Origin of the sequence: Streptomyces sp. TSRI0281 (assembly GCF_001905125.1) — a bacterium.
Lineage (GTDB): Bacteria > Actinomycetota > Actinomycetes > Streptomycetales > Streptomycetaceae > Streptomyces.
This window is the reverse complement of sequence record NZ_LWLE01000035.1, coordinates 122091-314093: the sequence shown is the minus strand read 5'-3', so window position 1 is coordinate 314093 and position 192003 is coordinate 122091. Positions and strand designations below refer to the sequence as shown.

Sequence of the window (192003 nt, the reverse complement as noted above, 5' to 3'; positions counted from 1 at the left end):
TCCATCTCCGCCTCCCTCCAGGGCAGCGCGTTCGGCCTGGAGGGTCTCACGCTGCGGATCGCCGTACTGATCTTCGTGATCGGCTTCTTCAGCTGGCCCTACATCGGCCGCATCGTCCGCGCGCAGACCCTGTCGCTGCGCGAGCGGGAGTTCGTGGAGGCCGCCAGGTCGCTGGGCGCACGCGGCCCCTTCATCCTGTTCCGGGAGCTGCTGCCCAACCTGATCGCGCCGATCCTCGTGTACGCGACGCTGCTGATCCCCACCAACATCCTCTTCGAGGCGGCGCTGAGCTTCCTCGGCGTCGGCATCTCGCCGCCGCAGGCGTCCTGGGGCGGGATGCTCACCCAGGCGGTCGATCTCTACGAGGTCGACCCGATGTTCATGGTCATTCCCGGTATGGCGATCTTCATCACCGTGCTGGCCTTCAATCTGCTGGGGGACGGGCTGCGCGACGCACTCGACCCTCGTGGCAAGTAATCGCGGCCTTGCCGCACCCGACTAACGAGGGGGCTTTCCTCAGCATGCAGAACAGAAAGACAGCGACGGCGATAGCCGTTGCCGTAGCGGTCGCACTCGGCGCTTCGGCCTGTAGCAGCAGTGACTCCGATGGCGGCGGCAGCGGCGGCGGTGGCAACGCCAAGGCGGACGCCGGTCTGACCAGCATCGTCAACAAGAGCGACAAGAAGGGGGGGACGGTCACCTACGAGCACTCCAGCGGTCCCGACTCCCTCGACCCCGGCAACACGTACTACGGCTGGGTGCAGAACTTCGCCCGCCTGTACGGCCGTTCGCTGGTGACCTTCAAGCCGGCCGCCGGCAAGGAGAGCCTGGAGGTCGTTCCCGACCTCGCGACGGGCCTCGGCAAGGCGAGCGCGGACGCCAAGACCTGGACGTACACGCTCCGCAAGGGCGTGAAGTTCGAGGACGGCACCGAGGTCACCGCCAAGGACGTCAAGTACGCCATCGAGCGCTCCAACTTCGCGCCGGAGGCCCTGTCCAACGGCCCGACGTACTTCAAGGCCTACCTCGACGGCGGCGACAAGTACAAGGGCCCGTACAAGGACAAGTCGGCCGAGGGCCTCAAGTCCATCGAGACGCCGGACGACTACACGATCGTCTTCCACCTGAACAAGCCGTTCGCGGACATGGACTACCTCGCCGCCTTCTCGCAGACCGCTCCGGTCCCGCAGAAGGCCGACAAGGGCGCCACCTACGTCCAGAAGATCGTCTCGTCGGGCCCGTACAAGTTCTCCTCGTACAGCGAGAGCCGCGGCGCGACGCTGGTCCGCAACCCCGAGTGGGACCAGAAGAACGACCCGATCCGCAAGGCTCTGCCGGACAAGATCGAGCTCAAGTTCAACGTCAACGCGACCACGGTCGACGAGCACCTGCTGAGCGACACGATCACCGCGGACATCGCGGGCACGGGTCTGCAGTCCAAGACCCAGCCCAAGGTCCTGGTGAAGGCCGACGAGAAGGCCAAGACGGACAACCCGTACGCGGGCGCGCTCCAGTACCTGGCGCTGAACGTCAACGTGGAGCCGTTCAACAACATCGAGTGCCGCAAGGCCGTTCAGTACATCGCCGACAAGCGCAGCATGGTCGACGCGATCGGCGGTGCGGTCAAGGGCGACCCGGCGACCACGGTGATCCCGCCGACCGTCGCCGGTTACAAGAAGTTCGACCTGTACCCGTCCGCGGAGAGCAAGGGCGACGTCAAGAAGGCCAAGGAGCACCTGGCCAATTGCGGTAAGCCGGGCGGCTTCAAGACCACGCTGACGGCGCGGTCCGACCGCCCCGACGAGGTCACCGCGGCCACGCAGCTCCAGAACAGCCTGAAGCAGATCGGCATCGTCGCCGAGATCAAGCAGTTCCCGGCGGACAAGTACTTCACCGACTTCGCCGGTGTCCCGGCCTGGGTCCACAAGAACAACGCGGGCATGATGATGATGGCCTGGGGTGCCGACTGGCCGACCGGCTTCGGCTTCCTCGACCAGATCGTCAACGGCTCGGCCATCAAGCCCTCCGGTGGCACCAACCTGATGGAGCTCGACGACAAGGGCGTCAACGAGGCCCTGGTCAAGGGCATCGGCACGGTGGACACCACGGAGCGCAACGCCGCCTGGGGCGAGGTCGACCAGAAGGTCATGGAGAACGCCTCGGTCGTGCCGCTCTTCTACCGCAAGAACCTGCTCTACCGCCCGGACTCCGCGGCGAACGTCACGGTCACCGACGCGTACCTCGGCATGTACGACTACGTGCTGATGACCTCGACCAAGTAGCACCTGTTCCTCAACAGCATCCCTCGAAAGGCAGGTGAAGGCGCCGGGACGTCGGGCGTTACCCCGCCCGCTCGACCCGGCGCCGCACGGCTGTGGCTGCGTACATCATCCGACGCGTATTCGCCGCGGTGTTGCTGCTGCTGGTGGTCAGCGCAGTCACGTTCGCGATCTTCTTCCTGGTGCCCCGCCTCGGCGGGCAAACGATCGACTCGATGGCCGCCCAGTACGTCGGGAAGAGTCCCGACCCGGACGTCATCGCCGCGGTCAAGAAGAACCTGGGGCTGGACCAGCCCCTGTACCTCCAGTACTGGCACTTCATCAAGGGCATCGTTGTCGGCGCCGAGTACCAGTTCGGTCCGGACCCGGTCGTCTGCAACGCGCCCTGCTTCGGCTACTCCTTCAAGACGCACTCCGAGATCTGGCCGGAGATAGTCCAGCGGATACCCGTGACGCTGTCGCTGGCGGTCGGCGCGGCCGTCCTCTGGGTCATCTCGGGTGTCGCGACCGGCGTGCTCTCGGCGCTCAAGCGGGGATCGATCTTCGACCGCCTCGCGATGGGCATCGCGCTGGCCGGTGTCTCCCTGCCGATGTTCTTCACCGGCATGGTCTCGCTCGCCCTCTTCGCCTTCAACTGGAAGATCTGGGACGACGTCCACTTCGTGCCGTTCTCCGAGAATCCCGGGGAATGGGCCTGGAACCTGATCCTCCCCTGGTGCACGCTCGCCTTCCTGTACTCCGCGCTCTACGCCCGGCTCACCCGGGCCGGAATGCTGGAGACGATGGGCGAGGACTACATCAGAACCGCCCGCGCCAAGGGCCTGCGAGAACGCCAGGTGGTCGTCAAGCACGGCCTGCGCGCGGCCCTGACCCCCCTCGTCACCATCTTCGGCATGGACTTCGCGCTGCTCCTGGGCGGCGCGGTCATCACCGAGAGCGTCTTCTCGTTCCAGGGGATGGGCGAGTACGCCATTCAGGGTGTGACCCGCAGCGACCTGCCCATCGTGATGGGCGTGACGCTGGTCGCCGCCTCCTTCATCGTTGTCTGCAATCTGCTGGTGGACCTCGTGTACGCCGCGATCGACCCCCGGGTGAGGCTCTCATGAGCGACGTACGCACGACGGACTCATCGGTCTCCGGGGCCGTTTCCGACGCCGGATCCGCAGCCGACGAACAGCAGTTCCTCTCGGTACGGGACCTCACCATCCACTTCGACACCGACGACGGTCTGGTCAAGTCCGTCGACGGCGTCAGCTTCGACCTGAAGGCCGGGGAGACCCTCGGTATCGTCGGCGAGTCCGGCTCCGGCAAGTCCGTGACCTCACTGGGGATCATGGGACTGCACACCTCGGAGCGGGCGCGGATCTCCGGTGAGATCTGGCTGGAGGGCGAGGAGCTGATCGGCGCCGGGCCCGAGCGCGTACGTGAGCTGCGTGGCCAGAAGATGGCGATGATCTTCCAGGATCCGCTGTCGGCCCTGCACCCGTACTACAGCATCGGCTCGCAGATCGTGGAGGCGTTCCGCGTCCACAACCGTGTCGACAGGAAGACCGCGAAGAAGCGCGCGATCGAGATGCTCGACCGGGTCGGCATCCCGGAGCCGCAGCGCCGCTACGACGACTACCCGCACCAGTTCTCCGGCGGTATGCGCCAGCGCGCGATGATCGCGATGGCGCTGGTCAACAATCCGCAGCTGCTGATCGCCGACGAGCCGACGACCGCCCTGGACGTGACCGTCCAGGCGCAGATCCTCGACCTGATCCGTGATCTCCAGAAGGAGTTCGGCTCGGCGGTCGTCATGATCACCCACGACCTCGGGGTCGTCGCGGAGATCGCCGACAAGCTGCTGGTGATGTACGCGGGCCGCTGCATCGAGCGCGGCAGCTCGGAGAAGGTCTTCTACCAGCCGCAGCACCCCTACACCTGGGGTCTGCTCGGCTCGATGCCGCGCATCGACCGGGAGCAGACCGAGCGCCTGGTGCCCGTCAAGGGCACGCCGCCCAGCCTGATCAACGTCCCGTCGGGCTGTGCCTTCCACCCGCGCTGCCCGTACGCCGACGTGCCGGCCGACAACGTCACCCGCACCGAGCGTCCGGAGCTGCAGCTCGTCAGCGACGGGCACTACTCCGCGTGCCACATGTCGCCGGAGCAGCGCGAACAGATCTGGACCGAAGAGATTGCGCCGAAGCTGTGACTGATATGGACAAGAAGACTCCCCGGCCGGGGTCGGACGGGTCCGGGTCCGAGCCGCTCCTCAAGGTCACCGGCCTGGTCAAGCACTTCCCGATCACCAAGGGCGTGCTCAAGCGCAAGGTGGGCGCCGTCCAGGCGGTCGACGGGCTCACCTTCGACGTGCGCCCCGGCGAGACCCTCGGCGTCGTCGGCGAGTCCGGTTGCGGCAAGTCGACGATGGGCCGGCTGGTCACGCGCCTGCTGGAACCCACCGGCGGCAAGGTCGAGTTCGAGGGCCGCGACATCACGCATCTGTCCGCCGGGAAGCTGCGGCCGATGCGCCGCGACGTGCAGATGATCTTCCAGGACCCGTACGGTTCGCTGAACCCGCGCCACACCGTCGGCGGGATCGTGGGCACCCCCTTCCGGCTCCAGGGCGTCACGCCCGAGGGCGGTCTGAAGCGGGAGGTCCAGCGGCTGCTGGAGATGGTCGGCCTCAACCCCGAGCACTACAACCGCTATCCGCACGAGTTCTCCGGCGGCCAGCGCCAGCGCATCGGCATCGCCCGCGCGCTCGCGCTCAAGCCGAAGCTCGTGGTGGCCGACGAGCCGGTCTCCGCGCTGGACGTGTCGATCCAGGCGCAGGTGGTGAACCTGCTGGACGACCTCCAGGACGAGCTCGGGCTCACGTACATGATCATCGCGCACGACCTCTCGGTCATCCGCCATGTCTCGGACCGGATCGCGGTCATGTACCTCGGCAAGATCGTGGAGCTGTCGGACCGCAAGTCGCTGTACGAGGCGCCGATGCACCCGTACACCAAGGCGCTGATGTCCGCGGTGCCGGTGCCCGACCCGCGTCGGCGCGGCGCCAAGAGCGACCGCATCCTGCTCAAGGGCGATGTGCCCTCGCCGATATCGCCGCCCAGCGGCTGCCGGTTCCACACCCGGTGCTGGAAGGCGACGCAGATCTGCAAGACGCAGGAACCGCCGCTGATCGCGCTCAAGACCGGCCACCAGGTGGCCTGCCACCACCCGGAGAACGCACCGGACCAGGCGCCCGGCGACGCGCCGCTGCCCGGCGCGGGGGACGCGGTGGAGGTCATCACGGTGAAGGCGGCGAGCGTCGCGAAGGGCGACGCGGCCGAGGGCGGGAAGGCGGAGCCTGCCGCCTCCGCGAAGTCTGCCGAGAAGCCCGCCGCGAAGTCTGCTGAGAAGCCCTCCGGCGTCGACCCGGCCCCTTCCACGACCTCGGAGGACAGCCCGAAGGAGTAATACCGGCACAATTGCCCGGTGCTCAACGAACTGTTCACGCCCTCCGTCCAGCATGCGCTCGACATCGTCGGAATCTTCGTCTTCGCGATCTCGGGCGCACTGCTCGCCGTACGCAAGAACTTCGATGTCTTCGGCATCGCGGTGCTCGCCGAGGTGACAGCGCTGGGCGGGGGGCTGTTCCGTGACGTGATGATCGGCGCGATCCCGCCGGCCGCGTTCACGGATCTCGGCTACTTCACGACGCCGCTGCTCGCCGCCGTCCTGGTGTTCTTCCTGCACCCCCACGTCGAGCGCATCCAGGTCGGGGTCAACGTCTTCGACGCGGCGGGGCTCGGCCTGTTCTGCGTCACCGGGACGGTCAAGGCGTACGACTACGGCCTCGGCCTCACCGCGTCGGCGGCCCTGGGCCTGGCGACCGCGGTCGGCGGCGGTGTGCTGCGGGACGTGCTGGCCAACGAGGTGCCGTCCCTGCTGCGCTGGGACCGCGATCTGTACGCGGTGCCCGCGATCGTCGGCGCGGTCATGGCTGTGCTGTGCATCCGTTTCGACGCCCTCAACGCGTTCACCAGCGGTACGGCCGTGCTCACCGCGTTCGTCCTGCGGCTGCTGGCGCTGCGCTTCCACTGGCGGGCCCCGCGCGCCTACAACAGGCGCTCCGCCACGGCGGAGGAGGACTCGGCGGCGACCTGAGAGCGGGGCCGGGAAGCCACCGCCCGGCAGAAGTGACGCCAGGAGAAGCTACCGCTTAGTAATACGATCGGTGTACGGTGCATGGCATGGCACAGGCAGCAGCGCAGACGGCGCACGGCACGCGGACCACGCAGGTGACGCGGGCGACCATCGGGGACAGCGAGTTCGACCGCGACACCGCTGTCACGCTCCGCGAGGAGGGTGTCTACGACGCGGAACTCTCCGCGGGCTGGACCATCATCCGTGCCGTCAACGGCGGCTACCTGCTGGCCCTGATCGGCCGGGCCCTCGGCGAGGCGCTCCCGCACCCCGACCCCTTCTCGGTCTCCGCGCACTACCTCACCGCGTCCGTCCCCGGCCCCGCGGTGGTCCGGACCCAGGTCGTGCGCACCGGCCGCACGCTCTCCACCGGCCAGGCGTCCCTCTTCCAGTTCGCCGAGGACGGCGCCGAGGTCGAGCGCATCCGGGTCGTCGCCACCTATGGCGACCTGGACGAACTCACCGACGAGATCCGTACGTCGGCCACGCCGCCCGCCATGCCGGCCAGGGAGCACTGCCTCGGTCCGGGCGACGGCCCGGCCCCGATCCCCGGCAGCTCCGCCATCACCGAGCGCATCGACATCGCGCTCGACCCGGCGACGGTCGGCTGGGCCGTCGGCGCACCGTCCGGCAAGGGCGAGATGCGCGGCTGGTTCGGGCTGGCGGACGGCCGCGACGCGGACCCGCTGTCCCTGCTGCTCACCGTCGACGCGCTGCCGCCGACCGCGTTCGAGCTGGGCCTCAAGGGCTGGACCCCGACCGTCGAACTCACCACCCACATCCGCTGCCGCCCGGCACCGGGTCCGCTGCGGGTCTCGATCACCACCCGTAACCTCGCGGGCGGCTTCCTGGAGGAGGACGCGGAGGTCTGGGACAGTGCGGACCGCCTGGTGGCCCAGTCCCGCCAACTGGCCAAGGCCCCGCGCGGCTAGGTTCGCCGGAGCCCGGAGCCCGGAGCCCGGAGCCCGGAGCCCGGAGCCCGGAGCCCGGAGCCCGGAGCTGAGGGCTAGAGGGCTGAGGGCCTCGGGGCGTTGGGCGGCGGGGCGTTGGGTGGCGGGGCGGCCGTCGTGCGGCCCCCGGCCATCATGGTGACGTGAAATCCGACCGGCTGCTCTCCATCCTGCTGCTGCTCCAGACCCGCTCGCTGGTCCCCGCCACCGAGCTCGCCGACCGTCTCGAAGTCTCCGTACGGACCATCTACCGCGACGTCGAGGCGCTCTCCGCCTCCGGTGTCCCCGTCTACGCCGAGCGCGGCCGCCACGGCGGCATCGCCCTGCTCCCCGGCTTCCGTACCGATGTCACCGGCCTCACCGCCGACGAGGCGCGCGCCCTCTTCGTCCTGGCCGCCGACGGCGCGCACGCCGCGCTCGGCCTCGACGCGGCGCTCGGCTCGGCCCTGCGCAAGGTGATGGCGGCACTCCCGGCGCCGCACCGCCCCGCCGCCGAGCAGACCAGCCGGCGGTTCCTCGTCGACCCGGTCCGCTGGATGAGCGGCCCGCGGGCCGCCGTGGACATCGCCGAGCTCCACGACGCCGTCCTCGCCGACCGGCGGCTGCGGATCGGCTACCGGCACAGCGGCACCGACACCCCGCGCACCTACACCGTCGACCCGTACGGCCTCGTCGTGAAGGCGGGCGTCTGGTACCTCGTCGCGGACCTCGACGGCGCGCCCCGGCTCTTCCGCGCGGACCGGGTGCGGGAGGCGGCCCTCGGCGAGGAGGGTGTGGTGCGCCGGACAGGAGTGGAACTGGCCGAGGTGTGGGCGGTGTTGCGCCGGCAGGTCGAGGAACGCCCGGCGGACGTACGGCTCCGGGTCCGGGTGCACCGCTCCCGCCTCGACCTCTTCGTACGCCTCCACGCGGGCGTGCTCACCGGTGCACCCCGGCCCGGCGAACCCCGGCCGGGGGAAGAGCGCGGGGAGTGGCTGCTGGCCGAACTCGCGGTACCCGAAGTGGCCTGGGCCCGCTCCCTGCTCTCCTTCGGGCCGAACCTGGAAGTGCTGGAGCCGCCCGGGGCGCGGAGCCTGCTCGCCCGTGCCGCCGCGCAGGTCGTGGAGCTGTACGCGACGGACGGCTGAGCGCGCGGCGGTGGCCGCGGCGGACGGCTGAGCGCGGCGGGGCCGCTACGGCCGGTGGTGCGGCGGCCGGTGGTACGGCGGGCCCGGTCATGCGGGGCCCGCGCCCATGTCCTCCCCGTCGTCCAGCCAGTGCGCGCGGCCGAGGGAGACCAGGCGCAGTCGGCGCCGGGCCACCCGGACGACCTCGCGCTCACCGCCGGGGCCCGCGTCCAGCAGCGCCGACGCGGTGATCACCATGTGGTCGACGTAGAGGCCGCCGAGCATCAGCAGGTCCTCCCGGCTCCATCCCGCCGACTCCGGCTCCCCGCCGAGCGCGGTGGCCACCTCGTCCGCGAACCGGCGGAGCTGGGCGGCGATGGCCTCGCGGACCGGGCCCACGCCGCCGTGCTGCTCGCGGGCGATGAAGCGGAAGTGGGCGGGCTGCGCGGCGACATGGCGCGCTATCAACTCCACGCTGCGGTCCAGGCGTTCGTCGCTGTCACCGGTCTCCGCGAGGACCGCGCCGATCATGCCGTGCAGGCTGCCCAGCGTCTCCTCCACGAGGGCCACACCGAGCGCCGCGGTGCCCTCGAAGTGCCGGTAGAAGGCGGTGGGGGCGACCCCCACGGCCCGGGTGACCTCGCGCAGGCCCAGGCTGCTCAGGCTCTGGTGCTCCAGCAGCCGGAGCGCGGCGTCCAGGAGCGCCTGACGTGTCTTCAGCTTCTGGGTCTGGCGGATGCCGGCGGTGTGACTCATGCCATTCAGTAAACAACCGTTCTCCGGGTCGAGGAAGGGAGGTGAGGTTAGACTCAAGAGTCAGTGAACAGTCGTACTCTCAATCGTTCCGGCCCACACGTGGAAAGGCCGCACATGCTCGTCCTCGTCGCCGCCCTGCTCCTGCTGGGGATCGCCCTCGGGGCGGTCGCCCAGATCCCGCTGTCCTCGACCCTGGCCGTCGCCGCCGTCATCGGTGGCTGGCTGCTCCTCTTCGCCGTCCGCGAGCGCCTCGCGCGCCGCTCCCGATAAAGACCGTCCGGCACGAGCCTGCCGACTCCGGCGATCCGAAGGAGCCCGCACCATGAAACTCACCGAGACCGTCCGCCACGCAGAGCGCGCCGTCGGCTTCGCGGGCCTCACGGGCCGCACCGCGCGTACCGAAGGCACCGCGCGTACCGAAGGCACCGCCCGTACCGAAAGCGCCGCCCGCACCGCAAGCGCCGCCGACACCTCCGCACCGGAGAAGGCGCCCCGGAGTCCCGCCGGCCGGGAGGCCGACGGGCTGGCCGTCGCCTCGTTCGTCCTGGGGCTCGTCGGACTCCTCGTGATGAACATCCTGCTCGGGCCCGCCGCCATCGTCATGGCGCTGCTGGCACTCGCCCGCTCCACCGACCGCCGGGGCCGCGCCCTGCTCGGCCTCGCACTCGGCGTCGCCGACCTCGTCGTCCTGGCCGTCCTGGTCACCGCGAACGGCGCCGTCATCTGGAACGTCGGCGGCTGAGCGAGCCACCGGCACGGGCGGGCGCCACGCTCTCCCGGTCCCGGACCGGGCTCCAAACCCGGGCCGCCGCGCACCGCCCATGAACCGCCCGTGAAGCGCCTGCGGGGGCCGGGCCGTGACGCACCGGCGTACGTCCCGACGGGGGCTCGTAGAATCGAGCGCACCATGGCATACCTCGACCACGCCGCGACCACGCCGATGCTTCCGGAGGCGATCGGGGCGATGACCGCCCAGCTCGCCGTCACCGGCAACGCGTCCTCCCTGCACGCCGCCGGGCGCCGGGCCCGCCGTACCGTCGAGGAGTCCAGAGAGACCCTCGCCGACGCCCTCGGCGCACGCCCCAGTGAGGTGGTCCTCACCTCCGGCGGTACCGAGGCCGACAACCTCGCGGTCAAGGGCCTGTACTGGGCCCGCCGCGACGCCGACCCCCGGCGCACCAGGGTCCTCGCGGGCCCCGTCGAACACCACGCCGTCCTGGACGCCGTCGACTGGCTGGCCGAACACGAGGGCGCGACCGTCGAGTACCTCCCCGTCGACCACTACGGACGGGTGCACCCCGAGGACCTGCGCGAAGCCGTCCTCCGTAACCCCGACGACATCGCGATGATCACCGTGATGTGGGCCAACAACGAGATCGGCACCATCATGCCGGTACGTGAACTGGCAGACATCGCCCGCGAGTTCGGCATCCCCATGCACGCCGACGCGGTACAGGCCGTCGGTCAGCTGGAGGTCGACTTCGCACGGTCGGGGCTGGCCGCCATGACCGTCAGCGGACACAAGATCGGCGGTCCGTTCGGTATCGGCGCGCTGCTCCTGGGCCGCGAATACACCCCCGTACCCGTGCTGCACGGCGGCGGGCAGGAGCGCCATGTGCGCTCCGGCACCCTGGATGTGCCCGCCGTCGCCGCCTTCGCGGTCGCCGCCCGGCTCGCCGCCGAGGGACGCGAGAACTTCGCCCGCCGGATCGGGGCGCTCCGGGACGACCTGATCACCGCCGTGCGGCGGGCCGTGCCGGACGCCCGGCTCGGGGGCGACCCGGACCCGGCGGGGCGGCTCCCGGCCAACGCCCACTTCAGCTTCCCCGGCTGCGAGGGCGACTCGCTCCTGCTGCTGCTGGACGCCCAGGGCATCGAGTGCTCCACCGGCTCCGCCTGCACCGCCGGGATCGCCCAGCCCAGCCACGTCCTGCTGGCCACCGGAACCGACCCGGACCTGGCCCGCGGCACACTGCGCTTCTCGCTCGGCCACACCTCCACCAGGCAGGACGTCGAGGAACTCGCGGGCGCCATCGGTCCGGCGGTGGAACGCGCGAGGACGGCCGGACTCAGCTGAGGGCGGATCGTCCCGCGGAGGCCGTCGCGCCCGGGATCACGCGGGTTGTGCCGAGTCCGAGGGCTTCGCCGACCCGGTGGGCCTCGCCGTCGCGGCCCGCCGCACCAGCTTCAGATACCGGTCCCAGTCCCAGTGCGGCCCGGGGTCGGTGTGGTCCGTGCCCGGCACCTCGACGTGCCCGATGATGTGCTCGCGGTCCATCGGTATGCCGTAGCGCCCGCATATCGCGGCCGTCAGCCGGGCCGAGGACTCGTACATCGCCGTCGTGAGGTCCTTGGGGCGGTCCACGAAGCCCTCGTGCTCGATGCCGACGCTGCGTTCGTTGTACGACCGGTTCCCCGCGTGGTACGCCACATCCAGCTCCCGGATCATCTGCGCCACATGGCCGTCCCTGCGCACCACGTAGTGCGCGGCGGCGCCGTGGCCGGGGTCCTGGAAGACCCTCACCGCACTGGCGAAGCTGCCCTGCGTGACATGGATGACCACGCGGTCGATCCGGTAGTCGTCGGGGCGGTCCGCGCGCCGCCAGTTCGCCTCCGAGGCGGCGACCCAACGGGCGCCAGCGTAGTCCAGCTCGCCCGGCCTGCGGGGCTTCTCGACGCCCGGAACCCGCCACCAGGCGTGCCTGAGCTCGTCGCGGGCGAGCGCGGCGGCACCCGCCGCCGTCACACCGCCGCCGATCAGCAGCGCGCGCCGGCTGATACCGCGCGCGGGCCCCTTCTTCGAAGCCCGGCCGCTTCCTTTGGTCCCCATGTGATCGTCAACGCATATCCGCGAGCGTTCGGTTCCCGGCGCCCCGTACCCTGGAGGGGCTATGACTCAGACTTCCCCGCGCCCCCTCCGTGTCCTCGCCGCGATGTCGGGCGGTGTGGACTCCGCCGTCGCCGCCGCGCGCGCCGCCGAGGCAGGCCACGACGTGACCGGTGTGCACCTCGCCCTGTCCGCGAACCCGCAGTCCTTCCGTACCGGCGCACGCGGCTGCTGCACCATCGAGGACTCCCGCGACGCCCGCCGCGCGGCGGACGTCATCGGCATCCCCTTCTACGTCTGGGACCTGGCGGAACGCTTCCGCGAGGACGTCGTGGAGGACTTCGTCGCGGAGTACGAGGCGGGCCGCACCCCCAACCCGTGCCTGCGCTGCAACGAGAAGATCAAGTTCGCCGCGCTGCTGGACAAGGCACTCGCGCTCGGCTTCGACGCCGTGTGCACCGGGCACTACGCCACGGTCGTGCTCGCCGAGGACGGCAGCCGTGAGCTGCACCGCGCCTCCGACATGGCCAAGGACCAGAGCTACGTCCTCGGTGTCCTGGACGAGAAGCAGCTCGCCCACGCGATGTTCCCGCTCGGCGACACCCTCACCACCAAGGACGAGATCCGCGCCGAGGCGGAGGCCCGGGGACTCGCCGTGGCCAAGAAGCCCGACAGCCACGACATCTGCTTCATCGCCGACGGCGACACCCAGGGCTTCCTGGCCGACCGTCTCGGCGGCCGGGCCGAGGGCGACATCCTCGACGAGTCCGGCACGAAGCTCGGCACCCACGACGGTGCCTTCGGCTTCACCATCGGCCAGCGCAAGGGCCTGCGGATCGGCCACCCCGCCGCCGACGGCAAGCCGCGCTACGTCCTGGACATCTCCCCGGTGAACAACACCGTCACCGTGGGCCCCGTCGAGGCCCTCGATGTCACGGCGCTCACCGCGATCAAGCCCCGCTGGTGCGGAACGCCTCCGTCCGGCCCGGGCACGTACACCGCCCAGCTCCGTGCCCACGGCGGTGAGACGGAGGTCGCCGCCGAACTCGTCGACGGCACGCTGCACGTCACCTTCACCGAGCCGGTACGCGGCGTGGCCCCCGGCCAGGCCGTCGTGCTGTACGACGGGACCCGGGTGGTCGGCTCCGCGACGATCGCGACGACGGTGCGCCGCGAGAGGGTGTCCTCGCCCTCCTGAGGCCCCTGGGCCCGGCTCGGGTCACCGCGCCGGGCCCACGCGGGCCCGGGTCACGACGCGGCCCGGCCGACGTACACGTCCCTGGCGAAGAACTCCGCCAGCACCGGGGCGATCACCTGCGGTGCCACCTCGCGCATCTGGCCCGTCAGGGTGCGGTGGCGGGCGCGCGGCACCGCGTCCGCGAGGGTGCGGGCCGCGTTACGGGCCTGGAGGGGGCTGAAGCCGCCGCAGACCACCATCGTGCGCGCGGTGACGGCCGCGAACCGCTCGGCCGGGACCGTCCCGTCGCCCAGGAGCGCGTCGTCGTACGCGAGGGTGTGCGCCACCGACTCCAGGCCCTGCCACAGCGGTGCGCGCCGCATCCGGGCGATCGTCCCGGCCTCGACGCCGGTCGCCGAGAGGAACAGCTCCACGGCCCCGCCGAGATCCCCGGTGGACAGCAGCCGGTGCAGCCGGGCCGTGCGACGGGCCTTGTGCAGCAGGCCGGACGGACCGGGGGTGTACGGGGGTTCGTAGACCGCGAGCAGATCCACCGGCAGCCCGGCCGCCTGCGCCTCCAGGGCCAGCGCCCCGCCGGACGACATGCCGAACACCGAGACCCGCCCGCCCACCGCGTCCGCAACGGCGGTCAGGTCCTCGATCTCCCGCCGTACCGCGTAACCGCCGCCGTCACCGCTGGCGCCCCGCCCCCGGCGGTCGTACGTGACGACCGTGAAGCGCGGCGCCAGCAGGGCGGCCAGGGCTGCCTCGGTCGCGGCGGTGCTGAGCGCCCCGCCGACCAGCACCACGGGCGGCCCGTCGCCCTGGCGGCGGTACGCGATCGGGGTGCCGTCGGCGGAGAGAGTCGTGTCCATGTGACGGCTGACCGGACCGGCCGCGAAAACTCATCGCTGCCGCGGAACAATTCTTGGAAATCTCTCAGGAGCCTTCCGGCGAAGGACTTCTGACGCCCGGCCAACCACGGTCACGGGGGTGCCTCAGGCCGCGTCCCCGGCTACGGTCTCGGTCTCGTAGAAGCAGAAGTGGTCCTTGATCGCGGCGACTTCGGGCTTCGGGTCCGGGTAGGCCCAGACGAGATCGGCCGCACCCGGCACCGACCAGTAGGAGGCGTCGCCCTTGTACGGGCAGTGGGTGCTGGTGTCCGAAGCCGCGAGCAGTTCGGTACGGACGTCCTCGGGCGGCAGGTAGTAGCGGACCGGACAGCCGGTCTCGCGCAGCACGAGCGGGCGGCGGCTCTCGGCCAGCACCTGCCCGTCGCGCACCGCCCGGACATGCTCGGAGCCGGGCTCGACGGTGATGCGGTGTCCTGTAAGGGAAGTCATGTCAGGTGCAGCGGTACGGCGGCCCGGATTCTTCCCCGTGTCCGGAACGGATCGGCCGCGGACCGCGCTGTCCGGGGCGGGTCGTACGGTGGTCCCATGAACATCTGCGTCTTTCTCTCCGCCGCCGACCTCGACGACCGCTACACCGTGCCCGCCCGGGAGTTCGCCGAACTGCTGGGCCGGGGCGGCCACACCCTGGTCTGGGGCGGTTCGGAGAGCGGCCTGATGAAGGTGGTCGCCGACGGTGTCCAGGAGGCGGGCGGGCGGCTCGTCGGGGTGTCGGTGGACTTCCTGGCCGAGAAGGCCCGGACGAACGCCGACGAGATGGTGATCGCGCGCGATCTGGCCGAGCGCAAGGCGCTGCTCCTGGCGAAGGCCGACGCGGTCGTGATCATGGTCGGGGGAACCGGGACGCTCGACGAGGCCACGGAGATCCTGGAGCTCAAGAAGCACGGCAAGCACGCCAAGCCGGTCGTCCTGCTGAACACGGCGGGCTTCTACGACGGGCTGCGCCAGCAGTTCCAGCGCATGGAGGACGAGGGCTTCCTGCCGCTGCCCCTCACCGACCTGGTCTTCTTCGCCAAGGACGCCGTCGGCGCGCTCGCCCACCTGGAGGAGTCCGCCGGACACCAGTGACCGGGCCGCTCCAGTGCGCCCGGCCCGGTGATGGGATCATCGGTACATGTCTACCCACCTCATCACCGGTGCCGGTTCCGGCATCGGGGCAGCCGTCGCCCGCCGTCTTCTGGAGCGCGGTGACGAGATCGTGCTGCTGGCCCGGGACGCGGGCCGCGCCAAGGAGCTCGCGGACCTGTACCCCGGTGCCCGTACGCTCGTCGGTGACCTCGGCAACCCCGACCGGCTCTCCTGGGCGTTCGGGCAGCAGGCGATGCCCGAACGGCTCGACTCGCTGCTGCACATCGCGGGGGTCGTCGAGCTCGGCCCCGTCGGCGAGCTGACCCCCAAGGCGTGGCACTTCCAGCTCAACGCCAACCTCGTCGCCCCCGCCGAGATCACCCGCCTCCTGCTGCCGCAGCTGCGCGTCGCCCACGGCCACGTGATCTTCGTGAACTCGGGCGCCGGGCTCCAGGCGCACGCCGAGTGGGGCGCGTACGCCGCGAGCAAGCACGGCCTCAAGGCCCTCGCCGACTCGCTGCGCCACGAGGAGCACGGCAACGGGGTCCGGGTCACCTCCGTCTACCCCGGACGCACCGCCAGCCCCATGCAGGCCAAGGTCCACCAGCAGGAGGGCAAGGAGTACGACCCCGCCAAGTGGATCGACCCCGAGTCGATGGCCACCACGATCCTGATGGCCCTCGACCTCCCGCGCGACGCCGAGGTCAACGACCTCACCGTCCGCCCCGGCCGCTGACCTCGCCGGTCCGCTCCCACCCGTAGGCTGCCCGGGTGAGCGAGAAGAGCAAGTTCAGCGGGTGCCCGGCGACCGGGATCGGCTCGATGCCCGGGGGAGACGCACGGGAGGCGGCCAGGACCGTCACCGGTTCCTTCGCCGACGGTCAGGGCATGCCGTATCTGGCGGAACTGCCCGCCCGCGGTCCGGGCGCGGACATGATCGGGCGGACCATCGGGATGCTCGTCGAGATGTACGGCCACGTCGAACCGAGCGGCTGGCGGATCAGCGACCGGCCGGGCCGTGACACCAGGAGGGCCCGGTCCTGGCTCGGCGAGGACCTCGACGCCCTGGAGGAGTTCACCCAGGGGTACGAGGGGCTGCTCAAGGTCCAGGCCGTGGGCCCGTGGACCCTGGCCGCCGCCCTGGAGCTGCGGGGCGGCGAGGCCATGCTCGGCGACCCCGGCGCCTGCCGCGACCTGGCCGGTTCGCTGGCCGAGGGGCTGCGCGCGCATCTCGCCGACGTACGCCGCAGGATGCCGGGCGCACAGATCGTGCTCCAGCTCGACGAGCCGTCCCTGACCGCCGTACTCCTGGGGCGGGTCAGATCGGCGAGCGGATACCGCACCTACCGGGCCGTGGACCGCCAGGTCGTCGAGGCGACCCTGCGCGAGGTGCTCGCCGTGAACGGGGACGGGACCACGGTCGTCCACTCCTGCGCACCCGAGGTGCCGTTCGCGCTGCTGCGCAGGGCCGGTGCCGACGGGATCTCGTTCGACTTCTCCCTGCTCACCGAGCGTGAGGAAGAGACGATCGGGGAAGCGGTCGAAGGCGGCACCCAACTGTTCCTCGGTGTGCTGCCCGGCACCGATGCGGCCTCGGCCGGATTGTCGGACCCGGGCGGTAGCGTCATGGGTGTCAGGACGCTGTGGAGCAGGTTGGGGCTGAATCCGGGGACTCTCACCGAGTCCGTCGTGATCACTCCGTCGTGCGGGCTCGCGGGGGCATCGCCCACGTACGCGCGTGCCGCGCTCGCCCACTGCGCCAAGGCGGCGAGATCGCTCGCGGACAACCCTGAGTGATGGGGACGGCGGGCCAACGGGAGGACGGGATGATGGCCGGCGAACACCGGGCAGAGCAGTCGGGCACAGTTCCGGCGCAGGCGCAGGAGGAGCACGCGCGGCTCTCCGAGCAGGTCGAGGAGCACCGCTTCCGGTATTACGTGAACGACCAGCCGGTCGTCAGCGACGCCGAGTTCGACCGGCTGCTGCGCGCGCTGGAGGCCCTGGAGGACCAGCACCCCTCGTTGCGCACGCCGGACTCCCCGACCCAGAAGGTCGCCGGCCCGTACCGCACCGAGTTCACGTCCGTCGAGCACCGCGAGCGCATGCTCTCCCTGGACAACGCGTTCGACGACGCGGAGCTGGCGACCTGGGCCGAGCGCGTCGCCAAGGACGTCGGCACCACGGACTACCACCTCCTGTGCGAGCTCAAGGTCGACGGACTCGCCGTCAACCTCACCTACGAGCACGGCCTGCTCACCCGCGCGGCGACCCGCGGCGACGGCCGTACCGGCGAGGACATCACCCCCAACGTCCGGACCATCGCCGAGATCCCGCACCGGCTGAAGGGGGAGCGGATTCCGCCCCTCGTCGAGATCCGGGGCGAGGTCTTCTTCCCGATGGACGCCTTCGAGGAGCTGAACGCCCGGCTGGTCGCGGCCGAGGACAAGCCCTTCGCCAACCCGCGCAACGCGGCGGCGGGGTCGCTGCGGCAGAAGGACCCCAGAGTCACCGCGACCCGCCCGCTGCACATGGTGGTGCACGGCATCGGCGCCCGCGAGGGCTTCGACATCGACCGCCTGTCGCACGCCTACGAGCTGCTGCGCGAATGGGGACTGCCCACGGCCGGGCACAACAAGGTCGTGGACTCCCTCGACGGCGTACGGGAGTTCATCGCGTACTTCGGCGAGAACCGGCACTCCGTGGAGCACGAGATCGACGGTGTCGTCGTCAAGCTCGACGAGATCCCGCTCCAGGGCCGGCTGGGCTCCACCTCGCGCGCCCCGCGCTGGGCGATCGCCTGGAAGTACGCGCCGGAGGAGGTCAACACCAAGCTGGTCAACATCCGCGTCGGCGTCGGACGCACCGGCAGAGTCACCCCGTACGCCCAGGTCGAACCGGTCGAAGTGGCGGGCTCGGAGGTCGAGTTCGCCACCCTGCACAATCAGAACGTGGTCCGGGCGAAGGGTGTCCTGATCGGCGACACGGTGGTGATCCGCAAGGCGGGCGAGGTCATCCCGGAGATCCTCGGCCCGGTCGTCGATCTCCGCGACGGCACGGAGAAGGCGTTCGTGATGCCCGACGTCTGCCCCGAGTGCGGCACGGAGCTGCGCGCCATGAAGGAGGCCGACATCGACCTCCGCTGCCCCAACGCGCGCTCCTGCCCGGCCCAGTTGCGGGAACGGATCTTCTACCTCGCCGGCCGCAAGAGCCTGGACATCGATCACTTCGGATACGTCGCCGCCGCCGCCCTGACCAAGCCGCTGGAGCCCGCCGAGCCGCCGCTGCTGGACGAGGGCGACCTCTTCGGGCTGACCGTCGATCAGCTGCTGCCGATCCGGGCCTATGTCCTCGACCAGGACAGCGGACTGCCCAAGCGCGACCCGAAGACCGGCGAGGAGAAGATCGCGACGGTCTTCGCCAACCAGCAGGGCGAGCCCAAGAAGAACGCCCTCGCGATGCTGGAGGGCATCGCCGCGGCGAAGGAGGCCCCGCTGGCCAGGATCCTGACGGGGCTCTCGATCCGTCATGTGGGCCCGGTGGCCGCCGCCGAGCTGGCCCGTCAGTTCCGTTCCATCGACCGGATCGACGAGGCGACCGAGGAGGAACTGGCCGCCGCCGACGGGGTCGGCCAGATCATCGCCGAGTCGGTCAAGCGCTGGTTCGCGGAGGACTGGCACCGCGAGATCCTGCGCAAATGGCGGGAGGCCGGGGTCCGCATGGAGGACGAGGGGGCGGGTCAGGACGAAGGGCCGCGCCCGCTCGAAGGGCTCACCGTCGTCGTCACCGGCACGCTGACCACGTACACCAGGGACGGCGCGAAAGAGGCATTGCAGAGCCAGGGCGCGAAGGTCGCCGGATCGGTGTCGAAGAAGACCGCCTTCGTGGTGGTGGGCGACAACCCCGGTTCGAAGTACGACAAGGCGATGCAGCTGAAGGTGCCCGTGCTGGACGAGGACGGCTTCGCCGTGCTGCTCGAACGGGGACCGGACGCGGCGGCGGAGGCGGCCCTGCCCGCCGCGGAGTAGCGGTACGGGCGGGGGATGCCGCCCCCGCCCGTCGAGGAACGATGGTGCTCCCCGGCCGGGGACATCTCGATTCCGGCCACGATCGAGACGTCTTCGAGATGTCTTCGAGACAACGCCCAGGCGTGGCGGCGGATCAGGGGGGAAGAAACGGGCCAGAGGGGGCGAGAGGGGCCCGCGAGGCCCGAATGGCCGACCACGGCCACCCGTTCGGCGCATAGCAGAAGGTGACGGGTGGTCGGTTCGCATTCGGGCAAGAGCTGTAGAGCGCTGCCCGTGGAAGCCTTTCGCGGCCTACTGTTGAGACGTGCGCCTGCCGTGCGCGGTCTTCCGGTAGGAGGCCGTGGTGGCATGAGAGCGGGGGCCATCGGCCCCGCCGGCTGTGAGAGGGACGGAATGAAACCGACCGAGAGCGCCGCACCGGTGGCACGGCTGCAAGGTTTCGTCGGCCTCACGCCCAAAGTGGGTGCCGTCGTCGTGATGATCGCCACGCTCCAGCTGGCGACCGGTTTCTATCTGACGGTGCGCGAGCGCGACGCGCTCTTCCCGGACGGCTCCGTGGGCTGGTCGCTCGCCCTGCTCACCGGAATCATCGTCGGCCACCTGGTCGCGCTGGGGCGCGACCGGTGGTGGGGCGGCACCGGCTCCGGGGCCGCCCTCACCCTCGCCGTACTGCTGCTCTACGGGTGGGTGCCCGCGGGCCTGGTCAGCACGGTCGTCGTGGTCCTCGTCGGGTCGGCCAGACGCCATCGCTGGTGGCAGGGGCTGCTGCACGGCGCGGTCGACATCCTGGGCATCGGGGCCGCCGCCCTCGTCCTGGCCGCCTTCGGCGAGGTCCCGACCGTCGCGGCCCCCTGGCAGCCACTCGACTGGGGCATCGAAGCCGTTCCGGAAGTGCTCCTGGCGGCCTCCACGTATCTTCTCGTCACCCGGGTTCTGCTCTGGTACGCCCGGGCACCCCAGGGCGGCGGGCTGCCGACCATCGCCCGCACGGCGCTGCTGCGCCAGGGGCTCGTCGCCGTCGCCCTGCTCGGGATCGCCCCGCTGATCTGCGTCGTCGCGACGGTCATGCCCGTACTGCTGCCGCTCTTCGCGGTTCCGCTGATCGCCCTGGACTCCACGCTCTGGATCGCCCGCGCGCGGGCGGAGGAGCAGTTGCGGGACCCGCTGACCGGGCTGCCCAACCGGCAGTGGCTGCTGGAGCGGACCTGGTCGGCGCTGGCGGACGCCGAGAGCGTGGGCACCAGGTCCGCGCTGGTCCTGATAGACCTCGACCGCTTCCGCGCCGTCAACGACACCCTCGGTCACCTGGCGGGGGACCGGCTGCTGCTGCAGATAGCGGAGCGGCTGCGGCTCGCCCTGCCGCGCGGCGCCGAGGCGGCCCGCCTCGGCGGGGACGAGTTCGCCGTACTGCTGCCCCAGGCCGACTCCACCACCAGCGCCCAGCGGGTCGCCCGCCACCTGGTCGCGGAACTCTCCTCGCCGCTCGACCTCGACGGCCTCACCCTGGTGCTGGAGGCGAGTGCCGGGGTCGCCGTCTACCCCGACCACGCGCTGGACGCCGAAGGGCTGCTCAGGCGCGCGGACGTGGCCATGTACCAGGCCAAGCGGGACCGTACGGGCGTCGAGGTGTACGAGTCGAAGCGGGACAGCAACACCCCGGACCGGCTCGGTCTGCTCGGCGATCTGCGGCGCGCGCTGGACGCGGGCGAGGTGGAGCTCCACTACCAGCCCAAGGTCCGCTTCGACGGCCAGGTCGCCGGTCTCGAAGCCCTGGTGCGCTGGGTGCACCCGGAGCGCGGGCGGGTCCCCCCGGACGAGTTCATCGCGATCGCGGAGTCGTCCGGCCTGATGCCGCACCTCACGGAGTACGTCCTGGAGACGGCGCTGGCCCAGGTCGCCAGGTGGCGGGCGCAGGGGCTGTTCGTCCCCGTCGCGGTCAATGTCTCCCCGCGCGACGTCCACACTCCGGGCTTCGCGGGCAGCGTCGCCGCCCGGCTGGCCCGGCACGGGGTGCCGGCCGGTGCCCTTCAGCTGGAGATAACGGAGCACGTGCTGCTGGAGGACCCGCAGCGCGCCGCCGACACGCTCGCCGGGCTGACCGGGCACGGCGTGAAGATGTCCCTCGACGACTTCGGCACCGGCTATTCCTCCCTGGTCCATCTGCGCAAGCTGCCGGTCAGCGAGCTCAAGATCGACCGGTCGTTCGTCGCCCGGCTGGCCATCGATCACGAGGACGCGGAGATCGTCCGCTGCACGATCGACCTGGCCCACTCGCTCGGCCTGCTCGTCGTCGCCGAGGGCGTCGAGGACGACGAGACCTGGGAACGTCTGCGGGATCTGCGGTGCGATGCGGTGCAGGGCTGGCTGGTCGCCGCCGCGATGCCGCCGCAGGAGGCGACGGCCTGGCTGCGGGCGCGCGGCGAGCACGGCTGGCGACGGCCTGCCGAGCTCGCGGCGCTGGCAGCGGCGGCGGCTGCCGCCGCGGCCAGCGCGGCAGTGAACAGTGCGGTGGCGAACGGCGTGGTGAACGGCGTGGTGAACGGAGCCGCGGTGAACGGAACCGCCGTGAACGGGGCGGCGGACGTGGAGCAGCGGCCCTCCGGCCGCGCCGTGAAGTCGGGCCCCGCCACAGCCTGAGGGGGCGGGGCGAGGCGGGCGGTCCGTCCGCGGTCTCCGCGGGCCCGGCCCGCGTACGTGGTCCGGGCCGCCGGCGTGGTCCGGCGTGATCGGGCCGGGTGAAGGGGCCGGTGGGGAACCGGGCTGCGGGCGACCCCATAGGATTGGGCCAAAACCACACACCAACCCCTGAGGATCGCTGCATGCCTGGCATCACGCGCGAGGAGGTCGCCCACCTCGCCCGGCTGGCGCGTCTGGAGCTGAAGGGCGAAGAGCTCGATCACTTCGCCGGTCAGCTCGACGACATCATCGGCGCGGTCGCCCGCGTCTCCGAGGTCGCCGACCAAGACGTACCGCCGACCTCCCACCCGCTGCCGCTGACCAACGTCATGCGGGCGGACGAGGTCCGTCCGTCGCTCACCCCCGCGCAGGCGCTCTCCGGCGCCCCTGCCCAGGAGCAGCAGCGTTTCAAGGTGCCGCAGATCCTGGGGGAGGACTAACAGCCATGACGGACATCAGCATCATCATCAAGCTCACCGCCGCCGAGACCGCCGCGAAGATCGCTTCCGGCGAGCTCACGGCCGTCGAGGTCACCGAGGCCCACCTGGCCCGGATCGACGCGATCGACGAGAAGGTCCACGCCTTCCTGCACGTCGACCGGGACGGCGCGCTCGCGCAGGCCCGTGCCGTCGACGCGAAGAGGGCCGCGGGCGAGAAGCTCGGCCCGCTGGCCGGCGTACCGCTCGCGCTGAAGGACATCTTCACGACCAAGGACATGCCGACCACCGTCGGCTCCAAGATCCTTGAGGGCTGGGTCCCGCCGTACGACGCGACCCTGACGCAGCGGCTCCGGGCCGCCGATGTCGTCATCCTCGGCAAGACCAACATGGACGAGTTCGCCATGGGGTCCTCCACCGAGAACAGCGCCTACGGCCCGACCGGCAACCCCTGGGACCTCACCCGCATCCCGGGCGGCTCGGGCGGCGGCTCCGCGGCGGCGCTCGCCTCGTTCGAGGCCCCGCTCGCCATCGGCACGGACACCGGCGGCTCCATCCGCCAGCCCGCCGCCGTCACCGGCACCGTCGGCGTCAAGCCCACCTACGGCGGCGTCTCGCGCTACGGCATGGTCGCCTTCTCGTCCTCCCTCGACCAGGGCGGGCCCTGCGCCCGTACGGTCCTGGACGCGGCCCTGCTGCACGAGGCGATCGCCGGGCACGACCCGCTCGACTCGACGTCCATCGACGCCCCGGTCCCGCCGGTCGTCGAGGCCGCCCGCAACGGCTCCGTACAGGGCATGCGGGTCGGCGTCGTCAAGCAGTTCTCGGGCGAGGGCTACCAGGCCGGTGTCGTCCAGCGCTTCGACGAGTCGGTCGAGCTGCTGAAGTCGCTCGGCGCCACGATCGTCGAGCTGGACTGCCCGTCCTTCGACCTGGCCCTGTCGGCGTACTACCTGATCGCGCCGTCCGAGTGCTCCTCGAACCTGGCCCGCTTCGACGCCATGCGCTACGGCCTGCGGGTCGGCGACGACGGCACGAAGTCCGCCGAGGAGGTCACCGCGCTCACCCGTGAGGCCGGCTTCGGCGACGAGGTCAAGCGCCGCGTCATCCTCGGTACGTACGCGCTCAGCTCCGGCTACTACGACGCGTACTACGGCTCGGCCCAGAAGGTCCGTACCCTCATCACCCGGGACTTCGAGAAGGCGTTCGAGCAGGTGGACGTCATCGTCTCCCCGACGACGCCCACCACCGCCTTCCCGATCGGCGAGCGCGCCGACGACCCGATGGCGATGTACCTCGCGGACCTGTGCACCATCCCGACCAACCTCGCGGGCAACTCCGCCATGTCGCTGCCCTGCGGCCTGGCCCCCGAGGACGGTCTGCCGGTCGGGCTGCAGATCATCGCCCCCGCCATGAAGGACGACCGTCTGTACAAGGTCGGAGCCGCCGTCGAGGCCGCCTTCGTGGAAAAGTGGGGGCACCCGCTGCTTGAGGAGGCTCCGTCGCTGTGAGTGCCATGGCAAAGAAGGCCAAGAACTTCAAGAAGTCGAAGACCGGGCTGTACGTTTCGCTCGGCAGCACCGCGTTCGGCGCGATCAGCGTCGCCAAGCAGGCGAAGCTCGCGCGCAACGACAACGACGTGCTGCGGCTGATCGACGCCGCGGTGTCCGCCGCCGCCATCGTCACCGGCCTCGCGATCCTGTATCGCGAACTGAAGCGTCTCGGCGACGACGACGTCCTGCTGGGCTGAGAGGGAAAGTTTCACCGTGACTGTCACTGACCTGGTGTCGTACGAGGACGCGCTCGCGTCCTACGACCCCGTCATGGGCCTCGAAGTCCATGTCGAGCTCGGCACCAAGACCAAGATGTTCTGCGGCTGCTCCACGGAGCTGAAGCAGGACGCCAACTCGCAGACCTGCCCGGTCTGCCTCGGGCTGCCCGGCGCGCTGCCGGTCGTCAACGAGATCGGCGTCGAGTCCGCCATCAAGATCGGTCTCGCGCTGAACTGCGAGATCGCCGAGTGGTGCCGCTTCGCCCGGAAGAACTACTTCTATCCGGACATGCCGAAGAACTTCCAGACCTCCCAGTACGACGAGCCGATCGCCTTCAACGGCTATCTGGACGTCCAGCTGGAGGACGGCGAGATCTTCCGCGTGCAGATCGAGCGCGCCCACATGGAGGAGGACACCGGCAAGTCGACGCACGTCGGCGGCGCCACCGGCCGTATCCACGGCGCGTCCCACTCCCTGCTGGACTACAACCGCGCGGGCATCCCGCTCATCGAGATCGTCACCAGGCCGATCGAGGGCGCGGGCGCGCGGGCACCCGAGGTCGCCAAGGCGTACGTCGCCGAGCTGCGCGAGCTCATCAAGGCGCTCGGCGTGTCGGAAGCCCGGATGGAAATGGGCCAGATGCGCTGCGACGTGAACCTGTCGCTGCGCCCGCACGGCATCGAGAAGTTCGGTACGCGCTCCGAGACGAAGAACGTGAACTCGCTGCGTTCCGTCGAGCGTGCCGCCCGCTTCGAGATCCAGCGGCACGCCGCCGTACTGAACTCCGGCGGCACGATCGTGCAGGAGACCCGGCACTTCCACGAGGAGGACGGCTCCACCACGGCCGGCCGCATCAAGGACAACGCCGAGGACTACCGCTACTTCCCGGAGCCCGACCTGGTTCCGGTCGCCCCGGCCCGCGAGTGGGTCGAGGAGCTCGGCAGGAGTCTGCCCGAGCTGCCGCGGCTGCGCCGCGCACGGCTGAAGGAGCAGTGGGGCGTCTCCGAGCACGACATGCAGTCCATCCTCAACGCGGGCGCGGTCGACCTGATCGTGGCCACGACGGACGCGGGCGCCCCCTCGGACCAGGCCCGCAAGTGGTGGATGGGCGAGCTGGCCCGTAACGCCAACGAGACCGCCCGCGGCCTCGACGAGCTCCCCATCACCCCGGTGCAGGTAGCCAGGGTGGCCGAGCTCGTCACCTCGGGCGACCTCAACGACAAGCTGGCCCGCCAGGTCATCGAGGGCGTCCTCGCGGGCGAGGGCGACCCGGACACCGTCGTCGAGAAGCGCGGCCTCAAGGTCGTCTCCGACGAGGGCGCCCTGGGCACGGCCGTGGACGAGGCCATCGCCTCCAACGCGGCCATCGCGGACAAGATCCGCGGCGGCAAGGTCGCGGCGGCGGGCGCGCTCGTCGGCGCGGTCATGAAGGCCACCCGCGGCCAGGCGGACGCGGCCCGCGTGCGCGAGCTGATCCTGGAGAAGCTCGGCGTCGAGGGCTGAGCCCGTCTCGTACGTCCTCGTAGGGGCGGTGCACCCGTGATGCGGGTGCACCGCCCCTTTTCCCCGCTCGGAGACTCCGCTGAACACGGTCACCGCCGGAATCCTCTCCGTCGCGCTGCTCCTCGCGGTGCTGGCGTTCGCCGTCCTGCGCCCCAGAGGGCTGCCGGAGGCGACCGTGGCCGTGCCCGCCGCGGTGCTGGTGGTCGTGGCCGGCGTGGTGCCGTTCGACGGTGCCCTGGACCGGATCGACAGCATGCTGCCGGTCGTCGGATTCCTCGCCGCCATCCTGGTCCTGGCCCACCTCTGCGCCGACGAGGGGCTGTTCACCGCGGCCGGGGACCTGGTGGCCCGCGCCTGCCGGGGCCGGACCGGACCGCTCCTGGGCGGGGTCTTCGTCATCGCCGCGCTGATCACCGCCGTCCTCAGCCTGGACGCGACGGTGGTCCTGCTCACCCCGGTCGTCCTCGCGACGGCCGGCCGCGTCGGTGCCCGCCCCCGCCCGTACGTCTACGCCTGCGCGCACCTCGCCAACTCGGCGTCCCTGCTGCTCCCGGTCTCCAACCTGACCAATCTGCTGGCGTTCACCGCCAGTGGGCTCTCCTTCACCCGGTTCGCGGCGCTGATGACCCTGCCGTGGCTGGCCGCCATCGCCGTCGAGTACGTGATCTTCCGCCGCGCCTTCGCCGCGGACCTGGCGGCCGGGGCGCACCCGCCGAAGCCGCTGCCGGAGCGCGACCGGACCCGCGCGCCCGTGTTCACCCTGGTCGTGCTCGCGCTCACCCTGGCCGGTTTCGTCGTCACCTCGTTCGCGGGCGCGGAACCGCTGTGGGCGGCGCTGGCCGGTGCGGCGGTGCTCGCGGTACGGGCGCTGGGGCGGCGCAGGACGACGGTCAAGGGCCTCGTACGGGCCGCCAACCCGCTGTTCTGCCTGTTCGTCCTGGCGCTGGGCGTCGTGGTCGAGGCCGTCGTCGACCACGGGCTCGGCACCGGTATCGGCACGCTGCTGCCGGACGGCTCCTCGCTGCCCGATCTGCTGGTGGTCGCCGCGGTGGCCGCCGTGCTGGCCAACCTGATCAACAACCTGCCCGCGATCCTGGCGCTGCTCCCGGTCGTCGCGGCGGCCGGTCCCGGACCGTTGCTGGCCGCGCTGATCGGGGTGAACCTCGGCCCGAACCTCACGTACGTCGGCTCGCTCGCGACCCTGCTGTGGCGCCGCATCCTGCACGCGCACGGCGCGGAGCCGGAGCTCGGCCACTTCACCCGGCTCGGGCTGGTGACCGTACCGGCGACGCTGGTGGCGTCGACGGTCGCGCTGTGGGGAGCGCTGCGGCTCATCGGGGTGTGAGGGCGGCGCCGGGGCCCGTTCGCGGGCGGGTGCCGCTTGGACTTTCGGTGACGACCTGTTGGACGTTCACCGCCATGCCGTGCAACGGCCTTCCCGCAGCCACTTGGCTTGACTAACTTCCCCGCCGTACCACCGGAATCGGGAGGCTCACTTGACCACGGACATTTCACGACGGCGGCTCTTCGCGCTCGGCGGCGGCGCGCTCGGCGCCGCGGCGGCGGGATCGTTCCTGCCACCGTCGCTCCAGGCCGCGATCGCCGCACAGCCGGCCGCCGCGGGGGCCGGTCGTGACGGGCTGGGCGCCATCAAGCACGTGGTGATCCTGATGCAGGAGAATCGTTCCTTCGATCACTACTTCGGGACGCTGCGCGGAGTGCGGGGCTTCGGCGACCGCAACGCGATCGAACTCCCCTCGGGCAAGCCCGTCTTCGAGCAGCCGGGCCCGCTGGGCACCACCGTGCTGCCGTTCCCGGTGCGCGGGGCCGCCGAGACCCAGAAGAAGGACCTCCAGTACATCGGGGCCCTCGACCACTCCTGGAGCGGTGGCTCCAAGGCATGGGCCGGGGGCTGGATGAACGGCTGGATCACCGCGAAGACGGCCGCCACGATGGCGTACTACGACCGCCGCGACATCCCGCTGCACTACGAACTCGCCGACACCTTCACGATCTGCGACGCCTACCACTCCTCGATCCACACCTCGACCAGCCCCAACCGCAACCACCTGTGGAGCGGGAAGACGGGCAACGAGCCGAACGGTAAGCGGGCCGTCGGCAACGACGCGTACAACGAGGGCACCCACCCCGGCTACGACTGGAGCACCTACGCGGAGCGGCTGGAAAAGGCCGGGCGCAGCTGGAAGACGTACACGGAGTGGGAGAACTTCACCGACAACCAGATCGAGTTCTTCGCCACCTTCAAGGCCGTCGCCCGCAAGGCGCTGGCGAAGACCGGCGGACACACGTACATGGAGTCCTTCTACGCCGCCGTCCGCGACACGGACGACGCGGGCGAGCGGGAGCGGCTGCTGGGGCTCCTGGAGGAGGGCGTCGCCACGCTGACGAAGTCCGAGCGCAGCCTCTTCGAGCGGGCGCTGCGCCGGGTCGAGACCGGCACCCTGGCCGACGAGTTCGCCAAGGACGTGGCGGCCGGGACGCTGCCCGAGGTCTCCTACCTGGTGCCCTCGGCCCTCGACTCCGAGCACCCGAGCGTCTCCTCGCCGGTGCACAGCGCCACGATCGTCTACAAGGTCCTCGACGCGCTCGGCAAGCACCCCGATGTGTGGCGGCACACCGCCGTACTCATCAACTACGACGAGAACGACGGCTTCTTCGACCACGTACCGCCGCCGGTCGCCCCTCCCGAGGTGGCCGAGGAGCAGTGGGAGGGCAAGCCCACCGGCCTCGGAGTACGGGTGCCGCTGCTGGTCGTCTCACCGTGGACGGTGGGCGGATACGTCTGCTCCGAGGTCTTCGACCACACCTCCGTGATCCGCTTCCTGGAGCGCTGGACGGGAGTACGGGAGCCGAACATCAGCGACTGGCGGCGCCAGGTCACCGGCGATCTCACCTCGGCCTTCGACTTCAAGCGGGCCCGACGGCAGCCGAAGGTGGCGCACCCCGCCGTCATTCCGCCGTTGAGCGGCCGCTGGCAGCCGAAGCCGCCGGCTGTCCAGCACCTGCCCGTGCAGGAGCGGGGCGCACGCCCGGCCAGGCCCCTGCCGTACCAGCCCGACGCCCAGGCGCGGCGGGTGGACGGGCAGTTGCGGGTGGCCCTCAGCAACAGCGGCCGGTCCTCCGCGCACTTCGCGCTGTACCCGTACGCGGGGGAGTTCACCGCGCCGCAGCACCGTGATGTAAGGAGCACCGCGCAATGGACGGTGCCCCTTACCGGTAAGGGCTACCGGTTCACGGTCACCGGGCCGAACGGCTTCCGGCGGGAGTTCGAGGGAGCGGCCGACGGCGCCGCCGAGGTCGCGTCCCGGATCGACACGCACGAACGCGACCTGCACCTCACCCTGCGCAACACCGGCAGGCGCACCCTGACGTTCACCGTCCGGCCGCTGGCGTACGTCGAGGAGGACGATCTGCGGGACTGGACCCGCACGGTCAAGGTCAAGCCGGGACGCAGCCGTACGGTCGTGCACTCGGCGTCCGACGCCCGCGGCTGGTACGACCTCGCCGTGACCGCCGAGGGGGAGGCTACCTTCCGGCGCCGTCTGATGGGGCACATCGAGAACGGCAGGGCGAGCGTCTCCGGCTGACCGGGGGAGGGGACGCGGGCCGGGGGCCTCGGGGGGTGGCCACCGGCCCGGTGCGTCCCGGAGCGCACCGAGGGCCCTGTTGAGCGTCCTGGAGCGTCCGGGGCGCTCCAGGGCCCCCGGTGGTCCCGGGGGCGGGTGACGGTGGCGTGTAGGGGTGAGATCAAGCCATGTGACCATGGCCACGAAAGGGGCAAAGGATCACAGTTGACTGTCAGAGTGACGGTTCTCAGGTCCTGTGACGTTTACCGGAAGTTCCCACTATCTCCGGATAAGGGTCCACGAGCCCGCAGGGAGCCCGTCCGTTGGCCGCCATCGCCCGCTGGTGCATCAGGCACCGCCTCGTCGCCGTCCTCATCTGGCTGTTCGCCCTCGGCGGCGCGGCGACCGCGGCGGGCTTCGCGGGTTCCGCGTACGCGAACGACTACGAGGTGCCCGGCACCGAATCCGGCCGGGCCACCGAACTCCTGCGCAACGGCTTCACGGACCTCGGCGGGGACACCGACACCGTCGTCTGGCACACCACCGGCTCCACGGTCCTCGCCGCCGACGTCGAACAGACGATGACCCGGACCCTGCACGCGATCGAGGAGCTGCCCGGCATCGGCGACGTCACCGGCCCGTACGGTGCCGCCGGGACCGGGCAGATCAGCGAGGACGGCCGCACCGCGTACGCCACGGTCACCTTCGACCACCAGGCCGACGACATCCCCGAGGAACAGGCGCAGGCGCTCGTCGACACCGCGAAGGCGGCCGGGAGCGACGGGCTGCGGGTCGAGCTGGGCGGCACCGCCGTCGCCCTCACCGAAGCCCCCGCCCTCCACCTCAGCGAGGCCATCGGGGTGGTCGTCGCCGCGGTCGTCCTCTTCCTCGCCTTCGGCTCGCTCGCGGCCGGCCTGCTGCCCATCGCCACCGCGCTCGTCTCCGTCGGCACCGCCTACGCGGGCATCGTGCTGCTCGGCCATGTGATGACCGTCGCCGACTTCGCACCGACGCTGGGCATGCTGATCGGGCTCGGCGTCGGCATCGACTACGCGCTGTTCATCGTCACCCGGCACCGCAGAGGGCTGCGACAGGGGATGACGGTCGCCGACGCGGCGCGCAACGCCGTCACCACGACCGGGCGCGCGGTCGTGTTCGCCGGGGCGACGGTCTGTATCGCCCTGCTCGGCATGCTCGTCCTGCGGCTCGGCTTCCTCAACGGCGTCGCCATCGCCGCCTCGCTCACCGTCGTGCTGACCGTGGCCGCCTCGGTGACGCTGCTGCCCGCGCTGCTCTCCCTCATCGGGATGCGGGCACTGAGCCGGCGCGAACGCGCGGAGCTCGCCGAGCACGGCCCGCGGCCCGAACCGCCCACCGGCTTCGCCGCACGCTGGTCCGCGTTCGTCGAACGGCACCCCAAGCTGCTGGGGGCGATCGCCGCCGCCGTGATGCTGGTCCTCGCCCTGCCCACCTTCGGACTCCACCTGGGCACCTCCGACCAGGGCAACAACCCCACCAGCTCCACCACCCGGCAGGCGTACGACCTGCTGGCCGACGGCTTCGGGCCCGGCGTCAACGGGCCCTTGACGATCGCCGCACAGCTCGACGGCGCCGACGACCGGCTCGCCCTCGACAGCCTGCCCGCCACGCTGCGGGACACCGAGGGCGTCGCGGCGGTCGGACCCCTCACGTACAACAGCGCCGGCGACACGGCCTTCCTCACCGTCGTCCCCACGTCGGCACCGCAGTCGAAGCAGACCAGCGAGCTGGTCGACCGGCTCCGCACCGACGTCCTGCCGCCGGTGCGGGACGACACCTCGCTGCGGGCCCATGTGGGCGGGGTGACGGCGAGCTACGACGACTTCGCCGAGATCATCATCGGCAAGCTGCCGCTCTTCGTCGGTGTGGTCATCGCGCTCGGCTGTCTGCTGCTGCTTCTCGCCTTCCGCTCCGTCGGCATCCCACTGAAGGCCGCCGTGATGAACGTGGCGGCCGTGGCCGCCTCGTTCGGGGTCGTCGTCGCGATCTTCCAATGGGGATGGGGGAGCGAACTGCTGGGACTCGGCAGCGCCGGCCCCATCGAACCCTTCCTTCCGGTGATCATGGTCTCGGTGCTCTTCGGCCTCTCGATGGACTACCAGGTCTTCCTGGTGGGGCGGATGTACGAGGAGTGGCTGGAGACCGGGGACAACCGGCGGGCGGTCCGGGTCGGCCTCGCCGAGACCGGCCGGGTGATCAACTCCGCCGCGGTGATCATGATCTCGGTCTTCCTCGCCTTCGTGCTCAGCGGCGACCGGGTCATCGCGATGTTCGGCATCGCCCTGGCCGCCGCCGTCGCCCTGGACGCCTTCGTCCTGCGCACCCTGCTGGTGCCCGCCCTGATGTACCTGCTGGGCGGGGCGAACTGGTGGCTGCCCGCCCGGCTGGAGCGGTGGCTGCCGAGGATCAGCATCGAGCCGCCGGACAGCCGTGTACCGCATGCGAAAATCCCGGGGACGCGCGTGAACGAGGAGACGGGACCGCTCGAACAGCGCGTTCGCTGAGACTCCGGCGGTGACAGCGCGGGCCACGGCCCGCCACGGCCCGAGCCACAGCGCGGGAAGCAGCGTGGAGAGCAGCGCCGGCCACCGCACGGACACCGTGCGGGAAGCACCGCCGCCCACGCACGGATACCGCACGAGAAGCCGCACGAGAAGCCGCACGAGAAGCCGCACGAGAAGCCGCACGAGAAGCCGTACGAGAAGGAGCACGATGTTCGCCATAGCCCTGGATGACGACGGAGCCGAACTGCGCCCGCTGGAGGTCTGGCGGGCACCGGAGTTCCTGGCCCACATGGACCGGGCGCGGGACCTGGTCGACCCCTGGATCCCGTTCGCCTCGGCTGCCACCGACCTCACCTCGGCACGGGCCCTGCTCCAGCGGTACGCGGACAAGCAGGCGGCGGACACGGGGCGGCTGTACGGCATCTGGCTGGACGGCACGCTCGTCGGCGGCGTCCTGTTCCGGATCTTCGACGCGGAGGCCGGGAACTGCGAGGTGGGCTGCTGGCTGGAGCCCGCCGCGCAGGGGCGTGGCCTGATCACCCGCGCGATGCGGCACCTGATCGACTGGGCGGTCGACGAGCGCGGGATGCACCGTGTGGAGTGGGACGCGTCCGCCGCCAACACCCGCAGCATCGCCGTGGCGAAGCGGCTCGGCATGACGCGTGAGGCCGTGCTGCGCGAGAACTACCTGTACCGGGGGACGCGCCACGACTCGGAGATCTGGGCCGTCCTGGCACCGGAATGGCGGGAACAGCGGGGCTGACGGACGGGCCGGCGCCGCAACGTTAAGAAGGTTCTCATCCGGGCCCCCTAGCGTGCGGCGCATGAACCCCACCCCCTCCAAGACCTCCACCGCTCCCGCCGTCGACGACGACCGCGAGGAGAAGACGGCCGCCGCGGACGCGGGCGCCGAGCAGGACGCCCCGGTCACGGCCGATGACCGGGACGAAGCGGCGGACGACGGCACGGCCGAGGCCGTGGACCCGGCGGCGGACGACGAGTCGGCCCTGGACGACGAGGACCTGGAGCCCGACGCGTTCGCCGAGGCGTCCCGCGGCGTCGGAGCGGGCGCCGCGGCCGTCGTCGCCGCCGGACTCGGCATCGTCTCCCTGACCGGCGCCTGGACCGGCCGCGTCGCCGCCGAGCGCGAGACCCTGATCGGCCAGATCAGCACGTCCGGCGGCGGCAGCGCGGCCCAGCAGATCTCCGAGATCTACGGGGACGCCTGGCACACCACCGCCCTCGTCAACGGCCTGTTCGCGCTGCTCGCCCTGCTCGTCGGTCTCTTCGTCCTCGTACGCCCCGCCTTCGGCGCCCCCTCCGACCGCCCGCAGCCCGGCTGGATCCGTGCCGTGGCGCTCGCCGGTGTCGCCCTCGGCGTACTCGGCGTGCTGATCTCGGCGGGCATGTACTTCGACCTGTTCGTCTCCCTGCCCAGCGCGGGTGCCCCGACCAGCGGCGGCTGAGCCACCGAGCCCCTGCGGGTGCGGGGCGGTCCGGGCGCGTACGGCGTCCGGCCCGCCCCGTACGCGTATCCCTAAGGCATCCTTCCCCGCGTCTAAGGCGTCCCGGCCTGCGGAGATGCGGCACTCGCCCGATGCGGCGGCACCCGCTGGCGGACGACAGTGGAGGCACGGCGCGAACGGAGCACCGGCCGGCCGGCCGGTCCCCGCCCGCCACTTGTCGTCACCGGGGAGAAGCACATGTACGACTACGAGCTGCACCAGGTCAACGCCGCCGAACTGATCCGCCGGGCCGACGCCCAGCGCACCGTCCGTCAGGCCCTGCTCGCCCGCCGGGCCGCCCGTCGTTCCGGACGCGAGGATCCCGAGGGGCGGGTGAGCACGGACCAGGACCGCTTCGCGCACGCCGCCTAGGCAGGGAGGCGGCGATGGACGCTCCGGGCGCGGTCGGGCGGAAGGTGGCCGTACAGCAGCCCTTCGCACGGCAGCCGGTCGTACCGCAGCCCGTCCAGCCGAAGCCCGTCCTACCGCGGCCGGTCGCGTCGGACGCGTGTGCGATGCTCGGCGACGTGGAGAACAGGTCCGTCAGCCCCGAGTTCGTCGGCCGAGCCGAGGAGCTCGCCTCGCTCGTCGACGCGCTCGCCCGCGCCACCGCGGGCGAGCCGCAGGCGTTGCTGATCGGCGGTGAGGCGGGCGTCGGGAAGACCCGCCTGGTCGAGGAGTTCCTTGCCGCTGCCGGACGCCGCGAAGCCGTCGTCGCCGTGGGCGGCTGCGTGGAGATCGGCGCGGACGGGCTCCCGTTCGCCCCCTTCTCCACGGCCCTGCGCGCACTGCGCCGCACCCTGCCCGGGGAAATGGCCTCGGCCTGCGCCGGACAGGAGGGCGAACTGGCGCGGCTCCTGCCCGAGCTCGGCGAGGCCGACCGGGACGCGACCGACGAGCACAGCACCGCCCGCCTCTTCGAACTCACCGCACGACTCCTGGAGCGCATCTCCACGGACCGTACGGTCGTCCTCGTCCTGGAGGACCTGCACTGGGCCGACGCCTCCACCCGGCATCTGCTCGCCTATCTCTTCCGCACCCTGCGCAACGGCCGCCTCGTCGTGATCGGGACCTACCGCGCCGACGACATCCACCGCCGCCACCCCTTGCGCCCGCTCCTGGCGGAACTGGACCGGCTCCGCACCGTCCGCCGTATCGAACTGGCCCGGTTCAGCCACGCCGAGGTGCGCCGCCAGCTCACCGGCATCCTCGCCGTGACACCCGAGGCCGTCCTGGTCGACGACATCTTCGAGCGCTCCGACGGCAACGCCTTCTTCGTCGAGGAACTGGCCCGAAGCCTGGAGTGCTGCGGCGACAGCTCCGGCCTCTCAGACTCCCTGCGCGACCTCCTCCTGGTCCGCGTCGAAGCCCTCTCCGACGATGCCCAGAAGGTCGCCAGGATCGTCGCCGAGGGCGGATCCACCGTCGAGCACGAACTGCTGGCCGCCGTCGCCGGGCTCGCCGAGGACGAGCTCAACGAGGCCCTGCGGGCAGCCGTCGGCGCCAACCTGCTGCGCCCCGCACCGGACTTCGACGGCTACCGCTTCCGGCACTCCCTGGTCCGCGAGGCCGTCAGCGACGACCTGCTGCCCGGCGAGCGCTCCCGCCTCAACCGCCGTTACGCCGAGGCCCTGGAGGCCGACCCCGCCCTCGTCCGGGCCGACGAACGGGCCACCCGGCTCGCCAGCTACTGGTACGCCGCACACGATGCGGCCAAGGCCCTGCCCGCCGTACTCAAAGCAGCCGTCGAGGCCCGTCGCCGCTTCGCCCACTCCGAGCAACTGCGCCTGCTGGAACGGGCCATGGAGCTGTGGGACGACGTACCCGACGACGTACGCCGCACCCTGCGCCCCCTCGACTACGCCGAGGTCTACCCGGCCTGCGGCTGTGACCCCGAGACCACCCCGCTGCGCTATCTCGACCTGATGGCCGAGGCCACCGTCGCCGCCCGTTTCGGCGGCGACCGCGAACGGGCCCTGGCCATCTCGAAGAAGGCCATGCGGGTCCTGGACGCCGAGGGCGACCCCCTGCGCGCCGCCTGGTTCTGGGTGCAGCGCTCCCGGCTGATGCAGGACCTCACCCGGGGCGACGGATGGCAGGAACTCGCCATCGCCCAGGACCTGGTCCGCGGACTGCCCCCGTCCGCCGTGCACGCCGACGTCCTCACCAACGTGGCGAGCTGGGGAGCCCTGCACCGCCCGGGGCCGGAGACGCTCTCCGACGCCGACCGGGCGGTGGAGTACGCCCGGCTCGTCGGGGACGAGTACATCGAACTGCACGCACGTCTCACCCGGGGGTGGCTCACCGCCGACGCGGGCGCGGTCGACGAGGGCCTGGCCGAGATGTACGCCGTCCGGGACCGCGCCGACGAACTGCACCTGGTCCACCTGGTGGGCCGTGCCAGCATCAACCTCCCCTCCTCGCTGGAGTCCATGGGCCGCTCCCTGGAAGCCGTGGCCGCCGCCGACCACGGCATCGAGGTCTGCCACAGCCACGGCATCGCCGACACGGAGGCCTGGGTCCTCTCCAACCAGTCCCAGTCCTACTTCTCGCTCGGCTACTGGGACGAGAGCCTGGCGGCCGCCGACGCGGCGGCCCTGCTCGCCCAGTCCCGCAAGTCCCGCGGCCTCGTCGCGACCCGCCGCACCGAACTGGCCATCGCCCGCGGCGACCTCGTCGAGGCCGAGCAGCAGCTCGCGCTGTCCCGGCGCCTGTTCGGGCCGCACGACCCGCAGCCCCAGCATCTGATCACCCCGGTCCGCCACGCCATGTACATCGCCGCCCGGCAGGGGCGCCTCCCCGAGGCACGGGCCGCGTTCGAGGCGCTGGCCGAGCGGGGCTTCCCGCCCGGCACGCAGCGGTACGCCCTGCCGCTGCTCCATGTCGCCGCGACCGTCGAGGCGGACGCCCGGGGGCTGCCCGCCACCGACCCGGGCCGCCCCGCCGCCCTGGAGCGCATCCGCGGCCACCTCAAGCGGCTGCCGATGCTGATCCCCGTCTGGGCCGCCCATGGGGTGCTCATCGAAGCCGAACTGGCCCGCGCGGAGGGTGGCGACACCCCCGGCCACTGGTCCCGGGCCGCCGAGGCGTTCGCCCCGCTGCACCGCCCCTACGAACTGGCCCAGATCCGGCATCGCTGGGCCGAGGCGCTCCTCATCGCCCCCGGCGACCGGACCGCCGCGACGGCCCTGCTGCGCGAGGCCCACGCCGTCGCGCACCGGCTGGGCGCCGAGCCGCTGGCCGAGACCGTGGAACAGCTCGCCGGCCGTGCCCGGATCACGCTGGACGCCCCCGACCGGGCTCCGGTCGGGGGCGGTGAGTCCGAGATCCACGCCGCGGTCCTGGTCCCGTCCGCCGAGGGCCGTACCGGGCGGGACGGCGTCGTCGGCACCGTCGGCGCCGAGCGGGCGGGCGCCGCGGAACAGGACCCGGCGGTGGCCGCCGTCGAGTCGTTCGGGCTGACCCCGCGCGAACAGGATGTGCACCAGTTGGTCGCGGCCGGTCACACCAACCGCAGGATCGCCGAGGAGCTGTACATCTCACCGAAGACGGCGAGCGTGCACGTCTCCAACATCCTGGCCAAGCTCGGCGTCTCCAGCCGTGGCGAGGCGGCCGCACTCGCGCACCGGCTGCGGCTCTACCCGGTGCGGCAGGGCTAAGGTCTCCCGCCCGGAGCGGCCGGGTCCGGAGCGGCCGGGTCCGGAGGGGCAGCGTCCGTAACGCCGTCGTCCTGTACGCCGTCGTCCGCGACCGCGCTGCCCGTTGCGTTGTCGCCCGGAACCTCTCCGCCCGGAACCTCTCCGCCCGGAACCTTGCGGTCCGGAACCTTGCGGTCCGGAACCTTGCGGTCCGGAACCTTGCGGTCCGGGGCGGCCGACTCCGGCGCGCGGACCGTCACCTTGCCCGAGGACAGGTCTATCGGCCCCCGGCCCGGATCACCGACGCCGAGATCCACCCGGCTCAGCTCCAGCCGCTTCTGCTCCTCGGACGTGTGCTTACGGCCCGGGGCGAACAGCTCCTCGAAGAAATTGAACACCGGCCGTGCTCCCTCCGACACACTGCGGCATGGCGCCTCCGGCCGTGGCCGGGCCGTGCGGACACGGTCTAGCGCACCTCCAGCAGCATGATCCGGTCGTCCCCCGGCTTCGGGCTCCCGCGCCCGTCCGTATTGCTGGTGACCAGCCACACCTTGTCGCCCCCCGCGCTCATCACGGTGCGCAGGCGGCCGTACTTCTTGTCCAGGAACGACTGGGGGGCCGCCAATGGTTCCTTGCCCGTCGTCCCGGACAGCGGGATCCGCCAGAGCCGCTGGCCCCGCAGGCCCGCCATCCAGATCGAGCCCTCGGCGTACGCGATTCCGCTCGGGGACGCCTGGGACGTCTTCCACTGGGCCACCGGGTCGACGAACCCCTTCTCGCCCTTCTTGCCCTCGGCGTCGGGCCAGCCGTAGTTCCGGCCCGGCTCGATCAGGTTCAGCTCGTCCCAGGTGTCCTGGCCGAACTCGGAGGCCCACAGCCGCTTCTCCCCGTCCCAGGCCAGCCCCTGCACATTGCGGTGCCCGTACGAATACACCACCGAGTCCGCCGCCGGATTGCCGTGCACCGGCTCGCCGTCCGGGGTCATCCGCAGGATCTTGCCCGCCAGTGACTCCTTGTCCTGGGCCAGCCCGGTGTCCCCGGTCTCGCCCGTGCCCGCGTACAGCATCCGGTCCGGGCCGAACGCGATCCGGCCGCCGTTGTGGATGGCGCCCTTGGGGATGCCCCGCAGGATCGTGTCCGGTGCGCCCAGCCGCTGACCGGCAGGGCGCCCCTCGTCGTACTGCATCCGCGCGATGCGGTTGTCGGACTCGGTGGTGAAGTACGCGTACACCTGATGGTCCGCGCCGTACGTGGCGGAGACCGCGAGGCCCAGCAGCCCGCCCTCACCGGCCGGTGACACCCCGGGGACGGAGCCCAGAAGGGTCTGCTTGCCGCTCGTGCCGTCGATCCGGTGGATCGTGGCATCGTCGCGCGAGGCGACCAGCAGATCGCCGCCCGGCAGGACCGCCAGTCCCCAGGGGGAGGCGAGACCCTTCGTGAGCGTCGACAGCACCTTCACGGAGCCCTTGGCCGGGGGCGGCTCGGGCGACGGGGCGGCCGGGGGAGCGGACGAGGTGTTCGCCGGTGGGGACGCGTCGCCGTCCCGTCCCTTCGTGCCCGCCGGACCGTCCCCGGACGAGCACGCGGCGGACAGCAGCAGCGACGCCGTGGCCAGGGCGGCCATCGCCCCCCTGCGCACCGCGGGGACATGGACAGATCCGAACACAGCACCGCGCACAGTACTGATCCTTTCCGACGGCGGCATGACTACTGTTTCTTACACCGCGGGCCCCGCCCGGGGCTCCCGGTGCCGTCAATTCTCCGGCCGTTTCCCCGGCCGTCCGCTCAGTCCCACGACCCGCGCGCCCGCGGCAGGGCGGCGATCTCCGCCAGATCCCGGTCCTGGAGCCGCAGCCGGGCCGCCGCCGCGTTCTCCACGGCCCACCGCTCCCGCTTCGCACCGGGCACCGGCACCACATGCGGCCCCTGCCGCAGCACCCAGGCCAGTGCCACCTGCGCCACCGTCGCCCCGTGCCTTTCCGCGATCCGCCGCAGCCCGGCCACCACCGGCTGGTTCGCGGCCATCATCTCCGCCGTGAACCGGGGATGCCTGGCCCGCAGATCGTCCGGCTCGAAACCCTGCCCCGGCTTCAGCGTTCCCGTGAGGTAGCCGTTGCCCAGCGGCATCGCGGCCAGCAGCCCCACACCCCGCGCCGCACACCAGGGCAGCAGTCTCTCCAGGGCCTCGGGGGACCACACGGACAGCTCCGCCTCGACCGCGCTGACCGGGAAGACCTGCTGCACCCGCTCCAGCTGCCGGATCGTTCCGTCATGCACGCCCGCACCGGACCGGCGCGGAGCGCGCGCCCCCACGGCGCACAGCCCGAGCGCGCGCACCTTGCCCGCGGTCACCAGATCGGCCATCGCGCCCCAGGTCTCCTCCACCGGGACCTCCGGGTCGGCGCGGTGCAGCTGATAGAGGTCGATCACATCGGTCTGGAGCCGCCGCAACGAGGCGTCGCAGGCCCGTCGTACGTAGCCGGGCCGGCCGTTGGCCACGATGTGCTGATCACCCACCAGCAGCCCGCACTTGGTCGAGACGAACGCCTCCGAGCGGCGCCCCTTGAGCGCTCGCCCGACCAGCAGCTCATTGGTGAACGGGCCGTACATGTCCGCGGTGTCGAGCAGCCGGACACCCGCGTCGAGCGCTGCGTGCACGGTCCGCAACGAGCGGTCACCGAGCCGCTGCGACGCGCTGTACCCCCAGTTCATCGGCATACAGCCCAGCCCGACCGCCCCCACGGCGAGCCCCGCCGCACCGATAGTCCTGCGCTCCAACTCCCCGAACCCTCCCTCGGACCCGCCGATGCGGGACCACACCGGACCCCAAAGTAACCTCTGGCGCCGCGCCGCCTCCGGGCAGCCGTCGCAGAGCCGTCGGCAACCCCTCGCGGAACCGCCCCCGCGCCCCCGCGCCGCCGTCGCATAGCCTCCTGACCATGACTTCCGCGACGCATACCGACGTATGGCTGCCTTTTCCCGCCGAGGAGATCGACGGGCTCCCCGAGGGTCTCAACTACCGCTTGTGGGACGGCGGCCGGGACTACCCCGCCGATCCCGCGGACTGCGCCTTCTACGTCGTCCCGTACATGAAGGGCCCCGAGGTCGCGGTCCGCCCGCTCGCGTCCATGGGCGCGGTCCGGGTCGTGCAGACCCTCTCCGCCGGGATCGACCATGTGGAGCCGGGCCTCGGCCTGCTGCCCTCCGGGGTACGGCTGTGCAACGCGAAGGGGGTGCACGAGGCGTCCACCGCGGAACTCGCCCTGGCGCTGGTCCTGGCCTCCCTGCGCGGCTTCCCCGGGTTCGTCCACGGGCAGGCCGACGAGAAGTGGCTCTCCGGCTTCTACCCCGCGCTCGCCGACAAGTCCGTCCTGATCGTGGGATATGGATCCATCGGATCGGCCATCGAGGACCGGCTCGAACCCTTCGAGTGCGCGCGGGTGGCACGTGTGGCGCGCTCCGCCCGGACAACGGCGCGCGGCCCCGTACACGCACTGGACGACCTGCCCGCGCTGCTGCCCGAGGCCGATGTCGTCATACTCTCCACCCCGCTGAACCCTTCCTCGCAAGGGCTGGTGGGAGCCGAGTTCCTCGCCGCGATGCCGGACGGCGCCCTGCTGGTGAATGTCGCACGCGGCGGCGTGGTCGACACCGAGGCGCTGCTGTCCGAGCTCGCGTCCGGCCGGCTGCGGGCGGCGCTCGACGTCACCGACCCGGAACCGCTGCCGGCCGGCCATCCTCTCTGGCATGCTCCGAATGTGCTGATCACCCCTCATGTGGGCGGCAGCACCTCGGCGTTCGAGCCCCGGGCGAAGCGTCTGCTGGCCGCTCAGCTCACCCGGTTCGCCGCCGGAGAGCCGGTGCGCAACGTCGTGCGCACCATCGGCTGACGCAGGCGTCCGACGGCGTCCGGCGGAGCCCCGTCGCAGTTGTCGGCTCGGCGCTCGACAGGCGTCCGGCGGGGCGCTCCGCCACGCTGTGAAGCGCTACGGACGCGTCGTGTGGCGACGAAACCGCAGGTCGTCACGGAGCGTAGAGGAACTATGGCCCTGAGTGACGAGTCTGGTGTATCGTCCAGACCGGGGGGCTGCGCCGTGGAAGGGACGGCGCGGGGGGAGCACCGGAACGCGAGGGGGCGACGGGCGATGTGCTGGCCATGGAGAGACGATCCGACGCGGGGCGGGCGACGGCGGTCATCGGTACCACCGGAGCGGGGACGCCATACCCGCCGGAGGGTGGAATCGCGGTGCCGGACAGGTCCGGCGGAGAGGTTGATGCCGGGGGTGCCGGGCCCGATCCCCGGAGCCTTCCGGTGAGCGCCTTCGGGGCACTGCTCGCCCGTCCGCCGCTCACCGGCAGCCGGACGGGGCTGCTGCCCCAGATCGTGCTCGTCTTCGTCTGCGGGGGCTACGCCGTGGGCGCGGCCACCGGCTGGGGGTCGCCGGAACTGGCCCTCGTCATGGGGGACTTCGGCCTCAGCGTCGCCGCGACGATCGCCGCGGTCTCCTGTTTCCTCTACGCGCGCGCCAGCGGCCGACGGCTGCGGCCCGCCTGGCTGCTGTTCTCGTTCTCCTCCCTGATGGCCGCCGGGGGGAACGCGGTCTGGGGCTGGTACGAGGTGGTGCTGGGGCTCCCGGTGCCCACGCCTTCGCTGGCCGATCTCTTCTACCTCTGCTTCGCGCCGCCCGCGATCGTCGGGCTGCTCGTCCTCGCCAAGCGTCCCGTCACCCGGGCCGGGTGGGTGTGCCTGGTCCTGGACTCCTGGCTGATCGGCGGCTCGCTGCTCACGCTCTCCTGGAGCCTCGCCCTGGCCCACACCGCGCAGGTGGCCAACGTCGAGGACGCCAGCGTGGCCCGTGCGGCGCTCTCGCTGGCCTACCCGTTGCTCGACATCGTGCTCGTCTCCATGGTGCTCGCGCTCCACTTCCGCCGGGTCAACGCCAACCGCTCCGCGGTCAACCTGGCCATCGCCGCGCTCGCCCTGACCGTCCTGAGCGACGCGGTGTTCACCTCACCGCTGCTGCGCTCCACCTACCGGTCGGGCGAACTGCTCGACGCGGGCTGGTTCGCCGGCTCGCTGCTCCTCGCGTACGCCCCCTGGGGTGCCCGGCGCGTCGCGAGCCGCTCCGACCGGCCCTTCGGTCCGCCGCGGGCCACCACCAGCCGGCCGATCGCCGGGTCCCTGGCCGCCCTGACCCCGTATCTGGCCGCCGCCGTCTGCACCCTCGGCATCCTGTACAACGTGGTCGAGGGCCGCCGGGTGGACCAGGTCGTGGTGCTCACCGGCTGCGCCGTCGTCCTGGCCCTGGTCGTCCGGCAGGGCATCATGCTCCTCGACAACATCACCCTCACCCAGGAGCTGGCCCAGAAGGAGAACCACTTCCGCTCCCTGGTGCAGGGGTCCAGCGACGTCATCATGATCGCCGCACCCTCCGGCATACTCCGCTACGTCAGCCCCGCCGCGGCCGGTGTGTACGGGCGTGAAGCGGACGATCTCGTCGGCTCCGAGCTGTCCTCGGTCATCCACCCCGAGGACCTCGGCGGGGTGGTCCACGAGCTGCGGCGGTTTCTCGCCACCCCGCCCCACGAGGAGCCCACCACCCGGATCGAGTGCCGCTTCAGATCCGGCACCGGTGACTGGCTCAATGTCGAGTCCACCGTCAACCGGCACCACGGCGGCCTTCTGCTCAACAGCCGGGACGTGACCGAACGGGTCCGCCTCCAGGCGCAGTTGCAGCACAACGCCGAGCACGACCCGCTCACCGACCTGCCCAATCGCGCCCTCTTCACCAAACGCGTCCGCCAGGCGCTCGGCGGGCGCCGCTCCGGCGACCCGGGCACCGCCGTGCTCTTCATCGACCTCGACGGCTTCAAGGCGGTCAACGACACCATCGGCCACCAGGCGGGCGACGAACTCCTCATCCAGGCCGCCCGCCGCCTGGCCGAATCCGTACGGGCCGGGGACACCGCGGCCAGGCTCGGCGGCGACGAGTTCGCCGCGCTCATCATCGGCGACGGCACACACGACCAGGCCGCGCGGGAGTATCAGGTCCACGACATCGCCGACCGGCTGCGCCTCACGCTCTCCCAGCCGTACCGGATCGGCGCCAGCGAGGTCCGGGTGGCGGCCTCCATCGGCGTCGCCTTCGCCGAGCCCGCCATCACCCCCACCGACCTCATGCGCAACGCGGACCTCGCGATGTACCGGGCCAAGGCGGGCGGCAAGGACCGGGTCGAGCTGTACGCCCCGCAGATGCAGGCCGACGTCGTCCGCCGCTCCGAGCTGGCCGCCCGGCTGCGCACCGCCCTGCGCGACGGGGAGTTCGCCCTGCTGCACCAGCCGGTCGTCCATCTGGCCAGCGGGTCCGTCGCCGCCGTCGCCGCCCAGGCCCGCTGGCGCTCCGCGCAGGGCATCCTGTTCACCCCCGCCGAGTTCCTGCGGGTCCCCGACGACAGCGACCGCACCGCCGAACTCGGCCGCTGGCTGCTCGAAGAGGCCGTCGCACAGGCCGCCGAACGGGCCAGGGCCGGACACCCCGTCTCCGTCTCCGTACGGCTGTCCGCCGGCCGGCTCCTGGACAAGACCCTGCCCTTCGGCTCCATCGAAGCGCTCCTGACCCGCTACGGGCTGCCCTCCGGGGCGCTGATGATCGAGGTGGCCGACAGCGACCCACGGGTCTCCTTCGACGATCTGGAGCAGCGGCTCGTCGCGCTGCGCCGGCTCGGCGTACGTATCGCGCTGGACGGCTTCGGCAGCGGTTACGCGGCGATCAACGCGCTGCGCCGGCTCCCCATCGACGTACTGAAACTGGACCGCGGGCTGGTCGAGGGAGTGGTGGAGTCCGCCCGGCTCCACAAGATCACGAGCGGGTTGCTGCGGATCGCCTGCGATCTCGGCATGCAGTCCGTGGCCGACGGTGTCGACGTACCGGAGCAGGTCCTCGCGCTGCGCGCCATGGGGTGTACGCACGGCCAGGGGATGGCCTTCTCCGGGCCGCTGGACGAGTACCGGCTGCGCCGCGCGCTGGTCCGCGGAGAGTTCCCGGTGCCCGGCGTTCCCGCCGCCCGGCCGGTCCTCGCGGGCGGCTCGATTCCGCTCCTCGCCGGATCACATGCTGAGACGCCCATCCCACCCACTTGACACCTCATGCGTGCCGGAGAGAGGGTCAATGCCATGCGCACCCGAATTCTCGTACTTGGAAAGCGCGTCGGCTGAAGCAGAGTCACTCCACGACACTCTGCAGACCGCACCGGCGCGCTCCCCTCGCTTGCCTCACGGCACGAGGGGTTTTTTGTTGCACCGGCACCCCGCAAAACGCTGCAAAACACCCGCGAAAACCCTCAGCTTCGAGAAGAGAATGTCGATGACCGAGCAGGCCACCGGGGCCCACCACCCGCAGCCGCGCGCCCGTAACGGCGGACCGTCGTCCGTCACCGTTGAGCACCTCACGGGCGCGCAGTCCCTCATCCGTTCTCTTGAGGAAGTCGGCGCCGACACGGTATTCGGCCTCCCCGGCGGTTGCATCCTTCCGGCGTACGACCCGCTGATGGACTCCACCCGGGTCCGCCACATCCTGGTCCGCCACGAGCAGGGTGCCGGTCACGCGGCCACCGGGTACGCGCAGGCCACCGGCAAGGTCGGTGTCTGCATGGTCACCTCGGGCCCCGGCGCCACCAACCTGGTCACCCCGATCGCCGACGCGCACATGGACTCCGTGCCGCTCGTCGCGATCACCGGCCAGGTCGCCTCCAAGTCGATCGGCACGGACGCCTTCCAGGAAGCCGACATCTGCGGCATCACGATGCCGATCACGAAGCACAACTTCCTGGTCACCCGCGCCGAGGACATCGCGCACACCATCTCCGAGGCCTTCCACATCGCCTCCACCGGCCGCCCCGGACCGGTCCTCGTCGACATCGCCAAGGACGCCCTCCAGTCGCAGACCACCTTCAGCTGGCCGCCCATCCAGGACCTGCCGGGCTACCGCCCGGTCACCAAGCCGCATGCCAAGCAGATCCGCGAGGCCGCCAGGCTCATCACCCAGGCCAAGCGCCCCGTGCTGTACGTCGGCGGCGGCGTCCTCAAGGCGGGGGCCACCGCCGAGCTGAAGGTCCTCGCGGAGCTCACCGGAGCGCCCGTCACCACCACACTGATGGCGCTCGGCGCATTCCCCGACAGCCACCCGCTGCACGTCGGAATGCCGGGCATGCACGGTGCGGTCACCGCCGTCACCGCGCTGCAGAAGGCCGACCTGATCGTCGCCCTCGGAGCCCGTTTCGACGACCGCGTCACCGGCAAGCTGGACAGCTTCGCCCCGTACGCCAAGATCGTCCACGCCGACATCGACCCGGCCGAGATCGGCAAGAACCGCGCCGCCGACGTGCCGATCGTGGGGGACGCGCGCGAGGTCCTGGCCGATCTGGTCCAGGCGGTCCAGGCGGAGCACACCGAGGGCCATATCGGCGACTATGCAGCCTGGTGGAAGGACCTCAACCGCTGGCGCGACACCTACCCGCTCGGCTACGACCTGCCCGCGGACGGCAGCCTCTCCCCGCAGCAGGTCATCCAGCGCATCGGCAAGCTCGCCCCCGAGGGCACGATCTTCGCGGCGGGCGTCGGCCAGCACCAGATGTGGGCCTCCCACTTCATCGACTACGAGCAGCCCGCCACCTGGCTGAACTCCGGCGGCGCCGGGACGATGGGGTACGCGGTCCCGGCCGCGATGGGCGCCAAGGCCGGGATGCCGGACCGTACGGTCTGGGCCATCGACGGCGACGGCTGCTTCCAGATGACCAACCAGGAACTCACCACCTGCGCGCTCAACAACATCCCGATCAAGGTCGCCATCATCAACAACGGCGCCCTCGGGATGGTCCGCCAGTGGCAGACCCTGTTCTACAACCAGCGCTACTCCAACACCGTGCTGCACTCCGGCGCCGACACGGACGGCCTCCCGGCGAAGGGCACCCGCGTGCCGGACTTCGTCAAGCTGTCCGAGGCCATGGGCTGCTACGCGATCCGCTGCGAGGACCCGGCCGACCTGGACAAGGTCATCGAAGAGGCCAACTCCATCAACGACCGCCCCGTCGTGGTCGACTTCATCGTCCACGAGGACGCCATGGTGTGGCCGATGGTCGCCGCCGGCACCTCCAACGACGAGGTCATGGCAGCCCGCGGTGTCCGCCCCGACTTCGGCGACAACGAAGACGACTGAGAGACAGAGAGAGACCGACTCCATGTCCAGCAAGCACACGCTCTCCGTCCTGGTCGAGAACAAGCCCGGTGTCCTCGCCCGGATCACGGCCCTGTTCTCCCGGCGCGGCTTCAATATCGACTCGCTCGCGGTCGGTACCACCGAACACCCCGACATCTCCCGCATCACCATCGTCGTGAATGTCGAGGACCTGCCCCTGGAGCAGGTGACCAAGCAGCTCAACAAGCTGGTCAACGTCCTGAAGATCGTCGAACTCGAGCCCTCCGCTGCGATCCAGCGCGAGCTCGTCCTGGTGAAGGTCCGCGCCGACAGCGAGACCCGCTCCCAGATCGTCGAGATCGTCCAGCTGTTCCGCGCCAAGACCGTGGACGTCTCCCCGGAGGCCGTCACGATCGAGGCGACCGGAGGGGCCGACAAGCTGGAGGCCATGCTCAAGATGCTGGAGCAGTACGGCATCAAGGAACTGGTCCAGTCCGGCACCATCGCCATAGGGCGCGGCGCGCGCTCGATCACCGACCGGTCCCTGCGCGCACTCGACCGCACGGCGTAGCCCGGCCGGCGGTCCCGGCCGCCGGCCCGCCGCTCGCATGGCGAGACCCGAGAACGTATACGACGCACCCCGCCGTACGGTGGGACGCAACACCTGCACACCAAGGAGAAGACCCAGTGGCCGAGCTGTTCTACGACGACGATGCCGACCTGTCCATCATCCAGGGCCGCAAGGTCGCGGTCATCGGCTACGGCAGCCAGGGCCACGCCCACGCGCTGTCGCTCCGTGACTCCGGCGTCGACGTCCGCGTCGGTCTGCACGAGGGCTCGAAGTCCAAGGCCAAGGCCGAGGAGCAGGGTCTGCGTGTGGTGACCCCCGCCGAGGCCGCCGCCGAGGCCGACGTCATCATGATCCTCGTCCCGGACCCGATCCAGGCCCAGGTCTACGAGGAGTCCATCAAGGACAACCTCAAGGACGGCGACGCGCTGTTCTTCGGCCACGGCCTGAACATCCGCTTCGACTTCATCAAGCCGCCGGCCAACGTCGACGTCTGCATGGTCGCCCCGAAGGGCCCCGGCCACCTCGTCCGCCGCCAGTACGAGGAAGGCCGCGGCGTCCCGTGCATCGTGGCCGTCGAGCAGGACCCGACCGGCAACGGCCTGGCGCTCGCCCTCTCGTACGCCAAGGGCATCGGCGGCACCCGCGCCGGCGTCATCAGGACCACCTTCACCGAGGAGACCGAGACCGACCTGTTCGGTGAGCAGGCCGTCCTCTGCGGTGGCACCGCCGCCCTGGTCAAGGCCGGTTTCGAGACCCTGACCGAGGCCGGCTACCAGCCGGAGATCGCGTACTTCGAGTGCCTGCACGAGCTGAAGCTCATCGTGGACCTCATGTACGAGGGCGGCCTGGAGAAGATGCGCTGGTCCATCTCGGAGACCGCCGAGTGGGGCGACTACGTCACCGGCCCGCGGATCATCACCGAGGACACCAAGGCCGAGATGAAGAAGGTGCTCACCGAGATCCAGGACGGCACCTTCGCCAAGGCGTGGATGGCCGAGTACCACAACGGTCTGCCCAAGTACAACGAGTACAAGAAGGCCGACAGCGACCACCTGCTGGAGACCACCGGCCGTGAGCTGCGCAAGCTCATGAGCTGGGTCAACGACGAGGACGCGTAGGTCCTTCGCCGGGGGCGGGTCCATCGGGCCCGCCCCCGGCACCGCAGCCGTCTCACACCCCCGTGTCACTGCGGGAGAGGCGGTGGGGAAGGGGCGGCACCGCATGGGTGGACACCACGTCCACCCTCGTGCGGGTGATCCTTCCACCGGGGTGCAATATGCGCTCCGTCGCATGACTACACTTCTCCACACATACACGCGTCAGGGCCCACAGTGTCGTGCGTCTACCACGCGGCTAGCCCCTCCACCGCCTGCGGCCGTCGGGACGGCCGTCCGCACTGGACTTGTGAGGACTCACGTGAGCTCGAAACCTGTCGTACTCATCGCTGAAGAGCTGTCGCCGGCCACGGTCGACGCTCTGGGTCCGGATTTCGAGATCCGGCACTGCAACGGCGCGGACCGCGCCGAACTCCTCCCCGCGATCGCTGATGTCGACGCCATCCTGGTGCGCTCCGCCACCAAGGTCGACGCCGAGGCCATCGCCGCCGCGAAGAAGCTCCGGGTCGTCGCCCGGGCCGGCGTCGGTCTGGACAATGTCGACGTCTCCTCGGCCACCAAGGCCGGCGTGATGGTCGTCAACGCCCCGACGTCCAACATCGTCACCGCCGCCGAGCTCGCCTGCGGTCTGCTGGTCGCCACCGCGCGCAACATCCCGCAGGCCAACACCGCCCTGAAGAACGGCGAGTGGAAGCGCTCCAAGTACACGGGCGTCGAGCTGAGCGAGAAGGTCCTCGGCGTCGTCGGTCTCGGCCGCATCGGCGTCCTGGTCGCGCAGCGCATGTCGGCCTTCGGCATGAAGATCGTCGCGTACGACCCCTATGTACAGCCGGCCCGCGCCGCGCAGATGGGCGTCAAGCTCCTCAGCCTGGACGAGCTGCTGGAGGTCGCCGACTTCATCACCGTGCACCTGCCCAAGACTCCCGAGACGCTCGGCCTGATCGGTGACGAGGCGCTGCACAAGGTGAAGCCCTCGGTGCGCATCGTCAACGCCGCCCGCGGTGGCATCGTCGACGAGCAGGCCCTCGCCTCCGCCCTCAAGGAGGGCCGTGTCGCGGGTGCCGGTCTGGACGTGTACACGAAGGAGCCCTGCACGGACTCCCCGCTGTTCGAGTTCGACCAGGTCGTCTGCACCCCGCACCTCGGCGCCTCCACCGACGAGGCCCAGGAGAAGGCGGGCATCGCGGTCGCCAAGTCCGTACGTCTCGCCCTCGCCGGTGAGCTCGTGCCGGACGCGGTCAACGTGCAGGGCGGTGTGATCGCCGAGGACGTACGTCCCGGACTGCCGCTCGCCGAGAAGCTCGGCCGGATCTTCACCGCGCTCGCGGGCGAGGTCGCGGCCCGGCTCGACGTCGAGGTGTACGGCGAGATCACCCAGCACGATGTGAAGGTGCTGGAGCTCTCGGCGCTCAAGGGCGTCTTCGAGGACGTCGTCGACGAGACCGTGAGCTACGTCAACGCCCCGCTCTTCGCACAGGAGCGCGGTGTCGAGGTCCGCCTCACCACCAGCTCCGAGTCGCCCGACCACCGCAATGTGGTGACCGTCCGCGGTACGCTGTCGAGCGGCGAGGAGGTCGCGGTCTCCGGCACGCTGGCCGGCCCGAAGAACCTCCAGAAGATCGTGGCCATCGGCGACCACGACGTCGACCTGGCACTGGCCGACCACATGGTCGTGCTGCGCTACCAGGACCGTCCCGGCGTCGTCGGCGCGGTCGGCAAGATCCTCGGCGAGGCCGGGCTGAACATCGCGGGCATGCAGGTCTCGCGGGCGGCCGTGGGCGGCGAGGCGCTGGTCGTCCTCACCGTGGACGACACCGTCCCACAGCCCGTGCTGAACGAGATCTCCGTGGAGATCGGCGCCGCCTCGGCCCGCTCGGTGAACCTCACCGCCTGACCGCCGCACCGGCCGGACACCGTACCCGGCAGCTGGACGCACGTTCTCCGCGAGCGTCCAGCTGCCGGGTACGGTGCTGTCCGGGGCCGGACAGGGCCGGACCGGGCGGGGCCGGACCGGGCAGGGCGGGGCCGGGCGGGGCCGGGGAGGATGGGCCCGGTGTTGGGCCCTGGGACCCACGACGGGACAGGGGTCCCGGCCCTAGCGTGAGCCGTTGTCATGTCGCTACTGACAGCGGGGGTTGGGGTCACGTATGTCTGCGATCGGTGGCATACCCATTCCAGGAGCGGCTGCTCCCGTACCTGTCCCCGGGCGGCGTGATCTGCCCCGCCCGCTCGCCACGGCACGCGTGCTGCTCCTCGTGCTGTTCGGTGCGACGGTCCTCGGCGGGCTCGGGCTCCTCGGCTCGGCCCTCGCCGTGGACGCGATGGGCGCGCAGATCCTCGGCGTCATGCTCTACGCCTCCGCTCCCGGCGTCCTGGGCCTGCTGCTCGCGCGGCACGTCAGGACCGGCGGAAAACGGGTGTGGTGGGGGCTGGTCGCCGTACAGGTGTGGCTGCTCCTCGGGGGCGTCGCCAACATCGGTGACGGTTCGGCGGACGGCTTCAGCCAGCTGCTCCTGCCGACGCTGATCCTCGTCCTCCTCCTGCGGCCGCAGAGCCGCGCGTGGTTCCTGCTGCCGTCGGGGGAGCGGGGGGAGAAGCCCAAGTTCTCGCTCCCGCACATGATCACCTGGCGTCGCGACCGGGGTCAGTCGGCCCTGGAGTACCTGGGCCTGGTGCTGATCGTCGTCGCGCTCATCGGGGCGATGACGGTGGGCGGCCTGGGCGGCCGTATCACCGAGGGCCTCCAGTCGGCGATCTGCTCGCTCACCGGTTCGGCCTGCCCGGTGTCCCCGGGCGGCGACGGCAGCGGCTCGGTCGAGGCGGGCGGCGGCAAGGACGGCGGCGCCACGGAGGGCGGCGCGACCGGGGGCGCGGACGGTGGTACGGACGGTGGTACGGAGGGCGGCTCGACCATCACGGGCGGCACCGGCTCCTCCGGCGGTACAGGCTCCTCCGGCGGTACAGGCTCCACGGGCGGTACCGGCTCCACGGGCGGTACAGGCTCCTCCGGCGGTACGGGGGGCAGCGGCGGCGCGGACGGCGGCTCGACCGGCGGCGACACGACCGGCGGTTCCACGGGCGGCGACACCACCGGCTCAACCGGCTCCACCGGCTCCGGCGGAGGCACCGGCGGCCCCGACGACGACGGCCGCCCCGGAACCGGCGAGGACACCTTCCCCGAGGCGGGCGAGGAGCCCGAGGCCGACTACGACCAGCCCGCGTCCGCCGAGGGTGAGGGCGAGAACGGCGGCGACGGCGGCAACAAGGCCGAGGAGAAAGAGGACTGCGGCGGCTGGGGCTTCTTCGGATGCGCCTGGGACCGCACGACCCAGGTCGTCAAGGGCGTGGCCGTCGACGGGATCTGGGGCGATGTCACCGGCATCGTCGACCTCTTCAAGCCCGAGACCTGGTCCGGGATCGCCGACTACGGCAGCCAGCTCGGCGACAAGTGGATGCAGGACTCCAAGGGCGCGGGCGACAAGTGGGACGACGGCGACTACCTCGGCGCGGTCTGGGACTGGACCAAGGCTTCCGGCAACACCGTGGGAACGGTCGGCGACACCGTTTTCGTCGGTGACGAGGTCCGCGAGCGCTGGAACAACGGCGAGAAGACCCGGGCCGTCACCGATGTCGTCTGGAACATCGGGTCCATGTTCATCCCCGGCTACGACGTGGCGAAGGTCGTCGGCAAGGTCGGGGTGCTCGGCAAGGTCGGCAAGGTCGCCGAGCAGGTGGCCGAAGCCGCGGGGGACGCGGGGGCTGCCGCACGCCGGGCCCGCAAGGCCCTCGAAGCCGGCGACATCGACGGGGTCCGCAAGGCGGCGAAGGAGGCCGACGACGCCGCGGACGCCGCCGAGGACGCCGCACGCAGGACCGGCTGTGTCATCGCGTCCGGGCCGCCGCTGGTGCGGTACGGAGGTTCCGGCGGCTCCGGAGGTTCCGGCGGCCCCACCGGGGTCGGCGGTTCCGGCATCGGTGTGCTGGCCTCCGGGTCCACCGGCCGGGTGATTCTCGCGGACGGTGGGTGCGACGAGGCGGCCAAGGCCAAGGCGAGGGAGGCCCGCGACCAGGAGCGGGCCGCCCACCTGGACCAGAAGCGGCTGGAGGAGCCGGAGCGGGCGCGCAAGGCCGAGCTGGACAAGAAGCAGTACCCCGAGGCCAACCGCAACGACACGTCCGACCCGCGCAACTACAACCCGCCGTCCTGGGCCGACGATCTGAAGGACCGCAAGCTCGGTGACGCGGACCTCGGCGACGGCTACTGGGCCAGCCGCGACCGCAACCCCGCGCCCAACTGGAAGAACGAGTCCTGGCTCCGCTACCAGGAGCAGGTCACCGGGACGAACCGCGGCCAGGAGTACGTCGTGCCGCACCCCAAGGACGGCAAGCCGGCCGTGGAGTACGACGGCTGGGACTCGGGCCGGCAGACCTTCCTGGAGGCCAAGAACGGCTACGGCAGCTACCTCTCGAAAACGGACAGCGGCACGCTCACCCCGTCCGGCAAGGACAAGTTCGTCACCGAGGCGCGGTCCCAGGTCGAGGCGTCCGGCGGCCGTGCCGTCGAATGGCACTTCTCCGACCCGGACGTGGCCAAGGCCGCCCGCAAGGCGTTCCGCGACGAAGGACTGCCGATCAAGGTCGTCTACAGCAAGCCGAAGGTGAACGACAGCACCAGGAAACCGGGTGCGTTCGACGAGTAGCCTGCACGGCGTGGCCCCCGGCCGGACCGGGGCCACGCCGACGGACGACGGTCGACGGAGGAAAAGCGGATGCGACGTGTAGTGCGGGGTTTCTGGGGGCCCAGGCCCGAGTCGGCCGAGGCGCTGGCCGGTCGCTGGAAACACACCCTCGACGAGCTCACGGCCCTGCTCCCCGAGGCCGGTTCACCGGCCGGGGCGGGCCTGACCGGTCCGTGGCGGCAGGTCCACGCGTCGGGGCCCGACACCGAACTCCCGGCGGACGAGGACGCGCTGCTCGCCGCCCTGCGCCTGGTGCGGACGGCCGACGACTGGTCCGACGTCACGGGCACCGGACTGCGGATCGCCCGCGGTGGCGGGTCCGGCTGGAAGGCGGAGATCAGCGGTCTGGCGGGCGGCGCGCCGGAGTTCCTGCTCCAGTCGCTCGTGATCGCCCTCCACGCGCCGGACGACGCGGAGGTCCCGGAGGCCGCGCTGCTCGCCGCCCTCGCCCGGGTGTGGGAGCCGGACTTCGGGGACGTGAGCGACGACGACGTGCTCGACGCCCTGGAGGACGACGCCGGCTTCTCCGTGGGGGACCCCGTGGTGGGCCGGGCCGGCTATCTCTCCCCGGGCCGCGCGGCCCTGGTGCCGGACGAGCTGAAGGCGGCCCGTGAGGAACTGCCGGGCGGCGGTGTGCTCCTGCGCATCGCGGCCCCCGGCGACACCGACGCGGTGGTCCGGGCCTACGAACGGCTGAGCGGGGCCGGGGCGCTGCGGCCGCTGCCGCGCCCGATGGACCGGGCCGCGCTGTGAGCGCCCGGACCGGTGAGCCGTTCGCGACGGAGCGGGCCGTGTCCGAGGTCGAGGACCTGCTCGGGGGCCCCGTACCGCCCACCGGGCCCACCGTGGGGGAGGGCGACCCGGACACCGGCGAGTGGACCGCCACCAGCGGTGCGGGCTTCCGGATCGTCCCGCTCTGGGAGGGCGACCCGCTGACCGGCGTGTACGCCCCCGAGTGGAACGACGCCGAGGAGGCCGCCGAGGCCCATCTCGCCGCACTCGTCACGGAGTTGGACGCCCGATGGGGTGCGCACCGGGCGGTGGCCATGCATGTGCCGCTCTTCCGGAAGCAGGAGGGCGCGCCGCTGCCCCCGCTGTTCGAGGCGCTGCTCGGACAGGACCTCTACGGCGACCTGACCGTCTGGGGGCCGGTGCCGGTGCCGGTGCCGGCTGCGGTGGCTGGACCGGTGGGTGCACCGGACCGCTGGATCGCGGTGTGTGTCGGGCACAGCGACGGGGACGCGCCGCTGGTGATGGCGGCCCTGGTCAGTGACCGGCCGGTCACGGAGCTGCCGGCGGGGGAGCGCTGACCGAACGGCGTACCGCGTCCGGACGGCCTATGCGTCCGGGTCCTCCGGGTACACCGCCTGGAGCTGGCCGCGTACGAAGCCGTCGAGGTCGTCCAGGCCCGCCGCCGCGAGGGTGTCGGGGCCGTCGGCCAGCAGATGCACGAGGGCGCCGTGCATCGCGAGGGTGACGGCGGCGGCCCGTTGCGGGGTGACGGGCAGTCCGGCGGCCCGTTGGGCCAGCTCCAGACCGGTGAAGTCGGAGGTGGCGATCGGGTCGAGGATCGTCGACAGCCACGGCTTGCGGGCCGCCTCGGCCTGGAGCTCCAGGTAGGCGAGCAGACGGGACCGGCCCGGCCCGGCGACGTTCTCCAGGAGCCCCCGGAACAGGGCCACCAGACCCTCGCGGTCGGTGGGCCCCGGTCCGGCGGCGGCCAGCCGCTCCGTGATCGCCCGGTACTGCTCCAGGCAGCGTTCGGCCACCGCGCGCAGCAGGGCGTCCCTGGTCGTGAAGTAGTTCTTGGTGGTGCCGTGCGGTACCTCCGCGGCCGAGTCGACGGCGCGGTGCGTCAGACCGCGACCGCCCGCGTCGGCCAGTACCTCGATCGCCGCGTCACGCAGCCGGTCCCGCCGGTCCGGATTCACCGTCGGTCCTCCTTCTCCTGGATGCCCTGCTCACAGGGGTGCCCCGCGCACAGGGGGCGCCTTGCCCCGCCAGGGTGCCTTGCTCACGCTACCCCAGCCGTGGTACCACAGGTGTGGTGATCTGATTCCGGGGCGGACGAGCTGAGGAGACCGGCATGACCGGAACGGCGGCGGTGGTCGGGGCGGGAGTCGGCGGACTGGCGACGGCGATCGGGCTGCGCCGCGCGGGGTGGGCGGTGTCGGTCGTCGAGCGGCGGGCGGAGCCGGCGCGCTACGGCACCGCATTCGGCATCCACCCCACCGCGCAGACCGCGCTCGACCGCCTGGGGGTGGCGGCGTTCCGCGGCCGGGCGGTGCCCTACCGGGGCGCGCGGATCCGTACCCCGGAGGGCAGGGTGATGGCGAGCCTCCCGCTGGAGCGGATCGAGCGGAAGGCCGGCTGCCCCGAACTGCTGATCTCGCGGCCGTATCTGATCGACGCTCTGCTCGCCGTGCTGGACGCCTTCGGGGACGTGCCGCTCACGTTCGGCGAGAACGTCGGTGATGTGGACGCGCTGGTGGCCGGGCACGACCTGGTGGTCGGGGCCGACGGAATCCGCAGCGCCGTGCGCACCGCGCGCTTCGGCGGGCGCAGCGGCCCGCGGAGCGTCGGGTCCGTCGCCTGGATCGGTACCGCCGACTTCGAGAGCGGTATTCACGGCGAGACCTGGGGCAGGGGCCGGTTCTTCGGGATGACCCCGGTCGAGCCGGGCCGCACCAACTGGTACGCCACGGTGCCCGAGGCCGTCACCGCCGAGGAGCTGCGCGGGTACTTCGAGGGCTGGCACGACCCCATCCCGCGCATCCTCGCCGAAACCGACCCGTCCCACCGGATCCGTTACGAGATGCGGCACCTGTCCCCCGCCCTGCCCACCTTCGTCCACGGCGGGAGCGTCGCGCTGGTCGGCGACGCGGCACACGCCATGACGCCCAACCTGGGCCAGGGCGCGTGCACGGCGATCCTCGACGCGGAGGCCCTGAGCCGGGCCGTCGCGGAACACGGCCCGACCGGTCTGCCCGCCGCCCTGCGCGCCTACGACGCGGAGCGCCGCCGCAGCGCCCAGCGGGTCGCCTTCGGCTCCCGCGGCCTGCACCGCTTCATGACCACCGGGCGCACCGGCCTGCGCGACGCGCTCGTCCGCATGATGCCGGGCTGAGGGGGCCGTGCGCGTACTGCCGGGCTGAGGTGACGTGCGTGCGCTGCCGGGCCGAGGTGACGTGCGTGCGCTGCCGGGCCAGGGAGCCGTGCGTGTGCTGCCGGGGTCGCGGGACTCGTCCGTACCCCGCCGGGGCCGGGGCAGGGGCCGTCGCCGCTCACAGCCGTGCCCGCTTCAACGCCATGTGCAGCAGCAGCCGGTCCTCGCCGTCGTTCAGGTCGAGTCCGGTGAGCTGCTGGACGCGGGAGAGGCGGTAGTACAGCGTCTGGCGGTGGACGCCCAGCTCCGCCGCCGTCCGGCTCGCCTGGCCCGCGCAGTCGAGGAACACCTCGGCGGTCCGGGCCAGCTCGGTGTGCGGCGGGGTCAGCAGAGTGGTCACCGCCGGGTCCGGGGCGGCGTCCGGGGTCCGGGGGAGTGCGGTCAGCAGGCGGTACGGGCCGATGGCCGCCCAGTCGGCGACCGGGCCGAAACGGGCCTCCGCCGTCGCCGCGCGGGCCGCCGACACCGCCTCGTGCCAGGAGTCGCCCAGCTCGGCCAGACCGCGGCGCGGGAGCGCGATCCCGGCCGTGGCGGCCGGGCCCGCGGCGGTCCGCAGCCGGTCCGCGGCGCTGGTGGCCGGATCCAGCTGACCGGCCGAGCGCAGCCGTACCAGGGCTGCCAGCGACAGGGCGCCCGCACCGGCGGGGGAGGCCACCGAGGCCAGCGCCGCGGCCGAGGGGACCGTACGTACCGAAGGGGTGTCGTCCTCCCACGGGGTCACGCACACCACGGTGTGCAGGCCGTCCGCGTCCGGTCCGAGGGCCTCGCGCAGGGCGGCCACCGCCATGTCGCGCTGCCAGCCGCGCCCGGCCGCCAGAACCGCGCCGAACTCCCGCGTCAGATCCGCTCCCGCCCGCGCCTCGTCGGAGAACAGGGCCCCGATCCGGGCCGCGACGTCCATCGCGGCGCCCAGCCGCTCGTCGGTCGGGGCGGGCTCGGCGTCGAGCAGCCAGACATAACCGAGCACGACACCCCGATGGCGTACCGGAAGGCAGATCCGGTCCCGGAACACCCCGGCCTCCGGGGCGGCCGGAATCCGGACCGGGCCGGTCGCCCGCGCGATGCCGAAGCCCTCGAACCAGGCCCGGACCGCCGGGGTGGAGCCCCGGGTCAGGATCGAGCGCGTCCGGACCGGGTCCATGGCCGTGTCGTCGTCGCTGTCGTGGGCACCGAAGGCGACCAGGCCGAAGTCCCGGTTCTCCAGGGTGGCGGGGGCGCCGAGCAGCGTGGAGATCTCGTCGACCAGTTCCTGGTAATCGCCCTTCACTCGCACATTCTCGCATCTCTTCAGACATATGTCTGAGGTCCCGGCCACAGATGCGTGACAGCTGTCGATGGCACACGATCGGAGGGATCCATAGATTTCACGGTGGTTCTCCGTGCCGTACCGGTTCGTTTTCCCTTCGTACCGCTACGGCCGTTCGTACGTACTTTCCGTGGAGGTGCCCCGTGCTGGGTCCCGTGATTCTCGCCGCGTCGCGCAGCGACCGCATGCGCCGGTTCGTCTCCGCCGCGCCCGGCACCAAGCAGGTCGTCGACCGCTTCATCGCCGGTGAGACCGTCGACCAGGTCGTCCCGATCATCCAGGACGCCGCGGGCAAGGGCCTTGAGGTCACCCTGGACGTCGTGGGCGAGGACATCACCACCGCCGGCCAGGCCGCCGCCGCCCGGGACGCGTACCTGGAGCTGGTCGGCCGCCTCAAGGAACTGGGCCTGGGCACCCGGGCCGAGATGTCCGTGAAGCTGTCGATGTTCGGCCAGGCGCTGGAAGGCGGCCACGAGCTGGCGCTCGCCAACGTCCGCCCGGTCGTCGAGGCCGCCGCCGAGATCGGCACCACGGTCACGCTGGACGCCGAGGACCACACCACCCTCGACTCGATGTTCGCCATCCACGAGGAGCTGCGGAAGGACTACCCGCAGACCGGCTGCGTGATCCAGTCCTACCTGTTCCGCACCGAGGACGACGCCCGCCGCCTGGCCGCCGCCGGCAGCCGCGTCCGTATCGTGAAGGGCGCCTACAAGGAGCCCGCCTCCGTCGCGTACCAGGACAAGGCCGAGATCGACCGGGCGTACGTCCGCATCGTCAGGATCCTCATGGAGGGCGAGGGCTACCCGATGATCGGGTCCCACGACCCGCGGCTCATCGCCATCAGCCAGGAGCTCGCCCGCAAGGCCGGGCGCAAACTGGACGAGTACGAGTTCCAGATGCTGTACGGCATCCGCAGCGAGGAGCACATCCGGCTCGCGGCCGAGGGCCACCGGATGCGCGTCTACACGGCGTACGGCACCGACTGGTACGGATACTTCATGCGCCGCCTCGCGGAGAAGCCGGCCAACCTGCTGTTCTTCGCCCGCTCCATCATCACCAAGGGCTGACCCCCGCCCCGGCCGACCCCCACCCCGCCCAACCAAGGAGACAAGGCACTCATGGACGCTGTGACCCAGGTCCCCGCGCCGGTCAACGAGCCGGTCCGCTCCTACGCCCCGGGCTCCCCGGAGCGCGCCCGCCTCGAAGTGAAGCTCAAGGAGCTCGCCGAGAACCCGATCGACCTGCCGATGACCATCGGCGGCGAGAAGCGGATGGGTGGCGGCGAGCGCTTCGACGTCGTGCAGCCGCACAACCACCGGGCCGTCATCGGTACGTTCGCCGGGGCCACCGAGCAGGACGCGCAGGACGCGATCGACGCCGCGCTGGCCGCCGCCCCGGCGTGGCGCGCGATGGCGTTCGACGACCGCGCCGCGATCATCCTGCGCGCCGCCGAGCTGCTGTCGGGCCCCTGGCGCGAGACGCTGGCCGCCTCGACCATGCTCGGCCAGTCCAAGACCGCCCAGCAGGCCGAGATCGACACCCCCTGCGAGCTCGTCGACTTCTGGCGCTTCAACGTGCACTACGCGCGCCAGATCCTCGCCGAGCAGCCCCCGGCCAACTCGCCCGGCGTGTGGAACCGCATGGACCACCGCCCGCTGGAGGGCTTCGTCTACGCGATCACGCCGTTCAACTTCACGGCCATCGCGGGCAACCTCCCCACCGCCCCCGCCCTCATGGGCAACGTCGTGGTGTGGAAGCCGTCCCCGACGCAGACCCACGCCGCCGTGCTGCTGATGCAGCTGCTGGAGGAGGCCGGTCTGCCCAAGGGCGTCATCAACCTGGTGACCGGCGACGGCATCGCCGTCTCCGAGGTGGCCCTGAACCACCGGGACCTGGCCGGTATCCACTTCACCGGTTCGACCCCGACCTTCCAGCACCTGTGGAAGACGGTCGGCAACAACATCGCCAACTACCGGACGTACCCGCGTCTGGTCGGCGAGACCGGCGGCAAGGACTTCGTCGTCGCACACCCCAGCGCCGACCGCGCCGTGCTGAAGACCGCGCTGACGCGTGGCTCCTTCGAGTACCAGGGCCAGAAGTGCTCGGCCTCCTCGCGGGCGTACGTTCCGGCCTCCATCTGGAACTCCGGTTTCCAGGAGGAGTTCGCGGCCGAGGTCGACGGCATCAGGATGGGTGACGTCACCGACCTGACGAACTTCATCGGCGCCGTCATCGACGAGCGTTCGTTCGCCAAGAACAAGGCCGCGATCGACCGCGCGAAGTCCGACCCGACGTGCACGGTCGTCGCGGGCGGCACGTACGACGACTCCGTCGGCTACTTCGTCCGACCGACGGTCATCGCCTGCACCGACCCGGCCAACGAGGTCTTCACGACCGAGTACTTCGGCCCGATCCTCGCGATCCACGTGTACGAGGACGAGAAGTACGACGCCATGCTGGAGCAGATGGAGTCGGCCTCCGACTACGCGCTGACCGGTGCGGTCATCTCCAACGACCGTGCGGCGGCCGCGTACACGATGGAGAAGCTGCGGTACGCCGCGGGCAACTTCTACATCAACGACAAGTCGACCGGCGCCGTCGTCGGCCAGCAGCCCTTCGGCGGCGGCCGTGCCTCGGGCACCAACGACAAGGCCGGCGCCCCGCAGAACCTGCAGCGCTGGACGCTGACCCGCGCCATCAAGGAGACGCTGGTCCCGCCGACCGACTACACCTACCCCCACCAGGGCTGACCCCCTCCCGGGGCGTCGCAGCACGGCGCCCCGGGCCCAGAGTCCCGCCTCCCGACCGGCCCCCCTGCCGGCCGGGGGGCGGTTTCCATGTCCGGGTCCGTCACCGGCCGGTGCTCGGGTCCGTCACGGGCCGGTGCTCGGTTCTGGCACGGGCCGGTGTCCGGGTCCGTCCGGCTCAGATCTCCACCATCACCTGGTCCAGTGACTTGCGGACCAGGTCCGGCACCTCGCAGTCCTCCGCCGGATAGCCCACCGGGATCACCGCGAACGCCTTCTCGTTCTCCGGCCGGTCCAGGACCTCGCGCAGGAAGCGCATCGGGCTCGGGGTGTGGATCAGGGCCGACAGCCCCGACAGATGCAGGGCCGACAGCAGCATGCCGACCGCGATGCCGACGGACTCGTCGACGTAGTAGTGCTTGCGCTTCGTGCCGTCCTCGCCCAGCCAGTACCGCTGCTGGAACACCACGATCAGGCCCGGGGCGTCCGTCATATGGGCCTTCACGGCGTCGGTTCCCAGCGGGCGCAGCGCCGCCAGCCACTCCTCGCCGAGCCTGCCGTCGTAGCTGATCTTCTCCTCGTGCTCGGCCGCCTCCCGGATGCGGCGCCGCACCTCGGGGTCCTTGACCAGGACGAAGGTCCACGGCTGCTGATGGGCTCCGGAAGGTGCGGTCGCCGCGCAGGCGACGGCGTCCCGCAGCACCTGCTCGGGCACCGGGTCGGTGGAGAACCGGCGTACGGTCCTGCGTCCGTCCATCCGGTGCCGCAGTCGGGCGGCCCGGTCCAGGGACTCCTCGGCGGACATCCGCTCGGGGAGGTAGGGGACCGATCGGTACGGGTCGCCGTGGACCGGGGTCCACCGCTGGGGTGCGTCAGTCGTGTTCTCGGGCATGGCGGCAGTGTGCGGCCCGCGCCCGCCCCGCGAACAGAGGGCCTTCGGACAACGGCGTGCCGCCCGTCCCGGTCAGTGTCCGGTCACCGGGCCCGCGAAGGGCCTTCCGGGTAACGCGTTCTTGCGGGTTAGGTAATGGGCATGTCAAATTCCTTACTCGGTACGTCCCCACGCGTCACCCGAGAAGGAGCACCCCATGAGACGCACCACCCGTGCCCGCGTCGGCGTTTCCCTTCTGCTCGTCATCGGCACCCTCGGCCTCGGCGCAACTCCCTCCGGGGCGGCGCCCGTTCCGGAGCCCACCCCCACCGCACTGCCCGCCCCCACCCCCGCCGCGTACGCCCTGGACGCCGCCCTGGAGCAGCGGCTCGGGGCCGCAAGCGCCGGGAGCTACCTCGACCGGAAGACCGGTGACCTCGTCGTCACCGTCACCACCGACCGTGCCGCCGAACAGGCCGGGGCCGCCGGGGCCACCGTGCGCCGGGTGGCGCGCAGCGCCGCGCAACTGGGCGCCGCGATGGACACCCTGGAGGCCGAGGCGAAGATCACCGGTACCTCCTGGGGCGTCGACCCCCGGACCAACCAGGTCGCCGTGGAGGCCGATCAGTCGGTCTCCGCGCGGGACCTGGCCCGGCTCGAAGCCGTCGCCGACCGGCTGGACGGTGCTGTACGCATCACCAGGGTGCCCGGCGTCTTCCACCGCGAGGTGCTGGGCGGCGGCGCCATCTACGGTGGTGGAAGCCGGTGTTCGGCCGCCTTCAACGTCACCAAGGGCGGCGCCCGGTACTTCGTCACCGCCGGGCACTGCACCAACATCTCCGCCAACTGGTCGGCCACCTCCGGAGGGCCGGTCGTCGGGGTCCGGGAGGGCACCAGCTTCCCGACCAACGACTACGGCATCGTCCGGTACACCGACGGCTCATCGCCCGCCGGGGACGTCGACCTCTACAACGGCGGCTCCCAGGACATCAGCTCGGCCGCCGACGCCGTCGTGGGCCAGACCCTCAGCAAGAGCGGCTCCACCACCAAGGTGACCAGCGGCACCGTCACGGCCGTCAACGTCACCGTCAACTACGGCGACGGGCCCGTCTACAACATGGTCCGCACCACCGCCTGCTCCGCGGGCGGCGACAGCGGCGGCGCCCACTTCGCCGGGTCCGTCGCCCTCGGCATCCACTCGGGCAGCTCCGGCTGCACCGGCACCAGCGGCTCCGCCATCCACCAGCCGGTCAAGGAAGCCCTGGCCGCCTACGGAGTGACCGTGTACTGACCGTCCCCACCCCCGGACCGCTCGGTCCTCCTGTGCCCGCCCCGGGTCACGCCGCCCGGGGCGGGCAGCTCACGCCCAGCAGTGCACTGCCACGTCGGCAGGGCGGGCGGCTCACGCCCAGCGGTCCACTGCCACGCCGCCCGGGGCGGCAGCTCACGCCCAGCCGTGCACGATCAGCGAAAGCCCCGTCGTGAAGCCGCCGCCCAGCAGCACCAGATAGCGCCCGTAGTGCCTGCGGTGGCGCCGCATCAGCAGCCCGAACGCGGCGAACCCGAACCCCACCGACAGCGTCCGCGCACCACGCGCCGTCGCGGAGGCGGCGGCCCAGTCACCGGCCGGCACTCCGGCGCGCCCCGCCTCGGCTCCGTACACCTTGAACGGGATGCCGTTCCACGGCTGCTGCCGCACCGCCGAGGCGCCCTCCAGCGCCAGCCCTCGACGGACCTCCGCCCGCATCCGGTCGGTGGTCAGCGGCGCGGGCAACTGCACCCCCGCCGAAGCCAGTTGCAGGGCGAGCAGCCCGCCCGCCACGCTCCCCGCCAGTGCCCCCAGCGACATCTTCCACGCCGCACGCGGCACCGCCACACACACCACCCCGAGCAGCAGCTCCGGCATCAGCGGCCAGCTCAGCGCCTCCGCCAGCGCCCAGACGAAGGCCAGCGGCACACCCCACCGGGAGGTCACGACCGACGCCACCCGGCGGCGCGCCGCCGAGTCCCCGAGCGGTTCGGCGACCGTACGGGAGTGCAGCGCCACCACCGCGTCGCGCGCCCCGGCCGGGGTGACCGCCGAGGGCAGCGGCTCCCCGATCGTCACCCGTACCAGGGCCGAGCGCAGCCGCCCGTGCTTGGGCAGCAGCCGGTCCGTACCCGCGATGCCGACCGGCACCACCGGCACCCCCGCCCGCTCGGCCAGGACCAGCGCACCGCGGTGGAAGGAGCCCAGCTCGCCGTCCTTGCCCCGGGTGCCCTCGGGGAACAGCACCACCGCCCGGCCCGCCCGCAGTTCGTCCGCCATCGACAGCAGATCGTCCATGCCGCCCCCGCCGCGCCGCACCGGGAACCCGGCCGCGAGCCTGCGGCAGATCCGGCGCCGCCACGGCGAGGCGAACCAGTAGTCCGCCGCCGCCCCGATCACCGGGGTGTGCCGGGCGTCCAGCGCCGCGAGGAGCGCCGCCGTGTCGGCGTGCGAGGAGTGGTTGGCGACGACGACACAGCCGCCGCGCGGCAGCCGCCCGCGCCGCTCCACCCCACCGGTCAGGCTCAGCACCGCCCACCACAGACCGCGGCGCAGCGTCGCGGCGAAGCGGGAGCGTGCCGGGAGGTCCAGCCGGCCGGGGGTGGGCGTGGGCAGCGGGGTCGTCATCACGTCATCACCATCGCCAGGAGAAGGGCCACCAGCAGGGAGTCGATCCGGTCGAGGAGGCCGCCGAACCCGGGCAGCCAGCTGCCCGCGTCCTTCACCCCCGACTCGCGCTTGACCATCGACTCGATCAGGTCACCGAGGACACAGCCGCCGAGCACCGCGGCCCACAGCGCCACCGAGAACGCCCCGAGCACCAGCAGGAGCAGCGCCGTCGCGAGGGCCGCGCCCAGCACCCCCGCCCAGGTCTTGTTCGGGGAGAGCGGGGAGAGCCGCCGGGCGAGCGGGCCCCGGCGGCCCAGCGCCGTACCGCCGCACCAGGCACCGACGTCACCGAGCGCCACCGCCAGGCCGACCGCCACCCCCGTCTCGCCCAGCGTCACCAGACCCGTCAGCGCGACCGGAATCCACAGCAGCCCGAAGGCCGTCCGGGCCCCGCGGGTGAAGCCTCGGGCGTCGTCACCCGACAGCACCGGGGGCAGCGCCGCCGCGAGCAGCAGCAGGGCCGCCGCCCGCATGTCCAGGACCTCCGGCGCCAGCCACGCGAGGGCCGGCACGAGGACCGCCGCCGCGACCAGCACCGCGTGGTCGCCCCGCGTCAGCCCGGCCATCCGGACGAACTCGGTCACCGCGACCGCCCCGAGCCCGGCGGCCAGCACGAACGTGCCTCCGCCGCCCAGGAAGTACGCCCCCAGGAAGACCGGCGCGACCAGTGCCCAGGTCCGCCACCGCTTGCGCAGCTCGGCCCGCATCCGGACCTTCGACGGCAGTACGGCGACGGCCACGCCGCCCGCCCCCAGCACCCCCGCGACCAGCGGTACGGCTCGCGCCGCCGCCTCCTCGGCGATCAGTACGGCGCTCATGCCAGCTCCCGCCACAGCCGGGCCAGCCGGAGCGCGGCGGTGAGCAGCGAACCGGCGGCGATCACGATCAGTACGGGGACGGCCCAGCCGCTCGCCGCCGCGACCACGACCAGCAGACAGCGTTCGGTCTTGCCGACCGGGCCGCCGTTGTGGCGGGGCGCACCGGCCGCGGCGCCCGCCAGCGACACCCAGGACGGCAGCGTCGCCGCGAGCGCGGCCACCGCCACCAGCCACAGCGGGGCGAGCGCCAGGAACCCGGCGAGCACGACCAGGTCGGCCGCCCGGTCGCCCAGTTCGTTGAGGACCGCGCCGCGCCGGGTGGTCCGGCCGGTGTCGCGGGCCAGCGCCCCGTCGAGGTTGGCGAAGGCGAGCCGCGCCGCGAGCAGTACGGCGACCGGGAGCGCGGCGGGTCCGGCGGGCAGCCAGGCCAGCGCGGCGGCTCCACCGGCCGCCGCGGCCACGCCCGCCGCGGTGAGGGTGTCGGGCGACACCTCACGGCGGACGAGACGGGCACGGACACCGGCGAGCCGGTTCGCGTACCAGGGCTTGAGAGCGTAGAGGCCGTTCATGGAGGCAACTCTCGTGCGACGCACACCCTTTCGACACGGCCCGGGTACTCAAATGCATACTGAGTACCGGGTGAGGGCCCCGCCTGGGACCCTGGGTACATGACCGAACCGGCGACCCTGCACCTCGCCCACACCTATGAGCTGACCCCGCCGGCCCTCGCCGGGATCCGCGACCTCCTGGACGCCGCGTTCGACGGGGACTTCTCGGACGGCGACTGGGATCACACCCTGGGCGGCGTCCACGCCTATGTGCGCGACGGCAGCGGACTCCTCCTCGCCCACGGCAGCGTGATCCAGCGGCGGGTGGTCCACGCGGGGCGTTCGTACCGCGTCGGCTACGTCGAGGGCGTGGCCGTCCGCGCCGAGCACCGCAGGCAGGGACTCGGCGGACGCGTGATGGCCGCACTGGAACGGGTCATCGACGGGGCGTACGCCTTCGGGGCGCTGTCCGCGTCCGACGCGGGGGCCGCGCTCTATGTGTCGCGGGGCTGGGAGCCGTGGCCGGGCCGGCTCGCCGCGCAGGGGGCCGGCGGCATCGAGCCGCTGCCCGACGAGGAGGGCAGCACCTATGTACGCGGCACGCTGCCCGCCCGGTCCGGGACGCTGGTCTTCGACTGGCGCGACGGGGACGTGCTGTGAGGCGCGGTGGGTGTCACTCAGCCACCCGGATCAGCATCTTGCCGGTGTTCTCGCCGCGCAGCATGCCGAGGAAGCCGTCCACCGTCCGCTCGAAACCGTCCACGACCGTCACCTCGGGGGCGATCAGCCCGCTCCGCAGGTGCGGGACCAGAAGATCCTCCAACTCGCCCTGGACATCGCGGTAGTCGCGCACCATCACCCCTTCCAGCCGCAGGCTCTTGCCCACCACGTCGAACAGGTTGCGCGGCGCGGCGGGCGGGTTGTGCGCCGAGTGGTACTGGGAGATGGCACCGACCCAGGCGATCCGCCCGCGGTCGCGCAGCACGGAGATCGCGCCCTCCAGGTGCTCCCCGCCGACGTTGTCGACGTACGCGTCGATTCCGTCCGGTGCCGCCTTCGCCAGCAGTTCGCCGACGGGACCGTCGTGGTAGTCGAAGGCCGCGTCGAAGCCGAGGTCCCCGGTGAGCCGGGCGACCTTCGCGGCCGAGCCCGCGCTGCCGATGATCCGTCCGGCGCCGAGCAGCCGGGCGATCCGTCCCACGGCCGTGCCGACACCGCCCGCCGCCGCCGAGACGAAGAGGTCCTGGCCCGCACGGAGTTCCAGGGTCCGGGTGAGCGCGACATAGGCGGTGAGCCCGGTCCCGCCGAGGAGGGAGAGATGGGCGGCGAGCGGCACCCCGTCGTACGAGGAAATCCTGCGGGTGCCGTTCGTCCCGGGGGTGACCAGGGCGTGGGTCCGCCAGCCGTCGCGGTGGTGGACCAGGTCGCCCTCGGAAAGCTCCGGGGTGCGGGAGGCGGTCACCCGGCCGATGACGCGGCCCTCCAACGGGGTGCCCAGCTCCCAGCCGCCGTCCATCTCCTCGCGGTGGTACGGGTCCACGGAGAGATAGAGGCTCTCCACCAGGGCCTGCCCCGGTCCCGGTTCCGGCACGGGGGACTCGACGACGGAGAAGAGGTCCGCGGTCGGGAAGCCGTGCGGCCGGGCGGTGAGGTGGAAGGTGCGGGCGATGCGGGGAGTGCGGGCGGTGGCAGCGGTGCTGGTGGTGCGGGCGGTGCTGGTGGTGCTGGTGGTCCCGGGGGTGCGGGCGGTGCTGGTGGTCCCGGTGGTGCGGGCGTTCCCGGGGGTGCTGGTGGTGCGTGTCGTCGTCATGCCGATGACCGTAGGAAGGAATCCCGGGACCCGGCAGGGGGTTGCTTCGATGGAACGGCTCTTTCCATGAGCGGCTCTCATAGACCCAGGTGGACGCAGCGATGACCGACCTCGCCCCGCACGAACTGCGGATACTCGCCGCCGTGGCCGACGCCCGCAGCTTCTCCGGCGCGGCAGCGGGCCTGGGCATGACACAGTCCGCCGTCTCGCACTCCGTGCGCACCAGCGAGCGCAAGATCGGCGCCCTGCTCTTCGACCGCGGCCGACAGGGCGCCAGGCCCACCGCCGCCGGTGAGTCCGCGGTCGCCCACGCCCGGCGCATTCTGCGGCTGCTCGACCTGATGGGCGCCGAGGCGCGGGGCATCGCCGCCGGGCCGGCGGGATCCGCCACGGTGTCCGGGCCGCTGCGGATCGCGGCCTTCCGCAGCGCCGCGCTCCATCTGCTGCCGCCCGCGCTGGAACGTCTCACCGCCCGTCACCCCGGCATCGAGCCGGTGGTGCGGATGGTGCGCGAGGTGGGGCCGGGCACCGCGGGAGAGGTTCTGGAGGGTCGGGCCGATCTGGGCATCGCGACGATCGGGACCGGTTCTCCCGTGCCGAAGGAGCTGGTCGGGGGAGTGCTGCTGGAGGAGGAGTACGCGCTGGTGCATCCGGCGGGTCATCCCGCGCCGCGTTCGCTGCCGCTGGTCGACTGGTGGGAGAACTGCACCTCGTACACCCGCGACTGGTGGGCGGCGCAGGAGTGGATCCCGCAGGCGACGGTGGAGGCCGAGGACGACGGAGCGGTGCTCTCGATGGTGTCGCGTGGTCTCGGTATGGCGATCATGCCCGGACTGTCCCTCTATGGAGCACCCGACGGAATCGAGATCACCGCTCTCGGACCGGAGCGTCCCACGCGGTCGATCGGCTATGTCACCACCCCTGAGCAGGCACGATCTCTCGCCGTGCGGGCGCTGATCCGTGAACTGCGCGCCGAACGCCGAGGAGGGGCCGTCTCAGATAGTAGGAAGTCCGAGTAATGGTGGAGACAGAGCGGGCCGACTGTCCTAGCTTTGTAGGAGCCGAACGACTCGCTCGATCCAGCGACTGGTGGTCGTGAGCGCGCGCCACGAAGCAGGCAACCCCTGCGGCGACGCTCCCCGCCCCTTCCGGCACCTCGAAATCCCGCTCTTGACTGTCGGCATCCGGATTCCCCGGAACCCGGTCCCGGCATCCACGCGATCTCAAGGAGTCGATCCATCATGGCCGAGACGACTGTCCGCCGCCGCGTCCGTCACACCCCCCGCCCGACCGAGTCGGAGCGCCGGAACGCCGCCGCCGCCCTGCAGCGCGCACTGGACCGCAGGGACAACGGCGGTTCCACGGGCCACTGAGCCCACACCGGAACCGGCCCGGTCCGGACCGGGCCCGATCCCGGGCTCAGCGCCCCCGGGCGATCTCGAAGTGGTCGATGCGCTCGCCCGACTCGGCGAGTGCGGTGACCTTCATCCGGGCGTGCCGGCCCGGCAGCACCTCCACCGCCAGGAACGAGAAGCCGGTGTAACGCACCCGGGACCACTCCACGGTCTCGGCCGCCTTCCCGCCGCCCTTCGCCACGTGGTACGTCTCGACGCTGTCCAGGTCCTTGACGTGTCCCTCGTAGCTGTCCGGCGCCGGGAAGTCGTACAGCGCCTTGCCCGCGCCGCCCGCCGTGACGTACACGATGCCGTCCCGCGTCGGGTCGGTGCGCTCACCGATCGGCACCGGGCGCGTGACCGCGTTCCGCAGGATCGCGTCGGTGCGCTCGTAGACGTGGTTGTGCCCGTTGATGACCAGGTCCACCTGGTGCTTCTCGAAGAGCGGCACCCAGGCGTCGCGCACCCCGCCGTCCGAAGCGTGCGCGTTCGTGGTGGAGAAGGCGCAGTGGTGGAAGAAGACCACCAGGAAGTCGATGTCGTGGCGGGCCCGCAGTTCGCCCAGCCGCCGGTCCAGCCACCGCGTCTGGCCGCCCCCGCTGATCCCGAAGTTGGCGGGGATCTCGTACGACACGTCGTTGGCGTCGAGGGCGATCACGCCCACGTTGCCGTGGACGAAGGAGTACGCGCCCGGCTGGTTCACCGGGTCCGGGCCGTTGTCCGGCAGGGTCCAGCGGGCGTTCTGGCCGCCGTACCCGTCCGGCGAGTACCACGCCTCCATATCGTGGTTCCCGGTCGTCACCATCCACGGCACGGTCTTGGCGACGGTCTCCGTCTGCGCCAGGAACTGGTCCCAGGTGCGCGCGTCGTAGGAGTCCGTCTCCCGGCCGGAGCCCGACGGGTCGGCGTAGCAGATGTCGCCCGCGTGCAGGTGGAAGGCCGGGTTCTGGCCCAGGATCAGCTGGTCGTTGCCGAGCGCGTGGTAGCTGACGCCCTGGTCGCCGAAGGCGGTGAAGGTGAAGGACTCGGCGTGTGCGGGCGCGGTGGTGAAGGTGCCGAGCGTGCCGAGGTTGCGGGTGTCGGCCGGGTCGAAGCCGTCGTGGCCGACGCCGTAGTAGTACGTCGTCCCGGGCCGCAGCCGGTCCAGGCTCGCGTGGACGTAGAACTGCTCGGCGGTCGCGATCTTCCCGCCGTTCAGCTCGGGCGTGGTGAGGTGACGGACCTCGGCGTCGATCCGGCGGCTCAGCGCCCACGGCTTCGCGCCGATGCGGAGGTACGGGCGCCGCACGGCGAACGGGACCTGCCAGGAGACGGCCATCCGCGTCCGCGGGTCCGCCCCGTACGCGAGGTGCCGGCCGAACGGCGCGACCAGTGAGCCGTCCACCTGGGTGGAGGTGCGGCGCGAGGTGATCACCGAGGGGGCGGCGTAGGCGGGAGAGGCGGCGCCCGCCCCCGCGGCCAGTCCGGCTCCGGTGACGGCCGCGGTCGCCACGCTCGTACGCAGCACGCCGCGCCGGGTGAGACGGGTGCGCAGATAGTCGTGCTGTTCCGCCATGCTCATGCGGCCGGCGAGCTTCTCGGGGATTCCGAAGCGAGGGATGTCCATGACCGAAAAGATCCACCGGCGGGCTGACCGCCTACCAGTAAGTAGGTGAACGGTACACGTACAGCTCCCCATGTGTCCGTATAGTGGACGGTGGATGTCATGGGATGGGACGCATGGTTAGGCTGCCGTTATGTCTCGCAGCATCAATCTCGCAGTGATCCCCGGTGACGGAATCGGCCAGGAAGTCGTGGCCCAGGGCCTCAAGGTCCTCAACGCTGTCCTCCCGCAGGATGTGAAGCTGGAGACCAAGGAGTACGACCTTGGCGCCCAGCGCTGGCACCGCACCGGTGAAACCCTCCCGGACGCGGAGCTGGAGGCGCTCAAGAGCCACGACGCCATCCTGCTCGGCGCGATCGGTGACCCGTCCGTGCCCTCCGGTGTCCTGGAACGCGGGCTGCTGCTGAAGCTGCGCTTCGCCTTCGACCACTTCATCAACCTGCGGCCGTCGAAGCTGTTCCCGAACACCGCGACCCCGCTGGCCGGCCGCCCGGACATCGACTTCGTCGTTGTCCGCGAGGGCACCGAAGGCCCGTACACGGGCAACGGCGGCTCGCTGCGCACCGGCACCCCGGCCGAGGTCGCCACCGAGGTCAGCGTGAACACGGCATACGGTGTCGAGCGCGTCGTCCGCGACGCCTTCGAGCGGGCGAACGCCCGTCCGCGCAAGAAGCTGACGCTGGTCCACAAGAACAACGTCCTCGTCTACGCCGGTCACCTGTGGAAGAACACCTTCGACCGGGTCGCGACCGAGTACCCCGAGGTCAGCACCGACTATCTGCACGTCGACGCCGCGACGATCTTCTTCGTCACCCAGCCGGAGCGCTTCGACGTCATCGTCACCGACAACCTCTTCGGTGACATCCTCACCGACCTCGCCGCAGCCGTGACCGGCGGCATCGGCCTGGCCGCGTCCGGCAACATCAACCCGACGGGCACCTTCCCGTCGATGTTCGAGCCGGTCCACGGCTCTGCCCCCGACATCGCGGGCCAGGGCAAGGCCGACCCGACCGCCACGATCCTCTCCGTCGCCCTCCTGCTGCGCCACCTCGGCTACGAGACCCAGGCCGCGCGCATCGAGGACGCCGTCTCCGCCGACCTCGCGGAGCGCGACGGGGGCAGCACGCGTACCACCGACGAGATCGGTGACGCGCTCGCGGTACGAGTAGCGAGCTGACCCGACGACTCCACTTCGAAGCCGCCGGGTCGCAACCGCACCCGGCGGCTTCACCTGTGCGGCCTCCGGATGCCACCATCGACCCCTGGACCGCATTCGCGCCATTTCGTCCACGGCCACCCGCGAGCGATAATCGAACGCGGGGCCGTGGCTTGCGGTAAAGCTCGGACGTCCTAGGACCTGACCGGAAACCGCCGGGCAGAGACGGGGCGTGAGCGCGGTCCATCACACACAAGACCGGTGAAGGACACGCACTCATGACGACGCCCACGATCGAGCTCAAGCCCTCCTCGAACCCGCTGTCCGACGCGGAGCGCGAGGCGATCCTGGTCAGCCCCGGATTCGGCCGCCACTTCACCGACAACATGGTGACCATCAGGTGGACCGAGGGCCGCGGCTGGCACGACGCCCAGCTCGTCCCCTACGGCCCGCTGTCGATGGATCCGGCCAATATGACCCTGCACTACGCGCAGGAGATCTTCGAGGGCCTCAAGGCGTACCGCCAGGCCGACGGTTCGGTCGCCACCTTCCGCCCCGAGGCCAACGCCGAGCGCTTCCAGCGCTCCGCCGCCCGCCTCGCCATGCCGCAGCTGCCGGTCGAGACGTTCATCGAGGCGTGCGACGTCCTGGTCCAGCAGGACAAGGCATGGGTCCCGGCGCACGGCGGTGAGGAGTCCCTCTACCTGCGCCCGTTCATGATCGCGGCCGAGGTCGGCCTCGGCGTGAAGCCCGCCAACGAGTACCTCTTCCTGGTCATCGCCTCGCCCGCGGGCGCCTACTTCCCCGGCGGCGTCAAGCCCGTCTCGATCTGGCTCTCGGAGAACCGCGTCCGCGCCGTCCCCGGCGGCATGGGCGACGCCAAGACCGGCGGCAACTACGCCGCGTCCCTCCTCGCCCAGGCCGAGGCCGCCGCCCAGGGCTGTGACCAGGTCGCCTACCTCGACGCCGTGGAGCACAAGTGGGTCGAGGAGCTCGGCGGGATGAACCTCTACTTCGTGTACGGGCAGGAGGACGGTTCGAAGCGGATCGTCACCCCGGCCCTGACCGGCTCCCTGCTCGCCGGTGTCACCCGCGACTCGCTCCTCAAGGTCGCCCGTGACCTCGGTTACGCGTCCGAGGAGGGCCGCGTCTCCATCGACCAGTGGCGCGACGACACCGCCAACGGCACCCTCGCCGAGGTCTTCGCCTGCGGCACCGCCGCCGTCATCACACCCGTCGGCATCGTCAAGTCCGCGGGCGGCGACTGGACCCAGGGCGACGGCACGCCCGGCGAGGTCACGCTGAAGCTGCGCGAGCGCCTGCTCGACATCCAGCGCGGAGTGGTCGAGGACACCCACGGCTGGATGCACCCGCTCGGCTAGGGGTCCGGCTCCTCACTCGTACCACCAAGGCCGCGCCCGGCTCTCCGCCGGGCGCGGCTTTTTTCGTGTCCGCCTTCTTCGCGTCCACGTGTTGGAGCGGCGCTCTAATCGATGAACGATCGGCTTCCATTTCCCCCGTGTCCCTGGTTAGAGTGCTGCTCTAAATAGGAGGTGCAAGGACATGCGACTGACCCCGACGGAACGCGACCGGCTGCTGCTCTTCGGTGCCGCCGAACTGGCCCGTGCCCGCCGCGCCCGGGGTCTGCGGCTCAATGTCCCCGAGGCGACCGCGCTGATCGCGGACACCGTCTGCGAGGCCGCCCGTGACGGGCGGCGGCTGGCCGAGGCGATCGAGGCGGCCCGCTCCGTGCTCGGCCCCGACGACGTGCTGCCGGGCGTCGCCGATGTGGTCACCGAGGTCCATGTGGAGGCCGTCTTCGACGACGGCTCCCGGCTCGCCGTCGTCTCCCGCCCGCTCGGCGCCGGCCTCGGCGACCTGGCACCCGGCGCGCTCGTCCCCGGCCCCGTGACCCCCGAACCGGTCCCCGCGCTCCGGCTGACCGTCCGGAACACCGCGACCGTGCCCGTCAGCGTGACCTCCCACTTCCACTTCTTCGAGGCCAACCCCCGGCTCGACTTCGACCGCGGCGCGGCGTACGGGATGCGGCTGTGCGTGCCCGCCGGGTCCTCGGTCCGCTTCGGCCCCGGCGACCGCGTCGAGGTCGGCCTGGAGCCGATCGGCGGCGCCCGGATCGCGATCGGATTCGCCGGGCTCGTCGACGGCCCGCTGGACGCACCGGGCGCGAAGGAGGAGGCCCTGCGCCGCGCGGTGGCCTGCGGCTACCTCGGAGCGGAACGGCGGCCGGAAGCGGAAGCGGAAGCCGCGGGAGCCGGTGCGCAAGCCGGACGAGCCGCTGCGCAAACCGAAGGAGCCGTACCGGAAGCCGAACGAGCCGAAGAGCGGACCGGAGCCGAAGAGCGGGCCGGAGCCGTGTCCGGCGTGGAGGAGAGGCAGTGATGGACCCGTACGCATACGCCGCCACGCACGGCCCGCGCGCCGGGGACCGGGTCAGGCTCGGGGACTCCGGGCTGACCGTCCGCGTCGAGTCCGACGCGCAGAAACCCGGTGAGGAGTTCCTCGCCGGATTCGGCAAGACCGCCCGCGACGGGCTGCACCTCAAGGCCGCGGCCGTCCGTGACACCTGCGATGTCGTGATCAGCAATGTGCTGGTCATCGACGCCGTGCAGGGCATCCGGAAGGTGTCCCTCGGTATCCGCGAGGGCCGGATCTCGGCGATCGGGCGGGCCGGGAACCCGGACACCCTCGACGGTGTCGACGTGGTCGTCGGCACCGGCACGTCCATCGTCTCCGGCGAGGGGCTGATCGCCACGGCGGGCGCCGTGGACACCCATGTCCATCTGCTCTCGCCGCGCATCATGGAAGCCTCGCTCGCCTCCGGCGTCACCACGATCATCGGCCAGGAGTTCGGCCCGGTCTGGGGCGTCGGCGTCAACTCGCCGTGGGCCCTGCGGCACGCCTTCAACGCCTTCGACGCCTGGCCGGTCAACATCGGCTTCCTGGGCCGCGGTTCGTCCTCCCACCGGGCGCCGCTGGTCGAGGCGCTGGCGGAGGGCGGGGCCTGCGGCTTCAAGGTCCATGAGGACATGGGCGCCCACACCCGCGCCCTGGACACCGCGTTGCGGGTCGCCGAGGAGTACGACGTCCAGGTCGCGCTGCACAGCGACGGGCTGAACGAGTGCCTGTCGGTGGAGGACACCCTGAGCGTCCTGGAGGGCCGCACGATCCACGCCTTCCACATCGAGGGCTGCGGCGGCGGGCACGTCCCCAACGTCCTGAAGATGGCGGGCGTGGCGAACGTCATCGGCTCCTCCACCAACCCCACCCTGCCCTTCGGCCGGGACGCGGTCGCCGAGCACTACGGGATGATCGTCTCCGTACACGACCTGAAGACCGACCTGCCCGGCGACGCGGCCATGGCCCGCGACCGCATCCGCGCGGGCACCATGGGCGCCGAGGACGTGCTGCACGACCTCGGCGCCATCGGGATCACCTCGTCCGACGCCCAGGGGATGGGCCGGGCGGGCGAGACGGTCCGCCGTACGTTCGCGATGGCCGGCAAGATGAAGGCCGAGCTGGGCCCGATGGAGGGCGACGGACCGGGCGACGACAACGCCCGCGTGCTGCGTTACCTGGCCAAGCTCACGATCAACCCGGCCATCGCGCACGGCCTCTCCCACGAGGTCGGCTCCATCGAGACCGGCAAGCTCGCCGACATCGTGCTGTGGCGCCCCGAGTTCTTCGGCGCGAAGCCCCAGCTGGTCCTGAAGTCCGGCTTCCCCGCGTACGGCGTCACGGGCGACCCGAACGCGGCCACCGACACCTGTGAACCCCTCGTCCTGGGACCGCAGTTCGGCGCCCACGGAGCGACCCCGGCCGACCTCTCGGTGGCGTTCGTCTCCGAGGCGGCGACCCAGCTCGGCGCCGACCTGATGCCCACCCGCCGTCGCCGGGTCGCCGTCCGCGGCACCCGGGGCATCGGCCCCGCGGACCTGCGCCTCAACTCCCGTACGGGACAGGTCGCCGTGGACGCGGACAGCGGCCTCGTCACGCTGGACGGTGACCCGCTGCGCTCCGAGCCCGCCGACTCCGTCTCCCTCAACCGTCTCTACTTCCTCTAGGACCCCGCCATGACGCCCTCCGCGACCTTCCGTATGCCCCCCGAGTGGGCCCCGCACGAGCGCACCTGGATGGCCTGGCCCGGCCCCAACCCCACCTTCGACAGCGACGCCGAACTCGACGGGGCCCGCCGCGCCTGGGCCGACGTCGCCCGCGCGGTGCGCCGCTTCGAACCCGTCACCATGGTCGTCGGCCCCGGCCAGGAGGAGAGCGCCGTCGCGCTGCTCGGCCCGGACATCGAGCTGGCCGTCCGCCCCCTGGACGACGCCTGGATGCGCGACATCGGCCCCACCTTCGTCACCGACGGACGCGAACTGGCCGCCGTCGACTGGACGTTCAACGGCTGGGGCGCCCAGGGCTGGGCGCGCTGGGAGCACGACGCGCACATCGCCCGCGGCGTCGCGGAGCTGGCCGCCGTCCCCGTGCACAGCTCCCCGCTCGTCAACGAGGGCGGCGCGATCCACGTCGACGGAGAGGGCACCGTCCTGCTCACCGAGACCGTCCAGCTCGGCAAGGAGCGCAACCCCGGCTGGACCCGTGAACAGGTCGAGGCCGAGATCCACGCCCGGCTCGGCACCGAGAAGGCCATCTGGCTGCCCCGCGGCCTCACCGCCGACTACGGCACCTTCGGGACTCTGGGCCACGTCGACATCCTCGCCGCCTTCGCCCGCCCCGGCACCGTGCTCGCCCATGTCCAGCCGGACCCGGCCCACCCCGACCACGAGATCACCCGCGAGGCCCTGCGTGTCCTGCGTGCCGCCACCGACGCCCGGGGGCGCCCCCTGGAGGTGGTCGAGGTCCCGGCCCCCACGGTGCTGCGGGTGGACGGCGAGTGGGCCGACTACTCCTACATCAACCACTACCTCTGCAACGACGGCGTGATCCTCTGCGCCTTCGACGACCCGCGCGACCAGGAGGCGGCGGCCCTCTTCGGCCGGCTCTTCCCGGACCGCACGGTGACCCTGGTCGACGCCCGTACGATCTTCGCGGGCGGTGGAGGCATCCACTGCGTCACCCAGCAGCAACCGAAGGTCTGAAGCCCATGCCCGCCTCCCCCCGTCGCCGCAACACCGCCCCGCCGCGCGAGGACGTGCTGGCCGCCGCCATGGCCACGATCGCCGAGCGGGGGCTCGACGGGCTCACCATGGCCGGGCTCGGGCGGGAGGTCCACATGAGCAGCGGCCACCTGCTCTACTACTTCCGCACCAAGGACGAGCTGCTGCTCCAGACCCTGGAGTGGAGCGAGGACCGTCTCGGTGCGGAGCGGCGCGCGCTGCTCGCCCTGCCCGGCACGGTCCGGGAACGGCTGGACGCGTACATCGCCCTGTACGTCCCCGAGGGGCACCGCGACCCGCACTGGACCCTCTGGCTGGAGGTCTGGAACCGCTCGCGGGACGCGGACGACGACGCCCGCGTCCGGCAGGCCGCCATCGAGGGCGCCTGGCACCGGGATCTGGTGGCACTGGTCGCCGAAGGGGTCTCGCGCGGGGAGTTCCGGGCGGTGGACGCGGAACGGTTCGCGACCCGGCTGCGGGCGCTCCTCGACGGGTTCAGCGTCCATGTGACGGTGGGCATCCCCGGTACGGGCCGGGACCAGGTCCTGGACCGGGTGGCGGAGTTCACGGACGAGGCGCTGGCGCCCGCCCCGTCCTGAACGACGCGTACGTACGCCGGTACGCGCCCGGCGCCCGCCCGTACGCCGGTCCGCTCCCGACACCCGCCCGCCGACCGCGCCGTCGGAGCGGGAGCCGGAGCCGGAGCCGTGCGACGTCCCGAGAGCGGCGACCGCATTCTGAGACGGGCCCGGATCGGGGAGCGCGGTGTGCCAGACTGCTCCCGTGTCCTCGTTCGTCATGATTATTGGCAACAGGCGCGCCGGTCCGCAGTGACCGTCCCGTACCACCATGTACGGCACGGACATCGTGCCCCAGACCCGCGCGCAGACCTCTCGCACCCGCGAGGGGTTTTTTCGTTTTCCGGCCCTCACCTCGGCCGGGGCGAGGCACGCGGGATGATGGGGGCAAGTGGAGCCAGATCGTCCGGATCCACTCATCCGACAGGAGTCAGATCAGCATGACCACCAAGGCCAAGGCCACCGACGACAGCTTCCATGTCTTCGACACCACACTGCGCGACGGTGCACAGCGTGAAGGCATCAACCTGACGGTCGCGGACAAGCTGACCATTGCCCGGCACCTGGACAACTTCGGCGTGGGATTCATCGAGGGCGGCTGGCCGGGCGCCAACCCCCGCGACACGGAGTTCTTCTCCCGCGCCAAGCAGGAGATCGAGTTCCAGAACGCCCAGCTCGTCGCGTTCGGCGCGACCCGCAGGGCGGGTGGCAAGGCTTCCGAGGACCCGCAGGTCAAGGCGCTGCTGGAGTCGGGGGCGCCGGTGATCACCCTGGTCGCCAAGTCCCACGACCGCCATGTGGAGCTGGCCCTGCGCACCACCCTGGAGGAGAACCTGGAGATGGTCCGCGACACCGTCTCCCACCTTCGCGAACAGGGCCGCCGGGTCTTCGTCGACTGCGAGCACTTCTTCGACGGCTACCGTGCCAATCCCGACTACGCCAAGGCCGTGGTCCGGGCCGCCCACGACTCCGGCGCCGATGTCGTGATCCTCTGCGACACCAACGGGGGCATGCTCCCCGCCCAGGTGCAGGCCGTCGTCGCCACCGTCCTCGCCGACACCGGCGCCCGGCTCGGCATCCATGCCCAGGACGACACCGGGTGCGCCGTCGCCAACACCCTGGCCGCCGTGGACGCGGGCGCCACCCACGTCCAGTGCACCGCCAACGGCTACGGCGAACGGGTCGGCAACGCCAACCTCTTCCCCGTCGTCGCCGCGCTGGAACTCAAGTACGGCAGGACCGTGCTCCCCGAGGGCGCGCTCGCCGACATGACGCGGATCTCGCACGCCATCGCCGAGGTCGTCAACCTCACCCCCTCCACCCACCAGCCCTATGTGGGGGTCTCCGCCTTCGCCCACAAGGCTGGGCTGCACGCCTCCGCGATCAAGGTCGACCCCGACCTGTACCAGCACATCGATCCGGCGCTGGTCGGCAACACCATGCGGATGCTGGTCTCCGACATGGCGGGCCGCGCCTCCATCGAGCTCAAGGGCAAGGAGCTCGGCATCGACCTCGGGGGCGACCGCGAACTGATCGGCCGGGTGGTCGAGCGCGTCAAGGAGCGCGAACTCAGGGGCTACACCTACGAGGCGGCCGACGCCTCCTTCGAACTGCTGCTGCGCGGCGAGGTCGAGGGCCGGGCCCGCCGCTACTTCCGTACCGAGTCCTGGCGCGCCATCGTGGAGAACCGCCCCGACGGTACGCACGCCAACGAGGCGACCGTGAAGCTCTGGGCCAAGGGCGAGCGCATCGTCGCCACCGCCGAGGGCAACGGCCCGGTCAACGCGCTCGACCGGGCCCTGCGCGTCGCCCTGGAGCGGATCTACCCGCAGCTCGCCAAGCTGGAGCTGGTGGACTACAAGGTCCGCATCCTGGAGGGCCGCACCGGCACCGAGTCCACCACCCGCGTACTGATCACCACCGGTGACGGAACCGGTGACTGGGCGACGGTGGGGGTCGCGGAGAACGTCATCGCCGCGTCCTGGCAGGCGCTGGAGGACGCGTACACCTTCGGACTGCTGCGGGCCGGGATCGAGCCGACCGAGTAGCCCCGCTGCCGGAACCGCCACTGCCGGAGCCGCCACTTCTGGTGGGCGGCTCCGGTGCGGGCAACGGATCCGGGCGCGGTGCGGGCAACCGGAATCCGGGTCGGTCCGAGCCTCCGGATCCGGTCGCCGTATGCGTTGCAGGTGTACAGCGGCGCCTTTGCTCCGACGGTGCGGGGACCGGTTCAGGCAGCGGACTGGGTGCCCGGCCAGGTGAAGGTCGCCGAGGTGCGGCCCGGGAGGGTGTAGGTGAACTTCTGCCGGCCCCAGTTGACCGTGACCGGCTGGGCGGAGCCCGAACCGTGGCCAAGGGGCTCTCCGAGCGGCGCGTGATGTTCAGCTACGCCGCCCGCAACGCGGTCCTGCCCAACATCTCCGGCTTCGCCCTCTCCCTGGGCTTCATCGTCGGCGGCACGCTGCTGGTCGAGATGGTCTTCTCCTACCCCGGCATCGGCTACCAGCTCTTCCATGCGGTCGGCGCCAAGGACTACCCGCTGATGCAGGGCGTCTTCCTGATCATCACGCTCTCCGTCCTCGCCGCGAACCTGCTGGCCGACCTCGTCTACGCCGCCCTCGACCCCCGCACCCGGAAGGAGGCGTAGGGCCCATGTCCGATCCCGACGCGATGAGTGACCAGCTCCTCCAACCAGCCTCCGCCGAACACTGGTTCGGCACCACGCAGACCGGGCAGAACGTCCTCTCGCAGATCCTCGTCGGCACCCGGGGCGTCCTGGTCGTCAGCTTCGTCGCCGGATTCTTCGCGACCGTGCTCTCCGTACTGATCGGGGTCAGCGACGGATTCCTCGGCGGAGCCGCCGACGAGATCCTCTCCGCGCTCTCCAAGATCTTCCTGGTCATCCCCGGACTCCCGCTGATCATCATCATCGCGAGCTTCGTCCCGGACACCGGCGACCTGCTCATCGCCACCGCGATCGCCTTCCCTTTTTGGGCCTGGGGCTCCCGCACCCTGCGCGTCCAGACCCTGTCGCTGCGCCGACGCGACTACGTGGAGGCGGCCCGCGCCACCGGCGAGTCGACCTGGCGGATCATCCTCTTCGAGATCATGCCGAACCTCACCGCCGTCATCGCCTCCGGCTTGCGTCGACCGGATCGCGCAGGGTGGCCTCAAGGCGGAGATCGACCGGATATGGGTGCGGGTCGAGCAGAAGTAGCGCCGGACCTCCTCCGGGCGGACCGGCCTTTCCCGGAGGAGCCGGCCCGCCTGGAGAAGCGGGCCCGCCCGGAGCGGGCTGCCCGCCTGGAGGAGGTTGCCTGTCTGGAGTAGCGTGAAGTATGAGGAAAAGGCTTTTTTCCACGCTCATGGCGGGCCTGCTGCTCATATTCGCAGCCGTGGCCCTCGCTCTTGCCCCGGCCGCGTCCGCCGCCCCCGCCGCGACCCTCAACGACGCCGCACAGGCCCTGCGGAAAGATCCGGTCTATGTGGACCCGGGCGCCCGCGACCAGCTCTCGGCCGCCCAGGAAAAGGCCCTGGAGAAGAAGATCACGGACGCCGACAAGCCGGTGCTCGTGGCCGTCCTCCCCGCCACCTCCGCCTTCCCCGCGCAGGATCTGCTCCAGACCCTGCGCGCGGACACCGGCATCACCGGCGTGTACGCCGTACGTCTCGGCAACGGCTTCAACGCGGGAGCGGACCCGCAGGTCATGCCGACCCGCGCGGTCGTGAATCTCACCGACGCCGTGAAGACACCGGCCACCGACACCGGCACCGCCGCCCAGCTGAACGCCTTCGTCGACCGTGCCGTCGAGCAGGCCCGGGGCAGCGCCCCCGCCTCCTGGTCCGGCGGCAGCTCGGACAGCGGCGGATCCCCCTCGACCGGCCTCATCGCTCTCGGCGCGATCGCCGTGGTGGGCGGCGCGGGCGCATACGCGGTCGTCCGCCGCAACCGGCGCCGCAAGGAGGAAGAGGAACGGGCGGCGCTCGACAAGCTCCGGGTCGTCGTGGACGAGGACATCACCGCGTACGGCGAGACCCTGGAGCGGCTCGACTTCCATCCGGCGGAGAAGGGCGCGGACGACACGGTGCGTGCCGACTACGAACGCGCCCTCGACTCCTACGAGAGCGCCAAGACGAAGATGGAGCACGCCCAGCACCCCTCGGACGTGCGCCCGGTCACCCAGTCCCTGGAGGACGGCCGCTACTCCCTCGCCGTACTGGAGGCCCGCCGCACGGGCAAACCGGTCCCGGCCCGCCGCCCGCCGTGCTTCTTCGACCCGCGCCACGGCCCCTCGGTCGCCGACGTGCTGTGGACCCCGTCCGGCGGCGCGGCCCGCGAGGTCCCCGTCTGCGGTGCGGACGAGGTCCGGCTGCGCGAGGGCGAGGACCCGATGAGCCGCACGGTCGACGTCGGCGACGGCCGCCGCCGCCCGTACTGGGAGGCGGGCCCGGCCTACGGCCCCTGGGCGGGCGGCTACTTCGGCGGCGGCCTGCTCCCCGGCCTGCTGGTCGGCACGATGCTCGGCTCCATGCTCGCCACCCCGGCGTACGCGGGGGAGTACGGAGGCGGTGACTTCGGCGGAGGCGGCGGCGACTGGAGCGGCGGCGACTTCTCCGGCTCGGACTTCGACTCCTCCGGCTTCGGCGGCGGCGGCTTCGGGGACGGCGGAGGCGGGGGAGGGTTCGACGGCGGCGGCGGGTTCTGAGCCCTGCCGGTGGGGTTGCGGCCCGGCCAACGAAGTCGGTCAGCGAGCGAGACGCCGTCCCAGCAGCCGGGCCTGCTCCCGCTTCAACCCCGTGAACCCCTGCCGGGCGTACGCCGCGATCTCCTCGCTCGGGAACGGCACGACCGAGAGGCGCCGGTCGTAGCTGCCCTCTGCCCGAGCAGGCTCAGGGCCGGAGCTTCGGCAGGAGGTTCTTGGCGGTGGCTTCCATGGCTGCGAAGGTGATGTCCAGGTCCTGCGCGTTCATCGGATGCCCGCTCTGGGTGTGGAACTCGCAGTCGAGATTGCTGTCCCGGACGATCAGACGGAGGTCGGCCTTCCAGGGGCCGTCCTCGGAGGAGACATAGCGGTACGCCTGGTTCCCGAGTCCCTTGACGTCGGTCAGGGAGGAGTCCGCGACCTCGGCGGTTTCCCTGACGTGCCGGTGCATGCCGATCGCCTTGCCGATGTCCTTCCAGGCGCTGCACCGGGCGACGGCGCGTGCGTGCACCGTTGTGCCGTTGCTGAGCGATTGCTTGCACTCGGAGCCGCTGGACACCGAGGGATCGCCCCCGGTCTCGCGTCCCTGGGCCGCGCTCGCGAAGGGGGCTACGGCGGTGGCGAGTTCGCTGAAGTCGACCAGGTCGCACAGGCGGTCGGGCGGTGCGTAGGTGCCGGGTCCCGCGGTGCGTTCGGGGGAGGGCGAGGGTGCCGATCCGTCGGACGAGCCGTCGCCACCGCAGCCGGCCAGGACTGCGGACAGGGCCGCCACGACCAGGACCATGTTCCCGCTGACCCGACGTGTACGTGTCATGACGCCCCCCTCGACCCCGGCCGATGCGCTCCGGGGGCAGGCTAGCGGACCTCGCGATGCGTGGTCGGTTCATGGGCAAATTGATGAACTGGCCGCGCCCTGAACGGAGTCGGGGCCGAGGGCCGGTCCAGGGCGGTCGTCGGCGAGTGGGGCCGCCGAGCGGGACGGGGTGCAGGCTCCACCATGCTCGGACCTGCTGGCCGGATGGTCCGGCAGAGCGCCAACACGCAGGCTGAACATGTCCGGATTTCCGAGGGAAAGGAACCCTCTGTGTTCAGCTTGAAGTCGGTGCGCCGCCGCGCGGTGCGCACCACTGCCGTCGGTGCGCTCGCCGTCGCTGCCTGCGCCACCCTGATGACCGGCAGTGCCGGAGCGATCGTCAACGGTGACGATTCCACCGAGCGCTACCCGTTCATGGCGACGATCCCGGAGTCGGCCCCGGAACACGGGCTGTACGACGGTACGTGCGGGGCGTCGCTCATCGACCGGCAGTGGGTACTGACGGCGGCCCACTGCGTCCAGGGGGACGGCCTTGAGCTGGACGGCATCGTCCGGATCGGCAGCGCGCACCGGAAGTCCGGGGGAACCGTCCGGGCCATCGAGCGGACGGTCGTCCATCCCGGTTATGTGAACGGCGGTGTGACGGCCGCCAACAAGGATGACGTCGCGCTCGTCCGCCTCGACCGCCCGGTCGCCGAGAAGCCCATCCGTATCGCCGAGCGGGCCGCGCGGCCGGGCACCCCGACCCGGCTCCTGGGATTCGGCACCACCGTCGACACCGAGATGAAGTTCGCGGAGCGGCTGCAGGAACTCGGTACGCGCAGGGGCTCCGAAGCCGAGTGCGCCCCCGGCTACGCGGACCGGACCCGGTTGTGCACGATCAGCCGCGTGCCCAAGGCCATGGCGTGCTTCGGGGACTCCGGGGGGCCGCAGCTCCAGAAGGGCCGACACGGACGCTGGGAGCTGGTGGGGGCCACATCGGGCCCCGGCGCCCCGAACGTCGCGTGCTCGGACGGGCCGGGTCTCTACAGCAACGTGCCCGCCTACGCGGACTGGATCAGCAAGACCATCAAGCGCAACGTCTGACCCCCGGCAGCCGCCGACCGTATCGGGGGGTCGCCCCTGATACGGCGGTCGGGATGCGTTCCGTCAGCGCGCCACGGCCCGCGTCTACTGGACGGTGGCGCTGCTGATGAACGCGTCCCAGGCGGTGGGGGGAACGGTGAGGACCGGTCCGTCGGCGACCTTGGAGTCGCGGATGTGCACGGCGGCCGGGTGCGCGGCCACCTCGACGCAGTTGCCGCCCTGGTCGCTGCTGTAACTGGACTTGCGCCAGTCGTAGGCGACTTCGACGCAGGCCCCACCTTGGTCGCTGCTGTAGCTGGACTTGAACCAGTCGAGCGTGGCGGGGCGGGGGTCCGGGTGTGCTGCGCGGGTCATGTCTCTCCAAGCAGTTCGTCCAGGAGGCGCATGCTCAGCTCAATGGATAGCGCCTGCGAACGCAGCATCCCATATTTCTGTTGGAGCACGCTGACGTCGTCCGGATCCACATGCAGGAAGCTGGTGAGCTGCCCCTCGACGTAAGAGTAGTAGTCGTGATCAGGGGTCTCCAGCAGCACCATGGGCCCCGCGAGCCCCGCGTGCTTGGGCAGCTCCATCGGCATGATCTGGAGCCCCAGGAAGGGCAGTTCCATGCAGCGGCGCAGGTGCTGCATCTGCCGCCGCAGTATGGCGGGGTCACCGATCCGGCTGCGCAGCATGCTCTCCTCCAGGATGAAGTGCAGCATCGGGCGCGGTTTGCGTTCGAGGAGCTTCTGCCGGTCGAGCCGGGCAGTCACCCATTCCTCCTGCTCCGACTCTTCGACCGGCGGATAGAGGCAGGAGAAGATGAACCGGGCGTACTCCTCGGTCTGGAGCAGGCCGGGCACCACCTGATTCTCGTACGAGAGCAGTGTCACCGCGTCCTGCTCGTACTCCACGAGGTCCTGGACGAATGCCGGGTAACGCTCCTTCTTGGGGATCTTCGCCACGGCTACCTGCAACACCCCCTTGGTGTCCAGCAGTTCGTCCAGCAGGACGGCGAAGTCCATCTGCAGTTGCCTGCGTCCCTGCTCGATCGAGGCGATCGTGTCCTCACCCACGCGGCATGCTTCCGCCAGGGTCGCCTGGGTGTATCCGGCCGCTTTACGGAACGTCGCCAGCTGGACGCCGATCAGATGCCAGGACGTGATCCGCTTGTTGCTCTTTGCCGAGTGCATGGACTGGCTCTCCCCATTTCGAACCCCGGATGACCCGTCAGAGGTCGTACAGATCCGTTGTACGACCTCCTGCGCACTGATTCACGCTAGTGACTTTGGGTGACCGTGGCGGCCGGAATGAGCCAACTCAACTCCCGTACTCCGTGTGCCGCGTGAGTGCCCACAGCAGGAACGCGAGGCCGCTGATCCCGGCGCCCAGTGCGCATACGGCTCCCCAGCCGGCCGCCGCGTACAGGGAGGTCGCGGCGATGGCGCCGGCGGCGCTGCCGATCGCGTAGAAGATCATGTATCCGCCGATCAGCCGCCCGCCCGCGTCCGGGTGCAGGGCGTAGATCAGGGTCTGGTTGGTGACATGGACCGCCTGTACGGCCAGGTCGAGGACGATCACGCCGATGACCAGCGCCCAGAGCGAGCTGCGGGTGAAGGCCAGGGGCAGCCACGAAGCGGCGAGCAGTGCCAGGCCGATGCCTGTGGTCCGCCGGGAGAGCCCCCGGTCGTTCAGGCGGCCCGCCGCCGTCGCGGCGAGCGCGCCCACGGCTCCGACCAGCCCGAACGCGCCGATCGCGGTGTGGGACATGGAGTACGGGGCCTCGCTGAGCGGCAGCGCGACGCTGCTCCACAGGGTGCTGAACGCGGCGAAGATCAGCAGCCCGAACACGGCCCGGAGCCGGAGGAGCCGTTCCCGCGCGAACAGGGTCACCGTGGAGCGCAGCAGCTGCCCGTAACGCAGGGAAGCCGTCGGCAGTACGTCGCCGTGGCGCGGCAGCACCCGGTGCAGGACCAGGGCGAGTACCGCGATGAGCACCGCCGATGCGAGGTAGACGGAGCGCCAGCCCGCGAGGTCGGCCAGGAGGCCGGACACGGTGCGGGCGAGCAGGATGCCGATGACGACGCCGCTGGTCACCAGGCCGACGACACGTCCGCGCCGGTCGGGCGGGGCCAGTGACGCGGCGAAGACCACCAGCGTCTGTGTGACCACCGCGAGCAGCCCCACCGCGGCCATGCCTGCGAGCAGGATCCCTGCTGTCCCGGCGGTGGCGACCACGGCCAGCGCCCCGACCAGGAGCAGCAGTTGGACCACGATGATCCGTCGGCGGTCGGCCACGTCCCCCAAGGGCACGAGGAAGAACAGCCCCAGCCCGTATCCGATGTGCGTGAGTGTGACGACGCTGCCGATGAGGGCCGGGCTCATCGCGAGGTCATGGCCCAGCGTCACCAGGAGTGGCTGGGCGAAGTAGACGTTGGCCACCGCGGTACCGCACGCGACGGCGAACAGCATGACCACGCCACGGGACAGGGCGTACCCGGTGACACCCCCGCTCCGCGCCGCGGTCCGTGGTGTCACGGCCTCACTGTTGCCGACCATGCGGAACCCTCCGTACGACTGGTTTCATCTTGCTACCAGTGAGGACGGTAACTATTTTGGTAGCATGTTGCAACCGGCATGAGGATGGAGGACGACATGGTGAACAGGACGCGCTTCGATGACAGCGACTGTCCCGTCGCGCGCTCGGTCGACGCGATCGGTGACTGGTGGTCCCTGCTGATCGTGCGGGACGCCTTCGACGGAAGCCGCCGCTTCGGGGAGTTCCAGCGCAGCCTGGGCGTGGCGAAGAACATCCTCACCACGCGCCTGCGCTCCCTGGTCGCCGGTGGTGTCCTCGAATCCGTCCCCGCCTCCGACGGCAGCGCCTACCGCGAGTACGTGCTGACCCCGAAGGGGAAGTCTCTCTTCCCCGTCATCGTGGCGCTGCGGCAATGGGGCGAACAGAGCTTCTTCGCGCCCGGCGAACCGCACTCGGAGCTGGTCGACCGGCAGCAGGGGAGCCGCCTTCGCCCACTGGAGGTCCGGTCGGAGGACGGGCGGCTGCTGAGCCCCGACGACACCACCGTCCACAAGCTCGCCGCCCGGTGAGCGGGGGCGGAGCGACGGGCCGCCGGGTCGCGACAGCGGTCGCGAGGGGTGAAGATGCACGCGCACCCCACCGCACCGGCAGAAGGCAGGCGACCGACGTCATGACCGATCACCTCACCGTGAGCGTCCTGGGTACCGGGATCATGGGGGCCGCGATGGCCCGTAACCTCACCCGCTCCGGACACGCCGTCCGCGCGTGGAACCGCACCCGGGCCAAGGCCGAACCGCTGGCCGCCGACGGCGCGTACATCGCCGACACCCCCGCCGACGCCGTCGAGGGTGCCGATGTCGTCCTCACCATGCTCCACGACGGCCCCGCCGCTCTTGACGTCGTGCGCCGGGCCGCGCCCGCGCTCCGGCCCGGCGCCGCCTGGGTGCAGTCCACGACCGCCGGGGTCGAGGCCGTGCGCGAGCTGGCCGACCATGCCCGGGAACAGGGGCTGGTCTTCTTCGACGCACCCGTTCTCGGAACCCGGGAGCCCGCGGAGGCCGGGCAGTTGGTCGTCCTGGCCGCCGGACCGGCCGGAAGCCGTGATGCCGTGACACCCGTGTTCGACGCCGTCGGCGCCCGTACCGTGTGGACCGGTGAGGACGGTGCGGAGGGCAGCGCCACCCGACTCAAGCTCGTGGCCAACAGCTGGGTCCTCGCCGCCACCAGCGCGGCCGGTGAGGTCCTGGCCCTGTCCAAGGTCCTCGGCGTGGATCCGGAGAGCTTCTTCGGTCTCATCGAGGGCGGTCCGCTCGACATGGGCTATCTGCGCGCCAAGTCCGCGCTCGTCCTGGAGGGCCGGCTGTCACCGGCGTCGTTCGCGGTCTCCACCGCCGAGAAGGACGCCCGGCTGATCGTCCGTGCCGGGCAGCAGCACGGCATCCGCCTCGACGTGGCCGAAGCGAGCGCCGAACGCTTCGCCCGTGCGGCGGCCCAGGGTCACGGCGGCGAAGACATGGCCGCCGCCTATTTCGCGAGCTTCGACGAGACGCGGACCGACTGACCGGGGCGGGAGGCGGCGGGGGCGGGGGCAGTGCGCGAGTGGTCGGCTCTCGCCGTTCCGAATCGTCGGTCGACCCGTCAGGAGTCGTACGGATCCGTTGTACGACCTGACTCACTGATCCGGGCCGGTGACGTTGTGTGACCTTGGCGGCATGAACGAGCCAACTCAACTCCCGTACTTCCGTGAAGCGTTCTACCGCCGTGAGCGCCGGTCCATCCCTTCCGTACGGAAGTTCGCCCGCGAGGCGCTGGTCGACTGGGCGTGCGAGGACCGTGCCGACGATGTGGTGCTCTGCGTGAGCGAACTCGCCACCAACGCGCTGCTGCACGGTGTGCCGCCCGGTCGCGGTTTCCGGGTCCACCTCTACCTGGAGCGCGTCGACGGGCTGATCCGCGTCGAGCTGCACGACAGCGGTGACGGCGAGGTCTGTGCGGCGGCCGGCGCGCCGGGGCCGGACGCCGAGGGCGGGCGGGGGCTGCTGCTGGTGGCCGCCGTGGCCGACCGGTGGGGGGTGGGGGAGCGGAACCCGGGCAAGGTGGTGTGGTGCGAGTTCGCCCTGCCGCGCGGCCGATGGCCGCTGGCCGGTGATCAGCCGGCCGGTGCGCACGCCCGGAGGAAGGTGTCGACAGAGGCGTGCGCCACGCTCCGCAGCTCGTCCTCGCCGATGGTGCGCGTACCCATCCGGGACCGGGCCTCCGTCGAGCCGGTCAGCAGCGCCATGAACTGCTCGGCGGCCAGGTCGGGGTCCGTGGAGCGCAGCCGCCCGCTCAGCATCAGCCGGGCCATCCGGTCGGCCAGGGCCTCGTTGATGCGGTGGGGTCCGCTCGCGCTGACGATGTCGAGGGTCTCGGGGAACCGGGCGATCTCCGAGTGCAGCAGCCGCCGCAGGGCGCAGGCCCGGTCGTCGCAGTGGAGCCTGAGCAGTTCGAGCGCCACCGACTCCAGGGTGGCGCGCAGGTCGTCCCCCGGCTCCAGCAGCGGTTCGAGCGCGGCGAGGCGCTTGCCCAGGGCGACCTGCGACTCGGTCTCCATGGCGTGGCGGAAGAGCGTGGCCTTGTCGTGGAGGTGGTTGTACACCGTGGGCTTGGCCACGCCCGCCTCGTCGGCGATCTCCTGGACCCCCGCCTGGTCGTAACCCCGGCGGGCGAAGACGGTGAACGCGCCTTCCAGGATCGCCTGCCGCTTGTCGATCCGTCCGCGTACTGGGGCTGTCATGACTCCGATCGTACGCACCGCCTCGTTCCGGCGGCGGGCTCGCGCCCCGGCCCGCCCCCGGTCTGCCCGCCGTCCGCATTGGAGCCGCGTCCGATCCGCTTCCGATCCGTTTCGGGTGTTTGCCGGAATGGCAATCAAACTTGTCGTTCCGGCAGTGCTGCGCGCACTCTCTCCCGTAACAGGAGGTGTTTCGGATGAACAACAAGAAGCAGCGGTACGACGTGGTGGTCGTCGGCGGCGGGGCGGCCGGACTGGGCGGGGCTCTCGCGCTGTCGCGGGCCCGGCGTTCGGTGCTGGTGATCGACAAGGGTGAGCCGCGCAACGCACCCGCGGCCCATGCGCACAACTACCTCGGCCGTGAGGGCATCGCGCCTTCGGAGCTGCTGGCGATCGGCCGCGACGAGGTGGCCGGGTACGGGGGCGAGATCGTCGGGGGCGGCGTCGTATCGGCCGAGCGGCTGCCGGGGGACGAGGGTTTCCGGGTGGTGGCGGAGGACGGTTCCGCCGTCGTGGCCCGTCGGCTGCTCGTGACGACGGGTCTCGTCGACGAGCTGCCGCCGGTGCCCGGACTGGCCGAACGGTGGGGGCGTGAGGTGCTGCACTGCCCGTACTGCCACGGCTGGGAAGTCGGGGACCGCCCGATCGGCGTGCTGTCGACCGGACCGCTCGCCGTGCACCAGGCGCTGATGTGGCGGCAGTGGAGCGAGGACGTCACCCTCTTCCGCCACACCGGTCCCGAGCCCACCGACGAGGAGTACGAGCAGCTCGCCGCGCGGGGGATCGCCGTGGTCGACGGCGAGGTGACCGGCCTGGAGATCACGGAGGACCGGCTCACCGGAATCCGGCTGGCCGGGGGCCGGGTGGTCCCGCGCGAGGCCCTGGTGGTCCAGGCCCGTTTCACCGCCCGATCCACCGTACTGGAGAGCCTGGGGCTGGTCCCGGTCGTGCAGGAGACGGCCGGGAGCGTGATCGGTTCGTACATCGCGGTCGACCCGACGGGGGCGACGGAGGTCCCCGGTGTCCGGGCGGCAGGCAACGTCACCAACCTGATGGAGCAGGTGATCGGCGCGGCCAACGCGGGACTGCGGGCGGCCATCGCGATCAACGCCGAGCTGATCGCCGACGACACCCGGCTCGCGGTCGAGGCGCGCCGGGCACGGTAGGCGGCAGGGGGCCGACCGCCCGCTCGGCCACTTCCTGCGGCAGGGGGCCGGCCGCCCGCACGGCCGCCCCCACCCCCCTCGTACCGCCCGCGCCGCTGTGCGCGGGCGGGTGCCGTTACCTGGTGATCCCGGTGATCCCGGTGATCCCGGTGATCCCGGTGACCGGGCCCTGGACGAAGACCGGCGACGTACCGGCCGACAGTGTGAAGCTGCCGCCCGTCGGCTGCCGCACGGAGCTGCGCCCCCAGGAGTCGACCAGCGTCACCGGGCCGGTCGCCGAGACGACCAGGTCGCGGGCCGTGGTCGCCCACACCACCCGGGTGGTCGTGCCGCCGCCGGTGAACCGGGCCGAGCGGGCCGGTGCGGTCAGCCCGTCGTCGCCGGAGTAGGTCCTGCCGCCGATCATCCGCGCGGTCACTGCCTGGGCGACCAGGGCCGGTTTCGGGGCGTTGGCGGCGACGGACACCGGGTTCGCGGCGGTGGCGGTGACCGGCTGCCGGAGCATGCCGAAGTTGTGCTCCTTGTTGGCGGGGTCGTTGCCGTCGTTGACCAGGTCGTACCAGTAGACCCGGCTCACGCCGTTGGCCAGGCCGACCGCGTAGAGCCGGATCAGGTTGTCGGCCTGCTGGAGTTCGCTGGTGCCGTGCCCGGTGTCGGTGGGCCAGCCCATCTCGCTGAGGACGATCGGCTTGTCCTCGCCGCCGTTGGCGTCACGAATCCGCTGACGCAGGCCCGCGATGGTGTCGCCGGTCCCCGCCATCCACTCCGGGCCGCCCGGGTAGTGGTACGGGTGGACGCTGTAGGCGTCCATCTGCTGGAGACCGCCGCGGTCGATCAGATCCGGTGCGAAGCACTTGGGGCCGGTGGCGGGCGTGCAGTTGGCGATGCCGATGGTGGCCGGTCCGACCACCGTGGCCTGCGGGTTCACGGCCTTCACGGCATTGTTGACGCCGGTGAGCACATCCAGGTAGCACGCGGCGGTCCGCCCGCACGCGCTCTTGTTGAAGGTCGTGCCGTTGTACTCGTTGAGCACCTCGACGTTGTTCTCGCCGTAGTGCTTCAGGAGCTCCGCGGCGAACTTCCCGAAGGCGGCGAGGCCTTCGGGGGTGCTGGGGGTCACCCCCTTGTCGTACAGCGGGTTGGCGCCGTTGGCGATGATCAGGGGGGTGATGCCCAGCGCACGGGCGCGTGCGATCCCGGCGGAGAAGGCCGCCGGATAGGTGTACGTGCCCTTCGCGGTCTCGAACCGGTCCCACCAGGCGTCCTCGCGGATGTGCGAGATGCCCGCCTTCCGAGCCTCGTCCAGCACCTGCGTGCCCCAGCCGGTGCGCGTGAGGTGCACGGCCGCGCCGAACGGGGACGACGGTCCGACCGCGCTGTCCGGCACCTGCTCGATGACGGCGAACGAGGTCCGCAGATCGGTCGGGTCGGTGGCGGAGCCCGCGTGCAGGGCGAGCTCGAAATAGCCGGGCGCGAGATCGGCGACGGACAGGGCGGCCCTGCCCCCGGAGAGCCAGCTGGTGCCGCTGCGGACCCGGGTGCCCCGCTCGTCGGTGACGGACCAGGAGACGGATGCGGCGGACGAGCCGAACTCCACGGTGCCCTGGCCCCGTTGGAAGATCAGGCTCGGGGAAGTGACGGTCAGGGTGTGCGTTGCGGCGGGGGCGGACGAGGGGAGCCCCACGAGCAGGGAGAGCGCGAGTGCGAGCACCAGGGTGAGCGCGAGGGGCAGGGGCAGGGGCCGATGCCGGGGATGGGAGGTGGCGGGGGGTCCGATCGGGATGCCGGTCATGGAGAGTCGCCCTCCGGGTGGTCGTGCCTGCTGGCGAGTGGGGTGACGGGATCGGTGGTGGGTGGCCGGTCGGCCGGTGGTGGGCGGCGGGTGACCGGGGGCAGCCGTGTGCGGCGCGCCACCGGCCACCCGACAGCCGTCAGCGGGTCAGCCGCACCTGCTGATAGCGCACGAGCTTCCAGTTGTTGAGCCCGTCGCCCCAGGTCTGCCAGCCGCGCAGACCGAGCGAGCGGTACTTGTCCCGCTGCACACCGTCGTTCTTGTTGACCGTGAGCGTGAGCGAGAACGACGGGTCGGCGGGCGACAGCGGAGCGATCCGCTTCCACGGCACCGCGACGAGATAGGTCGTCGTCCCGGCCGCCGCGTCGCGGGACACCCGGACGTCCGCACCGTCCACGGCGCCCACCGGGTAGTCCTTCGGCAGGGACTCGACGAAGACCCCCGGTCCCTCCCGCGTGGTGTCACCGGCGTAGAGCATGTACCAGTCGGCGCCCCAGCGGCCCAGCCCGTCGCCGGGCTTTCCGGGCTGTACGCCGATGCCGATGCTGTCACCGGCGGGCAGCCAGGCCACCTTCTCCGGAGCCCGGTAGTCCTTCTCCCGGACCACGGCGGACACATAGAGGTTCTTGTCGTCCCAGGTCGCCCACATGTCGCCGTCGGCGGCGGAGGCGTCGATCCCCTTGTACGAGCCGACCTCGGACAGGTCCACCTTCGGGACGCCCCGCAGACCGGTGAGCTTTCCGCCCACCAGGCGCGGGGTGGCCCGGGTGACCGGGCTGAAGCCGAAGGAGTCGCTGTCGCGGGCGGTCCGCCCGTCCGCGAGCCGCGCTGTCACCGCCACCGGCTGCACGGCGTAGGCGGACGCCCCGTCGACCTCCGTACGGAAGGTGCGGCTGCCAAGCGGCGGGACGCGGTGCTTGTCGCTTCCGCCGCCCGCGCGTCCGGCGGCCTGGCTTCCGGCCTCCGTGCCTCCGCTTCCTGTGCTTCCGGCGCTCCCGCTTCCGGCCTCCGTGCTGCCGGTTCCCGCGCCCGCGATCCGTCCGGTGCGGTCGCCGAAGGACCAGTCGATGCCGGTCACCGTGACCGGACTGTCCGGCGAGTGGTTGGTGACGGTCACCGCGAGCCGGTCGGTGCGGCTGCCGTGCGTCACCGACATGTCCGGTGCCACATCGACCGTCACCGGCTCCGCGACCACCTCGGTCCCGGCCGCGAGCGCTCCGGCCCGCTTACCGTCCACGGTCACGGCGGCCGCAAGGCCGCGGCTGCCGGGTGTCGCTCCGGCCGGGACCTTCAGCACGGCACTCGCGCGCCGGCCGGGGGCCGCCGTGACGGTGACCCGCTCGCCCTCGACCTCGAAGACGGCGGTGCGCCGGGCCGACGTGCCGCCGTGGCCGCCCGCCGCACGGTTGTCGACGGTCGCGGTCACCGGAACGTCGGCGCCCGCCGCGATGTCGCGCGGCGTGGACAGCGACAGCAACGGCGACTTCTCGACCCTGCTCACCGGGGCCCGCAGATAGAGCGGGTCGCCGGTGGCCGTCAGATGGACCCAGCCACCCACCGGCTCCAGCACCCGCTCGCCGCCGAGCATGTCCACCACCGTGACCGGCTTCGTGGCCCGTATCCGGACCGGTTTGCCGGTGCGGTCGCTGCTCCACAGCACCGTGGTCGTCGAGCCCGCGCCGGGCGAGCCGGGCGCGGAGGCGAAGCGGTACGCGTGCAGGCCGGCGTCGCCGGTGCGCAGCCGTCCGCTGAACGTCGCCTCGGTGAGCTCACGGGCGGCGGTCGCGTAGGCGAGGTAGGCGGGCTTCGGATTGAGCCCGGTGGCCTCGGGCCCGCTGCGGCGCAGCAGACCGAAGTTGTGCTCCCCGTTGCTGGGCCCGTTGCCGTCGTTGATCAGGTCGTACCAGTAGTAACGGGCGACGCCCGCGGCCTTGGCCTCCAGCAGGGCGCGGGCGGTGGCCTGCGCCTGGGTCTGCTCGCTGACGCCGATGCCGTCCCGGTCGGCCGAGGTCCAGCCCTGCTCGGTGATCCAGATCGGGAGCTCCTTGCCGTCGTTGTACTGGCGCATCAGCCGCTTCAGGCCCGCGATGTCGAGTGCGACGCCCTCGGGGGCACCGGGCGCGCGGTAGGGGTGGATGGACACCGCGTCCATGTGTTTCAGCGCGCCGAGGCTGAACAGCTCCTCGAACCAGTCGAGCGGCACCTTGAAGGACGAGGCGCCGACCAGGGTGATCTTCGGGTCGGCGGCCTTGACCGCCGGGTACGCGGCGGCGAGCAGCTTGGCGTAGCACTTCGCGCTCTGCGAGCACACTCCGCTGGAGAAGCCGCCGTAGTACTCGTTCCAGACCTCCAGCGACTCGATGCGGCCCCCGGCCTGCTCGGCGACCTTCCCGGAGTACCTGCCGAACGCTTCGTACGCCTCGGGGGTGCTGGGGATGCCGCCGTAGTCGCCGTTGCCCAGGCCCAGCAGCATCAGACCGTTCTGGCCGCGTGCGCCGAAGTCCGCGGTGACGCGCTCGGTGGCCGCGGGCCACTGGTACGTGCCCTTGGGCCGTTCGATGGAGCCCCAGTAGGTGGAGTCGACCCGCAGGGCGTCGATGCCGGCCCGAGCGGCGAGCGCGGTGGAGTCGTCCCAGGCGTCGTCCGGGGCGGAGCGGTGGTGGTGGTTGACACCGAAGAAGGAGTCGGTGGTCCGCTTCGGGTCAGGGCCGGGGTGCTGCACGGCGAAGCCCGCGGTACGGGAGACGGGGGCGCCGTCGGCGGCGCTGCCCCGCAGCGTCAACGTGTAGTAGCCGAGCGGAAGTTCACCGGCGTCCACCGAACCCTTGCCGGTGGCGGGGTCGATGGCGGCACTGCCGCCGCCCACGGTGCGGCCCCGGTAGTCGCGGACGCTCCAGGGGACGGCGCGGTCGCGGGTGGCGAGGACCCCGAAGGTGGCCTTCTCGCCCGGGTCGAAGAGGTTGCCCGGGGTGGTCACCTCCACCTGGACGTCGTCGGTGTCGACGGGGGAGGGGGCGAGGGCGTAGCGGGCGAAGCAGACCGGTTTGCCGCTGGAGCCCATGTCCTGCGCCCAGGTGGCGATGCGCATGTCACGGCCGTGCTGGCCGCCGGTGAACGCCCCGTCCGGGAGGTAGAAGTGCGCGGTCTTCCAGACGTTGGTGCCGGTGGTGTTGATGATCCGCGAAGTGCGCCAGGGGTTCGAGGCGGCGTCGTAGACCAGGGCGAACTTGGCGTCCGGGCCGTCGAAGTACTCGATGTCGACGCCCGCGAAGTTCTTGCCGCCGTGCTTCAGACCGGCGTCCAGGGTGACGTTGAGGTACTGGTTGGGGCGGCCCGGCCCGATCTCCCAGCAGTCCCGGTCGCCGTAGGTCCTGACGTTGGCGCTCGGCTCGTCGCTGCCGGGGGAGGCGTCGACGGTGGCGCGGCCGGTCTCCAGCGTGCGGCCGAACACGGCTGTGGCCGAGTCGGAGACGGCGCCGTTGCCCCTGCCCGTGCCCGTGGCTGTTCCCGTGCCCGTGGCCGTACCCGTGGCGGAGGCGAAGGCGGGGCCGGAGCCGGGGGCGAGGAGGCCGAGCAGCAGGGGCAGCGTCACCGCCATTGCCGTACCCATCAGCCGACGCTGCGGTCTCTGCCGTTGCCGTTGCCGTTGCCGTGGTCGAAGTCGCATGGCGGGAACTCCCTGATCGTCGCGCACGGGGCCGCTGCGCACGGTCGCCGAGGGGGGGGCGCCGAACCGCATTCCGGGATGTGCGCAAGCGGTTGCTCATCGCGGCACAGACTGATCCGGGTGCCTGCCGCTGTCAAGGGTTTGCGCGGCAATCGACGGCTCCGCACAAGCAGTTGCGCAGGTCGGTAGGCTGCTGCCATGTCGGAACGGAGCAGTGTCACGTTGAGCGATGTCGCGGCGGTCGCCGGAGTGTCGCTCTCGACCGCGTCGAGGGCGCTGAACGGCGGCGGGCGGATCTCCGCGGCGACCCGCGCCCGTATCGCGGAGGTCGCCCTCCGCCTGGACTTCCGCCCCAATGCGCTGGCCCAGTCGTTCGCGCTGGGGCGCAGCCGCACGATCGGCATCCTCGCGTACAACGCGCGGGGCGCGTTCACCGAACCGGTGCTGGTCGGGGCGGTGGCGCACCTGGGCGGCCGGGAACAGGCCTGCCTGCTCTACGACACCGGCTTCGACCCGGACGCGATGGCCGAGAGTGTCCGCAGGCTGCTGGCCCGCCGGGTCGACGGCCTGCTGGTCCTGGGCGACGGGTTCCAGGCCCAACTGCGTTCCGTCACGGGTGACTTCACCGTTCCGGTGGTGTACGCGCACGGCCTCACCGACCGTGCGGCCGACTCCTGCTACGTACCGGACAGCGAGATGGCGGGGCGGCTGGCCGGTGAGCATCTGCTGTCCCTCGGCAGGCGGCGCATCGCGCACATCACCGCCGAGCACCACGACGCCGCGGCGGCCGGACGTGAACGGGGTCTGCTCACCACGCTGGCCGAGGCGGGGCTGTCCGCCGCGGGCGACACGCTCCGGGGCGACTGGAGCCGGGCCTCGGGGGTTGCGGCCTGCCGTCGGCTGATCGAATCCGGCACCCCGTTCGATGCCGTCTTCTGCGGCAACGACCAGATCGCGCTCGGCGTGGAGTCCGTCCTGCTGGAGGCCGGCAGGCGCGTCCCGGACGATGTCGCGCTGGTCGGGGTGGACAACTGGGAGACCGTGATCAGCGGCCAGGGCACACGGCACCTGACCACCGTCGACACCGGGCTGGCCGGTCTGGGTGCCGCCGCGGCGGCCCAGGTGGCCGACGGGCGCGACGACCCCGGGCTGCATGCCCACCCGTGTGAGCTGGTGGTCGGCGCGACGACGGGCGGCGGCCGGCCGGGGGACTGACCCCGGCGAGGTCCGTTGCCGGGGTCCGAACGGTGGGGTCCGGGGGCGCGGGCCGCGCGGTGGCTCGGAACGGCGGGGTCCGGAGGTGCGGGCCGGGCGGTGGGGGCCGAGCGGCGAGGTCCGGGGCGAGTGGTGGGGTCCGGGGCGAGTGGTGGGGTCCGGGGGTGGGCCCGGTACGCCGCCGGGCGGCCCCGTTCCCATCGGTGTGGATGGGTGCGGGGCCGCCCGTGCGGGTGCGTGTGCGGAGGATCAGGCGGCGGCCTTGATCGCGGAGATGTCGAAGTTCAGCTTGACCTTGTCGGCCACCATCACGCCGCCGGTCTCCAGCGCCGCGTTCCAGGTCAGGCCCCAGTCGGAGCGGAGGATGTCCGCGCTGCCCTCGAAGCCGACGCGCTCGTTGCCGTAGACGTCCGTGGCGGAGCCGTTGAACTCCAGGTCGATGGCGAGCGGGCGCGTGACGTCCTTGATGGTCAGGTCGCCGGTCACCCGGTACTTGTCGCCGCCCAGCTGCGCCGCCCCCGTGGAGCGGAACGTCATGAGGGGGAACTTCTCGGCGTCGAAGAAGTCGCCGCTGACCAGGTGGCCGTCGCGGTCGGCGATACCGGTGTTGACGCTGGCGATCTTCACGTCGATCGAGGCGGCGGAGTTCGCGGGGTCGGCACCGTCCAGCTTCAGGGCGCCCTCATGCTCGACGAAGGTGCCACGCACGTTGGTGACCATCGCGTGACGCACGGTGAAGCCGATGCTGCTGTGGGCCGGGTCGATCGTGTAGTCGCCGGACAGGGCGGCCAGTGCAGGGTCAACCGCGGGGGTCTCGGTGGCGGACGGGGCGGTGGTGGACTTGCGGTTGAACAGAGCCATGGCTCCTCCTCGGGGGACGTGATCGAGCGACGGTGAAAGATGTCGGCGGCGTTGTTTAACCTTCAACGAGATTGACTGTAGAGGAATCTAGTTCAAAGTTCAACCTTTATGGTCCCTGTATGGGCGGGGCCGCGTGCGCGTGGGCGGCCCGCGCATCGCGATGTTCACGGGCTTGGGGGCATTGGTACAGCGGTTGGCGCGGAGAACGATCATGGTGCCTGAGTGGCGATCTCCGAGCTCGGGTGAGGCTGGGTCTGGAGCCGGCGGCGGAGATCGACTTCGTCGGCTGTGGGCGGGTCGCCGGGGCGTCGGATACGGAACCGGCGGGGGCGACGGATGTCGTCGACGTCCTGGAGGTCGGCGAAGTCGGCGTGCGCCTGGGCGACGGCCTCGGGGTATGACTCCGGCTTCTCGTGCTCGGCGAGCGCGCGGTAGTTGCTCGCGACGCTGGGGGCCTGACCTTTGCGCTTGCCGGTCAGGATGATCAGATCGGGCTGGATCTGCTCGACCGACTCGCCGTTCGCACGGCGTCGGAGCACGGTGTGCAGCATGTCTTCGGTGATGACGGGCGGGCGGCCGCAGTGCTTGCCCTTGCGGGCCGCCGCGTCGAGTCCTTCGAGGGTCGACTCTTGGATGTTTTCCCGCTCGGTCTCGTTTTGCCGGGCGAAGGTGTCGCCCCCGCCCGGCTGCCTGGACGTCGCCGCTTTTGCCGCCTTACAAGACGCCTCGGACCGGCGTGAACGATCACGAGTGGGGTCGCCGACAGAACAGACCTCGCCACGGCCTCACGTGGCGAGTCCTTTCGGTGATCCGGCAACCGTCAACTCAGACGGGAAGCTCGGTGATGCTGAGGGCGAAGTCCAAGTTCCCCACCCCGTGGTTGGCGAGGCCCACCGTGACCACGCCCGCTCCTTCCAGCCAGTGCGCCATTTTCAGGCCGCCGACGTCCAGCGGGCGCATCCCGAGGCTTTTGATGAACGCTTCCACGCTTGCCTTGGCCTGCGTGCTGTCGCCGGCGATGAAGACGTCGGGCCGACCCTTCTCCAGGACATGGCGGAAGACGGTGTTGAACGCCTTCACCACGCTGGCGCTTGCCGGGGCGGCCTTGGCGACTTCCTGCGCGATCGAGGTCTCCTCGCGGTGGGCCAGCCCATCGAACGTGGAGTTGAAGGGATTGCTGATGTCGATGATGACCTTGCCCGCGAGAGCGTCTCCGTACTGGGCGACGACCGGCACGACGCCGTCGTACAGCAGGGCCACGATGACGATGTCCCCGGCCGGGGCGGTGCCCCATTCTCCCGTCGTGGTGCCGCCGCCGAGAGTTTTGGCCAGGTCGGCGGCCTTGGGCTGATCGCGGCCCATGACCTCGACGGTGTTGCCGCCCGCTATCGCCCGTGCGCCGATGGTGCGGGCCATGTTCCCGGTGCCGATGATGCTGATGCTGCTCACGAGATGTCCTGTCCTGGTTGTGGTTGTCCGGTTCAGATGGCGGTGGTGCCGCCGTCGGCGACGAGTTCCATGCCGTTGACATAGCTGGAGTCGTCGGAGGCGAGGAAGAGGGCGGCGGTGGCGATCTCGTCGGGGCGGCCCATCTGGCCGCGGGGGATGAGGGACTCGAACTGGCGCTTGGTGGCCTCGTCGAAGAGTTCTGCCTGCTTGGCGGTGGCGACCTGGCCGGGGGTCAGGACGTTGACGCGGATGCGGCGGTCCTTGAGTTCGTTGAGCCAGACGCGGGCCCAGGCCTGCTGGACGGCCTTGCTGCCGGCGTAGACGCTCCAGCCGGGGAAGGCGCCGAGGGAGGCGTTGGAGCCGGTCATGAGGATGGAGCCGCCGTCATTGAAGAGCGGGAGGGCCTTTTGGACGGTGAACAGGGTGCCGCGGGCGTTGAGCCCGAACCAGGTGTCGAACTGGGCCTCGGTGATCTCACCGAGCGGGGCGGGCTCGCCCCCGCCGGCGCTGGCCCACAGCACGTCGAGGCTGCCCTTCTCCCGCTTGACGGTGTCGTACAGGCGGTCCAGGTCGTCCAGGTCGGCGGCGTCACCCTGGACGCCGGTGACGTTGCGGCCGATCTGCTTCACGGCCGCGTCCAGGGCGTCCTGGCGGCGGCCGGTGATGAAGACGTGCGCTCCCTCGTCGACGAACAGCTTCGCACCGGCCAGCGCCATGCCGGTGGTGCCGCCGGTGATGACCGCGACCTTGCCGTCGAGCTTTCCCATAGTCATTCCCTTGGGTCGGTGGTGCCGTGTGTGCCTGGGGCGACGGCGCTAAGTACACCGCCTTGTGTGCTTAACGTACGCGGCGGGCGGCCGGGGCGCAATCTATGTACACCGGTCGTTACCCGGCTGCGGTACGCTGGGCCCATGACAGAGTTGGAGAAGGGCCCCACGGGCCGCCGCCGCGGCCGGGGCGCTCGCGAGCGCATCATCAGCGCGGCCCAGCAACTGTTCCGCGAGCAGGGCATCAACCGCACCGGCATGGACCAGCTCTGCGCGGCGGCCGAGGTGTCCAAGCGAACGGCCTACCAGCACTTCACCGGCAAGGACGAACTCGTCGCCGAGTACCTGCGCCGGTTCGACCCCGCCGTTCTGTCCGGTGTGTTCGACCGCGCCGACCTCACGCCCCGCGAACGGCTCCTCGCCGCCTTCGACATCCCCCCCACCACCCCCCTGTGCCCCTACATCGCCGCCGCCGTCGAACTCCACGACCCCCAACACCCCGCATCCCAGTACGCACGCGACTACAAGAAAGCCGTCGCCGCGCGGCTCGCCGACACCGCCCGCGAAGCCGGTGCCGCCGACCCTGAACAGCTCGGCGAGCAGCTCGCGCTGCTCATCGACGGCGCCGCGGCCCGCACCCGGGTCCTCGACGCCGACGCCTTCCCCATCGCCGCCGCCATCGCCGCCGTCCTCATCGCCACCGCCATCCCCGCCACAGCCGGCGATGACCGGCGACGGGAGGGAGTGTCAAGCTGACTTGGGTGTAGCGAGAGCTACACCCATCCGGGCTTTCCGAGACGTCCTTGATGCCGAGCTGCTCGGCCAGGTGCTCCACCACCGGCCACGGCACGCCCAGCGGATCGTCCGGCAGGAGCCTGCCGATGTAGCGCACCGGGCATATCTGCGGAGCGAAGCCCAGTTGGTGGTACCGCGTACGCCGCAGCGCGATCAGGTCGCGGTCCACGTCGTCCAGGAAGAAGAAGCGCTCCAACTCCGGGCGCGTCGGCTCCTCGACGAATTTTCCGTACGCCTCGGCCTGGTCGAAGTTCACCGCTCACTGCTCAAGATCGTTCTCGGCGCCAACCGCTGTACCGATGTTCCCCAAGCCCCGGTTCACCACATAGCAACACGCCACCCTCTGGCGGACGCGCGTAGAGCTCGGGCACTATCTCCCTGCCGGTACGTGTCTTCCGCGTGGCCGTGCACCCCACAAATTGTCATGAGCAGGAGGAATCCCCCCATGGTGACCCAGGCGACCCGCCCGAGACTCCGTTCCGCCCTCACCGCCCTGGCCCTCGTCCTCGGCGCACTCTTCGCCCCCGGCATCGGCGCCCTCGGCGGCGGCGCCACCGAGGCGCACGCCGACACCAAGCTGACCCACTCCCAGGCGGCCTCACGCTTCTCCTCGTCCGGGGTCACCTGGTCGTCCTCGGGCGGCTGCTCCGACCGGAACGTCCCCACGTGCACGTCGTTCGACCAGCTGAACCAGGCGACCGCCCAGGGCGCCCAGACGCTGAAGAGCGCCACGGGCTGCGCGCTCAACATCACCGGCGGCACCGAGACCGGGCACGCCGGCGGTACGTACTCCCACTGGAACGGCTACAAGCTCGACTTCGCCAAGAGCAGCTGCGTCACCAACTACGTCACGGGCGTCTTCACCTACATCGGTGTGCGCGGCGACGGTGCACCCCAGTACCAGTCCGGCTCCGGCAACATCTACGCGGACGAGGGCAACCACTGGGACGTGACGTTCTACAACTGCGGCGGCTGCTGACCGCGGACCCCGGGAACGGTTGACCGGGCATCCCCGCAACGGCCGGCCACGGACCATCCGGGAACCACCGGCCACGGGTCATCCCGCAACAGCCGGCCGCGGACCGGCGGGCCCGGCGACCGTGAACCACCGACCGCGGGCCCCGCGAACATACGAGTGCCCCCGTCCCGCCGGACGGGGGCACCCGCGTCTATGGAGGCGTAACGCCTCGTCAGGGGATCGGGTCGACCGTGGGGCCCTCCTGCGCGAGCAGGTCGCGGGCGAACTGCTCCCACTGCGCGTACCGGTCGGGATACGCGGAACGCTGCACCGCCTGGCACACGTCACCGGGAGCCATGGACTCCCAGCCGGTGATCTGGATCAGTCCGGGGTTGTTGCCGAACGGCGCCACCCCGTAGAAGGACTTGGACGACGTGGCGACATCCGTGATCTGCTCCGGAGTGCCCCAGCCGGTGCTGGGCCGCTGCTGGAAGATGCCCAGCGAGTCATGGTCGACGGGAACCGTGTAGTTGACGAACTTCGATTCCTGCATGGCCGTCATCAGGGCGATGACCTGACCCTGTTCCGGTATCTGTGCGCCCTTTCCGACGCCGATGACCGTGCGGGCGTTGGCGAGCTCTTCGGGGCCGAGGTCGGACGGCGCGGTGAAGACCGTACGCAATTCACTGTCCGGAGCCGCGTCGAGCAGTCGGGCGGTGACGGCGTCCATGGAACCGGTGGGGCGGAGTCCGTGGTTCGCCTGGAAAGCGCGCAGGCCGTGGGGGGCGGGGTCGGGGGTGGATGCCGCGTGGGCGGTGGCCGGCAGGGAGAGCAGAATTCCGGCTGCGGCCAGACATACGAGCATGCGGTGGGGGGTTGAGTTCTTTCGCATACCGCACGGTGTCGCGTATCCGAATCCAAAGTCAAGACTGTTGCATAAAAGGGAAGTTGGCAAAACCGGCACCCCCATTGCCTGCCGGGTGTTCTTTCAGCGGTCGGACCAATGGCAGGGAAAATGCGCCGGTGAACACCACCTTTCGCGCGGGGACATCGGGACCTACGCTCCGAAAGGTCCAGCGGGCCGGCCGAATTGGCCCCACGTCGACCCGGCCGCAGCGAGCCCCTCTCCACAGGAGCTGTCCCATGCACCGATCCCCCCACTCCCTGACGCGCCGCTCGCTCCTGCGGGCCGGTACGGGCGTCGTCCTCGCCGCGGCGGGCGTCGCCGCGGGCAGCACGGCCGCGGGCGCCGCCGGGAGCGGCGAGCGACTGATCACCGGCGGGAAGGTGCGCAACCTCACCGGCCCGGCGGAGACCGGCCGCTTCGCTGCTCCCTGGACCGACCTGGGCATCCCCGCCCGCTGCCCCGACGGCTCCATGCTCTTCGTCGGGGGCGACACCTTCGACGGAGGCGGTGTGGGCGGCCCCGACTGGCGGTCACCGGTGGGCCTGCGGTCCCGCAACGCCTCCCTCGGCTCCCTCGTCATCGACGACAGCGTGGGAGGCGCCCATGCCGTGGGCCTGGTCCCCGAGGGGCACGACGGCGGCACCACCGCCATTCCCTCCGATGTGTTCACCATCGGCGACACGATGTACATGCACCTCATGCGCGGAGTGATTTACCAGACCCACCACTCCGATTTCTGGCGCTCCCGGGACAACGGGGAGACCTGGGAGTACCTCTGCCAATGGGCGGGCGACCAGTACAACGGGCAGTTCCAGCAGAAGACCTACGCGGTGGCGGACGACGGATACTGCTACGTCCTGTCCACGGTGTTCAACCGGGATGTGACGTCGGACCTGCTGCTCCACCGGGTTCCGCAGGACGCCCTCGGAAATCCCGCGGCATACGAGCCCTGGGGGTACGCGAACGGGGTCTGGGCCTGGGGCAACTATCCGACCTCGGTCATCGGGCCGCGCCGATGGGGCGAGATCTGCTTCCGCGCCATGGACGGAAAATACGCACTCAGCTGGCTCAATATGGCCCCGCTCGACATGCGCGCCCAGATTTTCGCGCTGCCCACGTCCAATCTGTTCGCCACACCGGAACAGACCATCATCGTCCCGACCGTGCCAGGACTGGAATTCGGCAATGCGGTGGCGAGTCCGTACGGCGGTTTCATCATCCCGGGATCGACCTTCGCGGACTTCCATATCGCCGTCAGCCAGTGGTACGACGACCAGAACTACCGGGTGATGCAGTACCGCATCAACGGGCTGAGCGGGTAGGGCACCGGCCGTGGACAGCGCCGGCCGGTGACGCACGGAGGTGCCCCCGCCCCGCGGGGCGGGGGCACCCGCGCACCCTGGTGGGGCAGGGTCAGGAACCCACGCTCACCGTGAAGCGCCGCGGGTTGCCGTCGTGCGCCGCGCCCGAGACGTCCGGCCGGCCGTCGGGGCGTACGTCGTCGTACGGGAAGGCGTAGCCGATCGGGCTGTTGGCGTGGACGACCCGCGACCAGTGGTTGGTCACCGTGCCCCGGTAGTAGTCCGCCGCCGTGGTGCCGTTCGGCTGCTGCGGGTGGCTGAGCATGATCGAGCGGTTGAAGCCCGCCGCCAGCCGCGCCAGGAGCGCCTTCTTGTCGTCGGAGTCGCCCGGGTTGTTGGTGAACGGCCCGTGGTTGCAGGTGAAGATGTCCTTCGACACCGGCTTGACGAAGGTGTGGCCGCCCGCGAACGTCAGCGTGTCACCGCTGACCCGCCCGGCGAGTGTGCCCCGGCCGCCCTGGAGATCGATGCGCAGGTCGGTGGAGCGGTACTTGTTCCAGACCTCGTCGATCTGCGCCGTGAACAGGTCCCGGAACGGCATCTGGTCCGGCCGGTCGAAGAACGGGGCCATCAGGTTCTGCGGCGAGATGACCCGCAGCACATGGCCGTCCGATCCCCGGGTGACCAGCTTGTCCCAGGGCTGCCCGTCCGTGGCCGCCTGTGCCGTGAGGCCGTCGGCGATCCGCTGCACGGCGCCGTCCGGGAGCGGTGCGACGGTGTGGGTGGAGTCGCCCTCCAGCGTCAGCCCGATCGGCAGCGCGGTCACCAGGTCGACGTAACTGATGTTCGCGAACAGCTGCTGCGGGTTGAAGGTGAACTCGCAGAACGACCAGGTCCGCCCGTAGTTCGGGTCCGTGGGTGTCGCGAAGGCCGGTTCCACCAGGGAGGGGCCGGGGTTCAGATAGAAGTCCAGCTTGCCGTCGCGTACGAAGTAGACACGGGCCCCGTACATCTGGGGAAGCGTCAGGACGACCGGTCCCGCGCCCGCGCCCTTCAGCGGAATGGCGCAGTCGACCGGCAGCGGGGTCTGCGGCGCGCCGGGGGAGTCCGGGTGGTAGACGCCGCCGTCCGCGCGCAGCAGCACCCAGCGGTCGGTGCCCTGCTCGTGGCCGGTGACATAGGCATGCACCGTGCCCGGCAACGAGCGGTTCTCCAGGGCCAGTTCACAGGTCGCGGGTGCCGCGGAGGCGCGGGGGCTCAGGGCGCTTCCCCAGAGCGGGTAGGTCAGCGCCGTGGCCGAGGCGGCGGCGCCCGTCAGGAACATTCTGCGCGAGATCACGAGGGACTCCCGAGGTGTGTGGGGGCCGCAGACGGGGATCGCGGGGGTGGTGGGGGGAAAGCCGGGACAGCGGGGCGTCTGCGGTGCGCACCACTCTCGCGACGCCCGGGGTGGGCGTCAATACTTGTGACTGAGAGCGCTCTCAGAAATTCTGGGTCTTCACCACTCGACGCTGATTCATGGCACTTGGCGGGCTCCGTCCGGAAGCGGACGGGGCCGGACCGACGGGACGGCGGCGTCGGTGATCACCAAATGAACGCGCGACCGGGTCCGGCCCGTGCGCGCCCGACTTGGACTAACGCACGGCGGTTGTTGGACTGCGACGGCCCTTGAGGGCGTACGTCGTTGACGCTGTCCCGACACGGCGACTACTCAGGGGCCATGTCGCGAAGATTCACTTCGGCCGGCGCCGTCGCCGCCGCCTCAGCAGCCGTCCTGGCGCTCGTGGGGACCAGCCTCCCCGCCGCAGCCGCCGACCCGCTCCCCGCCGCAGCCGAGGCGGCCGACCCCAGCGGCTCCGCCGCCATCGGATCCGCGCAGCTCTCCGTCGCCGTCGCCGACGACTTCCCGCGCGTCCTGTCGTACACCGACCGGGCCAGTGGGAAGCGGCTCCTCGGCAGCACCCGGCCGGTCACCGCCGTCACCCTCAACGGCACCGCCCACCCGGTCGCCCTCAAGGGCGCACCCAAGGTCACCGCCTCCACCGCCCGCTACACCCTCACCTTCACCGACCTGCCCGGCATCGAGATCGACGCCACGCTCTCCGTCTCCGGGCGCGCCACCACCTTCCAGGTGACCGCCGTCCGCGACACCGCGGCGTTCCGGGTCGGCACCATCGACATACCCGGGCACGACCTGGTCTCCGTCGGCTCCGCGGACACCGGCGCGGCGACCGCCTTCACCAAGCTCGACCCGGACTCGACGCGGACCGCCGACGTCTTCGGGAAGGTCACCGCGGACACGGCGGCCGACCCCGCACCCGTCGGCGCCAGCTATGCGATCGTCCACACCGGCGCCCTCGCCGCGGCCGTCGAGTCCAACTCCTCCTACGACAAGCCCGCGGGCGCCACCGGTGGCGACGACGCCCGCTTCTGGCACCAGGCCCGCAAGGCCGAGGACGGCGGCGTCCGGGTCGGCGTCTGGTCCGGCCAGTGGACCTACCGGGGCGAGGGCGCGCCGAAGCCCGAGAGCGGGGCGGACCTCCCCTGGGCGAAGGTCGTCGTCACGCCCGATGCCAACGGGGACAGGACCGTCGACTGGCAGGACGGCGCCATCGCCTTCCGCGGCATCGGCATCGCCGCACCCGGTGGCGAGGACACCCCGGACCGGGTCATCACCCACATCCCGTTCAACTTCGCCAGCCAGGCCACCCACCCCTTCCTGCGCACCCTGGACGACGTCAAGCGGATCTCGCAGGCCACCGACGGCCTCGGCCAGCTCGCCCTCCTCAAGGGCTACGGCTCCGAGGGGCACGACTCCGCCCACCCCGACTACGGCGGCAACTACAACAAGCGCGCCGGCGGGCTGAAGGACCTCAACGCGCTGCTCAAGAACGGCAAGAAGTGGGGCGCCACCTTCGGCGTCCACGTCAACGCCACCGAGTCGTACCCCGAGGCGAAGGCCTTCGACGAGAAGCTGGTCGACAGGACCAAGCCCGGCTGGAACTGGCTCAACCAGAGCTACTACATCGACCAGCGCCGCGACATCAACAGCGGCGACCTGGCCCGGCGCTTCCAGCAGCTGCGCGACGAGACCGACAAGAACCTCAGCCTGCTCTACATCGACGTCTACTACTCCCACGGCTGGATCGCCGACAAGACGCTCCAGGCCGTGCAGCGGCAGGGCTGGAACGTCGGCACCGAGTGGGCCGACAAGTTCGAGCGCGGCTCCCTGTGGTCGCACTGGGCGAACGACCTGAACTACGGCGGGGCCACCAACAAGGGCCTCAACTCGCAGATCATCCGGTTCATCCGCAACGGCGAGAAGGACATCTGGAACAACGACCCGGTCCTCGGCCAGAGCGCCATCGAGGAGTTCGAGGGCTGGACGGGCGAGACCGACTGGAACGCCTTCTACGCCAACATCTGGCAGCGGAACCTGCCCGCGAAGTACCTCCAGCAGGAGCGGATCACCCGCTGGGCCGGCAACGACATCACCTTCACCGGTGGTGTGCGGGGCACGGTCGAGGACGGGAAGCGCACCTTCTACGACCACGGCCGCAAGGTCCTCAGCGGCAGCGACTACCTCCTGCCGTGGGACGGCGGGAAGAAGCTGTACCACTACAACAAGGCTGGTGGCAGCAGTAGTTGGGAGGTGCCCGGCAAGGGTGCGTACACCGTCTACAAGCTCACCGACAACGGCCGCGAGAAGGTCACCACCGTCCGCCCCACGGACGGGAGGATCACGCTGAAGGCCGCCGCCGGGCAGCCGTACGTCCTCTACCCGGACCACGCCCCGAAGGCCGCCGACCCCCGCTGGGGCGAGGGCACCCCGGTCGCCGACCCCGGCTTCAACGACAACGGGCTCGACGCCTGGACCCGTACCGGCACCGCCACCCGCGACACCGACGGCCAGGGCCGCAACAGCGTCGAGCTCTCGGGCTCACCGGCCGCCTCGGTCTCCCAGCGCGTCACCGGCCTCAAGCCCGGCAAGCGCTACACCGCCTCGGCCCTCATCGAGGTGGAGCCCGGCGGGAGCAGGCACACCAGCCTCTCCGCGGGCGGGAAGTCCGTCGCCGTGGACCGCTCCACCGCGAAGGATCAGGTCGCCGCCTCCGACTGGAACGGGACGTACTTCCAGCGGGCCAAGGTGAACTTCACCGCCCCCGCGAACGGCCGCACCACACTCCGTATCGAAGCGGCCGGGGGCAGTACGGTCACGGTCCGCGCCGATGACGTACGCCTGGTCGAGAACGCGCCCACGACCAGGAAGAACACGGTCGTGTACGAGGACTTCGAGGACGTCGACCAGGGCTGGGGACCCTTCCTCAAGGGTGACGCGGGCGGCAGCACCGACCCCCGCACCAGCGTCTCCCAGCTGCACGCCCCGTACACGCAGGCCGGCTGGAACGGAAAGCGCGTCGATGATGTGCTGGGCGGCAAGGAGTCGCTGAAGGCCCACGAGGAGAACACCGGCCTCGTCTACCGCACGGCCCCCTGGACCGTGCCCATGACCGACGGCCGCCGCTACCGGGTCGAGTACGACTACCAGTCCAGCCACGCCGGGGCCTACGAGTGGGTCGACGGCTACGACCGGATCACCGCCGACGGCACCCCCGCCGCCACCGCGACCCGGACCACCCCCATCGGTGAGCAGCGCACCACCGGCCACTTCACCGAGACGCTCACCGCGGGCTGCGGCGACACCTGGACCGGGCTGCGCAAGCGCGGGGACGCCCCCGAGGGCGCCGACTTCGTCCTCGACGGCTTCACCGTCACCGACCTCGGCCCGGCCCCGGCCGGTGAGGAGGCCGTCTGCGGAACCCTCGCCCTCGCCGCCGACGCCGAGACCCTGGTGCCCGGCGAAGCCAACACGGTGAAGGCATCCTTCAGCAACTTCGAGACCACGGCGGCGACCGGCGTCGAGGTGGCCCTCACCGTGCCCGAGGGCTGGACCGCACAGCCCGCGGGCGCCGTCACGTTCGACTCGGTCGCGCCGGGCGCGAAGGCCACCGGCACCTGGCGGGTCACCCCGCCGCTGGACGCCGAGTACCGGACGTACCAGCTGAGTTCGCAGGCCACGTACACGGTCGGCGGTACGGGGCGGAAGCTGGGCGCGCAGACGTCCGTACGGACCCTGCCGCCGCCGCCCACCACGGACAGCTGGGCCAGTGACCTGGACTGGACGGCCTCCGAGAACGGCTGGGGACCGGTCGAGCGCGACCTCTCCAACGGTGAGACGGGGACCGGCGACGGCTCCCCGCTGAAGATCGGCGGGGTCACGTACGCCAAGGGCATCGGCACCCACGCCCCGGCGAAGGTCCGCTACTACCTGGGCGGGAAGTGCACCTCCCTCACCGCCGAGGTGGGCGTGGACGATGCGCAGACCTCGCGCGGCAGCGTGCGGTTCTCCGTCACCGCGGACGGCACCGGCAAGGTGACATCGCCGGTGCTCAAGGCGACCGACGCCGCCTGGCCGCTCACCGCCGATGTGACCGGCGCGCGGTATGTCGAGCTGGTCGTCGACGACGGCGGCGACGGCAACGGCAACGACCACGCCGACTGGGGCAACGCCCGCTTCCACTGCGGGAGCTGAGAGGGACAGGGGGCGCGGCCGGCATCCGGCCGCGCCCCCTCGGCCGCTGCTCCCGCTCTTCCGTCCCGACCGGGCCCGTGCTAGACCGGCGGGCGCCCGGTCCACACCGTTCGGGGCCCCGGCCGGCCGCCCGGACCAGGTCGCACGACCGGGTCCGGGCCGGGCGTCCGGGCCCCCCGCCCCCGGAGGTTCACCCGTGCCGCTCATGTCCGACGCCGCCTGGTCGCGCCGTGCCTTCCTGGCCACCGGCAGCGCCACCGCCCTCGGCCTCTCCCTGCCGGGACCGGCCCACGCCGCCGGCCCCTCACCGGCCCCCGACGACACGGAGTTCGACACCCTCCGCCTGCGCTGGACCGGCCTCGCCCTCGGCACCGGCTACGACGCGGCCGTCGAGCCCTACGCCTCCCGCCTCGCCGCGACCGGCGCGTCCGCCGCCGGATTCCGTACGTCCATGAGCCCGGCCCCGCACTCCCTCTGGCCCGGCCTGACCTTCGACCCGCCGTCCGGCATCACCCAGAGCTACAGCCGCCTGTGGACCATGACCCGGGCGTACGCCCAGCCGGGTACCGGACACACCGGGGACGCCGGACTCCTCGCCGATGTCCTGCGTGGCCTCGACCACCTCGGCACGACGGTCTACAACCCGTCCACCACCCGCTACGGGAACTGGTGGGAGTGGCAGATCGGCAGCCCCCGCCTGCTCATGGACATCGTCGCCGTCCTCCACGACCACCTCACCGAGGAGCAGCGGCAGGCCGCCTGCGCGGCCGTCGACCACTTCATCCCCGACGCCATGCTCCGCGACTACAGCGGCACCTCCACCGGCGCCAACCGGGTCGACCTCTGCCGCTCCGTCGCCCTGCGCGGCATCCTCGGCCGGCAGGCGGCCAAGACCGCGCTGGCCCGCGACGCCCTCTCGCCCGTCTTCCCGTACGTGACGAAGGGCGACGGGCTCTACGCCGACGGCTCCTTCGTCCAGCACACCTGGGTCGCCTACTCGGGGACGTACGGACAGGTCATGCTCGACGGCCTCGGCCGGCTGTTCGCGCTGCTCGCCGGGTCCACCTGGGCGGTCACCGACCCGGGCCGGCAGACCATCCTGGACAGCGTCGAGCGGGCCTACGCGCCCTTGATCCTCAACGGCCTGGCGATGGACAGCGTCAACGGCCGCGCCATCAGCCGGGGTCTGCTCAAGGGCGACGAGCGCCAGGTGCTGCGCGGCGACCACTTCCACGGGCAGGGCCTGATCGCGGCCATCGCGCTGCTCGCGGGCGGGGCGTCCGCCGCCGAGCGCGACCGGTGGAACGGGATGATCAAGGGCTGGATCGAGCGGGACACCACCTCCCCGATCCTCGCCGCCCCGCAGTTCGACATCGGCGACCTCGCCCGGCTGCACGCCGCCGCGGCGGCCCCCGTCCCCGCCGCCCCGGAGCCCGTCGGCCACACCCTGTTCGCGGCCATGGACCGGGCCGTCCACCGCCGCCCCGGCTGGGCCGCCAACATCGCCATGTCCTCGGAGCGCATCAGTTCCTACGAGTGCGGCAACGGCGAGAACCCGCGCGCCTGGCACACCGGGGCGGGGATGCTCTACTGGTGGCCGGGGACCGAGCGGGGCGACCAGTACACCGACTGGTTCTGGCCAACCGTCAACTGGTACCGCCTGCCCGGCATCACCGTCTCCACCAAGCGCCTCGCCGACCGGGCGGGCGGCGAATGGGGCGAGCCCCGGCCCGCCGTACGGTGGACCGGCGGCGCCCACGACGGGGAGTTCGCCGCGGTGGGGCAGCACATCAAGGGCCTCGGCTCCACCCTGGAGGCCCGCAAGTCCTGGTTCTGCGCCGCCGACGCGATCATCTGCCTCGGCGCGGGGATCACCGCCACCGACGGGGTGCCCGTCGAGACGGTCGTGGACAACCGCAACCTCGGCCCGGACGGCGACGCCCACCCCTTCACGCTCGACGGCCGGGACCGCCCGCGCTGGGCCCACCTGGAAGGACACGGCGGCTGGGTCCTGCCCGGCGGCGCCGCCCTGCGCACGCTGCGCGAGGCCAGGACCGGTGCCTGGGCCGACATCAACACCACCAGCTCCACCGCCCGCGAGACCCGCCACTGGCAGACGCTCTGGCTCGACCACGGCACCGACCCGGTGGGCGCCGACTACGTCTATCTGCTGATGCCGGGAGCCGACCGGCGCACGGTGGCGGCCAGGGGAGCGGACCGGGGCTGGTTGAAGGTTCTCGCCAACACGGCCGCGGCGCAGGCCGTCGCCGTCCGCTCGCTGGGCCTGACCGCCGCGAACTTCTGGCAGCCCGGCGCGGCGGGGCCGCTTTCCGCCACGGGCCCGGCGAGCGTCCTTGTCAGGCAGGGGCGGCACTCCACTACGCTCTGTGTCAGCGGACCCGACCGGTCGGGCGCCCCGGTGGACGTGGTCTGGGACCGCCCGGTGCGTACGGTGGTCCGTACCGATCCGGGGATCGAGGTCCGCGCGACCGGCAACCGGCTCGTGCTGCGCGCCTCGCCGGGTACCGAAGGCGCCACACTGCGCTGCGAGGTGCGCTGACCAGTCCTGTCGTGTGCTGTACACCTCACCACTCCGCTTTGTGGGAGATCCACAAAGCGGAGTGGTACTGGGCTGGTGGTTCGGCTGCATGGGGAACGGGTTCTGTCCACTCCCACCACCAAACGGGGCAGGAGACTGTCCGGAGTCGACGGCAGGGTTTCTGGGTCGGGGTTCGTAGGGTCGATACATGACCGTTGTGGAGGAAACCCCGGGTGACCCGACCGACACCCGTGGCCGGGTGGCCGAGCTGCTGGCCCTGCGTGAGCAGGCGAGGCGCGGACCGAGCGACCGTGCGACCGAGGCGCAGCACGCGAAGGGCAAGCTGACGGCGCGTGAGCGTATCGGGCTGCTGCTGGACCCGGATTCGTTCAAGGAGGTCGAGCAGCTGCGGCGGCACCGGGCGACGGGGTTCGGCCTGGAGGCGAAGAAGCCCTATACGGACGGTGTGATCACGGGGTGGGGCACGGTCGAGGGCCGGACGGTCTTCGTGTACGCGCACGATTTCCGGATCTTCGGCGGGGCGCTGGGCGAGGCTCATGCGACGAAGATCCACAAGGTCATGGACATGGCGATCTCGGCGGGTGCGCCGCTGGTGTCGCTGAACGACGGTGCGGGTGCGCGTATCCAGGAGGGCGTCTCGGCGCTGGCGGGGTACGGGGGGATCTTCCAGCGGAACACGCGGGCGTCGGGGGTGATCCCGCAGATCAGTGTGATGCTCGGTCCGTGTGCGGGCGGTGCGGCCTACAGTCCGGCGCTGACGGACTTCGTGTTCATGGTGCGTGAGACGTCGCAGATGTTCATCACGGGTCCGGACGTGGTGAAGGCGGTGACGGGCGAGGAGATCTCGCAGAACGGTCTGGGCGGTGCGGATGTGCACGCCGAGACGTCGGGCGTGGCGCATTTCGCGTACGACGACGAGGAGACCTGTATCGCGGAGGTCCGGTATCTGATCGGGATGCTGCCCTCGAACAACCGGGAGAACCCGCCGACGGTGGCGAGCGACGACCCGGCCGACCGGCGCGGTGACGTCCTGCTGGACCTGGTCCCCGCCGACGGCAACCGCCCGTACGACATGCACAAGGTCATCGAGGAGCTCGTCGACGACGGCGACTACCTGGAGATCCACGAACGCTGGGCCCGCAACATCATCTGCGCGATGGCCCGCATGGACGGTGCCGTGGTCGGCATCGTCGCCAACCAGCCGCAGGCGCTGGCCGGAGTCCTGGACATCGAGGCGTCCGAGAAGGCCGCACGATTCGTCCAGATGTGTGATGCATTCAACATCCCCATCATCACTCTTTTGGACGTACCCGGCTTCCTGCCCGGTGTCGATCAGGAGCACGGTGGGATCATCCGGCACGGCGCGAAGCTGCTCTACGCCTACTGCAACGCCACCGTGCCGAGGATCTCGCTGATCCTGCGCAAGGCCTACGGAGGCGCCTACATCGTCATGGACAGCCAGTCCATCGGCGCGGACCTCACCTACGCCTGGCCCACCAACGAGATCGCGGTGATGGGCGCCGAAGGTGCCGCCAACGTCATCTTCCGACGCCAGATCGCGGAGGCCGAGGACCCCGAGGCCATGCGGGCGCGCATGGTCAAGGAGTACAAGGCCGAACTGATGCACCCCTACTACGCGGCGGAGCGCGGCCTCGTCGATGACGTCATCGACCCCGCCGAGACCCGCGAGGTGCTGATCGCCTCGCTCGCGATGCTCCGCAACAAGCACGCCGACCTGCCGTCCCGTAAGCACGGCAACCCGCCGCAGTAGCCGCGGCCTGCGGCGGTGACCCCGCCGGAGCCCGCGACACCCTGCCGAGAAGACGGAGACACACCTATGAGCCCTACTCCTGCCGAGTCAGTGCTGCGCGTCGAGAAGGGTCACGCCGACCCCGAGGAGCTCGCGGCCATCACCGCGGTTCTGCTCGCCCGCGCGGCGTCCCAGCCCGCCGCCCCCGCCCACCGCGGCCGTGACACGGCCGGATGGCGCCGTCTGGAGCGCACTCCCGGCTTCCGCGCCCCGCACAGCTGGCAGGGCTGAGAACGGCCGCTGAGGGCGGCCGGCGGGACCGGCCACCGGCAGCGGCCCGATGCGGGCGCCACGGAGCCCGCCGCGACGGACCCGGTACACACGGGAAAGCCCCGCACTCCCAAGGAGTGCGGGGCTCTTGCGTGCGGCGGCCGGGGCCGTCAGCGCAGGCGGGCCATCAGGGCGTGCTCCACCAGCGTGATGAGCGCGCTCTTGGCATCCGCGCGGTGGCGGGCGTCCGTGGTGAGGATCGGGGTGTCGGGTCCGATCTGGAGTGCTTCGCGTACTTCGTCGGGGGTGTAGGGCTGGTGTCCGTCGAAGCCGTTGAGGGCGATGACGAAGGGGAGGCCGCTGTTCTCGAAGTAGTCGACGGCGGGGAAGCAGTCGGCGAGGCGGCGGGTGTCGACGAGGACGACGGCGCCGATGGCGCCGCGTACGAGGTCGTCCCACATGAACCAGAAGCGGTCCTGTCCGGGGGTTCCGAAGAGGTACAGGATCAGGTCCTGGTCCAGGGTGATACGGCCGAAGTCCATGGCCACCGTCGTGGTGGTCTTGTCCCCGGTGTGGGTCAGGTCGTCGATGCCCGCGGACGCGGACGTCATCACGGCTTCGGTACGCAGCGGATTGATCTCCGAAACAGCACCGACAAACGTGGTCTTACCCACGCCGAAGCCCCCTGCCACCACGATCTTCGCCGAGGTAGTGGAGCGGGCCGCTCCGCCGCTAGAGCTTGCGAAGTCCACTGAGCACCCTTTCGAGCAGTGTCACATCTGGCTGGCCGCCGGCGGCCTCGTCGCCGCCGGGCTGATGGATAGCGACGAGTCCGGCCTCGGCCAGATCGGCCACGAGGATGCGGGCAACGCCGAGCGGGATCGAAAGAAGGGCCGAAATCTCGGCCACCGACTTGATCTCGATGCAGAGCCGGCAGATCCGCTGGTGCTCGGGCAACTGCCCTTGCAGCCGGGACGGATCGGCCGTGGTGCTGACCAGCGCCTCGATGGCGAGCTGGTAACGCGGCCGGGTCCGGCCGCCGGTCATGGCGTACGGACGGACCAACGGGTTGTGCCCGGAGTGCGCGTCAGGCTCGGGGGCCTGCTGCGGCTGCACCGGCTGAATGCGGGGCTGCCGGGGCGAGTCGTACCGCTGCGGCTGCTGGGGCTGCTGGGGCCACCCCGCGTCCGGGTGCTGCGGGGGCCAGTCGGAACCCTGCGCACGCCGGGGCTGCTGCGGCTGCTGATACGGCTGTTGCGGCTGGTAAGGATAGTGGGGCTGCTGCTGGTACGGCTGCTGCTGATAGGGCTCCTGCGGACCCTGTCTGCCGGGCGAGGAGGGGAAGTTGAAGCGGTTGTCACCGTGCTCACCCGGAACCCTCCGGGCACCGTCGTACGGGTGCCCGTCTGTGGGTGCTGCCACGTTTCCTCCTCCGACTGCCGGTCGCCGATCCCAGTGGGGCCGCGCCACCGCACCTTATGGCGCGGTGGCGAGAAACGCACTGTCTGCCTACTAGTTAAGAAGACTTCCCTGGAGCTCGGCGCGGAGGTCCGGGGTCAGAACCCCGCCCGCGCGGTCGACCAGAAGTGCCATTTCGTACCCGACAAGACCGATATCGGCATCCGGGTGGGCGAGGACGGCGAGGGAGGAACCGTCCGAGATGGACATCAGGAAGAGGAATCCACGCTCCATCTCCACAACCGTCTGATTCACGGCGCCGCCTTCGAAGATACGCGAGGCGCCCGCGGTCAGCGACGTCAGACCGGAGGCGACAGCCGCCAACTGGTCGGCACGGTCGCGCGGGAAACCCTCGGACATCGCCAGCAGGAGTCCGTCGGCGGAGACCACCACCGTGTGCGACACCCCGGGGGTGTTGTCCACGAAGTTGGTGATCAACCAGTTGAGATTCTGCGCCGCCTGGCTCATCGGGCTCACACTAACGCTCCTGGTTGTAGGTGGTACTTGTGTCCGACCCCGCACTGCGTCCCCGCTGGACACCGCGCCGCAGTCTGCTCAACCTGCCGCGGACGTCCTCGGGGGCACGGGAGACCTGTGGGCCGCCCTGCTGGGTCTGCTCCGCCGTGCCCTCGACCAGATTGGCCTTGGGTACACGCCGGGGAAGACCGGAGGGGGTGATCCCGCCCGCCTTCGGTTCACGGAGCTTCTCGGCCCGCTCCCAGCGCTCGTCGTTCGTCGAGCGCCAGTCGTCGGGGCCGTCCCCGTTCACCTGCGCGGCTTGCTGCTCCGGCTGCTGCTGCGGCTGTTCCTGCTGCGGCTGCTGCCGAGCTGCGACAGGCTGATCGTTTCCGCGCCCGGTGGGCTGCCAGTGCTGCTGACCGCCCCGGCGCGGCAGACCGGCTTCGGTCAGCTCGTGGCCGTCGTTCGGGGTAGGCCCCGGACGATCGAAGCCTACGCGCTCCGAGGGCTCCGCGGGAGCGCTGGGTGCAGATTCCGCTTCGGCTTGGACAACAGGCTCATAGGTGCCCTGATACCCGCTCTGATCAGGCCAACCATCCTGGTGGGGCTGGGCGTTGCCGGAGGTGTACTGCTCGGCGTAGGCGTCCTGCGGAGCATCCGGAGCGGCATATGCCGATTCCGGATAGTCACCCTGTGGTGTCTGCTCCGGCTGTGGTGCCTGCGGGGGGTAGCCGGTCCCGGTGGCGTACGGATCGTAGCCGTCCCCGTACGCATTCCGCTCGTACTCCTGCTGCTGCGGCTCCTGGGCGTACGGGTCCTGGGCGTACTGCTCCTGGCTGTACCGGTCCTGGCCGTACGGGTCCTGCGCGTACGGCTGCGGCTGGGACTGCGGCTGGGACCGGGGCTGCTGGGACTCCAGTGCGGCGCGGCGCTCCTCGCGCAGCAGCGAGCGGCCGACCGGGTCCAGCTGCGCCGAGTCCGCCGGTGCCTCGTACCGCGAGTCGTCGAAGCCGAGTTCGGCCGCGGTGCGGATCTGCGGCTGCTGCGGGGCGGCCGGGAAGGACTGCTGCTGCGGAATGATCGAGGAGACGGTGAAGTCGCCCTGAATGGGCGCGGGTTCGCCGCCGCCACCGTGGGTGATGGCGTCCGGCAGCATGACCAGCGAGGTGGTCCCCGCCTGCTCGCCGGAGGGGCGCAGCTGGACGCGGATGCCGTGCCGGTCGGAGAGCCGGCCGACCACGAACAGGCCCATGCGCTGGGACACCGCGGCGTCCACGGTCGGCGGGTTGGCCAGCTTGTGGTTGATGTCGGCGAAGTCCTCGGGGGTGAGGCCGATGCCCTTGTCGTGGATCTCGACCATCACCCGGCCGTCCGGCAGCCGGGTCGCGTTGACGCGGACCTTGGTCTGCGGCGAGGAGAAGGTGGTGGCGTTCTCCAGCAGCTCGGCCAGCAGGTGCACCAGGTCGGTGACGGCCTGGCCGTGGATCTCGCTCTCCGGTACGCCGGTGAGTTCGATGCGCTCGTAGGACTCCACCTCGGAGGAGGCGGCCCGCAGCACGTCGACCAGCGGCACCGGCTGGTTCCAGCGGCGGCCGGGCTCCTCACCCGCGAGCACGAGGAGGTTCTCGCCGTTGCGGCGCATGCGGGTGGCCAGGTGGTCCAGCTTGAAGAGGCTCTCCAGCTGGTCCGGGTCGGCCTCGTTGTTCTCCAGGCCGGTGATGAGGGTCAGCTGGCCCTCGATGAGCGACTGGTTGCGCCGGGAGAGGTTGGTGAAGATCGCGTTGACGTTGCCCCGCAGCATGGCCTGCTCGGCGGCGAGCCGGACGGCCTCGCGGTGCACCTGGTCGAAGGCGCGGGCGACCTCGCCGATCTCGTCCCGGGTGGTGATCGGGATCGGCCGGACCCGGGTGTCGACCCGGCCGGGATCGGTCCGCGACAGCTGGTCGACCAGCATCGGCAGCCGCTGTTCGGCGATACCGAAGGCGGCGGTGCGCAGCCGGCGCATCGAGCGGCTCATCTGGCGGGCCATGAGCCCGGCCAGGAGGAAGGCGGCCAGCAGTGAGACGACCACGACGGCGCCGTTGACGAAGGCGTCGGTCCTCGCCGCGGCGGAGATGTCCGCGGCCTCGGTGACCGCCTTGTCGACCAGCTCGTCCTCGACCGTGGTGTAGCCCTCGAACTTGGCGGTGGCGGCGGCCATCCAGGACTCCGGGGTGATGCCCTTGGACGCCAGCTTCTCGGGCGTCTGGCCCTGGCCGATCTGCTGGGCCATGCCGTCGAACACCGACCCGTCGATGCTCGGCGGCGCCACGAACTTCTTCCCGCCGGCCTCGGCCTGCCGCTTGGCCGTTCTGATCTGCTCGGCGCCGTCGGCCGCCGTGCTCGCCATGACCTGCTGGAGCCGGTCCACGTCCGCCTGGGTGCCGCCCGAGTTGAACTCACCCAGCGCGATCTGTTCCAGATAGTTGTACGAGCCGAACGCCTTGACCTGGCCGTTGAACGTGCCGGGCTCCTGGCTGGGACGCACCAGCAGATGCATCCCGATGGAGCGCTGAAGCGATTCTGCAGCCTTGGCCAGCTCGATCGCGTAGACCGTACGGCCATAGCTGGTGATGTTGCCGGTACCGAGTCCGAGCTCGTTGGAGAACTCCATCAGCGAGTGCTGGACCTGGGTGTAACCCTCTTCGGTCTTCACCGGGTCCAGCGCCTCGGCGTAGGCGGCCTTGCGCAGCTCGGGGAGTTTGGGCTCCTCGGCCTTGAAGAGCTTGAGACGACGCTCCAGGCCCTGCTTCGGGGGCATGTTCTTCACAGCGGCGTCGAACGTCGTCCGCGCCTCGTCCGTGGTGGCGCGGACCTGCTCGACGACGGCGGCCTCGCGGTCGTTGGAGAGCAGCGGCTGAGCGGTGAGGTCACGCTCGTTGAGCAGCGCCTGGCCGTACTCCGAGGCGGCGCGCACGATCAGCGCGGTCCGCTCGGCGTCCTGGGCCTCGCTCCAGGTGTCGACCGACCCCTTCACCTGGAAGCCGCCCATGACCAGGCCGACCAGCACGGGGATCAGGAGGATCGCGTTCAGCCGGGTGGCCACCCGCCAGTTGCGCGGGGACAGCCGACTGGTGCTGCCACCGGCCGCCTCCGGATCGGACGTGCTCGCAGACGATGCCGCGGCGCGCGGCGGCGGGGTGAAATTACCCCGTTCCGGCCGCGCCGCGGAGCCCTCGTTGCCTCGCCTCACTCGACCAACAACCTCTCGGCGTCGGCACCTACGCTGTGCCGGATTTTTCGTTCAGGGCCGTACTGCTCGGTAGTTCATCGAATTGCAGCACGAGGACCGGTCGCGTTCCAAACAGTCGGAATGAGTCATTCCGAGTGGTCCAGGCCTCAGATAAAACGGGCATAAAGAGCGAGCCCCGTCAAAAGGCGGGGCTCATGTGAGCGCAGTGGCACCGGTCGGATGCGTCGGGTGTCGGTGTAAGGGTAATTCTCTGTCGAAACGTTATGAACGCGGGGGCGGATCGTGTCAAAGGACACAGGTCGCCCCCGCGTGACTACGGCAACTTCCGTATACCGATAACGACTTACGCCTTACTTGAGGCGGGCCATCAAAGCGTGCTCCACCAGCGTGATCAAACCGCTCTTGGCATCCGCGCGGTGGCGGGCGTCCGTCGTGATGATGGGCGCGTCGGGTCCGATCTGGAGTGCTTCGCGTACTTCGTCGGGGGTGTAGGGCTGGTGTCCGTCGAAGCCGTTGAGGGCGATGACGAAGGGGAGGCCGCTGTTCTCGAAGTAGTCGACGGCGGGGAAGCAGTCGGCGAGGCGGCGGGTGTCGACGAGGACGACGGCGCCGATGGCGCCGCGTACGAGGTCGTCCCACATGAACCAGAAGCGGTCCTGTCCGGGGGTTCCGAAGAGGTACAGGATCAGGTCCTGGTCCAGGGTGATACGGCCGAAGTCCATGGCCACCGTCGTGGTGGTCTTGTCCCCGGTGTGGGTCAGGTCGTCGATGCCCGCGGACGCGGACGTCATCACGGCTTCGGTACGCAGCGGATTGATCTCCGACACGGCCCCGACGAACGTGGTCTTGCCCACGCCGAAACCGCCCGCCACCACGATCTTCGCCGAGGTGGTGGCACGTCCCGTACCGCCGCTAGAGCTTGCGAAGTCCACTGAGCACCCTTTCGAGCAGTGTCACATCCGGCGCGCCGCCGGCCTCTCCATTGCCCGGCTGGTGGATGGCCACCATGCCGGCTTCCGCCAGGTCCGCGACGAGAATCCGGGCCACGCCGAGCGGCATGGACAGCAGTGCCGAGACCTCGGCCACCGACTTGACCTCGCGGCACAGGTGGCAGATCCGCTGGTGCTCGGGGAGCAGTGTTCCCAGATGCGCCGGGTCTGCCGTCGTGCTGACCAGTGCCTCTATCGCTAGCTGGTAGCGCGGCCGGGTCCGGCCGCCGGTCATGGCGTACGGACGGACCAGCGGCTGGTCGCCTTCACCGTCGTACGACGCGTGATGCAGTGCGCCGTACGGATCGTGTGAGGCGGGTGGCGGGGTCATGAATCCTCCGGGCGTGACAACAGGCTGTCGGCTTGCCGTCTGAAGGGGCCGGTGAGGGGGCTGTGGCGGCCGGACGGGTGAGGGTTGTGGGAAGTACCTGGGGGGATCGTGTCGGGTATCCGCTGCATGGCCGCCTAGTGGAGCAGACTGCCCTGGAGCTCGGCGCGGAGGTCGGGCGTGAGGACGGTGCCCGCACGGTCCACCAGCAGGGCCATCTCGTACCCGACCAGACCGATGTCGGCGTCCGGGTGGGCGAGAACGGCCAGCGAGGAACCGTCCGAGATGGACATCAGGAAGAGGAATCCGCGCTCCATCTCCACCACCGTCTGGCTGACGGCACCGCCCTCGAAGATCCGGGAGGCACCCGCGGTCAGCGAGGTGAGCCCGGAGGCGACGGCGGCGAGCTGGTCGGCGCGGTCCCGGGGGAATCCCTCGGACATCGCCAGCAGCAGCCCATCGGCGGAGACCACCACCGTGTGCGACACCCCGGGGGTGTTGTCCACGAAGTTGGTGATCAGCCAGTTCAGATTCTGCGCGGCCTGACTCATGGGGCTCAACTAACGCTCCTGCTGGTGAGTGGGGCCGAGTTGGAAACTGCCGGTCGACTGGCCGTTGTTGGCCTGCCGGCCCTGCTGGATGCCCCGGCGGAGATTGGTCAGACGCCCGCGCACGTCATCGGGCGCACGCGAAACCTGAGGTCCGGTCTGGTGATTCTGCTGCTGTGCGGTGCCCGGCACCAAATTGGCACGCGGAACACGGCGCGGCAGTCCGGAGGTGGTGACCCCGCCCGCCGCCGGTTTCTTGACCCGCTCGGCCTGACGGACGAGTTCGTCGTTGGGCGAGGCACGCCACGAAGCGGTGGCCCCGGTGTCGGCCGCCTCACGACGCGGCATGGGCGCCAGCGGAGCCCCGGAGTCCGGAGCGCCCGGTGCCTGCGGCCCGGCGGCGGGCGGCTGCTGGCCACCCTGCTGCGGGCCGTGGAACCAGTTGGTCTCCAGCGTGTCGTACAGCGGCGTCCGCCCGTCCCCCGGACCGGCCGGCGGCAGTGCCTCCGGCTGGGGCTGCTGCGGCAGCATGGGACGGTGCGGCGCCTCGCCGGCCGGTGAGGCCGACGGACGCGGTACGCCGAAGTCGCTGTCGTCCCGGCCGCGCTGACGCGGTGCGGGCAGCCCCTGGTCCTGCGGGCGCGGGGCGTTGAAGTCGGGGCGCGCGAACTGCGCGGTGCTCGCCGGGTCCTGCGCGTCCGACTGCGGGAACTGCGGCGCCTGGGGGAACTGAGGTGCCTGCGGCGCCGAGAAGTCGGGTCGGGCGAACTCGGAGGTGGCCCCGGGGCCCTGACGGTCGTCCATGGGCCGGCGCCGGACCGGCGGGGCGTCGAACGGCCGGTCCTGGCCCGGTCCGGCGTCCTGGCCGGGTCCGGCCGGCCGGGCGAACCGGCCGGTGGAGTCGGGCTCCTCGTGACCGCGCGGAGCGTCCAGCGGGGTACGCCGCTGCGCTCCCTGCTCCTCGACGCCCCAGCTGGTGGCCTGCGGGCGCTGCGGCTGCGGGTTGCCCCCGGGCAGCTCGGCACGCGGACCACCGGGCGGCGGCAGCTGACGGCCGGGGCCGCCGGGGCCGCCGGGCTGCTGGAGGCCGCCCTGGGTGCCGGGACCGTTCTGACCCTGGAGGGGCTGCTGCGGCTGCTGCGGCGGGACGGGCCCGTTGTTCTGGCCCTGCTGGGCGAACGGGTCCTGGGGTGCGAACGGGTCCTGCGGTGCGAACTGCCCCTGGCGGGCGTTCGGGCCCTGCGGAACCGGACCACCGTGGCCGAACAGGTTGGGCTGACCCGAATCCGTACGGCCGGGCGTCTCGCCCTGGCCGCGGGCACCCAGCCGGGCACCGCCGCCGAAGGCGCCGGAGAGGCCGCCGCCGTGGCGCTGCGGTTCCTGGCGCGGGAAGTCCTGCGGACCGCCCTGCGGAGCCTGGTTCGGGCGGCCGGGACCCTGCTGACCGGGACCCTGCTGAGCGGGGTTCTGCTGGCCGGGGTTCTGCGGGCCGTTGTTCTGCTGGGACTGCGGCTGACGCGGCCCGGTGTCGCGTGAGGGCAGTGCGGCCCGCGGGCCGGTGCCCGCACCGACCTGGCCGCGCGAGCTGCCGGGACCCGTGCCGAGACCCTTCGCGGGCGGGGCGGAAGGACCGCCGCCGAGGCCCGGACGCGGGGCGCTGCCCGGACCCGGACCCGTACCGGCGAGCAGACCGCCGGGCGCGCCGGAGTGCTGACCGGGGCCCTGCTTGGGAAGGGGCTGCTTGCCACCGTGCGCGACATCGACGGGCAGCATGACCAGCGCGGTCGTGCCACCGGAGTCGGAGGGACGCAGCTGGATCCGGATGCCGTGACGCAGGGACAGCCGGCCGACCACGAACAGGCCCATGCGGCGGGAGACCGAGACATCCACGGTGGGCGGCGCCGCGAGCCGCTCGTTGATCGCCGCGAGGTCCTCGGGGGAGAGGCCGATGCCGGTGTCGTGGATCTCGACGAGCACCCGCCCGTCGGGCAGTGCGTGACCGGTGACCCGGACCTTCGTCTGCGGCGAGGAGAACGACGTGGCGTTCTCCAGCAGCTCGGCGAGCAGGTGCACGAGGTCGTTGACGACCCGGCCCGCGACCTCGGTGGCGGGCACCGCGGCCAGTTCGATGCGCTCGTACTGCTCCACCTCGGAGGCGGCGGCACGGAGCACGTCGACCAGCGGCACGGGGCGGGTCCACCGGCGGCCGGGCTCCTCACCGGCGAGGACCAGCAGGTTCTCACCGTTACGGCGCATACGGGTCGCGAGGTGGTCGAGCTTGAAGAGCGAGGACAGCTGGTCCGGGTCGGCCTCGCGCGACTCCAGCTCGGAGATGAGCGAGAGCTGACGCTGGATGAGGCCCTGCGAACGGCGCGAGAGGTTGGTGAACATCGCGTTGACGTTGCCCCGCAGCAGCGCCTGTTCGGCGGCGAGGCGGACGGCCTCGCGGTGCACGTCGTCGAAGGCCGCGGCCACCTGGCCGATCTCGTCCCGGGAGTGCACACCGACCGACTCGACCGAGGTGTCGACATCCTGGGGGTCGGTCTCGGAGAGCTGCTTGACGAGTTCGGGCAGTCGGTCCTGCGCAACACGCGTAGCGGTGTCCTGAAGGCGCCGCAGCGAGCGGATCATCGACCGTGCCACGACGAAGGCGCCGACCAGCGAGACACCGAGCACGAGCAGGATGACCGCACCGTTGATGATCGCTTCGCGCTGCGATGCCTCGCGCAGCTCGCGGGCCTTGGCCTCCATGTCGCTGAGGAGGGTGGCCTCGATCGTCTGCATCGCGTTGATCTTGGTGGAGCTCTGGTCGTACCAGTCGAGGTACGAGCGGACCTTCTTGGTGTCGTTGAGGTCCGAGGTGGTGTCCAGGACCCGCTTCGCGTACATGTTCGCGGCGTTGATCTCGGGGTTGCCGTTGTCCAGCGGCGCCGTCAGCTCGGCCGCGCTGTCCCCGGTGGTCCCGTAGATCGTGTTGAACGAGGTGAGGGCCCGGGATTCCTTCGCCAGCGCGTTCTGACCGAACTGCTGGTCGTTCGGGTTGAGGTGCGGCTCCTTGACGCTGCCGCCGGGAAGCGCCGCGGCGATGATCGCCCGCTGGACCGAGGCGTACTCCTTGGCGGACGAGAACGCCGCCAGGGCACGGGTCCGCTTGATCATCTCCGGGTTGCTGGTCGCCTGCGCCATGTCCTGCGAGAGGCTCAGCAGCGAGGTGATCAGCTGGCTGTACTGGTCGATCGTGTTGAGACTCGGGGAGCCCTCCGCGTACGCCGTCTTGCGGATCGTACGGATGTCGCCGAGCAGCGACGCGATCTGGGCGACGCTCGCGTGGATGCCTTCGAGCGCCTCGTCGCCCTGGGCGTCACCGATGGCGTTCGTGGCGTCGAAGAACGCGTCCTTGGCCCGGTCGGTCTTCTTCCGGGGCTCGGTGACCTTGTAGTCGGTCGCCTTCGACTTGTTGGACAGCGGACCGGCCGACTGGTCGCGCTCCACCTGGAGTGCCTGGGCGAGCGTGGTCGCCTGCTTGGTCATCCTCGTCAGCAGCTGCATGTGCTCCAGCTGCTGCATGTCGTTCATCGACTCGTTGATGCGCAGTCCGCCCAGCGTGGTCGCGGCGACCACCGGAAGGGCGAGGAGGGAGACCAGACGGGTGCTGATGCGCCAGTTGCGGAGCGCTATGCGCGACCCCGTGTTGATCGGGCCGCGGGGCTTGAGGGGAGTGGCCGGCTCGGCGCCGCCGCCCGTCGTCGTGTCCGGGCGCTGCGCACGGTCGCCGCCTTCACCGGCTGCGGCCGGTCCGGGGTTCTGGGCGTGCTGGGGGGAGGAACCGCGGTCGGTCCCGCCGCGCGGCTCCTGTTCCGCCGGAGCACTGCCATCCCTCTTGAAACGTCCCTGCACTAGCGTCGCAACCTCTGGACCAGGCGTCCCCTCCGCCAGGCGGGTGGGACGGTGTCGGCGTCGTGGGGCGCTGGACGCGCCCCATGGTGGTCGTGAGTGACCGGCGTTCTCCCCCTCCCGCCGCCACTCGGCGCTGCGTTGCGCCCCTGCGCGCCGGCCTGAAACCCGCGGCGGTGCGTGGAATTCCAGCACAGTGCCGGATCTCCAACAAGGCCCACGTACCGGGCTGTGACCTGGGTGACACGTTGTGATGAGGGAGTAACAAGCAGTGCAGAGTGTTCATGGTTAAATCGGACTATTGCGGATGAGTTGATGGCGGGTGGGGGGTGTCCCAGTCGGCATGATCAGGAGCGGAATGGTTGATTCAGTGGTGCAATGTCCGTTTCCTGAAGCGGGGTCAGCTGACCGGTATGTTCGAATTGTCGATAACTTCGTGAGCAAACTCACATGATGATCGTCGTCTCTTCCCTGCTGCTGCGGGGAATTGGATGTTTAGCCTGACGCTTTACTAGGGATGGCGAATCCGACAAGCCGGTGCCCCTCCGGGCGGCGCCCACACCGACAGGGTCCATACGGCAGATGAAGACGACGATGATGTTCCGCAACATTGCCAACCCCCGGCGCACCACGCTGGCGCACCTCAAGGACGCCGAAGCGCTGCAGACGCCGGAGCTGCCGGAGCACGCCGTCGACCTGCCCACCCAGACGGCCAACCCGCGCCGCACCATCCTGATGGAAGCGCCGGTCGCGACCCCGCGCTGATCGGCGTGGCTGTCCCCCTCACCCGCGTTAGCCTGGAGCGTCAGTCTTCAGTCAGCGAGCAAGTGAGGGGCGACAGCATCCCGTGCGCATCGCCAGGTTCTCCATCGACGGCAATGTCGCCTTCGGCGCCGTCGAGGGTCAGGGCACCGTGGAATCCGGTGGCCTCGTCCTCGACATCATCAAGGGCATTCCGTACGCCGACTTCGAGCTCTCCGGCACCAAGGTCCCGCTGAACAAGGTCCGGCTGCTGCCCCCCGTGCTCCCCAACAAGGTCGTGGCCATCGGCCGCAACTACGCGGAGCACGCCGCCGAACTCGGCAACGAGGTCCCCGATGTCCCGGTCGCCTTCTTCAAGCCCACCACCTCGGTGATCGGCTCGGGCGACGCGATCGAGTACCCCTCCTTCTCCAATGAGCTGCACCACGAGGCCGAGCTGGCCGTGGTCATCGGCCGCATGTGCCGCGAAGTTCCGCGCGAGCGCGTCAAGGACGTCATCTTCGGCTACACCTGCGCCAACGACGTCACCGCGCGCGACGCCCAGCTGCGCGAGAAGCAGTGGGCCAGGGCCAAGGGCTTCGACACCTCCTGCCCGCTCGGCCCCTGGGTGGAGACCGACCTCGATCCGCACGACCTCACCATTCAGGCGACGGTCAACGGCGAGCAACGGCAACTGGGCCGTACGAGCGACATGGTCCGCTCGATCGAGGACATCGTCGTCCACATCACGGAAGCCATGACCCTGCTTCCGGGCGATGTGATCCTCACCGGAACTCCCGCGGGGGTCGGACCCCTGCACGTCGGCGACGAGGTCGCCGTCACCATCGAAGGCATCGGCACTCTCACCAACAAGGTGATCAAGCGTGGTTAACGGACCTATCCCCGAGCTCTCGGCTCCGCAGGGGACACCCCCTCGCGTACGTTTCTGTCCCTCCCCGACCGGCAACCCCCATGTGGGCCTGGTCCGGACCGCCCTGTTCAACTGGGCCTTCGCCCGGCACAACAAGGGCACCCTGGTCTTCCGCATCGAGGACACCGACGCGGCGCGCGACTCCGAGGAGTCGTACGACCAGCTGCTCGACTCGATGCGCTGGCTCGGCCTCGACTGGGACGAGGGCCCCGAGATCGGCGGCCCGCACGCCCCGTACCGCCAGTCGCAGCGCATGGACATCTACAAGGACGTCGCCGACAAGCTCCTCGCGGCCGGTCACGCGTACCACTGCTACTGCACCACCGAGGAGCTCGACACCCGCCGCGACGCCGCCCGTGCGGCCGGCAGGCCGTCCGGGTACGACGGTCACTGCCGCGACCTCACGGCCGAGCGGATCGCCGCGTACCGGGCCGAGGGCCGCACCTCCATCGTCCGCTTCCGGATGCCCGACGAGGCGCTCACCTTCACCGACCTGGTCCGCGGCGACATCACCGTCCAGCCGGAGAACGTGCCGGACTACGGCATCGTCCGGGCCAACGGCGCCCCGCTCTACACGCTGGTCAACCCGGTCGACGACGCGCTGATGGAGATCACCCACGTCCTGCGCGGCGAGGACCTGCTCTCCTCCACCCCGCGCCAGATCGCCCTGTACCGGGCGCTCATCGAGCTGGGCATCGCCAAGGACACCCCGGCCTTCGGCCACCTCCCGTACGTCATGGGCGAGGGCAACAAGAAGCTGTCCAAGCGCGACCCGCAGGCTTCGCTCAACCTCTACCGCGAGCGCGGCTTCCTCCCCGAGGGGCTGCTGAACTACCTCTCGCTGCTGGGCTGGTCGATCGCCGAGGACCGCGACATCTTCACCATGGACGAGATGGTCGCGGCGTTCGACATCAAGGACGTCAACGCCAACCCGGCCCGCTTCGACCTCAAGAAGTGCGAGCACATCAACGCCGAGCACGTACGCAGGCTCGACGTGAAGGCGTTCACCGAGGCGTGCGGACCCTGGCTCAGGGCCCCGTTCGCCCCGTGGGCCCCGGAGTCCTTCGACGCGGAGAAGTTCGCGGAGATCGCCCCGCACGCCCAGACGCGGGTCACCGTCCTCTCGGACATCACCGACAACGTCGACTTCCTCTTCCTCGACGAGCCCGTCGAGGACGAGGCGTCCTGGACCAAGGCGATGAAGGAGGGCTCCGACGCCCTCCTGACCACGGCCCGTGCCAACCTGGCCGCCGCCGAGTGGAACGCCGAGGCCCTGAAGAACGCCGTGCTCACCGCCGGTGAGGCCCACGGCCTGAAGCTCGGCAAGGCCCAGGCCCCGGTCCGCGTGGCCGTCACCGGCCGCACGGTCGGCCTGCCGCTCTTCGAGTCCATGGAGATCCTGGGCCGCGAGAAGAGCCTCGCCCGGGTGGACGCGGCACTGGCGAAACTGGCCGCGTAACCGCTACCGCTCCACCACCATGGGGTGGCCGCTCCCGAGGGGGCGGCCACCCCATCGGCGTTCCGCCGTCAGACGGCGTCCAGTGCCGGGGCGATGACCGCGAAGGCCCGGTCGGTCAGCGCGGCCGGATCCTCGGCGCCCTCGCTGCCGCTCCACCGCTGCAACACGGTGTCGAAGGCGGCCAGCGCCATTCCGGCCGCCAGCCGCGGGTACAGGTCGGTCTCGGCATCGAGCCCCGCGCGGCGTGCCAGCTCCGCCGCGAGCTCGTCGCGCCACTGCGCCTGGTGCTCCAGGAAGCGGGCGCGCAGGGCAGGGGTACGCAGAATCAGCCGCACCACGCGAAGCGCCCGCTCGGAGTGGTCGGCGCAGGCGGACATCGCGGCCCAGACGGCGTGCCGCAGCGCCACGGAGGGCGGTTCCCCGGCGGGCCGGGAGGCCAGCTCCGCGTGCATACCGGTCCCCATCCCGGCCAGGAACTGGACGACCACGTCCTCCTTGGACGCGAAGTACCGGAAGAACGTGCGCTTGGACACTCCGGCCGTGGCGACGATCTCGTCCACGGTGACGGCGTCGAACCCCCGCAGCGCGAGCAGTTGCAGCGCCGCTTCGGTCAACTCGTTCGCGACGAGCTGACGTTTGCGCTGGGCGAGGCTGACTTCGGGGGGAGGGCTCACCCCGTAATTGTACCGCCATGCCATGGATGGCACTCGGTATCTTCTTGACACCAAGTGCCAACTTCGGCACTGTCTGCCGTATGACACAGAAGCAGCGCTGGTCCGCCGAACGGATCCCGGACCAGTCCACGAGGGTGTTCGTCGTCACCGGAGCCAACAGCGGCCTCGGCCTGGCCACCACCCGGGCACTCGCCCGCCGGGGCGGGCGGGTGATCCTCGCGGTGCGCGACGAGGCGAAGGGCCACCGCGCGGCCGCCGGGATCACCGCCGAGCAGCCGGACGCGACCCTGGAGGTACGCCGCCTCGACCTGGCCGACCTCGACTCGGTCCGCGCCTTCGCCGCCGGGCTGCGCACCGACCATCAGCGGCTGGACGTGCTCGTCAACAACGCGGGCGTGCTGGCGCCGCCCCGCACCCTGAGCGCGCAGGGCCACGAGCTGCAGTTCGCGGCCCATCACCTGGGCCACTTCGCCCTCACCGGGCTGCTGCTGGACCTCCTCACCGCCGGGCGCGACCCCCGGGTCGTCACGGTCAGCTCGGTCAACCACCACAAGGGACAGCTGGATTTCGACGACCTGTCCGGCGAGCGCGGCTACTCGCCGATGGGCTTCTACAACGGGTCGAAGTTCGCCAACGCCGTCTTCGGACGGGAACTCCACCGCCGCCTGACCGGGGCCGGCAGCCCCGTGCGCAGCGTGCTCGCCCACCCCGGCTACACCGCCACCAACCTCCAGAGAGGCGCGCCGGTCCGCCTGTGGCGGGTCGTGCTCGGCCGCATCGGCAACCCGCTGCTCGCCCAGGGCCCCGACGCGGGGGCGCTGCCACAGCTGTACGCGGCGACGGCCCCGGACGTGGAGGGCGGCGAGTTCATCGGCCCGGACGGCCCGGCGGAACTGCGGGGCGCCCCCACCCGGGTGCGGCTGTCCCCGCGCGCGGCCGACACCGGGACCGCCCGCCGCCTGTGGGAGCTGTCGGAACGCCTGACCGGCGTACGGTTCGCGCTCCCGGCGCCCGAAGTGCCCCCGCGCGCCGGGTGACGGTCTGGCTCCCCGGCGGGCCCCCGGCTAACCTCGGCGCATGCCGATCCGAGCCGTCCTCTGGGACATCGACGACACGATCTTCGACTATTCGGGCGCCGACCGCATCGGCATGCAACGGCACCTGGAACGCGAGGGCCTGCCCAGTGGGTACACCTCCGTCGAGCAGGCCCTCGACGGGTGGCGGGCGGTGACCGATGTGCACTGGGCGCGGTGTGCCGCGGGGGAGACGGACTTCCTGGGGCAACGCCGCGACCGGGTGCGGGAATTCCTGTCCCGGGCGATGGAGGATGCCGAGGCCGACGAGTGGTTCGGCCGGCACGCGGCGCACTACGAGGCCGCCTGGACGCTCTTTCCCGATGTGGTGCCGGTGCTGGACCTGCTGGCGCGTGACTACCGGCACGCGATCCTGTCGAACTCCAGCCTCCACAACCAGCACCGCAAACTGACCGTGCTCGGTGTGCGGGACCGGTTCGAGGCGCTGGTGTGCGCCGTCGACCTGGGGATCTCCAAGCCGCACGCCGGCGCCTTCCACGCGGCCTGCGAGGAGCTCGGGCTCGCGCCGGACGAGGTGGCGTACGTGGGCGATGAGCCGGACATCGACGCGAGCGGCGCGGTCGCCGCCGGGCTGGCGGGGATCTGGCTGGACCGCCGGGGGAGGGGCGGACGGGAGGATCTTGTCCGGATCACCGGGCTCGATCAGCTTCCCGGGCTGCTGGCGGGCAATACCCGTTTTGGAGCGCCGGACACCTTCGGGTAATGTTCTTCCTGCGCCGCCCGAGCGGGCCGAAAGATCCGGCCGGGAAGCGCAGACAGAAATAAGACCCCTCTAGGGGTTGCGTTTCAGTGGGCTATGGTGTAATTGGCAACACTACGGTTTCTGGTACCGTCATTCTAGGTTCGAGTCCTGGTAGCCCAGCGCACGTCAGCAGTAAAGCGCAAATCAGTAGTAAACACGCCCCCGTTGTGTAGCGGCCTAGCACGCTGCCCTCTCACGGCAGTAGCGCCGGTTCGAATCCGGTCGGGGGTACAGATCCTTCCCGCGAGAACATCTGGGTCGCACCCACGTTCTTGATGCAGGATCGCTAGGGCCCCCGTTGTGTAGCGGCCTAGCACGCTGCCCTCTCACGGCAGTAGCGCCGGTTCGAATCCGGTCGGGGGTACTTGTCACACCATGGGCTATGGTGTAATTGGCAACACTACGGTTTCTGGTACCGTCATTCTAGGTTCGAGTCCTGGTAGCCCAGCGCAAGTCAGCAGTGAACATGCCCCCGTTGTGTAGCGGCCTAGCACGCTGCCCTCTCACGGCAGTAGCGCCGGTTCGAATCCGGTCGGGGGTACAACAGAGCAGTACGGGAAGGCCCTTCACCTCGGTGGAGGGCCTTCTTCCGTTCCCGGGGCGGCGGTTACAGCCCGTACCGCCGGGCCGATTCCTCGCCCTGGGCCAGCCTGCGCAGCGACATCAGCAGCGGCTCGTAGAGCACGGCCGAGGCGATGGCGTTCTCGACCTGTTCCGCCTCGGAGGCGTATGTCTCCATCTCGTCCAGATCGTGCACGGCCGCCTGCTCCATGATGCGGGCCTGCCGGGTCAAGTACGCGATGTCACAGGGGTATCCGAGCTTGCCGAGGGTGGCCACGGAAGCGACCAGTGACCGGTGGACGGGGGAGAGGTCGCCGAGTTCCAGCGCGGTCTCCCAGCCCAACTCACCGAGCAGCCGGGTCACCTCGGCGCGGGCGGTTGCCGTTTCCGGTGCGTCCTCGTCGGGATCGGGGCCGTGCGGCAGGGCCCACAGGGCGGCGCCCAGACGGATCGTCCGGCCCAGCGACTCGTCGTCGACATGGGCCAGCACCTCGCGGGCCGTGGCCACCGGCAGGCGCCCGATCTGGATCAGCGCCCGCACCAGACGCAGCCGGCGCAGATGCCCCTCGTCGTACTCGGCCTGCGTCGCGCTGATCCGCCTGCCCGGCGGCAGCAGCCGCTCGCGCAGGTAGTACTTGATCGTTGCCGTCGAGACGCCGCTCTGTTCACTCAGTTCCGACAGTCGCATTCTCTGCGCCTTCCCTTGCGCCGCCCCTTGGGTGGTGGAACTATCCAATCATTGGATAGCGAAACTCTCCAACGAAACCAGGGGTGCACAGCATGTTCGCGAAGCCGATACCGGGCCGGACGACGGCAGCCGCGGAGGGCGAGGTCGTCGTCCTGCTGATCGGGATGCGCATCAACCACTTCTGGGGGGTGCACCACTGGCTGCCCGTCTTCGCCGCGATGCCGCGCATGCTGCGGGAGTTGGCCAGGGACAAGGGCCGGGGCCTGCTCGGCTACACGCTGCTCTCCGGCTCGCCGCGTACCTACTACGTCGTTCAGTACTGGGAGTCGAAGGAGAAGCTTTACGCGTACGCGAGCGCTCCCGACATGTTCCACCACAGGGCCTGGGCGAGGATCAATCGCAAGGAGAAGAACTCCCGGCAGCATGTGGGGCTGTGGCACGAGAGCTACATCGTGCCCGAGGGGGGTTACGAGTCGATCTACGCCGATATGCCGGCGTACGGACTGTCGGCGGCGACCGGCGTGCTGCCGCTCGAGGAGCGGGGCCGCCGGGCGGCGGACCGTCTCGCGCACCGCTCGTCCGAGGGGTGAGAGAGGTGCCGGGGGAGCAGTCCGGGGAAGTGAGGGGGGCCGCCACGGCGCTGGGGCGGCCTTCCGGGGAAGGGGAAGGGGTGTTACCGGGAGGAGCGGGGCGACGGGTGGGTGTCAGCCCGTGCGGCGCAGGGCCTCGCTCAGCCGTGCCGCCGAGTCGATGACCGCCTGCGCGTGCATCCGGCCCGGGTGGCGGGTCAGCCGCTCGATGGGCCCGGAGACCGAGACCGCGGCGACCACCCGGTTCGAGGGGCCGCGCACCGGCGCCGAGACCGAGGCGACGCCCGGTTCCCGCTCGCCGATCGACTGGGCCCAGCCCCGGCGCCGTACGCCCGAGAGGGCCGTCGCCGTGAACCTGGCGCCCTGGAGGCCGCGGTGCAGACGCTCCGGTTCCTCCCAGGCCATCAGGATCTGGGCGGAGGATCCCGCCTTCATGGTGAGCGTGGAGCCGACCGGTACCGTGTCCCGGAGTCCGGACAGCCGTTCCGCCGCGGCCACACAGATCCGCATGTCGCCCTGCCGGCGATAGAGCTGAGCGCTCTCGCCGGTGATGTCGCGAAGATGGGTGAGCACCGGTCCCGCCGTGGCCAGCAGCCGGTCCTCGCCGGCCGCCGCCGCGAGTTCCGAGAGCCGGGGGCCGAGAATGAACCGGCCCTGCATGTCCCTCGCCACCATGCGGTGGTGTTCCAGTGCCACGGCCAGTCGATGGGCCGTGGGCCGTGCGAGCCCGGTCGCCGCGACCAGCCCGGCGAGGGTGGCCGGACCGGACTCCAGGGCGCTCAATACCAGAGCCGCCTTGTCGAGAACGCCGACGCCGCTAGAGTTGTCCATACGACGATACTCGCGTCTCACTCTGTGAAACGCAAGTTCAATTTTCGGCGGAAGTTGCGAACCTGTACGGGCGGCCACACAACGGCCCGCAGCCACCGCCCCGCTCGGGGGTCCGGGCGGCGGCGCACCACATCTCTAGTTGGGCCGGCGAAGACGCCGGCCGGAGGGAAAGCGATGGGTAGGACACTCGCGGAGAAGGTCTGGGACGACCATGTCGTCCGGCGCGCGGAGGGCGAGCCCGACCTTCTCTTCATCGATCTTCACCTGCTGCACGAGGTGACCAGCCCGCAGGCGTTCGACGGTCTGCGCCAGGCCGGACGTCCGGTGCGGCGCCTCGACCTCACCATCGCCACCGAGGACCACAACACCCCGACGATCGACATCGACAAGCCGATCGCCGACCCGGTCTCGCGGGCCCAGCTGGAGACCCTGCGCAAGAACTGCGCGGACTTCGGCGTACGGCTGCACCCGCTGGGCGACGTCGAGCAGGGCGTCGTGCACGTGGTCGGCCCGCAGCTGGGGCTGACCCAGCCCGGTACGACGGTGGTCTGCGGTGACTCCCACACCTCCACGCACGGGGCGTTCGGCGCGCTGGCGTTCGGCATCGGCACCAGCCAGGTCGAGCACGTCCTGGCCACCCAGACGCTGCCGCTGGCCCGCCCGAAGACCATGGCCATCACCGTCGAGGGCGAACTGCCCGACAGCGTCACCGCGAAGGACCTGATCCTGGCGATCATCGCCCGGATCGGCACCGGCGGCGGCCAGGGGTACATCCTCGAATACCGCGGCTCCGCCATCGAGAAGCTCTCGATGGAGGCCCGGATGACCATCTGCAACATGTCGATCGAGGCCGGTGCCCGCGCGGGCATGATCGCCCCGGACGCGACCACCTTCGACTACCTGCGGGGCCGTGACCACGCCCCGGAGGGCGAGGACTGGGACGCCGCCGTCGCGTACTGGCGCACGCTGCGTACCGACGACGACGCCGTCTTCGACGCCGAGGTCGTCATCGAGGCCGCCGAACTGGCCCCGTTCGTCACCTGGGGCACCAACCCCGGCCAGGGCGCGCCCCTCTCCGGACACGTCCCCGACCCTGCTTCGTACGAGGACGCCTCGGAGCGGCACGCCGCCGAAAAGGCCCTGGAATACATGGGGTTGAGTGCCGGGCAGCCGCTGCGGGACATCAACGTCGACACCGTCTTCGTAGGTTCCTGCACCAACGGCCGGATCGAGGACCTGCGCAACGCGGCCTCGATCCTGGAGGGCCGCAAAGTCGCCGACGGGGTGCGGATGCTGGTCGTTCCCGGCTCGGTCCGGGTCGCCCTCCAGGCCGTCGCGGAGGGCCTGGACAAGGTCTTCACCACCGCGGGAGCCGAATGGCGGCACGCGGGCTGTTCGATGTGTCTCGGCATGAACCCCGACCAGCTGGCCCCCGGCGAGCGCTCCGCCTCCACCTCGAACCGTAACTTCGAGGGCCGGCAGGGCAAGGGCGGCCGCACCCACCTGGTCTCCCCGCAGGTCGCCGCCGCCACCGCGGTGCTGGGCCATCTGGCCTCGCCCGCCGACCTGTCCGACGCCCGTACGCCCGCCGGAGTCTGAGAACCATGGAAGCTTTCACCGCACACACCGGCCGGGCCGTCCCGCTGCGCCGCAGCAACGTCGACACCGACCAGATCATCCCCGCCCACTGGCTGAAGAAGGTCACCCGCGACGGCTTCGAGGACGGGCTCTTCGAGGCGTGGCGCAAGGACGAGAACTTCATCCTCAACCGCCCCGAGCGGCGCGGCGCCTCGGTCCTGGTGGCCGGTCCCGACTTCGGCACCGGTTCGTCCCGCGAGCACGCGGTCTGGGCCCTGCAGAACTACGGCTTCAGGACCGTCATCTCGTCCCGGTTCGCCGACATCTTCCGCGGGAACTCGCTGAAGAACGGGCTGCTGACCGTGGTCCTGGACCAGCAGGTCGTCGACGCGCTCTGGGCGCTGACGGATGCCGACCCAACGGTCGAGATCACCGTCGACCTGGAGGCGCGGCAGGTCCGTGCCGAGGGCATCACGGCCGACTTCGAGCTCGACGAGAACGCCCGCTGGCGGCTGCTCAACGGGCTCGACGACATCAGCCTCACCCTTCAGAACGAAGCGGACATTGCGACTTATGAGGTGGCAAGGCCGACCTTCAAGCCGCGTACAATTGAGGTCTGAGCAGCGCTTTTCCAGGACTGCGCCCCCTGCCTTCGGGTAGGGGGCGCAGTCGCTTGTTGAGCCCCCCTCGGGCGACAACTCGCCCCAGATGGCACAATCGGTGCATGGGACGCGACAGCCAACTCAAGCTCTATGGCCAAGTCGCCGACCGATTGAAGGAAGCGCACGCAAGGGTGCGTGCACTGCAAGTCCCGGAGGGCGTAAGGATGGCGCTGTCCCGGAAGCTGCTGGTCGTCACGGCCGCGGCGAAGCACGATCTCCCAGATGCAGCAAGGCGTCTGGACCGGTTGATGAAGGACCTCGATGAGGGCCGATTCCCCGAAGGTGACTGACTCTGCGGAACTGCGCAGCGGTCGACTTCGTTGCGGCACTAGGGTGATTAGCCCGTTTCGTGTTTGATTTGCGGTATATATCTGCCTAACGTGCGAAAAGGCTTGAACACTTTCGTTCTGGCTATGTCTCCGAAGGGGAAGACGTGAACAAGGCGCAGCTCGTAGAAGCGATTGCCGACAAGGTCGGCGGCCGTCAGCAGGCCGCAGACGCCGTCGATGCGGTACTCGACGCGATCGTCCGTGCCGTTGTCGCCGGGGACCGTGTCTCGGTCACCGGCTTCGGCTCGTTCGAGAAGGTCGACCGTCCCGCCCGGTACGCCCGCAACCCGCAGACGGGTGAGCGCGTACGGGTCAAGAAGACCTCGGTCCCCCGCTTCCGTGCGGGACAGGGCTTCAAGGACCTGGTGAGCGGCTCCAAGAAGCTCCCCAAGAACGACGTGGCCGTGAAGAAGGCGCCCAAGGGCAGCCTCTCGGGCGGATCTTCCACCCGTACGACGGCGAAGGCCGCGGCCAAGAAGGCCACCGCCAAGAAGGCCGTGGCGAAGAAGGCCACCGCCAAAAAGGCCGTGGCAGCGGCGAAGAAGACCACCGCCACCGCCAAGAAGACCACCGCGACGGCGAAGAAGGCCACCGCGACGGCCAAGAAGGCCACGGCGACCGCGAAGAAGGCGGCCCCGGCGAAGAAGGCCGCGACGACCGCCAAGAAGGCCGTCGCCAGCAAGACCGCGCCCGCCAAGAAGACCACGGCGAAGAAGGCGCCCGCGAAGAAGACCACGGCGCGCAAGACCACGGCCAAGAAGGCCACTGCACGCAAGAAGTGAGACCGGGCACACGCTCGCTCCTCACACGCGCCGGGCCGGGCTCCCCTCGGGGGAGCCCGGCCCGCGGGCTGTCCGGGGTCCGGACGGCCCTCCGCAGGCCGCCCAGGGTCCCCCGGACCGTCTCAGAACGTTTGCAGCGTCACCAGGGTGATCCGCAGGTCCGCGCCCTCTCCCTCGCCCTCGATCCGGACCCGCTGGCCCGGACGCAGCAGCCGCAGGCCGCCCGCGTCGAAGGCCGGGGCGTCGAAATCCACCGGGGTGCCGTCGTCCAGGAGCACGCTGCCGGTGCGGGTCTCGGAGTCGTACGTGTACGAGGTCGCCTGCATGGGCGGCAGCCTATCGGTCACGGGCAGGGCTGACCGAAGCGTTCAGATCCGCCGTGTGCGGGCCCACGCCGAGCGTCAGAGCCACCCGCAGATCCTCCCCGGTGTCCACGTCCCGGCGGACCGAGTCGAGGCCGGCCAGACGAATTTCCGCCGCTCCCGACGCCAGGTGCCGGGCGCGGGAAGGCCCGCCGAAAGCCGGGCGCAATTCCGCTCCCGGCGCAGCGGACAGAAATGTGGTGCCGATTCCCGCCGCATCCGTGACAAATGCGCGGGGAAAAGTGGAAGAAAAATCGAGCACCCGCGCCAATTCCGCGGGGCGCAGCGCGGGCAGGTCCGCGTTCAGAGCCGCCACCGCACTGTCGGGCCGCAGCTCGCGGGCCGACAGTGCGCCGTGCGCCAGCGCGGCGTTGAGCCCGGCGGCCGGAGTGTCGGGCAGGATGCGGGCCCCGAGCGCCGAAAGGGCCGCCGCGGCCACCGTGTCGTCCGTGACGACCACCACATCCCGCACCCCCGGGCAGGCCAGCGCCGCGGCCACGGTGTCCTGGGCGAACGCCAGGGCCAGCCGGGGCCGCAGCAGCTCGCCCGCCGCCCGCCCCAAGCGGCTCTTGGCCCGTGCGAGCGGCTTCAGCGGGACGACCAGTGACCAGGACCCGGTCAGGTCGGTGTTCGTGGCGATCTCCCCCTCCGTACGCGTCAGGACATATTCTCGCCTGCCGGTACGACAACCCGGAGGGGCGGTCCCGAAGGTGAGGCGTACGGTGTTCTCGACACAGCAGGGGCCTGGGGCCGGACTTGACCGTCAGTAGCCAGGCAGCAGTAGGTCAAGTAATAGAGGAAGGTGTCCGAGTGTCCCGCCGCAGAATCGGCTTTTGGTACCGCCTGGCGGCGTGCATCGCCAAACCGCCATTGGTGGTTCTGTTCAAGCGTGACTGGCGGGGAACGGAACACATTCCGGCCGACGGAGGATTCATCACGGCGGTCAACCACAACTCGTATCTGGACCCGCTCTCGTACGGACATTTCCAGTACAACACCGGCCGGGTGCCGCGGCTGCTGGCGAAGGCGGGGCTCTTCCGGACCCCGTTCGTCGGAATGATGCTGCGGGGCACCGGCCAGATCCCCGTCTACCGTGAGACGACCAACGCGCTGGACGCGTTCCGCGCCGCCGTCGACGCCATCGAGCGGGGCGAATGCGTCGCCTTCTACCCCGAGGGCACTCTCACCCGCGACCCCGACATGTGGCCGATGGCAGGCAAGACCGGCGCCGCCCGCGTGGCGCTGATGACCAGGGCGCCGGTCATCCCCGTCGCCCAGTGGGGCGCCAATCTCGCGATGCCGCCGTACGCCAAGGAGAACAAGCTCCAGCTGTTCCCCCGCAAGACCCTCATCGTGCAGGCGGGACCGCCCGTCGACCTCAGCCGCTTCTACGCACTGGAGCCCACCCCCGAGGTGCTGCGGCAGGCCACCGAGGTCATCATGGCCGCGGTCACCGCCCAGCTGGAGGACGTACGCGGCGAGAAGGCCCCCGCAGAGCTCTACGATCACCGCAAAGCCCGTGCTGAACTACGGCGCAAGGCCCAGGGAAAGGGACCCACGTGACGCACCCCGTCAAAGCAGCCGTCTTCGGAACCGGCTCATGGGGTACGGCTTTCGCCGTGATCCTCGCCGACGCGGGATGCGAGGTCACCCTCTGGGGCCGCCGCGCCGAAGTCGCCGAGGCCATCAACACCACCCGCACCAACCCGGACTACCTGCCGGGCATCGAACTCCCCGCATCGGTACGGGCCACCACCGATGCCGCCGAGGCGCTGCGCGGCGCCGAGTTCGCCTTCCTGGTCGTGCCCTCGCAGACGCTGCGCGCCAACCTCGCCGACTGGGCCCCGTACCTGGAGGACCACACCGTCCTGGTCTCCCTGATGAAGGGCGTCGAACTCGGCACCGCCAAGCTGATGAGCGAGGTCATCGGGGACGTCTCCAAGGTCTCCCCGGACCGCATCGCCGTCATCTCCGGGCCCAACCTCGCCAAGGAGATCGCCGAACGCCGCCCCGCCGCGGCCGTCGTCGCCTGCCAGGACGAGTCCGTCGCCCGGCGCCTCCAGGCCGCCTGCCACACCCCGTACTTCCGCCCGTACACCAACACCGATGTGATCGGCTGCGAGCTCGGCGGCGCCGTGAAGAACGTCATCGGACTCGCCGTCGGCATCGCGGACGGCATGGGCCTCGGCGACAACGCCAAGGGCTCGCTCATCACCCGCGGCCTCGCCGAGACCACCCGGCTGGGCGTGGCGATGGGCGCCGACCCGCTGACGTTCTCCGGAATGGCGGGCCTCGGCGACCTGGTGGCGACCTGCTCCTCGCCGCTCTCGCGCAACCACACCTTCGGCACCAACCTCGGCCGCGGCATGACGCTCCAGGAGACGATCGCCGTCACCAAGCAGACCGCGGAGGGCGTCAAGTCCTGCGAATCGGTGCTCGACCTGGCCCGCAGGCACGGCGTCGACATGCCCATCACCGAGACGGTCGTCGGCATCGTCCACGAGGGCAAGCCGCCGGTCGTCGCCCTCAAGGAGCTGATGTCGCGCAGCGCCAAGGCCGAGCGGCGCTGACGTCTCCCTTACCAGCAGGTACGCTCATCGCGATATGAGCAGCGAGAACCTTCCCCAGAGCCCTGAGCGCCCCGAGAGCCCTGAGCAGCAGCGCCGTAAGCCGCGCGTGGCTGTCGTGTTCGGCGGCCGCAGCTCCGAACACGGCATCTCGGTCGTCACGGCCGGCGCCGTCCTGAACGCCATCGACCGGACCGTCTACGACGTCCTGCCGATCGGCATCACGACGGACGGCCGCTGGGCACTCACCGTCGATGAGCCCGAACGCATGGCCATCACCGGCCGCCAGGTGCCCAACGTGGCCCAGCTGGCCGAGTCCGACGAGGGCGTCGTGGTGCTCTCCGTCGATCCCGGCAGCCGCGAAGTCGTCTACAGCGAACCGGGATCGGTGCCCAAGGCACTCGGCGAGGTCGACGTCGTCTTCCCCGTGCTGCACGGCCCGTACGGAGAGGACGGCACGCTCCAGGGGCTGCTCGAACTCTCCGGCGTGCCCTACGTCGGCGCCGGTGTCCTCGCCTCCGCGGTCGGCCAGGACAAGGAGTACATGAAGCGGGTGTTCGTCTCCTTCGGACTGCCCGTCGGACCGTACGAGGTCTTCCGCCCCCGCGAGTGGGACAACGACCGCGACGCCGCCCGCAAGCGCATCGTGGACTTCGCCGGTGAGCACGGCTGGCCGCTCTTCATCAAGCCCGCCCGCGGCGGCTCCTCGGTGGGCATCACCAAGATCGACGACCTCTCCGGCCTCGACGAGGCGATCGAGGAGGCCCGCCGCCACGACCCCAAGTTCCTCGTCGAGTCGCTGCTGCGCGGGCGGGAGATCGAGTGCGGGGTGCTGGAGTTCGAGGACGGACCGCGGGCCAGCGTGCCAGCCGAGATCCCGCCGGTCACCTCGCACGACTTCTACGACTTCGAGGCCAAGTACATCGACTCGGCCGCCGGTCTGGTGCCCGCCCCGCTCACCGCGGAGCAGACCGCCGAGGTCCAGCGCCTCGCCGTCGCCGCCTTCGAGGCCACCTCCTGCGAAGGGCTGGTGCGCGCCGACTTCTTCCTCACCGAGGACGGCGGGTTCGTCATCAACGAGATCAACACGATGCCGGGCTTCACCCCGATCTCCATGTACCCGCGCATGTGGCAGGAGAGCGGCGTGGACTACCCGGAACTGGTGGACCGCCTGATCCAGGCCGCGCTGACCCGTTCCACCGGACTGCGCTGAGGCGCTCCGGGGGAAGCGTGCCGGAACACGACGCCCCGGCCCGCCGGTCACAGACTCTCCGGCACCGTCCTGCTGACGGGGGCGGCGAACGCGGCCAGCGGGCTGGCGTCGTGGGCGTACTCCTCGGAGAACGTCACCTCGACGTACGCCTCGCGGTACGTGGTGGTGAAGCGGGGGCCGGCGTCCTGGCGCTGCTCCAGCATCCAGTTGACGCCGTCCGCGTCGATCGCCTTGGACTGGGCGTCGTCCATCTTCGCGGGCCGGGGGACACCGCAGCGCAGTACGATCGCCCCGTCCCCCCAGCCGGCGGTCAGCTCCGAATCCGGTCCGGGATCACTCCGTTCGAGATCGGCGACGGTCTGCGGCAGCGCCTTGTGCAGCGCTCCGCAGTACGCGGCGGCCTCCGACGACGGGGTGGGAACCGTGACCGAGGGCTGCGCGTCGCTGGAGGAACAGCCCGCCGCGGCCAGGACCAGCAGGGCGGCGGACGGACCGAGGAACAGTGAGCGGGGGGACCGGCGGCGGAATGACGTCACCGGCCCAGCCTAGACGGGGGTCAGAGGTGGACGACCGGGCAGGTCAGGGTCCTGGTGATGCCGTCCACCTGCTGCACTTTGGCGACCACCATGCGGCCGAGCTCGTCCACCGTGTCGGACTGGGCCCGCACGATCACGTCGTAGGGACCGGTGACGTCCTCTGCCTGGATAACTCCCGGAATCTTGGCGATGGTCTCGGCGACGGTCGACGCCTTGCCCACCTCGGTCTGAATAAGGATGTACGCCTGTACCACGGAACCTCCAGGGCGGCCACGAGGATCATGTGGGGGAAAGGGACGCCACGGTATCGCGTTGCCGCGGGCCGCGGGGAGACCTGCGGGCCGTATGACGTCCACAGCGTGGCGTACAGACGACAGAAGTTGACGTATCTCTTGACGGTACCGACAGCAGTGACGGCTCGCGACCGGGGGCCCGGACGGGTGTCCGGGGCGATAAATGAGAGGTGAGACTCGGTGAAGGGAACCGTGGGCGAGTTGGGGGAGTTCGGGCTCATCAGAGAGCTCACTTCCCGGCTCACCACCACTCCGGCGGTACGGCTGGGGCCCGGCGACGACGCCGCGGTCGTGGCCGCTCCCGACCGCAGGGTCGTGGTCAGTACGGACATCCTCCTGGAAGGGCGGCACTTCCGCCGGGACTGGTCGACCGCGTACGACGTCGGACGCAAGGCCGCCGCCCAGAACCTCGCCGACATCGCGGCCATGGGCGCCGTGCCCACCGCACTGCTCCTCGGCCTCGTCGTCCCCGCCGACCTCCCGGTCACCTGGGCCGGTGAACTCATGGACGGCCTGCGTGACGAGTGCCAGGTCGCGGGCGCGGCCGTGGTCGGCGGCGATGTCGTCGGCGGCGACACCATCACCGTCTCGATCACCGCCCTCGGCGACCTGCGCAACCACGAACCGGTGACCCGCTCCGGCGCCCGGCCCGGCGACGTGGTCGCCGTCACCGGCTGGCTCGGCTGGTCCGCCGCCGGATACGCCGTGCTCTCCCGGGGTTTCCGCTCGCCGCGCGCCTTCGTCGAGGCCCACCGGCGCCCCGAACCGCCGTACCACGCGGGCCCCGCGGCGGCCGGACTCGGCGCCACCGCGATGACGGACGTCAGCGACGGACTGGTCGCCGACCTCGGGCACATCGCCGAGGCCAGCAAGGTCCGGATCGATCTGCGGTCCGGCCTCATCGACATCCCCTCGCAGATGTCCGACATCGGCCAGGCCGTCGGCGTCGACCCGCTCCAGTGGGTGCTCACCGGGGGAGAGGACCACGCGATCGTGGCGACGTTCCCCCAGGACGTGAAGCTTCCGGCCCGCTGGAAGGTGATCGGCGAGGTCCTGAACCCCTCCGCGCTGCCCCAGGTCACCGTCGACGGGGCGCCCTGGACCAGCAAGGGCGGCTGGGACCACTTCGGGAACATCGAGGACGCCCAGTAGATTGCCGCGTATGCCGATACGTACCGCCGTACCACCGCGTGTCCTCACCGTCGCCGGATCCGACTCCGGCGGCGGTGCGGGCATGCAGGCCGACCTGAAGACGATGCTGGCCCTCGGTGTGCACGGCATGAGCGTGCTGACCGCCGTCACCGCCCAGAACTCCCGCGGCGTCCAGGGCGCCTGGGAGCTTCCGGTGGAAGCCGTCACCGCCCAGTACCGCAGCGTCGTCGACGACATCGGCGTCCAGGCGGTGAAGACGGGCATGCTCTCGTCGGCCGCCCTGGTCGAGACCGTCGCCGCACTCCTCGCGGGGACCGACGCACCCGTCGTCGTCGACCCGGTGGGCGTCTCCAAGCACGGGGACGCGCTGCTCGCCGCCGAAGCGCTCGATTCCGTACGGACGAAGCTGCTGCCCGTCGCCACGGTGGCCACCCCGAACCTCGACGAAGTGGCACAGCTCACCGGCGTCACCGTCACCGGCGAGGCGGACCTGCGCCGGGCCGCCGCCGGAATCCTGGCGTACGGGCCGCGCTGGGTCGTCATCAAGGGCGGTCATCTGCCGGGCGACGCCGTGGACCTGCTGACCGACGGCAGCGAGGAGCACTGGCTGCGCGCACCCCGGCACGACAACCGGCACACCCACGGCACCGGCTGCACCCTCGCCTCGGCCATCGCCTCCGGCCTCGCGCTCGGCCAGGACGTGCCCACGGCCGTGCGGGGCGCGAAGGCCTACGTCACCGGGGCGATCGAGGCCGGATTCCCGCTCGGCGGCGGCATCGGACCCGTCGACCACGGCTGGCGGACCCGGAAGGGCTGACCGGTCCGCGGTACCGGCAGGGGAGGTCCGCGGCGGACGGCAGCCGGTCAGCGCTGCCGGCATGTCCGCCGTCCGCCGCCGTGCGGACATGCAAAAAGCCGGTCCACCGAGGTGGACCGGCTTTTTGGGCAACCGGAAGGCTGCGCTACGACGGGGACGTCAGCGCGCGACCTTGCCGGCCTTGATGCACGAGGTGCAGACGTTGAGCCGCTTCGGCGTCCGACCGACCACGGCACGCACGCGCTGGATGTTGGGATTCCAGCGACGAGACGTACGGCGGTGCGAGTGCGAAATGTTGTTGCCGAAGCCCGGCCCCTTGCCGCAGACGTCGCAGTTGGCAGCCACGGGTCACTCCAAAGACTTCAGGTGCACTTACAGTGAATTCCGGCGCGCCGGATTCATTTGACTGAAGTGGCGGTACCGGAGGTATGGCCCGACTCTCATCGGGCAACCGAAGCAGCATACAACGGCTGCTCCGGAGATACGAAACTACCATGACTGCGCCCGCCGTCCGCCCGCCCCCTGTTCCGGCCGGACCCACCACAGGCGGGCTACCCTGCGGTGCAGTCCGCTGCCACGGCCGCTTCAAGGAGGACCATCGGTGCCGCAGCTCCCCGACGATCTGGACGCCGTCGCGGTGCGCACCTGGTGCTCACTGGCCCTGGAGGCCCTCGGCCGGGAACGCGCGGAGATCGACGCGATCAATGTGTATCCCGTCGCTGACGGTGACACCGGCACCAATCTCTATCTGACCGTGGAATCCGCGACAGCCGCCGTCGAAGCGGTCTTCGCCGCCCATGAGACCGGCTCGACCGTGCCCGCCGCCGCCGACGCCGTACGGGCCATGGCGCACGGAGCGCTGATCGGTGCCCGGGGGAACTCCGGCACCATCCTGGCCCAGCTCCTGCGCGGTATGGCGGGGGTGCTGGCCGACGGCGGTGACGCCGACCGGCTGCGCGAAGCCCTCGCCCGGGCCGCTTCGGCCGCCCGGCAGGCCGTCGCCCACCCCGTCGAGGGCACGGTGCTGACCGTGGCCACCGTGGCCGCCGAAGCCGCACGGGACGCGGGTCCGGGTCTCGTCGCGGTGGTGGAGGCGGCGTACGACGGCGCGCGGGCGGCGCTGGAGGCGACCCCCGGCCAGCTCGCCGTCCTCGGCCGGGCGGGCGTCGTGGACGCGGGCGGGCGGGGGCTCGTCGCCGTGCTCGGCGCGCTGCTGGAGACGGTGTCCGGCCAGGCGCCGGTACGTCACTCCTGGAGGGTCCCCGCGGTGCTGCCGGCGGCGGGCGGCCCGGACGGCGAGGCGAGCTGCGGCCCTGACAGCGATCCGCGCGGTGGTCCGGACGACTGCGCGGCCGACGGTCCGGGGAACGGCCCCGCCTTCGAGGTGATCTATCTGCTGGAGGCCGACGACGAGGCGGTCGACCGGCTGCGGACCCGGCTGGACGCACTCGGGGACTCCCTGGTCGTCGTGGGCGGCGACGGGCTGTGGAACGTGCACGTCCATGTCGACGACGCGGGGGCCGCGGTGGAGGCCGGGGTCGAGGCCGGACGGCCGTACCGGATCCGGATCACCCACTTCGCCTCCGACGGCACCCTCGACGTCCGCCCCCACACGGAGCCCGCCCAGCGTGCCGTTGTCGTCGTGGTACCCGGCGACGGGCTGGCGGGACTGTGCGCGGAGGCCGGCGCGACCACCGTCCTCGCGCGCCCCGGCGAACCGCCCGCCAGTGGCGAACTGGTCGACGCGATCCGCCGTGCCCACGCCCGCGAGGTGGTCCTCCTGCCCAACGACGCGGGGCTGCGGCACACCGCGGGAGCCGCCGCCGAGCAGGCCAGGACCGAGGGCGTCCGGGTCGCCCTGATTCCCACCCGGGCGGCGGTCCAGGGCATCGCCGCGCTCGCCGTCCACGAGGCGGACCGCAGCTTCGACGAGGACGTGGTCGCGATGACGGCGGCGGCGGGGGCGACCCGGTACGCCGAACTGGCCGTCGCCGAACGGCAGTCGTGGACCATGGCCGGCATCTGCCAGGCCGGTGACATCCTCGGCCTGATCGACGGGGACGTCGCCGTCATCGGCACCGACGTGCCCACGACGGCCCGCACCGTACTGGACCGGATGCTGGCGGCGGGCGGCGAACTGGTCACCCTGGTCCTCGGCGAGGATGTGCCGGACGCCCTGGCGGAGGCGCTCGCGGAGCATGTACGCGAGGGGTATCTGGCCGTGGACACCGTGGTCTACCGGGGCGGGCGCCAGGCGGCACCGATGCTGATCGGCGTGGAGTAGCCGACCCGTGTCGTGGCGCCCGGCGGACATTTGTCAGTGGCGTGGTGTGCAATGGAACGCGTGTCTGCGTTCGATGAACCCCTCAAGAAGCTGCTCGGCGGAGCCACCGCGAAGGTGATGGCCGAACACCTCGACCTGCACACGGTCGGTGATCTGCTGCACCACTACCCGCGGCGGTACGAGGAGCGCGGTCAGCTCACGGCGCTGGCCGACCTCCCGCTCGATGAGCATGTGACGGTCGTCGCGCAGGTCGCCGACGCCCGGATCATGGCGTTCAACAACGGCCGGGGCAAGCGCCTCGAAGTAACCCTCACCGACGGCAGCGGCCGCCTCCAGCTGGTCTTCTTCGGCCATGGCGTCCACAAGCCGCACAAGGAACTCGTGCCCGGCCGCCGGGCGATGTTCGCGGGCAAGGTCTCCCTCTTCAACCGCAGGATGCAGCTCGCCCACCCCACGTACCAGCTGCTGGACGTCGCGGACGCGGACGAGGCCACGGAGGCGGTGGACGCCTTCGCCGGGCGGCTGCTGCCCATCTACCCGGCCTGCAAGCAGCTCGACTCCTGGCGGATCGCCAAGGCCGTGGACGCCGTGCTGCCCAGCGCGCGGGACGCCGTCGACCCGCTGCCCGAGTCGCTGCGCGAGGGGCGCGGCTTCACCCCGCTGCCCGAGGCGCTGCTCAAGGTCCACCGCCCGCAGACCAGGGCGGACATCGCGGACGCCAAGGAGCGGCTGAAGTGGGACGAGGCGTTCGTCCTCCAGGTCGCGCTCGCCCGCAGACGGTACGCCGACACCCAACTCCCGGCGGTGGCAAGGAAATCCGTACCGGGCGGGCTGCTCGACGCCTTCGACGCCAAGCTGCCCTTCACCCTCACCGAAGGCCAGCAGAAGGTCACCGGGGAGATCTTCGGCGACCTGGCGACCGAGCACCCGATGCACCGCCTCCTCCAGGGCGAGGTCGGCAGCGGCAAGACCATGGTCGCCCTGCGCGCCATGCTGACCGTCGTCGACGCGGGCGGGCAGGCCGCCATGCTCGCGCCCACCGAGGTCCTCGCCCAGCAGCACCACCGGTCCATCACCGAGATGATGGGCGAGCTGGCCGAGGGGGGCATGCTCGGCGGCTCCGACCGGGGCACCAAGGTCGTTCTGCTCACCGGCTCCATGGGCGTCCCGGCCCGGCGGCAGGCGCTGCTCGACCTGGTCACCGGCGAGGCCGGGATCGTGATCGGCACACACGCGCTGATCGAGGACAAGGTGCAGTTCCACGACCTGGGCCTGGTCGTCGTCGACGAGCAGCACCGCTTCGGCGTGGAACAGCGCGACGCCCTGCGCTCCAAGGGCAAACAGCCGCCCCACCTGCTCGTCATGACCGCCACCCCCATCCCCCGTACGGTCGCGATGACCGTCTTCGGTGACCTGGAGACCTCCGTACTGGACCAGCTCCCGGCCGGACGCTCACCGATCGCCACCCATGTCGTCCCCTCCAAGGACAAGCCCCACTTCCTCAGCCGTGCCTGGGAACGGGTCCGCGAGGAGGTCGAGAACGGCCACCAGGCGTACGTCGTCTGCCCCCGCATCGGCGACGACGCCGACGAGGCGGCCGAGAAGAAGAAGGGGAGGAAGGCCAAGGAGAAGGCTGCCGAGGGCGACGGGGAGAAGCGGCCGCCGCTGGCCGTGCTGGAGATCACCGAGGAGCTGCGCGGGGGCGCGCTGGCCGGACTGCGGATCGAGGTGCTGCACGGCAGGATGCACCCCGACGACAAGGACGACGTCATGCGCCGCTTCGCCGCGGGCCAGGTCGATGTGCTGGTCGCCACGACCGTCATCGAGGTCGGGGTCAACGTCCCCAACGCCACGGCCATGGTGATCATGGACGCCGACCGGTTCGGCGTATCCCAGCTGCACCAGTTGCGCGGACGCGTCGGCCGGGGCTCGGCCCCCGGGCTCTGCCTGCTGGTCAGCGAGGCCCATGAGGCCAGTCCCGCACGGGCCAGGCTCGCCGCCGTGGCCGCCACCCTCGACGGCTTCGAGCTCTCCCGGATCGACCTGGAACAGCGCCGTGAGGGCGACGTCCTCGGCCAGGCGCAGTCCGGCGTCCGCTCCTCCCTGCGGATGCTCACCGTCATCGACGACGAGGAGGTCATCGTCGCCGCCCGCGAGGAGGCCGTGGCGGTCGTCGCCGCCGACCCGGAGCTGGAGCACCTGCCTGACCTGCGCATCGTGCTGGACGCGCTGCTGGACAAGGAGCGCGAGGAATACCTGGACAAGGGATGACGGGGCCGCGCGGGCGGCGGACGGACCGGGGAGGAGGCGCGAAGGCCGGGGCGGGCCCGACGCCATATCGTGGGAGCACGGCACACGCACGCCCTGTGTGCCGCCCCGCGACCCGAGGACCAGACACCCATGACCCGCGTGATCGCCGGCTCGGCCGGCGGACGCCGCCTGGCCGTCCCGCCCGGCACCGGCACCCGCCCCACCTCCGACCGCGCGCGTGAGGGCCTGTTCTCCACGTGGGAAGCGCTCCTCGGCACCCTCGAAGGCATCCGCATCGCCGACCTGTACGCCGGGTCCGGCGCCGTCGGGCTCGAAGCGCTCTCCCGCGGCGCCGTCCACGCGCTGCTCGTCGAAGCCGACGCCAAGGCCGTCCGCACCGTTCGGGACAACGTCCGCACGCTGGGCCTGCCAGGCGCCGAGGTCCGTACCGGCAAAGCCGAACAGATCGTGACAGGACCGGCGCCCGCGGACCCCTACGACGTCGTCTTCCTGGATCCCCCGTACGCCGTCACCGATGGCGATCTTGGCGAGATCCTGCTCACACTCCGTGCTCAGGGCTGGCTCACGGGCGATGCACTCGTCACCGTGGAACGCAGCACCAGAGGCGGAGAATTCGGCTGGCCCGAAGGATTCGAGCCCCTGCGGGCCCGCCGCTACGGCGAGGGAACGCTTTGGTACGGTCGCGCCGCCTCTATGTGCGAAGACGCACGATGACCGGACCGGAGAGCGAGGGAATCAGGGTGCGCCGCGCCGTCTGTCCGGGGTCCTTCGACCCCATCACCAACGGACATCTCGACATCATTGGCCGAGCCTCGAAGCTGTACGACGTCGTGCACGTCGCGGTGATGATCAACCAGTCCAAGAAGGGCCTCTTCACGGTGGACGAGCGGATCGAACTGATCCGTCAGGTCACCGCCGACTTCGGTAACGTCGAGGTCGAGTCCTTCCACGGCCTGCTGGTCGACTTCTGCAAGCAGCGCGAGATCCCGGCGATCGTGAAGGGCCTGCGGGCCGTGAGCGACTTCGACTACGAGCTTCAGATGGCCCAGATGAACAACGGCCTCTCCGGTGTCGAAACGCTCTTCGTGCCGACCAACCCCACGTACAGCTTCCTGTCGTCATCCCTGGTCAAGGAGGTCGCGACCTGGGGCGGCGACGTCACCCACCTGCTGCCGCCGGTGGTCCACGACGCCCTCATAGTGCGCCTCGGCGAGCAGTGAGCGACTGACGGACCGTCACCAGGTGTCGGGCGGGAGCCGACTGGCCTTACAGTCGTCCCGTCCGGCTCCAACAGCAGCAGAGAGTGGCGAGCACACGGTGGACGTGCAGAAGAAGCTCGACGAGATCGTCGAAGCGGTCGGGAACGCCCGCTCCATGCCCATGTCGGCCTCGTGCGTGGTAAACCGCGCCGAGCTGCTCGCGATGCTCGAAGAGGTGCGGCAGGCCCTGCCCGGCTCGCTGGCCCATGCCCAGGAGCTCATCGGCGACCGTGAGCAGCTGGTCGAGCAGGCCCGCCAGGAGGCCGAGCGGATCATCGAGTCCGCCCACAGTCAGCGCGGCTCGCTGGTCTCCGACACGGAGGTCGCCCGGCAGTCCCGGGGCGAGGCCGACCGCATCCTCTCCGAGGCGCGCCGGGAGGCCGACGAGGTCCGGGCCGACGCCGACGAGTACGTCGACAGCAAGCTCGCCAACTTCGAGGTCGTCCTCACCAAGACCATCGGCTCCGTGGACCGCGGCCGGGAGAAGCTGTTGGGACGGGGCCAGGGCCTGGACGAGCAGGGCTACCAGGACCCGGACTTCGCCGAGGCTCCCGAGCGCAGCGCCGACCCGGCCACGCTCCAGCGCCGGGCCGACGAGTACGTCGACACCAAGCTCGGTGCCTTCGAGGCGGTGCTCGCCAAGACCCTGGAAGCGGTCGGCAGGGGCCGGCAGAAACTGCACGGCCGGGTGGCCAGCGACGACCTCGGCGCGCACATGGCCGCCCAGGACGCCGCGGGCAGCCAGGGCCACACCAGCGACGCCGACTATCTGGCCGGTCTCGCCGAGCTCGCCCCCCCGGAACCGCGGCAGGTGCCCCAGCAGTCGCAGCAGCCCCAGCAGCCGCACTTCCCGGCCCAGGACCGGCCCGAGCCGCAGGCCGAGCCGCAGTACGCGCAGGCGTACGGCTACCAGGAGCAGCCGTACCAGCAGGATGCCTACGGCTACCCGCAGCAGCCCGACCCGTACGCCGCCTATCAGCAGCAGGGCTACGACCCCGCTCAGCTACAGCAGCCCCAGCAGGTCCAGCAGGTCCAGCAGGACTACGGGTGGCCGCAGCAGCCCGCCCAGCCGCCCGCCCCGGCCCCGCAGGGCGAGAGCGCACTGGACGAGACCAGCCTCTTCGACACAAGCATGATCGATCTGGAGCAGCTGCGCCGCTACGAACAGGGCCGCTGACGCACGGTCCCGGGCTCCGGTCCGGACACTGGTCCGGGCTCCGGTCCGGGGGCCTGACTCCGGCTTCGGCCCGGATTGGGTGCTGAGCGGTACGTCAAGTATCCTGGCTCTTCGGTCGCGCGTAGATCCGCGATCCCGGCTGCCCGTTTCGACTCCGGACCGGGTCGGCCCCTCCGATGCAGCACGACGCACATGATCGCGAAAGCAGGAAAAGCCCTGAACGGCCACCTCGACCACCGAAACCCCCTCGTGTTCGATACGCACGAGTTGGGCCGGCGTCCCGGTGCCCTCAAGCGGCTGACCCGCTCGGTGGAGGCACCGAAGGATCTGGGTATCGACGGCGTCATCGGTGTGCCGGAAGGCGCATCCGTGGTGCTGGACATCCGCCTTGAGTCGGTCATGGAAGGGGTGCTTGTCACAGGCACCGCCCGTGCGTCGGCCGAGGGGGAGTGCGTAAGGTGTCTGGAGCCGCTGACCGTAGAGGTCGAAGCGGACTTCCAGGAGATGTTCTCGTACCCTGACGCCGATGACCGGGGCCGCAGCAAAGCGGCGGACCCCGTCGACGACGCCGAGGACGACGAGGACGTGTTCTTCCTTGAGGACGGCTTGTTCGACCTCGAGTCAGTGCTGCGTGACGCGGTAGTGCTCGCACTGCCCATGCAGCCGGTGTGCAAGGAGACCTGCGCCGGCCTGTGTTCCGAATGCGGAATCAGGCTGGACGAGAATCCCGGCCACCACCACGATGCCGTCGACATTCGTTGGGCGGCATTGCAAGGACTCGCCGAGACCGTTCAGGACGGCGAGAAGGACAACATGGGCGGCGCCGAACCTGGCGTCGACGAGAAGCAGGAGAAGTAGCCGTGGCTGTTCCGAAGCGGAAGATGTCGCGCAGCAACACGCGCCACCGCCGGTCGCAGTGGAAGGCTGCGGTCCCCACCCTGGTTTCGTGCGAGCGTTGCCAGGAGCCGAAGCTCCAGCACATTGCGTGCCCGAGCTGCGGCACCTATAACAAGCGCCAGGTCCTCGAGGTCTGAGCGGCTGGTGAGAGGCCCGATGTCTGAGTTGTCCAGTGCCAAGAAGCAGGCAGACAACGTCAACACAGCCTCGTCCCACACGCTTCTGGAAGGGCGGCTCGGGTATCACCTCGAGTCCGCCCTTCTGGTGCGTGCGCTGACCCACCGTTCGTACGCATATGAGAACGGCGGTCTGCCCACCAACGAGCGGCTCGAATTCCTCGGGGATTCGGTGCTCGGCCTGGTGGTCACGGACACGCTGTACCGCACCCACCCCGACCTGCCCGAAGGCCAGCTGGCCAAGTTGCGGGCCGCGGTGGTCAACTCACGTGCACTTGCGGAAGTGGGCCGCGGCCTCGAACTCGGCTCCTTCATCCGGCTCGGCCGCGGTGAAGAGGGCACGGGGGGCCGGGACAAGGCTTCCATCCTCGCCGACACCCTTGAAGCGGTGATCGGTGCGGTCTACCTCGATCAGGGCCTCAGCGCGGCCTCGGAGCTGGTTCACCGGCTCTTCGACCCGCTGATCGACAGGTCCTCGAACCTCGGCGCCGGCCTGGACTGGAAAACCAGCCTCCAGGAGCTCACCGCGAGCGAGAGCCTCGGAGTCCCCGAGTACCTCGTCACGGAGACCGGCCCGGACCACGAGAAGACCTTCACTGCTGCTGCTCGCGTCGGTGGTGTCTCGTACGGCACCGGCACCGGCCGTAGCAAGAAGGAAGCGGAGCAACAGGCGGCGGAATCCGCCTGGCGCGAGATCAGCGCCGCCGCTGAAGCGCGGGAGGCCGCGGCGAAGGCCGCAGCCGACGGAGGGGTCGCCGACACCCCTGCCGAGCCGTCGCCGAACACGGACGTCGCTCCGGCCTGAAGCAACCGGGAACCCCTCGGTGCCTAGTGCACCGGGGGGTTTTCCCTGTGCCGCACGAACTGTCCGTGCCGTCCGGCCATCCGTGTCGTCCGTGTCGTACGCACCATCCGTGCCGTACGGACATCCCCTTGTCGTCCCGTACCACTCAGTCGTTCCAGGAGCGCCATCGTGCCCGAGCTGCCCGAGGTAGAAGTCGTACGGCGAGGTCTGGAGCGCTGGGTCACCGGCCGCACCGTCACCGAGGTCGAGGTCCTGCACCCGCGCGCGGTCCGCAGACACCTCGCGGGCGGCGTGGACTTCGCGGCGCGGCTGCACGGGGTCCGTTTCGGCACGGCGATGCGACGGGGCAAGTACCTCTGGGTGCCGCTGGACGAGGAGTCCTGCTCGCTGCTCGGCCATCTCGGGATGAGCGGCCAGCTGCTCGTCCAGGCCGAGGACGCCGCCGACGAGAAGCACCTGCGGATCAGGATCCGGTTCGACGACGCGCTCGGCACCGAACTGCGCTTCGTCGACCAGCGGACCTTCGGAGGGCTCTCGCTCCACGAGAACACCCCGGACGGGCTGCCCGACACCATCGCCCACATCGCCCGGGACCCGCTCGACCCGGAATTCGACGACGCCGCGTTCCACACGGCCCTGCGCCTGCGCCGTACGACGGTCAAGCGCGCCCTGCTCGACCAGTCGCTGATCAGCGGCGTCGGCAACATCTACGCCGACGAGGCACTGTGGCGGGCCAGACTCCACTTCGACCGGCCGACCGCGACGCTGACCCGGCCCAAGTCGGCCGAGCTGCTCGGCCACGCCCGCGACGTGATGAACGCGGCCCTCGACCAGGGCGGCACCAGCTTCGACAGCCTCTATGTGAACGTGAACGGCGAGTCCGGCTACTTCGACCGCTCGCTCGACGCGTACGGGCGGGAGGGCGAGCCGTGCCACCGCTGCGGTACGCCGATGCGCCGCCGAGCCTGGATGAACCGCTCCAGCTACTACTGCCCGCGCTGCCAGCGGCCGCCGCGCGCCTCGTGACCGGCCCCCGCTCGCGCGGACCGCTTCGTGACCGGGTCAGGTCCGACGGGGCCTAGCGGCTTCCGCGTGCCTCGTCGTAGCGCGCGCGGGCCGTCAGCACCTCGGCCATCCGGCCCTGCACGAGCTGGATGAGTCCCAGCAGCCGCCCGGTCACCTCGCGGCCGAGGGGGGTCAGCTCGTAGTCCACCCGGGGCGGATTGGTGGGCTGCGCCTCCCGGTGCACGAGTCCGTCGCGCTCCAGTGCGTGCAGGGTCTGGGAGAGCATCTTCTCGCTCACCCCGTCGACCCGGCGGCGCAGCTCGTTGAAACGGAGGCTGCCCTCGTACAGCGCGCCGAGGGTGAGGCTGCCCCAGCGCCCGGTGACATGCTCCAGCGTGCCGCGCGAAGGGCACTGCCTGGAGAAGACGTCGAACGAGAGGCTGTCCATACGCCACAGCTTACGCCCGCACAGCGCTCACCAGGAGTGAGCGCTGTGCGGGCGTAAGGGGGAAGCAGGGGGCGATACCGGTGGTGCCGGAAGCGCTCAGAGGCGCTCGGAAGCCTCAGAAGTCTCAGAAGCCGAAGTCCTGCGTCCACCAGGGGCCACCGGAACCGGCGTGCATGCCGACGCCGAGGGTCTGGTAATCGCAGTTGAGAATGTTTGCCCGGTGCCCGTCGCTGTTCATCCAGGCCGCCATCACGGCCTTGGCGTCGGCCTGGCCGCGGGCGATGTTCTCGCCGCCGAGCCCCTGTATGCCGGCCTTCGCGGCACGGTCCCAGGGGGTCGCGCCGTCGGGGTCGGTGTGGTCGAAGAAGCCGCGTGCCGCCATGTCCTCGCTGAAGTTCTGGGCGAGCGCGGTCAGCGGGGCGCTGGTGGTGACCGGGGAGCAGCCGACCTTGGACCGCTCCTGGTTCACCAGGGCGAGGACGGCGGCCTGCGCGGAGGTGGCGGAGGGCGAGGGGGCCGGTGCCTTCCGGGACGGTGCGGCGGACGAGGTCTTCGGTGCGGCCGGGGCCTTCGTCGCCGGGCTCGTGGTCTTCCTCGGCGTTGCCGCGGGCTTCTTCGACGGCGCCTTCGAGGGCGCCTTCGACTCCGTCGGCTTCTTCGACGGCTCGGCGGCCGGCTTGCTGGGGGTGGCAGAAGCGGAAGCGGACTTCGACGGAGCCTTCGGCCGTGCGCTGCCCCGGCTGGCGGGGGCGGAGGCCGAAGCGGAGGCGCGGTCGGTCGGCTCGGCCGAGTCGCCGCCCTGCGTCAGGAGGTCCGGGGCGCCACCGGAGCGCAGCTGGTCCGCGGTGGACGTACCGCCCACGGTGCGGGTGTCACCACCGGGCAGCAGACCCGAGGCCAGGGCGACCGCTCCCAGGGCCACCGCCGCGGAGACGCCGAGGAGCCCGGTGCGCACGGGCAGGGAAGCCCGCTTCTTCCGTCGCGTATCCCGGTGCCCGAACGCGGCTCCGGCCGCGTTCTCCTCGGCGGCGGGGTCTGCGGCGGATCGTCGGTGGCGTCCCATGCGCAGTACCTTCCTGGTGCTCCGGACGCCCCTGCGGCGTCACAATTCTCAGCCGTATTCACCCGTTCGAGTGAGACTATTGCGACCGGACTGTACGCCATGGGTCAAAGGGGGAAGTGCTCCGAGAGCCATTGGCCCGTTAGCGTTCACGTATGAGCGAAGACGCACGACTCGTCGTTTGGGTACGCGGCCGAGTACAGCAAGTAGGCTTCCGCTGGTTCACCAGGGCAAACGCTTTGGAGATCGGTGGGCTGATCGGCTTTGCCCTCAATCTCGACGACGGCAGGGTGCAGGTCGTCGCCGAGGGTCCACGTGAGAATTGCCACCGTTTGCTGGACTGGCTGCGTTCCGACGACACACCCGGGCGCGTGGACGGAGTCACTGAGATCTGGGACACGCCGCGCGGGGGTTACGAGGGATTCGCGATCCGTTGATCACGGCATCTGCGAGGGGCTCCGGATCCGCACCGTATACGGAGTGCGGCGGGCGGTTACCGAAGAGTTCACGGTGACCCCGCACCCGAAATGACCTGCGAAGGGACCTGGCGGCGGCCTGTGGTTGCCAAGAACGGGCCGGCGTGCCAGGCTGCGGCATTAACGAAGATCTCCACGCCCCTCAGGGCCCCGCAGGAGAGTCGCGCCGCATGATCGAAAAGCCGCGCACCCCCGGGACGCCCGCCTCTACGGGGTGTGATCGTGTTGACCGTCAAACTTTTTGGTGAGACGCTGAAAACCCCGCGCACCTTAGCTGTTTGGCAGAGCTGTTTGGCAGCAGAACCGCAGTGTTGACAGGGCACTGCCGAGCACCGCGGGTGCGATTCCCTCACGACCCACACCGCTCTCGGTCGGTCACTCAGTGTGGAGGACCATCCATCATGGCAAAGGCGCTTCTCGGTTACGTCGGCGGTTCCGACCCGCGACTCCTCGCCGAGATGCGACGGCTCCAGCAGCGCGTCCAGGACCTGGAATCCGAGCTTGTACGGATCCAGGACGAGAACGACGCGCTGAACGCCGCCGCCCAGCACCAAGAGTCGCTGCTCGACAGCATCGACATTGACGTACCCCAGGCGGAGCCTGCGCTGACCTGACCGGTGGCCCCGTGGGGCCGGTCGGGCTGGGCATGCTCAGTCGCCTGAGAACCTCTGGATCGTCTTCGTCACGGATCGCGTACCGGAACACCGAGGGTGTCCCGGAACACCGGGCATGTGCTCATCGTCCGGTGTGTCAGCGATCCGTCACGCAGGACGCCGCGCAAGATTTACAGGGACGCTTCGGCGTCCCTTTCTTTCGTTCTCGACCCCCCGGTCGCACATTCCCGCCCCCGGCGCCGATCCGGGCCCCCGCCCGGACGTACAGCCCTTCCCTTACCGTCTGATGTGCCCTGCACCTTCAACAGCGAAACCGAGAGTGAAAGGTAGAGTCCGGCGGCGTGCACCTCAAGGCCCTGACCCTGCGTGGTTTCAAATCGTTCGCCTCCGCCACGACCCTGCGGTTCGAACCGGGGATCACCTGTGTCGTCGGACCCAATGGATCAGGCAAATCCAATGTGGTGGACGCGCTCTCCTGGGTCATGGGGGAACAGGGCGCCAAGTCCCTGCGCGGCGGCAAGATGGAAGACGTGATCTTCGCCGGCACGACCGGGCGGCCGCCGCTCGGCCGGGCGGAAGTGTCGCTGACCATTGACAATTCCGATGGCGCGCTCCCCATCGAATACGCCGAAGTGACGATCACTCGAATCATGTTCCGCAATGGCGGCAGCGAATACCAGATCAATGGCGACACCTGCCGGCTGCTCGACATCCAGGAACTCCTCTCGGACTCCGGAATCGGCCGCGAGATGCATGTCATCGTCGGCCAGGGCCAGTTGGACTCCGTACTGCATGCCGATCCGATGGGCCGCCGCGCCTTCATCGAGGAGGCCGCGGGTGTGCTCAAACACCGCAAGCGAAAAGAAAAGGCGCTGCGGAAGCTGGACGCGATGGGGGTCAATCTGGCCCGCGTCCAGGACCTCACCGACGAACTGCGACGCCAGCTGAAGCCGCTCGGCAGACAGGCGGCCGTCGCCCGCCGGGCCGCGGTCATCCAGGCCGATCTGCGCGACGCCCGGCTGCGGCTCCTCGCCGACGACCTCGTGACCCTGCACAGCGCGCTGCGCGACGAGATCGCCGACGAGGCCGAACTGAAGAAGCGCAAGGACGCCGCGGAGGCCGAGCTCAAGGCGGCGCTCGCCCGGGAGGCGGAGCTGGAGGGCGAGGTGCGGCGCCTCGCGCCGAGACTCCAGCGGGCCCAGCAGACCTGGTACGAACTGTCGCAGCTCGCCGAACGGGTACGGGGCACGATCTCGCTGGCCGATGCCCGGGTGAAGAGCGCCACCGCCCCGCCCGCGGAGGAACGGCGCGGGCGGGACCCGGAGGACATGGAGCGCGAGGCCGCCCGGATCCGTGAGCAGGAGGCGGAGCTGACGGCCGCGCTGGAGGCCGCGGAACACGCCCTGGAGGACACCGTCGCCCACCGGTCCGATCTGGAGCGGGAGTTGGCGGCCGAGGAGCGCAGGCTCAAGGACGCCGCGCGGGCCATCGCGGACCGGCGCGAAGGGCTCGCCCGGTTGAACGGCCAGGTCAACGCGGCCCGCAGCCGGGCCGGCTCGGCCCAGGCGGAGATCGACCGGCTGGCCGCGTCCCGCGACGAGGCGCGGGAGCGTGCGGCCGTGGCCCAGGAGGAGTACGAGCAGCTCAAGGCCGAGGTCGACGGCCTGGACGCGGGCGACGCGGAGCTGGCCGGGCGGCACGAGGCCGCCAAGCGCGCGCTCGACGGGGCGGAGGCGGCCCACGGTGCGGCGCGGGAGGCCACGACAGCCGCCGAGCGCGAGCGCGCCGCGGTCGCGGCCCGGCGCGAGGCGCTGGCCCTGGGCCTGCGCCGCAAGGACGGTACGGGCGCGCTGCTCGGTGCCCGCGACCGGCTGTCCGGTCTGCTCGGTCCGGCCGCGGAACTGCTCACGGTGGTACCGGGGTACGAGGTCGCGGTGGCGGCAGCCCTGGGCGCGGCGGCGGACGCGGTGGCGGTGACGGACCCGGCCACGGCCGCGGAGGCGATCCGGCTGCTGCGCAAGGAGGACGCGGGGCGTGCGGCGCTGCTGCTGGGCACCGGCCCACGGGCGGGTGCCCAGGCGGGCGTTCAGATGGGTGTTCAGCACGTACCCGGGCAGGGGGACGTACCGGTGACGGGGCACGGGGGTGCCGCCGTTCCGGGGCAGGCCGGCGAAGCGGCGGTGAGCGGTCCCGGTGCACACGTACCCGGACAGAAGGACGCGCACGTACCCGCGCAGGAGGACGCGCACGTGGACAGCCGGGGTGACGTGGAGCAGGTGCCCGGTCATGTACCCGGCCGGGGTGACGCGTACGCGGGTGGGCTGAGCGACGCGGGCGTCCGTCCGGCCGCCGCCCATGCCTCCGCCCCGGCCGCCCTGGTGGCCGCCGGGGACGAGGCACCGGTCGCGGGAGCGCCCACCGTCGCCGGGCTGGTGCGGGGGCCCGCCGAGCTGATGGGCGCCGTGCGCGCACTGGTGCGGGACATGGTGGTCGTCGGCACCCTGGAGGACGCCGAGGACCTGGTCGCCGGTCACCCCGGGCTGACCGCGGTGACCGGCGAGGGAGACGTGCTGTCGGCCCACTTCGCGCACGGCGGTTCCGCCGGGGCGCCGAGCCTCCTCGAAGTGCAGGCGTCCGTCGACGAGGCGGCCGCCGACCTGGCGGAGCTGGCCGTGCGGTGCAAGGAGCTGTCCGCTGCCCAGCAGCTCGCGGGGGAGCGGCGCCGGGCCGGTGCCGCGCTCGTCGAGGAGCTGGGGGAGCGGCGCCGCGCCGCGGAGCGGGAGAAGTCGGGTGTGGCCCAGCAGCTGGGGCGGCTCGCCGGGCAGGCCCGGGGAGCGGCGGGCGAGGCCGAGCGGACCGCCGCGTCCGCGGCCCGCGCCCAGGAGGCCCTGGAGCGGGCGACCGAGGAGGCGGCGGAGCTGGCCGAGCGGCTGCTCGTGGCGGAGGAGCTGCCGGTCGACGAGGAGCCCGACACCTCCGTACGGGACCGGCTCGCCGCCGACGGTGCCAACGCCCGCCAGACCGAGATGGAGGCCCGCCTCCAGGCCCGTACCCATGAGGAACGGGTGAAGTCGCTCGCCGGGCGCGCCGACTCCCTGGACCGCGCGGCCCGTGCCGAACGTGAGGCCCGCGCCCGCGCCGAGCAGCACCGGGCCCGGCTGCGGCACGAGGCCGCGGTGGCCTCCGCCGTCGCCTCCGGTGCCCGTCAGCTGCTCGCGCACGTCGAGGTGTCCGTCGTACGGGCCCAGGAGGAGCGGACCTCGGCGGAGGCGGCGAAGGCCGAACGCGAGCGGGAACTGGCGGCCGAGCGGGACCGGGGCCGGGCGCTGAAGGGCGAGCTGGACAAGCTGACCGACTCGGTGCACCGCGGTGAGGTCCTGGGTGCCGAGAAGCGGCTGCGGATAGAGCAGTTGGAGGCGAAGGCGCTGGAGGAGCTCGGCGTGGAGCCGGCCGGGCTGGCGGCCGAGTACGGACCGGACCAGCTGGTTCCGCCGTCCCCGGCGGCCCAGGGCGAGGAGCTGCCGGAGGATCCGCAGGACCCGCGCAACCAGCCGAGGCCGTTCGTCAGGGCCGAGCAGGAGAAGCGGCTGAAGTCGGCCGAACGGGCGTATCAGCAACTCGGGAAGGTGAATCCGCTCGCCCTGGAGGAGTTCTCGGCGCTGGAGGAGCGGCACAAGTTCCTCTCCGAGCAGCTGGAGGACCTGAAGAAGACCCGGGCCGATCTGCTCCAGGTGATCAAGGAGGTCGACGAGCGGGTCGAGCAGGTGTTCACCGAGGCGTACCGGGACACGGCCCGCGAGTTCGAGGGCGTTTTCTCGCGGCTCTTCCCCGGCGGCGAGGGGCGGCTGATCCTGACCGATCCCGGCAACATGCTCGCCACGGGCGTGGACGTCGAGGCCCGCCCGCCGGGCAAGAAGGTCAAGCGGCTCTCCCTGCTGTCGGGCGGCGAGCGGTCCCTGACGGCCGTGGCGCTGCTGGTCTCGATCTTCAAGGCGAGGCCGAGCCCGTTCTATGTGATGGACGAGGTCGAGGCGGCGCTGGACGACACCAATCTGCAGCGGCTGATCCGGATCATGGAGGAGCTCCAGGAGAGCTCCCAGCTGATCGTGATCACGCACCAGAAGCGGACGATGGAGGTCGCCGACGCGTTGTACGGGGTCTCCATGCAGGGCGATGGAGTCTCCAAGGTCATCAGCCAGCGGCTGCGCTGAACCTTTACTTAATCTTCAAGGCTTCAAAGGGCTATTCCCCTGCGCCGGGGTAGAAGTCGGCTCGCAAGAGAAATTCGACTTCGAGATCTGAATGAATAACGCCTGCGAAGTTGATTTCACCTTCAAGTGGTGGCGGGCCGGATCTTATGCGCCACTTAGAGGGCTCACCCCCCACGCCTGACGATGCGGCCAGGCATCAGGAGTTCATGTGTCCAGCACAGCGCAGGGACCGCAGTCCGGAGCACGAGCCGCCCACCCGGACCACCTCGGTCACGTCATCTTCATCACAGCGGCCGCGGCCATGGGCGGCTTTCTCTTCGGCTACGACAGTTCTGTCATCAACGGCGCCGTCGAAGCGATCCGCCACCGGTACGACATCGGCTCCGGCACGCTCGCCCAGGTCATCGCGATCGCGCTGATCGGCTGCGCGATCGGCGCCGCCACCGCAGGACGTATCGCCGACCGCATCGGCCGCATCCGCTGCATGCAGATCTCGTCCGTGCTCTTCACCGTCAGCGCGGTCGGATCGGCGCTGCCGTTCGCGCTCTGGGACCTGGCGATGTGGCGCATCATCGGCGGCTTCGCCATCGGGATGGCCTCCGTCATCGGCCCGGCGTACATCGCCGAGGTCTCGCCGCCCGCCTACCGCGGCCGGCTCGGCTCCTTCCAGCAGGCCGCCATCGTCATCGGCATCGCCATCTCCCAGCTGGTCAACTACGGCATCCTCCAGATCGCCGACGGTGACCAGCGCGGCAAGATCGGCGGCATCGAGGCATGGCAGTGGATGCTCGGTGTGATGGTCGTCCCCGCCGTCCTGTACGGGCTCCTGTCCTTCGCGATCCCCGAGTCGCCGCGTTTCCTGATCTCGGTCGGCAAGAAGGAACGGGCCCGGCAGATCCTCGCGGAGGTCGAAGGCGAGCACGCCGACCTCGACGCCCGTGTGAGCGAGATCGAGACCGCCATGCACCGCGAGCACAAGTCCACCTTCAAGGACCTGCTCGGCAGCCGCTTCGGCTTCCTGCCCATCGTCTGGGTCGGTATCGGCCTGTCCGTCTTCCAGCAACTCGTCGGCATCAACGTGGCGTTCTACTACTCGGCGACGCTGTGGCAGTCCGTCGGCATCGACCCGACCGACTCGTTCTTCTACTCGTTCACCACCTCGATCATCAACATCATCGGCACGGTGATCGCGATGGTGCTGGTGGACCGGGTGGGCCGCAGGCCGCTCGCGCTGGTCGGCTCGACCGGTATGGCGATCGCGCTGGCCTTCGAGGCCTGGGCGTTCTCCGCCGACCTCGTCGACGGCAAACTGCCCAACACCCAGGGTGTCGTCGCCCTCGTGGCGGCCCATGTCTTCGTGCTCTTCTTCGCCCTGTCGTGGGGGGTCGTGGTCTGGGTCTTCCTCGGCGAGATGTTCCCCAACCGGATCCGTGCCGCCGCGCTCGGCGTGGCCGCGTCCGCGCAGTGGATCGCCAACTGGGCGATCACCGCGAGCTTCCCGAGCCTGGCCGACTGGAACCTGTCGGCCACCTACATCATCTACGCGGCGTTCGCGACGCTCTCGATCCCCTTCGTACTCAAGTTCGTGAAGGAGACCAAGGGCAAGACCCTGGAGGAGATGGGCTGAGGCACTGCCCGGCCCCACCGCCCTTCCCGGAGCCCGGCCCCGCGCCCCCTCCCGATGTCCGAGCGCCCGCCCGCTCCGCCTTCCCCCGTTCCGCCCGCCCCGGCTCACTGTCGAGCCGGGGCGGTGGCGTTCCCCGTCGCCTCGCAGAACAGCCGCAGGCTGCGCCACCCCTCCTCCACCGGCATCCCGCCGCACAGCGGATGCAGGACCAGGCTGTCCGCGTCCAGTTCCGCGCACTGCCGCGGTGTGACGATCCGGTACACGCCCTCCTCGCGCAGCTCCGCCACCGTCGTCGCCGCCGAGCGCACGGCCGAGCGGATGTCCTTCGACTGCCAGGAGGAGTACGTCCGGGCCTCGTGCAGGAGGTGCTCCCCGTACCGCGCCCACGCCCGGTCCGGGTCCTCGGACACATGCAGCAGCGGCGTCCTGGCCGCGGGCATCATGCAGAACCCCTCCGTCCCGTGCTCCGCGCGCTGCTCGTGGTAGTACGCCTCCAGCTCCGGCAGATGCGCACTCGGGAAGAGCGGCAGCCCCAGCCGGGCCGCCCGCCGCGCCGCCGCCCGTGAGCTGCCGCCCACCAGGAGCAGCGGATGCGGCTGGGTAAAGGGGCGCGGGCTGACCGTGACCGTACGGCCCCGGTACGTGAACGGCTCCCCGGTCCACGCCTGGAGCAGCGTCTCCAGCAGCTCGTCCTGGAGCTTGCCGCGCCTGCCCCACTCCACGCCCGCCCGCTCGTACTCGGCGGGCCGGTAGCCGATCCCCGCGACGGTCACCAGCCGCCCCGCGCTGAGCAGATCGAGCACCGCGATGTCCTCGGCCAGCCGCAGCGGATCGTGCAGCGGGCCGATGATGGCCGAGACGGTCACCGCGATCCGCCGGGTGGCCCCGAAGACGGAACCGGCGAAGACGAACGGGGAGGGCAGCCAGGAGTTGGCCGCCCCGTGGTGCTCCTCGGTCTGTACGGTGTCGATGCCGTGCTCGTCGGCGTACGCGGCCATCTCCAGCGCCGCGCGGTAGCGGGCCGAGAGGGACTCGGGTGTGGGGTCGGGATCGACGAGATTGAACCGGACCACTGTGAAGGCCATGACGGGCGTCCCCTTCGCCGGGCGGGCTTGGTGGAGGCGGCACCGTAGCTGACGTAGCGTCAGAAGTGTAGGGGCCGGTCGCCGGCGCCTGGTGCGGGGTGCGGCAGCGTCGCGTACGGCCTCGCGCCCCGGTCGGAGGGTGTGGCGCGGGGCGGTGTCACGCCGGGGGCGTCGCCCCGCTCCAGGAAACGGGTCTCCATGGGCGGAAGCGCAGATCTACCCCCAAAAGGTGCATAAGTCCATGTGTGACCTGCGAGGTGTCCGTCACGGCCGCGCCCCGGTGCGGCCGTGGCCGATACTGGACGGGTTATGGAAATCGTCATCCTTGCTGTAGTCATCGCCCTGGTCGCGGTCGGCCTGATCAGCGGGCTCGTGGTCAGCAGCCGCAAGAAGAAGAAGCAGCTGCCGCCCTCGGCACCGTCGAGCACGCCGACCATCACTCCTCCCGCCGAGCCCCATGTCGGCGACGAGGCCGAGACGCCGCGCGACGAAGCGCGGCGCACCGTCGAGGAGGTCGGTCTCCCGGACACCGAGGCTCCCGCCGGGGAAGCCCCGGCCGTCGCCGAGCCGGAGGCGCCCGCCGCCCCGCTGGAGGTCCCCGAGCCCACCGCGGGCCGGCTCGTCCGGCTCCGCGCCCGGCTCGCCCGCTCGCAGAACTCCCTCGGCAAGGGGCTGCTCACGCTCCTGTCCCGGGACAACCTCGACGAGGACACCTGGGAGGAGATCGAGGAGACCCTCCTCACCGCCGACGTCGGCGTCGCCCCCACCCAGGAACTGGTCGAGCGGCTGCGCGAGCGCGTCCGGGTGCTCGGCACCCGTACCCCCGAGGAACTGCGCAACCTGCTCCGCGAGGAGCTGATCACCCTGCTCGGCCCCGACCTCGACCGCGAGGTCAGGACGGAGGGCGGCGCCGAGACCCCCGGCGTCGTCATGGTCGTCGGCGTCAACGGCACCGGCAAGACCACCACGACCGGCAAGCTGGCCCGGGTGCTCGTCGCCGACGGCCGCAGCGTCGTGCTCGGCGCGGCCGACACCTTCCGGGCGGCCGCCGCCGACCAGCTCCAGACCTGGGGCGAGCGCGTCGGTGCCCGCACGGTCCGCGGGCCGGAGGGCGGCGACCCGGCGTCGATCGCCTTCGACGCGGTGAAGGAAGGTATCGCCGAGGGTGCGGATGTCGTCCTCATCGACACCGCGGGCCGCCTGCACACCAAGACCGGCCTCATGGACGAGCTCGGCAAGGTCAAGCGGGTCGTGGAGAAGCACGGACCGCTCGACGAGATCCTGCTCGTCCTGGACGCCACCACCGGGCAGAACGGTCTCGTCCAGGCCCGGGTGTTCGCCGAGGTCGTCGACATCACCGGTATCGTCCTCACCAAGCTCGACGGCACCGCCAAGGGCGGCATCGTCATCGCCGTCCAGCGCGAGCTGGGCGTGCCGGTGAAGCTGATCGGTCTCGGTGAGGGACCGGACGACCTGGCCCCGTTCGAGCCGGGAGCCTTCGTCGACGCGCTGATCGGCGACTGACCCACCGTACGGACAACGGGCGGCGGACCTCCTTGTGAGGCCGCCGCCCGTTCGTGTGTGTACGCCCAGGAGGGGACGGCGCGGGTCCCGGCCGGGGGCGTCCGGCCGGGAGCGGCGGGCGGGTGTCCGCCTACGAGCGGTGGCAGCTGTAGGCCAGCGTGCCCAGCAGCAGTCGCGCCTGCGGGGGAGCGGCCGTGGTGTCCAGTGCCGGCGGTCGCAGCCAGCGGACCGGCCCGAGACCGCCGAGATCGGACGGCGGCGCCGTGATGTGCGAACCCGGCCCCAGCGCCCGCAGATCCAGACCCGCGTCGTCCCAGCCCATCCGGTAGAGCAGCTGGGGGAGTTCGGCGGCGGCTCCGGGGGCGACGAGGAACTGGGCCCGGCCGGCCGGGGTCACGGCGACCGGCCCCAGGGGCAGGCCCATCCGTTCCAGCCGCACCAGGGCGCGGCGGCCGGCCGGTTCCGCGACCTCCAGGACGTCGAACGTGCGGCCCACCGGCAGCAGCATCGAGGCGCCGGGCACCTCGGCCCAGGCATGCACGGCGATGTCGAGCGTCGCCCCGGCCGGGACCTCGCGGGCGAAGTCCAGCGGATGGGCGCCGGGAGCGGCGCACACCGGGTCGCCGCACGAGCAGGCGCCGGCGTCGGCCCGCGCCCCGGGCACCACGGCCCAGCCCCAGAGTCCTGTGTACTCGGCCACCGCCGTGCCCTCGGCCGTACGGCCGCGACGCCGCGAGCCGGATCGCATCTCCCGGATGCCGCCGATCGTGAAGCCCATGCCCCCTCCAACGGGTCCGACTCATCGGTGGTTACGACCCGGAGCCTTCGCTCAACCCTCCGTTGCCGTTCTCGATCGGGCGGCGCGCGGGTGTGCACAAGAGGTGAATGGCACGGAATACGCGCCCCCTATGTGCTCCAATCCGCCTGTCGCTGATCGTCGCCTGTCAAGTCAAGCGCGCCCGGCGGCAGTCGGGTTCATTCGAAGGGGTGGCGAATGGTGGCGTTTCCGTAAGAGCCCTCGCGGGAGGGGTGATCGTAGGATTACCGTCGGTACACGAACCCTGGAAGTATGTGCACCCACGGGTATGCCGGAGGCAACCCGATTTCTTGTTCGATGGTGTGCAACCTCCGTACGGACAGCACCGATGCACGGCATTCTGATAGTGGTTCGCGCGATGAGATTTCCGGCGGGATGGGGGCGTTCCAGTGAGTGGCAGCGGCGCAGGCGAGACGAATGCCGGGAAGCGCCCCAATGAGCAATTGGGCTCGTGGTTCATGCGCAGCGGCTGGTCCAAGGGCGAGCTGGCACGGCAGGTGAACCGCCGGGCGCGGCAGATGGGTGCCCTGCACATCAGCACCGACACCTCGCGGGTGCGCCGCTGGCTCGACGGTGAACAGCCCCGCGAGCCGATCCCCCGCATCCTCTCCGAGCTCTTCTCGGAGCGCTTCGGCGCCGTCGTCGCCGTCGAGGACCTCGGGCTGCGCACCGCGCACCAGTCACCCTCGGTGGCCGGTGTCGACCTGCCCTGGGCCGGCCCGCAGACCGTCGCCCTGCTCAGCGAGTTCTCCCGCAGCGACCTGATGCTCGCCCGGCGCGGATTCCTCGGCTCCTCGCTGGCCCTCGCCGCGGGCCCCGCCCTCATCGAACCCATGCAGCGCTGGCTGGTGCCCGTGTCCGCGGCCGGCCGGGCCGAACCGGAATCGCCCGCCGCCGCCCGGCGCCCCTCCCGGCTCTCCCAGCCCGAGCTGGATCTGCTGGAGTCCACCACGGCGATGTTCCGTCAGTGGGACGCGCAGTGCGGCGGCGGACTGCGCCGCAAAGCCGTCGTCGGCCAACTCCACGAGGTCACCGACCTGTTGCAGGAACCGCAGCCCACGGCCACCGCCAAGCGGCTCTTCCGGTGCGCGGCCGAACTGGCCGAACTGGCGGGCTGGATGAGTTACGACGTCGGCCTCCAGCCCACCGCGCAGAAGTACTTCGTCCTCGCGCTGCACGCCTCCAAGGAGGCCGGTGACAAACCACTGGGCAGCTACGTCCTGTCCAGCATGAGCCGCCAGATGATCCACCTCGGACGTCCCGACGACGCTCTGGAACTCATCCATCTCGCCCAGTACGGCAGCCGCGACTGCGCCACCGCGCGGACCCAGGCCATGCTGTACGCGATGGAGGCCCGCGCCTACGCCAACATGGGCCAGCCCAGCAAATGCAAACGGGCCGTCCGCATGGCCGAGGACACCTTCCTCGACGCCGGACTCGACGGCGAGAACGAACCCGACTGGATCCGCTTCTTCTCCGAGGCCGAACTCAACGGCGAGAACGCCCACTCCTACCGCGACCTGGCCTATGTCGCGGGCCGCAGCCCCACCTACGCCTCGCTCGCCGAACCCGTCATGGAGAAGGCCGTCGAGCTGTTCGGCGAGGACGACGAGCACCAGCGCTCGTACGCGCTCAATCTGATCGGGATGGCCACCGTCCATCTGCTCAAGCGCGAGCCCGAGCAGTCCACGGTGCTGGCCGCGCAGGCGCTGAAGATCGCCAAGAAGGTCCGTTCCGAGCGGGTGAACACCCGGCTCCGCAAGACCGTCGACACCGCCGCCAGGGACTTCGGCGATATCGACGATGTCGCCCGGCTCACCGACCGGCTCACCGAACAGCTGCCGGAGACCGCCGAAGCGGTCTGACCCGGCCCGCCCGCCACCGGCCGCGGCGCCCCTTCCGTACACCCCGACCAGGCTCCCCCCATCGCCAGGTCACACGGAGGGCCGCCGTGGCCGGTTCCCGTGTGCGGCGGTCCCGACCGCGCCGTATGCGGCGTGGACCGCATGGTAGCCAGGCCACCGGACACGCCACCCACGGTTCATTCGGACGTAACACACGAACCCTCTTCGTCACTGGTGTGAAACATCGTGCGGCATTCGTGGAAACGGCGCTCCGCCAATCTCATGGCGCATAACCGGCCCGCACCTTTTCCCCAGTGGTCCCGCAGCTTTCCCCCGCACGCGGCCGCACCGACGACGAGGAGACGCCGATGCCCCCAGGCATCACGACGCTTGCCGCAGACGCCCCGGAGCTGTCTGCCGCCAACACCGGGTTCATGCTCATCTGCTCGGCTCTGGTGATGCTCATGACCCCGGCCCTCGCCTTCTTCTACGGAGGCATGGTCCGCGTCAAGAGCACCCTCAACATGCTGATGATGAGCTTCATCAGCCTCGGGATCGTCACGATCCTGTGGGTGCTCTACGGATTCAGCCTCGCCTTCGGCACCGACACCGGCTCGATCATCGGCTGGAGCGCGGACTACGTCGGCCTGAGCGGAATCGGCGTCACCGAGCTCTGGGACGGCTACACCATCCCGGTCTACGTATTCGCCGTCTTCCAGCTGATGTTCGCCGTCCTCACCCCGGCCCTGATCAGCGGCGCCCTCGCCGACCGCGTCAAGTTCACCGCCTGGGCGATCTTCATCACCCTCTGGGTCACCATCGTCTACTTCCCGGTCGCCCACTGGGTGTGGGGCGCGGGCGGCTGGCTCTTCGAGCTGGGCGTCATCGACTTCGCCGGTGGCACGGCCGTCCACATCAACGCGGGCGCCGCGGCCCTCGGAGTGATCCTCGTCATCGGCAAGCGCGTCGGCTTCAAGAAGGACCCGATGCGGCCGCACAGCCTGCCGCTCGTCATGCTCGGCGCCGGTCTCCTGTGGTTCGGCTGGTTCGGCTTCAACGCGGGCTCCTGGCTCGGCAACGACGACGGCGTCGGCGCGGTCATGTTCGTCAACACCCAGGTCGCCACCGCCGCCGCGATGCTCGCCTGGCTCGGCTACGAGAAGCTGCGCCACGGCTCCTTCACCACACTGGGCGCCGCCTCCGGTGCCGTCGCCGGACTCGTCGCCATCACCCCGGCCGGCGGATCGGTCAGCCCGCTCGGTGCCATCGCCGTCGGTGCCATCGCCGGTGTCCTGTGCGCCCTGGCCGTCGGTCTGAAGTACCGCTTCGGCTACGACGACTCCCTGGACGTCGTCGGTGTCCACCTCGTCGGCGGCGTCGCCGGCTCCCTCCTCGTCGGCTTCTTCGCCACCGGTGGCGTCCAGTCCGACGCGGCGGGCCTCTTCTACGGCGGCGGCCTCGACCAGCTCGGCAAGCAGGCCGTCGGAGTCTTCGCCGTCCTCGCGTACTCTCTGGTCGTCTCCGCCCTCCTCGCCCTCCTGCTCGACAGGACCATCGGGATGCGGGTCCCCGAGGACGACGAGATCTCCGGCATCGACCAGGTCGAGCACGCCGAGACGGCATACGACTTCAGCGGCGCGGGCGGCGGCACGGCCCCCCGCACCGTGTCCCCGGCGCACGACACGACGGCAGCACCGAAGGCAAAGAAGGTGGACGCATGAAGCTCATCACCGCAGTCGTGAAGCCACACCGGCTGGACGAGATCAAGGAGGCCCTCCAGGCCTTCGGCGTCCAGGGTCTCACCGTCACGGAGGCCAGCGGATACGGGCGTCAGCGCGGACACACCGAGGTCTACCGGGGCGCCGAGTACACCGTCGACCTCGTCCCGAAGATCCGCATCGAGGTCCTGGTCGAGGACGAGGACGCCGAACAGCTCATCGACGTGGTGGTGAAGGCCGCCAGGACCGGCAAGATCGGAGACGGCAAGGTCTGGAGCGTGCCGGTCGAGACCGCCATTCGCGTACGGACCGGCGAACGCGGTCCGGACGCCCTCTGACCGACGGCCCCGCCAACTGAAAGGCAGCTGGGTGACGAGCACCGAAACGACCACCGAATCCGAAGACTCGGGACCCAGCGGCTACGCGGCGGCCCGGCTGCGCCTCCTCCAGGAGAAGGCGCGGTCCGGGCCGCCGCGCCGTGCCGCCCTCGCCCGCCTCACCGACGACTGGCTGACCGGCCTGTTCACCGCCGCCGCCGAGCACGCCGGAGTCCGCGGAGCCGCCCTCGTCGCCGTCGGCGGCTACGGCCGCGGCGAGCTCTCCCCGCGCAGCGACCTCGATCTGCTGCTCCTGCACGACGGCAGCGCCGACGCCGGAGCCCTCGCCGCCCTCGCCGACCGCATCTGGTACCCCGTCTGGGACCTCGGCCTGTCCCTCGACCACTCCGTCCGCACCCCCGGCGAAGCCCGCAGGACCGCAGGCGAGGACCTCAAGGTCCAGCTCGGCCTGCTCGACGCCCGCCCCGTCGCCGGAGACCTCGGCCTCGTCGCCGGCCTGCGCACCGCGATCCTCGCCGACTGGCGCAACCAGGCGCCCAAACGCCTCCCCGCCCTCGACGAACTCTGCCGGGAACGCGCCGACCGCATGGGCGAGCTCCAGTTCCTCCTGGAACCCGACCTCAAGGAGGCCCGCGGCGGCCTGCGCGACGCCACCGCCCTGCGCGCCGTCGCCGCCTCCTGGGTCGCCGACGCCCCCCGCGAAGGGCTCACCGAGGCCCGCCGCACCCTCCTCGACGCCCGCGACGCCCTCCACCTGACCACCGGCCGCGCCACCGACCGCCTCGCCCTCCAGGAGCAGGACCAGGTCGCCGAGGCCCTCGGCCTGCTCGACGCCGACGTACTGCTGCGCCAGGTGTACGAGGCCGCGCGCACCGTCTCGTACGCCACCGACGTCACCTGGCGCGAGGTCAACCGCGTCCTGCGCGCCCGCTCGGTACGCCCGAGGCTCCGCGCCATGCTGGGCGGCGGCAAGGCCGTGCCCGAGCGCACCCCGCTCGCCGACGGGGTCGTGGAGGCGGACGGCGAGGTCGTTCTCGCCCGCGCCGCCCGCCCCGAGAAGGACCCCGTCCTGACCCTCCGGGCCGCCGCCGCGGCGGCCGAATCCGGGCTGCCGCTCTCCCGCCACCTCGTCCGCCATCTGGCCACCGCCGCCCGGCCGCTGCCCGTCCCGTGGCCCGCCGAGGCCCGCGAGGAACTCGTCACCCTCCTCGGGGCGGGCGACTCCACCGTCGGCGTCTGGGAAGCCCTGGAGTCCGAGGGGATCATCACCCGGCTGCTGCCCGACTGGGAGCGGGTCCACTGCCGCCCCCAGCGCAACCCCGTCCACACCTGGACCGTCGACCGCCACCTCGTCGAGACCGCCGTCCGGGCCGCCTCCCTCACCCGCCGCGTCCACCGCCCCGACCTGCTCCTGATCGCCGCCCTGCTCCATGACATCGGCAAGGGCTGGCCCGGGGACCACTCCGCCGCGGGCGAGGTCATCGCCCGGGACATGGCCGCCCGCATCGGCTTCGACAAGCACGACGTGGGCATCGTCGCCACCCTCGTACGCCACCATCTGCTGCTCGTGGAGACGGCCACCCGCCGCGACCTCGACGACCCCGCCACCGTCCGCTCCGTCGCCACCGCCGTCGGCAGCGCCTCCACGCTGGAACTGCTGCACGCCCTCACCGAGGCCGACGCCCTCGCCACCGGCCCCGCCGCCTGGAGCTCCTGGCGCGCCTCGCTCGTCGCCGACCTCGTCAAACGCGTCGCCGCCGTCCTCGCGGGCGAGGCCCCCCAGGAACCGGAACCCGCCGCGCCCGGTGCCGAACAGGAACGCCTCGCCATCGAGGCCCTGCGCACCGGCGAACCCGTCCTGGCCCTGCACACCCAGCCGGGGCCGCCCGCCGACGACGGGGAGCCGGAACCCGTCGGCGTGGAACTCCTCATCGCCCTGCCCGACCGCCCCGGCGTCCTGCCCGCGGCCGCCGGTGTCCTGGCGCTGCACCGCCTCACCGTCCGCGCCGCCGAACTGCGCGCCGTGGAACTCCCCACCGAAGTGGGCGACTCCGCGGACCTGCTGCTGCTCAGCTGGCGGGTCGCGGCCGAGTACGGGTCCCTCCCGCAGGCGGCCCGGCTGCGCGCCGACCTCGTACGCGCCCTGGACGGCTCCCTGGACATCCCGGCCCGCCTCGCCGAGCGGGAGGCCGCCTACCCGCGCCGCCGGGGGGTGAAGGCCCCGCCGCCCCGGGTGACGGTCGCGGCCGCGGGCTCACGTCTGGCCACGGTGATCGAGGTCCGCGCCCAGGACGCCCCGGGCCTGCTGCACCGGATCGGCCGGGCCCTGGAGCAGAGCGCGGTACGGGTGCGCAGTGCCCATGTCTCGACGCTCGGCGCCAACGCGGTGGACGCCTTCTACGTCACCGGAACGGACGGCGAACCGCTGCCCGAGGTGCGGGCGGCGGAGGTGGCCAAGGAGGTCGAGAAGGCTCTCGGCTGACCCGCACGATCACGCCGATCGGCCCTCGTCCGGTACCAGAACCGGGCGAGGGCTTTGCGTTCTCCGGTGGCCGGATACCCTGGAGTGCGACTGACCTGCCCCGCCCCCGACCCTGAGGACCGACGAGCGCCGTGTTCGATACTCTCTCCGACCGCCTTAGCGCGACTTTCAAGAACCTCAGGGGCAAGGGCCGCTTGTCCGAGGCGGACATCGACGCCACGGCCCGCGAGATCCGTATCGCGCTCCTCGAAGCCGATGTCGCCCTGCCGGTCGTGCGCGCCTTCATCGCCAACGTCAAGGAGCGGGCGCGCGGCGTCGAGGTCTCCCAGGCGCTGAACCCCGCCCAGCAGATGATCAAGATCGTCAACGAGGAGCTCGTCGGCATCCTCGGTGGCGAGACCCGGCGCCTGCGGTTCGCCAAGACCGCGCCCACCGTGATCATGCTCGCGGGTCTCCAGGGTGCCGGTAAGACCACCCTCGCCGGAAAGCTCGGCCTCTGGCTCAAGGGCCAGGGCCACTCCCCGCTGCTGGTCGCCTGTGACCTCCAGCGTCCCAACGCCGTCAACCAGCTCAGCGTCGTCGCCGACCGTGCCGGTGTCGCGGTGTACGCCCCGGAGCCGGGCAACGGCGTCGGTGACCCGGTCCAGGTCGCCAAGGACTCGATCGAGTTCGCCCGGTCCAAGCAGTACGACGTGGTCGTCGTCGACACCGCGGGCCGCCTCGGTATCGACCAGGAGCTGATGCGGGAGGCCGCGGACATCCGCGACGCCGTCAGCCCGGACGAGATCCTCTTCGTCGTCGACGCGATGATCGGCCAGGACGCGGTCAACACCGCCGAGGCCTTCCGTGACGGCGTCGGCTTCGACGGTGTGGTGCTCTCCAAGCTCGACGGTGACGCCCGCGGTGGTGCGGCCCTGTCGATCGCCCATGTCACGGGCAAGCAGATCATGTTCGCGTCGAACGGCGAGAAGCTCGAAGACTTCGACGCCTTCCACCCGGACCGGATGGCCTCCCGCATCCTCGACATGGGTGACCTGCTCACCCTGATCGAGCAGGCGGAGAAGACCTTCAGCCAGGAAGAGGCCGCCAAAATGGCCTCCAAGCTGGCGTCGAGCAAGGGCAAGGACTTCACGCTCGACGACTTCCTGTCGCAGATGGAGCAGGTCAGGAAGATGGGCTCCATCTCCAAGCTGCTCGGGATGCTGCCCGGCATGGGGCAGATCAAGGACCAGATCAACAACATCGACGAGCGCGATGTGGACCGCACCGCCGCGATCATCAAGTCGATGACCCCGAAGGAGCGCGCCGAGCCGACGATCATCAACGGCTCGCGCCGGGCCCGTATCGCCAAGGGTTCGGGTGTCGAGGTCTCCGCCGTGAAGAACCTGGTGGAGCGCTTCTTCGAGGCCCGCAAGATGATGTCGAAGATGGCCCAGGGCGGCGGCATGCCCGGGATGCCGGGGATGCCCGGCATGGGCGGTGGCCCCGGCCGGCAGAAGAAGCAGGTCAAGCAGGCCAAGGGCAAGCGCAAGAGCGGTAACCCGATGAAGCGCAAGGCCGAGGAGCAGGCCGAGGCGGCCCGTCGCGAGCAGGCGGCGCAGGGCGGCGCGTTCGGTCTGCCCGGTCAGGACGGCAAGCCCGCCGAGGACTTCGCCCTGCCGGACGAGTTCAAGAAGTTCATGGGCTGACCGCCCACGGACCATGCGTAAGGGGCGCCCACCTCGAGTGGGCGCCCCTTACGCGTTCGCGCACCTGCTCCGCGGCCGAGGGCCGCTACGCCGCGTGCCGTCCTGGCTTCAGCGCCCGGCCGTTGGCCAGCTCCGCCGGGTCCAGCGACAGCGATACGGCGGCGGTGGCGCCGACGTCCGCCAGGCTCCCCGCGTCCGGCAGCAGTTCCACCGCGCCCGCGCCGGGCCGGTGGACGAGGACGGGGACGTACTCACGGGTGTGCAGGGCGTGCCCGATCGTCGGGTCGTTGCCGTGGTCGCCGGTGACGATGAGCCGGTCGCCGGGGCTGTCGAGCAGGGCGACGAGTGCGTCCAGGCCCGCGTCGACCTGCTCCAGGAGGTGGCCGTACCGCTCGGTGTCCTGCTGGTGGCCCGCCAGGTCGGTCTCCTGGACGTTGGCGACCACGAGGGCGTCGCCGGGGGCGCGTACCGCTTCGAGGGTGTACGTGAGCACGTCCGCGGTCGCCACCGCGGGGTGCCGCGTCGCCGCGTCGCAGGCCAGGATGTCGGCGGCCTTCCCCACCAGGGTGACGGGGATGCCCGCGCGGGCCGCCAGATCGGGGAGCTGGCGGGTGTGGTCGAGGTCCGCGCCCAGGTGCTGCACTTCGAGGCCGCCGTTGCGGTAGAAGCCGGTGGCGGGGGTGTCGAGGCCGACCGTGCCCGCCTCCCCGGCACGGACGAACCGTGCCAGCGGGCCGTCCGCGTGGCCGCCGACCGCGATGACCCGGGCCACCGGCGCGACGGTGCGTACCGTCCGGGCGATGGCGAGGATGCCGCCCGGTCCGTCGAACGGCAGGTCGTCCAGCCGGCCGGAGGCGTTCCAGTTGATCCCCGGATCGGCCTCCAGGTTGTCGTGGACCAGGACCGCCCCGTCGACGACCAGGAGCGGCTTGCCCTCCAGCGGCTCGACCCGGTGTCCGGCCGCTTCGAGGGCGGCGGTCACCTCGCCGATGTGGTCCGCGAGCCGGGCCACGGTGACATGGCTGAAGTCGGCGCCCATCATCGTCTGGTGGCCCGCGAAGGTGTCGGCGCCCGGATAGCCGAGGGCGGCCCGGCCCGCGGCGACGGGGAGATGCGTACGGCGGGCGAGGTCGGGGTGCGGGTGGACGAGTCCGAGACCCAGCGAGCCCAGTACCGGCAGCCGCAGCGGGCGGCCGAAGGCTTCGCGACAGTGGTCCAGGACATGTCCGCAGGTGTCGGCGGTGAGATCGCCGGGGCGCAGCGTGCCCGCGTCGGGCATGGCGCCGATGCCGAATCCGTCGATGACGACGATGACGGTCTTGGCCATGGGGTGCCTCCTCAGCTCAGGGACCGGCCCTGGGCGTCGTACAGACCGACCCGGCGAGGGGCACCGGAAGAGATTCCGGAGACGACGGCGACGGTCGAGCGGGTGACGAAGATCTGGGTACGGAAGGCGAGCAGCGCGGTGTCGCCGATCTGGATGTCCGCTCCGGCGCCGGGCGCGTCGAGCAGCCGGTAGTAGTCGATGTTCTCGGCGGGCGCGTCCTGTACGCCCAGGCGAACGCCGGTGCGCGGCAGCAGTGCGCTCTTGATGTGGGAGCGGGCGTAGAACCCGCCGCCGAAGAGCGCCGGGCGGCCGTCGTCGAGGGTGTGGGCGACCTCGCTGACGTACACATAGGCGGGCGTCTCGGGCTGGTGCGGATCGAGTGCGTGCAGCGGGGTGGTGCCGGTGAGGGCATGGCCCGGTTCGCCGTGGGTGGCGCCGAGGCCGGCGAGCAGCGGGAGCGAGGCCATCGAGGTGGCGCTGGGGGCGCTCAGCAGGAGGCCCTCGTGACCGCGCGCGGCGAGCACATCACGGGCCTTGAGCGCCATCGCGAAGTTGGGCGTGGCGTACGGGGCTCCGGTCGCCGGGTCGCACAGGACGCACGGGAAGGCGGTGACGCCCGCGAGCCGGATGCCGGGCAGCCGCTCGGCGGCCTCGGCGAACGCGTCGAGACGGGCGAGCGGGACGCCGCCCTCCTGGCCGGGGTAGACGGTGCCCTCGACGCCTTCGAGACGGACGAGGACGTCCTGGACGAAGCCCAGTTCCGTCGCCGCCTCGGAGACCGCGCGGGCGTTGGCCAGGTCGTAGACGGTGACGGTCTCGGGGCGCCAGGCCAGCATCTCGGGCAGCGCGCGGCGGGGAACCTGGACCAGATGGCCGAGGTTGCCCGCGCGGGCGCCCGCCGTGTGCAGGGTGCGGGCCTCGGGCGGGTCGATCGCGGCGTACTTGGGGATGTGCCGGGCGATGGCCCGGATCAGCTCCGGGTTGCGGCCGAGCTGCTTGACGACGAACCAGAGCGAGATTCCCAGCCGTTCGGCCTCGGCGGCCAGGAGCGCGGCGTTGGCCTCGATGGCGTCGAGGTCCATCACATAGGTGTCGGGCGGGATCTCGCCGTCGCGGTGGAGCGCGGTCGCGGCCTCGACGAGCCCGGGGTTGCGGGTGAGCAGGGTGTCGAGAAACACGGTCAGTCGTCCTTCTGGTCGTTCAGGGCGTCCTTCAGGGCGTCCAGCGAGCGGCGCAGGATCTCGACGACGAGGTCCGCGCCCGCCCGCATCGGGTTGATGCGTACGGTCCAGTCGGCCAGCTCGGGGGAGTCGTCCAGGGCGGAGCTGGACATCCGGTAGAAGAGCGGGGCGATCTCGTAGCGCGAGTTGGAGCCGACCGGGTAGGGGGCCGCGCCGAAGCGGGCGGCGACCGCGGGCAGTTCCTTCGCGACCGGCCGGTCGAGGCGGACCAGCAGGCACCGGTCCTGGGCGTTGGCGAGCCGTACCTCGGCGACACCGGGCACCTCGCCCGCCGCCAGCCGCTCGGCGACCTCGGCGCCGACCTGGGACTGCACGGCCCACATCACCGGTACGTGGGTGAGCGCGCGCAGGGCGTCGAGTGCCTGGTGGCCCTGGACCTGGCCGCCGCCGGAGTAGTTGTCGTGGCGGATGCGTTCCACGAGGTCGCCGGCGCCGACGACGATGCCGACGCCCTCCGGGCCGTGCAGCTTGAACAGGGAGAAACAGGAGGCGTCGGCGCCCAGTTCCACCCCGGCGGCCGGGGTGCGCAGGACGGCGTAGTTGTCGTCGACCAGGGTGCGGACACCGGCCGCCCGGCAGGCAGCCAGGACCGCGCCGGGGTCGTAGGAGTCGGCGAGCCGCTGCCGGGTGTGCTGGACGTACGCCCACCGGAAGCGGCCGGACTCCAGCGCCCCGCGCAGCTCGTCCGGGTCGTTGAAGTCGGCCTCGACGGTCTCCACGCCGATGCCGCGCAGCGTGACCTCGGTGGTGCGGTAGACCGGCGCCCGGTGGATCAGCAGCGGGTCGCCCGCCCGTACGGCGGCGTTCAGAGCGGCCCGGATCGCGCCGGTGCCCGCGCCCTGGACGAACGCGGCGTCCTCGGCGCCGAAGAAGTCGGCCAGGACGGCTTCGACGCGGGCGGTGGTCCGGGGGCGGCCGAGACCGGGGACGACCCCGGCGTCGGACGCGAAGAGCTGAGGTCCCTCGAAGTGCCGGGCGGTGGCCTCGATGAGCCGGAACTGCCGGGCGACGGCGTCGGCGAGCTCCACCGTGGGCAGCGGGAAGGTCTCGGGGAGTGCGGGGGCGGGGCTCATGGTCAGATCTCCTCGACGCTCGCGCCCGTGAGGAAGCGCAGCGGATTGCGGCGGGTCATCAGGTCGATCAGGTCCTCGTCCACACCGGCCGCGCGTGCCTCGGGAAGGAAGCTGTGGAAGAGGTGCCCGTACCCCTGGCCGCCCTCGGTGGTCAGATAGCCGTGGCGGGAGATGTCGCAGCTGAGCAGTACCCGGTCGGCGTGGCCGGCCTCCAGCAGGGCGAGCAGCAGCCGCAGCCGGGTGTCGTCGCTCTGGTAGCTGTCCTTGCCGACGGTGTCGAAGGCGACGTACGCACCGCTCGCCGCCAGTTCCCGGTGCACGGCCGGGTCGTCGAGCAGGTCCTGGTGACCGATCGAGATCCGCTGCGGGGGCAGGCCCTCGGCGGTGAGCAGGTCCAGCTGGGCCAGGCCCCCGCGGCCGAGCTGGGCATGGGTGGCGACGGAGAGCCCGGTGGTGACGGCGGCCCGCGCACTGGCGCGCAGCACCTTGGTCTCGGGCGCCGTCGGGGTGTCGCCGTGGCTGCCGATCTCGCCGAGGACCCCGGGACGGACTCCGGTGGCGCCGATGCCGCCGTGGATCTCGCGGACGAGGGTGCCGGTGAGCTGTTCGACGCTGCTGTCGTCGATCTCGGGGGTGTGGAACGGCTCGTAGTACCAGCCGGTCGCGGCGACGACGGCGACCTGGGCATCCCGGGCGATCCGGGCCAGCGTCTCCACGTCGCGGCCCATGCCGCGGCAGGTCAGCTCGATGACCAGGGACAGCCCGAACTCCTCGCGGAGTCCGGCCAGTTCGGCGGTGACGGCGGCGGCGTGCCGGTCCGGGGTGAGGACGGCGGCGCCGTCGCCCTTGTGGTCCAGGTCCAGGACCAGATGCTCGTGGGCGAGGACGGGGCCGCGTACGGAATCGGGGGTGAGGTCTCCGACGACGGTACGGAGAAGGGGGGCGGGGTGCGAGGCGGTGCTGTTCATCGTGGGGGGTCCTTCCTGGCGGTGGCGCGTACCTGATCCGGGGGCCCGGGGGGTGTCCGCGGAGTTCCGCCGTACGCTCGCGGGCCGGGCGTCGGGAGCCGGGCGTCGCGGGCCGGGCGGAACTCCGCGGACACGGCCTAGCCCTTGATCGGTGTGAACAGGTCGAGCCAGTACAGGAGGTTGAGGAGGATGCCGCCGACGATCACCGCGGCCGGTGCCGCGGCCATCCGGACGATCGGCCGGCCCATCGCCTCGTTCAGCAGGTAGAGCCCGCCGACGACGAGGATGCCGAGCCCGCCGCCCATCGCGTTGGCCGCCATCAGCGAACCGAAGAGGATCGCCAGCTGGAGGGTGTCGCTGATCGCGCTGCGCAGGTGCTCCGAGGAGTCGCGGACGCTGGGCAGCTTGCCGAGGACCTTGCCGATGTAGGAGAGGGCCAGTACCTCAAGGGCGAAGACCAGCGCGCCGACGATCGCGGCGACGAACGGGTTCGGCATCAGGTAGCCGATGGGGTACACGAGGGTGAAGCCCGCGATGCCGTACGCGCCGGAGGCGAGGGCGGTCGTCGCGATCAGCGGGATGAACCCGAAGACCCGGTAGAAGTCGACCTGGGCGGCTTCGGCGTACTGCCCCTTGGCGATCAGGAAGCTCGTTGCCTCGCCGCCGCCGAATATGTGCATCTGTGCGAGCACACAGACTCCGGCCCCCAGCACCATGAACAGGGGGAGGTACTTGCGCAGCCGGGCCGCGCTGGCGCTGAAGAGCGAGGCCATCGGGTCGTCGTCGAGGACGGGCTCGGTGACACCCGCGGCCTTGTCGGCCTTGCGCTGCCTCAGGTCCTTGGCGACGGCGAGCCCGATCAGCATCAGCACGCCGACGGCCATCGCGAGCGCTCCGGCGAACATGTTCGGCCAGAGCTTCATGGTCATGACGACCAGGGCGAATTCGAGGACACCGGCGAGGCCGCCCCACTTGCGGCCGAACTGCTTGGTGATGGCCAGCACCGGGAAGAGCGTGAAGAGGAAGAGGATCGGCGTCGACATCTGCTGCATCGCGGTGATGAAGTCGACGGGCAGGTCGTGCGCCACGTTATTGGCGCCGTTCAGCCCGAAGACGACCACCGCGCCCCAGGCACCGCCGAGGATCGGCGCGAGCCACTTCTTCGGCGACAGCATGCCGAGGATGTCGGTGGGCAGGAAGAGGAGCCACGGGTTCAGCACACCGGTGGAGAGGGCCATCGGTGCACCGAGTCCGAAGATGAACCCGGCCGAGAGACCGAAAGAGACCGCCGTCGTGGCGCTGCGGGTGGTGCGCCCCTGGATGAAGTCCAGGAGGAACGGTCGTACGCCGTCGTTGAAGACGGCCAGCGCCATGTGCGAGATGTACGCGGTGAGCGCACAGAGGGCTATCACGGTCAGCTGCTGTGCCAGCGTGAAATCGAGGCCGGCACCGGCTGCGAGTGTGGTACTCACTGGGTCACTCCTTCGTGCCCGGGATGATCAAGAAATGTGGCTGGGGTTCAGCCGCGGGCGGCGATGGCGCGCGCCATGAGGGGGGCGATGGTGTCGATCTGGTCCATCGAGAAGCCGAAGACCTTCTTGCCGTCGGCGAGCAGGGCGGTGACCTGGTCCTCGGTGGGGACGCTGCGGCCGAAGGTGTGGCAGGCGGCGGCGCCCATCAGACCCACGAGCACGCCGAGTGAGGCGCCCGCCCCGGTGTGGCAGGTGCCGAGGTAGTAGTCGGCCTGTCCCACCCGGAGCTTCATCGCGGCGTCCATGTCGCTGGAGGCGACGACGTCGATGCCCTCGATGCCCAGCTTCTTGATGGTGTCGGTGACCTCGATCTTGCCGACGCCGCCGGTGAGGATCTTCGTCATGGCTGTCCTTCTTCCTTCGTGAGGTGGTTCGGCCGAGGTGATCCCGGCTGCGGGGGTGCGGTGGTCAGGAAGCGGGGGTGGCGGGGGACTGCTGGGCCAGGACCGCGAGGTGCATGCCGAGGAAATTGACCTCGGACTCGGGGAGGGCCGCACCGAGTTCCCGCCGGGCGCGCGCGGAGACGGCGCGGGCGCGGGCGACGGCGTCGGGATGTCCGGCCAGTTCGGCGGCGACCTGGTCGTCGGTGAGGAACTGCTCGATGGGCTCGCCGTCCAGGAGCCGGGTGAGTGCCATCATCAGATGGCTGGTGAGCATGCCCGCGGTCGCTTCGGTGACCGTGCGGCCGTCGGCTTCGAGGGCGGCCAGCTCGGCAGTGACGAAGTCGGCCACTTCGGGCCGGACCTGTCCACCGTCACGGAAGAGCTGGATCCGCAGTGCGAGCTGGTCGTCCATGGTGATCCTCCTAAAATCAACAATAACCAGGATTTTGTATTTTGAAGGTGACGAAGGTCCCGAACTGTTCGGACCTTGGTCACTCGCCCCGCCGGACCGGAGTCAGTACGAGGGCATGCGCTCGCCCCTCAGTACTTCGCTCTGGAGTGAGGTGATCAGGGAGAGGTCGAGCGAGTCCCGGACGGCGGCCAGGGCCTTCGCCCCGTCGGTCCGGCCGATGATGGCCGCGCTGGAGTTGCGCAGCGCCAGCTCGCGGGTGACCTCGTCGCCCAGCGGGAGCACATCGACGCCGAATCCGACCCGGTCCTGCGCCTCGTCCAGGTTCCAGACGGTGGCGTCGACCTCGTCGCGGGCGAAGAGATCGCGCAGCTGCATGTACGAGGCTTCCCGCCACCGGACGTCCTCGCGCCCGGCGAAGACCCGCTCGACGAGCATCCGCAGATCCTCCGACGCGTGGTCGACCGCGACCCGCAGGCCGGGGGCGTCGAGGTCGACACCGTGGCGCACGAGCATGCCGTGCGCGCCGACGTAGGTGGCCGGTCCCAGATCGGCGACGAGCTCCACCGGGTGCTCGGAGATCAGCTGGTCGGCCGCGAAGCGGGACAGGACGACCAGGTCGACCTTTCCTTCGAGCAGCGCGGCGGTACGGGCTCCGGCGCCTCGCATGAACGTGATGGCGAAGGGGGCGCCGGCCTCCTCGAAGGCGCTGCGCAGCCCGGTCGCCAGGCCCTCGTACCGACGGGAGTACGGCAGGGGCATCGCGGCGAGCAGTGTGCCGAGGCCGGAGAGCCGCCAGAGTATGGAGCGGTCCGAGCGGACGAGGAAGGTGCCGAGGTGACCCCGGGCGGTCGTCTCGATGGCCCCGGATTCCTCCAGGAGCTGCAGCGCGGCCTGGACCGTGCCGTTTCCGCAGCCCAGCTCCTCGGCGAAGTCGCGCACCCGGGGCAGCCGGGTGTCCGGCTCGTGGTTGAGCAGCAGGACCGCGAGCTGCCGGGCGGCGAGGCCGTTCCGTGTGAGGAAGCGGTCATCGAAAACGTTCACGAAAAGAACAGTAAACAGGATTCTGGATATTGGCAAGGAGTTCACCCGGTGATGCGAGGCGGCCGGGACAGGCCCGCTCGCGTCCCCCTCCTGGGCCCCTGGGTCGCCCCTCCAGAGGCTTTGGTGCTGTTTCTCCCCTAATGTCGCCAGCAGTGGCCGTCGGCAGAGGAGCGCGCGTGACCAACCCCGTACCTCCGCGCGATCGAACGGACCAGCCATGGCGCTCCGAAGGCGCGCCCCCGCCCCCGCCCCCCGGCCGCAAGATGCCGGGCGGCTGGGGCGGACTGCTGCTCACCGCCCTGGCCGTCTATCTGATCGCCAACCTGGTGCTGTCCTTCTTCAACGGTGACGACGAGCCGACCATCGCGTACACCGAGTTCAGCAAGCAGGTCACCGCGGGCAACGTCTCGAAGATCTACTCCAAGGGCGATGCCATCCAGGGGCAGCTGAAGAAGGAGGCCAAGCTCCCCGGCGGGGACGACAAGTACAGCAAGTTCACCACCCAGCGGCCCGCCTTCGCCGACGACCACCTCTGGGCCGAACTGACCAAGGACGACGTCACCGTCACCGCCGAACCGGTCGTGCAGCAGCGCAGCTTCCTGGCCAACCTGCTGATCTCGCTCGCCCCGATGCTGTTGCTCGTCCTGCTGTGGGTGTTCATCGCCCGGCGGATGCGCGGCGGTCTCGGCGGCGGGATGGCCGGTCTCGGACGCAAGCCCCCGCCCAAGCCGGTCGAGCTCGAAGGGAGCAAGCGCACCACCTTCGAGGACGTGGCCGGAATCGACGAGGTCGAGGGCGAACTGAACGATGTCGTCGACTTCCTCAAGAACCCGCAGGAGTACGCGAAAATGGGCGCCCGGATGCCCGGCGGTGTTCTGCTCGCGGGCCCGCCCGGCACCGGCAAGACGCTGCTTGCCCGCGCCGTGGCCGGTGAGGCGGGGGTGCCGTTCTTCTCCGCCTCGGCCTCCGAGTTCATCGAGATGATCGTCGGCGTCGGAGCCGGCCGGGTACGGGAGCTCTTCGCCGAGGCCCGCAAGGTCGCCCCCGCCATCGTCTTCATCGACGAGATCGACACCATCGGCCGGGCCCGCGGCGGCGGCTCCGGCATGGGCGGCCACGACGAACGCGAACAGACCCTCAACCAGATCCTCACCGAGATGGACGGCTTCTCCGGCTCCGAGGGCGTCGTCGTCCTCGCCGCCACCAACCGCGCCGACGTCCTGGACCCCGCCCTCACCCGGCCCGGCCGCTTCGACCGGATCGTCCAGGTCAGCCCGCCGGACAAGGACGGCCGGGAAGCGATCCTGCGGATCCACACCCGGAGCATCCCGCTCGCCGAGGACGTCAGCCTCGCCCAGGTCGCCCGGACGACCCCCGGCATGACCGGCGCCGACCTCGCCAACCTGGCCAACGAGGCCGCCCTGCTCGCCGTCAAGCGCAAACAGTCCGAGGTCGGTCGGTCCGACTTCTCCGACGCCCTGGAGAAGGTCCAGCTCGGGGCGGAGCGCCCGCTCGTCATGCCCGCCGAGGAGCGCCGCCGTACCGCGTACCACGAGAGCGGCCACGCGCTGCTCGGCATGCTCCAGCCCGGCGCCGACCCGGTCCGCAAGATCACCATCGTGCCGCGCGGCCGCGCCCTCGGCGTCACCCTCTCGACCCCGGACGCCGACAAGTACGCGTACACCGAGGAGTATCTGCGCGGGCGGATCATCGGCGCTCTGGGCGGCATGGCGGCGGAACGGGTGGTGTACGACGTGGTCACCACCGGCGCGGAGAGCGACCTGGAACAGGTCACCGGCCTGGCGCGCGGCATGGTCGGACGGTGGGGCATGAGCGACAGGATCGGCCGCCTCACCGCCATCCCCGCCGACGCCCAGCAGGCGTACGGGCTCTCCGCGGCGCCCGCCACCCTCGACACCGTCGACGCCGAGATGCGCCGCATCGTCGACGAGTGCTACGAGGAGGCCTGCAGCCTGCTGCGCGGGAACCGGGACAAGCTCGACTCACTGGCCGAGGCGCTGCTGGCGAACGAGACCCTGGACGAAGCGGCGGCCTACCGGGCGGCCGGCATCGCCCGGCCGGCCAAGCCGGGCGGCGATTCCTCCTCCTGACGATCACGGCGAGGGCCACGCCGGTGTCTGCGCCGGGGTGAGTCGCTGTGCGGTGGGCGTGCGGTCGGGTGTGCGGTCGGGTGCGCCGGGGGTCAGGCCACGCACACCAGGTAGCGGAACACGTTCGGCATCCACACCGTGCCGTCCGGCCGCCGATACGGATGCAGCGCCTCCGCGACCTCCTCCTTCACCCGGGCACGGTCCGTCGCCCGGAGCGCCGCGTCGAACAGTCCGGTGGACAGCAGTCCGCGCGCCGCGCTGTCCAGGTCCGCGTACCCGAACGGGCACGACACCCGCCCCGAGCCGTCCGGTCTCAGCCCGGCCCGCGAAGCCACGTCCTCCAGGTCGTCGCGCCGGGCCGCCCGCCAGCCACCGGAACGCGGAGCGCTCGACGGACCGGCCAGCCGGGCCGCCACCCGCAGCACCGCCGCGGTGGCACACCTCTCGGGCGGACCCCAGCCGGTCAGGACCACGGTGGCGCCCCGGGCGGCCAGCGGTACGGCGGATTCCAGCGCGGGGGTGAGCCCCTCGGAGTCACCGGCCGCGCACCCGATCGGGTCGAACGAGGTGAGCAGGTTGTACGGCCCCTCGGCCTCACCGGCCGCCGAGGGGCCGCCGACGACCAGCCGCGCCCGCTCGGCGCCGGGCCGACCGGGCGGAGCGCCGGGCCCCGGATCGGGCAACAGCCGCTCACGGGCCAGTGCGAGCCGCTCCCGGTCGGTGTCGACGCCGGTGACGCGCGCCCCGCGGGAAGCGGCGATCAGCAGGGCGAGCCCGGAGCCGCAGCCGAGGGAGAGCATCCGCGTGGCGGTCCCGACTTCCAGCCGGTCGTACACCGCTTCGTACAGCGGTGCCAGCATCCGCTCCTGGATCTCGGCCCAGTCGCGGGCTCGGGTGCCGGCATCGACCGGGGCGGACGCATCCGCGTACGAATCCGTGTACCGGTGGTGCCGGACGAGCGTTGGTGTCATGGAATGCGCCCCAATCCGCCGAGAGGTCGGTCGTGCCCGAGAGTGACAGTCCCCCGTGTGCGTACGCCCGCGGTTCCCCCGTATGTCAGAGAACTGCGCATCCGCGGTCCCGTCCAGGGGTTGAAGGGGTTCAATGGCGATGCTCGTGTGCCCGGTCGTGCGCCCCCGCGCGCGGCACCGTGCTGCTTCCCGCTCTTCGCTCTCAGTCTTACCCGACAGGCCGGGCACAGCACGTCGAGGGCTCCGGACCCGGACTCCGTACGGTGAAACCCGCCGCGGACGCCCGGGGGGACGCCCGGCACGCGGTCCGGCGCGCGGTCCGGCGCGCGGCGCGGCGCACCGGGTGGTGGTGCGCCGGGTAATCTCGCTCGCGAGGTCGGTGTCCCGCTCACCCCGCGCGCACGCCGGGGCGTAGCCGGTGCTACGTACCACCTTGGTGTGAGCTGTGAGCCTTCTCCGCAGATCTGCGCACCCGCCCTCGTCCGGACGCATCAAGGGCAACTGACTGGTACGTGCAAATTATTTGGGATGCCCCGGAATAGGAACACCGGGGCACTCAGGCTCGTTGTCACGACGTGAGCACGACACCACCTGTACTTGCCGCAGAGCTGGCACAGGCGTGGGCCGACATTCAGCGGTACCACCCCGAGCTGCCCGATCTTGCCGCGCCCGAGTCCCTGATCGGAGAGTCCTCGTCCGCCTGTGGCGCCGAGCTCTCCTTCGAGCGACTGCTCCATGAAGCAGTCCACGGCATCGCCGCCGCGAGAGGTGTCCGCGACACCTCCCGCGCCGGCCGTTACCACAACCGACGTTTCCTCGCGATCGCCGAGGAGCTGGGCCTCGATCATGCCGAGGAGCCCCACCCCAGCAGCGGATTCTCGCTGGTCACGCTGAATCCGGAGGCCAAGCGCCGGTACCGCCCGACCACCGAACGGCTGCAGCGCGCCCTCAAGGCGCACACGGTGGCCACCGCCGCCGACACCAAGCGCTCCTTCCGCGGCCCGGCCGCCCGGCACGGTTCCTCCGGAGGCGGCGTGCGGGTCAAGGCCGTCTGCGACTGCGGGCGCAACGTCCGCGTCGTGCCGTCGGTCCTCGCGCAGGCGCCGATCGTCTGCGGTGGCTGCGGCAAGCCGTTCCAGATCCCGGAAGCGGCGGTCGCGGTGGGGTGAGCCGACGGGGTGTGGCACAATGGCTAGCTGTACTCGACAGCCGCATAGGACCCCTCTCTCCTCCGGCTGACGCGTCCGTCGGGCACCCGAGTACCGCAACCCCACGTGGCATCTTCGTTGTGCCCAACCACGTCAAGACCAGGAGACACCACTTCCGTGGCAGTCAAGATCAAGCTGAAGCGTCTGGGCAAGATCCGTTCGCCTCACTACCGCATCGTCGTCGCCGACTCCCGTACCCGCCGTGACGGCAGGGCCATCGAGGAGATCGGCCTGTACCACCCGGTGCAGAACCCCTCGCGCATCGAGGTCAACTCGGAGCGTGCGCAGTACTGGCTGTCCGTCGGCGCCCAGCCGACCGAGCCGGTTCTCGCGATCCTGAAGCTCACCGGTGACTGGCAGGCGCACAAGGGCCTCCCGGCCCCCGCGCCGCTGCTGCAGCCGGAGCCCAAGGCTGACAAGCGCGCCCTCTTCGAGGCGCTGTCCTCGGACGGCGACGAGGCCAAGGGTGAGGCCATCACTCAGAAGGCCAAGAAGTCCGACAAGAAGGCGGACGAGGCGGCTGACGCTGCTGCGTCCACCGAGTCGACCGAGGCCTGAGCATGCTCGAGGAGGCTCTCGAGCACCTCGTGAAGGGCATCGTCGACAACCCCGACGAAGTGCAGGTGGCCTCGCGCACCCTGCGCCGTGGGCGCGTGCTGGAGGTTCGGGTCCACCCCGATGACCTCGGCAAGGTGATCGGCCGCAACGGCCGCACCGCTCGCGCTCTGCGTACCGTCGTGGGCGCCATCGGTGGTCGTGGTATCCGTGTCGACCTCGTCGATGTGGACCAGGTTCACTGAAAGAGTTGAACACCGGCCAGGGCCGGGGAGGGCTTTCGAGCCGTCCCCGGCCTTTGTCGTCCGTCACCCTCTACTCGTACGTCCGTACACCATCAATCGGAGAAGCAGCGTGCAGTTGGTAGTTGCGCGGATCGGCCGCGCCCATGGCATCAAGGGCGAGGTCACCGTCGAGGTACGAACGGACGAGCCGGAGCTGCGGCTCGGGCCCGGGGCCGTCCTGGCCACCGACCCGGCCGCGACGGGGCCGCTGACGATCGAGACCGGCCGGGTGCACAGCGGCAGGCTGCTGCTGCGCTTCGAGGGCGTACGCGACCGTACGGGGGCCGAAGCCCTGCGCAACACGCTCCTGATCGCCGAAGTGGATCCGGCGGAACTTCCCGAGGACCCCGAGGAGTTCTACGACCACCAGCTGATGGACCTCGATGTCGTCCTCGCCGACGGCACTGAGATCGGCCGGATCACCGAGATCACCCACCTGCCCTCGCAGGACCTGTTCATCGTGGAGCGCCCGGACGGCAGCGAGGTGATGATCCCGTTCGTGGAGGAGATCGTCACCGAGATCGACCTGGAGGAGCAGCGCGCGGTCATCTCCCCGCCGCCGGGCCTCATCGACGAGAACGAGGCCGTGGTGGCCTCCTCGCGCGACGACGAGGCGGACGGTGCGGACCCGGCGGACGGCCCCGGCGACGGCGGGCCGGCGGACGCCGGTGAGGCGGGCAGTGCCGGCCCGGTGCCGAAGGGTGACGCGTAATGCGGCTCGATGTCGTCACGATCTTCCCGGAGTACCTGGAACCGCTGAACGTATCGCTGGTCGGCAAGGCCCGCGCCCGTGGCCGGCTCGACGTACAGGTCCATGACCTGCGGGACTGGACGTACGACCGGCACAACACGGTGGACGACACCCCGTACGGCGGCGGTCCCGGCATGGTCATGAAGACCGAGCCGTGGGGCGAGGCCCTGGACGAGGCGCTGGCGGACGGCTACGAGGCGGGCGCGCACGCCCCGCTGCTCGTGGTGCCCACGCCCAGCGGACGGCCGTTCACCCAGGAACTGGCCGTCGAGCTCTCCGAGCGGCCCTGGCTGATCTTTACACCCGCCCGCTACGAGGGCATCGACCGCCGGGTGATGGACGAATACGCCACACGGATACCGGTCATCGAGGTGTCCATCGGCGACTACGTGCTGGCCGGCGGGGAAGCCGCCGTGCTGGTCATCACGGAAGCCGTGGCCCGTCTGCTGCCGGGGGTCCTGGGCAACGCCGAATCGCACCGCGACGACTCCTTCGCCCCGGGCGCCATGGCCGATCTGCTGGAGGGGCCCGTCTACACCAAGCCGCCCGAGTGGCGCGGCCGGGGCATTCCGGATGTCCTGCTGAGCGGACATCACGGCAGGATCGCGCGCTGGCGGCGGGACCAGGCATTCGCCCGCACCGCGCTCAACCGGCCCGACCTCATCGAGCGCTGCGAGGCGAGCGGCTTCGACAAGAAGGACCGCGAGATCCTCTCCATCCTCGGCTGGTCCCCGGAGCCCGGCGGCCGATTTTGGCGCAGGCCCCCGGCCGTGGAAGAATAGGCAGCTGCTGTACGTCCGGTGTGCGCCCCTGCCACAGGGGGAACGACGCCCGCCCGACGCGATCAGCACTCCGAACTCCTGACGAACTCCCGTCGATGACCTGTGGCATCGGCGAAGAAAGCAGACAAAATGACTTCCCTGCTCGATGGCGTCAACGCCGCCTCCCTGCGTACGGACGTTCCGTCCTTCCGCCCCGGTGACACCGTCAACGTCCACGTGCGCGTGATCGAGGGCAACCGCTCCCGTATCCAGCAGTTCAAGGGTGTTGTCATCCGCCGCCAGGGCTCGGGCGTCAGCGAGACCTTCACGGTCCGCAAGGTCTCCTTCAGCGTCGGCGTCGAGCGCACCTTCCCGGTGCACAGCCCGATCTTCGAGAAGATCGAGCTCGTCACCCGCGGTGACGTCCGTCGCGCCAAGCTGTACTTCCTCCGTGACCTGCGCGGCAAGGCCGCGAAGATCAAGGAGAAGCGCGACAACTGAGCTGACGCCCGCGTCCACAGCGCGGCCGGATAAGCTTCGGCCGCGATGGACACGGAAGCACAGCACACGGAGCGCGATCGTTCCTCCGGACCCGGAACAGGGCCGGAGGAGGGGTCGCGCTTCTCGCGTATCCAGGACCGGTCCGTCCCGTCGATGTCCTGGCGGCGGGCAGCCGCGCTGGGAGCCCTCTGCACGGTCGTCCTGCTGCTGTTCAGCGCCTATGTGATCCAGCCCTTCCTGATCCCCAGCGGCTCGATGGAGCCCACCCTGCGGGTCGGGGACCGGGTGCTCGTCAACAAGCTGGCGTACCGGTTCGGCTCCGTGCCGGAGCGCGGCGACGTGGTGGTGTTCGACGGGACCGGCTCCTTCGTCCAGGAGAGCCCCGAGAAGAACGCCGTCGCCGGGCTGCTGCGCGGTGCGGCCTCGTCGCTGGGGCTGGCCGAACCCGCCGCGACCGACTTCGTGAAGCGCGTCGTGGGTGTGGGGGGCGATCGCGTGGTCTGCTGCGACAAGCAGGGGAGGGTCGAGGTGAACGGCCACCCGGTGGACGAGGAGTACCTGTACCCCGGGGACGTGCCTTCCCAGGTGCCCTTCGACATCGTCGTCCCCATGGGCACGCTGTGGATGATGGGGGACCACCGGGGCAGTTCCCGCGACTCCCGGGACCACCTGGGGCAGCCCGGCGGCGGCATGGTCCCCGTCGACATGGTGATCGGTCGGGTCGACTGGCTGGGCTGGCCGTTGAACCGGCTGGGGTCGCTGCCGGGCACCGACGCCTTCCGGGGTGTACGGGCGCCCGTCGGGGCCCATGGGTAACCGCGGGCGCAGGCGCGGCGTACCGGACGCCGAGGGTCCGCTGTCGCCCGGAGCGGGACGGACGGATGCCGGAGGGACGGACGCCGGACGGGCGGACGCCGGGTCGACGGGTGCCGGACCGGCGGCCGGAGACGGGCCCACCGTGTCGCGCTCGCTCCCGACACGGGCGGAGCGCCGCAGACTGGCGCGCAGGGTCAGACGGCGGCGGCGCAGGTCGGCGGTGACAGAGATCCCCGTACTCATCGTGGTGGCGCTGCTCATCGCGCTGGTGCTGAAGACCTTCCTGGTGCAGGCGTTCGTGATCCCGTCCGGGTCGATGGAGCAGACCATCCGGATCGGCGACCGCGTGCTCGTGGACAAGCTGACACCCTGGTTCGGGTCGAAGCCGCAGCGTGGCGACGTCGTCGTCTTCAAGGACCCCGGCGGCTGGCTGGGCGAGGAGCACGCGGGCGGCGAGGAGAAGGACCCTCCCGTCGGCGTCAAACAGGTCATGGAGCTGCTGACCTTCATCGGACTGCTGCCGTCCGACGACGAGCAGGACCTCATCAAACGCGTGGTGGCCGTCGGCGGCGACACCGTGAAGTGCTGCGGCAAGGACGGCCGGGTCACCGTCAACGGTGTCGCGCTGGACGAGCCCTATCTGTACCCCGGCAACGAGCCATCGACTGTCCAATTCGAGGTAAAGGTTCCGGTCGGCCGGATCTTCGTGATGGGGGACCACCGGTCGAATTCCGCGGATTCGCGCTTCCATCTCGACGAGCCGGACAAGGGCACCGTTTCCGAGGACGAGGTCGTGGGACGGGCCGTGGTGATCGCCTGGCCGTTCGGTCACTGGCGCACGCTGGAGGAACGCGCGACCTTCGGGTCGGTCCCGGACGCGCGCGCCGGGGCGACGGCGGTGTCGGCCATGTCGAATAGTCTGTCTCCCCAGGATCGATACGCGATGGTCCGGCTCCCGACCCCTGCGGAACTCCCGCTCGTTATGGGAGTGGTGGGCCTGCACCGAACCGGGCGTGGGCAGTGGCACGTATTGAGGAGTGGATGTGGGGGATTTGGCGGTCGGCGCACGATCCGGACACGACGAACCCGAGGATCGGCCGGAGCACGCGGGGTCTCCTGTGGAGGCGACGGCGGGCCGGACGGAGGGTGACTCCGACTCCTCGGACAGCGGCGGCAGGGCTCCGAAGAAGCCGCGTTCCTTCTGGAAGGAACTGCCGCTGCTCATCGGCATCGCGCTCGTTCTGGCGTTGGTGATCAAGACTTTCCTGGTACAGGCGTTCTCGATCCCCTCGGACTCCATGCAGAACACGCTGCAGCGGGGCGACCGGGTGCTGGTCGACAAGCTGACCCCGTGGTTCGGCTCGGAGCCGGAGCGCGGCGAGGTCGTGGTCTTCCACGACCCGGGCGGCTGGCTGGAGGACACGGCGACGCCGGACCCCAACGCGGTGCAGAAGTTCCTCAGCTTCATCGGGCTGATGCCGTCCGCCGAGGAGAAGGACCTGATCAAGCGGGTCATCGCGGTCGGCGGCGACACGGTGGAGTGCAAGAAGAACGGGCCGGTGACGGTCAACGGGAAGGCGCTGGACGAGAAGTCGTTCATCTTCCCCGGGAACACCGCGTGCAATGACGAGCCGTTCGGACCGATCCATGTGCCCGAGGGCCGGATCTGGGTGATGGGCGACCACCGTCAGAACTCGCTGGACTCCCGGTATCACCAGGAGCTTCCCGGCCAGGGCACGGTCTCCACGGACGAGGTCGTCGGCCGTGCCGTCGTCGTCGCCTGGCCCATCAACCGCTGGGCGACCCTCCCGGTTCCGGGGACCTTCGACCAGTCGGGGCTGAACAAGGCGGCGGCCATGGCGCCCGCCGCACTGGGTGTGGCCGGAGCACTGCCCCTCGTGCTGTGGCGCCGCAAGAGGCTGACCAGCGGGCGTACCGCCGGGTAGGGTGCCGACTCGGATCAGCGATTGTCGATCTCCGATGGGGGAGCGCTGGGATGAGTGGAACAGGACGTACGGATGGCGGCCGGGGCCGGCTCGGCAATGTGTTGTCGGGTCTGGCCGTGGCCGTCGGCTGTGTGCTCTTCCTCGGCGGATTCGCCTGGGGAGCGGTGGTGTACAAGCCGTACACGGTGCCGACCGATTCGATGGCGCCGACGGTGAACTCCGGGGACCGGGTGCTCGCGGAGCGGGTGGACGGCGCTGATGTGCGGCGCGGGGACGTGGTCGTGTTCACCGATGCGGCCTGGGGTGCTGTGCCGATGGTGAAGCGGGTCGTCGGTGTCGGCGGCGACAAGGTGGCCTGCTGCGACAAGGGCGGTCGGCTCACCATCAACGGCACCTCCATTGAGGAACCGTATCTGCGGGCGTACGACGGGACGGCCGGTTCCGCGGCGCGGACCCCGGCCTCGCCCCAGGGATTCACGGCCGAAGTGCCCAAGGGGCAGCTCTTCCTGCTCGGTGACGAACGGGCCGGTTCACTGGACTCCCGGGTGCACCTCGACGACGCGAGCCAGGGTTCCGTCCCCCGCAGCGCCGTCGAGGCCCGGGTCGACGCGGTGGCGTGGCCGATGAACGGCATGATCGGGCGGCCGGACTCCTTCGCGGCGCTGCCCGGCGGGGTGTCCTCCAGCGGACCTCTGCGGCTCCAGCTCGGGACGGTCGTGGTGGGCCTGGTGCTCATTCTGGGCGGCGCCGCGTACGGACCGATCGCCGCGCGCTCCTCCCGGTCGGCCCGGTCGGCCCAGTCGGCCCGGTCGGCCCGGGAGAAGCAGCGCACATCGGCGGCCGCCGATGCCGGCTGAGACCGACGGGACGCCGGGGGCCGCGGAGGGCGGTGAGCCGTCGGTGGCTGGCGAGGAATGCGGGACACCGATGCCCGCCGAGACCGGTGGGATGCCGATGTCTTCCGAGACCGGTGGGCCGTCCGTGGCTGCCGAGTCCGGTGGGCCGTCGGTGGCTGGCGAGGTCCGCAGGGTCGCCCGAGTGGTGCTCCTCGATCCTGAGGACCGCATCCTGCTGATGCACGGGTACGAGCCGGACGACCCGGCGGACACCTGGTGGTTCACGCCCGGCGGCGGCCTGGAGGGCGACGAGACCCGGGAGCAGGCGGCGCGGCGCGAGCTCGCCGAGGAGACCGGGATCACGGACATCGAGCTGGGACCCGTGCTCTGGCGGCGGACCTGCTCCTTCCCGTTCGACGGGCGGCGCTGGAACCAGGACGAGTGGTACTTCCTGGCCCGTACGGCGCAGACCGCCACCGCCCCCCAGGGCCTCACCGAACTGGAGCGGCGCAGTGTTGCCGGTCTGAGGTGGTGGACTTCCGCCGAACTGCTCGCGGCGCGTGAGACGGTGTATCCGACCAGACTCGCCGAGCTGCTGCGCACGCTCCTCGACGAGGGTCCTCCACGTGCTCCGCTG

General features: G+C 71.1%; 167 protein-coding genes, 5 tRNA genes and 4 pseudogenes (1 of these 176 cut by a window edge). 118 read left to right on the top strand and 58 right to left on the bottom strand.

What is annotated here, in order from left to right; genetic code table 11:
- From A6A29_RS47225 to A6A29_RS36010, 8 genes are all read left to right on the top strand, one after another.
- Positions 1-477, top strand: a 477-nt coding sequence (locus A6A29_RS47225) for an ABC transporter permease (protein ID WP_241838774.1), incomplete at its 5' end; no start/stop codon positions are given.
- Positions 478-521: 44 nt separating this feature from the next.
- Complete coding sequence (locus A6A29_RS36040) at positions 522-2282, top strand: ABC transporter substrate-binding protein (protein WP_073727071.1); 1761 nt, start codon at positions 522-524, stop codon at positions 2280-2282.
- A gap of 92 nt (positions 2283-2374) precedes the next feature.
- Positions 2375-3385 carry an ABC transporter permease gene (locus A6A29_RS36035; protein ID WP_073727070.1) on the top strand — a complete coding sequence of 337 codons (1011 nt, stop codon included), beginning with the start codon at positions 2375-2377 and terminating at the stop codon, positions 3383-3385.
- Complete coding sequence (locus tag A6A29_RS36030; protein ID WP_073727069.1) at positions 3382-4473, top strand: ABC transporter ATP-binding protein; 1092 nt, start codon at positions 3382-3384, stop codon at positions 4471-4473. The genes A6A29_RS36035 and A6A29_RS36030 overlap by 4 nt, the downstream gene beginning before the upstream one ends.
- Positions 4470-5726: an ABC transporter ATP-binding protein gene (locus tag A6A29_RS36025; RefSeq protein WP_073727068.1), complete on the top strand. Its 1257-nt coding sequence runs from the start codon at positions 4470-4472 to the stop codon at positions 5724-5726. The genes A6A29_RS36030 and A6A29_RS36025 overlap by 4 nt, the downstream gene beginning before the upstream one ends.
- Before the next feature lie 18 nt (positions 5727-5744).
- The gene (locus A6A29_RS36020; protein ID WP_073727067.1) at positions 5745-6416 is read left to right on the top strand and encodes a trimeric intracellular cation channel family protein; all 672 of its coding nucleotides are present in this window, start codon (positions 5745-5747) and stop codon (positions 6414-6416) included.
- 86 nt (positions 6417-6502) lie between these two features.
- Positions 6503-7387, top strand: coding sequence for a thioesterase family protein (locus A6A29_RS36015; RefSeq protein WP_073727066.1), 885 nt, complete (start codon positions 6503-6505; stop codon positions 7385-7387).
- 161 nt (positions 7388-7548) lie between these two features.
- On the top strand, positions 7549-8532 hold the full coding sequence (locus tag A6A29_RS36010; RefSeq protein WP_073727065.1) for a helix-turn-helix transcriptional regulator: 984 nt from the start codon (positions 7549-7551) through the stop codon (positions 8530-8532).
- Positions 8533-8619: 87 nt separating this feature from the next.
- Here the strand turns inward: A6A29_RS36010 and A6A29_RS36005 are convergent, their stop codons facing one another.
- Positions 8620-9267, bottom strand: coding sequence for a TetR family transcriptional regulator (locus tag A6A29_RS36005; protein WP_073727064.1), 648 nt, complete (start codon positions 9265-9267; stop codon positions 8620-8622).
- Between the two features lie 114 nt (positions 9268-9381).
- Here A6A29_RS36005 and A6A29_RS46040 point away from each other — a divergent pair, with 114 nt between their 5' ends.
- The 3 genes from A6A29_RS46040 to A6A29_RS35995 all read left to right on the top strand — a co-directional run bounded on the left by A6A29_RS46040 (position 9382) and on the right by A6A29_RS35995 (position 11344).
- On the top strand, positions 9382-9537 hold the full coding sequence (locus tag A6A29_RS46040) for a hypothetical protein (protein WP_198953509.1): 156 nt from the start codon (positions 9382-9384) through the stop codon (positions 9535-9537).
- 52 nt (positions 9538-9589) lie between these two features.
- Complete coding sequence (locus tag A6A29_RS47220) at positions 9590-10009, top strand: DUF4190 domain-containing protein (protein WP_241838773.1); 420 nt, start codon at positions 9590-9592, stop codon at positions 10007-10009.
- Between the two features lie 165 nt (positions 10010-10174).
- Positions 10175-11344: a cysteine desulfurase family protein gene (locus A6A29_RS35995; RefSeq protein ID WP_073727063.1), complete on the top strand. Its 1170-nt coding sequence runs from the start codon at positions 10175-10177 to the stop codon at positions 11342-11344.
- Positions 11345-11380: 36 nt separating this feature from the next.
- On the opposite strand, the gene A6A29_RS35990 is transcribed toward A6A29_RS35995, so the two are convergent.
- Entirely contained in the window at positions 11381-12097 is a 717-nt protein-coding gene (locus tag A6A29_RS35990; RefSeq protein ID WP_073727062.1) for an N-acetylmuramoyl-L-alanine amidase, read from the bottom strand.
- A gap of 61 nt (positions 12098-12158) precedes the next feature.
- Here A6A29_RS35990 and mnmA point away from each other — a divergent pair, with 61 nt between their 5' ends.
- Positions 12159-13292 (top strand): tRNA 2-thiouridine(34) synthase MnmA, encoded by a 1134-nt coding sequence (gene mnmA, locus A6A29_RS35985; protein ID WP_073727061.1) that lies wholly within the window; start codon positions 12159-12161, stop codon positions 13290-13292.
- Between the two features lie 50 nt (positions 13293-13342).
- Here the strand turns inward: mnmA and A6A29_RS35980 are convergent, their stop codons facing one another.
- Positions 13343-14146, bottom strand: a complete 804-nt coding sequence (locus A6A29_RS35980; RefSeq protein WP_073727060.1) for an alpha/beta fold hydrolase — start codon at positions 14144-14146, stop codon at positions 13343-13345.
- A 123-nt stretch (positions 14147-14269) separates the two neighbouring features.
- Positions 14270-14614, bottom strand: a complete 345-nt coding sequence (locus A6A29_RS35975; protein WP_073727059.1) for a DUF427 domain-containing protein — start codon at positions 14612-14614, stop codon at positions 14270-14272.
- A gap of 96 nt (positions 14615-14710) precedes the next feature.
- Here A6A29_RS35975 and A6A29_RS35970 point away from each other — a divergent pair, with 96 nt between their 5' ends.
- The 16 genes from A6A29_RS35970 to A6A29_RS35895 all read left to right on the top strand — a co-directional run bounded on the left by A6A29_RS35970 (position 14711) and on the right by A6A29_RS35895 (position 36957).
- Positions 14711-15250 (top strand): TIGR00730 family Rossman fold protein, encoded by a 540-nt coding sequence (locus A6A29_RS35970; protein WP_073727058.1) that lies wholly within the window; start codon positions 14711-14713, stop codon positions 15248-15250.
- A 46-nt stretch (positions 15251-15296) separates the two neighbouring features.
- Entirely contained in the window at positions 15297-15986 is a 690-nt protein-coding gene (locus tag A6A29_RS35965) for an SDR family oxidoreductase (RefSeq protein ID WP_073727057.1), read from the top strand.
- A gap of 35 nt (positions 15987-16021) precedes the next feature.
- Positions 16022-17047: a methionine synthase gene (locus tag A6A29_RS35960; RefSeq protein ID WP_073727056.1), complete on the top strand. Its 1026-nt coding sequence runs from the start codon at positions 16022-16024 to the stop codon at positions 17045-17047.
- Positions 17048-17079: 32 nt separating this feature from the next.
- Complete coding sequence (gene ligA / locus A6A29_RS35955) at positions 17080-19275, top strand: NAD-dependent DNA ligase LigA (RefSeq protein ID WP_073727391.1); 2196 nt, start codon at positions 17080-17082, stop codon at positions 19273-19275.
- 393 nt (positions 19276-19668) lie between these two features.
- On the top strand, positions 19669-21912 hold the full coding sequence (locus A6A29_RS35950) for a putative bifunctional diguanylate cyclase/phosphodiesterase (RefSeq protein ID WP_073727055.1): 2244 nt from the start codon (positions 19669-19671) through the stop codon (positions 21910-21912).
- Between the two features lie 182 nt (positions 21913-22094).
- Positions 22095-22391: an Asp-tRNA(Asn)/Glu-tRNA(Gln) amidotransferase subunit GatC gene (gene gatC, locus A6A29_RS35945; RefSeq protein ID WP_003966094.1), complete on the top strand. Its 297-nt coding sequence runs from the start codon at positions 22095-22097 to the stop codon at positions 22389-22391.
- 5 nt (positions 22392-22396) lie between these two features.
- A complete protein-coding gene (gene gatA, locus A6A29_RS35940; protein ID WP_073727054.1) occupies positions 22397-23899 on the top strand; it encodes an Asp-tRNA(Asn)/Glu-tRNA(Gln) amidotransferase subunit GatA in 1503 nt (500 codons plus the stop codon).
- 5 nt (positions 23900-23904) lie between these two features.
- On the top strand, positions 23905-24138 hold the full coding sequence (locus tag A6A29_RS35935) for a hypothetical protein (RefSeq protein ID WP_073727053.1): 234 nt from the start codon (positions 23905-23907) through the stop codon (positions 24136-24138).
- Positions 24139-24154: 16 nt separating this feature from the next.
- Positions 24155-25663 carry an Asp-tRNA(Asn)/Glu-tRNA(Gln) amidotransferase subunit GatB gene (gene gatB, locus A6A29_RS35930; RefSeq protein WP_073727052.1) on the top strand — a complete coding sequence of 503 codons (1509 nt, stop codon included), beginning with the start codon at positions 24155-24157 and terminating at the stop codon, positions 25661-25663.
- A gap of 100 nt (positions 25664-25763) precedes the next feature.
- On the top strand, positions 25764-27008 hold the full coding sequence (locus A6A29_RS35925) for an SLC13 family permease (protein WP_073727051.1): 1245 nt from the start codon (positions 25764-25766) through the stop codon (positions 27006-27008).
- 151 nt (positions 27009-27159) lie between these two features.
- Entirely contained in the window at positions 27160-29271 is a 2112-nt protein-coding gene (locus A6A29_RS35920) for a phosphocholine-specific phospholipase C (protein ID WP_073727050.1), read from the top strand.
- 302 nt (positions 29272-29573) lie between these two features.
- On the top strand, positions 29574-31793 hold the full coding sequence (locus tag A6A29_RS35915) for an MMPL family transporter (RefSeq protein ID WP_073727049.1): 2220 nt from the start codon (positions 29574-29576) through the stop codon (positions 31791-31793).
- Between the two features lie 208 nt (positions 31794-32001).
- Complete coding sequence (locus A6A29_RS35910; protein WP_073727048.1) at positions 32002-32556, top strand: GNAT family N-acetyltransferase; 555 nt, start codon at positions 32002-32004, stop codon at positions 32554-32556.
- A 61-nt stretch (positions 32557-32617) separates the two neighbouring features.
- The gene (locus A6A29_RS35905) at positions 32618-33259 is read left to right on the top strand and encodes a hypothetical protein (protein WP_073727047.1); all 642 of its coding nucleotides are present in this window, start codon (positions 32618-32620) and stop codon (positions 33257-33259) included.
- A 237-nt stretch (positions 33260-33496) separates the two neighbouring features.
- Positions 33497-33670 carry a hypothetical protein gene (locus A6A29_RS46035; protein ID WP_198953507.1) on the top strand — a complete coding sequence of 58 codons (174 nt, stop codon included), beginning with the start codon at positions 33497-33499 and terminating at the stop codon, positions 33668-33670.
- 143 nt (positions 33671-33813) lie between these two features.
- On the top strand, positions 33814-36957 hold the full coding sequence (locus tag A6A29_RS35895; RefSeq protein ID WP_073727388.1) for a helix-turn-helix transcriptional regulator: 3144 nt from the start codon (positions 33814-33816) through the stop codon (positions 36955-36957).
- Here the strand turns inward: A6A29_RS35895 and A6A29_RS35890 are convergent.
- The 3 genes from A6A29_RS35890 to A6A29_RS35880 all read right to left on the bottom strand — a co-directional run bounded on the left by A6A29_RS35890 (position 36954) and on the right by A6A29_RS35880 (position 39678).
- Positions 36954-37334 (bottom strand): DUF6191 domain-containing protein, encoded by a 381-nt coding sequence (locus A6A29_RS35890; protein WP_073727045.1) that lies wholly within the window; start codon positions 37332-37334, stop codon positions 36954-36956. The two genes, A6A29_RS35895 and A6A29_RS35890, sit on opposite strands and share 4 nt — an antisense overlap.
- Before the next feature lie 68 nt (positions 37335-37402).
- Entirely contained in the window at positions 37403-38560 is a 1158-nt protein-coding gene (locus A6A29_RS35885) for a PQQ-dependent sugar dehydrogenase (RefSeq protein ID WP_241838780.1), read from the bottom strand.
- 161 nt (positions 38561-38721) lie between these two features.
- Positions 38722-39678, bottom strand: coding sequence for an aldo/keto reductase (locus tag A6A29_RS35880; RefSeq protein ID WP_073727043.1), 957 nt, complete (start codon positions 39676-39678; stop codon positions 38722-38724).
- A gap of 197 nt (positions 39679-39875) precedes the next feature.
- Here A6A29_RS35880 and A6A29_RS35875 point away from each other — a divergent pair, with 197 nt between their 5' ends.
- The 9 genes from A6A29_RS35875 (at position 39876) to A6A29_RS35835 (ending at position 53865) form a co-directional block, all read left to right on the top strand.
- Entirely contained in the window at positions 39876-40826 is a 951-nt protein-coding gene (locus A6A29_RS35875) for a 2-hydroxyacid dehydrogenase (protein WP_073727042.1), read from the top strand.
- Between the two features lie 422 nt (positions 40827-41248).
- Positions 41249-44077 (top strand): putative bifunctional diguanylate cyclase/phosphodiesterase, encoded by a 2829-nt coding sequence (locus tag A6A29_RS35870; RefSeq protein ID WP_073727041.1) that lies wholly within the window; start codon positions 41249-41251, stop codon positions 44075-44077.
- Positions 44078-44294: 217 nt separating this feature from the next.
- Positions 44295-46151: an acetolactate synthase large subunit gene (locus tag A6A29_RS35865; RefSeq protein ID WP_073727040.1), complete on the top strand. Its 1857-nt coding sequence runs from the start codon at positions 44295-44297 to the stop codon at positions 46149-46151.
- Positions 46152-46173: 22 nt separating this feature from the next.
- Positions 46174-46701: an acetolactate synthase small subunit gene (ilvN, locus tag A6A29_RS35860; protein ID WP_073727039.1), complete on the top strand. Its 528-nt coding sequence runs from the start codon at positions 46174-46176 to the stop codon at positions 46699-46701.
- Positions 46702-46817: 116 nt separating this feature from the next.
- Positions 46818-47819 (top strand): ketol-acid reductoisomerase, encoded by a 1002-nt coding sequence (ilvC, locus tag A6A29_RS35855; RefSeq protein WP_073727038.1) that lies wholly within the window; start codon positions 46818-46820, stop codon positions 47817-47819.
- A gap of 298 nt (positions 47820-48117) precedes the next feature.
- Positions 48118-49710 (top strand): phosphoglycerate dehydrogenase, encoded by a 1593-nt coding sequence (serA, locus tag A6A29_RS35850; protein ID WP_073727037.1) that lies wholly within the window; start codon positions 48118-48120, stop codon positions 49708-49710.
- Positions 49711-49963: 253 nt separating this feature from the next.
- A complete protein-coding gene (locus A6A29_RS35845) occupies positions 49964-52516 on the top strand; it encodes a Tox-REase-5 domain-containing protein (protein WP_073727036.1) in 2553 nt (850 codons plus the stop codon).
- Between the two features lie 69 nt (positions 52517-52585).
- Positions 52586-53308 carry a hypothetical protein gene (locus A6A29_RS35840; RefSeq protein WP_073727035.1) on the top strand — a complete coding sequence of 241 codons (723 nt, stop codon included), beginning with the start codon at positions 52586-52588 and terminating at the stop codon, positions 53306-53308.
- Positions 53305-53865 (top strand): hypothetical protein, encoded by a 561-nt coding sequence (locus tag A6A29_RS35835; RefSeq protein ID WP_073727034.1) that lies wholly within the window; start codon positions 53305-53307, stop codon positions 53863-53865. The genes A6A29_RS35840 and A6A29_RS35835 overlap by 4 nt, the downstream gene beginning before the upstream one ends.
- A 27-nt stretch (positions 53866-53892) precedes the next feature.
- Here the strand turns inward: A6A29_RS35835 and A6A29_RS35830 are convergent, their stop codons facing one another.
- Positions 53893-54486: a TetR/AcrR family transcriptional regulator gene (locus A6A29_RS35830; RefSeq protein WP_073727033.1), complete on the bottom strand. Its 594-nt coding sequence runs from the start codon at positions 54484-54486 to the stop codon at positions 53893-53895.
- A gap of 155 nt (positions 54487-54641) precedes the next feature.
- Here A6A29_RS35830 and A6A29_RS35825 point away from each other — a divergent pair, with 155 nt between their 5' ends.
- Positions 54642-55682: an FAD-dependent oxidoreductase gene (locus tag A6A29_RS35825; RefSeq protein ID WP_073727032.1), complete on the top strand. Its 1041-nt coding sequence runs from the start codon at positions 54642-54644 to the stop codon at positions 55680-55682.
- Between the two features lie 157 nt (positions 55683-55839).
- On the opposite strand, the gene A6A29_RS35820 is transcribed toward A6A29_RS35825, so the two are convergent.
- A complete protein-coding gene (locus A6A29_RS35820; RefSeq protein ID WP_073727030.1) occupies positions 55840-56988 on the bottom strand; it encodes a PucR family transcriptional regulator in 1149 nt (382 codons plus the stop codon).
- A gap of 182 nt (positions 56989-57170) precedes the next feature.
- Here A6A29_RS35820 and A6A29_RS35815 point away from each other — a divergent pair, with 182 nt between their 5' ends.
- Together A6A29_RS35815 and pruA are read left to right on the top strand one after the other, a co-directional pair.
- Positions 57171-58097, top strand: a complete 927-nt coding sequence (locus tag A6A29_RS35815; protein WP_073727028.1) for a proline dehydrogenase family protein — start codon at positions 57171-57173, stop codon at positions 58095-58097.
- A 51-nt stretch (positions 58098-58148) separates the two neighbouring features.
- On the top strand, positions 58149-59780 hold the full coding sequence (gene pruA / locus A6A29_RS35810) for an L-glutamate gamma-semialdehyde dehydrogenase (protein ID WP_073727026.1): 1632 nt from the start codon (positions 58149-58151) through the stop codon (positions 59778-59780).
- Positions 59781-59955: 175 nt separating this feature from the next.
- Here pruA and A6A29_RS35805 read toward each other — a convergent pair whose 3' ends face one another.
- A complete protein-coding gene (locus A6A29_RS35805; protein ID WP_073727024.1) occupies positions 59956-60669 on the bottom strand; it encodes a nitroreductase family protein in 714 nt (237 codons plus the stop codon).
- 196 nt (positions 60670-60865) lie between these two features.
- Between A6A29_RS35805 and A6A29_RS35800 the strand changes: the two genes are divergently transcribed.
- Positions 60866-61939, top strand: coding sequence for a S1 family peptidase (locus tag A6A29_RS35800; protein WP_073727022.1), 1074 nt, complete (start codon positions 60866-60868; stop codon positions 61937-61939).
- A 153-nt stretch (positions 61940-62092) separates the two neighbouring features.
- Here A6A29_RS35800 and A6A29_RS35795 read toward each other — a convergent pair whose 3' ends face one another.
- Genes A6A29_RS35795 through A6A29_RS35785 form a run of 3 tightly spaced genes read right to left on the bottom strand, consistent with a single transcriptional unit; the run spans position 62093 to position 64733 of the window.
- Entirely contained in the window at positions 62093-63304 is a 1212-nt protein-coding gene (locus A6A29_RS35795; RefSeq protein WP_073727020.1) for a lysophospholipid acyltransferase family protein, read from the bottom strand.
- A complete protein-coding gene (locus A6A29_RS35790; protein WP_073727018.1) occupies positions 63304-64164 on the bottom strand; it encodes a phosphatidate cytidylyltransferase in 861 nt (286 codons plus the stop codon). The genes A6A29_RS35795 and A6A29_RS35790 overlap by 1 nt, the downstream gene beginning before the upstream one ends.
- Positions 64161-64733: a CDP-alcohol phosphatidyltransferase family protein gene (locus A6A29_RS35785; protein ID WP_073727016.1), complete on the bottom strand. Its 573-nt coding sequence runs from the start codon at positions 64731-64733 to the stop codon at positions 64161-64163. Before A6A29_RS35785 ends, A6A29_RS35790 begins: the two co-directional genes overlap by 4 nt.
- Positions 64734-64832: 99 nt before the next feature.
- Between A6A29_RS35785 and A6A29_RS35780 the strand changes: the two genes are divergently transcribed.
- Positions 64833-65372, top strand: coding sequence for a GNAT family N-acetyltransferase (locus A6A29_RS35780; RefSeq protein WP_073727014.1), 540 nt, complete (start codon positions 64833-64835; stop codon positions 65370-65372).
- Positions 65373-65385: 13 nt separating this feature from the next.
- On the opposite strand, the gene A6A29_RS35775 is transcribed toward A6A29_RS35780, so the two are convergent.
- On the bottom strand, positions 65386-66522 hold the full coding sequence (locus A6A29_RS35775) for an NADP-dependent oxidoreductase (RefSeq protein WP_079183159.1): 1137 nt from the start codon (positions 66520-66522) through the stop codon (positions 65386-65388).
- Between the two features lie 101 nt (positions 66523-66623).
- Here A6A29_RS35775 and A6A29_RS35765 point away from each other — a divergent pair, with 101 nt between their 5' ends.
- Positions 66624-67541 carry a LysR family transcriptional regulator gene (locus A6A29_RS35765; protein WP_073727012.1) on the top strand — a complete coding sequence of 306 codons (918 nt, stop codon included), beginning with the start codon at positions 66624-66626 and terminating at the stop codon, positions 67539-67541.
- Between the two features lie 222 nt (positions 67542-67763).
- Positions 67764-67895: a hypothetical protein gene (locus tag A6A29_RS47710; RefSeq protein ID WP_266802537.1), complete on the top strand. Its 132-nt coding sequence runs from the start codon at positions 67764-67766 to the stop codon at positions 67893-67895.
- Between the two features lie 46 nt (positions 67896-67941).
- Here A6A29_RS47710 and A6A29_RS35760 read toward each other — a convergent pair whose 3' ends face one another.
- Positions 67942-69522, bottom strand: coding sequence for a purple acid phosphatase family protein (locus A6A29_RS35760; protein ID WP_073727010.1), 1581 nt, complete (start codon positions 69520-69522; stop codon positions 67942-67944).
- A gap of 130 nt (positions 69523-69652) precedes the next feature.
- Between A6A29_RS35760 and A6A29_RS35755 the strand changes: the two genes are divergently transcribed.
- The 10 genes and pseudogenes from A6A29_RS35755 (at position 69653) to A6A29_RS35705 (ending at position 81094) form a co-directional block, all read left to right on the top strand.
- Positions 69653-70696 carry a 3-isopropylmalate dehydrogenase gene (locus A6A29_RS35755; protein WP_073727008.1) on the top strand — a complete coding sequence of 348 codons (1044 nt, stop codon included), beginning with the start codon at positions 69653-69655 and terminating at the stop codon, positions 70694-70696.
- Between the two features lie 257 nt (positions 70697-70953).
- A complete protein-coding gene (locus A6A29_RS35750) occupies positions 70954-72057 on the top strand; it encodes a branched-chain amino acid aminotransferase (RefSeq protein ID WP_073727006.1) in 1104 nt (367 codons plus the stop codon).
- 181 nt (positions 72058-72238) lie between these two features.
- On the top strand, positions 72239-73075 hold the full coding sequence (gene ureA / locus A6A29_RS35745; protein WP_079183158.1) for an urease subunit gamma: 837 nt from the start codon (positions 72239-72241) through the stop codon (positions 73073-73075).
- Positions 73075-74757 (top strand): urease subunit alpha, encoded by a 1683-nt coding sequence (locus A6A29_RS35740; RefSeq protein ID WP_073727004.1) that lies wholly within the window; start codon positions 73075-73077, stop codon positions 74755-74757. The genes ureA and A6A29_RS35740 overlap by 1 nt, the downstream gene beginning before the upstream one ends.
- Positions 74758-74766: 9 nt before the next feature.
- Positions 74767-75792: an agmatine deiminase family protein gene (locus A6A29_RS35735; RefSeq protein WP_073727002.1), complete on the top strand. Its 1026-nt coding sequence runs from the start codon at positions 74767-74769 to the stop codon at positions 75790-75792.
- 5 nt (positions 75793-75797) lie between these two features.
- Positions 75798-76409: a TetR/AcrR family transcriptional regulator gene (locus A6A29_RS35730; protein ID WP_073727000.1), complete on the top strand. Its 612-nt coding sequence runs from the start codon at positions 75798-75800 to the stop codon at positions 76407-76409.
- A 419-nt stretch (positions 76410-76828) separates the two neighbouring features.
- Positions 76829-78436 carry a citramalate synthase gene (gene cimA, locus A6A29_RS35720; RefSeq protein ID WP_073726998.1) on the top strand — a complete coding sequence of 536 codons (1608 nt, stop codon included), beginning with the start codon at positions 76829-76831 and terminating at the stop codon, positions 78434-78436.
- Between the two features lie 302 nt (positions 78437-78738).
- Positions 78739-79035 (top strand): annotated as a pseudogene (locus A6A29_RS35715) (ABC transporter permease subunit); the annotation flags it as partial.
- A gap of 11 nt (positions 79036-79046) precedes the next feature.
- Positions 79047-79529 (top strand): annotated as a pseudogene (locus A6A29_RS35710) (ABC transporter permease); the annotation flags it as partial.
- Positions 79530-79726: 197 nt separating this feature from the next.
- Complete coding sequence (locus A6A29_RS35705) at positions 79727-81094, top strand: hypothetical protein (RefSeq protein ID WP_073726996.1); 1368 nt, start codon at positions 79727-79729, stop codon at positions 81092-81094.
- Positions 81095-81278: 184 nt separating this feature from the next.
- Here A6A29_RS35705 and A6A29_RS35700 read toward each other — a convergent pair whose 3' ends face one another.
- Entirely contained in the window at positions 81279-81905 is a 627-nt protein-coding gene (locus A6A29_RS35700) for a hypothetical protein (protein WP_143197139.1), read from the bottom strand.
- 270 nt (positions 81906-82175) lie between these two features.
- On the opposite strand from A6A29_RS35700, the gene A6A29_RS35695 reads away from it, so the two are divergent.
- Positions 82176-82991, top strand: coding sequence for a S1 family peptidase (locus A6A29_RS35695; protein WP_073726992.1), 816 nt, complete (start codon positions 82176-82178; stop codon positions 82989-82991).
- An 84-nt stretch (positions 82992-83075) separates the two neighbouring features.
- On the opposite strand, the gene A6A29_RS35690 is transcribed toward A6A29_RS35695, so the two are convergent.
- The 3 genes from A6A29_RS35690 to A6A29_RS35680 form a co-directional block, all read right to left on the bottom strand.
- Entirely contained in the window at positions 83076-83345 is a 270-nt protein-coding gene (locus tag A6A29_RS35690) for a DUF397 domain-containing protein (RefSeq protein WP_073726990.1), read from the bottom strand.
- On the bottom strand, positions 83342-84163 hold the full coding sequence (locus A6A29_RS35685) for a helix-turn-helix domain-containing protein (RefSeq protein ID WP_073726988.1): 822 nt from the start codon (positions 84161-84163) through the stop codon (positions 83342-83344). Before A6A29_RS35685 ends, A6A29_RS35690 begins: the two co-directional genes overlap by 4 nt.
- A gap of 127 nt (positions 84164-84290) precedes the next feature.
- Entirely contained in the window at positions 84291-85529 is a 1239-nt protein-coding gene (locus A6A29_RS35680) for an MFS transporter (RefSeq protein ID WP_079183157.1), read from the bottom strand.
- Between the two features lie 96 nt (positions 85530-85625).
- On the opposite strand from A6A29_RS35680, the gene A6A29_RS35675 reads away from it, so the two are divergent.
- From A6A29_RS35675 to A6A29_RS35665, 3 genes and pseudogenes are all read left to right on the top strand, one after another.
- Positions 85626-86078, top strand: a complete 453-nt coding sequence (locus A6A29_RS35675; RefSeq protein ID WP_073727384.1) for a winged helix-turn-helix transcriptional regulator — start codon at positions 85626-85628, stop codon at positions 86076-86078.
- A gap of 101 nt (positions 86079-86179) precedes the next feature.
- On the top strand, positions 86180-87070 hold the full coding sequence (locus tag A6A29_RS35670) for an NAD(P)-dependent oxidoreductase (protein ID WP_073726986.1): 891 nt from the start codon (positions 86180-86182) through the stop codon (positions 87068-87070).
- 151 nt (positions 87071-87221) lie between these two features.
- Positions 87222-87629: pseudogene (locus A6A29_RS35665) on the top strand (ATP-binding protein); the annotation flags it as partial.
- A 29-nt stretch (positions 87630-87658) separates the two neighbouring features.
- Here A6A29_RS35665 and A6A29_RS35660 read toward each other — a convergent pair.
- A complete protein-coding gene (locus tag A6A29_RS35660; RefSeq protein ID WP_073727380.1) occupies positions 87659-88285 on the bottom strand; it encodes a TetR/AcrR family transcriptional regulator in 627 nt (208 codons plus the stop codon).
- Positions 88286-88479: 194 nt separating this feature from the next.
- Here A6A29_RS35660 and A6A29_RS35655 point away from each other — a divergent pair, with 194 nt between their 5' ends.
- Positions 88480-89448 carry an NAD(P)/FAD-dependent oxidoreductase gene (locus A6A29_RS35655; protein WP_073726984.1) on the top strand — a complete coding sequence of 323 codons (969 nt, stop codon included), beginning with the start codon at positions 88480-88482 and terminating at the stop codon, positions 89446-89448.
- A gap of 115 nt (positions 89449-89563) precedes the next feature.
- Here the strand turns inward: A6A29_RS35655 and A6A29_RS35650 are convergent, their stop codons facing one another.
- Together A6A29_RS35650 and A6A29_RS35645 are read right to left on the bottom strand one after the other, a co-directional pair.
- Positions 89564-91240, bottom strand: a complete 1677-nt coding sequence (locus A6A29_RS35650; RefSeq protein ID WP_073726982.1) for a cellulase family glycosylhydrolase — start codon at positions 91238-91240, stop codon at positions 89564-89566.
- Between the two features lie 139 nt (positions 91241-91379).
- Entirely contained in the window at positions 91380-94850 is a 3471-nt protein-coding gene (locus A6A29_RS35645; protein ID WP_143197138.1) for a glycosyl hydrolase, read from the bottom strand.
- A 255-nt stretch (positions 94851-95105) separates the two neighbouring features.
- Here A6A29_RS35645 and A6A29_RS35640 point away from each other — a divergent pair, with 255 nt between their 5' ends.
- Entirely contained in the window at positions 95106-96122 is a 1017-nt protein-coding gene (locus A6A29_RS35640; RefSeq protein ID WP_073726978.1) for a LacI family DNA-binding transcriptional regulator, read from the top strand.
- A gap of 249 nt (positions 96123-96371) precedes the next feature.
- On the opposite strand, the gene A6A29_RS35635 is transcribed toward A6A29_RS35640, so the two are convergent.
- The 4 genes from A6A29_RS35635 to A6A29_RS35620 all read right to left on the bottom strand — a co-directional run bounded on the left by A6A29_RS35635 (position 96372) and on the right by A6A29_RS35620 (position 99199).
- Positions 96372-96983: a YceI family protein gene (locus tag A6A29_RS35635; RefSeq protein ID WP_073726976.1), complete on the bottom strand. Its 612-nt coding sequence runs from the start codon at positions 96981-96983 to the stop codon at positions 96372-96374.
- A 209-nt stretch (positions 96984-97192) separates the two neighbouring features.
- A complete protein-coding gene (locus tag A6A29_RS47215) occupies positions 97193-97522 on the bottom strand; it encodes a hypothetical protein (RefSeq protein WP_241838772.1) in 330 nt (109 codons plus the stop codon).
- Positions 97523-97808: 286 nt separating this feature from the next.
- Positions 97809-98432 (bottom strand): NADPH-dependent F420 reductase, encoded by a 624-nt coding sequence (locus A6A29_RS35625; protein ID WP_073726974.1) that lies wholly within the window; start codon positions 98430-98432, stop codon positions 97809-97811.
- A 32-nt stretch (positions 98433-98464) separates the two neighbouring features.
- Entirely contained in the window at positions 98465-99199 is a 735-nt protein-coding gene (locus A6A29_RS35620; protein WP_073726972.1) for an SDR family NAD(P)-dependent oxidoreductase, read from the bottom strand.
- A gap of 144 nt (positions 99200-99343) precedes the next feature.
- On the opposite strand from A6A29_RS35620, the gene A6A29_RS35615 reads away from it, so the two are divergent.
- Positions 99344-99955, top strand: coding sequence for a TetR/AcrR family transcriptional regulator (locus A6A29_RS35615; protein ID WP_073726970.1), 612 nt, complete (start codon positions 99344-99346; stop codon positions 99953-99955).
- Between the two features lies 1 nt (position 99956).
- On the opposite strand, the pseudogene A6A29_RS35610 reads toward A6A29_RS35615, so the two are convergent.
- A pseudogene (locus A6A29_RS35610) lies at positions 99957-100250 on the bottom strand (DUF4158 domain-containing protein); the annotation flags it as partial.
- A gap of 189 nt (positions 100251-100439) precedes the next feature.
- Here A6A29_RS35610 and A6A29_RS35605 point away from each other — a divergent pair.
- On the top strand, positions 100440-100973 hold the full coding sequence (locus A6A29_RS35605; protein ID WP_073726968.1) for a hypothetical protein: 534 nt from the start codon (positions 100440-100442) through the stop codon (positions 100971-100973).
- Between the two features lie 211 nt (positions 100974-101184).
- On the opposite strand, the gene A6A29_RS35600 is transcribed toward A6A29_RS35605, so the two are convergent.
- A complete protein-coding gene (locus tag A6A29_RS35600; protein ID WP_073726966.1) occupies positions 101185-101844 on the bottom strand; it encodes a peptidoglycan-binding protein in 660 nt (219 codons plus the stop codon).
- 251 nt (positions 101845-102095) lie between these two features.
- Here A6A29_RS35600 and A6A29_RS35595 point away from each other — a divergent pair, with 251 nt between their 5' ends.
- Positions 102096-103181: a DUF4185 domain-containing protein gene (locus A6A29_RS35595; protein WP_073726964.1), complete on the top strand. Its 1086-nt coding sequence runs from the start codon at positions 102096-102098 to the stop codon at positions 103179-103181.
- A 91-nt stretch (positions 103182-103272) separates the two neighbouring features.
- Here the strand turns inward: A6A29_RS35595 and A6A29_RS35590 are convergent, their stop codons facing one another.
- Entirely contained in the window at positions 103273-104484 is a 1212-nt protein-coding gene (locus A6A29_RS35590) for a glycoside hydrolase family 64 protein (protein ID WP_198953525.1), read from the bottom strand.
- Between the two features lie 396 nt (positions 104485-104880).
- On the opposite strand from A6A29_RS35590, the gene A6A29_RS35585 reads away from it, so the two are divergent.
- The 4 genes from A6A29_RS35585 (at position 104881) to A6A29_RS35570 (ending at position 113354) form a co-directional block, all read left to right on the top strand.
- Positions 104881-108753, top strand: a complete 3873-nt coding sequence (locus tag A6A29_RS35585; RefSeq protein WP_073726960.1) for an endo-alpha-N-acetylgalactosaminidase family protein — start codon at positions 104881-104883, stop codon at positions 108751-108753.
- A gap of 205 nt (positions 108754-108958) precedes the next feature.
- Entirely contained in the window at positions 108959-111313 is a 2355-nt protein-coding gene (locus tag A6A29_RS35580; RefSeq protein ID WP_079183172.1) for a polysaccharide lyase 8 family protein, read from the top strand.
- A gap of 187 nt (positions 111314-111500) precedes the next feature.
- Entirely contained in the window at positions 111501-113084 is a 1584-nt protein-coding gene (locus tag A6A29_RS35575; protein WP_073726958.1) for an acyl-CoA carboxylase subunit beta, read from the top strand.
- 66 nt (positions 113085-113150) lie between these two features.
- Positions 113151-113354, top strand: a complete 204-nt coding sequence (locus tag A6A29_RS35570) for an acyl-CoA carboxylase subunit epsilon (protein WP_073726956.1) — start codon at positions 113151-113153, stop codon at positions 113352-113354.
- A gap of 149 nt (positions 113355-113503) precedes the next feature.
- Here the strand turns inward: A6A29_RS35570 and A6A29_RS35565 are convergent, their stop codons facing one another.
- The 8 genes from A6A29_RS35565 to A6A29_RS35530 form a co-directional block, all read right to left on the bottom strand.
- Positions 113504-114085: a GTP-binding protein gene (locus tag A6A29_RS35565; RefSeq protein ID WP_014048542.1), complete on the bottom strand. Its 582-nt coding sequence runs from the start codon at positions 114083-114085 to the stop codon at positions 113504-113506.
- The gene (locus A6A29_RS35560) at positions 114066-114755 is read right to left on the bottom strand and encodes a DUF742 domain-containing protein (protein ID WP_073726954.1); all 690 of its coding nucleotides are present in this window, start codon (positions 114753-114755) and stop codon (positions 114066-114068) included. Before A6A29_RS35560 ends, A6A29_RS35565 begins: the two co-directional genes overlap by 20 nt.
- 90 nt (positions 114756-114845) lie before the next feature.
- Positions 114846-115259 (bottom strand): roadblock/LC7 domain-containing protein, encoded by a 414-nt coding sequence (locus A6A29_RS35555; RefSeq protein ID WP_073727376.1) that lies wholly within the window; start codon positions 115257-115259, stop codon positions 114846-114848.
- A 10-nt stretch (positions 115260-115269) separates the two neighbouring features.
- The gene (locus A6A29_RS35550) at positions 115270-118482 is read right to left on the bottom strand and encodes a nitrate- and nitrite sensing domain-containing protein (protein WP_073726952.1); all 3213 of its coding nucleotides are present in this window, start codon (positions 118480-118482) and stop codon (positions 115270-115272) included.
- A 350-nt stretch (positions 118483-118832) separates the two neighbouring features.
- Positions 118833-119414 (bottom strand): GTP-binding protein, encoded by a 582-nt coding sequence (locus tag A6A29_RS35545; protein WP_003966011.1) that lies wholly within the window; start codon positions 119412-119414, stop codon positions 118833-118835.
- Positions 119395-119802 carry a DUF742 domain-containing protein gene (locus A6A29_RS35540; protein ID WP_073726950.1) on the bottom strand — a complete coding sequence of 136 codons (408 nt, stop codon included), beginning with the start codon at positions 119800-119802 and terminating at the stop codon, positions 119395-119397. Before A6A29_RS35540 ends, A6A29_RS35545 begins: the two co-directional genes overlap by 20 nt.
- A 134-nt stretch (positions 119803-119936) precedes the next feature.
- Positions 119937-120350 carry a roadblock/LC7 domain-containing protein gene (locus tag A6A29_RS35535; RefSeq protein WP_006127850.1) on the bottom strand — a complete coding sequence of 138 codons (414 nt, stop codon included), beginning with the start codon at positions 120348-120350 and terminating at the stop codon, positions 119937-119939.
- A 9-nt stretch (positions 120351-120359) separates the two neighbouring features.
- Positions 120360-124244 (bottom strand): sensor histidine kinase, encoded by a 3885-nt coding sequence (locus tag A6A29_RS35530; RefSeq protein ID WP_073726948.1) that lies wholly within the window; start codon positions 124242-124244, stop codon positions 120360-120362.
- Between the two features lie 579 nt (positions 124245-124823).
- On the opposite strand from A6A29_RS35530, the gene A6A29_RS35525 reads away from it, so the two are divergent.
- The 3 genes from A6A29_RS35525 (at position 124824) to gltX (ending at position 127372) form a co-directional block, all read left to right on the top strand.
- A complete protein-coding gene (locus A6A29_RS35525; protein ID WP_073726946.1) occupies positions 124824-125006 on the top strand; it encodes a hypothetical protein in 183 nt (60 codons plus the stop codon).
- A gap of 82 nt (positions 125007-125088) precedes the next feature.
- Positions 125089-125874, top strand: coding sequence for a fumarylacetoacetate hydrolase family protein (locus tag A6A29_RS35520; protein ID WP_073726944.1), 786 nt, complete (start codon positions 125089-125091; stop codon positions 125872-125874).
- Complete coding sequence (gltX, locus tag A6A29_RS35515) at positions 125867-127372, top strand: glutamate--tRNA ligase (RefSeq protein WP_073726942.1); 1506 nt, start codon at positions 125867-125869, stop codon at positions 127370-127372. Before A6A29_RS35520 ends, gltX begins: the two co-directional genes overlap by 8 nt.
- A 68-nt stretch (positions 127373-127440) precedes the next feature.
- On the opposite strand, the gene A6A29_RS35510 is transcribed toward gltX, so the two are convergent.
- Positions 127441-128070 (bottom strand): acyl-CoA-like ligand-binding transcription factor, encoded by a 630-nt coding sequence (locus A6A29_RS35510; protein WP_073726940.1) that lies wholly within the window; start codon positions 128068-128070, stop codon positions 127441-127443.
- 56 nt (positions 128071-128126) lie between these two features.
- On the opposite strand from A6A29_RS35510, the gene A6A29_RS35505 reads away from it, so the two are divergent.
- The 7 genes from A6A29_RS35505 (at position 128127) to A6A29_RS35475 (ending at position 130423) form a co-directional block, all read left to right on the top strand.
- Positions 128127-129083: an oxidoreductase gene (locus tag A6A29_RS35505; RefSeq protein ID WP_073727374.1), complete on the top strand. Its 957-nt coding sequence runs from the start codon at positions 128127-128129 to the stop codon at positions 129081-129083.
- A 40-nt stretch (positions 129084-129123) separates the two neighbouring features.
- Positions 129124-129843, top strand: a complete 720-nt coding sequence (locus tag A6A29_RS35500) for an HAD family hydrolase (protein ID WP_073726938.1) — start codon at positions 129124-129126, stop codon at positions 129841-129843.
- A gap of 87 nt (positions 129844-129930) precedes the next feature.
- Positions 129931-130002: transfer RNA gene (locus tag A6A29_RS35495), tRNA-Gln, on the top strand.
- Positions 130003-130040: 38 nt separating this feature from the next.
- A tRNA-Glu gene (locus tag A6A29_RS35490) sits at positions 130041-130113 on the top strand.
- A 60-nt stretch (positions 130114-130173) separates the two neighbouring features.
- A tRNA-Glu gene (locus tag A6A29_RS35485) sits at positions 130174-130246 on the top strand.
- Between the two features lie 12 nt (positions 130247-130258).
- A tRNA-Gln gene (locus A6A29_RS35480) sits at positions 130259-130330 on the top strand.
- A gap of 20 nt (positions 130331-130350) precedes the next feature.
- A tRNA-Glu gene (locus tag A6A29_RS35475) sits at positions 130351-130423 on the top strand.
- Positions 130424-130489: 66 nt separating this feature from the next.
- Here the strand turns inward: A6A29_RS35475 and A6A29_RS35470 are convergent.
- A complete protein-coding gene (locus A6A29_RS35470) occupies positions 130490-131131 on the bottom strand; it encodes a MerR family transcriptional regulator (protein ID WP_073726936.1) in 642 nt (213 codons plus the stop codon).
- Between the two features lie 92 nt (positions 131132-131223).
- Here A6A29_RS35470 and A6A29_RS35465 point away from each other — a divergent pair, with 92 nt between their 5' ends.
- Positions 131224-131721 carry a DUF4188 domain-containing protein gene (locus A6A29_RS35465; RefSeq protein WP_073727372.1) on the top strand — a complete coding sequence of 166 codons (498 nt, stop codon included), beginning with the start codon at positions 131224-131226 and terminating at the stop codon, positions 131719-131721.
- A 114-nt stretch (positions 131722-131835) separates the two neighbouring features.
- Here A6A29_RS35465 and ndgR read toward each other — a convergent pair whose 3' ends face one another.
- Positions 131836-132552, bottom strand: a complete 717-nt coding sequence (gene ndgR / locus A6A29_RS35460) for an IclR family transcriptional regulator NdgR (protein WP_003966003.1) — start codon at positions 132550-132552, stop codon at positions 131836-131838.
- 174 nt (positions 132553-132726) lie between these two features.
- On the opposite strand from ndgR, the gene leuC reads away from it, so the two are divergent.
- From leuC to A6A29_RS35440, 4 genes are all read left to right on the top strand, one after another.
- On the top strand, positions 132727-134151 hold the full coding sequence (leuC, locus tag A6A29_RS35455; RefSeq protein WP_073726934.1) for a 3-isopropylmalate dehydratase large subunit: 1425 nt from the start codon (positions 132727-132729) through the stop codon (positions 134149-134151).
- Positions 134152-134156: 5 nt separating this feature from the next.
- Positions 134157-134750 carry a 3-isopropylmalate dehydratase small subunit gene (gene leuD, locus A6A29_RS35450; protein WP_073726932.1) on the top strand — a complete coding sequence of 198 codons (594 nt, stop codon included), beginning with the start codon at positions 134157-134159 and terminating at the stop codon, positions 134748-134750.
- Between the two features lie 104 nt (positions 134751-134854).
- A complete protein-coding gene (locus A6A29_RS35445) occupies positions 134855-135082 on the top strand; it encodes a hypothetical protein (protein ID WP_073726930.1) in 228 nt (75 codons plus the stop codon).
- A 143-nt stretch (positions 135083-135225) separates the two neighbouring features.
- On the top strand, positions 135226-135903 hold the full coding sequence (locus A6A29_RS35440; protein ID WP_073726928.1) for an HU family DNA-binding protein: 678 nt from the start codon (positions 135226-135228) through the stop codon (positions 135901-135903).
- A 122-nt stretch (positions 135904-136025) separates the two neighbouring features.
- Here the strand turns inward: A6A29_RS35440 and A6A29_RS44545 are convergent, their stop codons facing one another.
- Both A6A29_RS44545 and cofC read right to left on the bottom strand, forming a co-directional pair.
- Positions 136026-136229 carry a hypothetical protein gene (locus tag A6A29_RS44545; protein WP_107468388.1) on the bottom strand — a complete coding sequence of 68 codons (204 nt, stop codon included), beginning with the start codon at positions 136227-136229 and terminating at the stop codon, positions 136026-136028.
- Positions 136230-136239: 10 nt separating this feature from the next.
- A complete protein-coding gene (gene cofC / locus A6A29_RS35435) occupies positions 136240-136926 on the bottom strand; it encodes a 2-phospho-L-lactate guanylyltransferase (RefSeq protein WP_107468387.1) in 687 nt (228 codons plus the stop codon).
- A gap of 149 nt (positions 136927-137075) precedes the next feature.
- On the opposite strand from cofC, the gene A6A29_RS35430 reads away from it, so the two are divergent.
- Genes A6A29_RS35430 through A6A29_RS35420 form a run of 3 tightly spaced genes read left to right on the top strand, consistent with a single transcriptional unit; the run spans position 137076 to position 140045 of the window.
- Positions 137076-137828, top strand: coding sequence for a lysophospholipid acyltransferase family protein (locus A6A29_RS35430; RefSeq protein WP_073726926.1), 753 nt, complete (start codon positions 137076-137078; stop codon positions 137826-137828).
- A complete protein-coding gene (locus tag A6A29_RS35425) occupies positions 137825-138835 on the top strand; it encodes an NAD(P)H-dependent glycerol-3-phosphate dehydrogenase (RefSeq protein WP_073726924.1) in 1011 nt (336 codons plus the stop codon). The genes A6A29_RS35430 and A6A29_RS35425 overlap by 4 nt, the downstream gene beginning before the upstream one ends.
- 34 nt (positions 138836-138869) lie before the next feature.
- Positions 138870-140045 (top strand): D-alanine--D-alanine ligase family protein, encoded by a 1176-nt coding sequence (locus A6A29_RS35420; RefSeq protein WP_073726922.1) that lies wholly within the window; start codon positions 138870-138872, stop codon positions 140043-140045.
- A 47-nt stretch (positions 140046-140092) separates the two neighbouring features.
- Here A6A29_RS35420 and A6A29_RS35415 read toward each other — a convergent pair whose 3' ends face one another.
- Positions 140093-140581, bottom strand: coding sequence for a DUF3515 domain-containing protein (locus A6A29_RS35415; protein WP_073726920.1), 489 nt, complete (start codon positions 140579-140581; stop codon positions 140093-140095).
- Positions 140582-140601: 20 nt separating this feature from the next.
- Positions 140602-140835, bottom strand: a complete 234-nt coding sequence (locus A6A29_RS35410) for an Lrp/AsnC family transcriptional regulator (protein WP_073726918.1) — start codon at positions 140833-140835, stop codon at positions 140602-140604.
- A gap of 219 nt (positions 140836-141054) precedes the next feature.
- On the opposite strand from A6A29_RS35410, the gene A6A29_RS35405 reads away from it, so the two are divergent.
- A complete protein-coding gene (locus A6A29_RS35405; RefSeq protein WP_073726916.1) occupies positions 141055-142026 on the top strand; it encodes a thiamine-phosphate kinase in 972 nt (323 codons plus the stop codon).
- 10 nt (positions 142027-142036) lie between these two features.
- Positions 142037-142843, top strand: coding sequence for a bifunctional hydroxymethylpyrimidine kinase/phosphomethylpyrimidine kinase (gene thiD / locus A6A29_RS35400; protein ID WP_073726914.1), 807 nt, complete (start codon positions 142037-142039; stop codon positions 142841-142843).
- Between the two features lie 159 nt (positions 142844-143002).
- Here the strand turns inward: thiD and rpmB are convergent, their stop codons facing one another.
- Positions 143003-143188 carry a 50S ribosomal protein L28 gene (rpmB, locus tag A6A29_RS35395; protein ID WP_030928661.1) on the bottom strand — a complete coding sequence of 62 codons (186 nt, stop codon included), beginning with the start codon at positions 143186-143188 and terminating at the stop codon, positions 143003-143005.
- Between the two features lie 256 nt (positions 143189-143444).
- On the opposite strand from rpmB, the gene A6A29_RS35390 reads away from it, so the two are divergent.
- The 9 genes from A6A29_RS35390 (at position 143445) to mutM (ending at position 152738) form a co-directional block, all read left to right on the top strand.
- On the top strand, positions 143445-145127 hold the full coding sequence (locus A6A29_RS35390) for a DAK2 domain-containing protein (RefSeq protein ID WP_073726912.1): 1683 nt from the start codon (positions 143445-143447) through the stop codon (positions 145125-145127).
- 51 nt (positions 145128-145178) lie between these two features.
- Positions 145179-147398, top strand: a complete 2220-nt coding sequence (gene recG, locus A6A29_RS35385) for an ATP-dependent DNA helicase RecG (RefSeq protein ID WP_198953505.1) — start codon at positions 145179-145181, stop codon at positions 147396-147398.
- 129 nt (positions 147399-147527) lie between these two features.
- Positions 147528-148112: a 16S rRNA (guanine(966)-N(2))-methyltransferase RsmD gene (rsmD, locus tag A6A29_RS35380; protein WP_073726910.1), complete on the top strand. Its 585-nt coding sequence runs from the start codon at positions 147528-147530 to the stop codon at positions 148110-148112.
- A 26-nt stretch (positions 148113-148138) separates the two neighbouring features.
- Positions 148139-148618, top strand: coding sequence for a pantetheine-phosphate adenylyltransferase (coaD, locus tag A6A29_RS35375; protein WP_198953523.1), 480 nt, complete (start codon positions 148139-148141; stop codon positions 148616-148618).
- A 97-nt stretch (positions 148619-148715) separates the two neighbouring features.
- Positions 148716-149834: a cell division initiation protein gene (locus A6A29_RS35370; RefSeq protein ID WP_073726906.1), complete on the top strand. Its 1119-nt coding sequence runs from the start codon at positions 148716-148718 to the stop codon at positions 149832-149834.
- Positions 149835-150026: 192 nt separating this feature from the next.
- On the top strand, positions 150027-150692 hold the full coding sequence (locus tag A6A29_RS35365) for a YceD family protein (protein WP_073726904.1): 666 nt from the start codon (positions 150027-150029) through the stop codon (positions 150690-150692).
- 2 nt (positions 150693-150694) lie between these two features.
- Positions 150695-150868: a 50S ribosomal protein L32 gene (gene rpmF, locus A6A29_RS35360; RefSeq protein WP_003965982.1), complete on the top strand. Its 174-nt coding sequence runs from the start codon at positions 150695-150697 to the stop codon at positions 150866-150868.
- Between the two features lie 19 nt (positions 150869-150887).
- Positions 150888-151712 (top strand): ribonuclease III, encoded by an 825-nt coding sequence (rnc, locus tag A6A29_RS35355; RefSeq protein WP_073726902.1) that lies wholly within the window; start codon positions 150888-150890, stop codon positions 151710-151712.
- Between the two features lie 168 nt (positions 151713-151880).
- Positions 151881-152738, top strand: a complete 858-nt coding sequence (gene mutM / locus A6A29_RS35350) for a bifunctional DNA-formamidopyrimidine glycosylase/DNA-(apurinic or apyrimidinic site) lyase (protein WP_073726900.1) — start codon at positions 151881-151883, stop codon at positions 152736-152738.
- Positions 152739-152790: 52 nt separating this feature from the next.
- On the opposite strand, the gene A6A29_RS35345 is transcribed toward mutM, so the two are convergent.
- The gene (locus A6A29_RS35345) at positions 152791-153165 is read right to left on the bottom strand and encodes a winged helix-turn-helix transcriptional regulator (RefSeq protein ID WP_073726898.1); all 375 of its coding nucleotides are present in this window, start codon (positions 153163-153165) and stop codon (positions 152791-152793) included.
- A gap of 124 nt (positions 153166-153289) precedes the next feature.
- Positions 153290-154228 (bottom strand): CAP domain-containing protein, encoded by a 939-nt coding sequence (locus A6A29_RS35340; RefSeq protein WP_073726896.1) that lies wholly within the window; start codon positions 154226-154228, stop codon positions 153290-153292.
- 152 nt (positions 154229-154380) lie between these two features.
- On the opposite strand from A6A29_RS35340, the gene A6A29_RS35335 reads away from it, so the two are divergent.
- The 4 genes from A6A29_RS35335 (at position 154381) to A6A29_RS35315 (ending at position 161153) form a co-directional block, all read left to right on the top strand.
- Positions 154381-154662, top strand: a complete 282-nt coding sequence (locus tag A6A29_RS35335) for an acylphosphatase (protein WP_073726894.1) — start codon at positions 154381-154383, stop codon at positions 154660-154662.
- A 440-nt stretch (positions 154663-155102) separates the two neighbouring features.
- Complete coding sequence (locus A6A29_RS35325; RefSeq protein ID WP_018551753.1) at positions 155103-155315, top strand: hypothetical protein; 213 nt, start codon at positions 155103-155105, stop codon at positions 155313-155315.
- A gap of 341 nt (positions 155316-155656) precedes the next feature.
- The gene (locus A6A29_RS35320; RefSeq protein ID WP_073726892.1) at positions 155657-159526 is read left to right on the top strand and encodes an AAA family ATPase; all 3870 of its coding nucleotides are present in this window, start codon (positions 155657-155659) and stop codon (positions 159524-159526) included.
- A gap of 208 nt (positions 159527-159734) precedes the next feature.
- Complete coding sequence (locus A6A29_RS35315; RefSeq protein WP_073726890.1) at positions 159735-161153, top strand: sugar porter family MFS transporter; 1419 nt, start codon at positions 159735-159737, stop codon at positions 161151-161153.
- A 104-nt stretch (positions 161154-161257) separates the two neighbouring features.
- Here the strand turns inward: A6A29_RS35315 and A6A29_RS35310 are convergent, their stop codons facing one another.
- Positions 161258-162238, bottom strand: coding sequence for an LLM class flavin-dependent oxidoreductase (locus tag A6A29_RS35310; RefSeq protein ID WP_073726888.1), 981 nt, complete (start codon positions 162236-162238; stop codon positions 161258-161260).
- Between the two features lie 309 nt (positions 162239-162547).
- Between A6A29_RS35310 and ftsY the strand changes: the two genes are divergently transcribed.
- Entirely contained in the window at positions 162548-163762 is a 1215-nt protein-coding gene (gene ftsY / locus A6A29_RS35305; RefSeq protein ID WP_073726886.1) for a signal recognition particle-docking protein FtsY, read from the top strand.
- 130 nt (positions 163763-163892) lie between these two features.
- On the opposite strand, the gene A6A29_RS35300 is transcribed toward ftsY, so the two are convergent.
- The gene (locus A6A29_RS35300) at positions 163893-164540 is read right to left on the bottom strand and encodes a bifunctional DNA primase/polymerase (protein ID WP_073726884.1); all 648 of its coding nucleotides are present in this window, start codon (positions 164538-164540) and stop codon (positions 163893-163895) included.
- A gap of 428 nt (positions 164541-164968) precedes the next feature.
- On the opposite strand from A6A29_RS35300, the gene nsdA reads away from it, so the two are divergent.
- From nsdA to ffh, 5 genes are all read left to right on the top strand, one after another.
- Complete coding sequence (gene nsdA / locus A6A29_RS35295; protein ID WP_073726882.1) at positions 164969-166444, top strand: transcriptional repressor NsdA; 1476 nt, start codon at positions 164969-164971, stop codon at positions 166442-166444.
- Positions 166445-166791: 347 nt separating this feature from the next.
- Complete coding sequence (locus tag A6A29_RS35290) at positions 166792-168144, top strand: ammonium transporter (protein WP_073726880.1); 1353 nt, start codon at positions 166792-166794, stop codon at positions 168142-168144.
- On the top strand, positions 168141-168479 hold the full coding sequence (locus A6A29_RS35285; protein WP_014048583.1) for a P-II family nitrogen regulator: 339 nt from the start codon (positions 168141-168143) through the stop codon (positions 168477-168479). The genes A6A29_RS35290 and A6A29_RS35285 overlap by 4 nt, the downstream gene beginning before the upstream one ends.
- 31 nt (positions 168480-168510) lie before the next feature.
- On the top strand, positions 168511-170961 hold the full coding sequence (locus A6A29_RS35280; RefSeq protein WP_073726878.1) for a [protein-PII] uridylyltransferase: 2451 nt from the start codon (positions 168511-168513) through the stop codon (positions 170959-170961).
- Positions 170962-171092: 131 nt separating this feature from the next.
- Positions 171093-172649 (top strand): signal recognition particle protein, encoded by a 1557-nt coding sequence (gene ffh, locus A6A29_RS35275; RefSeq protein WP_073726876.1) that lies wholly within the window; start codon positions 171093-171095, stop codon positions 172647-172649.
- 85 nt (positions 172650-172734) lie between these two features.
- Here the strand turns inward: ffh and A6A29_RS35270 are convergent, their stop codons facing one another.
- The 8 genes from A6A29_RS35270 to yhfZ form a co-directional block, all read right to left on the bottom strand.
- Complete coding sequence (locus A6A29_RS35270; protein WP_073726874.1) at positions 172735-173976, bottom strand: phosphopentomutase; 1242 nt, start codon at positions 173974-173976, stop codon at positions 172735-172737.
- 11 nt (positions 173977-173987) lie between these two features.
- Positions 173988-175154, bottom strand: coding sequence for an alanine racemase (locus A6A29_RS35265; RefSeq protein WP_073726872.1), 1167 nt, complete (start codon positions 175152-175154; stop codon positions 173988-173990).
- Positions 175155-175156: 2 nt separating this feature from the next.
- On the bottom strand, positions 175157-176290 hold the full coding sequence (locus A6A29_RS35260; protein WP_073726870.1) for an aminotransferase class V-fold PLP-dependent enzyme: 1134 nt from the start codon (positions 176288-176290) through the stop codon (positions 175157-175159).
- Positions 176291-176292: 2 nt separating this feature from the next.
- The gene (locus tag A6A29_RS35255) at positions 176293-177258 is read right to left on the bottom strand and encodes a phosphotriesterase family protein (protein WP_073726868.1); all 966 of its coding nucleotides are present in this window, start codon (positions 177256-177258) and stop codon (positions 176293-176295) included.
- 137 nt (positions 177259-177395) lie between these two features.
- Positions 177396-178730: a YhfT family protein gene (locus tag A6A29_RS35250; RefSeq protein ID WP_073726866.1), complete on the bottom strand. Its 1335-nt coding sequence runs from the start codon at positions 178728-178730 to the stop codon at positions 177396-177398.
- A 47-nt stretch (positions 178731-178777) separates the two neighbouring features.
- Positions 178778-179134, bottom strand: coding sequence for a DUF2620 domain-containing protein (locus A6A29_RS35245; RefSeq protein ID WP_073726863.1), 357 nt, complete (start codon positions 179132-179134; stop codon positions 178778-178780).
- A 64-nt stretch (positions 179135-179198) separates the two neighbouring features.
- A complete protein-coding gene (locus A6A29_RS35240; RefSeq protein WP_073726861.1) occupies positions 179199-179585 on the bottom strand; it encodes a PRD domain-containing protein in 387 nt (128 codons plus the stop codon).
- Between the two features lie 102 nt (positions 179586-179687).
- A complete protein-coding gene (gene yhfZ, locus A6A29_RS35235; protein ID WP_073726859.1) occupies positions 179688-180626 on the bottom strand; it encodes a GntR family transcriptional regulator YhfZ in 939 nt (312 codons plus the stop codon).
- Between the two features lie 176 nt (positions 180627-180802).
- On the opposite strand from yhfZ, the gene ftsH reads away from it, so the two are divergent.
- Positions 180803-182737 (top strand): ATP-dependent zinc metalloprotease FtsH, encoded by a 1935-nt coding sequence (gene ftsH, locus A6A29_RS35230; RefSeq protein ID WP_198953503.1) that lies wholly within the window; start codon positions 180803-180805, stop codon positions 182735-182737.
- Positions 182738-182829: 92 nt separating this feature from the next.
- On the opposite strand, the gene A6A29_RS35225 is transcribed toward ftsH, so the two are convergent.
- The gene (locus A6A29_RS35225) at positions 182830-183708 is read right to left on the bottom strand and encodes a class I SAM-dependent methyltransferase (protein WP_073726857.1); all 879 of its coding nucleotides are present in this window, start codon (positions 183706-183708) and stop codon (positions 182830-182832) included.
- A gap of 575 nt (positions 183709-184283) precedes the next feature.
- Between A6A29_RS35225 and A6A29_RS35220 the strand changes: the two genes are divergently transcribed.
- The 11 genes from A6A29_RS35220 to A6A29_RS35170 form a co-directional block, all read left to right on the top strand.
- Positions 184284-184877 carry a hypothetical protein gene (locus tag A6A29_RS35220; RefSeq protein ID WP_018509633.1) on the top strand — a complete coding sequence of 198 codons (594 nt, stop codon included), beginning with the start codon at positions 184284-184286 and terminating at the stop codon, positions 184875-184877.
- Positions 184878-185033: 156 nt separating this feature from the next.
- Positions 185034-185474, top strand: a complete 441-nt coding sequence (gene rpsP / locus A6A29_RS35215) for a 30S ribosomal protein S16 (protein WP_073726855.1) — start codon at positions 185034-185036, stop codon at positions 185472-185474.
- Between the two features lie 2 nt (positions 185475-185476).
- Positions 185477-185716 (top strand): RNA-binding protein, encoded by a 240-nt coding sequence (locus A6A29_RS35210; protein ID WP_073726853.1) that lies wholly within the window; start codon positions 185477-185479, stop codon positions 185714-185716.
- 109 nt (positions 185717-185825) lie between these two features.
- On the top strand, positions 185826-186467 hold the full coding sequence (rimM, locus tag A6A29_RS35205) for a ribosome maturation factor RimM (protein ID WP_073726851.1): 642 nt from the start codon (positions 185826-185828) through the stop codon (positions 186465-186467).
- Complete coding sequence (trmD, locus tag A6A29_RS35200) at positions 186467-187288, top strand: tRNA (guanosine(37)-N1)-methyltransferase TrmD (protein WP_073726849.1); 822 nt, start codon at positions 186467-186469, stop codon at positions 187286-187288. Before rimM ends, trmD begins: the two co-directional genes overlap by 1 nt.
- A 129-nt stretch (positions 187289-187417) precedes the next feature.
- Entirely contained in the window at positions 187418-187768 is a 351-nt protein-coding gene (gene rplS, locus A6A29_RS35195) for a 50S ribosomal protein L19 (protein WP_073726847.1), read from the top strand.
- A 45-nt stretch (positions 187769-187813) separates the two neighbouring features.
- Entirely contained in the window at positions 187814-188584 is a 771-nt protein-coding gene (gene lepB / locus A6A29_RS35190) for a signal peptidase I (protein ID WP_073726845.1), read from the top strand.
- A complete protein-coding gene (gene lepB / locus A6A29_RS35185) occupies positions 188577-189734 on the top strand; it encodes a signal peptidase I (RefSeq protein WP_073727368.1) in 1158 nt (385 codons plus the stop codon). The genes lepB (A6A29_RS35190) and lepB (A6A29_RS35185) overlap by 8 nt, the downstream gene beginning before the upstream one ends.
- Positions 189637-190530, top strand: coding sequence for a signal peptidase I (gene lepB / locus A6A29_RS35180; protein ID WP_073726843.1), 894 nt, complete (start codon positions 189637-189639; stop codon positions 190528-190530). Before lepB (A6A29_RS35185) ends, lepB (A6A29_RS35180) begins: the two co-directional genes overlap by 98 nt.
- 50 nt (positions 190531-190580) lie before the next feature.
- Positions 190581-191387 (top strand): signal peptidase I, encoded by an 807-nt coding sequence (gene lepB, locus A6A29_RS35175; protein ID WP_073726841.1) that lies wholly within the window; start codon positions 190581-190583, stop codon positions 191385-191387.
- 97 nt (positions 191388-191484) lie between these two features.
- A protein-coding gene (locus A6A29_RS35170) for an NUDIX hydrolase (protein WP_241838770.1) crosses the window boundary here: on the top strand, positions 191485-192003 show its 5' portion. It continues 24 nt past the right edge of the window; 519 of the gene's 543 nt are visible here — the first part of the coding sequence; it begins with the start codon at positions 191485-191487; the stop codon falls past the right edge of the window.

Bases quoted from the DNA above. Each gene is read 5' to 3' on its own strand.
- mnmA (WP_073727061.1), top strand. From the start codon at position 12,159: ATGACTCAGACTTCCCCGCGCCCCCTCCGTGTCCTCGCCGCGATGTCG.
- ureA (WP_079183158.1), top strand. From the start codon at position 72,239: ATGCGACTGACCCCGACGGAACGCGACCGGCTGCTGCTCTTCGGTGCC.
- leuC (WP_073726934.1), top strand. From the start codon at position 132,727: ATGGGTAGGACACTCGCGGAGAAGGTCTGGGACGACCATGTCGTCCGG.
- A6A29_RS35780 (WP_073727014.1), top strand. From the start codon at position 64,833: ATGACCGAACCGGCGACCCTGCACCTCGCCCACACCTATGAGCTGACC.
- A6A29_RS35245 (WP_073726863.1), bottom strand. From the start codon at position 179,134: ATGACGAAGATCCTCACCGGCGGCGTCGGCAAGATCGAGGTCACCGAC.
- A6A29_RS35420 (WP_073726922.1), top strand. From the start codon at position 138,870: ATGAGCAGCGAGAACCTTCCCCAGAGCCCTGAGCGCCCCGAGAGCCCT.
- A6A29_RS35685 (WP_073726988.1), bottom strand. From the start codon at position 84,163: ATGCACTCGGCAAAGAGCAACAAGCGGATCACGTCCTGGCATCTGATC.
- A6A29_RS46040 (WP_198953509.1), top strand. From the start codon at position 9,382: ATGCTCGTCCTCGTCGCCGCCCTGCTCCTGCTGGGGATCGCCCTCGGG.
- A6A29_RS35775 (WP_079183159.1), bottom strand. From the start codon at position 66,522: ATGACGACGACACGCACCACCAGCACCCCCGGGAACGCCCGCACCACC.
- A6A29_RS35500 (WP_073726938.1), top strand. From the start codon at position 129,124: ATGCCGATCCGAGCCGTCCTCTGGGACATCGACGACACGATCTTCGAC.
- leuD (WP_073726932.1), top strand. From the start codon at position 134,157: ATGGAAGCTTTCACCGCACACACCGGCCGGGCCGTCCCGCTGCGCCGC.
- A6A29_RS35670 (WP_073726986.1), top strand. From the start codon at position 86,180: ATGACCGATCACCTCACCGTGAGCGTCCTGGGTACCGGGATCATGGGG.
- A6A29_RS35735 (WP_073727002.1), top strand. From the start codon at position 74,767: ATGACGCCCTCCGCGACCTTCCGTATGCCCCCCGAGTGGGCCCCGCAC.
- A6A29_RS35365 (WP_073726904.1), top strand. From the start codon at position 150,027: ATGATCGCGAAAGCAGGAAAAGCCCTGAACGGCCACCTCGACCACCGA.
- A6A29_RS35465 (WP_073727372.1), top strand. From the start codon at position 131,224: ATGTTCGCGAAGCCGATACCGGGCCGGACGACGGCAGCCGCGGAGGGC.
- A6A29_RS35950 (WP_073727055.1), top strand. From the start codon at position 19,669: ATGAAACCGACCGAGAGCGCCGCACCGGTGGCACGGCTGCAAGGTTTC.
- A6A29_RS35750 (WP_073727006.1), top strand. From the start codon at position 70,954: ATGACGACGCCCACGATCGAGCTCAAGCCCTCCTCGAACCCGCTGTCC.
- lepB (WP_073726845.1), top strand. From the start codon at position 187,814: ATGGACACGGAAGCACAGCACACGGAGCGCGATCGTTCCTCCGGACCC.
- A6A29_RS36005 (WP_073727064.1), bottom strand. From the start codon at position 9,267: ATGAGTCACACCGCCGGCATCCGCCAGACCCAGAAGCTGAAGACACGT.
- A6A29_RS35755 (WP_073727008.1), top strand. From the start codon at position 69,653: ATGTCTCGCAGCATCAATCTCGCAGTGATCCCCGGTGACGGAATCGGC.
- A6A29_RS35300 (WP_073726884.1), bottom strand. From the start codon at position 164,540: ATGGGCTTCACGATCGGCGGCATCCGGGAGATGCGATCCGGCTCGCGG.
- A6A29_RS35875 (WP_073727042.1), top strand. From the start codon at position 39,876: ATGACTTCCGCGACGCATACCGACGTATGGCTGCCTTTTCCCGCCGAG.
- A6A29_RS35595 (WP_073726964.1), top strand. From the start codon at position 102,096: ATGCACCGATCCCCCCACTCCCTGACGCGCCGCTCGCTCCTGCGGGCC.
- A6A29_RS44545 (WP_107468388.1), bottom strand. From the start codon at position 136,229: ATGCAGGCGACCTCGTACACGTACGACTCCGAGACCCGCACCGGCAGC.
- A6A29_RS35505 (WP_073727374.1), top strand. From the start codon at position 128,127: ATGACACAGAAGCAGCGCTGGTCCGCCGAACGGATCCCGGACCAGTCC.
- gatC (WP_003966094.1), top strand. From the start codon at position 22,095: ATGCCTGGCATCACGCGCGAGGAGGTCGCCCACCTCGCCCGGCTGGCG.
- cimA (WP_073726998.1), top strand. From the start codon at position 76,829: ATGACCACCAAGGCCAAGGCCACCGACGACAGCTTCCATGTCTTCGAC.
- A6A29_RS35555 (WP_073727376.1), bottom strand. From the start codon at position 115,259: ATGAGCCAGGCGGCGCAGAATCTCAACTGGTTGATCACCAACTTCGTG.
- A6A29_RS35795 (WP_073727020.1), bottom strand. From the start codon at position 63,304: ATGACGACCCCGCTGCCCACGCCCACCCCCGGCCGGCTGGACCTCCCG.
- A6A29_RS35260 (WP_073726870.1), bottom strand. From the start codon at position 176,290: ATGAGCCCCGCCCCCGCACTCCCCGAGACCTTCCCGCTGCCCACGGTG.
- A6A29_RS35335 (WP_073726894.1), top strand. From the start codon at position 154,381: ATGAGCGAAGACGCACGACTCGTCGTTTGGGTACGCGGCCGAGTACAG.
- recG (WP_198953505.1), top strand. From the start codon at position 145,179: ATGGAACGCGTGTCTGCGTTCGATGAACCCCTCAAGAAGCTGCTCGGC.
- ilvN (WP_073727039.1), top strand. From the start codon at position 46,174: ATGTCCAGCAAGCACACGCTCTCCGTCCTGGTCGAGAACAAGCCCGGT.
- A6A29_RS46035 (WP_198953507.1), top strand. From the start codon at position 33,497: ATGTACGACTACGAGCTGCACCAGGTCAACGCCGCCGAACTGATCCGC.
- A6A29_RS47220 (WP_241838773.1), top strand. From the start codon at position 9,590: ATGAAACTCACCGAGACCGTCCGCCACGCAGAGCGCGCCGTCGGCTTC.
- A6A29_RS35470 (WP_073726936.1), bottom strand. From the start codon at position 131,131: ATGCGACTGTCGGAACTGAGTGAACAGAGCGGCGTCTCGACGGCAACG.
- A6A29_RS36040 (WP_073727071.1), top strand. From the start codon at position 522: ATGCAGAACAGAAAGACAGCGACGGCGATAGCCGTTGCCGTAGCGGTC.
- A6A29_RS35990 (WP_073727062.1), bottom strand. From the start codon at position 12,097: ATGGGGACCAAAGGAAGCGGCCGGGCTTCGAAGAAGGGGCCCGCGCGC.
- rnc (WP_073726902.1), top strand. From the start codon at position 150,888: ATGTCTGAGTTGTCCAGTGCCAAGAAGCAGGCAGACAACGTCAACACA.
- A6A29_RS35905 (WP_073727047.1), top strand. From the start codon at position 32,618: ATGAACCCCACCCCCTCCAAGACCTCCACCGCTCCCGCCGTCGACGAC.
- A6A29_RS35730 (WP_073727000.1), top strand. From the start codon at position 75,798: ATGCCCGCCTCCCCCCGTCGCCGCAACACCGCCCCGCCGCGCGAGGAC.
- trmD (WP_073726849.1), top strand. From the start codon at position 186,467: ATGCGGCTCGATGTCGTCACGATCTTCCCGGAGTACCTGGAACCGCTG.
- A6A29_RS35840 (WP_073727035.1), top strand. From the start codon at position 52,586: ATGCGACGTGTAGTGCGGGGTTTCTGGGGGCCCAGGCCCGAGTCGGCC.
- A6A29_RS35240 (WP_073726861.1), bottom strand. From the start codon at position 179,585: ATGGACGACCAGCTCGCACTGCGGATCCAGCTCTTCCGTGACGGTGGA.
- A6A29_RS35765 (WP_073727012.1), top strand. From the start codon at position 66,624: ATGACCGACCTCGCCCCGCACGAACTGCGGATACTCGCCGCCGTGGCC.
- A6A29_RS35705 (WP_073726996.1), top strand. From the start codon at position 79,727: ATGAGGAAAAGGCTTTTTTCCACGCTCATGGCGGGCCTGCTGCTCATA.
- A6A29_RS35510 (WP_073726940.1), bottom strand. From the start codon at position 128,070: ATGGCATGGCGGTACAATTACGGGGTGAGCCCTCCCCCCGAAGTCAGC.
- A6A29_RS35525 (WP_073726946.1), top strand. From the start codon at position 124,824: ATGAAGACGACGATGATGTTCCGCAACATTGCCAACCCCCGGCGCACC.
- A6A29_RS36030 (WP_073727069.1), top strand. From the start codon at position 3,382: ATGAGCGACGTACGCACGACGGACTCATCGGTCTCCGGGGCCGTTTCC.
- A6A29_RS35535 (WP_006127850.1), bottom strand. From the start codon at position 120,350: ATGAGTCAGGCCGCGCAGAATCTGAACTGGCTGATCACCAACTTCGTG.
- A6A29_RS35600 (WP_073726966.1), bottom strand. From the start codon at position 101,844: ATGCGAAAGAACTCAACCCCCCACCGCATGCTCGTATGTCTGGCCGCA.
- A6A29_RS35965 (WP_073727057.1), top strand. From the start codon at position 15,297: ATGTCTACCCACCTCATCACCGGTGCCGGTTCCGGCATCGGGGCAGCC.
- rsmD (WP_073726910.1), top strand. From the start codon at position 147,528: ATGACCCGCGTGATCGCCGGCTCGGCCGGCGGACGCCGCCTGGCCGTC.
- A6A29_RS35445 (WP_073726930.1), top strand. From the start codon at position 134,855: ATGGGACGCGACAGCCAACTCAAGCTCTATGGCCAAGTCGCCGACCGA.
- A6A29_RS35970 (WP_073727058.1), top strand. From the start codon at position 14,711: ATGAACATCTGCGTCTTTCTCTCCGCCGCCGACCTCGACGACCGCTAC.
- A6A29_RS35895 (WP_073727388.1), top strand. From the start codon at position 33,814: ATGCTCGGCGACGTGGAGAACAGGTCCGTCAGCCCCGAGTTCGTCGGC.
- A6A29_RS35640 (WP_073726978.1), top strand. From the start codon at position 95,106: ATGTCGGAACGGAGCAGTGTCACGTTGAGCGATGTCGCGGCGGTCGCC.
- A6A29_RS35740 (WP_073727004.1), top strand. From the start codon at position 73,075: ATGGACCCGTACGCATACGCCGCCACGCACGGCCCGCGCGCCGGGGAC.
- ndgR (WP_003966003.1), bottom strand. From the start codon at position 132,552: ATGGACAACTCTAGCGGCGTCGGCGTTCTCGACAAGGCGGCTCTGGTA.
- A6A29_RS35785 (WP_073727016.1), bottom strand. From the start codon at position 64,733: ATGAACGGCCTCTACGCTCTCAAGCCCTGGTACGCGAACCGGCTCGCC.
- pruA (WP_073727026.1), top strand. From the start codon at position 58,149: ATGGACGCTGTGACCCAGGTCCCCGCGCCGGTCAACGAGCCGGTCCGC.
- lepB (WP_073726841.1), top strand. From the start codon at position 190,581: ATGAGTGGAACAGGACGTACGGATGGCGGCCGGGGCCGGCTCGGCAAT.
- A6A29_RS35760 (WP_073727010.1), bottom strand. From the start codon at position 69,522: ATGGACATCCCTCGCTTCGGAATCCCCGAGAAGCTCGCCGGCCGCATG.
- A6A29_RS35345 (WP_073726898.1), bottom strand. From the start codon at position 153,165: ATGGACAGCCTCTCGTTCGACGTCTTCTCCAGGCAGTGCCCTTCGCGC.
- A6A29_RS35800 (WP_073727022.1), top strand. From the start codon at position 60,866: ATGAGACGCACCACCCGTGCCCGCGTCGGCGTTTCCCTTCTGCTCGTC.
- A6A29_RS35885 (WP_241838780.1), bottom strand. From the start codon at position 38,560: ATGGCCGCCCTGGCCACGGCGTCGCTGCTGCTGTCCGCCGCGTGCTCG.
- A6A29_RS35635 (WP_073726976.1), bottom strand. From the start codon at position 96,983: ATGGCTCTGTTCAACCGCAAGTCCACCACCGCCCCGTCCGCCACCGAG.
- A6A29_RS47710 (WP_266802537.1), top strand. From the start codon at position 67,764: ATGGCCGAGACGACTGTCCGCCGCCGCGTCCGTCACACCCCCCGCCCG.
- A6A29_RS35690 (WP_073726990.1), bottom strand. From the start codon at position 83,345: ATGACCCGCGCAGCACACCCGGACCCCCGCCCCGCCACGCTCGACTGG.
- thiD (WP_073726914.1), top strand. From the start codon at position 142,037: ATGCCGATACGTACCGCCGTACCACCGCGTGTCCTCACCGTCGCCGGA.
- A6A29_RS35285 (WP_014048583.1), top strand. From the start codon at position 168,141: ATGAAGCTCATCACCGCAGTCGTGAAGCCACACCGGCTGGACGAGATC.
- A6A29_RS35605 (WP_073726968.1), top strand. From the start codon at position 100,440: ATGGTGACCCAGGCGACCCGCCCGAGACTCCGTTCCGCCCTCACCGCC.
- ligA (WP_073727391.1), top strand. From the start codon at position 17,080: ATGGCCGGCGAACACCGGGCAGAGCAGTCGGGCACAGTTCCGGCGCAG.
- A6A29_RS35255 (WP_073726868.1), bottom strand. From the start codon at position 177,258: ATGAACAGCACCGCCTCGCACCCCGCCCCCCTTCTCCGTACCGTCGTC.
- A6A29_RS35615 (WP_073726970.1), top strand. From the start codon at position 99,344: ATGACAGAGTTGGAGAAGGGCCCCACGGGCCGCCGCCGCGGCCGGGGC.
- A6A29_RS35845 (WP_073727036.1), top strand. From the start codon at position 49,964: ATGTCTGCGATCGGTGGCATACCCATTCCAGGAGCGGCTGCTCCCGTA.
- A6A29_RS35210 (WP_073726853.1), top strand. From the start codon at position 185,477: ATGCTCGAGGAGGCTCTCGAGCACCTCGTGAAGGGCATCGTCGACAAC.
- A6A29_RS35650 (WP_073726982.1), bottom strand. From the start codon at position 91,240: ATGACCGGCATCCCGATCGGACCCCCCGCCACCTCCCATCCCCGGCAT.
- A6A29_RS35700 (WP_143197139.1), bottom strand. From the start codon at position 81,905: ATGACACGTACACGTCGGGTCAGCGGGAACATGGTCCTGGTCGTGGCG.
- A6A29_RS35290 (WP_073726880.1), top strand. From the start codon at position 166,792: ATGCCCCCAGGCATCACGACGCTTGCCGCAGACGCCCCGGAGCTGTCT.
- A6A29_RS35975 (WP_073727059.1), bottom strand. From the start codon at position 14,614: ATGACTTCCCTTACAGGACACCGCATCACCGTCGAGCCCGGCTCCGAG.
- A6A29_RS35680 (WP_079183157.1), bottom strand. From the start codon at position 85,529: ATGGTCGGCAACAGTGAGGCCGTGACACCACGGACCGCGGCGCGGAGC.
- A6A29_RS35325 (WP_018551753.1), top strand. From the start codon at position 155,103: ATGGCAAAGGCGCTTCTCGGTTACGTCGGCGGTTCCGACCCGCGACTC.
- A6A29_RS35935 (WP_073727053.1), top strand. From the start codon at position 23,905: ATGGCAAAGAAGGCCAAGAACTTCAAGAAGTCGAAGACCGGGCTGTAC.
- A6A29_RS35575 (WP_073726958.1), top strand. From the start codon at position 111,501: ATGACCGTTGTGGAGGAAACCCCGGGTGACCCGACCGACACCCGTGGC.
- A6A29_RS35570 (WP_073726956.1), top strand. From the start codon at position 113,151: ATGAGCCCTACTCCTGCCGAGTCAGTGCTGCGCGTCGAGAAGGGTCAC.
- A6A29_RS35655 (WP_073726984.1), top strand. From the start codon at position 88,480: ATGAACAACAAGAAGCAGCGGTACGACGTGGTGGTCGTCGGCGGCGGG.
- gatA (WP_073727054.1), top strand. From the start codon at position 22,397: ATGACGGACATCAGCATCATCATCAAGCTCACCGCCGCCGAGACCGCC.
- A6A29_RS35645 (WP_143197138.1), bottom strand. From the start codon at position 94,850: ATGGGTACGGCAATGGCGGTGACGCTGCCCCTGCTGCTCGGCCTCCTC.
- A6A29_RS36015 (WP_073727066.1), top strand. From the start codon at position 6,503: ATGGCACAGGCAGCAGCGCAGACGGCGCACGGCACGCGGACCACGCAG.
- A6A29_RS35310 (WP_073726888.1), bottom strand. From the start codon at position 162,238: ATGGCCTTCACAGTGGTCCGGTTCAATCTCGTCGATCCCGACCCCACA.
- A6A29_RS35225 (WP_073726857.1), bottom strand. From the start codon at position 183,708: ATGACACCAACGCTCGTCCGGCACCACCGGTACACGGATTCGTACGCG.
- A6A29_RS35340 (WP_073726896.1), bottom strand. From the start codon at position 154,228: ATGGGACGCCACCGACGATCCGCCGCAGACCCCGCCGCCGAGGAGAAC.
- A6A29_RS35620 (WP_073726972.1), bottom strand. From the start codon at position 99,199: ATGGGAAAGCTCGACGGCAAGGTCGCGGTCATCACCGGCGGCACCACC.
- A6A29_RS35790 (WP_073727018.1), bottom strand. From the start codon at position 64,164: ATGAGCGCCGTACTGATCGCCGAGGAGGCGGCGGCGCGAGCCGTACCG.
- A6A29_RS35590 (WP_198953525.1), bottom strand. From the start codon at position 104,484: ATGTTCCTGACGGGCGCCGCCGCCTCGGCCACGGCGCTGACCTACCCG.
- lepB (WP_073727368.1), top strand. From the start codon at position 188,577: ATGGGTAACCGCGGGCGCAGGCGCGGCGTACCGGACGCCGAGGGTCCG.
- A6A29_RS35995 (WP_073727063.1), top strand. From the start codon at position 10,175: ATGGCATACCTCGACCACGCCGCGACCACGCCGATGCTTCCGGAGGCG.
- A6A29_RS35580 (WP_079183172.1), top strand. From the start codon at position 108,959: ATGTCCGACGCCGCCTGGTCGCGCCGTGCCTTCCTGGCCACCGGCAGC.
- A6A29_RS35585 (WP_073726960.1), top strand. From the start codon at position 104,881: ATGTCGCGAAGATTCACTTCGGCCGGCGCCGTCGCCGCCGCCTCAGCA.
- A6A29_RS35675 (WP_073727384.1), top strand. From the start codon at position 85,626: ATGGTGAACAGGACGCGCTTCGATGACAGCGACTGTCCCGTCGCGCGC.
- A6A29_RS35805 (WP_073727024.1), bottom strand. From the start codon at position 60,669: ATGCCCGAGAACACGACTGACGCACCCCAGCGGTGGACCCCGGTCCAC.
- A6A29_RS35865 (WP_073727040.1), top strand. From the start codon at position 44,295: ATGTCGATGACCGAGCAGGCCACCGGGGCCCACCACCCGCAGCCGCGC.
- A6A29_RS35825 (WP_073727032.1), top strand. From the start codon at position 54,642: ATGACCGGAACGGCGGCGGTGGTCGGGGCGGGAGTCGGCGGACTGGCG.
- A6A29_RS35540 (WP_073726950.1), bottom strand. From the start codon at position 119,802: ATGACCCCGCCACCCGCCTCACACGATCCGTACGGCGCACTGCATCAC.
- A6A29_RS35660 (WP_073727380.1), bottom strand. From the start codon at position 88,285: ATGACAGCCCCAGTACGCGGACGGATCGACAAGCGGCAGGCGATCCTG.
- A6A29_RS35980 (WP_073727060.1), bottom strand. From the start codon at position 14,146: ATGGACACGACTCTCTCCGCCGACGGCACCCCGATCGCGTACCGCCGC.
- A6A29_RS35910 (WP_073727048.1), top strand. From the start codon at position 32,002: ATGTTCGCCATAGCCCTGGATGACGACGGAGCCGAACTGCGCCCGCTG.
- ftsY (WP_073726886.1), top strand. From the start codon at position 162,548: ATGGAAATCGTCATCCTTGCTGTAGTCATCGCCCTGGTCGCGGTCGGC.
- A6A29_RS35270 (WP_073726874.1), bottom strand. From the start codon at position 173,976: ATGGCCAAGACCGTCATCGTCGTCATCGACGGATTCGGCATCGGCGCC.
- rplS (WP_073726847.1), top strand. From the start codon at position 187,418: ATGACTTCCCTGCTCGATGGCGTCAACGCCGCCTCCCTGCGTACGGAC.